Consider the following 230,686-nt stretch of genomic DNA (forward strand, 5'->3'; position numbering starts at 1 on the left):
CAAGGGAAGGTCTATGCCGCAACGATCATCGACCAGCAAGTGCCGACCATGATGGGCTATGCACCTTTGGATAGTTCCATCTTGGAACAAGAAAAAGATACGGCGAAAAATCTGATCGACGACTGCAAAGCTTATGCAAAATCAGTGGATTTTGATTTAGTAGAAGGCATCGTTGCGTACGGCTCCATCAAAGATGCCCTTGCCACTCAATTACCAGACCAATACGACATCGATTTGATCATGGTGGGGCAATCTGGGCTGAACGCAGTGGAACGCTTCATGATGGGGAGTGTCGCCAGCTTCGTTATCCGTGAAGCCCGGTGCGACGTGCTGATCGTATCGCCTGAAGAAACAAAAGCGTAAGGTCATTTTTTGAAAAATAAACTTGTCGTTGCTGTGTTCTTTTTCTTAGAGAAGATGGCAGCAAAAGAAGACAAGGGTTAAAAGAAAGTTCCTGAGAACCAGCGATGTTTCACTTGTTAGCAAAGCATTGTCTTTCGCTGATGAGCTGCAGCTGGTTCTTAGGTTTTTTTGTGCTCGTTTTGAGGGAAGATATCTGTCGCTGTTGTCTTGTTACATAGGTAGTAGTGCCAAACAGATTTTTTTAGAACTAGCGTTTACCGGCTCGTTAGCAAAGCAGCGTCTTAGCTAATAAGCCGCAGCTGGTTCTTAGTTTTTTTCTGTATCCGTTTTTTGGGAAACTTATTGTTGTTGCCTTCTTTCGTAGAAAGTAGTTCTACCAGCAAGTTCTTGAGAAGCCGCGGGTTCTGCTCCTTCGCCAATCCTCAACCTAAGCCAGCCAGCAGAAGTTGGTTCTCAGGCGTTTTTTGTCTTTGAAAATGAGTAGAATTTCAAGGAAAACAAAGAAATTCCATGACGGATGCCGAAAAATTTGTTAAGATTATGGGCGGAATGTGTAAGTACCTAAGGAGGAAAAAACGTGATTTTTGCTTATAACAAAGAATATGTCAGTGATACACTGCTTGCCATCACAGCAGATGATAAAGGATCAGAACAAACCGTCGAACGCAACGGCAATGTTGCCCAAATCAAAAATGAAGAAGGCACGATCGTCGGCTGGAACTTTTTTGCGATCTCAGAAGTGATGACGATCGAAGGCCGTGGCCAAGTGACGTTGACGAAAGAACAAATCCAACAATTGAACACCATGATCAAAGAAGCAGGATTCAGCGAAGAACTGCCAGCAGATACAGAACCAAAAATCGTCGTTGGCTATGTGAAGTCTTGTGTGGAACATCCAGACAGCGACCATCTGTCTATCACGGAAACAGAAGTTGGAGATGGGGAAGTCTTGCAAATCGTCTGTGGTGCTGCCAATATCCGTAAAGGCTTGAAAGTCGTTGTCGCAAAACCTGGGGCAATGATGCCAGATGGCTTGATGATTTGGCCAGGGACGCTTCGTGGCGTAGAAAGCTTCGGAATGATCTGCTCTGCTAAAGAACTACATTTAGAAGGTGCACCAATGAAAAAAGGCATCCTTGAGCTGCCTCAAGATGCCGTTGTAGGTGAAGCTTTTCCAGTCGGTAAAGCCTAAAAAAATGAACTGCCGCTTCCTGTTTTTGCGGCAGTTCATTTTTTGATTGTTTCGATTGGTTTTGGTGATTAGTTGCTGCTATCTGTTGATTGTTCGTTGATCGACGTATCAACGGAAAGTTTTACTTCTGCTGTTTTTTCTTCATCGCCACGATAAAAGGTTACAGTGATCGTGTCACCGACTTTGTGTTTGTACAACGCAGATTGCAGATCCGTTGTTGTGCTGACTTCTGTGTCATCGATCTTCGTGATAACGTCATATTGTTGCAATCCTGCTTGTTCTGCTGGTGTTGCATTGTTGACTGAGTAGATCACAACGCCAGAAGTTACGGATGAAGGAACTTTCAAGATTTGTTCTTGTTGTTGTGATGTGATGGAACCTAAATCGATCGTTTGGATACCTAGTGCAGGGCGAACCACTTTGCCGTCTGCTTCTAGTTGATTGATGATTTCAACGACATCGTTACTTGGGATCGCAAAGCCCATCCCTTCGACACTAACACCTGAAGCAGAGCCAGAGGTGCTGGCGATTTTACTTGAGTTGATCCCAATCACTTGGCCATCAACGTTGATCAGTGGACCACCAGAGTTCCCTGGGTTGATCGCAGCATCCGTTTGGATCGCATTGATACTGATCGTACCACCAGATTCGTTTTGGCTTGTTACTTGACGATTCAAGGAAGAAACGATCCCTTGTGTCACAGAGTTTGCGTAGTCAGAGCCTAGAGGAGAGCCGATCGCGATGGCTGGTTCGCCGACTTTCAAGGCACTTGAATCACCAAATGTTGCGGCAGTCGTCACATGCTCTGAAGAGATTTTCAATACAGCTAAGTCTGTGTAAGCGTCAGTACCGACCAATTCAGCTTTGACTTTCGTACCGTCTGCTAAAACAACTTCCAAACCGTCTTGACCTTCAACGACGTGGTTGTTGGTTACGACATAGGCATCGTCGCCATCGATTTTGTAGATGACCCCACTCCCTTCAGAAGAAGCTTCTAAAGCACTGTCGTCGTCGCTTTGGCTATCGCCTTCACTCTGTTCGCCTTGCTGACCAAAGAGGCTGTTCCAGTCGTTGCTTTGACTTTGTTGTAGATTAATGATGGAAACGACAGAATCTTGTACTTTTTCAACTGCCTCAGTGACATCGCTAGTCACATCAAGTTTTACATTGGATACTTGGGTTTGTCCGTTAGAATCTTGGACCCCGCTGTTGGTCGTGGCTTCTGGTGTTGAAGTCAAAGAGGAACCCATTGCCAGATACAGACCGCCGAAGGTCAATAAACCGCCGACCATACCGCCTAAAATCCCAATACCTAATCGTTTTAATAAACCAGGAGAAGTTTTCTTGCCTGGTGTGACATATTTTCTTGCCATTACTATTTCCCCCTTAATGAATAATTCGTTATAATCAGTATATTCCTTCTATCTGAGATTAGTCTACTAAGAGATTTTGAAAAAAATATGAAGAAGTTGCGTAAGAATCTGTTTCAAACGATGAAATTTTCTTCGCAAAACCCGTTCATTTTTGAATAAAAATAGCAGGGGAATCTGGGGAGAAGCAAAGGTCTGTTTATCCACAGTGTGTGGACAAACTTGAAAGCTTTGGTTGGGTGGATGAAGAAACCCTTGAAGTGTCGCGGTTTTATAGATAATATAGAAGAATTTCAAAGAAAGTCAAAGTGTGTAAAAGGTTGTGGATAGCATTGTCCACATTTTCATAAAATAAGGGGATAACGAGGAGGAACCTATGAAAATCAAAATCGTCACGGTAGGAAAATTAAAAGAAAAGTACCTCGTTCAAGGAATCAACGAGTACGCCAAGCGATTGGGGGCATACGCAAAGCTTGAGTTTGTCGAAGTATCGGATGAAAAAGCACCAGAAACCTTGAGTGAAGCCCAAATGCTGCAAATCAAAGAAAAAGAAGGACAGCGCATTTTAGCCAAAATCAAAGACACCGAATATGTCTTTGCCTTAGCGATCGAAGGCACCAACCCCACCAGCGAAGCCTTCGCCAAACAAATCGATCAACTCGGCATCCAAGGAAAAAGCCAACTGACCTTCGTCATCGGCGGCTCCCTAGGCTTAAGCCAAGAAGTCATGACCCGCAGTGATGCCAAAATCTCCTTTGGCAAAATGACCTATCCTCATCAACTCATGAAGTTGATCTTATTGGAGCAAATCTATCGCGCGTATCGAATCAATACGGGGGCGCCGTATCATAAGTAATAAGAGTATAATCATCAATTGAAGTATAGCTTTTAAATGTAAGTTGAACTATTTATTTAGCTGTAATCATATAATAAACCTAATTTATTGAACTATTATCAAGGCATATTATGAGTGACATATTATGGAGGAATCGAAATGAGCAGTGATAACCGAATTGTGGAATTATGTGAAGTGGTTTCTGAGCTGATTGAATTTAGTGATTGGTGTTATGAGGAAAATAATGGCAATTATAATGAAGATCGAGCAAAGCGGAATAAGTTTATTACAGGAAAACGGAAGATTGATAGAAATTCTTCCATTATTATAGATGACTTACACTTTGGATGGAATTACAACCAAAATAATGCTGGAAAAAAACTTTGGCCAAAAGGTTTCCTTAATACTGGTTACAATAATATTTCTTACGATCGCAGTGATGAAAATAATAAAAAATTGGTTTTTAGTGTAAATAAAGAGATCAAAAAAGAGATTTATTTATTGTCAGATAGACCTTTTACTTCTGAGATAAAAGAGATAGTTAAAATATTTTGGAGCTTTATGGACGAGAAAAGATCAAAAAATGTAATGACAAAGAAACAAAAATATCTATTAGAGATATCGGATAGACTGATTAAGACCAAAAATATAATTTTGCGAGGAGCTCCTGGAACAGGGAAAACCTTTATTGCTAATCAAGTTGCTGCAGATATAGTTTCAAATGGTAAAACTACAGAAATGAATGAATTAAATGAAGATGAAAAAGGTAGAATCGGTTTTGTCCAGTTTCATCCAAGTTACGATTACACTGATTTTGTTGAAGGACTGAGACCCTCAACATCAGAAGATGGTGTTGTAAGTTTTACTTTGAAATCTGGGAGTTTTAAATCATTTATAGAAAAAGCATTGAAACCTAACACGAGCGATAATCAATCTGATTTTGATGAGGCTTGGGAAAAATTTTTCGACACGGTGACGGAAGCGAGTGCTGATGGTGGTTATAATAAACTTAAAACGTTAACTGGAAAACCAGTTCATAATCTGTTTGCTTACGAAAGAAATGAAATTCAAGGAGTATATCCTGAGAATAGAAATATCTACCTGAATCACGATCAAGTCTACAATGTTTACCGAGGTTTACCTGGAACACCTAAAGGGGGATTTGATACTTACCGCAAAGCTATTGTAAAACATTTAAAAGAAGAATTTGGATTGAGAAACTATATAGAATCAAGAAAAGATTCATTTAATAATCAAAATTATGTTTTCATCATTGATGAAATTAATCGTGGTGAAATCTCTAAAATTTTTGGAGAGCTTTTCTTCTCGATAGATCCTGGATATCGTGGGAACACTGCAGGTGTATATACGCAGTATGCAAGTATTCATACAAATCCAGAAGAGAAATTTTTCATTCCAGATAATGTATATATAATTGGGACGATGAATGATATAGATCGATCTGTAGATACATTCGATTTTGCTATGCGTCGAAGATTTTCGTTTATAGAAATTACTGCTAAAGAGTCAGCAGATAATATGTTATCTCGTCAAGAAACAAAAGAAATTATGATGCGCTTGAATGAGGCAATTGTAAATAGTGAAATAGGAGGGTTGTCGACAGACTATCAGATTGGTGCTAGCTATTTTTTAGGTATAGATTCTGATGAAGAATCTATTGAAGACTTGTGGCAAACAAAACTTTATCCACTATTAAAAGATTACTATCGTGGCGATTATAAAGCTTCTGATAAAATTGAAAGTTTGACAAAGATATACTTTGGACTTGGTGATTCTGATGAAAGTTAAGATGCTTTATGACAATGAAGTGATCAATGATTCATTGACTGAGCACCCGATTATAAAAAAGCTAATTAATCATGATTTGAAAAGTTTAGATAGACAGAAATTCATTATATTTCCTCAACATATCAATGAATCGAATGATCTAAAAGAAGATAATATGATTTTTCAATCAAGAAATGGAAAAATATGGACATGTAATGTTGTAGGCATTTTTAGTGGTTCTAAGGACGAACTTAGAATTAATTCTAGATTTAGTAATAGAACGATTAATGAAGATTACTTTTTGAGATATATGCTCCAAAAAGTTTTAAATTATAATGTGATTGAGGATTCAATAAGCTCATCAGAGAAAATGTCTTACTATAATATGTTAATTTTTTTATTTCCGTACTATCTAGAAGAAGCGATGAGAAAAGGTGTATACAAAGAATATGTTAAACGGCAATATAATAATACTAATATTAGCGGCACCATAGATGTCGCACGTCACGTGCGTTCAAATATTCCTTTTATTGGAAATGTTGCCTATCGTACAAGGGAATTCAGTTACGACAATAAATTGACCCAGCTTGTACGACACACGATTGAGAAAATTCAAAATGAATATCAATATATACTTAATAATAATGATAGTATAAAAAAATATGTGAGCCTAATAAAGCAAACAACTACTACTTATTCTAAACTAAAACGTTTTGAAGTTCTTCAGTCCAATATTATGCAACCGATCCGACACAGTTACTATGCTGAATACGCGGCTCTCCAGAGACTATGTATTCAAATTCTATCGGAAGAAAAATCTGGTTTTGACAGTGATCACCAGCAGATACACGGTATAATTATAGACATATCATGGTTATGGGAAGAATACATTGGGAAAGTTACAGGTTGGAAACACTATGGTAGAAACAAAGAGTTAGCAACTATAAATCTATTTCAGAATTCAAGACGATCTCCTCGGTATCCAGATTTTTCTGTTGGAAACTTGCCAATTGATACAAAATATAAAAAGAACCTTGATACTAGGAACGATTACAATCAAATGACAACTTATATTCATATCATGAACAAAGAGAAAAAAGGAAAGATAAGGGGAGGTTTCATACAGCCTACCTCAGATGTTAATCCTGAAAAACATGGTTATAAAAAGTTGGGGATTTTGTGTGGGTTTGGCGGAGAAATGTTTACTTATAAATTCTTTATACCTCAAGAAGCTTCAAGCTATTCTGAATTTTTAAATAGAATAAGAATTGTAGAAGAAGAGCTTAAGAAGGAATTTATATGACCAAGTGAAAACGGACTTTTATTTAGAAGGTAATTGAAGACCTCTATGTTGATGGATGATACAAAAGGATAAAAACATTATCACAACTATCCACCGATAGTATCGGTAAAAAGGAGCAACAACCATGCGAAATATCAAATTAACGATTGAATATGACGGCAAGCGCTACTTAGGGTGGCAACGACTAGGAGATTCTGAAAAAACGATCCAAGAAAAAGTTGAAGGGGTCATCAAATTATTGACGGGAGAAGAAATTGAGATCGTGGGTTCTGGTAGAACCGATGCGGGCACGCATGCTCGAGGACAAGTGGCAAATTTCAAGACGACCCATCAAATGAGTTTGCCAGAGATGCAACAGTTCTTTAACCGCTATTTGCCACAAGACATCGTCGTCAACAAGATTGAAGAAGTGCCTGAACGATTCCATGCACGCTATCACGCCAAAGGCAAGCAATACAGCTATTATGTTTGGAACAACGCGATCCCATCAGTCTTTGCTCGCAATACTAGTTTTCATTGCCCGCAGCCCCTTGATTTGGAAAAAATGCAGCAAGCGGCTGAGAAGTTGATCGGCACCCATGATTTTATCGGCTTTTCTGCATTGAAAAAATCAAAAAAATCAACGGTGCGTACGATCGATGAAATCACCATCACACCAGAAGGCGACCTATTGAGGTTTACCTTCAAAGGCAACGGCTTTTTGCATAAAATGGTCCGAATCTTGACAGGCACACTGATTGCCATTGGCGATGGCACACTGCCACCAGAAGTGATCGATCAAGTGTTAGCCGATAAAGTACGACAAGCAGCTGGTGAAACAGTGCCTTCTCATGGCTTATTTCTAGATGAGGTGTATTATTAAAAGAAACAGGGTAATGGCTATTTAAGGAAAGGAGATCATCTATTGATCACATTAAAATCCCCACGAGAGATCGAACAAATGAAAACTTCTGGTCGTATCTTGGCAAGTATTCACGAACAGCTACGAGAGAAAATTGTTCCCGGTATCACCACGAACCAAATCAACGCCTTTGTCCATCAACAGATAGAAGCTGCAGGGGCAACAGCCGCGCAAATCGGGTTTGAAGGCTATGAATTTGCGACGTGTATCAGTGTCAATGAAGAGATTTGTCATGGTTTCCCTTCAGAATATGTTTTAAAATCAGGCGATGTCGTTAAAGTCGATTTTTGTGTCGATTACAAAGGGGCAATCTCTGACAGCTGTTGGACGTATGCGGTAGGAGAGATTTCACCAGAACATCAAGCACTGATGGAAGTCACGAAAGAAGCCTTGATGAGAGGCATCGAGCAAGCACAGGTCGGCAACCGAGTTGGCGATATTGGTTATGCGATCCAAAGCTTCGCTGAAGAAAAAGGGTATGGTGTCGTGCGGGACTTTATCGCTCACGGCATTGGCCCAACCATTCATGAAGAACCATTCTTTCCTCATTTCGGGTTACCTGGCAAAGGAATTCGGTTGAAAGAAGGCATGACGATCACTATCGAGCCGATGATCACGACCGGCACTTGGCGCATGAAGATGGACCCGAACGGCTGGACAGCACGCACCATTGACGGCAGTTATTGTGCCCAATATGAACATTCGATCGCCATCACCAAAGAAGGTCCAGTCATCATGACGTTGCAAAAGGAAGAAACGTGAACATCACTTATTGTCTTTGAAAAATAACTGTGTGTATTTTGCGTAACATGTATACTTTCTACTCCCCCTGTGGAGGGTGTAGTGTATATGATTTATCTATCGTTGGTTGTCGCACCAATTGTTGTTGGTATAGTCATCGAACTATTTTCTCACTGGTTGGATGAGAAAGACAAAGACGATAACTAAGCAAGTTGCTATCCAACTCACATGCTAGCAGTCGCAACTAGCATAAACAAGGCGCTCCCTTTCGTCGCGGTTAGGGAGCGCCTTTGTGCTGCAGTGCTATAAACTTTCTATCGTTTCGCAAGGTTATTATATCACAGGAAAAATAAAAAACTACCCGTGATATCCATTCGAATAGATAAAGAAAACCTAATAAATTTGAAATCTAATTACCTCTACTTCTATTTTCCGAAATATGGATGGTAACCCCCACTTGAGGTATTACCGTGAAAAAAATAGTCTATAGTAGGAGTTACTGTTTTCTCTTTTTTTTAAATAGAGAAAAATTTAAATTAGGTGTACATGTAAGTGATAAATTCGGATAAAGTAAACGACCCAGTATTTTCTGATAAAGCCATGGGTGACGGTTTTGCAGGTATTCCTATTGAGAAAATTGTTGGCTCCCTGATTAGTGGGAAAGTTAACTATTTTTTCGAACTAGCTATGCTATCGAATATAGAACACATGAGGGAATAAGTAAGGGAGGGACAGCAATCCCTGTTGTTTACTACTTACTTGCATCCAAATATTGTTAATACCTAAAGAGCGTATCAACGTGGTTATAATCAAATCGTTTATGTCAGTCATTGTCCTGCAATTTGACATTTCGGCATACTACAAATTTTTATTAGCACAGCAGAGTCCACTTTTGAGAACGATTCTTTTTAATGGAATTTAGGCGAATTGACCAAAAAGGATAATTATGTATATACTCCGTCGCGATATATGTTATACTATGTATATACAGAAAGAGGTGTCGCGCATGGAAATGTTACCTATAAAAAAATGGGGCAATAGTAACGGTCTTAGATTGCCAAAGTACATTATGGAGTATCTTGGCATTCATACAGATGACAAAGTGAAGATAATACAAGAAGAAGTAAACGGGCATAAACGGCTAATCATCGAAGCGGCAAATGTAGAAAACGAGTTAACGATTGAAGAGTTATTTGAAAACTACACTGCTGAGAAAAATCATGTGGAAATTCAACATTTAGGTGAAGCAGTAGGGAATGAAAAATGGTAAGAAAACCTAGACAAGGGGATATTTTGTTATTGGATACAGCTCCTCGTGCTGGACATGAACAAACGGGAAAAAGGCCCTATATTGTTTTAAGTCATGACATGATTGCAGATTATAGTAACGTTGCCACCGTTGCTCCGATTTCTAGTACAAGTAGAAACTATCCGTTATATGTAAGTATTGATCCAGATTATGGAATGAAGACAACAGGAAAAGTATTGTTGGATCAATTAACGACAATTGATTATGAAGCCAGAGCGTGTGTTTTTTTGGAAAAAGCACATGAGCACTTGGTTGATGAGTTGTTGATGAAAGTTAGAACAGTATTTCAAAAAGTAAGTAAATAAAAACAGCATGCTCATCTTATCGATGTTGACCATGCTGTTTTCTTTTATTCTATAAACGCTTTGTCTCGTAACATTACACGCCGTACAATCTTTGAGATACTAGCTCTATTCCCGTGATCCTGAACGATATTTTTATAAACAAGGCAACGGGGGGCGCTTTTGTGTCTGCACTAGCAGTCTTAATACTTTATGCTTGGCGATGTTTGAATTCGGCACGCTGCTGCTGGGCATCATTGCGAAAATTTCGACGATCAAGACTTTGATGAATATATCAAGGAATCTAATGGATGTAGGACTAGCCCACAGCGGCTAACATCAATCATCCCCATGATTGAGTTTGTCAGCCACAAAGGTTTCTACACTATACCGGCCCCATTTTGAGAGACTCTCTATAAACAAAGGGAAGGTTACATCTGTAAAATGACTGACCAAGAGATAACAAGCTTGACCCGAAACTTTATGAAAGACCTCAATTTCTTTGTATTGATTCACGAAGGCTTCAAAAGCTGTATAGCGATTTGAATCCATAAAAAACCGGATGTATTGCGTACTTGGGTAGTTTACTACAATACTAAATCGCTGAATGATTCCCTCATCTTGCAATTTCAAGATCCGATTGCCCACGGCTTGTCCCGTCAGGTGGACCATTTCGCCGATTTCTTTGTTCGATAATTTACTGTTGTGTTTCAGGATAGCTAGGATTTGTTCATCGATGATGTCCATAAGGGTTCCTCCTTTCATAATGAAAGTAAATTGACTTTATCTTTTTCAAGAGACGCTTTGTTGTAAGGTCATATGTATTTATACTGGATTATAACAAATAAGAAAAGAAATGGTGATTCTATGAAAAAAGCTTTAGTAATTATTGATGTCCAAAATGACTATTTTAAAGAAGGAAGAATGGCCCTTCATTCCCCTGAACAGGCGCTTGCAAACATAAATAAACTAGAAGCTTCTTTTATCGAAAAGCAACTCCCGATCATCTATATCCAACACATCAACGATCAAGAAGCAGCTGATTTTTTTGAACGAGGGACCAAAGGTGTGCTGCTGCATGAACAGTTAAAAACAACGCATTCTTCTATTATTATCGAAAAGCACTCTCCTAACTCCTTCATTGAAACAAATTTAAAAGAGACGTTAGACTCTTTAGGTGTCCAACAAGTTGTCATCACTGGGATGATGACGCATATGTGCATCGATTCAACCACAAGAGCTAGTAAAGAACTCGGTTATCAGCCCATACTGATTTCTGATGCTACGGCAACGAAAGCATTAACATTTGAAGCACACGAAATTCCTGCGGAAGCTGTTCAACGAGCGTTTTTATCGGCGTTGGAAACCTTCTCTACGGTGATGAAAACCGATGACTATTTAAACGGATTGTAGAAAAATTGCGTATTTACCAACAAAGGCAACGTTCATTTGCATTGAGTGGTTCTTGATCACTCTTTGAGATCGGCGATCCTATCTCATTCCGCTTCAATGTTTCTAAAAAAATGAATACCCAATTGCGTACACACCAATGATACTGAGCTGATCCCTCAGAGGATGAATAAGAACTAACCCATACAAAAGCCAAAAACGTTCGAGGATTTTTCTCGAACGTTTTTTGGGCATCAAATTGGGCGAATCGGCGAAACTATGGTACAGTGCAACCAAACAAGGAGCGAAAGTCGCTCCTTCATGAGGCAAAGGGGCAATGGTGATGAAGCAAAAAACGATGGCGTGGCTGTCAGAAATCTATAATTTGATCTTGCATCCTGGCACAAGACAGTGGGAACGAGAACAACTGGTGCAAGCAAAAAATACACTGGAAACTCAGCTGGCGACCAAACAAAAAGCAGGCAAACACGAAAAAGAATCGACAAATAGCCTTGAAGACCAACAGACCAAGCGGGTTTTGGAAAAACTAGAAGCGTCGTTGCGTCCTTTGGCACTGAGAAACAATCTGACCCCGAATGTCGCAGAGTTTTATCAAACAATCAGCCAGTCAGCACCGAAAAAGGCAAGGAATGAAGAAACAAGCAAAGCCCAACCAGCAGAAGTTTCCGTGGAGCCGACCGAAACAGGTGGAAAAGCACAAGAAGTGGCTATTTTTGCTGGCGGCTGCTTTTGGTGTATGGTAGAGCCTTTTGAAGACCAGCCGGGTATTCTTTCCGTCTTGTCGGGGTATACCGGGGGAACAGTTCCGAATCCGACGTATGATCAAGTACTTAGCGGAACAACAGGGCATGTCGAAGCGGTAGAGATCATTTTTGATCCCGAAACCATCACCTATCAGGACTTGTTGCAGTTGTATTGGCAAGTGACTGACCCGACAGATGCTTTCGGACAATTTCAAGATCGCGGTAATTTTTATCGCCCAATCATTTTCTATACGACTGCTGAACAGGAAGTGTTTGCGCAAGGAGCCAAAAAGGAACTAGCCCAATCTGGTTATTATCAGCAACCCATCGTGACTGAGATCCGCAAGGCCACGCAGTTTTGGCCAGCGGAAAACTACCATCAAGCATTTTACAAGAAACAGCCAAAGCGCTACCAGCGGATCAAGCGAGCGCGCAAACAACTGATGCTTTTTTATCGGCTGAAACGCTGGACAAACCGAGGAAAAAAACGATCATAAACAGAAGATCACTAAAAAAAGCGGGCTCCAAGAAAAGGGCAAAAGGATCAAAGGAAGGCTCTTTTCTCCACAAGTCGCGCTTTTTTCTGCGCTTTTAGCCAATTGGATAAAAAACGTAGATTTATTTTAGAATAATGTCCAAAGAAAGCGTTAACAACAAGAATTATAATAGAGAAAGAAAAAGTGGCGAAAAAGGTCGAAAAAGCAGGTGTCTTTTGCTTGGTTCCTTTCTTCGAGGAAAGAAGGTGGGAAACACCAGAGAAAAATCAGCGGAAAAATCAATCGGCAACACCCCATAGCAACACAACATTTATTATATGAAGGTTCATATAAGTTAGGAGAAATGTGATGAAAAAAAAGGGAACATTCGTCTCACTGTTTATGGCTCTCATTCTTTTTATCTTTTCAGAAAGAACAGTGTTTGCGGCAGAAGCGATCAATGAGATCGTCGCACCAACAGGAGTCAAAGCATTTCTAGTACTGATTCCATTAGTGTTAGTGCTGGTTTTGCTCTTTAAAAAAGTAGATATGATCATTGCTGGCTTGATTGCTGGGATCTTGGCGATGATTATTGGCGGGATCAGTTTAGCTGAAGCCAATTCCCAACTGTTGGAAGCTATTCCGACGATGTTGAGTATTACGGTGCCAATCATCAATTCCGCTGTAGCGATGGCGGTCTTTAAAGCGGGCAGTTATACGGCGGCCTTAACCTTAGCCAAAAGAGGAACCAAAGGAAAAGTAGAATATGTGGCTGGTTTTATTGTCATCTTATTGGCAGCAGCGACTTATATGTCTGGGATCGGCGGCGGGAGTGCAATGGTGATCGCACCGTTAGCATTTGCGGCAGTTGGGGTGGTCCCCGAATTGATCGCAGCGATGTCGTTAGCGGCAGCGGTCTCCTTTACGACCTCTCCTGCCTCTTTGGAATCTAGTATCGTGTCTGAACTAGGCGGCTTTAGTGTCGCTTCTTACGTCGATCAAATGCGCCCATTTTGGTTGTTATTCGTTGGTTTGGCGATTTTATTGGCATTCTTCGGAACCAAGCGTCGTCATCTAGGCTTCAAAGAATCAGCCAACCAAGAGTACGAAAACAAAAGCAATGGCGAATTGTTCAAAACGACACTGCCTGCGATCTTCTTGCTTTTTGCGGTCATCTTTGGCCCGTTGATCAATGACCTGATCGGCTTTGTCCTCTTTACACCGCTAGTTTATATGGTGGTCACGTTGGCGTTGATTTTTGTTTGTACCGACTTTTCGATGAATCAATCGGTGGAAGCGATGGTGGACGGATCCACGTATATTTTGACCCGCTTGTTCCAAGTGGGAATCTTTTTAGCCTTCATCAACGTGATCGCTGAAACGGGGACGTTTGCTGTAATTGCCGGTGCGGCACAAAATGCCCCCGCAGCGATCGTCGTTCCCGTGGCGATCTTGACGGGTGTCTTGATTGGGATTCCCGCGGGTGCCTATGTCGGCTCCGTTTTAACACTCGTGCTACCAGTTGCCGTTTCATTAGGCTTCCCAGTCTTAGCTCTTGGCTTTGTAACGATGGGGGTTGGCCTCGGCAGTCAAATGAGTTTCGTCAACATTACGATGCAGGCTCTATCTTCTGGTTTCCAAATTCCGATTCTGGATGTAGTCAAAGGAAACGTGAAGTGGTTGAGTTTAGCAGCCGTATTATTATTAGTCATCGGCTTAGTGTTTGGCTGATGGATAGGAGGAAAACATGGATTTATTGATCAAGCAAGCACGTCTTGAAGACGATGCAGAATTAGTAGACATTGCAATTTCAGAAGGAAAAATCACCGCAGTTGCACCCAACATTGAAGAATCAGCAGCAACAACGATTGAGGCGAAAGGCAAAGTGGTGATCCCTGGATTGATCGAAAGCCATATCCACTTAGACAAAGCCTTGATCGCCGATCGTGAGCCCAATAATTCAGGTACGTTGCAAGAAGCGATCCAAGTTACGGCAAAGCTGAAACCGACCTTTACCGAAGAAGATATTTATGATCGAGCGAAACGTGCATTAGAAATGCTGATCGTACATGGCACGACTGCTGTGCGCACCCATGCCGAATTTGATCCAGCACAAGGCTTCACAGGGTTTGACACCATCATGCGCTTAAAAGAAGAATACCGCGACTTGATCGACATTCAGGTCGTTGCCTTTCCCCAAGAAGGGATTTTTAAAGCCCCAGGGACGGATAAAATGATGATCGAAGCGATGGAAAAAGGCGCCGATGTCGTTGGCGGCATTCCTTACAATGATGCGCCAGCCAATGAACACATCGACTTGATCTTTGAGATCGCCAAACGATTTGACAAAGACATTGACTTGCATCAAGATTTTGCCGACGAAGCAGACGATACATCGATCGTCTATCTGTGTGAAAAAACCATCGCAGAAGGCTACCAAGGTCGGGTATCAGTAGGACACTTGACTGCGCTGCACGCCATGGAACCAAATCAGCTGGCAGAAGTCATCGATTTGATGGTCAAAGCCCAAATCAATGTGATGCCGTTGCCTGCGACCGACTTGCACTTAGGTGCTAGAAACGATGCCTACAACGTTCGCCGTGCCGTGACGCCGATTCGCAAACTACGTGATGCTGGTGTGAATATCTGCTTAGGCAGCAACAATATCCGAAACGCCTTTACACCCTATGGCAATGGGGATTTGATCCAAATCGCTATGTTGGCTGTGCCAGTGGCGCATTTAGGCGGCGCCGATGACTTGCCGACGGTCTTGCCAATGATTACGACCAATACCGCTAAAGCATTAAATATCAAAGACTATGGGATCGCTGTTGGCAACCGCGCAGATTTGATTCTTTTAGATACCCAGAAAAAAGCCGATGTGCTGATCGATATTCCTGAACGTTTGATGGTCATCAAAAATGGCCGCATCACCGTGGAAGTCAAAAAAGAAGTGACGATCCACCGTTAGCAACAGGTCATGTTTTCTTAAGTAGTACGATTTATTCGTGCTGCTTTTTTGTCGTAGTATAGTCGAAATGAAAAATCATTTTCTAGTCATTTGTTCTTTTTTCAACTATGATAGAAAGAAAACCGCTATCACGGAGAGTTCGTTTAAGAAAATCCTGTCAAAACTGTTTGACAATGCCGTAATATCAATGGATTTGAGCAGAAATCACAGCAGGTCTGCGTTAAGGTAGGAGAAGGAGGGCAAGATGACGATTGGGGAAGCACTAAAGAACCATCGAGTCACACAGCAAATGAGCCAAGAAGAAGTAGCAACAAAAATTTTAGTGACCCGCACATCGATCTCAAATTGGGAAACCGGCAAGACGGTACCCGACAGTTTGAATTTATTAAAACTGAGTACCCTTTATGGGTGCAGTGTCGATGAGCTATTAAAAAAGGAGCGAGCAGGAATGAAAAAGAACTTTCGTACGATGACCTATGGTGCTGGATTGAAAGATGGAACGATGCGTTTGAAAATCGAGACCGATGCCAGCAAGTTTTTCCCAAAAGGGGTGGAAGTCAAAGCATCTGTCGATTTAGAAACCGGAGAAGTGACCTTTTTTGTCGAGCAAGAAGATTTGAAAAAACTGAAAGCAGCCACTGACGAAAAATAAATTTTTTATGCAGTATTTTGCTGAATTTTGCTTGGACAAGAAAAAAAAGTGATGGATAAAAAAACACGAGCCCAGCTGCGTCGTGTTTTTTTATGTGGGATGAAAGAGGGCTGAGACAATCGATGAAAGCTGATTCTACTTTTTCTTTTCTGCTATTTTCAAGGTTTGTAACGTTTAAGGAAAAGTGAAAAGATGCTAACGGCTATATACAATATATAGTGAATAGAACGGTTTTTATCTAAATTAAGCACAATATATAGTATTTACTTTTTTAAGAGATTGTGTAAAATAGCAGGTGTAGTGAAGAAGGAGCTGTTGTTTTTGAGAGTAACTGTATGTTGCGACACCCGTTTAAAAAATGAGAAAAAGTTGGCAAAGACCGCTCGTGTCATCGGCAATGCCTTGGCAAAAAATCACATCGAGTTGGTTTATTGCGGCCCTTTGGCTGGCTTGATGAGGGAGATCGTGAAAGGGGTCTTTGAAAAAGAAGGCGCAGTGACGGGGATCTATCCATCAGGTTCCTTTGCAGAAGATTTGCCGCCAATCGTCAATGGATCAAGCACGTATACCGAGTTCTATACGGATACGAGGGAGGAACAAACGCAACAATTGCTGGAAATGAGCGATGCCTACCTTGTATTACCTGGTGGATTTGGTACACTAGAGGAGTTGTCATCAGTATGCTCTTTTATGACTCTTGGGCCATTGTCAGGCAAGCCGATCGGTGTGTTGATGACCGAAGGCTTAAATGATGGACTAAAGCCGCTGCTAAAAATGTTTGAAGCTTCTAGCTTTGCTTGGGCTGAACTGTCTGAAACGCTCTTTTTCCTATCTGACGTTGAGTCGTTGATCCGACGATTGGCTGCGAAGGGATCAGGAATGGAGTGCTTGGCAGGATGAAGCATGTCTATTTAGCGGGACCGTTTTTTTCAAACGAACAAGTCGACCGACTCAAACAAGTAGAACGCAGTTTAGCTGAAAACCCGCAGCCCTTGGCGATCTATTCGCCGCGCTTGTATCAAGAAGGTTCATCTGAACCCAATACACCAGAACGGGCAAGAGAAATTTTCGAAAAAGACATGCTGGAATTGACACGAGCCGACGTCGTCGTTGCCGTTTTGGATGACCATGAAGGGATCGCCGATCCGGGAACAGCCTTTGAAATCGGCGCAGCACACGTACGAAATAAACCAGTGATCGCTTTTCAGGAAAAAGCCGCGGCGGTCAATCCGATGTTGACGGAGTCGGTGCAAGCGTATTTGGCTGATCTGGCGGCACGAACAGCGTATGATTTTGAAGCGATGGCGCACCGAGCCTTTGTCGGTGACTATATTTAATAAAGGATGATGAATGTGTTATTAATCGCAGGAACGATCGGGGCAGGAAAAAGCAGTTTGACTGATTTTTTATCGAAGGAAATGGCGTCGAAGCCTTTCTATGAAAACGTGGAGGACAATGATGTTCTGCCATTGTTTTATTCCAATCCAGAGCGATACGCCTTTTTATTGCAGATTTTTTTCTTAAACAAAAGCTTTTTAGGGATGCGGGAAGCTTTGTCCAATGATGACAATGTCATTGACCGCTCCATCTATGAGGATAGTTTGATGTTTCATCTAAATGCGGATCTAGGTCGCATCGCACCGATGGAAGTCGAACAATACGATAACCTGTTGAACACGATGCTGCGGGAATTGGAAGAATCAGCGCCGTTGAAGCATCCAGATCTAATGGTTCATATCAAGGTTTCCTTGGATACAATGATTGAACGGATCAACAAACGTGGTCGTTCCTATGAACAAATTGCCAACGATCCGACATTGTACGACTATTACAAAGAATTAAATCAGCGGTACGATGAATGGTATGAAAACTTTGACGTTTGTCCGAAAATGCAAATTGATGGGGATCAATTGGACTTTGTTGCCAATGAAGACAACCTCATGGTGATCCTCGAGATGATTCAAGAAAAATTGGCGGAAGTCCGTCAGACCCATGGCAAAGGACACTATTGTACGGACAAAGCCATCGCAAAAGGTGATTTTTCTAAGAAAAACGCAGCATCTGTGACAAGCTGACCCAGCAGTTGAGGACGGCTTACGAAAAAAACAAGTGTCTTATCGACAATGGGAGGGAGCAAGGCGATGAATGTAGAACGATTTATTGAAGCGAGGAAACAGGCGGGCTTCTCGCAGCAAGAACTTTCGGAAGGAATCTGTACGCAAGCCACTTTGAGTAAATTTGAAAACAACGGTCAGGCACCGTCCCTCAAAATTTTGATCAAATTGTGTAATCGGATCGGCTTGCCATTGGTCGACTTGTTTTCTTCCATGAATGTCGCAACGACCAAAATCAAAGAAGAATTGGCAAAAGCCGAATTCTACTTGATCACGAGCGAGTATGAACAGTTGGCTGCATTGCTAAGTCAAATCGAAGTGAAGCTGATCGATGAACCAGCATTAAAAGCGCAATATGATTATTTAAAAGGCTTTGAAATGATTTTTAATGAAGCTGCGATTACCGATGTCTTGTTTCAATTCGATCAGTTATTGATGAATGAAACGGCGGAGGAATTGTTTGATCTCTTAGCGTATACTGGGATCGGTTTGGTGTATGCCAGAGAAGAAGAATGGGCAAAGGCTGAGTTTTATGTGACGAAGGTCTTTGAGAAAATTTATACCTATCCGATCAAAACGATCGAAGACACGTGGCGGGTGTTGAACATCGTCTTTCATTGCGGCGTCTTTTATGCGAAAGTCGATGATTTGGAAACTAGTGATACCTTGTTGAATTATGTGTTGGCGATTTGTTCCGACAATCATTTGACCTACTACTTGGCTCGCGCGGCAGCCCAACTGACCGAAAATGCCATTCGTGAACAACAGCCGAAAGAAACAATTTTGGAAATGTTACACGATGCACGAGCGTATGCCAAAATCAATAAAAATGTAAAATTATTGGCGCATTTAAAAGCGGTCGAAGAAACGATTGATTAAAAATATATTTTCGACAAAAAAGTTTTGTTGCGCAAATGCTTGATAACTAGCAGTCCTTTCGACGAAGGGACTGCTTTTTTGAATTTTCTTTATATAAAAAAATATATAATCGTGTTGACAAAAAAATATATCGGGAGTATTCTTTAATTGTGAAAAAACTAACATAATTTGAGGTATATCGTTTTTAGGAGAAGGGATTTTATGAAGACAGCAGTGAGAGAAGCCGCTCGCACGATTCAGCGGATGGGCACGTCCATTGAGTTAAAAGTTGCTCATACAAAACCAGAAAGTGTACTGGACGAGCTGGAGACCCAACTGAAAGTATACGACCATCGCTTTAGTGCCAATGATCCGCGATCGGAATTGAATCAGCTGAATCAGTTAGCAGGACAAAAGGGGCTTGTGCTTGATCCAGAATTGTACCAGCTGATCGAAATCGGCAAACATCATAGCTGTGCTCCCCACAGTCAGCTGAATATTGCCATCGGTCCACTGGTCCAAGCATGGCGCATCGGGTTTGAAGATGCCCGCATCGTATCAAAGACGCAGGTCAAAGAATTGCTTGCGCTAACAGACCCGCAACAGATCCAATTGGCAGCAGGCAAGGTTTTTTTGAAAAAAGCTGGAATGAGGATCGACCTCGGAGCATTAGCAAAAGGCTACATCGCTGATAAGTTACGCACCCATTGCCAAGCCCGTGGAGCAGCGTATGGATTGATCAACTTAGGCGGAAATATTGTCTGTTTCGGCGCTGCACCAAATCATTCGGACGGGCATTGGCGGATCGGGATCCGAGATCCCAAAGGCGGTCGGGCAGACACCTTGGGCATTCTGCCAATCAAGGACCAAACCGTCGTCACTTCGGGGATCTATGAGCGGGTCTTGACCACCGCTGAAGGAACGTATCATCATTTGATTGATCCTCAGAGTGGCTTTCCCATCGAATGTGGGTATTTGAGCATCACGATCGTTGCAGCGACATCGTTACTGGGGGAAATCTGGACTTCGCGCTTGTTTGGCAAGCCCATTCCAGTTGTTTTGCAAGAGATTCAGCAGCAGCCAGAAATCGAAGGAATCATCGTAACCAAAGAAAATGAAGTCATTGCCTCTAAAGGCATTCAGGCAAGACTTTTAAGATAGCCCAACCAGAAAGGAAGAGACAGGATGAAATTTATCGGATTCGTAGGAACCAATGCCACTCGTTCCACCAATCGCACGTTGTTGCAGTTTATGAAAAAAATGTTTGCCAATGAGGCAGAAATCGAACTAGTCGAGATCAAAGATCTCCCATTGTTCAACAAACCAGAATCAAAGGAGTTGCCCGTACAAGTAACCCAGCTTGCCGAAAAAATCGCGGCAGCAGACGGTGTGATCATCAGTACACCAGAATACGATCATGCCGTACCCGCAGCGTTGATCAATGCCCTGAACTGGTTGTCCTATGGAATTTTCCCTTTTGTTGACAAGCCAGTGATGATCACTGGTGCTTCTTATGGGACGTTAGGTTCTTCTCGTGCCCAAGCCCATCTAAGACAGATTCTGGACTCTCCAGAGTTAAAAGCACGGATCATGCCTAGCTCTGAATTTCTATTAGGTCATTCGCTGCAAGCGTTTGACGAGCAAGGCAACTTGATCGATGAAGAGCAGACCCAAAAACTGCAAGGACTGTTCAACGATTTTCTTTTATTTGTAAAAATTACCAGCCAGTTGCAGCACGCCCATGCCGCCAATCAAAAAGAAGCTGCTGAATTTTCATGGGAAACCATCTAATCGCAAAAGATAGGAGCGTAAAGACAATGAAATTGATCGGAATCGTCGGATCAGCCGCTGAAGTCTCCACCAATCGTCAGCTGCTGAACTTTATCAAAAAGCAATACAAAAAGGAATTCACGTTAGAACTTGTAGAGATCAAAGACTTTCCTCTCTTTAATCAAGAGGAAGATCAAACCCAAAGCCCAGCCATCCAGCGTTTGAATCGGCAATTGCTGATGGCAGACGGTGTGATCATTGCTACACCAGAGCACAACCATACCGTGACGGCAGGACTGAAAAGCTTGCTAGAATGGCTTTCATTCAAGATCCATCCTCTGGAAAACAAACCAGTAATGATCGTGGGTGCCTCTTACTATGATCAAGGAACTTCAAGGGCCCAGCTGCATCTGCGCCAGATTTTGGACGCACCGGGAGTCAATGCTTTAGTGATGCCAGGAAATGAGTTTTTGTTGGGCAAAGCCAAAGAAGCTTTCGATGAAGCGGGTGATTTGATCGATGCCCGAACGGTTGCTTTTTTAGATGCGACGATCAACAGCTTCTTGCAATTTATCAAAGTCGTTTCTGCTTTAGCGGGTCCCAAACAATTGCCGCCCGAAGACCTCTACGCCACAGGGAAAATCGCAACCACCGTGGAAGGGGTGGATATGTATGATGATCAATGGCTGGAAAAAGCCGCTGAAGCAGTCGGTGCCGTTTCTGGCAATACCTACGTCAAACTAAATCGCGGCTTGCTGACAGTCGATCAGCTCAATTACTTCTTAGATTCGATGCCGATGGAATTGACATTTGCCGATAGCAACAACCAATTCTTGTATTACAATCTGCGCGAAGAAGCCCAAAATATGCTGGCAGCACGTGTGCCAGGACAAGTCGGCAATCCATTAGCAAAATGCCATCCTGAAAAATCCTTCAAAAATGTTGAGTGGGTGATCCAACAGCTGCGCAGTGGAGCGACCGACGCGGTTCGGGTCCATGTACCGAAACAGGTGCCAGAAAAATACATCGTCCACAATTATCAAGCGATGCACGATGAAAACGGCGAATATGCGGGGATCAACGAATACATCCTTGATTTCAAGCCAATCATCGAATGGTATTTGCAACAAACCGGTCAAAAACTTGTCGGCAATGAAGACGCCATTTCCAGTGCTTCTGTGCACCAAGAACCGACCGATGCGGTCACTAGTGCCAGTACTCATGACGCACCTGCAGCAGATGCGGTCACCAGCGCTTCAGTGAAATAAGGGTTGTCTAAAGGGAGAGAAGGAATCGCTAGAAGCATTCGCTTGCAATCAGTTGCCAAGCGAATGCTTCTCTTTTTGCTGCTTTTTCATGAATAAACGATTTTCTATGAGCGATTGAGTTGATCAAGGACATCATTGCGAGGATTTCACAAAGTTTCTGAAAAAAATTTGCATATTCATCTTTTGCTTCGTATACTAGTTTAGGACGTTGCTTATAAAACGGCTGTATCATCGTACATATTTTTTGATAGGAGGAATTGCATGAAAGACAAACGAAAAGTCTTGCGTCCGTTAGGATCAGGGTTTGCGATGGCGGTTCCTTTGTTTATAGGGATCCTCGTTCAGGACCCTTTGATAAGTTCTGTGGGGGCGATGGGGGCTTTTTCCTACTTGGCTTTTCAACATCGGTCCCTTTTTTATAATCTGCGCGCCATTTTGACCCACGGCGCTGCGCTGCTGCTGGCATTTATTTTAGGCGCTGGGACAGCACTGATTCCTTGGAGCGCGCCTTTTATCATCGGTGCGTTATCGTTTTCCGCGTTTTTGTTGTCAAAAGTGATGCGGATCCCCAAGCCCGATTATTTCTTCGTGTTGATGCTTTATGCCACCGGCTTTAATTTTCACGCAGCGCACCTTGGAGAGATCTTGCACCACAGTTCCTATTTGCTTTATGGCATCGCAGGCTCGCTGCTTGCTGGACTGGTGATTTCGTTGGCTGAACAGCTGCCGTTGAAAGAAGAAAAAACGGCCTTTCAACAACTGAGCTTGCACGAGAAATATTCGCTAGCATTATCTCAGCAACCAGAAATGGTCATCAAGGCGCTGCACTTTTCTTTGATATTGTTTATTGCGACCTACATTGCCTACCTGCTGCGAGACAGCAACGGCTATTGGATCTTGATTTCTGCTGCTGCCGTCTTGGCAGGAGAACATATGGAAAAAATCAAAAATCGCACGATCGGTAGGGTACTGGGAGGAATCGTGGGGTTGCTGCTGGGTTTCTTATTGATGTCCTTGCATATGCCCCTTGAAGCCATCGCAGTGGTCTTGATCATGCTAAACATATTGACGGAGTTTTTTATGCCAGTCAATTATACCGTTGCTAATTTTTTTACCAACCCGCAAGTCCTGCTGTTAATGACGATCGGTACTAGTTTTACGCCACTGAAATTGATCCCATTGCGTTTTTCAGGGGCATTGATTGGCAGCGTGCTGGCAATGCTGTTGATCTTTCTAATGGATTGGGCAGTAAAGCAAATGGAGCAAGCGCTGGGAAATAAGCCAGAAGACACGTCGGATCAAACACAATAGCATGCACCATCATCAATAAGCAAGAGCAGCTGCTCTTGCTTTTTTTGCCTTTGATCCTCGAGCTAAACGTTTTCTCCATCGGATAGGAAAAAGAAGGGAAATGTGAAATAATCGAGCAAAGGTTCCTATTTTGAAATAGAAGCGTTTACATTTTTGCAAATTAAAGTGGCAGAAACATCTACTTTTTTTGTTGTAAGCGAAATCATATACTCAAATCAGAGAAGGAGAGAAAGTTGTGAAAAAACGAATCGTAGATGTTTTGCATCGCCTGTTGGTGACTGATTATCCACTATCCATCGAGCAACTGGCAGAAGAGACCGCAGCCAGTGGACGGACGATCCGCAATGATTTGAATGAGATCAACACGTTTCTTGCTGACTTACACATCGGACCGATCCAAACCCTTCGAGGAAAGGGCATCCTTTTGAAACTGACCTCGAAGCAGCAAGCCATCGTTTGGCAGGCATTACAGGCACAACAGTCGGAATATATGACCCGTGAAGAGCGTAGTTTTGATCTACTGCTGCATCTGACATTTTCAAAAGAGATCCTGGTGTTGAATAAAAAAGAAGAAGCGTACCAGATATCGAAAAGCAGCATGGATGAAGACATGCGCCGTTTGCGGGCGGACATCAATAAATATGGCATTGAGATCATTAGTCTAGGAAAAAAAGGACTGCGGTTGAATGGATCGGAACGAGCGATTCGGACGATGATTTTTGACATCATCAATCAGCGGATCGGTAGGCTGCCACTTGATAAACAGACCCCAGATTTAGTCTTTACGAAATTGCTTTATCGCTATTTGCCGCAAAAAGCAATCAAACAGATCCAACAAGTGATGCAAGCAGTGTTGCCGCCAAATCAAAATGAGTTGTATAGCAGCCAAATCTTATTGTTTACCGCCATTTGGCTGATGCGCATCAGAATGAAGGAATTTATCACACGCATGAATTGGTCTACTTCCAGCAATCCGCTCCAAGGGTCAGCCTATATCCAGGCGATCGCTGAAACCTTTTCGATCGAGCCACCAGAAATCGAAGTCAACTATCTTTCTTTCATCATCGAATCACTGAATTTTAAAGATTTGTCCAATTCCATCGAATGGGCGCATGCGCAACTCTTGTCGCTGCAGCTGATCCAATTTGTGGAATGCCAAACCAAGATCCCTTTTAGTAAAAAGGAAGAAGAGTTGTTAGAGGGATTGTATAAACATATGGCCGCGCTGATCGTTCGAGCCAAAAGCGGCATTCAAGTCCCCAATCCGATCAAAGAGACTGTTCGCAAAAATTATGGACAAATCTACCAAGCCGTCAAGGGCTTCGCCCCCACGATCGAAGAGATCGTCGGACAACCACTATCAGAAGATGAACTGACATTTCTCGTGATCCATTTTTCTACAGCCTTAAGTTCATTGAACCACGAGATTATTACGATCTATAAGGCGGTCGTCGTCTGTAACCATGGAATGGCAACCGGCAATCTGCTGGCAGCCAGCCTCAAGGAGAAGTTTCCAGAAGTAGAAGTTGCGGCAGTCTTGAATTCACAAGAAGTCAATTTGATTACAAAATTCGATGTGGATCTGGTTTTTTCAACTTATGAGATCGATTATCGAGAAAAGCCGGTATTACTGATCCCACCGATCATCAATGAAGAAAATCACCAAGTGATCCGCCGTTTCTTAAAAAACAATGAACAATTCAAGCGGATCGCCTTTGACCAAAAAAATGCCACGCTGTTCTTCAATCAATTGCTTACAGTCATTGAAGAAAGCGGTGGGACGGTCGATGCTGCCGCCTATCGCAAATTGACACACTTGTTTGAACAAAATCAATTAGCCATTAATGCAAGGGAGATTCAGCCAATGTTAAAAGATGTTTTATCCGCTAGTCATATTCAATTAAACGTTCCTGTTCAAAATTGGGAAGAAGCCATTGAACGCTCTGCGCAGCCGCTATTAAAAGAACAGATCATCGAGAAACGCTATATCGAGGCAATGGTTGCGGCGGTGGAGGAATACGGGCCTTATATCGTCATTGGCAAACATTTGGCGCTGGCGCATGCACGACCAGAAGATGGCGCCCAGCAGTTGGGTGTGAGTGTCCTCACCTTGGCGCCGCCAGTCGCATTTGGGAACCCAGAAATGGACCCTGTCAAAATCATTTTTTGCTTGGCTGCGGTAGACTCCTACTCTCATCTTGCCATCATGAAGGAATTGATCGAACTGATCAATGATGAAGAAAAAGTCACGCAGTTGCTGGCTTGCTCTACGATTGAAGCTTTTCAATCATTGCTATTTTCATAAAAAACAAGAAAAGGGGAAAAATCATGAACAAATTATCGATCTTATTCGTATGCGGTGCGGGTCTTGGCAGCAGCTTTGCGGCTCAGATGTCAACAGAAGATGTCTTAACGAAATTAGGAGTGGAGGCGAAATTGGATCATGTCGATATCTCATCAGCGGTATCAATGAAACCAGACATCATCATTACGGCAGAGAATTTCCGGACGCAATTTGAAAAGTTTGCTTTGGACCCGACAACCGCAATCATTTATTTACGCAACATTGTTTCAAAACCAGAAATCGAAGAAAAAATCACCCCGGTATTAACGGAAAAAGGCGCACTGTAAGTAAGGGTCATGATGAAGGGAGTTTGAAAAAATGGGCATCATCAATTTTATCATTGATAATATTTTAACGCAGGCATCGATCACGATCGCTTTGATCGCGATGTTAGGGCTGCTGCTTCAGAAAAAGTCAGCAGGTCAAGTCATTTCAGGAAGTTTGAAGACGCTATTGGGCTTCCAGGTTTTAAGCGCTGGTTCTAGCATCATCGTCGGTAGTTTGACCTATTTCGGCGAGATTTTCACAGAAGGATTCGACATGCAAGGCATAATTCCTTCCATCGAAGCCATCAACGGGCAAGCGATGAATGAGTTGGGCTTGGGTCGGGACATAGCGCTGACATTTTTAGCCATCTTTGTTTTTAATATTTTATTGGCACGCTTTACGAAATGGAAATATATTTTCTTAACGGGTCAAGCCATTTTATGGATGGCGACCATGACGACGGTCTTTGGCTATTTCGCTGGTTTGCGGGGCGTTGTCTTGATTCTCGTCGGTGGGTTGATTGGGGCGATCTTTGCCGTAGCGATGCCAGCGATGGCTCAGCCCATCATCCGCAAAGTCACTGGGTCAGACGACATTGCTCTCGGACATTTCTGTACGATCGGCTACCTCTTTGAAGCAGGCGTTGCCTATCTGTTTGGAGAAAGAGGCGAGAAGAAAAAATCGATCGAAGACATCAAACTGCCACGTTCTTTTGAATTTTTACAAGATACCTATCTTTCTGTCATGGTCGTGATGGTTCCACTGTATATCGTGACGGTCTTGTTTGCTGGAGAAACCTTTGCTTCTACGCTCTCTGGTGATCAAAATTACATCATGTATGCCTTCTTGCAAGCCATTCAATTCGTGGTTGGGGTCTATGTTTTGCTAGCTGGCGTTCGGTTGCTCTTAGGCGAGATCGTCCCTGCGTTTCGTGGGATCGCCATGAAATTGGTGCCTGATGCAAAACCAGCACTCGATTGCCCAGTGTTCTTCCCATATAGCCCCAATGCAGTTATTTTAGGCTTCATTACTACAACGATTGGGACAGTCATCGCCATGTTCGTTTTACCAGTCTTTGGCTTGGCGATGATCTTGCCAGGGATGCTGACGAACTTCTTTGCAGGCGGTACCGCTGGGATCTTCGGCAATGCGGTCGGTGGACGTCGAGGGGCGATCATCGGAGGGATCTTTCACGGATTCTTCATTACGTTACTGCCAGCCCTACTTGTAACGATCTTCAATCAAATGGGCTTTGTTAACGCTACGGCAACTGATGTGGATACCGTTACGGCAGCCTTGCTATATGCTTGGATCATCAGTCCCTTATTGAAAAACTTTTAATCGCTAGGAGGAAGACGCATGTTCTCTTTTTTCAAAAAAGAAAAAAAGCCCACAGAAACACCAGCGGTTCCTTTGACCGCTGAAGAAAGCCAAGAGGCAGAAGCGCTTATTGCAAATCTAGAAAGTCAGTTGCAAGCAGAAACCGACATCGACGAACAAGCAAAATTGTATGAAGCGTTAGGCTTAGCGCAGGCAAAACTTTCCCGCACAGAAGAAGCGATCGACGCATTGGAAAAAAGCTTGCAGGCGAAAAAATCGATCGGGGACGGCTACAAAAAACTGATGTCCCTTTATAATGCTCAGCGTGCCGCCGCCGCACGAAACGGCGACGATGCAAAGATCGACTATTACATGGACAAAATGGAAGAAATGCGGCAAATCGCCAAACAACTTACGATCAGCGGCAATTAAACTAGACGAGGTGGAATCAAGGATGTATACAACATTAAAAGAAGTAACGAAAACAGCAGAAGCATTGAATTTTACAGTGGGGGCTTTTAATACCCATAATTTAGAAATGCTGCCAAGTATGCTGCGGGCAGCCAAAGAGATGGGGGCACCCATCATCATTCAAACAAGTATCGATACGGCGAAATACATCGGCTATGATGTCTTGGTCAATGTCGTCAAAACGATTGCCGATCACGAGCTAGTAGATGCTGTCTTGCATTTGGACCATGCCAGAGATTTCGATGAGATCAAAGCGGCGATTGATAGCGGCTATAGCTCGGTGATGTATGATGGCTCGCATTTGCCCTTCAAAGAAAACATTTTGAAAACGCGCGCAGTCGTAGAATACGCTCATGCCCATGGGGTGTCCGTCGAAGGAGAACTAGGAACGATCGGCGGCACAGAAGAAGGCATTCATGTGGAAGAAGACGATAAAGTCTTCACACGCCCAGAAGATGCGGTAGAGTTTGTCGCTGCTACTGGCGTCGATGCGCTAGCCATCGCTATCGGAACCAATCACGGTCAATTCCGCTCCAAAACTGAAGTGAATGTTGAGTTATTGAAGGAGATCCATGCAGTCGTCGACGTGCCGCTAGTCATTCATGGAGGAACTGGCGTCAAGGAAGAAGATTATCCTGAATTGATCAATAACGGCATTCGCAAGTTTAATGTAGGTACTGAATTGTTGGTCAAGTGGACGAAGATTGCGAAAGAAAATTTTGGGGCAACGGAAGTCAACAAATCTTTGCGCCACAACGTGATCCCATCCAATGAAGCCATCAAAGAAATCGTCAAGCACAAGATCGGCCTTTTCATGAATACGAAAGCGCCGACTGCGATCGGCAAATAGATGGTACGCAAAAAGATGCTTGTTTTATTGGCAGGCAGTCCTGGAACTGGAAAAAGTTATTTACTGAATCTGTTGAAGAAACGTTTTCCTGATCTTTTCGCTCTTACGCCAGATGAAATCAAAGAGTGCTATGCCGAATCCCTCGGCTTTGATTCATTGGCAGAAAAAGCCCAGATCGAAAAGCAGTATGTTTGGCCTTTTTACTATCAGGCATTGGGCTTGTACATGTCTTTAGGAAAACGCTTGGTGGTCTCGGAATACCCCTTTAGTGAAAAGCAGAAGCCATTGCTAACTTTTCTCGCCCAAAGCTATGGTTATGAGTGCTTGACCATTCGCTTGACTGCTTCTTTTGAAACCTTATGGGAAAGACGCTTCTTACGTGATCGAGCGGATGACCGTCACTTGAGTTTTATCATGGAACGGTACCATTACGGGGATGTGCTGGAAGATAGACAAGCTGCAACCAACCATATAACCAAAGAAGCGTTTCGGCAAATCATCACTGATCGCCGTTACGATGACTTTCAGTTAGGAGCGCTTATCGAAGTCAATGTGGAAGATTACGAGCAAGTGGATTATCGCCCGTTGATCGAGAGAATCGCTGAACAACTCAATGACTTAAATTGAAGAAAAAACAGGCGCTACACCTGAAAAGGGCAGCGCCTGTTTTTTTAGTCTAAACCCAAAAATTTCGAAGTTCCTTGGTTTTGGACTTGTAGGATTTCGGCTAATACTTTGGCATCAAATTGCCCCTCTTTATTGGCGGAATAGACATTGACCTTGAGCTGGTAGTCGGGCAAAGCATAGTTTTCAAGACTTGCTTCAAGCTGCGCGACCGCTTGTTTCGAGAGTGGTTCACCGACGAGTTTTAATTCAAGGGATTGTTTCTGCTCATTAAGTGTTTGCTCTAGCAAATAATGTTCCCCCAGTTTGGCTTCTACAAAACGCTTGGCATGGTATTCCACGAAAGTCGTTTGGATCGTCGTATAAACGAAGAAACTGCCAATGACCGTGATCGGTAAGGCAACCACGGCAAACTTCCACCATTTTTGGTGACGAAAATCCCCATACTGCAACAGCCAGATGGTAATGAACAAGGAAAAACAAATCAAAAAGGAATTGGTGAAGAAGAGTTGAGCGGATTCCCATGAAATCGAATAGTCTTTGATCGACAGCCCATAACCTGTCACACAAAGCGGCAAAATCAGGGACGTCCCGATGGAGACGCCGATAATAACATCGTTGTCGCGGCCCCTGACTTTGGCAAAAGCCAGTGCTGAACCACCGATCAATGCGACGCAAATATCCCAAATCGTTGCAGATGTTTGGGTGATGATCTCAGGGGTTGTGTCTTTGACTGGCGTGAGTAAGAAAAAGGTAAATGAGATGATAAGTACGATGATGACTTGGATGCTAAAGACCAGCAGCCCTTTTTTAACCAAACGTAAGTGGGAAAGACCTAAACCAAAGCCGATCCCGTTGATCCCATTTAAAAGTGGCGAAATCAACATCGCCCCGATAATCGTTGTCGTAGAGTTGTAGTTTAAACCAATCGAAGCAACCAGCGTTGCACAAACTAAAAGTGCATAGACGAGCATCGTTTGGTCCATATCTTTTTGAATTTTTCCAATCAATTGTTCTTTGGAAACTAAATCAGGCGTTAAGTTCACCTTCATCATCCTTTCTGAGAAAAATCGTTCTGCTCTTTTCATTGTCCCTTAAATCGGCCGATTTTACAAAAATCTGCGTCTATCAGGTGATGATAGCAACAAGAATTCAATGATTGGGTTGCCAATCTTTTGCAAAACCGCCGATTTCCTCTAGAATAAGAAGCATAACAGAGAAATGGAAAAGGCGGGGAATGGATGAAAGATTATTTTGCGCAATACAAACGCCTGTTATCGATCGCTGAAGCAGGTTTGTACTATGGCAAAGATGTGTACGATAAGGAACGTTACCAAGAGATCAAAGAGTTGGCATTGCATTTGATGAGTACCGTCGTGGATCAAGACGCAGCTGCGTTGACCCTTTTAACAGAAAAAAATGAGGGCTATCCTACGCCCAAAGTCGATGTACGAGCATTGATCCAAAAAGACGAAAAAATCTTGCTGGTGGAAGACAGCCTGACGAAAGAATGGTCACTGCCAGGAGGCTATGCAGAAATTGGCTTGACGCCACGGGAAAACATCAAAAAAGAAGTGCTGGAAGAAACTGGCTTACTCGTTGAGGTCAAGGAGCTGCGAGCAATTTTTGATACGAATCTAAGACCAGACATTCCACAAGTGTTTCAATACTATAAGCTGGTCTTTGCCTGTGATGTTTTGGCAGGGGACTTCATCAAAAACAGTGAAACCTCTAACAGCGATTACTTTTCGTTGAAGGAGCTGCCGAAGCTTTCCATCAAGCGCACCACCAAGGAACAGCTGGAGCAATTGGTGAATGAGAAGTCGTTACACGTTGATTAGAAACAGCTAAGGGTAAGATGTTGGAAAAAGCGTTTTATTGGTTTTTTTAACTGGATAATATTTACTTGCAGATAAAGTTGGTTTATGATTGATTTCGTCGTTTTCATTATAAAAAATCAAGCAATGGCGACACCTTTGCTTGATTGCTGGAGGAGTAAAAATGAAGAATCAAATCAATTCCTTTTTTGGGCTGGATGCCTTACAAACAACGGTCAAACGAGAAATCTTAGCTGGTTTTACCACCTTTATCTCGATGGCCTATATTTTATTCGTCAATCCAACGGTCCTTGGGACATCTGGGATGGACGAAGGTGCCGTCTTTACGGCAACGGCGTTAGCCAGCGCATTGGGCTGTATCTTGATGGGGGTTTTAGCAAAATACCCGATCGCTACGGCACCCGCATTAGGGATCAACGCTTTCTTTTCTTATTCAGTCTGTATTGGAATGGGGGTTCCATGGCAAACAGCATTAGCGGGTGTGTTTGTGGCATCACTGATTTTCATCGTGATCACAATCTTTAAATTACGGGAACTGATCATTGATGCGATCCCTGCTGATTTAAAATATGCCATCTCTGGGGGGATCGGTCTGTTCATCGCCTTTTTGGGATTGAGCGAAGGCGGGATCATCGTTTCCGATGATTCGACCCTTGTGGCACTAGGCTCATTGAGTGTCGGTACGACGTGGCTGACGATTTTTGGTTTAGTGATCACTGCCGTCTTGATGGTTCGCAGAGTTCCTGGTGGAATTTTTATCGGGATGGCCGCAACAACTGTTTTAGGTCTTCTGACTGGCTTGATCCAAGCACCATCCAATATCGTTTCTGCTGCACCGAGTATTTCTTCCACATTCTTAGTGGCGCTAAACCATGTAGGAGACATCAACTCCCTGCAAATGTGGGTCGTAGTACTGACTTTCTTACTCGTCACTTTCTTTGATACTGCAGGCACCTTGGTAGGACTTGCCAATCAAGCGGGCTTCATGAAAGACAACAAAATGCCGCGGGTCGGCAAAGCACTTGCTTCTGACTCCACCGCCATGCTCGCTGGTTCTTTATTAGGGACCTCACCAGTAGGCGCATATGTGGAATCCTCCGCTGGGATCGCCGTGGGCGGTCGTTCTGGCTTGACTGCCGTGACGACTGGAATTTTCTTCTTGTTCGGCTTGTTCTTTTCACCATTACTATCCGTTGTTACTTCCCAAGTGACGGCACCAGCACTGATCGTCGTGGGCGTGCTGATGGCACAATCGCTGCGAGAAATCAAATGGCACGAAATGGAAATCGCAATCCCAGCCTTCTTGATTCTACTAGGCATGCCGTTGACCTACAGCATCTCCGATGGGATCGCCTTAGGCTTCATCTTTTACCCAATCACCATGTTAGCAGCCAAACGCGGCAAAGAAGTCTCACCAATCATGTACGGCTTGTTCTTTGTCTTTCTTGGGTTTATGTGGATTTTGAATGTGTGAGAGAGACGTTTATCAATTATAAAAGAAAGAACAGTTAAGCTTGTGGCTTAGCTGTTTTTTTTGTATTGAGAATAAGAGTTGATAAATACAAACTGAAAAAGGTAAAACAGTGTTTATTAAAGCGATGGATGCTGAATAGTAGTTTTTTTCATTTTTTACAAATACGAGGAGTGGTTAAGGAATTCTATTTTTTACCTAACATTCATATGATTTTATTCTGATTTAAAAAAACGAATCATTGATTCTAACTTATAATTTTCTTCAATCAAATGATAGCACATGCAAAAGGAAAAGGTTTGGCGTAGCTGATTTTGTATAGGTTTTCTTACTTCAATTGTTCTTTGTTTAGATTAGATAAATAACGCCTTCTTTTCAGCAGTAATCGTTTCGAGATTTTTTGACTAGAGTCTTTGATCAATAGCAAAAAATATTCATTTACAAGTGACGTTCACATCATTGAGAAAATGTAGTAAGTTAGAAAAGGAATGAAAAAATGATTATGGGTTAAAAATACATGGTATGATTTTCTATAAAGTTGGGAGGTGTTAGGATGAAAGATCTGCAGTTAAAGTTTATTGTTGATCCAACAACTATTCGCTGGTTTCGTATATTGAATCTTTTTGAGCGGACACAAAAAGCGACTAAGGGTCAATTAGCTAAACTAAATGAGGTTTCAGAACGGACGATTTTAACTGATATAAATAAGCTAAAGGAGTATTTTTCTGATAGTGCGCAAATTGTTTCAACGAACAATGGGTACCTTTTCGAAAAAAAGAACTCCCTTCGATTTATTGAACAAAAAGAAAAACTATTGCAAAATGAAATTTTGTTTGAATTATTGGGAAACGTTTTCTATGGAGAGCTAGAGGACGTAGCGGAATTAATTGACCGATTTCACATATCAGAAACGTCATTTCGGCGCTATTTAAGACAAATTGAGCCGGTTCTTAAAGAATACGGATTAAAACTATCACTCACTCCAATTGATTTAAAAGGCGATGAAGCAAACATCCGAAAGTTTTTCAAAGATTTTTACTATGAAGGGGAAATGACCCCTCATACGTTGGTTCCTCCAAAAGAGATTCATGAATTGATCTATCAAACTTTTTTATCTAAAATCAAGGAAATTACGATTGGTACAGGTACTTCTCCAAATGAATTTTACTATAATTTATATATTGCTATCGAGCGAGTACGTCAGGGAAAGAGGATCAATGTACCAACAAATCTTTACAAGAGTGTTAGGAATAACAAGGATTTTCTTAATTTATTCTTGATTCAGCAAAGAATTCAAAAGATCTATCAAGTGGAATTATGTGCAGATGAGCTCTGTTGGCTATTTTTAGTAACGATTGCCAAACGGCCTTTTGATCAAATAGACCAAGATAAGGTATTCTGTAAGCAATTGCAGCGCATTGATTCTTTTGCTCATTTAACTGAAAACTATCTCAAGAATTGCTCGCCTGAGTTGTACACATCAGAAATTTTATGGATCTATCGTGCGTTCTTCCTTTCTAGGTACGTGAATCATCTAATTTCACCAGTTCAAAATAGAATAATGTCAGAAATCATAGAGAAAACAAAACATGAATGCAAAGAATCATACATCAACAATCATCACTTTTTGCGCTCCTTTTTCGCTGAATCAGGAATAACAGAAGACTTTTTGGAAGATATTACGGCGAGCTTAACTTTGCTGGGAGAAAGATTGAAAGAACAGTATTTGTACAAAAGCAAGAGAATTGTTTTTTTATTAGAAGGCGATCTGTATGTCTGTCAATTGATAAGATCGCGAGTATATCAATACTTTGGTGATCGTCATCAAATCTTTTTTATTACGATTCCAGCTTTGACGGAAGAATTCTTAAACCAAGAAGATATTGATTTAATTGTGACAAACTACAGTGAATACTTGTCAGAGTATAAGGTGAGCACCAACTGCCTATTATTGAAAACAGTTCCAGATAAACAAGATTGGGAACTCTTATTCAAAACGATCGAACCAAAAATGTTCGAACTTATAAAATAATTAAAATAATAACCCTATTTTTTACCTATTCAGAAGGAAAGAAAGCCTTTTGCATAGGTTTTTTTATACTTAATTTCCCCCTAGGGTGAAAAACATGATTTTTTTATTAAAAAACATCCTTATATACTTTTGTTTAGAACTTCCAAGCTTGTGATAGATTATTCTACCAATTCGGCAGTGTCTGCATGAATAATTATTTTTCATGTTTCAAGAAGTTTACGTTAAAAAGAAAAGGAGTGTTAGGGAAGTGATACGCAAGTTAGGTTACATAATGTTGGTCATTGCAATGACTCTAGGACAGCCGCTCACTGTATTTGCTAATACAGTAAAGGATGGCTCTCAAAACGACAGCTTAGAAAATAATTTGAAAATGACGGATGTTTCTGTTGCTGAAGGGTTTCTAAGTGAATTGGCGGATGGAAATGCAGATCGTTATGAAGAAAGGCAATTGATAGAAGACGATCAACCGTCGACAGCAACTGAAGAAAACATAAGTACCAATGGATCTGGGGAACATACCGAAACAGACAGTGGTATAGAGGCAGATTCATCTGAAAGCTCTTCTGAGGAAAGCTCCAGTGAAGCTACATTAGATAGTAGTACAGAAGACAGTCATGAAGAATCAGTAGATAGTAGTGCAGAAGACAGTAGTAAGGAAGACAGTCATGAAGAGTCAGATGAAAATGTGGAAGGCGTATGGGGAACTGTTCCGTGGACGTGGGATGAAGAAACGAAAACAATTGTGTTAGAAGAAGGAAATGCGGGTACCGTTGCAACTGCGCCTTGGAAAACCTACACGTCTGTGACACAAATCGTTGTTAAGGCACCAGTATTGTTGCCAGTAAATTCTGCGGTTTTATTCAGTGATTTAAGTGAGCTTATGATTATAGAAAATGGGAATAATTTTAATACTTCCCAAGTGACGACAATGGCAAGCATGTTTGCTAGATTACCAAAATTAAAAAAAGTGGACTTTTCGAACTGGGACACTTCTAAAGTTACTAACATGTTCGCCATGTTTAGATATGCTTATGGTTTGGAAGAGTTAGATGTGTCTAACTGGGACACTTCAAATGTAACAAACATGGCAGAAATGTTCAGAGAATTAGATAATTCTGCTAGCCCAGTAACACCGTTAACTGTTTTGGATGTATCTAAATGGAAGACAGGAAAAGTAACAGATATGAGGTATATGTTTGGGGGAAAGAAGAATTTGACCTCTTTGGATGTATCCAACTGGAATGTCTCTAAAGTAGAACGGATGGATGGCATGTTTGCTGGAGGATTCAATAGAGGAAATAGTTCACTGAGTCAATTAGATGTTTCAAACTGGAATGTATTTAATGTAACAAATATGAATTGGATGTTTGAGAACTTACCTCATTTAGAAGTTCTGGACGTATCTAATTGGAATACAGAGAATGTGACGAGCATGTTAAGCATGTTTAGAAATGCTTCAAGATTGACATCACTTGATACAAGCAATTGGAAAACAAACAAAGTAACAAATATGGCGTATATGTTCAGCGGAGTACGGGTACCAACTGAATTTAGTGTTAGCAATTGGGATACATCTAGCGTAACTGATATGAGAAACATGTTTGCCTCCACTCATTCTTTAACTTCTCTCGATGTATCCAACTGGAATACTGAAAATGTCACTGATATTAGAGAAATGTTCCAGTATACAAGAGCATTGAAAAACTTAGATCTGTCAAATTGGAATACCGCGAAAGTAACCAATATGTGGTGGATGTTTCGCGAATCAGCCATAGAAAAGCTTGATGTATCAAATTTCGACACATCGATAGTGGAAAGTATGGCTCAGATGTTTTTAGACGCGAAACAATTGAACGAACTAGTAGTAGGCGAGCATTCGATCTTTTCTACGTCTACTCGTTTACCAGAGATTCTTATTGAGAACGGATATACTGGCAGGTGGATACAAAAAGAAGATGCTTATGGGAATGAGCCAAGTGTACCAATGGTTTATGAATCCTCGTTTGATTTTATGGACTTATATGACGGAACCGTTCCAGGAACCTATATTTGGGAAAAAATAGAACATAAAGATGCGGCACCAGTGACAGTCAAGTATGAGGATACTGAAGGAAAACAACTTTCGGAGCCAACGATATTAAGAGGGAAAGTTGGGTTGCCATACGAGAGCGAACCAAAAGAAATTCCGGGGTGGTATGTGCCAGAGACACCAAGCAATGCTCATGGAATTTTTAGCGAAGAGCCACAGGAAGTGCTCTATGTTTACGATCGCTCCGATGCGGCACCAGTGACGGTCAAGTATGAAGACACCAAAGGAAACCAACTGTCGGAACCTACGATTTTAAGCGGAAAAGTTGGCTTACCATACGAAAGCGAACCAAAAGAAATTCCAGGGTGGTATGTGCCAGAAATGCCAAGCAATGCTCATGGAACGTTTACTGAAGAAGCGCAAGAAGTAATCTATATCTATGACCGTTCGGATGCAGCACCCGTGACAGTCAAATATGAGGATGCCGAAGGAAATCAATTGTCAGAACCAACGATTCTAAGCGGAAAAGTTGGGTTGCCATACGAGAGCGAACCAAAAGAAATTCCAGGGTGGTATGTGCCAGAAATGCCAAGCAATGCTCATGGAACGTTTACTGAAGAAGCGCAAGAAGTGGTCTATGTTTACAATCGCTCCGATGCAGCACCTGTAACAGTCAAATATGAAGATGACAAAGGAAATCAATTGTCAGAACCAACGATTCTAAGCGGAAAAATTGGTCTGCCATATGAAAGTGAACCAAAAGAAATCCATGGGTGGTATGTTCCAGAAACGCCAAGCAATGCTCATGGAATTTTTAGCGGAGACCCACAGGAAGTAATCTATGTTTACAATCGCTCCGATGCGGCACCAGTGACGGTCAAGTATGAAGATACCGAAGGAAATCAACTGTCGGAACCAACGATCTTAAGCGGGAAAGTTGGCTTACCATACGAGAGCGAACCAAAAGAAATTCCAGGCTGGTATGTACCAGAAACACCAAGCAATGCCCGTGGAATTTTCGGAAAAGAAGCGCAAGAAGTAATCTATATCTATGATCGTTCGGATGCGGCACCAGTGACGGTCAAGTATGAAGACACCGAAGGAAACCAACTGTCAGAACCTACGATTTTAAGCGGAAAAGTTGGTCTGCCATACGAGAGCGAACCCAAAGAAATTCCAGGTTGGTATGTGCCAGAAATGCCAAGCAATGCTCATGGAATTTTTAGCGAAGAGTCACAGGAAGTGCTCTATGTTTACGATCGTTCGGATGCGGCACCCGTAACAGTCAAATATGAAGACACCGAAGGAAATCAACTGTCAGAACCAATGATTCTAAGCGGAAAAGTTGGGTTGCCATACGAAAGCGAACCAAAAGAAATTCCAGGGTGGTATGTGCCAGAAACACCGACTAATGCTCATGGAATTTTTAGCGAAGAGTCACAGGAAGTGCTCTATGTTTACGATCGCTCCGATGCGGAACCAGTGACAGTCAAGTATGAAGATGGCGAAGGAAACCAACTGTTGGAACCTACGATTTTAAGCGGAAAAGTTGGCTTACCATACGAAAGCGAACCAAAAGAAATTCCAGGGTGGTATGTGCCAGAAATGCCAAGCAATGCTCATGGAATTTTCGGAAAAGAAGCGCAAGAAGTAATCTATATCTATGATCGTTCGGATGCGGCACCAGTGACAGTCAAGTATGAAGACACCGAAGGAAATCAACTGTTGGAACCAACGATTTTAAGCGGAAAAGTTGGATTGCCATATGAAAGCGAACCGAAAGAAATTCCAGGGTGGTATGTGCCAGAAACACCAAGCAATGCTCATGGAATTTTCGGAAAAGAAGCGCAAGAAGTAATCTATATCTATGATCGTTCGGATGCGGCACCTGTAACAGTCAAATATGAAGACATCGAAGGTAATCAACTTTCGGAACCAACGATCTTAAGTGGAAAAGTCGGTCTGCCATACGAAAGCGAACCAAAAGAAATTCCAGGGTGGTATGTGCCAGAGACACCAAGCAATGCTCATGGAATTTTCGGAAAAGAAGCGCAAGAAGTGGTCTATATCTATGATCGATCGGATGCAGCCCCCGTAACAGTTAAGTATGAGGATACCGAAGGAAATCAACTGTCGGAACCAACGATCTTAAGCGGGAAAGTTGGCTTACCATACGAGAGCGAACCAAAAGAAATTCCAGGCTGGTATGTACCAGAAACACCAAGCAATGCCCGTGGAATTTTCGGAAAAGAAGCGCAAGAAGTAATCTATATCTATGATCGTTCGGATGCGGCACCAGTGACGGTCAAGTATGAAGACACCGAAGGAAACCAACTGTCGGAACCAACGATTCTAAGCGGAAAAGTTGGTCTGCCATATGAAAGCGAACCGAAAGATATTCCAGGGTGGTATGTGCCAGAAATGCCAAGCAATGTGTCTGGAACGTTTACTGAAGAAGCGCAAAAAGTAATCTATATCTATGACCGTTCAGATGCGGCACCTGTAACAGTCAAATATGAAGACACCGAAGGGAATCAACTGTCGGAACCAACGATATTAAGCGGAAAAGTTGGGTTGCCATACGAAAGCGAACCAAAAGAAATTCCAGGGTGGTACGTGTCAGAAATGCCAAGCAATGCTCATGGAATTTTCGGAAAAGAAGCGCAAGAAGTGGTCTATGTCTATGACCGCTCCGATGCAGCACCCGTAACAGTTAAGTATGAGGATACCGAAGGGAATCAGCTGTCGGAGCCAACGATCTTAAGTGGAAAAGTTGGCTTACCATACGAAAGCGAACCGAAAGAAATTCCAGGGTGGTATGTGCCAGAAATGCCAAGCAATGCTCATGGAACGTTTACTGAAGAAGCGCAAGAAGTAATCTATATCTATGACCGCTCCGATGCAGCACCTGTAACAGTCAAATATGAAGACACCGAAGGAAATCAACTATCAGAACCTACGATTCTAAGCGGAAAAGTTGGTCTGCCATACGAAAGCGAACCAAAAGAAATTCCAGGGTGGTATGTGCCAGAAACACCAAGCAATGCTCATGGAATTTTTAGCGGAGACCCACAGGAAGTAATCTATGTTTACAATCGCTCCGATGCGGAACCTGTAACAGTCAAATATGAAGATACCGAAGGAAATCAACTATCAGAACCAACGATTCTAAGCGGAAAAGTTGGTCTGCCATACGAGAGTAAGCCAAAAGAAATTTCTGGTTGGACCGTGAAGGAAATACCAGATAACGCATCTGGAACGTTTACGAATGACGTGCAAGAAGTGATTTATGTCTATCATAAAGAAGAAAATAACGGTGGGCAAAATACACCTGAAAAAGAGAATCCAGAAAATGAGAAGGAAGATTCTAACGATCCAAAACTTCCCAATACTGGGGAAGCGATGGTTGGACAACGAATCATGATCATTGTTGGATCGCTGCTACTGTTATTTGCCATTTTCATTATCTTTGACAAGAAGAAAAAAACAAGATAATTAGTTTTTAGAATAGTCAATATAAAAAGAAAGCAGCAAAGCCCGTGGAGGTTTTGCTGCTTTCTCAAATCTAAAAAAACTTCAGAAAAATCATTCACTAAATGAAGAGGATCACGGTTTACTTTTATAGTAGATGGTAATAATCATTAAAAAGTGGAAAGGAGTTCAATTGAATTGATGTTTTCGACGAAAAAAGAATATAACGAATATTTTCTAGAAGAGATTAGATCTCTGCCAAGAGAGAAAGACATGCTGGAAGACTACTTAGAAAAACAACTGGAACGGTTAAATCAATTGATAGATGAAATTTCGAAAGAAACGTTTTGGAAGGTTTTTCCTAAAATTCTTGGGATTGATGCGAAACTGAGTCTATTAGCTGATTTATCAAAGTATGAGGATTTTTCAGAAGCCGACATTATAAGAATTATTGAAAGTGATTATCAAAATTATTTTAAAGAATTGTGTGGGTACGATCTTAGTATGCAAACGAAGTACTCAATAGTATTTAATGTCTGCTGAAAAATAGCAACTTATCGAAAAAGCATCGGGGTTAAGATGGACCGTGGGTAGAGGTGATTTAAAGTAAAGTTAAAGTACGATTTCTACTAATGAAAAAACCAGTTAAGCGCAGCTTAGCTGGTTTTTTTATTATATGCCGCTTGCTATAAAAATGATCAGAATCGAATAACGGTTAAATATCTAAGCCAGGACGTCTTTTTTTTGAATTTCCTTTCCAGCCGAAGGGGCAAAGTCGATCCAAGCGATAGTCGCTTTTTGGAAATGTATGTTTGAACATTAGTTACTAAAAAATCATTTTCCCTTCAGATGAAAGGTCTTCCCACGCATCTTTTTCATAAAACTCTGATTCCACTCCACCATTAAAAGGATCTTCAATTTTAGGAACAAGAATGATCGTCCCATCCTCTGCGTAGACAACAATATATTCTTGGTTTTCAGGAGGATTTTTTCCGTTATCAGAAGGAAGCGTAACGACGATGGAATTGCCTTGTAGACTTGATTTAGTAATAAGCATAGTATCACCTCTTAGAGATAGTATACCTTGCAATACTATGGAAGGAGAAGACAACAGTGAGATTTAATGTATTTTGAACACATCAAAAGTTCAAAACGCACTTTACATAAGATAGATAAGAAACCGCAATGAAATATTGTTTGAAAAGATGGATGAACATCTCAGAAAAATAGATGTTAGATTTTAAGCAGAATTACGAAGTTTTTTAGATGGATCATTTATGGCATACCAAGGACCAGGGGATTAAAGCAACGAAAAAGTGAAGCTTCATTCCAAAACCGCCCATCCCAACAATTTTCACGCAAAACCTGCGCTTTTCTTTCAGTTATTGTTATAATAAAAGAAAACGCAAAGGTGGGAAATCATGACAACGATCAAGGACATTGCTGAAAAGGCGGGAGTAGCGAAAAGTACGGTTTCCCGCTATCTGAACAATGGTTATATCAGTGAAGAAAAGCGCAAAAAAATTGATCAGATCATTGCTGAAACTGGCTATCGCCCCAATACATTTGCTCGTTCGCTGAAAGCCCAAGACACGAAATTGCTGGGCGTGATCATTCCTCGACTGAATTCACCATCGACAAATGATGTGTTGAAAGGGATCGATACGACGGCACGGGAAAACGGCTATCAAATGCTGATCACCAACTCTGATCAAAGCGATGAACGGGAATTAGAAAATATCGAAATGCTAGTCAAACAAAAAGTAGCAGGGATGATCCTGTTTGCGCGCAAAATCACGCCGCAGCTACAAGCGGTGCTGGCAGAGGTTCCTATGCCGGTTTTATTGTTAGGTCAACAGTTAGCTGGCATTCATTCCATCGTCCATGAAGATTATCAAGCTGGCAAAACCATGGCAGAATATGCAGTCAGCGCTGGCCACCGACGTTATTTATTTGTTGGTGTCAGCGAAAATGATTATGCGGTAGGTGTCTTGCGGAAAAAAGGATTTCTTGATGTCTTAGCACAAACGCCCAACGTCAAAGTCGACTTTATCGAAACCTCCTTTTCAAGAAGAGAAACGTACCAAAAAGCCCTTGTGTTCTTGAAAGATCAATCGGCAACGTACATCGCCTGTGCTACCGACAATATTGCTGTTGCTGTATTGAAAGCCGCCCATGAACTAGGGTACCAAGTGCCGCAAGACTTTTCCTTGAACGGATTTGGCGGCTATGATTCGACGGATTATGTCTATCCGACCATCACAACGACCCAATATCCCTATGTCCAATTAGGCATCGATGCCGTCTTAACGATCCAAAAACTGACGCAAGGGGAAGAGGTTCCTGAGGTGATCGAATTACCGAATCGATTAGTGGTCAAACAGTCGACTGCCAAGCTTGACAAGCAGGAGAAATAAAGCAAATATTTTTAGAGAAAGCAGGACGACCAGTTGCGGCGTTCTGTTTTTTTATTTTCTTTGCTTGCAATTGCAAGCGGTTTCTGTTAATCTACAAATGTAGAACCGGTTCCACAAATGGACCGACGATCAAAGGAGTGGGAAAAATGAAGGAACAAAAAACGATCGACCAAGTGTTAGAAGCTGTTGGCGGCAAAGAAAATGTCAAAAACTTTGAACACTGTGCCACACGTTTGCGCTTGATTTTGAAAGACGATCAGTTAGTAGATAAAGACAAAGCGGAAGCAGTTGAGGGCAGCAAGGGGTATTTTTTCAACACGGGACAGCATCAGTTCATTTTTGGAACAGGAAAAGTCAATGAAGTTTATCAAGCCTTCGCAGCAGAAATGGGCAATGACGCCTCCGCTGATAAAGCTGGCTTCAAAGATGATGTGTATTCGAATCTGTCACCCGTCCAAAAAGTTGTCCGCACGTTGTCAGATGTCTTGGTGCCATTGATTCCAGCTTTGGTAACGACGGGGCTTTTGATGGGGATTCGGGGATTATTGACCGAGTTGGGGGTCACTTATAGTGCTGACTGGTTAGCTATGTTTGAAATGTTAACGGATACAGCGTTTGCCTTTTTACCTGTTTTGATCGCCTATAGTGCGACGAAAAAATTCGGCGGTAATCCGATCATCGGGATCGTGGTAGGATTGATGATGGTGGCACCGCAATTGCCGAACGCTTGGGCAGTTGCCAGCGGAGATGCGGAGCCATTGCACTTATTCGGTTTATCGATCTCTGGGTATCAAGGGTCGATTTTTCCAGCAATTATTGTCGGGATCTTAGTTTCTAAGCTAGAAAAATGGTTCCGTAAATTTGTTCCGCAAATGATGGACTTGATCGTGACACCATTCTTAACGATTGTCATTACTTTAGGTTTGATTTTGTTTGCGTTAGGACCAATCTTGCAAGTAGCTGAAAGAGCAGTCATCAACAGTATCGTCTACTTGGTGCAAGCACCATTGGGCATCGGTTATATCATTTACGGAGGGGTTCAGCAAGTGATCGTAATCACTGGATTGCACCATTCGTTAAGTATTATTGAGTTAGGGTTATTGAATACGACAGGCGAAAACGTCCTACAAGTCTTAGGTACAGCAAGTATGGCGGGACAATTTGGGGCTGCGATTGCTGCGGCATTTATTTATAAAAACAAAGTCAAACGCTCAAATGCCATCAGTGCGGCGGTTCCAACCTTATTTGGGATCACTGAACCTTTACTATTTGGGGTCAACTTACGCTCGATGCGGATTTTTGGCGCAGGCATGCTGGGAGGCGCAGTCGGCGGGTTTGCGACGTATGTCTTCCAATTAGCTGCCACTGGGATGGGCATCACTTTTATTCCAGGACTGTTGTTGTATACTGGAGATTTCGGTGCCATGCTGAAATACGTTGTCGTGATTTTGATTGCCTTTGGTGTCGGTTTTGCTGGTGTCCAATTGCAGCGCAAGCCGCTAGCCAAAGAGTTGAACCAATAAATAATCCCTTGTTGTTCATCGGCAAGAGAAAAGAGGTACCACATTGTTAACGAAGGAATACTGGGCACAACTTGCCCAAACCCAAAACGATTTAGCAGAAAAAATCAGTGCTGATGCGTGGCGCTTGAACTACCATTTGATGCCAGAAACAGGATGGATGAACGACCCGAATGGTCTTTGCCAATTCAAAGGCGTGGTTCATTTTTACCATCAATATGTACCGCAAACGCCCCATGGCGGGGAACCACCTCACTGGGGACACAAAACGTCGACGGATTATGTCACGTTTCAAGAAGAAGCGCTGTTTCTTTCTCCCGAACACGACTATGACAAAGACGGGGTCTACTCGGGCTCTGCCTTTATCGAGAATGACGTGATCCATTTCTTCTATACTGGGAATGTCAAGCATCCTGGTGATCATGATTATACCTTTAGTGGACGAGAACAAAACACGGTCCATGTAATCAGCAAAGACGGCTATACCGTCGAAAAGCAAGAAGTCGTGATTCCTCATGAGGACTACCCTGAAGGATTTACCGATCATATTCGTGACCCAAAGGTTTTTGCCCACGAAGACACCTACTATATGCTGCTAGGCGCGCGTACGTTGGAAAACGAAGGCAAAATTTTGATTTATGAATCGACGGATTTAAATGAATGGACCTATCGAGGAATCTTTTTCGGTGAGGACTATGCTCTAGGCTACATGTGGGAATGTCCAGACTACTTCCATTTAGATGGTAAAGATGTGTTGGTCTTCTCACCGCAAGGCTTGGCAGCCAAAGAACATGCCTACCAAAATATTCATCAATCAGGGTATCTGATTGGTGAGGTGGATTGGGAAACCCTGACGTTTAAAGAAACTTCTGCGTTTCGTGAACTTGATTATGGGTTTGACTTCTATGCCCCGCAAACCTTTGAAGATGAGCAGAAACGTCGGATCTTGTGGGGCTGGATGGGGCTAGGGGATACCAGTCCTGAATACAGCAATCCTACGATCCCTCGCGGCTGGCAGCATGCCGCAACGCTGCCAAGACAGCTTTCGGTCAAAAATGACCAGTTGTATCAAGAACCTTTGCCAGAATTCCAAAAATTGCGAGACAAGCAAGTCAGCAAAAAAATTGTGCTTTCAGAGAAACCGCAGCACTTGTCTTTCGATGAATTGGCATATGAGTTGCAAGTTACGGCGGAAGTCCCAGTGCAGCAGTTTCAGCTTGGACTTTTGCAAGATACGACTTTGGCTTATGAAGCTGGTGTCTTCACGATCCATCATGGCGTTTCTGGCTACGGTCGTAAACAGCGCAGTGTCAAGGTCGATGAACTGACGCAGCTGCAGATTTTTGTCGATACGTCTTCGATTGAGATCTTCCTAAATGGCGGGCAATATTGTTTGACCTCTCGCGTGTATCCCAAACGGACCGAGGCGATCGCTCTCAGCGGAACCGGCACGGTTACTGTCAATACTTGGGCATTGGCGAAAAAATAAAGCAACGATCCGAAAACGACAGCAAACAGTTGGTTTTTCTTGTTGCACCCCCAAGAGTCAGCTTTTTCTCTGGCTTTTAGGGGGGCATCATACCAACTATTTTGCTGTCGTTATTTGCTTGTTACTGCTTTTGTTGGTTTTGGATAAAGGTCTGCAGCGCAGGCGCATCGATCCGATAGCCGTCTGCAGTTTTTGTGACTAGTTTTTGCGTTTTGAAATCTTTTAAGGTATACGTCAAATGGCGATAGCTCACGCCTAAGTATTCTGCGGTCTCCGTCAATTTTTCTTGAAAAAGATCATCGATCGAAGCTTCCAACAGTAGATGGGCAAGGCGCCAAGCTAAGGGATAGGTTTGATTGACGGAAAAATGATCCATACGCAGCAGCAATTTTTCACCGATAGTTTTGCCTAGTGTTTGTACGAAAGCCAGGTCTTGCATGAGCCCGTGAGCTGCTGCTTGCATCGGAATGCCCAGACATGTTGTTTCACCGATCGCAACCACGGTTTTCGGTACTGTTTCGGCGCCAATCAACGTGAGATCGCCAATGCAATCACCAGGATGGAGAAACTGCAGCAAGGCACGTTTGCCGTTTTCTTGCGTTTGAATGATCTTGGCTTTGCCAGTCAATAGGACGAAAAAGACCGACATCGGCACCGTTTCTTTTTGGATCGCTTCTCGATGATCAAAGGTCCAGAGGGCACTTTGTTGTAAAATCTCCTCAGGAATCGGTAAGGGGCAGCTTTCTTTGATTGGTACCTGCTTTATTGCCAAGGCATAAGCGGTTTTTTTCACTTTTTCCCTCCAAACTAGGAGAAATCTCCTATTTGTTTTTAGTCAGTATAGCACATACTTAGAAAAGCAAAAAAGAAAGTGTGGGAGAAAAAATGAATAAAAAGCAATGGATAGGATCAGGGATTTTTTATGGACTGAGTGCATTCGGGATCAGCTTGACCATTAAAGCAAGCGTTGGGGTCAGTAGTTTTAATGCCTTGAATGTCACGCTGGCAACGATGTCAGGAATCAAAGTCGGCACCATCACTACAGCCATCAACTTGGGCTTTTTAGCTGCCTGTTGGCTATTGGATCGGCGGCAGACGTCCCTCAAACAAAAAGGCAGTGAGTACTTGATTATGTTTTTCGCTTTGCTGGCATTCGGCTATTTGATCAATGGCTTTGTTTACTACTTCTTGGCATCGCTGCACTTGACGAATTATTGGAGCCAACTAGCTGCTTTGATCGGTGGGATCTTGATTTCTGGAACGGCGACGGGACAAGTCCTACGGTTGCAGGTCTTGAAATTTCCAATCGAGCACTGGTGTCATTTGCTGGCGCAACGCAGTCGTTGGACATTTAAGCAGTACCGTTATGGCGTTGATGCAGTCTGTATTTCGGGGGCACTCTTGCTAGCGATCAGTTTGGGCTTACCGCTAGCGGTGAGGGAAGGGACGGTCATTAGTTTCTTTTTGCTGTCAGGTGCCATCGCTTGGTCGAAGGAACGTGATTTGGCAGCGGCTTTACCCATTTGGCAAAGAAACAGTTAGCCAGTAGTATTCTTGGAATTGGGAAGGCGTCGAGTGTTCTAAAAATGCAGAAAGCGTTTTTTATGCTACTCTTATTAAAAAAGCGAGATATTTAGTAGGAGGAGACTGGATGAATCGGTTGATTGAAGGGTTTCAGGAAAATTTTGCACCAAAATTGGTTAGGATCAGTGAAAATCGGTTTTTAGTTGCCGTGCGCAACGGAGTCGCCGTCACGATGCCGCTGACGATAATCGGCAGTCTCTTTTTGATTTTAGCCAATCTGCCTTTTCCTGGCTGGACCGAGTTTGTCGGGGAGTTTGGCGTCAAACTAGGCGCCGCCAGCAATTTTACATTTGGAATTTTGGGACTGGCCGCTTGTATCGGGATCGCCTACTATTTGGCGGCCTCGTATGAGATCGATCGGATCGGTTCTGTCGTGTTGGCAGTCTGCGCGTTTTTGCTGCTGCAGGCGGGGGAAGAATGGACGATCGATCCAGCTTCTTTGGGGGCGTCTGGTCTGTTTACAGGAATCGTCACAGCGATTGCGACAGTAGTGATCCATCGCTTTTTTCTCAAGCACCGCTTAGTGATTCGGATGCCAGCAGAAGTGCCGCCCGCAGTTGCCAAGAGTTTTTCGGTCTTGCTTCCTGGAGCTGCCATCATCACTGGTGCCTGGGTGATTCGGGTCTTGTTGGAATTTAATGTCAATCAATTCGTGCAAGCCATCTTTTCACCGCTGGCAGTTGGTCTAAACACATTGCCTGGGATGCTGTTGTATACCTTTTTGATTTTGTTGCTTTGGTGTTTAGGGATTCATGGCAGCAATGTGATGGGGAGTATCGGCGATCCGATTTTTCTAGCTTTATTAGCAGCCAATACCGAAGCCTACACTGCAGGCGAACCGTTACCGAACATTTTTGCAGGCGGGTTTTATATCATGTTTTTGTGCTATGGAGGCACTGGTTCAACACTGGGGCTGATCATCAACATGTTAGTTTCAAAGAAAAAAGCCTATCGTTCCCTAGGGAAGATGGCTTTGCCCTCTGCTATTTTTTGTATCAATGAGCCAATCATTTTTGGGTTTCCGATCGTGATGAACCCTATTATGATGATTCCTTTCATCCTGACACCCCTTGTATTATGTGTCGGAACGTATTTCTTGTCGGTCACCAATGTCATTGGGCGAATCATGTTCAATCCACCGTGGACCACACCGCCATTTATCAATACTTACCTTGCAACCGGCGGCAATATCCCTGCTGTTCTTTGGAGTATCGCTTCCTTACTGATTAGTGTGGCGATCTACTATCCATTCTTTAAAATCAGCGAACGAAGTTTAACAGAAGAAGAAAAAGGCGTTACCGACGCAGTTGCCGCGAAGGGGGAGAACTAAACGCTGATGATTGGCTCGTGGTGCGTTGTTTTGTCTGGCAAAGAAAATAGTGGCTGCTACTCATCAAATTGCACAGTGATCCCAGATTTCGTCAATTGTTCCCATTCACGGATCGTTGGCAAGCGTCCTTGGCAAAATAGCTGATCGTCGACATACACGAGTGGCAGACAGCTGCGGCCATTGCTTGCTAATTGCTGCCTGACGGCTTGATTCGTATGAAAAGGGGCAGGATCTTCTGTAAAGAAGTATTCGTCGATCGTTAAAGGTTCGTTATGGAATGTTTGATGAGCCTGGGTTCTTTCTTCATTTATTTTTAACTGGTGAGTCAAGTGTGCTTCCCAAGTATCTTCTTTCTGGTCGGCATAAACAGCGATCGTTGGCATTGAATCAAATCCTTTCATGGCAGCTGATTTGTCAAAAGTATACCTGAATTTCTTGCCACGAGCAAAAATGAGTATCAAAAAGAAGTGAAACAACAAAAAAAGACGCAAATGCGTCTTTTTTGTTGTTTCTTATTCGTCAGCGGGTAAAAAATCGAAATTGGTCAACTCGTTGTAAGAATACGCTTGGTCGATTTGACCCTTGTCTTTCGTCCAAGAAATGATTGCGTCGAATTGCTCTTGCGGCACTGCCTGGGCATACGGATAGTCTTCCTGGCTGTCTAAGTAGGTACTCATAGCATCGGGAAATTGATAGTCTGCCAAGATGTCGGCATAGTCTTTTGCTGAATGAGCATTCATGTAATCGATGGCTTCGTTGTAAGCACTGTAGAATGCTTTTAGGTCTTGCGGGCGATTTTGGATAATTTCGTCCATAAATTGCAGTGTGCCGCCTTTGATGCCAGCATCTTTAGAGCTGCCTAAAACAATCGCCCCTTGGGCAGCCAACATGCTGGCTTGCGGTTCCGTATAAACAGCGCCATCGACTTGGTCATTGAGCAATGCTTCGGAACGGGCAGAAAAAGAAGCGATATCCACGATGTCATAGGTAAAATCATTTTCCTGTGCAAATTGGTCCATGATGTATTCTAAAATGAAATTCGGTACAAGGGTGATTTTTTTATCCGCTAACCCTTTCATCTCAGTGATCCCTGAATTCGGTGAAGCGAGAATCTTGAAGTTTTCCAAAATATCAGAAGTGATCGTCATATCAATGCCGTTTTGCTTAAAGGTCGCTTCTGTCATGACATCGCTGATCGTACCATCCAGCTCGCCTGCCTGCACCGCCACATTGCGATCATTCGGGGAAGTGAAGGATTTGAGTTCCACAGTCAATCCTTGCTTTTCGAAAAAGCCTTCTTCTTTTGCTAGAATGATCGGAATCGCTGATTCTGCTGGTAACACCCCGATCGTCAATGTTTGATCTGTGACCGCAGCTTCTGTACTGATAGTGCTGGAATTGCTGGTACTTGCTGTTTCGCCAGTGTTACCGCATGCGGCAGCGCCAACAGCGAATAGTGCTAGGATACTTGCTAAAATCGTTTTTTTCATTGGTTCATTTCCTCGTTTCTAAATCGTTGTTCAAAAGCAGCCATTGGTAGTGAGAACGGGATGACTGCCCGATGGAGTTCCATTGGCTTGGTTTGTGCCGTGTTGATACCTGGTTTGGTGGTAAATGCTAGAACGAAGCCTTCCTTTTCCAAGGTAGCGATCGTCTGCGGATCATAAAAGCCAAAGGGATAGGCAAAAACATCCTTGATGGCCACGTGCTGATTGCAGCTTCGTAAGTCTTGCGCAAAGGCTGCTGGTGTTTCCCACATTGAACGCCCTTGCTGGTCCTTGCGTTCGTGAAAATGATCGGTATGGTTGGCATATTCGAAGACATCGCTCATTTCGGCTAATTCGACGCTGCTCAATGTCCGCGAAACTTCTGGCTCGTAAGGCTGTGGGGCATCAAAAAGCCAGCCAGTCACGACAAAGGCTGTTGCCTTGAAACCAGCTTCTTTCAACAGTGGGTAGGCATATTCTTTCATCGATTGATAGCAGTCGTCAAAGGTCAGCAACACGGATTTTTCTGGTAGCGGCTGCTGCTGGAAATAAAAATCTTTGACTTCTGCAAGGGTCAACGTATGGTAATTTTCTGCTTTCAAAAAGTCAATTTGTTGTTTAAAATGAGAAGTGCTATTGAATAAGGGCAGAGGCAAGGCATCTTGATACCCGTCTGCGACTTTGATCGGGCGAACCTGATCATAAAGTTCTGCTTCGGGACGTATTTCATGAAATACGAGGGTCTGAAACATCATAAACCATCCTTTCTTGTCAATCACGCAAAAAATAGTATAGCACAAAATGTGAAAACCAACACAAATAATTTGAAGAAAGAAGTTTATTCTCTGATGAGTATTCTATTCGATTCCGTTTCCTTTACCTATGGAGATACCGCCATTTTTAAAAACCTTTCGTTTTGTTTTGAACAAAGCGCGACCTATGTGCTGCTGGGAGAATCGGGCATTGGCAAAAGCACGCTTTTATCCTTGATCAAAGGGTTGCAGCGACCGCAATCGGGCACGATCACTTATCAAGGCTGTTCCCCTGACAACATCGAGGTCGTTTTCCAAGAACTGCATTTGTTTCCTTGGCAAACAGTCTACCAAGCACTGGAAATGCCGCTACTCATCAACCAAATCCCTAGTGAGAGTCGTAAAAAACGGGTCGCCAGCTGTTTGGCTGAGTTGGGATTGACGCAGGTGCAGGACCGCTATCCGCATCAGCTTAGCGGCGGTCAAAAACAGCGGACCGCCATGGGGCGGGGACTGATCACACAGCCCGATGTTTTATTATTGGATGAGCCGACTGCTTCGCTGGACCAAGAAACCAAAGCAAACGCCCAAGCCATGATCGCTGCCCAACAGCAGCGCAGACAAAACAGCTTGATTGTGGTGACCCACGATCCAGAAGAGGCAGTGTTTTTGGGGCAGACAATTTTGCTGCTAAAAGATCAGGGCGCTACGCCGATCAGTAATCCATTTTACGGCAGCCAGCAGGAACGAGACTCGTTGGCTTTTTATGAAGTCGTCTTGCAGTTAAAAGAACAAATGAGGGAGGCGAGGCAATGAAACCCATCAAATCTTTTGCTTGGGGCTTCTGTTCGTTTGTCGTGGTTTGGTGGGGCGTAAGCTGGGTGACCAACAATCGCTCACTGCCTAATCCTTTAGAAACGGCCGAACGTTTTTGGGCACTGCGAGAAGTCTTACTGATCCACGCATGTGCCAGTTTGCTGCGGGTATTTGCGGCGTTGAGTGGGGCGTTGCTAGTCGGGGTGCCGTTAGGAATCTTGATTGGGCGATCCCAAAGAGTGGATCGGCTGCTTGGTCCACTGCTTTACTTTTTATATCCGATTCCTAAAGTTGCGTTTTTACCCGTCTTTATGATTTTCTTTGGCTTAGGCAATCTCTCAAAAATTCTCTTGATTTTTGCGGTGATCGTCATTCAAGTGATCGTCTCGATTCGTGATGCAGTCACGAAGATCCCACCAGCGTATTTTCAGGTCATGAAAAATTATACCAATCAATGGCGCCATGTCTTGCGCTTCGTTATTTTGCCCGCGCTCATGCCCGCGCTTTTTGCCAGTGTGCGGGTCAGTATCGGGATCGCGTTGGCTTCCCTCTTTTTTGCCGAAAACTATAACACGACGTATGGTGTCGGCTATCTGATCTTAAGTGCGTGGTCAAAAATGGACTACCCACAAATGCTCTCGGGTATCCTCCTGATTGCTTTGATGGGCTATCTGCTTTTTGCCAGTATCGATTGGTTGGAAAAAGTGGTGTGCCGTTACCGACAATCTTAGAAAAGAATGATCGATTGATAAATGTTTGCGGCAGTTCGTGTATTTTTGAACAAAATGATTTATACTAAGGATATCTTATTGAGAATCATTCTCATCGAAAGGAAGACCTTACTATGAAAGAAATCGATCTGTCAAAAACGCTCTATGAACTTGTGGCACAATATCCTGAAATACAAGAAATCATGAGTCAACTAGGGTTTACGGCGATCAATCAACCAGGGATGCTGCAAACTGCTGGACGTTATATGACGATACCCAAAGGTGCTCAGATGAAGAAGATCCCCTTGGAAATGGTTTGTCTCGCTTTCGAAAAACAAGGGTTTCTTGTGAAAGGAGCGACGAAATGAAAACCAACAGTCAAAGACAAGAACGGATCGTCGAAATACTGAGTTTGCTTCACCAAGGCGGTTCCTTTGAAGAAGCTAAACGCTTGTTTAACGAAGAATTTGATGGTGTGGATGTGACGGAGATTACTGCTGCTGAAAAAGCTTTGATCCAAACGGGGTTGGACCCTTCTGAGATTCAGCGTTTGTGCAATATTCATGCTGCTGTTTTTAAAGGATCGATCAATGAGATCCATCACTCCAATGAAGAATATGGGCAACCAGGCCATCCTGTGCATACCCTGAGATTGGAGAACCAAGTCCTGCAATCCCTGTTGACCGATGAGATCGACAGCCTCTTAGCCAAAATCAAAACCGGTGATTGGACGCCTAAAAAGCGTCTACAAGCTGCCTGCAATGATTTAATGCAGATCGACAAACACTATGCGCGAAAAGAAACGTTGATTTTTTCTTACATGGAGAAGTACGGCATCACTGCGCCGCCAAAAGTGATGTGGGGTGTTGATGATGATATTCGGGTTATGATCAAAGCGCTCAATGAGCTTTTGGCATCCGAAAAAGCTGCCTATAATCCAATTGCTGTCCAATGGGAAGCAGTCAAAAACGAGATCGAAGAGATGATTTTCAAAGAAGAAGAAATCATGGTGCCCATGACGCTGGATGTCTTCAGTCTTAAAGATTGGGAACAAATTGCGACTGACAGTTTTGACATCGGCTTTGCCTTTATCCCAGAACCGCTTCCTTGGAAACCGAGCCAAGAAGCCCTTGAAAAGGAACAGGCGGCAGAACCCGCACGGCAAGCGGCGATCAAACAAGCCCAAGAAACAACCGCTGGCATCGCAGCCGGTTTAGGATTCAATGACTTTCAAGTCACAGAATCGGAAGATTCGCCGCAAATTGCTGAACAGCCGACCGTTTCATTGCCTACTGGTAATCTGCAATTTGAGCAATTGGTGGCCATTTTTCAAACGCTGCCAGTGGACTTGACCTTTGTAGATAGTGAAGAGCGGGTGCGCTTTTATTCAGAAGGCAAGAGTCGCGTCTTTCCACGAACGAATTCGGTTTTAGGTCGTGAAGTCGTCAACTGCCATCCACCGAAAAGCATGCATCTCGTGCAACAGATTTTGGATGATTTTCGAGCGGGTACAAGGGAGACAGCTGAATTTTGGATCGATATGCGGGGCCGTAAAATCTATATTCGCTACTTTGCATTAAAAAATGAAGCAGGCATCTATTTAGGTTGTCTAGAAGTCACGCAAGACATTACGGAGATCCAAAAAATCGAAGGGCAAAGCCGGTTGCTGGATCAGTGAGCAGTTTGGAGAAAGGCTGATCCGTGTCTATTTGAAACGAAGCAAAAAAAGAAAAATCAATAAAACGCTTGCAACGTTTCTAGAAAAATAGTATAGTAAAGGCAATCAAATGGGTAGTTACTGATAATGCAGGCTATACCTTTTTACGTGTGTATGGATCCTACACATGTATTAAGGTATCGCCTTTTTTCATTTTAAGGAGGTGAGAAGCGTCTTGAAGATCAAAAAAATCTTAAACAACAATGCAGTTTTGGTCGGACAAGATGGCAAAGATTTTATCTGGATCGGTACCGGCCTTGGCTTCAAAATGAAACCAGGACAAACCGCCGATGAATCAAAAATTGAAAAAGTGTTTGTGCTTCATAAGAAATCCTCTGATCGTTTGATGGAATTGCTAGAGAACATTCCAATCCAATATGCGTCTCTTGCGGATGATATTATCCGTTATGGAAAGCAAGTCATTTCCTACCAATTAAGTGATTCCATTTACATCTCTTTGACGGATCACATCTATAATTTGATTCGCTTGAAAGAAGAAGGGATCAGCATTAACAATCGCTTGACCTGGGAAATCAAGCGTTTCTATCCCAACGAGTATGCAGTAGGAGAGCATGCGGTTCGATTGATTGAAAGCAAAACGCAATTCTCCCTAAATGAGGCAGAGATCAGTAATATCGCCATGCATTTTATTAATGCGCAAATCAATGACGATTCAGAGAAGATGGAAGATATCGAATTGTTGACACAAAAAATCAAAGACATTATTTCACTTATTCGTATTCACAATCGTGTGCACATTGATGAGAATAGTTTAGCTTTCGATCGCTTCGTCACCCATTTGAGATTCTTTTTTAAACGGATTGAAAACAAGGAAATCGTTGAAGGCGTCGGGAATCCTCTGTTAGTCCACGTGATTGATAAATATCCTAAAGCCTATGAAACCACCCGTTTGATTGGCGAATATTTAAATAAAACATTATATGACGATGAACAATTGTATTTAACGCTTCATGTACAAAAATTGATCGATCAATAATTCAAGGTGTTACTGGTAAAGCAGGCAAGACTTGACAAGGCTACAAGAAATGTAGTGTTGTTTGGTCTTGCCTTTTTTATTGGTTTTATAGTAGAGAAAGGAATGAATGAGATGCAATACCAAGAATTGAATGAACAAATTTTAAAGAATATCGGCGGAAAAGAAAACATTGCTGGATTGACGCATTGTATTACCCGTCTTCGGTTTAAACTTAAAGATGAATCAAAAGCCCAGACCCAAACGATCAAAAATTTGCCGGGGGTTGTCACCGTCGTCCAAAGTGGGGGACAATATCAAGTAGTTATCGGAAATCACGTAGCAGAAGTTTATAAAGAATTTACGGACATGATCGATATGAATACGGAAGAAACTTCTGGACAAGAGGAAGAACCAAAAGGGATTTTAAACCGATTTATCGATATTGTCGCTGGTATTTTTACGCCGATCATCAATGTCTTGATGGCAGCAGGGATGATCAAAGGGTTACTTGCTTTATTGACAACGTTTGAAGTGCTGGATAAAGCATCAGGGACGTATTTGATTTTAAATGCGACAGGGGATGGATTGTTTTATTTCTTCCCACTCTTTCTAGGGTACACTGCTTCGAAAAAATTTGGGGGTAAACCCTTTATCGGAATGGCGATCGGGGCAGCATTAGTTTATCCGACGATCGTAGCAGCAAATGGCGGAAGCGAAGCGATGTATACCTTATTTGCAGGTTCTGTCTTAGAATCTCCAATCTATATTACTTTTCTTGGAATCCCTGTTATATTGATGAGCTATACTTCAAGCGTGATTCCGATTATTGCAGCTACTTATTTGGCATCAAAACTAGAAGCTTTCTTTTCTTTATTGATTCCACGAGCAGTGCGGAGTTTCTTTGTTTCTTTTCTGACCTTGATCATCACAGTTCCATTAGTCTTTCTAATCGTTGGACCGATTACTACTTGGGCAGGATTATTATTAGGGCAAGCGTTGTCAGCTGCTTACGAGTTTAGTCCGATTATCGCGGGTATTGTTATTGGTGGATTTTGGCAAGTCTTCATTATGTTTGGCCTGCATTGGGGCTTTGTGCCGATCGCTTTGAACAACTATGCCACACTAGGGTACGATGTCGTGATGATGGCTGGTCTGGCAACACCCGTGGCGATGGCGGGAGTCACCCTCGCAATCTTTTTGAAAACTAGAAACAAAAAATTAAAAGAAATTGCCTTCCCTGCTTTTCTTTCGGCAATCTTTGGTATCACGGAGCCGGCACTGTATGGGGTAACCTTACCAAGGAAAAAAGCATTTTATACTACCTCCATCGCAGTCGCTGTTGCAGGAGGAATCATGGGATTGTTCAAAACGAGAGTCTATATCAATGGTGGGACAGGTATTTTCGCTTTACCACGATTTATTCACCCAGAAAATGGTATTGATAACAGCTTTATCGGGTTTGCCTTAGCTAGTGCCGTTGCCTTTGGATTAGGATTTTTGATCACGTTCTTTTATGCTTATAATCCTAAAAGTGATGACGAACCAGCTAGTGAAGGCACCAAGGAAAAAAACGTGGAGCCATCGACACTGAATCATGAACTTGGACAAACTGTTCTCTATGATTTAGCAACACCAGTTAGAGGAACGATCATCCCACTAAAAGAAGTAAAAGACGAAGCGTTTTCCAGTGGATTGTTAGGGAAAGGATTAGCTGTCATTCCGTCAGAAGGAAAGGTCTACGCACCAGCAGATGGAATTGTTTCAACACTTTTTCCGACAAATCATGCTGTGGGAATCACGACCGCAGATGGTGTTGAAGTTCTGATTCATGTTGGGATGGATACAGTGAATTTGAAAGGACAGTATTTCCAGCCAGCCGTTGCCCAAGGAGACTCAGTAACGAAGGGACAATTACTTTTGAGTTTTGATAAAGACGCATTGGAAAAAGAAGGCTATTCCATCGTGACACCGATTATTATTTCAAACACGGCGGATTACCTAGATATTGTTGAAACAGACAAACAAGATGTTGAAAAACAAGATACCTTATTAACGGTCATCGGTTAGGAGGAAAGACAAGTTGAAAAAAAATATCTTTTTATTCGTAGCAGATCAGATGAGAAATGACGCACTCGCACATATGGGGAATCCCGCATCAATCACCCCTAACTTTGATGAACTGGCAGAAGAAGGGGTTTCATTTGAAAATGCCTACTGCCAAAACCCTGTCTGTGTGCCTTCTAGAAATAGTTTTCTGACGGGTTTTTATCCACATGTCAATGGGCATCGAACGATGCACTATTTGCAAAGAGAAGATGAACCCAATATTTTGAAAGAAATGAAGAATCAAGGCTATGAAGTCATCTGGATCGGCAGAAATGATGTGGTTCCAGGGGATAAACCAAAAACAGACTATTGTGATGAATATTATGACGGTGTAGTAGACGAAAACACTCGGGATGCTCAAAACAGTGAAGTCAATCATTCTGCTGATATGAACGAAGCCAGTAAACAGCTGTACGACCAGATGCTTTCAGGAGATACGTATTATTCATTTTATATGGGAAAATTACCAGACAGTGAGGGCTATGGCAAAACGGACTGGAATTGTGTGAAAAAGGCGTTGGACTATCTTGAACGCCGCAGTCAGGAAAAGACAGACAAACCATTTTTCATTTATTGTACGATCTCATTCCCACATCCACCCTATGCTTGCGAAGATCCATGGTATTCGAGTATTGATCGTCAGAAACTGCCGAAACGCCGGCCGAATATCAAAGATATTCCTAACAAAGCCTCAATGCTGTATGGCATCAATGAGAAACAGAATTTGAACGGTTGGACAGAAGAGCGTTTTGATGAATTACGAGCTACCTATTTAGCAATGGTTTCGCGTTTTGATCATCAACTGGGCATGATCAAAGAGAAGCTGCGTGAAACAGGCTTTTATGATGAAACAAACCTCATTGTTTTCAGTGACCATGGAGACTATACTGGTGACTACACGATCACTGAAAAAGTCCAAAACTGTTTTGAAGAGCCGATCACGAATGTCCCATTGGTCATCAAACCTGCTAAAACGATTGAAAGTGTGCCGCGAATCACCAAAGCACAAGCGGAACTGCTAGATTTACCAGCAACGATCGCCGAACTGGCTGAGTTTGATCTTTCCTATACACAATTTGGAAAATCCTTGGTTCCTGTGATCAAAGGAGCCGAAGAGCACAAAGATGCTGTTTTTTGCGAAGGCGGACGCATTCATGGCGAGACACAAGCGATGGAGCTGGGGCATGGACCGAAATCTCCGTATTGGCCGCGGCTTGCGACACAGTATAGCGAAGGTCCGGAACATACAAAAGCAGTTATGTGCAAGATGGGAAACTATAAATATGTGATGCGTCTTTATGAGCATGACGAATTATATGATTTGGAAAAAGACCCAATGGAAATCAAAAACTTGGCACTAGAAAAAGAATACGCCGAAATTGTCGAGAAAATGAAGCAACGCGTTACTCGTTTTTATATGGAAACGACTGATTTTGTTCCGATGAAACGGGACAAACGCTAAATAAGTAAAAAAAGAATCGAGGCCTCCACATGAAACACATCTCCGTATTGATCAAGCCAGCATCCTCTCTTTGCAATCTGCGCTGCACCTATTGCTTTTATGCTAACGTCAGTTCCTTGCGTGAAGTGCGTTCCTTTGGCAAAATGAAAGAGGATGTAATGGAAAAGATGATTGCAAACATTTATGCAGACTTAGAAGCTGGCGATCATTTGACGTTGGCATTTCAAGGCGGAGAGCCGACGATGGCGGGGCTGAGTTATTTTAGAAAACTAACGGCTTATGTTGCGGCGCAAAAAAAGCAAGTGACAGTACACTATGCGATCCAGACCAACGGCATGGTGATCAATGACAAGTGGTGTCGTTTTTTGAAAGAGCATCGCTTTTTAGTCGGGCTGTCGATCGATGGGCATCCGCTTGCGCACGATCGGCATCGATTAGACGCCAAAGGGCGGGGAACCTTTGCGCGGGTTATACAGACCAAGCGGTTATTGGATGCCTATCAGATCGAGTACAATGTCTTGTGCGTGTTGACAAATCCGTTAGCAAAGGAAGCCCAGCGTGTGTTTGATTTTCTCAAGGAAGAGCAGATTGCATTTGTGCAGTTCATTCCTTGTTTGGCTGATTTGGATGCCACATCAACCAACGACTATGCCTTGACACCAAAAAGCTTTGCTGGCTTTTATCAGCAGCTGTTGGCGTTTTGGCTGCAGGAATTGACGCAAGGGCACTACCTAAGTATCAAGCTGTTCGATGACTTATTGAATCTATTGGTGCGGCAGCAAGTAACTGCCTGCGGGATTCTAGGCAATTGCCAAGTGCAGTATGTGATCGAAGCCGACGGCAGTGTCTATCCTTGTGACTTCTATGTATTAGATGAGTTTCGCATGGGCTATATCCAAGAGCAAACGTTGCGGGAATTGTTTTCTCAAGACTGTTCGCAGCAGTTTTTGTGCCAGAAAAAAGACATGCCTTCGAAGTGTACGCAATGTCCTTTCCAAAAAATGTGCCGAGGAGGCTGTAAGCGAATGAAAGATGCAATGTACGTGGATAGTGAGGGTTTTTGCGGCTATCAGGAGCTGTTAAAAGACTTTACACCTAGAATCAATGAGATACTGGGGCTTTTGCAAGGGGTGAGACAATGATCGGACTGATTTATTTTCTCGTGATCGTCTTAGCAAATGCCGTAGGGGCAGTTTCGGGCATGGGAGGCGGCGTGCTGATCAAACCGATTTTCGATTTTATCGGCGCCCATTCTGTTGCTGCGATCTCTTTTTACTCGGCGACAGCGGTCTTCACGATGTCCATCGTTTCGACAGCTAGACAATTAGCCAGTGGACGGAAAATCAATTGGTCGATTGCCTTGTGGGTTTCTGGCGGCGCTGTGTTAGGCGGTGTTTTAGGCAATGTTGCCTTTGAACAGCTATTGCTGGTCTTTCGTGACGACAAGATGGTTCAGCTGATCCAAATCCTTGTGACCGTGCTAACGCTATTGTTTGCTTTTTTGTATACAAAATATAACTGGCGCGGGTTTGCGCTGGAAAAAGTTGGCTGGTATGCAGCTTGTGGCTTGATTCTCGGCTTTCTAGCCAGTTTGCTGGGGATCGGCGGCGGACCCATCAATGTTTCTTTATTGATGCTGCTGTTTGCCATGCCGATCAAAGAGGCGACGATTTATTCAATTTGTACGATTTTTTTCTCACAGCTGGCAAAAATTTTGACGATCGCTTTTACGACAGGTTTTGGTGCGTATGATCTGCAAATTTTGTGGTTTGTTATTCCAGCCGCGATCGTGGGAGGACTCTTAGGCGCCAAGGCCAGCAACGTTCTGTCACCGCAGCGAGTGACACTGGTATTTCAAACTGTGATCGTGCTGGTGTTACTGATCAATCTGTACAATGGCTATCAATTATTGTAAAAAGGAGGCAAGCAGATGCCCACGATTCCAGCAGGAACTTATCGAATCGGCACGAATACGATGGACGGCTTTGCCGAGGATCTTGAGGGACCGCAAATCAGCCTCGACAGCCCAGCATTTGCCATTGATGCCACGACGGTGACGAACCAAGCTTTCCAAGTTTTTGTGGAAACAACAGGATATGTCACAGAAGCCGAGCGCTTTGGCTGGTCGTTCGTTTTTCACTATTTTTTAAGTGAGCAAACGAAACACCGCAGTCAAAAGGTACCAAATATGGCTTGGTGGTACGCGGTTAGCGGCGCAGATTGGCATCATCCTGAAGGACCTGATTCAACGATTGCCCAGCGGATGGATCACCCAGTGGTTCAGGTGTCTCGCAACGATGCGATCGCCTATTGCCACTGGGCAAACAAACGCCTCCCGACAGAAGCAGAGTGGGAGATCGCTGCAAAAGGCGGGACAAGTTTTGAAAAATATCCTTGGGGAAGGGAATTTTTGGCAGAAAATACCTATCATTGCAATATTTGGCAAGGTGAGTTTCCAAAAAGCAACACGCAAGCAGATGGCTTTGCCAATACAGCGCCAGCGAAATGGTATGAGTCCAACGGCTTTGGTCTGTATCAAATGATCGGCAACGTCTGGGAATGGTGCGTCAATCCTGCCCGCATCCCGCTGACGCAGTTTCAACAACAGACGGGACAAACCTTGTGGGCAAGGAATCAAACACAAGATGATCAAATGTATGCGACTCGCGGCGGTTCGTTTTTGTGCCACGAATCCTATTGCAAACGATACCGAATTGCCGCTAGAAATGGTAATTCTGGGATGTCGGCAGCCAATAATTTAGGGTTTCGGTGTGTCAAAGACTTGGATCAGTAAACCGATAAAAGCAAAAGCGGCACCTATCCACGTGGATAGGTGCCGCTTGTTTTATTGCCATTCGGATTGATAATTTCCTTTGAGATCATAAACATAATTGATCTCGGTGCGATTACGAATCCCATTTAAACCAACGGTCCAAGTCCATTCGCCTTGGAAGCCGTTTAAAATGACGATGCTGACGCCAGGGACATAGTGATCCAGCTGAGCTGCTCGTGCCTCAGAATCCTTAATGATCTTGGGAATGACGCCCCAGTCGATGGCATCAAAGGCAATGGTATCTTCCATCGAAAGCTCGATCGTATCGTCGTCTTTTTTCCATTTGGTCAACAGATTTTCTGGGTAATACCAATACTCGTCTTGCAGGCCTGTGTTTGGATTGATCACTCGCGCAACTGCATAAATGCCGCTTTTCAGCGGGACATTGCGGATGTGAAAACTATAGCTGACCAGTTGCAGCTCTTTGTCCTTGAGTGAGGATTGATTCGGCAGCGCAGCCATAATTTCTTTGGCACTGGCTTCTTCTCGAAAGAGTTGGCGGTCTACAGGTAAAAAGGTGGAAACTACGCCAATACAAAAGAGAATCACTGGCAGCAAGAGCAATGAGAATAACCAATAGAATGGCGATTTTTTGCGTTTCTTGATGCCGATGATCAGACCGATCAAAAAGACCAGCAGGATCCCTGCTACCCAAAAATAGGGGAACAAACGAATGATCTGATGCCTGGTTTCAACGACTTGGTATTCATTCAGACCAAACCAATTTTCCGCGATGGTGAGGTTATTTAAAACAATGATTCCGCCAATAATACTTAAAATAAATAAGAAAATCAATAGCAAAAGCATCCAGCCGAGTATCCGACGTATCAGCGAGGGTCTAGTAGGTGGGGTCATGAGTCACGTCCTTTTTGTTTTTTCGAAAATAGCAGGTTAAATACAAGAGTAGTACAACTGGTGTTTTTTTTCAATGATTGTAGACAGAAAAACTGCATCCACCGATGCGACCTCAAAAAGTTAGACCAAAAATCTAACTTTTTAGGGTCAGGACACCGCAGATGCAGGTTTTATTTTCATTTAGTCGAGGGTTTGTTGCCGGGCGATAGCTGGAAAGAATTTCAGGCTATACAATGCGCTGATCCCAACTAGAATATAAATGACGCGGGCAATGATCGACGTGCTGCCGCCGGTGATCGCTGCGACAAGGTCAAACTCGAAGGCGCCGACCAGCAGCCAATTGATACCGCCGATGATCAATAAGGTCAGTGCGATCCCATCAAATGTTTTTAACATAGGAAACTCCTCTCTAGTTGTCGTCCCATCAACGTTCATCGTCGGTGATGGTGACATCTTTTTCTTTCTCGCCTTCTTGATTGCGCTCATTATAGATATAGACATGGCGAACGATTTTAATCAGCGGGCGAATGGTCAAAAAGACACCGCCGATCAAATAGGCGATCGTTCCGTATATCGCAGGCAAACTAGTTAATGAAACGATACTCCCGAAAATATAAAACAAGCCCGTCAAAATATCATTCGTAAGTGAGATCAACATGTAGCGATTTTGAAAATAGATGCGAAAGCGACTTGCCTTGATGATCACATCTTCTTCTTTTCCCGGATCGAATTGATGTTCACTCCGTTTGATTTTTGGCATAGGTGCCATCACTGCTCCTTTATTTGTGCTAAGGTTTCAAGACAACTTTGATGTTCTTGTCTTCTTTTTTGTCAAAAATCTCATACGCTTTGGCAGCATCAGCTAAAGGCATCGTGTGGGTGATGATCTGTGACGGGTCAAACAAGCCGTCCGCAATCATATCATAAATTTTTGGCATCAAATGGATCACAGGTGCTTGCCCGTGTTTGACATCGATGTTGCGCATAAAGAATTCTTGCAATGGATAAGAAGAAGCTGGTGTCATGTAAACGCCAGTGATTTGGACGGTACCAAATTTTTTGACTGCTTTGGCGGCCATCTGGATCGGTGAGATCGTTCCACTTTGCAAGCTGACTAGGTTTTTGGCTTTTTCTTTGACGGGTTCTAAACCATCCATCCCAACACAGTCGATGATCACATCAGCGCCACCTTTGGTCAGCTCATACAGTTCATCAGCACTAGTAGCCAAATCATCCAATTGGAATGTTTCGACTTGATTGTAGCTGCTGGCTTTTTCTAAGCGATGAGCAACAGGATCCACGGCAATCACCCGCTTAGCGCCTGCCATCACGGCAAATTTTTGGGCAAACAACCCAACTGGGCCTGAGCCTAAGACGATCACGGTATCATCCTTTTTGACGCCAGCGTTTTGGACGCTCCAATACGCTGTAGGTAAGATGTCAGATAAAAACAATACTTTTTCATCAGGGATCGTTGATTCAGGTACGATAAACGAGGTGAAATCTGCGAAAGGTACGCGCAAGAATTCGGCTTGACCGCCCCAGTGGTTACCGTTCATTTTTCCGAAACCGAATAAGCCGCCATACAATGTATCTTCTGAAGAATTGTCGCATTGACTTTCCATTTCATTTTGACAAAAGTGGCAATGCCCGCACCCGATATTGAAAGGGATGACGACACGGTCGCCTTTTTTTAGTTTCTGTACTTGACTGCCAACTTCTTCAACAATACCCATTGGTTCGTGACCAACGACATAGCCTTCTTCCAAGACCGAGCCGCCATGGTGGTAAAGGTGGAGATCAGAGCCGCAGATTGCGGTTGCGGTGATTCGGATGATCGCATCCGTCGGTTCTAAAATCGTTGGATCTTCTACACGTCGAACGTCCATTTTTTGATTTCCTTGCCAGGTTACTGCTTGCATCATTTTTCCTCCTTGTTTGTTCAGATAAGTTCGGACAATCACTAATTTTTTCAACAACACGTTTTTACTTTTTAGTAACAGATAATTTAATTCTGCAAGGATTTTAAGGATTTGACAACGAAAACGCTCAAAACGGTTGATTTGTTTTTTCTTCATCAATGGTTTAAAAAAGAAAAACAGATGATTTGCTAAAAAAGTGAAAGCGTGACACTATTAAAGTGAAGCATGCAAGCGTTACGAGTATCTAACGGAACCTGCATCAACCAGTGACAAGAAATGAGGAGGGATGATCATGGATCTAACGATTCGAGGAAAGGCTTCCTGCACCAATTGCAATGAAAACTTTGATGGGAAGCTGGTCGTTCATTTACAAGAAGACAGCGAGGGGCAATTAACCATGGTACCACCGTTGGAAACGAATGAATTGGCAGAAGATGAAATCGCTATTCATTATGCTTACGGGGAAGTGAAGGAAGCCATCGAAGGAACCTTCGTATGTCCAAACTGTCAGACTGAAAATGAGGTTCGGATTGAAATTCCGACCGAGCTATTAGATGGCTCAATGAATTAAATGAATAATCAAATTGAAAAAGCTCTCTGTTCCTTGAACAGGGAGCTTTCGTTACCTATTGGTCATTGGTTTGTTTTGTGCCATCAATGATTTCGACATTGAAGTCTCGTAAGATGTCGAGTCCTTGTGACTCGTGGTTTTTACCAGCGACTAATGTTTTATTGATAGTAAAATCAGCGTCAGGAAAGGCGCTTTGGATCTCGATGGTATTGGAAAGGACACAGATGTTGGTTTCAACACCAGTGATTTCGATTTTCTTTTCTTCTCCAGGTTCAAATAGATTTTTCTTAATGTCGATCAAGACCTCAGGTGGAATACTGTAATAGTATTTCTTGACGACTTTTTCATTTTCGAGAGGCTTAAGTTCTGGGATCAGCTGCAGGGCATCGGCTTCTTCATCAGGCGTTCCTTTGACTTCGATTGGAATGTCGCGGGTGTGTAAAATGTACTCCCCATTCACCCGCGCTTGTTCTAGGCGCTTGGCGATTCGTTTGACGAGAGCGGCGCCATCTGGCACATACGCTTCGTTCTCTTCATCGAGAATTTGGTTTTGCATATCGACAATGACTAGCATGTAGTTACTCCCTTTCTATAAACATCGTTTTTCAAATGGTCTGACGTGAAGTTGAAAAATAGGTGCTATTTCTATGATGCCCCACTTTCTTTATATTTTCAAAGAAAACGCTCTTCTTGTCGAGAAACGGTAAAAACGTTATTTTTTTATTCGAATCACGATGCTTTTTATTTGCTGAAAAGAAGAAGTAGTGATAGCTTTTAAATAGTACATTAAAAATAAATGAAAGTAGGTTAGGTTAAATGAGAAAGTTATTTTATATGGGGACTTTGCTTTTTTCAGTTGGTGTACTAGCGGCAGGATGCGGCAACAGTGAAACCGCTGATTCCTCGGGGAATGAGTCAGCAGATGGCAAAACGACGTTGGACTTTTGGTCCTTCTGGGGGTCTGGTGCAAGACAAGAAGTAATTGAAGAAATTATTGATGATTTTAATGCGTCACAAGATAAAATCGAGGTCAAATACAGCTACCAGCCTTGGGGCGATATTTGGACAAAATCACTGTCGTCGATCACTGCTGGCAATCCGCCTGATGTTATTGTACAAGATATCAATTCTGTTGCTCAGCGGGCAGAAGCGCAGCAAGCAACGAATTTAAGCGAGTATATCGAAGAGGGATTTTCTGATGAATTTTATCCGCAATTATGGGATACAGTGGAATACGAAGGGGATGCCTATGCCGTTCCTTTCAATACAGATACGCAAGTGATTTTCTACAATAAGACACTCTTTAAAGAGGCTGGTATCAGTGAAGAGCAACTGCCACAAACGTGGGAGGAGTTAGAAACAGTTGCTCGGAAATTAGATGTCAAAAACGGTGATGACTTTGAGCGGATCGGCTTTTACCCATTGTGGAATTTAGGCGCTGACGTGTGGGCGTTGAATGCCGACGATGGCGTCAGCTGGTTTGACAAGGACGAGAACGTCAAAATCGATACAGACAACAAAGTGGAAGCGTTGGAATGGATCTTAGACTGGCAAGAGTATTATGGTCAAGATACCATCAATCGCTTAGAAGCTGAATTTGGTTCAGGGGTTGCCGATCCATTCATTTCTGGATTAGTGGCGATGCGTGCGCAAAACATCAACTACTACTCAAGTTTGGCGGAAAATGCACCAGATGACTTTGAATTTGGGGTCATTCAAATTCCTGAAAAAGAAAGCGGCTCTGGTCACTGGTCATGGGGCGGCGGGTTCGTCCTAGAAGTGCCATACGGTGCCAAAGATCCTGAAGCGTCCTATGAGTTTATCAAATACTTGTCGACACCAGAAGTTCAAGAGAAATTTGGTGAGAAGAGCTTTGATATCATGGCGAATCGGACAGCCAACGAAAACTTGGTCAACAACGACAATCTAGATGAAAACGGCCAAATGATCTACCAAATGGCGGATGAAAACTTTGCCAATACGGTGATCACGCCTGTGCCATTGACAGCGCCTGACTTCAGCAGTCTTGTCAATGAACAGATCGACCAAATCATGCTAGGTAGCAAAACACCGGCTGAAGGGTTGGCAGATGCGCAAAAAGCGGTGGAAGATCTTGTTGAGCAAAACAAATAAACCTCAAAACGAGCGTTTTTAAAAAAGAAGCAAAGTCCAGTCGGTTAGCGGACTGGGCTTTGCTTTCTGCTTTGCGAAGCGGACATGTTTTCTTGAACAAACAATGAGTAAAAATAGAATGGAGTGGAAGGAATGCCAAAGAAGCGTTCAAAAAGTAAACGGCAAGAAGCTCTTTGGGGCTACTTCTTCGTAGCACCATTTTTGCTTGGGTTCGTGGTGTTTATGTTAGGGCCCATGCTGTTTTCCTTCGTAGGAAGCTTTACCGATTACAATCTGACTTCGAAAATGAATTTTATCGGCTTTAAGAACTTTACCCGCATGTTCACGCAAGATACCCTGTTTTGGAAATCTCTCTATAACACGGCGTATTTTGTACTCTTCAATGTTCCCTTAACCACGTTGTTCAGTGTCTTTCTAGCCACGTTATTGAATCAAAAAATCCGCGGAATCAGTTTCTTCCGAACCACCTTTTACTTGCCAGCGATCCTTTCAGGGGTTGCCGTCTACGTCTTATGGATGCAATTATTATCTCCTTCCGCAGGATTGATCAATACCTTCTTGAGCTGGTTCAATATCAAAGGTCCAGCATGGCTGTTTGATCCCGAATGGACGAAACCAGCGTTGATTTTGATGAAGATTTGGAGTTCGGGGGGCGCGATGCTCTTGTATCTAGCTACCTTGCAAAATATTTCACCGACGCTGTACGAATCGGCTGAGATCGATGGGGCGGGAGTCTGGGCGAAATTCAAAAATATTACGATCCCTTTAATCACGCCAATCATCTTCTATGATGTGATTACTTCAACGATCGGTTCTTTTCAAATTTTCCAAGAAGCATACGTGATGACCAAAAATGGTACCGGCGGTCCTGCAAATTCGCTGCTCTTCTATAATTTGCATATGTGGAACAAAGCCTTCGTCGCCTTTGATATGGGCTATGCGATGGCCATGTCGATGATCTTGTTCTTGATCGTCTTAGTCTTGACCTTTATCAATCTCAAGCTGGCACCACGCTGGGTTCACTATACCGGAGGTGGCAGCTAATGGAAATGACGACAAAAACACGAAGCAAATCAAGCCAACAGCGAGTCAAAAAAATCATCAGCTATGTGGTGATGTCGATCATCGGGATCGTGCTGTTGATTCCGTTGCTGTGGATGGTCTTTACGTCATTGAAACCGATGGAGGAGATCGTGCGCTACCCGCCGACCTTTTTCCCAGAAGAAATCAATCTTGGCAATTATTTGGAGACCATCAACGCCTTTCCATTTTGGCAGTATGCAAAAAATACGTTATTCATTACCGTCTTAGTGGTCTTCGGGAATGTCTTATCAAATTCCTTCATTGCTTATGGATTTGCAAAATTGGCCTTTCCAGGAAAAAATCTGATCTTTGCCCTCGTCTTGTCTACAATGATGATTCCTGGCTTTGTGACGATGATCCCGCAATATGTCTTGTTTTCCAAAATCGGCTGGGTCGGCACCTATCTGCCGCTGATCGTTCCAGCGTTTTTCGGCAACGCCTTTAACATTTTCTTGATGCGGCAGTTTTACTTGTCCGTCAACAATGAATTGATCGAAGCCGCTAAGATCGATGGCGCCAATCATCTTTATATTTGGAGCCATCTAATGATCCCATTGACGAAACCCGCGCTGATCACGATTGCCATCAACTCCTTCAATGGGGCATGGAATGATTTCTTAGGCCCATTACTGTATATTCAAAACCAAGAAAAGTACACGCTGCAGATTGGCCTGCAAGTTTTCCAAAATCAATCAACCACCCAGTGGAACTACTTGATGGCAGGAGCAACGCTTGTGCTATTGCCGACGATCTTGCTGTTCTTCCTCGCTCAACGCTACTTTATTGAGGGAATGGATCTGACGGGAGGTTCCAAAGGATGAGAACAAAAGTTACCCCGCAACGCTTAAACCAAGCGCTGTTGACTGGCATCAACTGGCTTCCGCATTTACTGGTTTTACAAGGCATGTGGCTGTTGTATTCCTTGCCTTTGATCACGAGTACCACTGCTAGTCGAGCATTGATCGAGACGTTGACGGAACTGCGTAACGATGGCTTGGAGGCAAGCAGCAAAGCTCGTTTTCAGCAGGCATTTCATCAACAGTGGACAACAAGAAAAGGGCAAGACCGTTTGCTCAGTCTATTCTTCCTGCTGCTTTTGGCCGACAGCTTTATCCTTAGCCGTTTGCAGCACCCGCTGTTTCAGATCGCTAGTTACGCGTTAGCGTTCACCTTTGGCTTGTTTTGCTTGGTCTTACTTTATCAAACGAGGCTGCTTCACACCTATCCGCAGCAGCCCAGCTCATTGTTTTATAGTTTTTATCAGTTTGCTCGTTCACCCAAACGAGTACAGGCACATCTTTTAGCAACAGTGACGCTTGTCTTGACCTTTTTCCTGTTTGGTCCTGTCTACTTATTGGTCTTAGGGATCAGCACCTTGTATCTGGTCAATGTCGTGCTCTGTGACCGAGCGCTCAAATAGAAAACAAATGGGTATCCCGAAACTTCCTTAGTGAAAAGCCAAGGAGTTTCGGTTTTTTTGTGAAAAGAAGGTTGACAGGGTCAAAAATTATGCCTATGCTGAATGTAAATTTAGTAAACAGTAAACAGATGAGGTGCAATTATGGCAAGTATGAGAGATATCGCGAAATTAGCCGGGGTGTCGGTAGCAAGTGTTTCTAGAATCCTTAACAATGATGAAACCTTCAGTATCAATGAACACACGCGTCAGCGAGTCATTGAGATCGCCAACCAAATGAACTACTCAAAAGAAAAAAATCAATCCCATTCCCGTGACGTCGGCGACCAAAACACGATTGCCATCATTACCCGCCACGATCGAGAGTCGGAAAGAAACGATCCGTATTTTATGATGATCCGCAATGGGATCGAAAAGGAAGCGGCGAAGTGGCGCTTAAAAACGATTCGGGCCTTTTCCATGCGGGAGCCTCAAAAAGATTTGGCACAATTGGCGAAGTATGGCGCAGTCATTATTATTGGAGAGATGACCAGCGATGCTTTGGCAGAGATCAGTCAGCAAAATGCCAATATTATCCTGGTGGATAATTATAGTGAAGCACCCAGCTACGATTGCATCCAAACCGATTTTGCCCAAAAGACTCACCAGATCCTCACGTTGTTAAAAGAGAAGGGCCATGAGAATATTGCCTTTGTGGGCGGTGTTGCCAGCCGAGTGACGATTTCTGGCGAAGTCGTTTACGATGAACAAGAGATTCGAGCAGAAAATTATCGCCAATGGATGCTGCTCAATAAATTGGAAAAGTTCACAACCGTGCTGCAGGGGAAATGGTCACCAGAGACTGGTTTGCATTTTGGTCAGCAGATCGCGCAAATGAATCCTCGCCCCACAGCGATCGTCGTTGCCAGCGATCCTATGGCTGTCGGGGTTTACAAGGCACTCGCTGAAGCGGGGCTATCAATTCCTAAAGATGTGTCAGTCGTTAGTTTTGATGATATCGAAATGGCGCAATTTATGACGCCCGCACTGTCTTCCGTCAAGATGAAAGCTGAAGAGATGGGGCAGATGAGTGTCGAATTAGCGAAAAATAAAATCCTTGGGGTGCGGACGATGCCTGTTCGCGTCGTTTGTGGCAGTGAATTGATCATTAGAGAATCGATTGCCGAAAAAGATCAGTGACGTCTGATCTTTTTTTATTTTAGGGGTTGTGTAAACATTAACTAAACAACTATACTGATTGTAGTAAACGTTTACAGTTAAAAATAAAGGAGAAAACGAAATGAAGTTTATTGATAAATTAGCCGAAAAGATGGTGCCTTTTGCTCAGATCATTGCCAACAACAAATACTTGTTAAGTCTTCGTGATGGGTTTATGGTCGCTTTTCCTGCAACAATGTTTGCGTCAATTATGATTATTATTCAAAATCTGCCTGCTACTTTCGGACTCTCGGAAAAACTTCCAGAGGGATTCATCACGTTTCTAAACGACTTTTTTGGTCCTATCGGAAATGCGACCATGAGTATCACCGCTATTTTCGTTGTTTTTGGGATCGGCTATCAGTTGGCTGGCAAGTATGGACAAGCCAAATTATTTGCGGGTGCCATCTCACTGTCTTCGTTTTTGATGCTGCTGCCTTTTGGCTCATCCGAAGAGTTAGGTACAGTGATCCCCTTGTCGAAATTAGGGGCTGAGGGAATGTTTGTCGGAATCATCACGGCCATTATCGCTACGCAGATCTATTGCAAAATCAGTGCGGCTGGGCTGACGATCAAAATGCCAGATTCGGTTCCGCCAATGATCGCAGAATCCTTTGTCGCCATCATTCCTGGTGCGGCACCGTTGTTCCTTTTCAATTTGATCCGCTACTTGTTCACCTTTACTTCATGGGGCAATGCCGTTGATTTCGTTTATGAGATTTTGCAAAAACCATTGATGGGCTTAGGCGGTACGTTGCCAGCAGTACTGATCGCCGTCTTGTTCACCCAATTCTTCTGGTGGTTTGGGATTCACGGGACACTAGTGGTCAATGCGGTGATCGATCCAATCATGAATGCGTTAGCGATTGAAAACTATGAAGCTTACAAAGCAGGGGCTGAACAATTGCCCCATATCATTAACACTACGTTTATGGGCGTGTTCGTCAATCAAGGAATGCAGCTGGGGATCTCGATTACAATGGCCTTCTTTATCGCTCGTTCGATTCGGATGAAAAAATTAATGAAGACGGTGATCGCTCCATCTGTTTTCAACGTATCTGAACCGATGACCTTTGGTTTGCCGATCGTCTTGAACCCGATCGCTTTTGTCCCATGGATCTTAGCGCCATTAGCCAGTACGACGATCTCTTACTTTGCGATTGCCGCAGGCTTGGTGCCAAGACCAATTGGAGCAACGGTTGTTTGGACGACCCCGGTCTTCTTATCTGGTTGGTTAGGCACGGGTTCTGTTGCCGGCGCAATCTTACAGTTAGTGACGGTTGCCGTAATGACCTTGATCTGGGTGCCATTCTTGATCGTAATGGATCGCGGGTACTTGAAAGAAGAAAAAGCGGAAGCGGCATTAAATGAACAAGCGGCATCTGAAACGATCAATCAAAGGGTAGAAGAAAGATAAGCCCAGAAACGGAAAGGAATGCAATAGCGCACCCTTTAGAAAGGAATTTGTGATGAGAACCGATACATTGTCTTGCAGTTATCAAATGAATACCACACCTACGGACTTTTCCCGTGTGTTATTGGCGGAACAAGAGAAATTCTTTCTAGCCAAACAAGCCCAAGAACCGTTCGGGGAAGGCTGCCGTATTGAAACGATGATCCAAACCAAAACCGCCCCGCGGTTGGTACCTGCCGTCATGACGGTCAAAAAAATTGCCGTGGATGAGCTGTGGCTTCGTACGATCCATGAAGAAGGAGTGATCGATCAACGGTACAGTTTTGCACCAGGCCGAAAAGGGAAGCTGCAAGTCACGTATTCGGAACAAAGCCGTTTTGCGCAGCAGAAAACAACCTACAGTTTTATGCTGGCGGCGCTGTTTTACAAATTCTTTTTCAATCGCGGCGTCAAAAAACGCTTGCGTTATCTTGAAGCAGCTTGTCAACGAGTAGGGACAAATGAAAAAAATGGGGAAAATTGAGGATAGCAATGATAGAAATTAGGAATGAACAACTCTTTCACTTATACAATGAAAAAATCAGTTATATCATAAATGTGTTACCAAATCAGCAACTGGGTCATGTCTATTTTGGGCCATCTCTAGGCACACTGGCGCCGTTTGATCAAGCGTACCTTGAGAAAAAAGAGAATAAATCGGCAGGAACCGTCAAATTTTTTGAAGCAGACAATCTTTTTACCTTGGCGGACCGTTTTCAAGAATTGCCAACGTATGGGACTTCTGATTTTCGAGAAGGGGCAGTGTCGGTTTTTGAGGAAGAAACCCCTCTTTATGTTGATTTTAAACTTGTGGCTTTTCACTGTTTTGAGGGCAAAGAACGAAAGCTGGCGCAACCAGCCAGCTTTGCTTCTGCTGATGAAAGCCAAAGCATCGTCTTTGAATTAGTAGATCAAGAGCGGCAGCTGGAAATGGCGATCACCTATACGATCTTCAAAGGATCAGGAACCATCACGCGGCAGCAAACACTGACCAATACGGGGAGCAAGCCGAGAACCATCCAGCGCTTTTTAAGTGGTGTCTTGGAGCTGAAAAATCGCGATTTTGAACTGCTGCATCTTTCAGGCGCATGGCTGAAAGAACGGCATATCAAGACGGTCCCTTTGACCCAAGGGACGATCAGTGTCGGCTCGTTAAAAGGAGCGTCTGGTCATCAGCACAATCCTTTTGTCGCCTTAAAAGAACAGCAAGCCACCAATGACACTGGTCACGTCTATTGTGCCAACCTGATTTATTCGGGCAACTTTTTGGCGCAAGCGGAAATGGATGAATGGGACAACGTTCGATTGATGTTGGGGATACATCCTGAGCATTTCAGCTGGCAGCTTTCACAAGGAGAAACTTTTGAAGCCCCAGAATGTCTCTTCACCTTCACCGCTGCTGGTCTGAATGGCTTGAGTCAAGAATCCGCCCAATTTATCGAAAAGCATGTGATTGCCCCTTATTGGCAAAAGCGGCAGCGGCCGATCGTCTTTAATAATTGGGAAGCGACTTATTTTGATTTTAATGAAGAAAAGCTGTTGACCTTAGCCCAAGAAAGCAAGGCGTTAGGGATGGAGTGCTTTGTGCTGGATGATGGTTGGTTTGGAAAACGTAACAACGACCGCAGTTCATTAGGCGATTGGGTGGCGGACTCTGCCAAATTTCCAAATGGAATCGGGTCTTTTGCTGAGAAAATTCATGCCATGCAGCTGCAACTGGGGATTTGGTTTGAACCAGAAATGGTTTCGCCGGATAGTCAGTTGTACCAAGAGCATCCTGAGTGGGTAGTCAAGCATCCTTATGAGCGGATCTCTGTGGGGCGCGGACAATACGTGTTGGATTTTGCCAATCCAGCAGTGGTCGAGGCGATTTTCGAAGCGATGCAAAAAGTGATCCTTGAAACCAAGCTAGATTACATCAAATGGGATATGAACCGCAATATCACTGAAGCTTACTCTCACTATTTAGCAGAACAGGGGATTTCTCAGACGGAGTTTTATCATCGCTACATTTTAGGTCTTTATCGCTTATATGAAAAAATCTTAGCGGCGTTTCCGACCCTTTTGATCGAAGGCTGTGCTGGCGGCGGGGGCAGATACGATTTAGGGATCTTATTTTACAGTCCGCAGATTTGGCCTAGTGATGATAGTGATGCAGTGGAACGTTTAGCCATCCAAAGCGGAACGTTGTTAGGGTATCCTTTGTCCTCCTTCAGCAATCACGTGTCGGCGGCACCAAACCACCAAGTCGGCCGGGCAACGTCTTTAGACTTTCGGCAAACCGTCGCAATGTTTGGGCCTTTGGGGTATGAACTCGATCTCTTTCATTTGTCTGAAACTGAAAAGCAGGCAATCAAATCCCAAATCGTCTTTTATAAAAAACAGCGGCAATTGCTGACCTTTGGCACTTTTTACCAGCTGCAGCAGTTGGACCATGCCAATGAAACGACTTGGGCGGTGTATGATCCGCAAAACGAAGAAGCCTTGATTGCTTTCTTTCGCGTGTTGGCACAAGCCAATCCGACGGCGGAAGACTTTTTGCCCGCAGCCTTTCTTAATGCCCAACAGGTGTACCAGGTCAATGGCGAAACTGTCTCTGGTCAGCTGTTAAAGCAATTAGGGTTGCGTAAACCCTATCAGTTTAATGCCGTCAACCATGGAACAGCGCAAGTCACTGGCGATTTTCAATCATTTGTCTACCAGTTACAAGCCAAAAAAGGAGTAGAATGATGAGCAATCAATTGTTTGATCAGCAGTTTATGCATGGCGGGGATTACAACCCCGATCAATGGCTGGCTTATCCAGAAATCTTGCAAAAGGATCTTGCCTACATGCAGCAAGCCCATGTCAACACCGTCACATTAGGGGTGTTTGCTTGGAGTGCCTTAGAGCCGCAAGAAGGCGTTTATCAGTTTGACTGGTTGGATCGAGTGTTTGATCAGATCCATGGCATCGGCGGCAAAGTCATTTTGGCCACTCCTAGCGGTGGGCGGCCTCAATGGCTAAGCCAAAAGTATCCTGAAGTCAATCGGACCAACGCCCAAGGGCAAAAACATACCCATGGGTTTCGCCACAATCACTGTTACTCTTCACCGATCTATCGGGAAAAGGTGACGCAAATCAATCAGCAGTTGGCAAAACGTTACGGCAAGCATCCGGCATTAGCCATGTGGCATATCTCCAATGAGTACTCTGGGGAATGCTTTTGCTCCTATTGTCAGGAAAACTGGCGCAGCTGGCTGCAAAAAAAATATGGTGATTTAGCCACGTTGAATCATGCCTGGTGGACTTCTTTTTGGGGCGGTACTTACTCCGATTGGTCGCAGGTTTTACCGCCTTCACCTTTAGGGGAACACAAAGTGCATGGCATGGATCTTGATTGGAAACGATTTGTCACAGATAGGACGATCGATTTTTATTTGCATGAATGTGCGCCGATCCGTCAGCTGACACCGGACATTCCTGTGACAACGAATTTTATGGCGGAAGGACATGCTACCCAAGATTTTATTCCTTTAGAAGGCATTGACTACAGCAAGTTCGCTCGTCATGTGGACATCGTTAGCTGGGATAGTTACCCTGATTGGAACAACAACTTTGAATCCTTGGCAGCGACAGCGATGAAATCCGCCTATGTGCATGACCAGTACTGGTCATTGAAGAAACAGCCCTTTTTAGTGATGGAATGCACGCCGAGTTTTGTTAACTGGCATTCCTTTAATAAAGCGAAAAAGCCTGGTGTCCATCAGTTGAGTGCCATGCAGCAGATCGCTCACGGCTCAGATAGTACCTTGTATTTTCAATGGCGCCAATCCCGCGGCAATTCAGAAAAATTCCATGGGGCAGTCGTGGGACATGATGATTCCACGGAGAATCGGGTCTTCAAAGAAGTTGCGGCTTACGGCAAGCGCTTGGAAAAAATCAAAGAGATTCAAGGAACCACAAGAAAAAAAGCAGTGGCGATCCTTTTTGATTGGGAAAGCAACTGGGCATTGAAGCGAGGCGGCGGGTTTGGTCGACCTACCAGACGGTATCCGCAAACGTTGCAGGAGCATTATCGTTATTTCTGGGAACAAGACATCGCTGTCGATATTTTGACGCCAGAGCAAGATTTTTCTGACTATCAGTTGGTGATCGCTCCGATGCTTTACTTGATGACATCGGAGACGATGGCAAAACTTTGCCAGTATACACAAGCCGGTGGTACCTTGATTTCCAGTTACTTTAGCGGCATGGTCAATGAAACCGACTTGTTGTATCTGGGGGGCTTGCCACAGCCGTTGCGAGGGTTATTAGGCATCAACGTGTTGGAGCTGGAAACTCTTTTTGACACTGAACATAATCAAGTGGTTTTTCAAGGACAGTCCTTTGAAACACGGGACTATTCTGCAATCATCGAAGCCGAAACAGCGGAGGTACTAGGGGAGTATCAAGCGGATTTTTACCAAGGAACACCTGCGATCACCAAAAATACCTTTGGTGCCGGCACCGCCTACTATCTGGCGGCTCGCACCAACTATGACTTTTTCGAACAGTTTTATGCCTCTTTGGTCCGTGAGCTGTCCTTGGCAGAGGAAAGGATCGCGCATGCCAATCCTGCAGTCTCGATCCAAGGCAGGTTCAGTCCAGAACGAACGTACTTTTTCATCATGAATTTTTCTGAGAAAGAGCAGACACTACACTTGATCAAAGAAGTCGTTGATTTAGAGACCAATCAAGCAGTCCCTCAAACAGCAACCTTGGCGCCGTATGAAGTGCGAGTGGTTTATTTTAACAATTAGCTGACCATTGGAAAAAACGTCCCTTTCGATAAATGCAGAAAGGGACGTTTTTTTGATGAATGGTTTATCAGAAATCATTCTGGATCGGATGCTTGGTGCTTTTTCATCCATTGAGGCAATGCGGCACTGATTTGTGTCGGCAAAACGACATAGTGCTCTTTTGCCAATGCTTCGCCAATCAGGCTATGGAGATAGACAGCCGCGTGGATCGTTTCCTCTGTTTTTTCAAACTGTGCCAAAAAGCTGGTGATCATGCCTGCCAGCGTATCACCCATGCCGCCAGTCGCCATTGCGGGTGTTCCGAGGGGATTTTGGGCGATGCTGCTGCCGTAAATTTGTGTGCGATGGCTTTTTAAGACTACCAGACTTCCGAGTTTTTGTTGGGCTTGCTGGTTGTTTTCTTCGGTCTGGTCGGCAATTGCCAGTCCGCTGAGCCGTTGCCATTCCATCTGATGCGGCGTGAAGACGACTTGTTCAGGAAAGGGGATGATCAGCGGATATTTGGCAGCCAAATTGATCGCCGAACCATCGATCACCAACCATTGGTGTTCTTTTTGGGCAGAAACGATCCGCTGCAGCAGATCAAAATTGCTTTTTCCTTCGCCTAATCCAGGACCAATCAGTAGGACGTCTGCCGATTCGGTGACCGTATCGATCAGTTCTGTTTGCTGCCAATCGACAAACATCGCTTCAGGCAAGCGGGCGTGCAGGGCGGTTCGGTTGACGCCATCGGAGATCACGGTGGTCAAACCAGTTCCCCCATACACACAGGCTTGCGCAGCCATTAAGATCGCCCCACCGAATTGGCGGTTGCCCCCTACTAAAACGGCTCGGCCAAACGTGCCTTTGTGGCTTTTTGTCGGGCGCTGTTGGATCACTTTGGATAAAATTGCAGAATCAAGTTGCTCCATGCAATGACTCCTTTCGTTAATCAAAATCGAGTTATATTTATTATACCTGTTTCCTAGAAATTTCATAGAAAAGACCCATGGAAAAAGGCGCAATTTTTTTTCCTTTTTTGGTTTAAGAGTGTTATCATAAATAGCGAGAACAGAAATGGAGGGAACACTATGACAATCGATTGGAAAAAAGAGGTCGAAGCCCGCAAAGACGATTTGCTGAACGACTTGATTGATCTATTGAAAGTGAAAAGTGAAAGAGAAGATGATAAAGCGACTGCGGATGCGCCATTTGGTCCTGGACCTCGTGATGCGTTGCTGCACATGCTAGCTTATGGCGAACGTGATGGCTTCACAGTCAAAAACGTCGATAACTACGCCGGGCACATCGAATTTGGTGAAGGAGACGAAACATTAGGGATCTTCGGCCACATGGATGTTGTTCCTGCAGGTGACGGCTGGTCAACCGATCCTTATGATCCAGTCATCAATGACAACAAAATCTATGCTCGTGGTTCTTCTGATGATAAAGGTCCTTCAATGGCTGCCTATTATGGGATGAAGATCATCAAAGAATTGGGCTTGCCATTATCGAAAAAAATCCGTTTTGTCGTTGGTTCTGATGAAGAAAGCGGCTGGGCAGATATGGATTACTACTTTGAGCATGAAGAAAAGCCTGATTTTGGCTTCTCACCAGATGCCAATTTCCCAATCATCAATGGAGAAAAAGGAAATGTGACCTTAGGGATCCATTTCCAAGGCAACAATGAAGGAGACTTCACGCTGCAAAGCTTTACTGCTGGCTTGCGAGAAAATATGGTACCAGGAACGGCAACAGCAAGCTTCATTGCTCCATCAACAGAAGAAGCATTAGCGATCGAAAAAGCCTTTTTCGATTACGTTGAAGCCAATCCAGTGACGGGGACGATTGAAACAGAAAATGAACAAGTGACGATCGAATTAGTCGGTAAAGGTGCTCATGGTGCCAGCCCACAATCAGGAATCAATGCGGGGACTTTCTTAGCAGTCTTCTTAGATAACTATGCCTTTGGCGGCGGCGCAAAACAATTCATCCATGCAGCAGCAGCCTATGTCCATGAAGATTTCTACGGTGAAAAATTAGGTGTGGCGTACGAAGACGAAAAAATGGGTAAATTGACAATGAATGCTGGCTTGTTTGCTTTCAAAGCGAACCAAGCAGGAACGCAAGCAGACAACTTTATCGCATTGAACTTCCGTTATCCTAAAGGCGTAACTGCGGAAGGACTTGAAATCGGTGTGGAACGCACCGTCGGTATGGAAGGGGCAACCGTTACCCGCAATGACCGCAACATGGAACCTCACTACGTGCCAGCAGATGATCCATTGGTAGAAACTTTATTGGCGGTTTATGAAGAACATACCGGCGAAAAAGGCTTCGAACAAATCATCGGCGGCGGCACATACGGTCGTCTATTGAAACGCGGCGTTGCTTATGGCGCAATGTTCCCTGGCTATGTCGACACCATGCACCAAGCCAATGAATTCATGAGCTTGGATGACCTATTCAACGCAGCGGTGATCTATGCAGATGCTATCTACCGTTTGGCGAAATAAAGAGAGATTGATTGGGTCTGTTCACTCGCTAAATAAATACAATTGAACGTTTCGTGCGGCATTCTCGTATCTTTTTCATGTGAGAGAATGCCGCACTTTTTTAGTATGGAACAGGGGGATGAGTAGTAAAAAACACCTCATAGTGATGAGGTGTAGAAAATCATTATTTTAGTTTTTTAGCTGTGATTGCATCAGTGAGTGTTTTAGAAAAATTTAAGTGCATGTCTCGTCCTAATTTATCCGCCCATTTAGGAATTGTCAATGTTTTCTTTACAGGTTCCTGACTACCTAGATACTTTGAGACATCAACACTAACCATTGAGATAAAAGATTTATCAGTATCGTATGTAAAGTCAAAGGTTGGATCATCTTTGAAAGGATGATCCTTTTCAAGTGACAAGTGGTTGATTGAAGAAGGAGACGGAATGTCCTGATCAGTCTCAATATCACTTGCCAAAACGTTTCCTAGCCAGTCGGAAGCCATAAATAACGCATCGGGAATATCTACTCCTTGTGTACCAGCTTGATTAGGAAAATCTGGAAATGAAACAAAGTATTTTGCTTTACTTTCCTCTGTACTATCATAATAAAACAGAGCGGGATAGCTGACTAACATTTTATTTACCTCCTTATTCTTAGTTTACTGCAAGAAGGAGGGGCTAAACTAGCCCGGCATCCTTCTTGATTCCTCGTTCAGTGTATTTGTTTAGTTCACCATGAGGAATAATGATAGGTCTCTTACCAGACTTCTCCATTTTAATATGGGAGCCTTTGCCGCCTTTCGTTTTTTTCCACCCAGCAGATTTAAGTAAGCTGACCATTTCTTTTTGTGTCATCGGCATTGTGCACACATACCTCCTGACATTACTATTATACACGTGTTGCACGTATCAATCAACTTGTTTATTTGTTAAGAGTAAATTGGATATAAGAAGTTTTGTAGTGTACTAGATGAACCATTTGTATATAAATGAATAGTTATTGAGTTTATTTTTATCGTTAATGTTCCAATTTATTATTGACATCAAATCATCCGAATGATTTACTTTTTGTAAGGAGTTGAAAAGTGATGCCTGATTTGGTGAAATTTATTTTGGTTATTCTGGCGATTTGGGTGGTTTATCAAGTATTTACGACGATTTTATTTACCCTTTCCCAAAAAGCAGTTGCCAAACGAATCAAAAGCGGGAAGATGTCTGATCAGCAATTGGCGAATTTGTACCATGCTGTAGCACGAGCAAATCAAGGAAGCAATTTCCAAGCGATTTTCTCTTATGGGCTCTTTTACCGCAGCCATGCAAAGCAAAGTGATGCGGTCTATGAACTGTATCGCGCAGAAATGGCGAAAAGAAATCTGCTGTAACCAACTGTGAAGCAGCTGCTTTCGAGAATATTGCTCGAAGTAGCAAAAAAGCCTAGGTCTTGCACAACAAGTGCAGAACCTAGGCTTTTTTGGTATTTACTGGGCAGCAAGCTGTAACAGATAAATACAGCTCCTTGCTGCAGCTATTTCTTGTCTTTGCTGCTTTTTTGATCCATGCCCGCACCGATCGCTACACCTAGTGCGATGCCTAAACCCATGCCTAATGCCAGGTTGTCAAAAAACAGCAGTCCAAATGCAGCACCTAATGCCATTCCGACACCGATCCCCAGTCCCATATTGTTAGAAGCGGCTTCCTTTTCTTCAGACGTTTGCGGCGGTTTTTTCGTCATTGTGAAAAACCCCTTTCTTTTTAGTATAGAGGGGTTTCGTTTGGATGACAAATATTCGAACTGCTGCTCAGTGATATGCATCAGGAGAGTGCAGCCGCTGAGTATAGCAAACGGGTTGAACCATTGGTCTATCTTCCGCCGGGCAAATAGTTACGCTCGGGGTTGTAGCGGCGAATGATCTTATTTTCAGCGAGTACGTGCTCATAATAATAAACAGGCGCATCCTTAGTCTCTAGTCGAAAAACAAAGACGAGCGGAACCTTTAAGACGGAATAGCGCGCGGGGATCGCAATATACGATTTTTGATTGCGCTCCATCGTCAGTGAGAATTCATCAAACAAAAGCGCCACTGGTGTGGGAAAGTTTACCAATTCATAATAGTGTTTTTCAAATGCATAGGTTTCTTGTTTTGCATAAGCGATTTTTGCAGCTGGCATACACATTCACCTCACTTGAATTATACGAACGTTTGTTCTGTTTGTAAAGTGAAAAATTACCAAACGAGGAAAAAGGAGGCGTTCTCTATGAAAAAGATGTTTTGCTAACAAGAAATTTGTTACACTAGAGAAAAGAAGGAATCAAAAAGGAGCAGATACCATGGATTACGAACGTTTCGCACGATTACAGGCACGCTTTGCCGATGAAAAACTGCTGACCAAAGAAGGGGTCTATCGGTTGCGTTTGTCAGGGAAGGCGCAGTTCGAACTAGCCTTTATCAAAACCGGACCCTGTGGCGAGTCTGTCTACCAGCCGCTGATCAAGGGCACTTTTGCTGAAAAAGAAGCAATCCCTACCTATTTGCTGGATCTTGCGGCGCAGCCTATGACGCAAATCAGTCAGCGAACCTCCGAAAATGAAGCAGTGTTAGATAAAGCGTTAGTAGAATTAATGGAAAAATGTGAGCAGGCAGTTGCCGTCAACGAAGCCGCACAAGAAGCCACACGTTAATTAGCGCGACAAAGATACAAGAGCCGCCTGAACTTGATTTTTTACACTAAGCAAAAAACGATCCTGACAAGATTCCTTGCCAAAGATCGTTTTTTATTTTCCCGTGGAAATTAGTGTCCTCATTCGCCGAAGTGGTCTGAGAAGCCTTGTTGCTTCATAAAGGCAGCGACATCTGGACGTCGCGGTTCACGGAAAAATTCCGTCATTTTCGTTTGCCAATTGGTTTGCTGTTGATTACTGCTGCGTTGTGCATAATAGGCTTCTGTCGTTTGGTTGTACTGGGCTGTTTGCTCCTGCGTCAGCGGTTGATACTGATCGACACTTACGATCGCTTCTTGGGGCAAGCGGACTTTCGGCTCATTTCTGTGTTGCGGATAGCCGATCGTTAAACCGAATAACGGAAACGTCAATTTTGGTAAGCCGACAAGTTCTGCGATACGAGGCAAATCATTGCGGATGCCGCCGATGTAACAAATTCCTAAGTCTTGTGCTTCAGCGTAAGCTACCATATTTTGGGCAGCGATGGTCGTATCAACGACAGACACAATAAATGGTTCCATCGTGGTTAAGTGGGTATCAGGCACCCCTGCTTGGGTCAGCAGCTGCTGGTGTTTATGTAAGTCGGCGACAAAAAGATAGAAGACGCCCGTTCGAGTGATGTAATTTGGGGCACCGGCAATTTCTTCGATGGCAGCCAGTTTTTCAGGATCACTGACCTCAATGATTGAATAGGCTTGAACAAAGTTCGAACTGGAACCGCTCTGGGCAACCGTTACTAATTTTTGCTTGAGTTCCTTTGATAGTGGCCGGGGTTGAAAATCTCGGACAGAGCTATGGCGGGTAAAAGTATCAAAAAGATCCATCGTTTTTCCTCCTGTAACGTACAAATTTCTTTCTTCCTTAGTGTAACAGAAAAAAAGGAATGGGAACAAAAAGAATGTTTTCAAAAAATTTTCAAATTGATGTTTTATAGTTGCCAAGCACAAAAGTTTCCGTTATGATAATGATACATTCTTATTATTATTCCTTAGGGGAGTAACCGGTGGCGCAAGCTGCGATAATATCAACAGTAAGTAAGCTGGCGACAGCTTTCTGGTATTATTTGAAATGGTGAGACCTAAGACAAGCGTATACTTGTCTTAGGTCTCTTTTTTTCTAGCAGAGTGCCTAAGGAAAATAAAATTAAAAGGGGCAAAAAAATTGGCGAAAGAAATGTATCAAAAAGAAATCTCGGAAATTATGGCAGAGGTCCAGAGCAGTCCAGAGGGGTTGACGCAGCAAGAGGCAGCCAAGCGGTTAGAAAATGGCTTGAACCAGCTGAAGGAAGCACCTAAGAAATCTAGCTTTGCCTTATTCTTAGATACCTTCAAAGATGCGATGGTGATCGTCTTGCTGATCGTGGCAATCATCCAAATGGTTATGGGTGCCCACGTTGAGTCGATCGTTATCTTCGCAGTACTCTTGTTGAATTCCGTCGTCAGTGTGATTCAAACGAAAAAAGCCGAAGGGTCGTTAGACGCTTTGAAAAGCCTATCGGCACCAGATGCTAACGTCATTCGGGATGGCAAAGAACAAAGTGTGCTGGCGAAAGAATTGGTTGTCGGCGATATCGTTATTTTAGAAGCTGGGGACTATGTACCAGCAGATGGTCGATTGATCGAAGAGGGTTCTTTGAAGGTCGATGAAGGAATGCTGACTGGGGAATCAACGCCAGCGGAAAAAGAATTAGGTGTGATCGATCGTACCGCACCGATCGGTGACCGTGACAACATGGTCTTCAGTGGAACGATCGTCACTTATGGACGTGGTCGGTTTATTGTAACCGCGACTGGTAATGTGACGGAAATCGGTCAAGTGGCTGGCTTATTGGAAAGTACAGTTGAACACAAAACGCCATTGCAAAGAGGATTAGACAGCTTCAGTAAAAAACTGAGCTTGGCGATCTTAGTCCTTTCATTGATTATTTTAGGGGTTCAAGTCGCACGGTTGTTCTTAGGTGACGGAACAGGTGATATGACACAAGACTTAGTCAACGTCTTTATGTTTGCGGTAGCCGTAGCCGTTGCAGCGATTCCAGAAGCCTTGCAATCGATCGTGACGATCGTTCTTTCGATCGGAACAAAACAAATGGCGAAGCGTCATGCCATCATTCGAAAACTACCAGCGGTTGAAACATTGGGTTCAACGAGTATCGTTTGTACCGATAAGACCGGGACTTTGACCCAAAACAAAATGACCGTTGTTGACTACTATTTACCAAATGGGCAAACGGGCACGTTCTCCGATGAGCCAACTACCTGGTCATTGCCTGAAAAACGCTTAGTAGAGATCAGTGTCTTGGCCAATGATGCTGCCATCAGTGAAGATGGGGCGAAGCTAGGAGACCCTACTGAAATTGCTTTTCTGGATTACAGTGAGAAACTAAATCAGCCTTATCGGGCAATTCGTCAACAGTTTCCTCGTTTGCAAGAATTGCCTTTCGATTCTGATCGTAAATTGATGTCTACCTTACATGAGATCGATGGCGAACATTTATTGTTGACCAAAGGTGGTCCAGACATCGTCTTTGGCCGCAGTACTAAAGTCTTGATCGATGATCAAGTCGTTCCTTTAACAGATGAAATCAGAAATAAATTGCAACATCAAAACGAAGAATTCTCAAAACGGGCATTACGGGTCTTGGCGTTTGCTTACCGTCCATTGACCGATGCCCAATCACGAGAATTGACACTTGAGGATGAAAACGAGCTGATTTTGGTTGGTTTGATGGCAATGATCGATCCTCCTCGTAAAGAAGTCAAACAAGCCGTAGCGGATGCTAAATCTGCTGGTATCAAAACAGTTATGATCACAGGGGACCACAAAACGACAGCCGTGGCGATCGCACAAGAGATCGGTATTTCAGCCGAGGGCGATTTAGCCTTGACTGGTACGGAATTGGATGCTCTTTCTGAAACCGAACTAGCGGATCAATTAGACAAAATCACGGTTTATGCTCGTGTTTCGCCTGAAAATAAAATCCGTATCGTGCGGGCTTGGCAAGACAAAGGCAAGATCTCTGCCATGACCGGAGATGGGGTCAATGATGCACCCGCCTTGAAACAAGCGGATATCGGGATCGCAATGGGAACCGGAACGGACGTTGCCAAAGATGCAGCGGCGATGGTCTTGACGGATGATAACTTTGCCTCGATCATTCGTGCCGTAGAAGTTGGCCGAAACGTCTTTGACAACATCAAAAAAGCCATTTCGTATTTGTTTGCTGGAAACTTAGGTGCGATCATTGCGATCGTCTTTGCCTTAGTGATGGGTTGGGACAATCCATTTACTGCCTTGCAGCTACTCTTTATCAACTTAGTCAACGACTCATTACCAGCAATTGCTCTGGGAATGGAAAAAGCCGAACCAACCATCATGCAACGTCAGCCTAGAGATCCAAATGCTGGTATCTTCACTGGAAAAACATTGATCTCAGTAACGTATCGCGGTATTTTGATTGCCGCTGTCGTGATTTTGGCACAATGGTTAGGGATGAGTCAATCACCTGAGTTAGGTGTAGCGATGGCCTTCTCAACACTTATCTGGAGCCGGACATTGCAAACATTGCCAGCACGCTCAAATACCGAGACTGCTTGGCAAGCTGGCCTTTTTGCCAATAAAATGGTGTGGTTGGCGATCGTCGTTTGTGGTGGACTATACAGCATTACCTTGATTCCTGGAATCCGTGAAGTCTTTGCGATTCCAGCAACCTTCACTTTAGGACATGTCGGTCTATGTATCGCAATGGCTGCTGTAGCAGTTGTTTTGATGGAAATCACAAAGCTGATTATTATTGCCGTTCAAAAACGTCAAGGAAACGCCTAGAGCAAAAAACGTATCGATCCTTTGATCGATACGTTTTTTTGTCGTTTATCCTCACCGCTTAGTTGATTTTTTTCAGCTGACTGATTTGGGCAGCGACTTGCTTCAAGAAGGCTTCTTGGCCAGCCGGCTGTTCTTGGCTGTAAAGGTAGGCTTCGTATTGCTGCGTCAAGCGGATAAAATCACCATGAAACAGTGGATAGAATGCTTCGAGTCGTTGGGCATAATCGATCAACGGCTCCGCCTCGTTACGGTACAGAACTTTCGTCGTTTGCCGTAAAAACAAAGGATAGGCAGCAACTAGCGGCTGTTTGTTAAAGCGGCAGATCAACCATAAATGAATACGGAAAAACGAATGGCGGAAATAGAAAAGCAGGCCAAGTCCTAGGAGAGCTAAGCTTCCAAAGAAACCATTGCGCAGCGTTTGTTTCAGCTCCTCAGTCAACCAAACGTCATCGGTAACCGCGGCTGTTGCAGAACTGCTGGTCGTGGTTTCGCTACTTTCTGTTTCCCTGCTGCTCGTTGGTGTTGTTTCACTGCTAGCGGTCGGCGTTTCTTCGGAGCTAGTAGATTCTTGAGTCAACACGGGACGATCTGGATTTTGGAAACTAGGGGTCGGTTCAAAAGGCACCCAACCGTATCCGTCAAAGTAGACCTCCACCCATGAGTGGGCATTCAAGTTGCGAACGGTATAGGTAGTGATGCCGTTTTCTGTCGCAGGAGATCCAGGAGAAAAGCCTTTTGCCCAGCGAGCAGGGATCTCTAAACTCCGTAGTAGCACGACCATTGCCGTGGAAAAATTGTCACAGTAGCCGACTTGTGATTCAAATAAAAATTGATCAACATAATCTTGCTCTTCTGCAGGCACGACGGCATCGGTTTTGGAATAGCGGAATACGAGCGGATCTTTCAAATAGCTTTCAACCGCCGTGACTTGATCAAACAGACTGTTGCTGTCAGCGGTGATCTCAGCTGCGAGATCTCGTACCCGCTGCGGCAAAGAATCGGGTAACTGGATATAATCGATCGGCGAATCCGGATAGATCAAAGGCAGATTTTGGAGATTTTCTGCGGCAAAATCTGGATGGTCCCAATCGAAGGTCAAGGTGGTGTCTGGGAGTGGATCAATGAGATCGACCCGCTGGATGGCGTCGCTGATCTGAAAACCGCGAGCACCGTTTTCAAGGGACAACGTGCTGCGTCCATAGGGCAATGGGACATAGTCTCCATGGTTTTGAAATTGGATCCGAACGGATTCGTTCTCAAGATAGGCTTGCTGATAGCTTTGATCCGCGATCGTGACGGCCTCTGCTTCTAAGCGAGCCTCTTCGCGGCTCGTACTGATCCAGCCCTTACCAGAATAAAAATCTTTGCTTTCCACCCGCCAGTAATGCGGGGTTTCTTGTTGCGCTTCAAATAAAATCGTCGCATCATCCAGTAGTGGTCCGCCTAATTGACGGTCGTTTTCACTGAATCCAGTGCGAGAGCCGCTGGGCGTGCCATGATCTTCAATAAATTGATAAAAACCCAGCTGATTCAGATTTGTCCGTATAGGCGTGGAACGGGCTGCCAACTGTTCCCGCAGGCTCGTTTGCGGCAAGTAGACAGCAGTGACGGCTAGTCCACCAATCAATAGCATCACAGCGAACCAGGGAGCGATCGTTTGACTGGATTGAAAGACGCTGCGCTGGATCAGTGAAGAAGCCAAGGCACAAAGAAAAATACCCATCAAATGCCACGTCAGATCAAATTGATTAAAAATCACGACTGTTAGCAAGTAGCCGATCATGGTAGCGTAAATCAAGAAAAAGCGTTGATAAGCGATCGGTAAGATCGCTAAAAACAAAACCCAACTAACGATCAATGTCACCGCCGCCAGTTCGGTGATATAGCCGACTTCACCGCTGAGGATCTCTTGAAAGGCACGGTGCAGGTCTAGCCAAAAACGTAGCAGCCAATCAAAAGAAAAGGCAGTCCCATAAGGAAAGATCCGATACAAGACGATCAGCCAAGCGGCTGCCAGCAAAGGCAAACTGTAACGGACTTTCGGCACCACGGTCAAAATCAAACAGACACTAAAGGCATACGTTAAAAGGGTGAACTGATTGCCAAGGTCATAAACTGCGATAAACGGCAAGATCACCAGTGATAGACTGAGAAAGGTCAGAAGACCAATCAGCGCTTTCTTAATAAATCTCATCCTACCGCCTCCTCAAGTTTATTCAACTGCCTCATTAAATCAGCGTAGGTAAACACTTGGCAGCTGTTTTTTGCTTCCAACTGACTGAGGTAGTCTTCCAGTTGTGGGGTAAAAACCGGGGTAATGAAGACAAGATGGCTGCCAGTCAAAAGCGGTACCCCTTCAGGAACTTTCTCGAAGGGAAGGATCTGGGCATAGGCAGCGGCATCCGTTTGGTAAGGAGAAGTCAATCCGTCACCAATCAAGAGCGGCTGAAAAAGTCGTTGATTTTGCGAGAAATGGTGGATCGAATAAAACAGTGATAAAGTCTCTTCAAAAGCAGGATGATCTTCTCCCCAAAAGAGCAGAACGATGTCTTGTTCTTCTTCATGTTCTCGTTCGCGATAGATCAATTCCTGTTGTTTGCTGGATAATTTCCAATCGATATTTTTTAAGGAATCCCCTAACTGGTATTGACGGAACTGTCGAATAGAAAAATTGGGTTCCCCGTGGGTTTGGCTGCGGACTTGCTGTTTAAAAAATGGCAGCAGGGTAACGGCTTCTGGCGCCAATTTAGGCAGGATCAAAATCGATTGTTTCGCAACTGTAGCGTAGCTTTTTTCAAAAAAGCCAAAGAGATCATGGCTGTACAATTGAACGGGCAATTCTTCATAGATGCCTCGCTCCTTTGGGGTCCAAGGCAGCTGCAGCCGAATCAGATTGCCTCGATAAAAGGCGCTGTGATGACTTTCCTTGAAACGATCGTCAAATTTTAAGGTGAAATCGACCAGCGGCAGCAGCGTCGGGCGATACTTGAAGACTTGCAGCGGTAAGGTGATCGCTGTGTGTGTTTCAGCTTGGATCGATTCTTCTAAAATGATTTGGACCTTCTTGAGGGAGGGGAGCAAGAATACTGCATCAAGCAACAATAACAAAGTCAGTAAAAACCAAAGGCTCCAGCCAGCATTATTATTGAAGATCACACAATAAGCCAGCAGCAGAAAATAGGCAGCGCTAAACAACAGGAGGCGCAGCAGGCGTTCAAGCTTCTTTTTCTTCATCGCTATCTCCTCGTTGGGACAGGCACTCGTTGGATCATCTGTTTCATCAAGTCTGAAAGGGTCTCCGTGCTGGCATGAACGCCACCTTTCAGTAATAAACGATGACCGAAGACTGCTGGTAAAATTCGCTGCAAGTCTTGCGGCGTGACAAAGGTCCGACCTTCCGTCAATGCTAACGCTTTGGCCCCTTTTAAGAAGGCGATCCCACCACGAGGGCTGATACCAAGGTCAATGGCATTATGCTGACGGCTCGCTTGAACCAGCTGCAATGCGTAACGGGCGACCCGCTCATCGACATACACGTCATCGACCATCGCTTTTAAAGCGGTCACTTCATCAGCATGTAAAATGGTTTGGATCTGATCCAAGCTTTGCTGTCGTTTTCCAGTCAAGAGGGCGAGCTCATCTTGAAAATCTGGGTAACCGATATGCAGGCGGAACAAAAAACGATCCAATTGGGCTTCAGGCAAAGGATACGTTCCTTCATACTCGATTGGATTTTGCGTGGCTAAAACAAAAAAGTGGGGACTCAATGGGTACGTTTGATTGTCGATGGTGACATGATTTTCTGACATGGCTTCTAAGAGTGAGGCTTGCGTCCTTGGTGTGGTTCGGTTGATCTCATCTGCCAAGAGGACGGAGGTGAAGATCGGGCCAGGACGAAACTCGAACTGGTGGCTTTGGGAATTAAAAATCGACACACCTAACACATCGTTAGGTAAAAGGTCTGGGGTAAACTGTACCCGTTTGTAGTCACTTTGAATGGCTTTGGCTAACGATTTGACCAACATCGTTTTCCCAACACCAGGGATATCTTCGAATAAAACGTGTCCGCCAGCAAGCAGCGCAGCCACGGTAAATTGGATCACATCTCGTTTGCCTAAAATCACTTTTTCCACTTCTGCGATCAAGGCATCTATTTTTTGTAATTCAGCGGTCATCTGATAACCTCCCTACGTTCGTTTCTTCCATTGTAACGGTTTTCTAGGACAGTCGCAATTTTCGTGTAACAATTAAAGAAAATTTCAAGAATATTCAAAAAAGAGAAATCCTTTCTGCGGATTTGCGAAAGAAAAACAAAAAACTTCCGAAGCGTTTCCTCGGAAGTTTGCGTTTGATAGAACAGAAGCGACTAGAAGGTGTGGTGCAAGAGGTCAGCGGCGATCTGGTCTGCCTGCCGTAAATTCCAAGCATCGGTTCCTGGCTGAGCAGTGGCAGCCGTCAGCCAGTGGATGCCTTCTGTGGGAATCCCAAAACAATAGAGGGTAGGGTAAGGGCGGTCATCTGGCCCAAGGATCTGATTGGTCTCAGGATCGATGGCGATCGCACCCGTCTCAAAAGGCACCTCATTGGGGATCGCCAACTGGTGCGGGTGAATAATCCGATCGTTTAGCAGTTGCCGCAACAAGGAATTGTTGGTTCGACGAATCGCTGTCGATGGAATGCGAGCCTCAATTAGTTGCGTCGCGTGATAGCGTGTGTCGTCAAATCGCTTTGAATACGTACAGTAAGCCTCCTCGATCTCAACAGTCATGTCAGGACCTAGTAAGGTCACCACTCCCGCTTCCATCAATGCCACCAGTTCCTGCAGTCGCTGAACCGGCGGACCGATCGATAAAAAGCTGTTCAAGGGAACGAAAGACTGCCAAAAGAGTGTTTTCAAGTCTTGTACTGGCATTAGCTGATGATCGAGAACAAACCGAATCGGGTCCCGCAGGTCTTTGAAGACTTCCAAGGCACTGCTGATAGGTCCTGTTAGATTGCCTTTTTCGGCATCTTGGATTTGGGTACGTAATAGTGCAATGAAAAAGTCTTGCAACGACTGTTGCTTTTTCTGAGCAAAGGGGTCGGCTAGTTGTTGCCATGACCACCACTCCGTCGTAGGAAGCTGCCATTTTTTCAGCAAGTCTTCAGATCCTTCAGAGGCAACAAAGGCGGCGGTAAAAGCGGCAAGCTGATCTTTGTCCAGCAGCTGTGTTTCTAAAAGCAGCGTCTGATAATAGACGAGTTCTGCCTCTTTTTTTAAATAGAAGAGCAGGGTCTTGCCAGCAACCGTTTTGGCTGCTTGCCAAGCAGCGAGGCGTTCAGGGGTCAAAAAAACGGGCTTTCGCTGCTGCGTCGGTGTTTTTTGATTGCGGCCACGAGGATGATACGGGACACCCCGACGAGAACCTGCGATGATTTGTGGTTCTTCACCAGAAGGTTGATAGACGAGGGATCCATTGACTTTGACGAAGGTGCCGCCCCGACCGCTGGTCAAGCGGGTGACGTAATCGTAAAGGGCAAGTCCTAGTCCCCGTAAAATCACAGGTTCGCCAGCTTTCACCGCCGTTAGATCCGTATCTGCCGCATTGGCTGGCGGTGCATAAAACCAGCCATTATTTTCTGCGGCAGCCGCCAATCGTTGTTCTGCTGCTGACAGTTGGGCTTGTGAATGGCCTGTAGCTAAGACGACGGCATCAACAAGAAATGTTTGGTGAGCCGTCGTCAACTGGTAGCGATTTTTGGAAAGAGGGGTCAAGGAGCTGACACTGTCTGACAGATGGTTGACGGTAATGGATTCAGGCAGCTCTTTTAATAGCTGCTGATAAAACCACTGCTGATAGAGGCCATATAACGCCCGCGAGCAATGCCCGTTAGGATCAAGTGAATCAAGTGCTGTGCATTCCGCAACGAGCTCAGGAGCATGCGTGGCTGCGAAATGTTTCCCTTCTGTCACTGCCCATTCGTATAAGGTAGGTCCTTTGACCACGGGACCGCCGGTGCTTAATGTGTCATCCGTGAAAAGGGTGACTTGACTGGTTACAGAATTCAATAGCAGATCCGCCGATTGGTCCGTGCGCCAAACTGCCCCAGGAAGAAAGGGATCAAACAGCAGCAAGTCGATGGCTTGTTTGTTTTGTTTGCTATGAGCGATCAGTCGTTCTGAAAGTGAAAGTCCACGAGGACCAGCACCAATGATAGCTATTTTCATATCACACCGCCTCAATTATTCTATGGTCTTTGTGTCATCAACGGGCTAAGTCAAAAGGTGTCTTGCGGAAAATCAGCCAGTGCATGCCTAGCACCATGGCTTCCTCGATAGCATCGATATAATGGAAAGCAGGCTGATTGGGTTGTTGCTGCAGCAATGGATTTTTTTGGATCGCGTCTAAGAGATCGGTTTTTACTGCATCACTGCTGGCTAAAATAATACAGTGGGGGGCAAAAGCTGCATTGTAAAATGGCAGTAAGCTTGTCAGACGCTGAACCAAAGCCGTGCGGTCTTGCGGTGCCCCTTGATCCAAGTAGCCGGGCAAAAATTTTGCTTCTCCTGCTAGGGCATCTTTTCCTTCTAAAAGTGCACCATTGACCAGGAGCGTGATACCAGGCATGCTTTTTTCGGGATTGTACATGCCGACGATGGTTTGCTGCAAAGAGATCTGTTGGGCGATGCAATAGCCGATCGTTAAAATATGGGCATCGTTTTGACAGTAGAAGGGCAGTGCAGTGACCTCTGCCACGAGAGCTGCCAGCTGCCAGCCATTGAATTTTTCATACCAGCTGGAAGTCACGGTTCCTCCACTGATTTTTCCTGGTAAAAAGAGGGCGATCTGTTCCACAGAGGGAAATAATGCTAGCTCGTTCGTTACACATTCTTGAAAGCGATGAGGGGCAACATCAGGAAACGGCTGGTCGTGTTTTGCCAAAACCTTCCCCTTGCGGTCGATCAGCATGGACCAAAGAGCCAAGGAACCATCGTGATCAATAAAGCTAAGCAAAAGAGAATGGCCTCGGTCTTGGTTGAGCTGATAGGTCACAGCAGGCCGCCCTAGCTCTTTTTGCTCCAGCGGACCTTTAGTGATTTCTTCCTCTGCCAACAATTCTTTTAATAATGAGTTAGTGGTGACCATGCTGATGCCGGTTTTCTTTACTAAATCGGAGGCGAATAATGCCCCGTTTTGAAATAAGGTTTTTAAAACCAGCTGTTTGTTTTGCTGGCGAATGGAATGGGTGGTAGAAGCCATAGGTGTTCTCCTTAATGAAGTGATTTAATTAAGTATACCGACGGGATGAAACGATGTAAAGTTTTTAAAAGACTGACTTGACGGAAAACTTGAAAATAAGTATACTTAATTAACAATGTTAATTAAGTGATTCGCCATAAAGAGGACACGAGGTAGAGGGGAAGAGAAACGTATGATCAAATTAGTCATCACAGATTTAGACGGCACATTTTTGAACAGCCAAGGCAGTTTTGATCGGCCTTATTATGAACAAGTCAGCCAACAAATGAAAGAAGCGGGTGTTGCTTTTGCTGCGTGTACCGGCAAACAGTGTGAACGAGTGGAAGAACTGTTTGGTGAAGCAGCAGCGGATGTTTGGATTCTTGGGGATAGCGCGACCCGCATCAAACATCAAGGCGAATACATCTTTGAATCACTGCTGCCAAACGAATTAGGGCGGCGGATCATTGCGAAGCTCGCTGCGATTGCGCAAGATCATGTGATCATCGCCTGTACACCGACTGCGGCGTACATTGCGGAAACGACCAATGAAGCAGATGCCCAGAAAGTTCGCGGCTCTTATCGGGTGGTCAAAACGGTGGCGGATTATCAAACCATTACAGAAGATTTTGTGAAGCTCACTATTTTTGATCCCAAACTACGTTGCTTTGAGCATGTCCAACAGTTAGGCGAGTTTACAAACGACGCCTACATCGTGGCTTCGGAAGCCGCTTGGATCGATATCACCAATCAAGGCGTCCACAAAGGAACGACTGTGGCACACTTGCAAAAATTGCTGCACGTCACACCAGAAGAGACTATGGTCTTCGGCGATGGCTTGAACGATTTGGAGTTGATGGCAGCTGGCACGTTTAGTTTCGCCATGAGCAATGCCTTTGAGGAAGTCAAGGCAGCGGCAGCGTTTGTGACCAAGTCAAACGATGAAAATGGCGTGCTGAAAACCATCGAATGTCTGTTACCGCTACAAATGAACCAATAAAAAAACCGCTCCCTAGCAGGGATAGCACGTACTTTCATTTGACTGAAAGTAGAGTGCTGCCTGTTGCTAAGGAGCGGTTTTTTCGTTATGCATGTGGTTGACTGACGCTATAAGGATAGGCATCGGCTGACCACTCTTTGCTGCGAGGGACGATACCTAGCTGGAAGTTCAATGTACCACCGGCAGTCAATTCTTGGTGGGTGAAAAACAATCGCTCGAAGGGTTCTTCGTTCAATGTGATTTTATCCACGAAGAGCTGTTGCGGCGCATTGGGCGTGCTCTTGATCACTAAGTCTTTGCCTGAAGCAAGATGTAGTGTTGCTTGATCAAATAATGGCATGCCGATGACATATTCCCCCGTCCCTGGTGTGACTGGATAAAAGCCCAAGGAGTTGAAAATGTACCAACCAGCCATGCTACCGTTGTCTTCATCGCCAGGAAAGCCTTTGGGCGAGTCATTGAAGCATTGTGTCAATAGCTGCTTGATCAAGGGCTGTGCCATTTCTGGTTTGCCCAAATAGCTGAATAGATACGGATAGTGGAAGCTTGGCTGATTGGAGATCGCCAGCTGACCAAAATCGAGTGCGGCCATCTCACTCATTTCATGGATCTCAAAGCCGTAGCCTTCTGTCGTATAGCGAGGTTCTTGATTGCACAAGTCGATCAGTTTTGCTTCAAAGGCCGCTTTGCCGCCGTGTTCGGCGATCAAGCCAGCGAAATCATGGTAAACAGCAAAACTGCTTTGCCACGCACTGCCTTCTGCATAATCTAAGCCCCAGCGTATGTCACTGAATTCTGGACGAAAGGCACCATCGGGATCTTTTGCCCGCATAAAGCCAGTTTCCTGATCGAAAATGTTGCGGTAGTTTTGCGATTGCTGCTGATAATAGTCTGCTTGCTCGTCACCCAGCTGTTGCGCGACTTGTGAAATACAAAAATCACTGTAACAATAATCAAGGGTGTGATTGACCGATTCATGATGCGTCAATGGCACATACCCATAAGTCAAATAGTCCGTCGTGCCGCGCCGACCATAATTGGGATTTTCACTTTGGACTGTTGCGCCTTTTTTCATCGCTGCTAAAAATTCGGGCATCAAATCAGGACGAATGCCTTTTACTGCGGCATCAGCGATCACGGCATCGATCAGCGTCCCTGGCATCAATCCACGCTCATCTGGCGATAGCCATTTTGGTAAAAAGCCGCTTTCGCGATAACTGTTCAAAAAGCCTTCCAGCATGTCTTCCAATTGTTCGACAGCCAAGAGTGAAAAGAGCGGGTAGACAGTTTTATACGTATCCCAAAAGCCGTTGTTTGTATACAGTGGTCCTGGTTTGATTGCTTTTGCCAAGGTATCCCAATGCATTTTGCGGCCCTCTTGATCGATTTCGAAGAAGGTTTGAGGAAACAAGAATAAGCGATAAAAATTATGATAAAAAGTAGAAACTTGTGTTTGATCGTGATGCTCGATCTCGATTTTTTGCAAAAAATGATTCCATTGCTGTTGGACAGAAGCCAGATAATCGGCAGGAGCCCATTGCTGTTCCCGTTGCAAGTTCAAACAAGCTTGTTCGCGACTGAGAAACGAGGTCGCAAAACGGATCGTCTGTGTTTGGCAATCATCAAAGCGGAGAACGACGAAGGCTTCTTTGCCTGTCAAGGCACCTTCGATCGCGGTGATGGGTGTTTCAAAACGATAGACGAAATGGAAGGTGAAGCGTTCATCTTCGCACCCTGAAAATACGATCAGTTGACCAGCCACTGTTTGTTCATCCAACTGTTCTAAGACATAGTCACCCGGCAGTGACAAGCCAAGACCTGGCTGATCCCCGCAGTTTTCAATAGTCAGCACACCGCCATACATACTGGGGATCAAAGTCGTTGTTGTTAAATACCGCTGCGTCTTGATTTTAAGAAAGGCTGGATTAAAGGTGCTTTCTTCGGGACGATACGAGCTTTGCGCATGGAAAAGGGTATTTTCAGAAAGCGTGCCGTTTATCGGCAGCATCGTCAGATGGCTGAAATCCCCCATCCATGGGCTAGGCTGATGGGTGAGGCGAAAGCCCTGAAAGGTTCGATCTTCTGGATGAAACCACCAACTGCCGCGTTGATCGCTGGTTTGCGGGGCAAAGTAGTTCATGCCAAAAGGAACCCCTGTATAAGGCAGGCAGTTGCCGTGGGAAAAACTATATTGGTTGTCTGTTCCGTGTCGTGTGTCGATCATTGATACGTTCACTTGGTTCACTCCTTTAATTGGGTTGATTCTCTTTTGATCAAAGAAACCGCCACTAGATGGGTGGTCGTCTCCGTTGGTACTGGGGTTGCTGCCTTCGCAGCGTTGATTTTCTCAATCACTTGGTTTCCTGCCAAGCGCCCCATCTCGGCAAAATTCTGCCCGATAGTCGTTAGTGCTGGATCAACGAGGGCTGCGGCTTGGATATTATCGAAACCAACCAGGGAAATGTTGGCAGGGACGTGCAAATCTGCTTGGCGCAAAGCACGCATCAATTCGATGGCGATCAAGTCATTTTCACAGACGACTGCCGTGACCTGATGCTCTTCCAAGTAGGTAAGCGCATTTGCGATGCTGGCAGCCGTGTCGTCGAGCTTGGTGCGAAAGGTTCTTTGGGCTTTTTTCAGCGCATCGATGTAACCTAGATAACGCTGACGGACGGATTGTGGATGGTGGGTATCACCAAAAATATAAGCGATCCGTTGATGCCCCAACGCAAGTAAATGATCCGTAGCTAGCTGTCCACCTTGAAAGTTATCTGGCATGACCGCTGGAAAATCAAACTCATGCAGCTTTTTATCTAAGGTCACGATAGGAAAGTGTTTTTCAGCACATTCGAACAGCAAGTCATAGTAAGAAAACGTATTGCTGGCGTAATAGATCAGGCCGTCGAATTCTTGCATCAGCTCAGCTGCCGTCGTTTTTTCCAAATAATCCACTGGTGTCATCAAAAGTTCAAAGCCGTGTTCTTGCATCACGGGGTAAATGCCTTCGGTAAAGTTTCCTAAAGAGAGATCATTGGCAAAGGGCAAGACAAACAAAATTCGTCCAGTCGCTTTTTTTTCCTTCAATTCTCGGACAAAGCTGCCGCTGCCTTGCACGCGATAGATCAGCTGATTTTGTTCCAGTTCCGTCAAGGCTCTTTTAGAGGTGATCCGACTGACTTGGTATTGTTCAGATAGTTCTTTTTCAGTAGGTACACGACTGCCCGGAGCTAATCGCCCTTCAACGATGGCTTCGTGAAGCTCCGAGTAAATTTTTTTATATAATGGTTGTTTCATAAGAAAACCCCTTTTGATATATCATATTTGTTAGCATACCATAAACCGATAAAAATGAAAACCCTTTAATTATTTTGAAAAAGCGCTAGACATTCACATGATTCATGATATACTAGGTTCGTAAATTGATATATCAAATCAGGGAAGGTGATGGAATGGTTTATAAAGAAATACCAACTTCAGTAGCAACATTTATGGAAACGATTACGGATCTATGCGGAGAAACGCATGCCGATTGGGCGAAAAATTTTAACGCAGCTTTCGCCAATACACTATTAACGACGGTCAAGCGTCATGAGGATGGCACGACCTTTTTACTGACGGGGGATATTCCAGCCATGTGGCTGCGAGATTCCACTGCACAAGTTCGTCCGTATTTGGTGATCGCCAAAGAAGATGAAGACTTAGCAAGCATGATCAGCGGGTTAGTCAAGAAGCAATTCTACTATATTACGATCGATCCTTACGCAAATGCCTTTAACGAATCAGCCAATGGCGCTGGCCACCAAACAGACGATACAGAAATGAACGATTGGATCTGGGAACGCAAATATGAGATCGACTCTTTATGCTATCCGATCCAACTGGCCTATCTGCTCTATAAAAACACAGGCAGAACCGATCAGTTCAATGATGATTTTGTAACGGGCATCAAAAAAGCCTTGGAGGTGTTTGTGACAGAACAAAATCATGAGGAATCTCCATATCGCTTTGAACGGGATACCTGGCGAAAAGAAGATACCTTGACTCATGGCGGCAAAGGCGCACCAGTGAAACCTGTCGGCTTAACTTGGTCAGGCTTTCGACCAAGTGATGATGCCTGCAAATACGGCTATTTGATTCCCTCCAATATGTTTGCGGTGGTGGTCTTAGGCTATATCCAAGAAATCTTTACGACGGTTTTAGAAGACGCAGCGATCGTGGCACAAGCGAAAAAACTACAAGCAGACATTGAAGCAGGGATTAAAGCATACGGGTTGACCACGAACCAAGCTGGCGAAGAAGTCTACGCCTATGAAGTGGATGGATTCGGCAATGGCACCCTGATGGATGACAGCAATGTGCCGAATTTGATCGCCGCCCCTTACTTGGGGTATGGCAGCATGGAAGATCCCCTTTATCTTCAAACCCGTAAAACGTTGTTGAGCAGTGAAAATCCGTATTTCTATGAAGGGAAATACGCCAAAGGCATTGGTAGCTCTCATACGCCAGAAAATTATGTGTGGCCGATCGCCATGGCAATGGAAGGGATGACCACCACTGACAAAGAAGAAAAGAAACGAATTTTGGATCAGTTAGTGGCGACAGATGCGGGTACAAATTTGATGCATGAAGGGTTCGATGTCGATGATCCTTCGCAATACACGAGAGAATGGTTCTCGTGGGCGAACATGATGTTTTGTGAATTGGTTATGGATTATTTCGATATCCGAGTGGAAAAATAAGCAGCACGACCCATCACCATTCGAGTGACACAAAAAGCAGTCCAACGACGCAAACAGCGAGGAGTAAAAATCAATGAAGAAACAAGTTTATATCATCTCACATAGCCACTGGGATCGGGAATGGTACATGCCTTACGAACAGCATCACATGCGGCTAGTGGAATTGATGGATGATCTTTTAGAATTAATTGAAAATGACCCTGAGTTCCACAGCTTCCATCTAGATGGACAGACGATCATCTTGGATGACTATTTAGAAGTGCGGCCTGAAAAACGCGAGGCGGTCAAAGCGGCCATCAAACAAGGGAAATTACAGATCGGTCCGTTTTATATTTTGCAAGATGACTTTTTGATCAGTGCCGAATCAAACACCCGTAATATGCTGATTGGAATGGCAGAAAGCAAAAAGTGGGGCACCCCCGTTATGTTGGGGTATTTCCCAGATACCTTCGGCAATATGGGACAAACTCCGCAAATGATGCTACAAGCCAATCTTGAAAGTGCTGCATTTGGGCGTGGCGTCAAACCGATCGGCTTTGACAACGAAGTTTTACCCGATGATCAATTTACTTCCCAATATTCTGAAATGCATTGGGAAGGTCCAGATGGCAGTCAAATCTTTGGTCTACTTTTTGCCAACTGGTACTCCAATGGCAATGAGATTCCAGTGGATAAAGCAGAAGCCAAAGCTTTTTGGACACAAAAACTGCAAGATGTAGAAAAATTTGGTGCCACCAATCATTACTTAATGATGAATGGGGTCGATCATCAACCCGTCCAAAAAGACATTTCGGCAGCGATTCGTACAGCCAACGAGCTTTTCCCAGAGTATGAATTCAAACACGCCAGCTTTACCGAATACCTTGAAGCGGTGCAAGCAGATCTGCCAGATGACCTAGGAACTGTCACAGGTGAATTGACCAGTCAAGAAACCGATGGTTGGTATACTCTAGCCAATACCGCCTCTTCCCGAGTTTATCTAAAACAATGGAATACAAAGGTTTCCCGCCAATTAGAAAATGTTGCGGAGCCATTAGCAACTATGGCTTATGAAGCAAGCGGCAGCTATCCTCACGATATGTTGGATCATGCGTGGAAAACCCTGATGCAAAATCATCCTCACGACAGTATCTGCGGCTGTTCAGTGGACGAAGTACACCGAGAAATGATGCCGCGCTTTGAAAAAGCCAATGAAATCGGCAAGTTCGTGGCAGATGAAGCGTTACGCAATTTAGTAGCCGCCATCGACACGAGCAGGTTTCCTGAGGAGAGTCGTCCCTTTGTGGTCTTCAACACCACTGGCAGCACCCGTTCTGGTTTAGTGGAAGTCGTGATCGAACTTGAGCGTAAAACATTCCGTGAAGGATTGCCAAGCAAGCTTTACCACGAATTGTTGGCGAAGCCAAAAGGTTCTTATTCGGTGATCGATGAACAGGGGAACCCTGTTGCTGCGATCATTAGTGAAGAAGAAGTCCTTTTTGACTATGAATTGCCTAAAGATGCTTTTCGGATTCCTTTCATGAAACGCTTTGTCAAGGTCCAAGTTGAAGCAAACCAGTTGCCAGAATTTTCATGGCAGACCTTTGCCCTAGTAGAAAAAGCCGCTACGCCAGTAGAGAGCGCCCCGATCGTTTCAGAAGGAGGGCGCAAACTTGCCAACGCACATTTGGAAGCCGTCATTACTGAAAACGGCAGCTTGGCGATTACAGACAAAGCAACCCAAAAAACGTATCGCAATTTACTGGTTTTCGAGGATGTGGGGGATATCGCCAATGAGTACATCTTCAAACAACCAGAAGGGGATCAAGCAATCTTATCGACGCAATTTCCGCATCACGTGACGATCGAACAAAACGATCCATTGGTTGGAATCGTGCGACTGACGCAAGAATTGCAGATTCCCGTTTCAGCAGACGACCGTTTGTTAGAAGAACAAAAAGCTGTTGTCGATTTCCGTTTCCGTAAGGCACAGCGGAGTCAAGAATTGGTTGCTTTCAAGATCGAGACGGAGATTCGCTTAGAACGAACCAGCAACCACCTGGCATTTAAAACCACCGTCAACAACCAAAGCAAAGATCACCGACTGCGGGTGTTATTCCCAACAGGGATCATCACGGATTTCCATGAAGCGGACAGCATTTATGAAGTCGTAAAACGGCCGAATCAGGTTTCCAGTCATTGGGAAAACCCAACAAATCCGCAGCATCAGCACGCCTTTGTCAACTTGCATGATGAAACTAGCGGCATGACGGTTTCTAATTTTGGTTTGAACGAATATGAAATCGTGAAGGATCAGATCTGCTTGACCTTGTTGCGCTGTACGGGAGAGCTAGGCGATTGGGGCTACTTCCCAACACCAGAAGCGCAATGCTTAGGCAGCCACACCTTTGAATACGGCGTAGCCTGTCATGGGGCTCCTGAAGAACGTTATGAAACGTATCGCCAAGCACAAGCTGCCCAAGTTCCTTGGACGGCAAGTCAGACCGACAAGCATCAAGGCAAGCTAGCTAGCAGCAACCAATACATGGAAGCTCATGGATCGACGGTAGCTATCACCGCCTTAAAACGCAATCGCCAAGACCAGCAGATCGTTTTGCGGGGCTATAATTTGGCGAATCAAGCCACTGCCTTTCACGTGCAAAAAGAGCAGGCGACGCTCTGTCTGTTGAACCTTTTAGAGGAAGAACAAGCATCGACCGTCAATGAGCAATTACACCCATATGAAATTCGTACCATTGGAGTAAAGGAGTGAGTAATGATGGTTTATGGAGGAATTGAAGCCGGCGGCACCAAAATGATTTGTGCCGTTGCCGATGACCAGTTGACGATTATCGCCCAAGAGTCGATCCCAACGACAACACCAGAGGAAACGTTAGCGGCGATCTTTGCCTTTTTCGATCCCTACGATCTCGTGTCATTAGGGGTCGGTTCCTTTGGTCCGATCGGGATCGATCCAACCCAAGCGACCTATGGCCACATATTAGCGACGCCGAAACAGGGCTGGCAGCAGTTCGATTTTCTCGGTGCATTGAAGAAGCGCTACCCAGAGACAGCATTTGCTTGGACAACAGATGTCAATGCTGCCGCTTATGGGGAATTACGCCAAGGAGCGGCGCAAGGCAAAGACAGCTGTGTCTATTTGACAGTAGGAACCGGCATTGGCGCAGGAGTCGTTCGTGAAGGAAAGATTTTCGAGGGGATCGGTCATCCAGAAATCGGTCATACCTATGTCAAACGCCACAGTGAAGATACGTATGCTGGCACCTGCCCGTATCACGGCGACTGTCTGGAAGGATTAGCCGCAGGGCCTTCTTTAGAAGGACGTACGGGGATCAAAGGACAAGACTTGCCGCAAGCGCACGAGATTTGGGGGTTGCAGGCCTTTTATCTAGGGCAAGCGCTGGTCAATATCACGTTGACCTTAGCACCTGAGAAAATCATTTTAGGCGGCGGGGTCATGAATCAGCCGCATCTACTCGCTCAAATCCAACAAGCCTTCCAAAAACAAATGGCAGGCTATATGGAGACACCACCAGTGGAAGACTACATCGTCACTTGGGGCTTGCCGAACAAAAGCGGGATTATCGGCTGTCTCTTGTTAGGCAAAGAGCAGGTGACTGCCCATGACTAACTTGCATTTTCCTAAAGATTTTTGGTGGGGAGCCGCCGCCAGCGGTCCGCAAACTGAAGGACGAACGGCCGATGATGGCAAAGGCGATTCGATTTGGGACTATTGGTACGCAACGGAGCCAGAACGTTTTTATCAAAAACGGGGACCAAAAGATACCGTCCAGCTGCTGCAGCGTTACCCAGAAGATGTGGCGTTGATGAAAGAGATCGGCTTTAATTCTTTTCGAACCTCGATCCAGTGGAGTCGCTTGCTGCCAGAAGGAAGAGGGGCGGTCAATCAACAAGCGGTGACGTTTTATCGCGAGTACTTCGCCACTTTGATCGATCATGGCATCGAGCCCTTCATCAATTTGTATCATTTTGATATGCCGATGGCACTGCAAAAAGAAGGCGGCTGGCTCAATCGCGAGACAGTCACAGCATTTGCAGATTATGCCGCTTTGTGTTTTGAATTGTTCGGTGATCAAGTCCGTCATTGGTTCACGCAAAATGAACCGATCGTGCCAGTGGAGATGGGGTATTTGTATCAACAGCATTACCCAGCAGAAATCAACATGGCACATGCGGTGCAAGTCGGCTACCATGAAGCACTCGCCAGCGCCTTAGCGATCCAACGCTTCCGTCAATCTCAGCAATCAGGCGAAATCGGCATCATCTTGAATTTGACACCGACTTATCCGAAAGATCCGAACGATGAAAAAGATGTCCAAGCGGCGCAACTGGCAGATGCCTTTTTTAACCGATCCTTCTTAGATCCAGCGGTCAAAGGCACCTTTCCTGTAGAATTGATCGCTGTCTTAAACGAGTTGGCGATCATGCCAGAAACCAGGGCAGAAGATTTGCAGATCATTAAAGAAAACACGGTCGATCTCTTGGGGGTCAACTATTATCAGCCACGGCGGGTGCAGCAAAAGCGTTCTGCCAAAACAGCGGACACACCAATGCCAGAAGATTACTTCGATGTGTATGATTGGCCAGAAAAGAAAATCAATCCCCATCGAGGCTGGGAGATCTATGAACGAGGCATCTATGATACCTTGATCAACCTACGAGACAACTACGGCAATATCCCCTGTTATATTTCAGAAAACGGCATGGGGGTCGAAGATGAAACACGCTTTATCGATGCCAGCGGTCAGATCCAAGATGAGTACCGCATCACCTTTATCAAAGATCATTTGCGGTATGTTCACCAAGCGATCCAAGAAGGCAGCCAGTGCCGCGGGTATCACATGTGGACCTGCATGGACAATTGGTCTTGGCTGAATGAATTCAAAAATCGTTACGGGTTTATTGCTGTCGATTTGGCTACCCAAAAACGGACCATCAAAAAGTCTGGTGAGTGGTTCCACGAAGTGATTCAGCAAAACGGCTTTGTCGACTGATCATTCATAAAAAACAAATCAATGAAGCGTCCTATCTTGCAAAAGGTAGGACGTTTTTCAGGTTTTTAGAGAATAAAAACAAAATATAAACAAAGACCTTTAATTTGTTTCATTTTATCTTTAGTTTGTTCCTTATTTTTTAGGGATGAAAGCGTTATTCTAGTAGCATGAAGGAGATGATGAGATGTGAAGAAAAAGGGGTTTTGGAGGAATGTCTGGCAATACAAAGCATTGATATTGATGGCTTTGCCAGGTGTTGTCTGGTTTATCTTTTTTTTCTATATACCTGTATTCGCAAATGTGGTGGCGTTCAAAGATTTCCACATTTCACCAGACGGCTTTTTTGCCAGTTTGAAACAAAGCCCATGGGTCGGCTTTGATAACTTTAAATTTTTATTTGCATCTAATGATGCTTGGCTGATCACTAGAAATACCCTACTCTACAATATCGTATTTTTAGCATTCAACCTATTCTTTGCGATTGCCTTTGCCATTATTATGAGTGAGCTGCGCAATAAGCGCTTGGTAAAAGTGTATCACACGATGTCCCTGTTGCCGTACTTCCTTTCTTGGGTGGTTATTTCGTACTTTGTCTATGCCTTTTTGAGTCCAGACAAAGGGATCATTAACCAATGGATCACGGGTATGGGCGGTGAAGGAATCAACTGGTATGCTGATCCGAAATGGTGGCCGTTTATTTTCGTCTTTATGAATGTCTGGAAGAGCTTAGGCTACAACAGCATCATCTATTATGCGTCAGTGGTCGGGATCGATCAGACGTATTACGAAGCTGCGATGGTCGATGGCGCCAGCAAATGGCAGCAGATCAAAAATGTGACGTTGCCACAACTGATTCCAATGATTTCCGTCTTGTTGATTTTGAACATCGGTGGGATCTTCCGTGCCGACTTCGGACTTTTCTATCAAGTCCCACGAAACTCTGGGGCATTGTACCAAGTCACCTCCGTTTTAGATACGTACATTTATAATGGACTGACTGCCACAGGCGACTTCGGGATGACCGCAGCTGCCGGCCTTTATCAATCAGTGGTTGGGGCATTATTATTACTAACAGCGAATTTGGTTGTTCGTAAACTAGAACCAGATTCAGCATTATTCTAAGGAGGATGGATAAATGAAGAAAAAAGTAACGAAAGTCGAGATCCGCTCCTTTAACCCAACGGTCAACCTGATTTTTAATATCGTGATCGGTCTGTTCGCGATTTCCTGTGTCTTGCCGTTTCTCTTTGTGATCGCGATCTCATTGACCAGTGAAACCTCTTTGGCAGAAAACGGCTATCGCTTTTGGCCACAAGAATTTTCCTTCGCAGCATATACCTACCTGTTTAGCGGACAAATGAGCAGCAAAATTTTCCAAGCATTTGGCGTATCTATTTTTATCACTGTTTTTGGTACCTTCGTCAATGCAACGATGACTTCGCTATATGCCTATGTCATCTCTCGCTCAAATTTTCCATTCCGTCGGTTCTTTACGATCTTCGCTTTGATCACCATGTTGTTTGCGCCAGGGATGGTTGCCAATTACTTAGTGATGGTCAACTTGATCCAATTGAAAGACACGATTTGGGCATTGATTTTACCCCTTGCCTTAGGGCCTTTTAATATCCTTGTTATGCGGACCTTCTTTAAAAAGACGGTACCAGATAGTATTATAGAATCTGCACGCATCGACGGTGCCAGCGAAATGAAGATTTTTCTGTCCATCGTGTTGCCGTTAGCCGTTCCAGGGATCGCAACGATCAGTCTATTTGCCGCTCTTGGCTATTGGAACGACTGGTTCAATGCATTGTTGTATATTCAAAAAGACTCTTTAGTGCCGTTACAAGCACTTTTGATGCGGATTCAAAGCAACTTGGACTATCTAGCCAAAAGCTCCGGCATGGCTGCCCAGATCCAAGGCGGTTTGGCCGCTTTGCCAAGCGAAACTGCTCGCATGGCAATCGTTGTTGTTGCAACTTTACCGATTGCGATCACCTATCCATTCTTCCAACGGTATTTTGTCGGTGGTCTGACAATTGGTGGCGTCAAAGAATAATCAAATAAGTATAGGGAGGAAACAAAAATGAATTTGTGGAAAAAAACAGCTTTTGCTGGGATGGCCGCAGCGGCAACTTTGGGAATGGCTGCCTGTGGGTCGAACGGCGCAACATCTGATTCAGAAAACAATGCAGACGGCGTAACGACTTTATTGATGTATCAAGTCGGGGACAAGCCAGAAAACTTTGATCAATTGATGGAGATCGCCAATAAACGCATTGAAGAAAAAACCAACGCTCGCATCGATCTGCAGTACATCGGCTGGGGAGACTGGGATCAAAAAATGAGCACCATCATTTCATCGGGTGAAAACTACGATATTTCCTTTGCCTCAAATTACGTTGCGAATGCGCAAAAAGGCGCGTATGCAGATTTGACGGAGTTAGCACCAAAATATGCCAAAGAAGCGTATGATCAATTAGACGAATCTTATATCAAAGGCAATACGATCGACGGAAAATTATATGCCTTTCCAGTCAACGGCAATATTTATGCCCAACAAGTCTTGACCTTCAATAAAGAGTATTTAGATAAATATGATTTGGATATTAGCGGGATCGAATCTTATGCAGATGCCGAAGACGTGTTGAAGAAGTTTAAAGAAGAAGAACCAAACATCGCACCGTTTGCGATCGGACAAACCTTTAATGTTTCTGGAAACTATGATTATGTGATCGGGAAAGATTACCCATTTGCTGTTAAATTGGACGGCGATACAACGAAGATCATCAATCAATACGAAGATGATGAACAAATGGAAAACTTGAAATTGATGCACAAATGGTACAACGAAGGCTTGATCCCAACTGATGCAGCCACTAATACGACTGGTTACCCATTAGAAGGCAACACATGGTTCATGCGTGAAGAAACCCAAGGACCAATGGATTACGGCGATACGATCTTAAGCAATGCCGCAGGTCATGAATTGGTTTCACGTCCAATCACGAAACAATTAAAATCAACCGGACAAGCGCAAATGGCAAACTTTGTCGTAGCGAATGTTTCGAAAAACAAAGAAAAAGCAGTAGAAGTGTTGGGCTTGTTGAACAGCGATCCTGAATTGTTGAATGGATTAGTTTGGGGTGTCGAAGGCGAAGCATGGGAAAAAATCGAGGGCGAAGACAACAAAATCCGTCTCCTTGATGGCTACTTGCCAAATACCCGGATGGCTGCTTGGAACACTGGGAACAACATGATCCTTTATACACAAGAATCCATCACAGACGATATGATCAAAGAGCGTGATGAAAATATTGCTAACGCTGAAGCATCACCAATCTTAGGGTTCAACTTCAAGACTGATAATGTGAAAACAGAAATCACGAATATCGCCAATGTCATGAACCGTTACAAAGCAAGTTTAGCAACGGGAACGATCGATCCAGAAGAAAATGTTCCGAAACTAAACGAAGAATTAAAAACCGCTGGCTGGGAGAAGGTCCGCGATGAAATGCAAAAACAATTTGATGAGTATCGTGCAAGCCAAGAATAGGCAACAGGCGCCGCTCACCAATCAATAGATCAAGTAAGCCGGAGGCTAAACGCATCAGGACCAATGGTTCCCACGTCTAGCTTCTGGCTGCTTTTTCTTTAAAGTAAATAGCGAAATTTTTTGATGGAAAAATAACGTTACTTTTTGTTTTTTAACCTTCAAGCAGCAAGCATGGAGCATCTAAAACGTACATAGCATTAAAAGATTCTCAGGTAGCTTGAGTAGGAAGCTAAAATCATGCTACATTTTCGATAGGGAACAAATAAGGGAGGAATTTTAAATGGAAGAAACAGCAAATAGTGGGTTGGTCAAGGGCTTTCGCTTGATTTGGGCGATCGTGAAGTTGAATTTGTTTTTCGTTGTATTGACATTGGCAGGTGGCGGAATCTTAGGGATCGGTCCAGCGTTTCATACCATTAGTACCTTGATCCACGAAGACGGTTTAAATTATGAGCATCAAAGCTTTCGCAGCGCATGGCGCATTTGGCGCAGCGTCTTTGTCAAAGCCAATAAACAGTTTTATCTTTTCTTCCTATTGACAGGTTTCTTAGTGTATAACTTGTATTTAGCTACCCAGATCCAAGGCTTGATTTGGCTGATGATCTCTTTTGTTTTAGTTGTCGTCAGCGGATTGAGTATCTTATTGTACTTACTAAGTGTGGTTTTTGACACATCCTATGAGATTTCCTTGTGGAATAACCTGAAATTGTCCTTCGTGTGTCTGTTTCTTCATATGGCGACCTTTCTAAAATTGTTAATGGGGATTGCCAGTATTTTCGCTTTTACTTGGATGATGAAAGGGCTCTTGCTCTTTGGAACCTTCAGTCTATTGATTTTGTGGTGCCACGTGGCGATCAGTCAGGAAAAAACCGTCATTGATCGGGACTTGGCACATGACTAAGCAGCGCTTTCGTTTGTTTAAACATGACTTTTTGATCAATCAGTTGATGCAGTTGTATAGCGTCCTTTTGGTGATCATCTCGATTATTATCATGCTGGTTCTGACGGCATATACTGGGGCAGACCGCTTCAATAGCAGCGAACGCCTCGTGGAAGCTACCAGTATGCAGCTGGATGCATACGTGCAGGATCAAAACGCGGTCGTTTCAACGGTATTAGGCGAATTTACCAGTTCGGATACTGCTTTTGAATCGCTGCGCAATTATTTACAGCTTTCATTGCCAGACTATTTTTCCTATAGTAATGATATTTTTCGCCAGACGGGACAAAGTGTGTATTTGCCAAACATCCTTTATCGCTTGATCCGTAATCATCCTAGTATCGAAGAGATCATTATTCAACTAGATGAAAGCAATGAGACACTAGTGGCAACCCCAGATACCCCTTATGGAGAAAAACGCAGCGGCAAGCAGATCGATTTGAAAAATCGTCTGTTTTTTGTTCGTTCGATCGCCCAACCAAGTAATTATGCGCAACCGTTAGGGCAAGTCTACGTGATTTTTCACTCAGACGATGTCTTAGCCAATCGACAAGAAGACAACCAAGCGCATGGTATTAACAGTTTTTTGTATACCTCTAATGGTCAGCGACTATACAAGGATGCCGCGAACCTTAGCAAGCAGACCTTAGCGAAAATTGATCAGGCGGTGGCTCATGGAACTATTCACGACACTCTGTCGAAAGACTTTTATATCAAAAAACAAACGACCGTCAGCGGAGAGTTGTCACTGATCTTGTTGTCAAAAGGTGTGATCTGGCGGGATATTTTTTCTAGCGCCATTTGGATCTTTAGCTTTGGGATTGGGATTCTCTTATTAGTCCTATGGGTGCTCCATCGGACCTTCAAGCGCTATACCTCGCAAGTACAGCAGATCGTCTATGCGACGAAAGAAGTCAGTCAAGGGAATTTTGATAAGCGGATCGATACCGCCAATGTCCAACAAGAGCTGAAAGAAATCGCAGAAGCCATCAATCAAATGACTTACAGTATCAACGAGTATATCAAAGACATCTACACGTTAGAGATCAAGCAGCGAGACGCCGATATGCGGGCGCTGCAAGCACAGATCAATCCGCATTTTCTGTATAACACGTTAGAATACATTCGAATGTATGCCTTGAGTCGCAACCAAGAAGAGCTGGCGGATGTCGTCTATGCCTTTTCGGCACTGCTACGGAACAATACGACGCAAGAAAAGACGAAGACCTTAAAAGAAGAAATCGATTTTTGTGAAAAATATGTCTACTTGTTTCAGATGCGCTACCCAGATAAGATCGCCTATCATGTAACCATCGATTCGGCATTAGAACAGTTGGAATTGCCGAAGTTCACGCTGCAGCCGCTTGTCGAAAACTATTTTGTTCACGGCATCGATTATCAGCGCAATGATAATGCCATCAGTATCAAGGCTTATAAAGAAGTCGATCAGATCGTGATTGAGGTCAAAGACAACGGCAAAGGCGCAGATGCACAGCAGTTGGCGATGATCCAAGAAGAACTGCAAAATCAGGAGATCGGAGCCCAAACCTCGATCGGGATCAAAAATGTTCACGAACGGTTGCGGGGTATGTTCAACAGCGCCTATCAAATGGACGTTACATCTCAGGCAGGTGCTGGGTTTACGGTCAAGATCCGCTTAGATGAGAAACGTTTGCAAAGGGGGCATGAGACAGATGTATAAAGCAATGTTCGTTGATGATGAATACATGATCTTGCAGGGGCTGCAAATGATCTTGCCTTGGCAAGAACTGGGCTTTGAGGTGGTGCATACAGCGAAAAGTGCTAGTGAAGCCCTCGAGTACTTGCAAGAGCATTCCGTTGATTTGCTGATCACGGATATTCGGATGCCAGAAATGAACGGCATCGATATGATCCGCCAAGCACAAGCGTTTGGGAATCGATTTTTCTCGATCATTCTATCAGGCTATCAGGAGTTTGCCTTTGTCAAACAAGGCATGGCGTTAGGTGTGCGTAATTATCTCGTCAAACCTGTTAACAAAGAAGAACTACGCAGCAGTGTACAAGCAATTGCAGCTGAGTTAGAGGAGCAGCAAAAACTGTTGGCAGAAAAAGAACTGTATCAAGAATCAAGCCTGCTGCTTTGGTTGAATGATGAATTGAACGAAAGCGAGTACCTCCATTTGCTGGCGCAACAGCGGGTGCCACTAGCAGCACCCTTTACCGTTTTGCAGTTCAATGGGACTGCTGAGATCTTACAAAAAATCACGACGTTTTTTCAGCAACACGATCAGCCATTGATCTTACCAGGGCGATTAGATGAAAACCAAGTGATCATTACTGCTGCTGGACCAAGGCAGCAAATCAACGCTGATCTAAAAGCACTGGCACAGCAGCTCAATAGTACTGACTGGCAGTTGATTATGAGCGAGACCATCAACGAGTGGGAGAATTTGTATAAAGCCTATGAAAAAATCAAGCAGGTTCAGTCACTGCAAGCCTTCTACCCAGATCTGTTCTTACAAGAACAGACGATCCACGTGGATATTTTAGAGCGAAACGAAGAACTCCCGTTTCTATCTTTTAACAAAGCACTGACAATTGGGGATGTCAAAACGATCCAACATGAGCTGGATAAAATGTTCGCTATTTTGGAACAAACCCAAGCAGACCCTGAGCATGTCCGCTATGTTTCGTTCTTGTTGTTCAATGATATCTATCGACAGCTGCCAGTACTTTCCCATGAAAACCATGAACAGATTTTGGCACGGATTCGTGAGTCTAATACACTGGCAGATTTGCGACAGCTCTTTGATGATGTGCTGGAGTTGGCGAAATCGCAGCCGCCGCAAAAACGCTATTCAGAGATCGTTCAAAAGACGATCCAGTTGATCGAAGAAGGCTATACCCATGATTTGACGGTCAAATCAGCGGCTGAAGAACTGCATGTCAGTGTCGTTTATTTGGGGCAGCTCTTTAAGAAAGAAACGGAAATGAGTTTTAATCAGTACGTCAATCTGGTGCGGATCAAGCAAGCCCAGCAGCTGCTGCTTCATTCGAAAGCCACGATCAGTGAGATCGGCGATCGTATTGGTTACAACAATACCAACTATTTTTCCAAAATGTTTAAGAAATTGAATGGTCTGACCCCCAAAGAGTTTCGCGATACCTATGAACAGCATTATGAATCCCTTGATTGAATTTAGATTTCTTCAAAAAAAATATGGTTTTTGTGATTAAATGATAGTAATTGTGACGCTTTCACGGTAAACTAAGAGAGGAAAAATAAAGAAGAGAGCGTGATGTTGTGAAAGAAACCAAAAAATTTGCACAAGTTTTGATAGGTACCGGGCTGATTGCGTTGGCCATTTCCTTATTGATCACCGCCCATCAAGGTTATGATACGATCAGTACGTTTTTACTAGGAATTTTGAATTTCGTCGATGTCCCTTTTTGGATTGCCAGTTTGTGTTTTAATATTATTGTTTTGTTGATCGTTGCAGTCTTTGATCGTGCCGAATTAGGCATTGGCAGTTTTATCAACGGGATCGGCTTAGGCCTGTTGATCGGGATCTTTGAACCAGTGATGGACAAAGTATCGATTCATTTGCCTTTTTATCCTTGGATCGCTATTTTCGCTGCACCGATCTTATTTGGGATCGGCGCTGGTATCTACGTTTCTTCCAACAAAGGATCAGCGGCGTTAGAAGCCTTGACTGCCTTGATCTACAAACGAAGCAAATTGACGCAAAAAACGATCCGTATCGGCTTGGATGCAGCCATGGTCTTGATCGGTTTTGCGCTAGGCGCCAGTGTTGGGTTAGGTACTCTCTTGTGTATCGTCTTTATTGGCCCAATCTTTGAAGCCACCATGAAAACCATCGCTGCTCGGAAGAAAAACGCCTAGCCTTGAGAATAAGTCGGAATAAGCTGTCTGTGAGGACAGCTTTTTTGCTGCTTCCATTTAAGGGAATTATCTGAGGGAAGAAAAATCCTAATTTCCTTAAGATTCTCTGGGTAAAAAAAGTGTTTTCTCCATGGTTATTGTCTTATTGGACTTGGTATACTGATAAGACGAGTAAAGGAGAAGTGAAAATGAAAAGTTATCGTTCGACGATTGCGGCTTGCTTTGTAGGGTACATCGTTCAAGCCGTCATCAATAATTTTGCCCCCTTATTATTTTTGACCTTTCAAAGCCAATACCAGCTACCGATCAGCCAGATTACTTTGCTGGTTAGTTTTAACTTTTTGACCCAGTTAGCCGTCGATTTTGCAGCAATCTTTTTTGTAGACCGCATCGGCTATCGAGTGTCGATCGTAGCCGCGCATTTTTTTGCAGCGATCGGCTTGATTGGTCTAGCCGTTTTTCCCTTATGGTTTCCGACCCCGTTTAGCGGATTGTTAGCAGCGGTTTTGTTGTATGCCATTGGCGGTGGCTTGCTGGAAGTCTTAGTCAGCCCCATCGTTGAAGCCTGTCCAACGGAACATAAGGAAAAAACGATGAGCATGCTGCACTCGTTTTATTGCTGGGGGTACGTGGGAGTCGTTTTGTTCTCAACGGCGTTCTTCATGGTGTTCGGTATTCAACAGTGGCCGATTTTGGCGATCATCTGGGCGCTGATCCCGTTGGTCAATTTGTTTTTCTTTACCAAAGTCCCGTTGGCGCCAATCGTTGCCGAAGGAGAACGAGGGTTGACCACTCGGCAGCTCTTTTCCTTGAAAAGCTTTTGGCTGTTTCTGGTGATGATGGTCTGTGCTGGAGCCAGCGAACAAGCAGTCAGCCAATGGGCATCGACCTTTGCCGAACAGGGCTTAGGCGTTAGTAAGACGCTAGGCGATTTAGCAGGGCCAATGGTTTTTGCCTTGATGATGGGGATCTCTCGCTTGCTTTACGGCAAGTTTGGGGAACGCATCGATTTGAAACGCTTTATGTTTTTGAGTGTTTTGCTTTGCCTACTGGCGTATATGATGATCGGCTTTGCTTCATTGCCATTGATCGGGTTCCTTGGCTGCGGCTTAAGTGGTTTTGCCGTAGGGATCATGTGGCCAGGGGTCTTTAGTCTTTCTGCGCAATACATTCGCAACGGCGGAACGGCGCTATTTGCTTATTTGGCATTAGCAGGAGATTTAGGGTGTTCAATCGGACCCGCTGTGGTCGGCAGTATCGTCGAATGGACGGGACAACAGTTGCAGGTTGGGATTCTAGGGGCGATCGTTTTCCCGATCATCTTGCTGGCAGGAATTTATTTGGTTCAACAAATGCACAAAAAACGACAGCTTCCGTTGCTGGTTTTTCAAGAATCCACAAAAGAATAAAAAAATTTTGGAGCAAATGCCGTCTTTTCATGGTATTTGCTTTTTGTTTTCTGAAATTCCTCTAGTCAAGATAGTTTCTATCCGCTATACTTTGACTTATTCATTTAAAAAGGAAGTGATGTTGTGAAAAGTCAATTGAAAAAAGAAATCAGTTTTTTTGGGGCATTATCGACAGTAATGGGAACGGTGATCGGCGCCGGCGTGTTTTTCAAAGCAGCGGCTGTGGTCCAGCAGACCCAATCCACCGGTTTGACCTTGTTGGTCTGGCTGCTTGCCGGCTTTCTAACGATTTGCGGCGGTTTGACGGTGGCGGAGTTAGCGACGGCGATTCCTGAGACTGGCGGACCTATTCGATATATTGAAAGAATTTATGGAAAATTACCCTCCTTTTTATTAGGCTGGGCACAAAGTATCATTTACTTTCCAGCAAACGTGGCGGCTTTAAGTATTATTTTTGCGACCCAGTGTTTGAACTTATTTCATCTACCCAGCAATTATTTGCTTCCTTTATCGATTTTGACCGGAACGAGTGTGACCTTGATCAATCTTTTGGGAACAAAAGCTGCAGCTCAAGTCCAGTCCGTCACGTTAGCAGTCAAGCTGATCCCGATTGCGGTGATCATCGTGGCGGGCCTGTTGACACCCGGGCAAGTATCGGTCTCATTGGTGGATTTTTCTTCCAATACTCAAGGATCCCTTGCGGCTGGCATCAGTAGTGCTCTCTTAGCAACCCTTTTTGCTTATGACGGCTGGATGGGAGTCGGTAATGTCGCTGGGGAAATGAAGCGACCCGAAAAAGATTTACCAAAAGCCATCATCTTTGGGTTGAGTTTTGTTACCTTGGTTTATGTGTTGATCAATGTTGCCTTTTTAAAAACATTGCCGATCGATCAAATCGCTGGTAATTTGAACAGTGCCTCAGAAACTGCGATGGCCTTGTTTGGCAGCTTTGGCGGAAAACTGGTCACGATCGGTATCCTGATCTCTGTGTATGGCGCATTGAACGGCTATACAATGACTGGCTTGCGGGTCCCATATGCCATGGCGTTGGAAGATGAGATTCCTTTCAGCAAGACCTTTGCGACCTTAAGTAAAACCACTAATGCACCCTATGCGGCGGCCTTTTTACAATTAGGGATCGCGTGTGTCATGATGCTTTTAGGCACCTTTGATCTCTTGACCGATATGCTGGTTTTTGTTATGTGGTTCTTTAGTGTATTATTGTTTGTAGGGGTTTTTCGTTTGCGAAAAACAGAACCGCAGATGAAGCGTCCGTATAAAGTTCCCTTCTATCCCATCATTCCCTTGATTGCGATCTTAGGCGGCTGTTTTATCTTGATCATGACCTTGATCACTGACACGTGGTTAGCAGTCGTGGGCATCGGCGTGACGTTACTAGGAATTCCCGTTTTTTATGGAAAAGCAAAAGGAAAAGCGAGAGGAGCGAAAGAATGAAGATCGTTGTACTTGATGGCTATGCGTTGAATCCAGGAGATTTGTCTTGGCAAGGATTTGAAGAATTAGGAGAGGTGACGGTGTATGATCGTACCTCGTATACAGATAAACAAGAAATTATTGAGCGAATCGGCGATGCCGAAGCGATTTTGACAAATAAAACACCGATCACCGCTGATGTGCTCAAAGCATGTCCGCAATTGACCTACATTGGGGTCTTAGCAACTGGATACAATGTCGTTGATTTGGCAGCAGCGAAGGAACAAGGAATCACCGTGACCAATATTCCTAGTTACAGTACCAATGCAGTGGCACAAGCAACCTTTGCTTTGCTACTGGAAGTGACGAATCAAGTGGGACACCATAATCGTTCCGTGCATCAGGGCGACTGGCAAACCAGCAAAGATTTTTCTTATTGGCAGACACCGTTGATGGAATTGGCAGGCAAAACGATTGGGCTGATTGGATATGGTGCGATTGCTCAAGCAGTTGCCACGATCGCTCATGCGTTTCAGTTGAAGGTGATCTATTTTAATCATCGACCAAAACCAGCACAAGCGGATTGGGCAAAACAAGTTTCGCTGGCGGAATTGTATCAAGAAGCAGATATCATCAGCCTTCATGTTCCGCAGTTTCCTGAGACAGAAAAAATGATCGATCGCACAGCATTGGCACAAATGAAATCTTCTGCGATCCTGATCAATACCGCCCGTGGCGGCTTGATCGATGAAGCGGCAGTTGCTGAAGCGCTGCACACTGGGCAGATCGCAGCCTTGGCGGCAGATGTCGTTTCAAAAGAACCGATCGCAGCTGACAATCCCTTATTACAGGCGCCAAATTGCTATTTGACACCGCATATCGCTTGGGCACCCGTCGAAACGCGGCGTCGTTTGATGGGGATCGCTGTGGCGAACTTAAGCGGTTTTAAAGCAGGTACACCGCAAAATGTCGTGTAAGCAAAACGAGCAAGTAAAAGGACTTTGACAAAGCAGGCGACTAGCAAAGCAGTTAGTCTCGCCGACACAGTAACCATTTCGACCAGTCATCCAGCCTCACAAGGTGATTGGTCGTAGGACTGGTGGTTTGTCTAAGTCTTTTTTTGCTGAAAATGAAAGGAGACGGTCTTGAAAAAGTATTATTATCTAGCGGCCTTTGTTAGCTTGCTGGTCTTGAGCTGGCTGATTCAAACCCAAAGTAGCCGCTTTTATGCACAGCCGATCATAGAAGTACAAACGGTTCAAGTCATCGCCGACCAGCAGCAGATCCTAGGGATCGTTCGTAATGGAGAAGAAGCTGGGGTACTACGGACAGTCACTACGCAATACACCCCGAACGGTGCGATTCATCCCTTGTATCAGACCGGAAAACAGCTGCTTTTGCAAAAAGAAGGGGATGGCTGGCAGGTACAAGCACAAAAACGGGATGGGTATCTCTTTTTCTTCCTTGCCTTATTTTTGATGGCAGTAGTCGCAATTGGTGGCAAAAAGGGCTTGCGGGCTTTACTTAGTATCTTTGTGAATACTGGCTTGCTGCTCCTTTTTCTTTGGTTTCACAAAGGCAACAGCTCCTTTTCATTGGTCTTTTTGATGATCGTTTTTACGATCGTCTCGTTGGTTTTGACGATGGGGATTTCCTATGGCTTTCGTACGATCGACAGCCGCAAAATCATTGCCTCGTTAGCCAGCGTCCTCTTGGCTTTTTTTCTCTGTCGGTTCGCCATGGATCTTTTGCAAGATCATGGGTTGCGCTATGAAGAAATGTCGTTTCTGACCCGTCCGTATCGCAGTATCTATCTAGGGAGTCTACTGATTGGCGCAATTGGTGCCAGCATGGACAATATCGTCATGCTGATTGCCAGTCTAGATGAGATCCAGCGCATCAATCCCCAGACGAGCCGCAAGGAACGATTAGCGATCGGTCGGTCCATCGCGCAAGTTACGACTTCTTCGATGATCAATGTCTTGTTGTTTGCTTATTTAAGTGGGAGTATGCCAGCGCTATTGTTTTACCTAGCCAATGGCTGGCTGCTGTCGCAAGCATTGCCGATGCATCTTTCTTTAGAAATAGTGCGTACATTATGCGGCGGCTTTGCGCTAGTTTTATCGGTACCGTTGACGCTCCTTTGCTTTGAACTACAAAGGAGGAAAGCAAAATGAATGTTTTGTTTGTGTTGATCTTGCTTTTTCTCTTGCTGACTTTCGCTGTTTTTCGGATCGAAGGGCTGTTTCAAGTCACAGGTCTGTTTATGAATGTGGCCGTCTTTCTAGCGCTACTGGTCCTGATTGACCGAGGGGCACCGATCATACCAGCGGCTTGTGTTGCCTTTTTAGCCGTGGCGGCGATCACCTTGTTTTTCGTGAACGGCGTCAATCAGAAAACCAAAATTGCCTTTGTCTGTGTGTTGGTCTTTCTAGGGCTTTTTCTACTACTATTTCCGCTTGTGCTCTCTGCAATGAATCTGCATGGGTTTTCGGCAGAGGAACTGGATGAGTTGGCGATGTATTCCTTTGATGTAGCCATCGATTTTAAGACATTGATGACTGCGATCATTTTGATGAGTTTTTCGGGGGCGGTGACAGATGGGAGTATGGCGATCAGCACTGCGACCTATGAACTTTTTCAAGCAAACCCGCAAGTCTCGATCAAGGCATTAAGTAAAAGTAGTATGACCGTGGTATCAGACGTATTGTCTTCGACGATCAATACCTTATTGTTTGCCTTTATGGGAAGTAATCTGGCGTTGATTACGTGGTTTCAAGATTTATCGATCTCCTTTGGTGAAATGATCAATTCGAAGGCGTTCGTCTCAGAATTGGTCGTTTGTTTGATCACGGGTCTGGCAGCGGTGATTATTTTACCCATCACCGCATGGGCAGCAAGTTGGTATTTTTTGAAAAGAAACCGAATGGAATAGAAGGGAGCTCAACCACTATGGAACCACTAATTGAAACCAAGCGATTATTGCTGCGAGAAATGAGTCATGACGATCGACCAGCGATTGAAAAGATTTTGCAAGATCCAGAAGTTATGATTGCCTATGAAGGGCCCTTCAGTGAGCAGGAAGTCACTGGTTGGATCGACAAACAGCTGCAACGCTATCAAAACGATCACATTGGCTTGTGGCTAGTGATTGAGAAAGCATCCGGGCAAGCGATCGGTCAATGCGGTTTGACATGGCAAGACGTCAAGGGAGAAGCCGTTTTAGAAATTGGGTACTTGTTTCAAAAGAACTTCTGGCATCGTGGGTTTGCCACAGAAGCCGCCCAGGCTTGTAAAGACTATGCGTTTGCAACGCCGAATGCCGCCATTGTTTATTCGATCATTCGTGAGACCAATCAAGCCTCCATAAATGTGGCATTGCGCAATGGAATGAAGCTGGTGGATCGCTTTGTTAAACACTATCGACAAGTGGACATGCCGCATCTTGTGTATGCTGTGGCGAAAGAGATGTGAAAAACGAAAGAATGCTTTTTTCGATTTAGACAATGAAATGCCCCTAGGAAGTTAGCTTTTTCTAACTTTCTAGGGGCGTTTTTTAAGCTTGCGTAAAGCTTTTTCGCTCGATGAGTTCAGCCCCTAAAAGGACTGTTTTGGTGATCGCTCGAGGATGAACGATCTGATCCACCAGCAAATCGATCGCGGTTTTGGCGATTTCCTCCACATCGATGTTAAACGTTGTTAGTGGGGGAGCCACAAATTTTGCGATCTCATTGTCATTGATACTGATTAATTCCAAGCGATCAGGAATGATGATAGATCGTTCATTTAACGCTTGGAGCACACCAACTGCGACGGTGTCAGAAGCCACAAAGAGCGCCTCTGGCAAATTGTCACCAAGGGATTCCACCATTTTTTTCGCCAAACGATAGCCGGTTTCAACGGAAAAATTGCCACCACTAAATAAGAACGCCTCATCGAACGCATCTCGACGAGCCAGCGTTTGACGGAAGATGATCTCGCGACTATCCATTTCTGCACGTTGAGTATCAGGATTTAGATAAGCGCCACCAATAAAGCCGATCTTTCGGTATCCTTTTGTTAAAAACAGATCGATCGCCAGTTGCGTCATTCGATCAGTATCGGGTTTGACCGTATCGAACAGCTCTGGACAGGGGTTGATTTCCAAAAGGACACCATAGGGGCAAACGGATTTGAACTGCTGCGTTTCTTTCTCAGTGAAAGAGCCAATCCCAATAAACCCCGCGACCTCTTGCAATGTTTCTAAAACATCATCTTCATGGGTGATCAGTTGAATTTCCAAATTGTTGATTTTCGCATATTTTTCTAAAGAGATTCGCAATTGTCGAAAATAGACATCTTGAAGCTCTTCTTGTTCTGTCAGCCAGAAAAGGACGGCGATTTTTTCTAGTGTTGTTTTTATTTTTGAGCGATCATAACCTAGTGATAAAGCGGTATGAATAATTTTTTGACGCGTATCGGCTGCGATCGACAACGATTCGTCGCCTTTCAATAATCGGGAAACAGTCGCTTGTGAAAAGCCTGATTGCTCGGCAATTTTTTTTATTGTAACCAATCTTCTTCACCTCTTTCTTCTAGTATACGCTAACAACTTTACTAAGTAAATGAATTTACTAAATATATTTACTGAATAGTGGAAGTTTGTAACATAGAGGTATTTCGAAAAAAATATTTGTGTGATAAACCTTGATTTTATCCGTTTATTTACTCCATTGAAGAAATTAATTTAGTAAAACTATTTACATATTAAGTAAAATAATTTATTATAAACGAGAAGATAGCGTTTGCAAAATAAAGAAAAGGTGGAGAAATGATGATGAAAAAAATGTCTCGAGTTCTTTTTTTAAGTGTAGCAGCTTTAGGATTAGGTGCTTGCGGTCCACAAAGCGAAGGGACAGATAGTACTGCAGCAAATAGTGGCAGCGGTAAGGACTATGATCTATTGGTCTGGGAAGACCAAGCAAAATCAACTGGGATTGAAGAGGCAGTCAAACAATTTGAAGAAGAACACGATGTGACGATCAAAGTGGTCGAAAAAGCCTATGGTGGACAGATCGAAGATTTACGATTGGATGGCCCCGCTGGTACAGGTGCGGATGTCATCACGATTCCTGGCGATCAAATCGGTACAGCCGTTACCGAAGGGTTGTTGAAAGAATTAACAGTCGATCAAACGCTACAAGATCTGTATACAGAATCAGCAATGCAATCGCAAATCGTTGACGGCAAAGTTTACGGCTTACCAAAAGCGGTTGAAACACAAATTTTGTATTATAACAAAGAACTAATTTCCGAAGAAGACTTGCCACAGACAACGGATGAGTGGCTGGAGTATTCCAAGTCTGTCTTAGGTGCTGACAGTTATGGGTTACTGGCATTATGGGATCAAATTTATTACGCACAAGGTGTATTGAGCGGTTATGGCGGTTATGTTTTTGGCGAGAATGCCGATGGATCCTATGACCCTGAAGATATTGGATTAGCTAATGAAGGTGCGATCGAAGGAGCGGACTATATCCAACAGTTTTATGATGCAGGTGTTTTTCCATCCGGATTGGTCGGTGAACAAGGAATCAATGTGTTGGACTCTTTATTTACGGAAGGAAAAGCTGCAGCTGTCGTCTCGGGACCATGGAACTTGTCTCCTTATAAAGAAGCGGGCATCGACTATGGTGTGAAAGAATTGCCATTATTAGGGAATGGTGAACATATGGGCTCCTTTATCGGTGTCAAAAGCTACAACGTAAGTAGCTATTCCCAAAACCCTGAATTAGCTGAAGCGTTCGTGAAATTTATCAGCAATGAGGAGAATTCAAAAGTCCGTTATGAAAAAACACAAGAAGTACCAGCGGTTGCTTCTTTGGCAGATGATCCATCAGTTCAAGAAAGTGAAAGTGCTGCAGCCATCGCCGCTCAGTCCCAACACGCAGAACTAACACCAGGGATCACTGAAATGAATTCAGTATGGGAACCAATGGATGCCGCATTGCAAACCATTGCTACTGGAAAGGCTGAACCGAAAACAGCTCTACCACAGGCAGTCGATCAGATCAAATCAGCCATTGCAGCAATTCAAAACTAAAAAGTCGTTACGAGGACAAACGTTTCGGATGGTGATTCAGCACTAGGAATCAAGTAATGCCGAACGAAACGTTTGTCAGCGGCTTTTTCTTACAGGGGGCGAAAATGTGAAAAACACGCAGTCGTATGCAAAACGAGCAATGCTATTCTCGATAATACCAGGATTCGGTCAATTTTATAATCGGCAAAAAATCAAAGGCGCTTTATTTTTCTTCTTTTTTGCTATGTATCTTGTCGTCTTTAAAGATTTATTTAATATGGGACTTTGGGGCATCGTGACATTAGGCGTGGAAGTGCCGAGAGACAATTCCATCTTTTTATTAGCAGAAGGATTAGTTGCCTTGATCGTCATCGGTTTTGGTCTGTTGTTCTATTATTTAAACATCCGTGATGCCTATAAAAACGGCGAATTAAGAGACAATGAGCTACCAGTCAACTCTATCCGTGAAAGCTACCAGGCACTATTAAGAGAAGGCTATCCTTATTTAATGAGTAGCCCAGCATTTTTCTTACTCGTGTTTTCTGTTATTTTTCCGATTCTCTTTAGTATCGCGTTAGCTTTTACGAACTATGATCTGTATCATTCTGCACCTGCCAATTTAGCAGATTGGGTGGGATTAGAGACCTTTAAGAAGATTTTTACTGTCGATATTTGGCGTAGTACCTTCTTCAATGTTCTAGGCTGGACAGTTATCTGGACCTTGATCGCCTCAACGTTACAAGTTTCTATCGGAATATTTTTAGCGGTGCTGGTGCATCAAAAAGAACTACGATTCAAAAAGTTCTTTCGAACGATTTTGATCCTCCCATGGGCAGTTCCGGGATTTGTTACGATCTTGGTATTTTCAGGAATGTTCAATGATTCCTTTGGTGCGATCAATAATACGATTTTGAATTTCTTCCAGATTTCACCGATTCCTTGGCTAACGAGTGCGAATTGGACCCGTTTAGCTTTGTTACTGATTCAAGGCTGGCTAGGCTTTCCGTATATTTTTATCGTGACTACAGGGACGCTGCAATCCATTCCTGATGATTTGTATGAGGCGGCGACCATCGATGGTGCTTCAGCTATGCAAAAATTCCGACGAATCACATTGCCATTACTGCTTTATGCAATGGCACCAATTTTGATTACGCAATATACGTTTAACTTCAACAATTTCAATATCATTTATCTGTTTAATTCTGGTGGGCCGGCAGTTCCTGGTTCGACCGCTGGTGGTACCGATATTTTGGTTTCATGGATCTATAAGCTCACGATGCAAAATAGTCAATATGCACTAGCAGCAGCATTGACGATTCTCTTATCGATCGTCGTAATCGCGATTGCTTTATGGCAATTCCGTCGAACAAATTCATTCAAGGAGGTTGGATAACATGAAGGCAGCAAGTATGAAAAAACAAAAATTTGTCCGCCTATCCTTGACATATCTCGTACTGATTTTTACGGTAGTGGTGATCGTCTACCCTTTACTATGGACGATCGGTGCTAGTTTTAATCCTGGGAACAGTTTAATAAGTACGAGTCTGATTCCGACGAGTCCGACATTAAGTCACTACACGAAATTGTTTGCTGGCGACAACTCGCTATATTATAGTCAATGGTATTTGAATTCATTGAAAATCAGTGTATGCACTATGTTCCTGTCACTGATCTTTGTCTCCATGACGGCTTATTCCTTTTCACGGTTTCGTTTTACAGGCCGTAAAAATGGATTGATGCTGTTCTTACTACTACAAATGATCCCGCAGTTCTCTGCCTTGATCGCAATGTTTGTACTGGCGCAAATGCTCGGCTTGATCAATAGTCATTGGTTGCTGATCTTGATTTACGTTGGGGGTCAGATTCCCATGAACACGTACTTATTGAAAGGATATTTTGACTCGATCCCGTTAGATTTAGACGAGAGTGCCAAGATAGATGGCGCAAGCAATACGCGAATATTCTGGCAAATTTTGATTCCATTATCTCGACCAATGCTGGCAGTGGTTGCCATGAATGGTTTCACCGGACCACTGGGAGACTTTGCCCTGTCTTCAGTGATTTTACGTAATCCTGAGTACTATACATTACCCATCGGGTTATACAAATTAGTCACGGATAAAATGGGTGCCAGCTATACGACTTTTGCGGCAGGGGCCATTTTGATCAGTATTCCGATCGCGCTCGTCTTTATTGCATTACAAAAACATTTTGTCTCCGGTTTGACCGCTGGCGGCACAAAAGGATAGGAAGAGAAGATGACAAGATATAACTTAGAAGAACGCTTTTTACATGGTGGGGATTATAATCCTGACCAGTGGCTAAATTATCCCGAGATCTTAGCCAAAGATTTAGAACTAATGGAAAAAGCTCATGCTAATACATTTTCCCTTGGTATTTTTGCTTGGAGTGCCTTAGAGCCAGCAGAAGGGGTGTTTCAATTTGAATGGTTAGACAAAATCATGGATGAGCTTGCCGAACGAAACAGTAACGTCATTTTAGCGACGCCAAGCGGCGCGCGTCCTGCCTGGTTGTCTAAAGCATACCCTGAAGTTCTCCGGACCAATGAAAAACGGGAAAAAATGTTACACGGTGGGCGACACAATCACTGCTTTTCTTCGCCAATCTATCGTGAGAAAGTGGCGATCATCAATCGGAAATTAGCTGAACGCTACCACGATCACCCAGCACTATTGATGTGGCATATTTCCAATGAGTATTCTGGAGATTGTCATTGTCCTATTTGCCAAGAAAACTTTCGTCAGTGGGTCAAGCAGAAGTACCAAACGCTAGCAGCCTTGAATGAGGCCTGGTGGGGACCGTTCTGGAGCCATACCATCACCGATTGGTCGCAAATCGAATCTCCTTCACCGATCGGCGAAATGCAAGTTCATGGACTAAATCTAGACTGGCATCGTTTTGTAACCGATCAGACTATTGATTTCTATGAACATGAGATCAAAGACATTCGTCGTTTGTCTCCAGATGTGCCGATCACAACGAATTTCATGGCAGATACCCGTGATTTGATTCCCTTTTATAGTCTTGATTATGGAAAATTTGCCCAGCATGTGGATGTCATTAGTTGGGACTGTTATCCTGCTTGGCATAATGATTGGGGAACGACAGCTGATTTGGCAAGTAAGGTTGGGTTTATCAATGATCAATATCGTAGCTTGAAAAAGCAACCATTTTTGATCATGGAATCAACCCCTAGTGGTGTGAATTGGCATCCAGTCAATCGCACGAAACGTCCCGGGATGCATCTTTTGTCTTCTATGCAATTTATTGCTCACGGTTCAGACAGTAATCTTTATTTCCAATGGCGGAAATCTCGAGGCTCGTCTGAGAAGTTCCATGGGGCCGTCGTGGACCATGACAACGACGAGCAAAATCGTGTTTTTCAAGATGTAGCAGAAGTGGGGAAAGCCTTAGAAGAAATCAAAGAAATCAAAGGATTGCACAAAAAAGCCAAAGTGGCGATCATCTATGATTGGGATAACAATTGGGCGCTCAATGATGCGCAAGGTTTTGGTTTGGAGAGCAAACGCTACCCACAAACGTTGCAAGAGCATTATCGCTATTTTTGGGATCATGACATCGCGGTTGATGTCATCACGAAAGACCATGACTTTGATGCTTACCAATTGATCATCGCTCCGATGCTTTACCTCTTACCAAAAGAAACTATGAAAAAATTTCAACAGTATACGAAAAATGGCGGGACACTGGTTTCCACTTATTTGACGGGGATCGTGAATGAAACGGACTTGACCTATTTAGGGGGCTGGCCCCAAGAGTTAGAAGAACTGTTTGGTGTGTCTGTGAAAGAAATCGATACGTTATATCCGAAACAAAAAAATCTGCTTTTAATGAAGGAGCAGCAGTACCAAATTCATGATTATTGTAGTATTGTCCAAACAAACACCGCCCAAACGTTAGGGGTGTACGGTGCAGATTTTTATCAAGGTCAAGCTGCAGTGACCGTAAATGATTATGGTGAAGGAAGTGCCTACTATCTCGGGGGACGGACGGATCAAGCCTTTTTGGAAGACTTCTATCAAGAAGTAACACAACAGCTTCGCTTACAAAATGAGTGGGTCAGCCAAGGTTCAACGAACGTGTCGATTCAAAGTAGAGAAAGTCAGCAAGAGCAGCTCGCTCCGACTACCTATTATTTTGTGATGAATTTTTCCGAAGAAAATCAAGAAGTAGAGGTAGCAACTTCAGGAATCGACTTGCTTACAGGAAAAACGACAAACCAACTTCTTCAGTTGGCGCCTTATGAGGTGCAGATCATCAAAGTGACAGCATAAGATCAATAAAACTATTGTGTCAATTATATGAGAAAAAAGAAGTACTAACGCTGATGAAAAGCGTAAGTACTTCTTTTTTATAGAGAGTGTTTTAATTTTCTTGCGCAAATTCGGCAGCTTTTGTTCCTGCTTGGCGTCCGAAGATGATGATATCGGCAACGGCATTACCGCCAATTCGGTTTTCACCATGCAACCCACCAGTTACTTCACCGGCTGCAAAAAGACCTGGAATGATCTCGTTATCCGTAGCGATCACTTCTGTGTTGGTGTTGATCTTCACGCCGCCCATCGTGTGGTGGATACCAGGAGCGATGGCAATGGCATAGTAAGGTCCTGTTGACAAATCGTTGTCCATTGCTGTGCTGCGTCCAAAGGCTTCGTCTTCACCAGCAGCTACACTGCTGTTCCAGGTAGCGATCGTTTCAGCAAGCGCTGCTTCTGGCATGTCCAATTCTTTTGCCAATTCTTCAATCGTGTCAGCGGATTTGACTAACCCTTGTTGCTCGTAAAAATCAATGGCTGTTACGCGTTCTTTGACACCTGCATCAAAAACTAACGTTGCCGATTTTTCAGGTAGGGCAATAATCGCTTCAGAGACTTTGTCTCGTGTTTCCATTTCATTGAAGAACCGTTCGCCTTCTTGATTGACCAAGATCGCGCCTTCTCCACGGACAGCTTCAGTGATCAACAGTGATTTAGACTGATCCACTGTTGGGTGGATTTGGATTTGCTCTAAATCAACCGTTTGTCCGCCTAACGCTTCGATCATTTTGATTCCATCACCAGTCGAACCCTCTTGGTTCGTTGTCACGTAGTCTGCCAATTCTGGTTTGTACTCGGTGATCATGTCGAAATTGGCACCGAAACCGCCTGTTGTAACGACAACTGCTTTGGCATCAATGGTTTGTTCGTTTCCTTCTACTTCAACGGTCACCCCGTTGACTTGACCATCTTCTTCATTGATTTCTTTGACATCGGCATTTACAAAAATTGGGATTTCCAATTCATGGATGTTGCGCATCAAGCCATCAACTAAGTATTCCCCAACCGCGGAACCATCAGATGGACGGTGCGTTCTTTTTTCACTCATCCCGCCAGTCGTTGTTAAGTTGTCTAAAGTGATACCCATGGAATCTAACCAATCGATCGCTTCTGCTGAATGATCCACAAAGTAGCGCAACAATTCTTCATCATTGGTGTTGTGACCGCCAGCTAATGTTTCTTCATAGAATAGATCGTTTGAATCTTCAATGCCTTCTGCTTCTTGGAATTTGGTTTCTGAAGCGTTCATTCCTGCAGAAGATTTCAATGTATTCCCACCAGAAATTGGCATTTTTTCTAAAATAACTGGGTTTGCGCCAGCTTCCTTTGCTTGGATCGCAGCGGCCATTCCAGCGCCACCCGCACCGACAATCACGACATCGTAGCTGTCTGCAAGTTCGCTAGGGTCTGTGTATTCTTGACCAGATGCAGCTGAAGTTGCATCTGTTTCTTCATTAGCAGATGAACCAGTACTTGTGCTGCTGCTTGTTTGTGAATCAGCGCCACAAGCACTCAAAGTTGCTAACGAGGTTAGGACTAATAGTGTTTGGAAAATTTTCTTCATTGTTTTTATTCCTCCTAAAACTTTTTCCAAATCAAAGACTAACATAGTTGTCATGTTATTTTTAGCTTTTGTTCGAAAAATCACATAATAATTAGAAAAGTTTAATTTATAAAGCGTTTTAGTCGAGATGAAAGGGTTTCTTGGTCATCATAAAAGAGAGTGAGTTCGTGAATTTATGGAAATAGAAGAATTGTTGATTCTTTGATTTGTTTGGTATTAATCATAAAGGGAGAAAGCGAAGAGGCTTTGATTCGCCTCTCTTCTGTTATTGAAAAACGTACGTCACTGAGGTGCCGAGGAATGATCTCTTTTATTAAGAATAAATCCAATGCTTTGCGCTCAAAGGATAGAAAGAAATTGATGGCATCCGTGTTTGTGGGCACCAACTTTTACTCAATAAATAAAGATAGAATCTTAGTTTTCAAGAGTCATTGCCAAGAAACTGCGGTGTTTCTTAAAAAAATCAAGAGAACTGTCTTGCAAAACCAATCCTTTCTTGTATAATAAAAATAAGTTAGGTCTACCTAAAAAATAAATAAACTATCCTTAACTATGGAAATGGAGTGAAAATAATGATTACTTTTTCAGAAATATCCGCAGCCTATGATGGCGATCATCAAGTGATCTCGGATTTGTCGTTTCAAGTAGAAAAACCGTCGATCGTAGGGATCATTGGTCCAAATGGGGCAGGGAAGTCGACGCTGATCAAAGCGGCGTTGAAATTGATCCCTTCCAGTGGGAACATGAGTGTCGACAAAAAAGCGTTAAAAGACTTTCAAAAGGAAATTGCCTATGTCGAACAAAAGACCGCGGTTGATTACACGTTTCCGATCACAGTCAAAGAAGTCGTATCTTTAGGCTTGTATCCTAAGATGGGCATGTTCCAAAGGATGTCGGCAAACGATTGGCAGAAAGTGACAGCCGCTCTGGCAGCGGTAGAAATGGAATCCTTTGCGGAACGTCAGATTGGGGAATTGTCCGGCGGGCAGTTTCAGCGGGTCTTGATTGCTCGAACGTTGGTGCAAGATGCCAACTATATTTTCCTCGATGAGCCCTTTGTAGGGATCGATGCCACCAGTGAAGCGATCATCGTCGGCCTGTTGCGTAACTTGCGAGATGCTGGCAAGACGATTTTTATCGTTCACCATGATCTGGGGAAAATCACCGAATACTTTGATTACTTGGTTCTGCTCAATCAAACCCTGATCGCTGCGGGACCAGTCAGTGAAGTCTTTACCGAGAGCAATTTGAAGCAAACATTTGGCGATGCGATTATCGTGAAAGGAGGCGTTTAACATGTTGACAAGCTTTTTTACGAGTTTAAGTAACTATCATTTCTTGCAAAATGCCTTGATCACGGCAGTCGCGATCGGGATCGTGGCAGGGGTGATCGGTTGTTTTATTATCTTACGAGGGATGTCCTTGATGGGGGATGCAATCTCTCATGCGGTCTTACCAGGGGTAGCCTTGTCTTATATCTTCGGCGTTCATTTTTTTGTCGGGGCGATCTTCTTTGGGATCTTGGCTTCCATGATCATTACCTATATCGCCAATAACAGCCTGATCAAAAGCGATACGGCGATCGGTATCACCTTTAGTTCGTTTCTAGCTTTAGGGGTTATCTTGATTGGAGTAGCAAATAGTTCGACTGATTTGTTTCACATTTTGTTTGGGAATGTGCTAGCGGTGCAAGACAGCGACAAATGGCTGACGATCGCTATCGCTATCCTTGTGCTGGCAGTGATCATCCTCTTCTTCCGTCCACTGTTGATCACGTCTTTTGATCCGATGATGGCAAAGGCCTTTGGGATGAAAGTGCAAGCCTATCACTATTTATTGATGTTCTTGTTGACTTTGGTTTCAGTGACAGCGATGCAAAGCGTCGGAACGATCTTGATCGTGGCTCTGTTAGTCACTCCAGCAGCAACGGCTTATCTTTATACAAAACAATTGAAGCATATGATGGTCATCGCAGGGGTTTTAGGTGGTTTCGCCTCATTTATCGGCTTGTTTATCGGGTACAGCTTTAATATTGCCGCAGGATCAAGTATCGTTTTGACCGCAGGAGCCTTTTTCGTGATCGGTTTCTTGTTCTCACCAAAACAAAAGACCAGTCCAGTCAAACGCTGGTCAGCGACGGCGGTTTTAGCAACGGCAGCTGTAGCTGGTGGCTTCTTTTTGGCACAGCAAAACGGACAGATGGCCCAAACAGAAGGGAAACTTTCAGTAGTAGCGACCAATTCGATCATTGCTGATATTACGGAAAACATTGCCGGTGATCGAATCGATCTTCACAGTATCGTACCAGTGGGGCGTGATCCCCATGAATATGAACCTTTAGTGGAAGATGTTCGAAAAGCGACCGATGCCGATCTTATCCTTTACAACGGCTTGAATCTAGAAACTGGCGGCAATGGCTGGTTTACCAAATTGATGAACAATGCCAATAAGGTAGAAAATGAAGATTATTTTGCCGTCAGTGATGGCGTGGATGTGCTTTATCTTTCTGATGATGAAGACCACAGCAAAGCCGATCCTCATGCATGGTTAAATCTAGAAAACGGTATGATCTATGCCCGCAACATTGCTCAACGCTTGAGCGAAAAGGATCCTGACAATCGCTCTTTCTATGAAGAAAACCTTGAACGCTACTTGGCTTCATTAGAAGAACTGGATCAGCAAGCGAAGGAAAACTTCCAATCGATTCCCGAAGAGAAGAAATTGATCGTCACCAGTGAGGGAGCCTTCAAATACTTCTCCAAAGCCTACGGTGTACCGTCTGCCTATATCTGGGAAATCAATACCGAAGAAGAAGGAACCCCTGCGCAAATCAAGAACTTGGTGGATCAGCTGCAAAATTCAGCCGTCGCTTCCTTATTTGTCGAAAGCAGCGTCAATACTCGTCCGATGCAAAGTGTTTCTCGTGATGCAGGTATTCCGATATTCGGAACCGTCTTTACCGATTCGATTGCAGAGCCGGGAGAAGAAGGCGACAGCTACTATAACATGATGAAATGGAATCTCGATACGATTTATCAAGGCTTGAATCAATAATGCAAAAAACATCCTTAGCTCGTTCTGGCTAAGGATGTTTTTTCGTCGTATTTTTGTGCTGGAGAAAAGCAAAGAGATAAAATCCGCAGCCCATCAAAGCAGCAAGAAAAGCGATGACAGGAAAGTACAACCCCTGACCGTATACATAGGCTGTATAAGCGAAGAAGGCGATCAAAAACCAAAGCGTTCCCGAGATGAGCATTTTTTGGTTCCTCCTAATTGTTAAAAAGTGTTTATTTAGTATATTTTAACACGGTAGGCGCAAAAAGAAAATCAGCGAATCGAACGTTTGCTGAAACGAGTCGCTGATTTTTTCCCAATTGCACCGATGAACAGTTAAGAAACGTTCAATTGCTGTTGCGGTTCTAAATGGTAATAAAGGATCTCAGGTGGGACACCGAGTCGGGCGGGAATCTTGGTCATACCAACCCCGCTGGAAACACTTAATAAGGTCTCATTGCCTAAAAGGTAGAGCCCATCGGTATATTTCAACGCGCCCTTTGTTTTCGCGTAATAAAAAGGCAAGCGAATCTGCCCGCCATGGCTATGGCCAGAAAGAATCAAGTCGTAGTTTGGCAGATTGGTGATCCGAGAAACATAATCGGGTTCATGGAGCAAAAGCAGCTGCCACTCTGCTAAGGTTGCTTCATAGGTAAAACTGACTTTCGGACTTTCTATATCGATACCGACAATATTCATCGACGTCTTGTCATCAGAACCAAAAACCGACTCATTATCAAGTAAGGTAAACCCTGCATGCTGGTATATTTCCTTAACAAAGTAATGCCCGTCATTCAAATGGTCATGGTTCCCCATAACTGCGATCTTACCCAGAGGCGCTTGCAATTTTTTCAGCTTTTCGATCAGTCGCTTGGTTGAACGATGCGGCCATTTTTTATAATTATCGATCAGATCCCCCGTAATGATGATCAGATCCGGCTTGTTTTGGATCGTTGATCGAATGATGCGATTCATTCGCCGTGGTTTGTACCAACGAGAAAAATGAAGGTCGCTGATATGGGCGATCACGAGATTGCTTTCTGCTTGATAAAGATCGTAAGCCTTTGAAATATCTAAGACGGTGCGCTTGTCTTTTTTTATGAGGTAGTGCCGTTGTTTGAGAAGATGCGGTTCAATAATAAAGGAGTAAACTAGCAAGCCCGTAAGGAGGAATGCAATAAGAATGAGGGTGTACATGGCGTGGCTCCTTTTTTGATTTGCTAGTTTCTAGCATAGTAGATTCTTACAAAAAAAGCAATCATGCGAAAGCAAAAATAACAAAAAATATCCATCGTATTTCGTTTGTTTCTTCCATGAAAAAAAGATACAAAAGGGGCGGCAATAGCCGACTTTTGTATCCTAGATCGTAATTATTTGATTTTCACCAAACGTTTAAAGCGTGCTTTGTGTTTGACGGGGATCAAAGCCATGACACAATCATAAGGGACGGAGATGATCGCCCATGCGAGACTTTTACTTGAAGCAAAGGGATAGTTTTGCTTTAAGACAAAATGGCCACTGATCAAGGCAAAACCGATACTGCCGACCCACAGCCATTGCGGGTCCCAATTCGTAAAATGTTGGAGGGCAGTGATGACAAAGGGATAGCCGTAAAAGTACAATGCAGTCAAAACGAAAGTGACGTTTTTGGTTAATTGACGCAGGGTCAGTAAGAAAAATAAGCCAGAAAGAACGATACCCAATGGCGGGAACAGACTAACTAAGAAGGAATATACGATGCCCCATACGATCATGCCAGGTCCTTTGACGAGAGCGGCTAAGACAAAGACAAAAAGTAGGAATAAGAGCTGTTGCGAAAAACTTGCTGCTGTCAAAAGTCCGAAGAAACCAACCAATAACCAGTGAGAAAAAGTCGCTGTTTGATTCTTTTGTGGTGTCTGTTGCTGCAATTTTAGCCAGGTAGCAAAATTCGGGAAATCATGCTGGAAATTTCTCTGAAAATCGCTGTTGAATGCTTGATGGGCATTTTGCTGCCGATAGTAATGATATTGATGTTTTAACGTGCCTTTCGTGGCTGCTTTTTGGCCAGAAAAAAAGCGGCCGGGATCAATTTTTGATCGTTCCATATTTCCACCTCCATACGATTTCGTTACCCTCAGTATAGAGAAAATCAACTTCGGCGTCCTCCAACTTTGGGCGGATTTTTTTTGCTTGCTGAAAGTTTTCTTAAACTGATGAAAAAAGCGAAGAGGATTCGTTTCTTAAACCGTCAAAATATGCTAGAGTATAGAAGGACTAAGGAGGAGATTTCATGATTTTTGATTCTCATACACATTTGAATGCAGAACAGTTTAACGAAGACATTCCCGAAACGGTCGCCCGTGCGCAAGAACTAGGAGTAACGGAGATGGCGGTCGTCGGTTTCGATCAGCCAACGATTGAAAAATCGTTAGCATTAAGCAAAGAATATCCTGGCATTTACAGTATTATCGGTTGGCATCCCACCGAAGCTGGTTCTTATACCCCACAAGTGGAAACCTATTTGCAAGAGCGCTTGGAACAACCAAAAGTCGTTGCCCTAGGTGAAATCGGTTTAGACTATCACTGGATGGAAGATCCGAAGGAAGTTCAAGAAAAGGTCTTTCGTCGGCAAATGGCGATCGCCCGTGAACATCAGCTGCCCATCAGTATTCATACCCGTGAAGCCTTAGAAGATACCTATGCGATTTTAAAGGATGAAAAAGTCCAAACGATCGGCGGCATCATGCACAGCTTTAGCGGGGACGGCGAATGGGCGAAAAAGTTCTTGGACCTAGGAATGTATATTTCCTTTAGTGGTGTCGTGACCTTCAAAAAGGCGACGGAGGTACAAGAAGCTGCGCAAGTCGTGCCACAAGATCGGCTGCTCGTTGAGACTGACGCGCCGTATTTAGCCCCTGTTCCTTATCGCGGCAAGCGCAATGAACCGGGCTATACTCATTATGTAGTGGATAAAATCGCGGAGCTGCGGCAAGAAGCGGTGGCTGATGTTGCGGCCTACACGACAAAAAATGCCCATCGCTTGTTTAGGATCAATGACTAATAAACCGAAAATCGAAGAAATCATTGTCGTCGAAGGCAAAGACGACACCCGTCGGCTGCAAGAAGTGTTCGATGTAGATACCATCGAGACGATCGGTTCGGCGATCGATGACACGATCCTTGATCAAATCGAGCACGCCCAAGAGACACGAGGGGTCATCGTGTTTACCGATCCCGATTTTTCGGGAGAAAAGATCCGCAAAATCATTATGGAAGTCGTTCCTGATGCCAAGCATGCCTTTTTACCGCGCAGCCAGGCAGCACCGAAAAGCAAGGGCAGTTTAGGCGTGGAACACGCCAGCCATGAAGCGTTGAAAGAAGCCTTGCGAAAAGTCGTAACCCCGATTGCTTCAAATGAAGTCAGTGAGGGAACCATTGATCGGCAACAGTTGTTAGCGTATGGCTTGATCGCAGGGGCTGGAGCGAAAGAGAAACGAGAGCGGTTGGGGGATCTTTTACGCATCGGCTATACGAACGGCAAACAATTAGAGAAGCGGCTGACAATGTTTCGTATCACCGATGCAGAGTTGGCAGAAGCAATGAAAATAGTGGAGGAAGAATTGTGAAGGAAGAACGGGATATAGCAACCCCCTCAAGAACCAAAGAGATTTTAGCGAAACATGGCTTTACCTTTAAAAAAAGTTTAGGGCAAAACTTCTTAACAGAACCGAATATTTTACGGAAAATCGTAGAGACTGCAGGCATCGACGAGACGACAAACGTCATTGAGGTTGGTCCTGGAATCGGTGCGCTGACCGAACAGTTGGCAAAACATGCCAAGCAAGTGTTGGCGTTTGAAATTGATGATCGGTTGATCCCAGTGTTAGCCGACACAATGCAGCCATATCAAAATGTGAAAATCATTCATCAAGATGTCTTGCAAGCAGATCTGGCAACGACCATTCAGTCAGCATTCAGCGATACGGCTGCTTCATTAAAAGTTGTCGCAAATTTGCCCTACTACATCACTACGCCAATTATGATGCACTTTTTAGAGTCTCAGGTAAAAGTAGATGAAATGGTCGTGATGATGCAAAAAGAAGTGGCAGATCGAATCTCAGCAGTTCCCGGGACTAAAGCCTATGGCTCGTTGTCGATCGCTGTGCAATACTACATGGAAGCAAAACTGGCATTCATCGTCCCGAAAACCGTTTTTGTGCCCCAACCGAATGTTGATTCGGCTATTTTGAAATTGACGCGTCGATCACAACCAGCAGTCGCAGTCACCGATGAAAAAGAGTTTTTCAAATTAACGAAAGCAGCCTTTCAGCTGCGTCGCAAAACCCTTTGGAACAATTTGCAAAATAGCTATGGAAAAGATGAAACAACCAAACAGTGGTTGGCAGACAGTTTAGAAGCAAGTGGGATCGATCCAAAACGTCGTGGAGAAACGCTGTCGTTAGCGGAATTTGCCAAATTAAGCAATGAAATGCAAGCGCGCAAAGAATAACTTCTATCAAAACGGATGTTGAATAAACATTCGTTTTTTGTGTCTTGACACCTCGTGGAAATACCAGTAGAATAAGCAAGACAGAACTGTCATGACACATTGAAGGAGAGAGTATAAATGAAAAATCATTCCATCCGCCATTTAACGATCGCTGCATTGTTGATCGGCATGGGGATCGTCATTCCCATGGTAATGCCCAAAATCGTCATTGGACCAGCATCCTTTACTTTAGCTAGCCACGTTCCCGTATTTGTGGCGATGTTCTTTTCACCAGCGATGGCGATCGCGGTAGCTTTAGGAACAACCTTTGGCTTTTTCTTAACACTGCCACCAATCATTGCTTTACGGGCATTGTCCCATGTTGTTTTTGCAGTCATCGGTGCCTTCTATTTACAGAAGCACCCAGATATTTTACTGAAAAATGGCAAACCCTCTTTATTGAATATCAAATTTCAGAGCTTTAACTTGATTATTGGACTGATTCATTCTGCCGTTGAAATGGCAGTCGTTGCCGCCTTTTACTTCACAGGAAATGTACCAGGAACCTCATTCGACGGCAATTTCTACTATTTTTTGTTCGTTTTGATGGGGATCGGTGGCTTGATCCATAGCTTGATCGATTTCAATTTGGCTTATTTTGTTGCAGGTGCCTTAAGCAAACAATTTGATATTCGTTCTTTTTCAAAAGCAAAAGGACGCTTTATTCAGAAACAGAAGAAAGCGGCATAAGCGCCAGTTTGAATAGACCCGCTGCCTAGACGGGTCTATTTTTTGTGTTTAGATTAAGAAAATACTCCTTCTTAAAAGTTTATTATAGTGAAATAATAAACAGAAATAAGTTATAATATACAAGAGGAGGAAGTAGATGAAGAAGATAAAGTTAAAACGGTTACTTTTAAGTATGTTCGTCTTGATGCTCTTCTTTCTGCTGATATTTTATGACAGTAAGAACGGGCAGTCCCCCTTTAAAGTGATAGAGGATGAATTGACACTAGCACTTTCGGATGAGGAACAAACACCAGAGCCGGAATACAGTGAGGTTATTCAATTAGATGTTCCGTTAGAAAATCAATTCGATGAAGTTGCGTTAGGGAATGGCTGTGAAGTAACAGCTTTATCGATGCTCTTGAATTTTTACGGATTTGATACCAATAAAAATCAATTGGCAGAAGAATTAGCCTATGTCCCGCTTTATGAAGATTACGATCACCATGGAGATCCACGAGAAGGTTTTGTTGGAAACATTTATGGCGGCGATAGCGCGATGGGTGTTGACGTTGAGCCGATCACCGATGTTGCCGAAAGAATTGTGAAAGAGCAATATGAAGTCGTTAGTGGACGAGACAAAAGCTTTGATGAGATCGTCAAAGTATTGCAATCTGGGAAACCAGTTTGGATGATTGCTACGTTAGAATTACAAGTACCTGCTGATACGGATTTCTTTGAATGGGAGACCAAAAGTGGGCAAATCCTTGTGACGGCATTGATCCATTCGGTGGTGATCACCGGCATTGATGGTGATATGATGTATGTCAACGACCCTTATGGATATAAGGATCGTGAAGTCAGCAAAGAAGACTTAGCAACGATTTATGAAAAAATGGGGCAACAATATTTATATTTAGAAGAACTATAAGAAAAAAATAAACTTGCCGTTGACAGTAAATGAAAAAACAATTATAATTTTTTAAAATTAAACAAAGATTTCGATAACGTTGAAGAGAAGAGTAGCAGATCAACAAAGGTACAGAGACTCCGGTTGGTGAAAAAGGAGACATGCGGTGATCAGTGAAGATGAGCTCTGAGTTTTTTTGTTGGTTCACGCCAGCAAAACGGCATGCGCCCGTTACAGCGCCAAGTATCATAGTGTACTGTTGAGGTGTTATTTGTGAGAATAGCACGAATTAGGGTGGTAACGCGCATCAAGTCGTCCCTTTTATCCGTAAGGATAAAAGGGCGGCTTTTTTTGTTTTTCTCAGCCGAAACTGTTCGCCTTCTTTTCAACAAGAAATTTATCTGTAAGGAGTTGAAGCAATGCCCATCATTATTCCCAAAGAACTACCCGCTGCAGCGGTTCTCCAAAAAGAAAATGTCTTTGCCTTACTGCAGCATAAAGCGGCGAAACAAGAGATTCGTCCCTTGAAGATCGCAATCGTCAATTTAATGCCGAAAAAGATCGCCACAGAAAATCAATTGCTGCGCCTGCTTTCTCAAAGTCCGCTGCAAATTGAAGTAACTTTACTGAAAATGAAGTACCACGAAAGTAAAAACACGTCTGTCGATCACATGGAAAAGTTCTATCAAGAATTCTCAGTGATCCAGTCCCAACGATTCGACGGCTTGATCATCACTGGTGCCCCTGTTGAAAAAATGGCCTTTGAAGCCATTGATTATTGGCAAGAACTGCAAGAGATCATGGATTGGAGCCAGACGAATTGTACTTCAGTCCTGCATATTTGTTGGGGGGCACAAGCAGGTCTTTATTACCATTATGGTATCGACAAAGTGTTGTACCCAAGCAAGTTGTTTGGCGTCTTCGAACAAGCAGTCACGCATTTTCATCCGCTCGTTCGCGGTTTTGACGACGTCTTTTATACGCCGCATTCACGCTATACTGGCATCGATGAAGGCCAGCTCGCCCAAGCGCCTTTAGAAATATTGGCAGCGGGTGTTGAAACAGGGCCTTCCATCTTCGTATCAGAAGATCATAAAAATGCCTTCTTGCTAGGGCATTTTGAATACCACACAACGACCTTGAATGAAGAGTACTTGCGAGACATGGAACGGGGCTTAGCTACCGCATTGCCCAAAAATTACTTTGCGTATGACCGTTTAGGCGGAAAGATTACCAACCGTTGGCGGGGACATGCCTCTTTGTTTTTCAGCAATTGGATCAATGAAACCTATTTGCGAACGCCGTATGACCTGTCCGTCAAGCCGACGAAAGAAGGTTACCGAATTGGCAGTGAGCCAGAAGGTCGGGTGAGTATCAATGACGATTGAGCATTTTCTCTCCCACTATGCTAGACAGCGAAAAGGCACTGATTCTTTAAAATGGGATCTTGTGGATCAACGGTTCCAAGGAGAAAAGCTTTTGCCTTTATGGGTAGCTGATATGGATTTTGCTGCGCCAAAGGCAGTGGAAGAAGCCTTGCAGCAACTGGTTGCTCAAGGAACCTTTGGCTATGCGATTCCCCCCTCAGGCTATTTTTTAGCCTATCAGGGCTGGCAAGATCGCCACTGGGGGACGAAATTCGAAGAAAAATGGCTCTCGTTTTCCACAGGGGTCGTCCAATCTTTGTTTGATTTGCTTCATTGTTTCACAGAACCAGACGATGGCATCTTGATCCAGCCGCCCGTCTATTATCCCTTTTTTGACAGCATCAAAGAGACGAAAAGGCGCTTGATAGAAGCACCCTTGCAAAAGGTGGGGAATTCCTATCAAATCGATTTTGCTGCTTTTGAAGCCAAAATCATTGAAGAAAAAGTGAAACTATTTATTCTCTGCTCCCCCCACAATCCAGTAGGGCGGGTCTGGCAAGAGAAAGAATTGTATCAGTTATTAGCCATTTGCCAAAAACATGAGGTTATCGTGATCGCCGACGAGATCCATCGTGAGCTGATACTTGGTGAGCAGCAATTTGTTTCAGCCGTGACAGTGGCACAGGAGTTCGGCTTTGAGAAGCTGATCGTTCTGGATTCGCCCTCAAAAACCTTTAACTTAGCAGGGTTATTGCTGTCTCACGTTTGGATTCCAGATTTAGAGATGCGCACAGCCTATCAGGCGTGGTGCCGACAATACAAGCAGACGGAAGTCAATCGTTTGGGATTGGTGGCTGCGAAAGCCGCGTATGAATCGGGGGATCAATGGCTAGCGAACCTGCTTTTGGTGATTGCTGCCAATGAACAAATGGTCCGCCAGCAACTGCAAGAAGCATTTCCCAAAATTGAGCTCCTGCCATTAGAAGGAACCTATCTTCTCTGGGTGGATCTGCGGCAAGTCATTGCCAAAGAACGAACCAAGCACGTGATCCAAGTTACTGCCGGTCTGGCAGTCGATTATGGGGAATGGTTCGCCAAAGATGGTCAGGGCTTGATTCGTCTGAATCTTGCGACAACACCGACGATCATTCAAGAAGCCCTTGATCGCATGATCGAGGCAATCAAAAAGGAGGAACGACATGACGATTGATACAGCAACTTTTCTGGCACAATTAGGCAATCATTCGGATCAGCAAACTGGGGCGATCAGCCCACCGATCTATCTTTCCACGACCTTTGCTCATCCCGAGTTAGGGCAAAGTACCGGCTATGATTATACCCGTACCAAAAACCCGACCCGTGATATTTTAGAAGCGGGTCTTGCCGAATTAGAAAAAGGAGCTCGGGCAGTAGTGACCAGCTCTGGCATGAGTGCGATCGCTTTGATTTTTGACTTGTTTACCAGCGGCAGCCGCTTTTTGGTTTCTCGTGATTTGTACGGCGGCAGCTTTCGCTATTTTGCGGAATTGGAAAAAAGCCAGCGGGCCTTTTTCGATACCTTCAGTACTGTAACAGAATTAAGTGAAAAATTAACTGACGAGGTAACGGCTGTCTTTTTAGAGACCCCAACGAATCCTTTGATGACCGTGACGGATATTGCTGAAACCGCCAAGCTTGCTCACGAACATGGGGCACTATTGATCGTAGATAATACCTTTTTGACCCCATTACGGCAGTTGCCATTAGAAGAAGGCGCGGATCTGGTGATCCACTCAGGTACCAAATTCTTATCTGGCCACAATGATATTTTGGCAGGCGTCGTGATCGCCAAAGATGCGCCGCTGGGGGAGCGCTTGAACTATTTAGCCAATACTTCTGGCCCTACCTTGAGCAGCTTTGATACGTGGTTATTTATTCGAAGTTTAAAGACGCTGCCGTTGCGCTTTGAACGGCAGGAAGCCAACGCTAAGGAAGTCGGCCGTTTTTTACGAGCCCATCCGGCAATCAAAGAGGTGCTGTACCCGAATGCCGGCGCGATGATCAGTATTCGGGTGCTTGATGAAACCAAAATCAGCGGCTTCTTAGCGACATTAAAGGTTTTTACCTTTGCAGAAAGCCTAGGTGGTGTGGAAAGTCTTATCACGTATCCAACGACACAGACTCACGCCGATATTCCTCAAGAGGTACGAGAATCTTATGGATTGACGCCGGATCTTTTACGGATCTCCATTGGGATCGAAAGTAGTAAAGATTTGATCGATGATTTAGAAAATGCACTGAAGATATTCAAATAACCCAACCACAGATCAGCTAGTGAAAAACTTACTTTTGTAGAGTAATTTTATTGACAGTTTTAGTTGTATAGGATAAAGTTACACTACATATGAATAGTGAGTCCGATGTTTTCGGTTGATGGCAACAGGGATTAACCATTTCTCCTTTGAAAAAGTAGGTTGTTTTGAGAAACTGAGGGGAAATTGGTCTAGTTGGGCCATTCTACAAGGAAATAGGATGATTGATCTGAGGAGGGAACAAAAGGGGAAAAAAGGGATGAAAAGAAATGTAGTAAATGTGTTGACGACAGGAGTGATTGGGCTGCTTGCCTTGTTTAGCTTGGCTGCCTGTGGCAACAACCAAGCGGATGAAGAAACGACCGTCGTCAAATTAGGTGTCGTTGGCGAACAAAATGAAGCCTGGGAACATGTGCAGGAAGAATTGAAGGAAAACGAAAATATCGACTTGCAACTGGTGAAGTTCACCGATTATCGCCAACCAATCGTCGCACTAGAGGATGGGTCAATCGATCTTCACGCAGCATTGACGGAAATTTTTATGGATAATGTCAACGAAGAAAGTGGTTATTCCAACACGACGATTGCGTATACGACATTAAACCCACTTGGTATTTATTCCGATAAAATCAATGATGTCAGCGAATTGGCAGATGGTGCTACGGTGGCTTTACCCAATGATGTGTCAAATGAAAGCCGTGCACTATTACTCTTACAGACCGCCGGTTTGATCACTTTGGATGAATCCAAGGGTCTACTGCCGACAACTAGTGATGTGACTGACAATCCCAAAGCTTTGAAATTTGAGCTGCTTGATTCCAATCAAACGGCTCGGGCAATGACCGATGTCGACATCTCTTTGATCAACAACGGCATGGCAGTTGATGCTGGCTTGGTTCCTACAGAAGATGCGATTTTCTTAGAACCTGTGGCTGATTCCTCCAAGCCTTATTATAATGTGATCGCTGCGCGAGCAGACGAAGCAGACAATGACGTTTACCAAACGGTCGTTCGATATTATCAGACCGATGAAGTAAAAGCAATCATCGAGGAAGTAACAAAGAAATCTAGTATACCTGTATGGGAATAGAAAGGTAAAAACGACTATTACTATATAGGAACAGGAAGTAGGATGGAAAAATGATAAATTGGAAAAAAGGTTTAGCAAGTGTTGCCGTCGTCGGACTAGGATTTGTTCTAGCAGCCTGCGGTGGATCAAATACAGAAGAAACATCAACCAGTAGTGCAGCTGGAGCTGGGGATGATTCAACATTCACTTATGCCATCAGCGGGGACCCATCGTCCACTAACCCGATCAACACCAGTGATCGTTGGGGCTTGACAGTGACAAACATGATCTATTCTCCACTCGTTACAGTGGAAGCAGACGGAACAACACAAAATGCGTTGGCAGAATCAGTGGAACCGGCGGAAGACGGCCTTTCATTGACCGTGCATTTGAAACAAGATGTGAAATGGTCAGATGGCGAAGACTTTACCGCCGATGACGTTGTTTTCACGTATGAACAAAAAGTCAAAAAAGAAAACGGCAATGCCGATTCGCTTTGGGTCGACGACCAGCCGATCGCGATCGAAAAAGTGGATGAATACACCGTGAAATTTGTGTTGCCAACACCGAGTGCAGCAGCGATCAGCAACATCGCAACCGAAACGTACATCATTCCCGAGCACATCTTTAAAGATGTTACCGACTTCTCGGTCAGTGAATTGCCTGAAAAACCAGTCGGCACTGGTCCGTATCAACTGAAAGAATACAAACGTGGTGAGTACTTTACTTTTGAAGCCAACGAAAACTATTATGGCGGCAAGCCTTCGATTCAAAATGTGACGTTGCGGATCATCGAAAGTACCGATACGGCGAAAGTCGCTTTGCAAAAAGGGGAAGTGGATGCAGCCGTTGTCTTGCCTTCAGATATTGAAGACTTAGATGATGAGCAGATTTCTGTTTATCCTTATACTGAAAACCGTGTTGGTTATCTAGGCTTGAACACTCACTCAGATGCTTTGCAAGATGTGAAAGTTCGACAAGCAGTTCTCTATGCGTTGAACAAAGATGAATTAAATCAAGCAGCATATTTAGATGAAGAGTATTATGCAACACCATATTCATTCTTGCCACCGAACAACCCATACGTCACTGATGATGTTGAAAAATACGAGACAAATGTCGAAAAGGCTCAAGAACTTTTACAAGAAGCTGGCGTGACTGATTTGTCATTGAATTTGGCTTTCAACTCAACTGATCCAGCTCAAACGATCCAAGCTACGTTGATCCAACAACAATTGCAACAAGCAGGCATTACAGTTACCCTTGAAGGTGGCGATGGTACAGCGATCTTTACCGAGTTGAAGAAACCAGATTCAACGAAGTACAACTTATTCCTTGGCGGGTATATCATGGGGAATGACCCTGACTTATATGGCAGTTTATTCGAAACTGGCGGTAGTGCCAACTACTTCCAAAGCAATAGCGAAACCATTGACAATTTGTTCGCCCAAGCAGCGGTTGAATTAGACACGGACAAACGTGAAGCATTGTATGATGATTTGCAAAAAGCCATTGCTGACGAAGCGATCATTTACCCAATCGTTGACAACAAGAAAATCCTAGCGGTCAATAACCGAATTGGTAATGTAGAAGATGCAGGTTTGATCCCAATCTATACATTCGAAGATATGTCTAAATTGACAATCAAGTAAATCCATTGGCTGTGATAAAGAGGAATCTTTTTTATCACAGCTTTTTTCTATGAAAAAGAAAGTAGGTCAGTTATGTTTCGATACATTGCAAAACGAGTATTGCAAGCAATTCCTTTGCTGTTTGTGATCTCTTTTATCGTTTTTTCACTTATACATATCGCACCGTATGATGTGATCGACTCCATCACGACACCCAATATGTCGCAAGAGCAAATCGATCTTTTGCGGCAGCGCTATGGCTTGGATCAACCCTTTTTGGTTCAATATTTTCTTTGGATCAGAAATATTCTTACCGGTAATCTTGGCTTTTCTTTGGTGTCTCAAAGTAGTATTTCACAAGAACTTGCGACTCGGATCCCGAATACGATGCGTCTAGTGATCCCTGCATATTTGACAGCTTTATTGCTGGCGATCATTTTGGGTCTGTTAGCTGCTGCCAACAAAGGAAAGATTTGGGATCGGATCATTGACGCTGTGGCATCTCTAGGGATCGCTGTGCCGACCTTCTGGTTTGCGATGATCTTGATTTATGTGTTTGGTTACTTATTAAATATGTTTCCAATCATTGGCATGTATACGGTCGGTAAAGAAGGGGATTTTGGCGATTTTCTGCAGCATTTTATTTTGCCTTATACCACATTGACAGTCGCCTTCTTTCCAGATTTGACGCGGTATATCCGCGCATCAGCGACACAACAAGTTTCAGAAGACTACGTGATGGTGCAACGGGCATTTCATGCCAGCAAATGGCAGATTTTCAGCCGTCATATCAGTCGAAATATTTTGATTCCCGTTGTCACCCAAATCGGCTTGGCGTTGCCGATGTTAGTTACCGGTGCGATCATTACAGAAACGATCTACGGCTGGCCGGGCGTCGGACCTTACTTGATGAGTGCGACGAAAAGCCTCGATTATCCTGTGATCATGGCCATCATGCTGCTGTCAGCAACACTGGTCATCTTAGGGAATTTGTTAGCGGATGTATTATACTCCGTGGTTGATCCACGTATCCGTAAAGGAGGGAGCAAGTAATGAAACGTTTCAAAAAAATCAGTGAAGTCATGCTTGCTTCGCCCATCTATACCTTTTCTGTCGTTTTCCTGACGTTATTGATTATTTTGTCGCTTGTTGCGCCTTTGATCCCCATCGATCCCAATGCAACGGATGTCAGCAACATGTCACAGCCGCCGAGTTGGTCTCATTTATTTGGAACCGATGAAGTGGGGCGAGATTACTTTATTCGGGTCGTCTACGGCGGTCGGGTGTCCTTGTTTGTAGGTGTCTTGGCAATGATCACTGCGACGTTTATTGGGACTCTTGTCGGTCTTGTTTCTGGCTACTTTGGCGGATGGATCGATAACTTGCTGATGCGGCTCGTCGATGTGTTGTCATCGATTCCTTGGCTGGTGTTAGTGATCGTTTTGAGCGTCTTTTTACGTCCCGGACTAACCACGATTATTATTGTGATCGGCGGCTTCTCCTGGATGAACATCGCTCGTTTGATTCGTGGTGAAACGTTAGCAGCGAAAGAACGGGAGTATGTTGCTTACGGGAAATTTATCGGCCGTTCTTCATTCAGTATTATCGTGAAGCATGTTTTCCCAGCAGTACTGCCAACCTTGATCGTTGCGGCATCCGCAAGTATTTCTGGAGCGATCATGACCGAATCAGCGTTGAGCTTCCTCGGATTAGGCATTCAGCAGCCGATGGCTTCGTGGGGCAGTCTGTTGCAAAACGCGCAAAACAGCTTGCAGCGGGCACCATACATGGCGATCCTTCCCGGGCTTTTTGTTATTTTCACCATCTATTCCTTCAACAACATCGGCGACATGATCAAACATGTCTTGCAAAGGGAGGTGTGACCGATGAAGACAGAATTATTAGCGATCGAAGCGTTGAATGTGACGTTTCACAGCAAAACCGGTCCGAAACCGTTAGTCAAAAAGCTGGATCTAGTGATTCCAAAAGGCAAAGTGGTTGGGATCGTCGGCGAATCTGGTAGTGGCAAAAGTATGACCATGAAAAGTGTCATGGATCTTTTGCCTGATAAGGTGACCGATCACTATGCCAGTTATACATTTGAAGGAGCAGCAGTGACCGATCGTCGAACCTTACCGATCGCCATGATTTTTCAAGACCCGATGACTTCGTTGAATCCTTTGCGTACGATTGGCTATCATTTGATCGAAGTGATTCGCCGCACACAAAAAGTATCGAAAAAAGCAGCACAAGAAATCGCCGTCAAAGAGTTAGAAAAAGTCGGCATACCTTTTCCAGCACAACGTATGAAACAATATCCCCACGAGTTATCAGGAGGGATGCGTCAGCGGGTGATGATCGCCATGGCTTTATTGGCGCAACCGAAATTACTGATCGCAGATGAACCGACGACGGCTTTAGATGTGACGATCCAAGCACAGATTTTGGCATTGATCAAAAACCTGCAAAGAGAGAACCAGCTTTCCGTCGTCCTTGTGACCCATGACTTTGGGGTCGTTGCAGGAATGTGCGACTTTATTAAAGTGATGTATCAAGGTCGAGTCGTGGAAGAAGGCACCACAGAAGAAATCTTTTATCAACCTGCGCATCCTTATACGAAACAATTATTGCAGGCGGCCCATTTAGGCGACAAGCATGCCGAATTAAAAGTCTTTGACTATCATGAGACATTGGCAGATGAGTTGCAAGAAACGCAGTTATCTAAGACCCATCGCGTTTGGCGCAATCAGGAGGTGACAGAATAATGGAAGAACTGATTCGCGTAGAACATGCGACGAAAACCTTTCGCAGCAAAAACTGGCGCGGCACTGTCAGTGAAGTCCGAGCGGTCGAAGATGTCAGCCTAACGATCCATCGGGGCGAGACATTGGGGCTAGTAGGGGAATCTGGGAGTGGGAAAACCACTTTAGGACGCAGTATTTTAAATTTAGAGACCTTAACAAGCGGGGAGATTTTCTTTGAAGGCAAAGAGCTAACAGCATTGACGGCAGAAGATCGCAAAGCAGCGTATCAGCAAATGCAGATCATTTTCCAAGATCCGTATTCATCATTGAATCCCCGCATGACGGCACTTGAACTGGTGATGGAGCCGTTGTATCATGAAACGAAAGATGCTGCCCGAGCGAAAGCCAAAGAAATCTTAGCGATCGTCGGGATCACGGGTGATGATGTCCATAAACTGCCCCGCAGTTTCAGCGGCGGACAACGACAACGGATCGGCATCGCTCGTGCGGTGGTCAATCGCCCGGCGTTCGTCTTGTGTGATGAACCGACTTCGGCATTAGATGTCTCCATTCAGGCTCAGATCATCCAATTGCTGCTGCGTCTGCAAAAAGAGTTTTCGTTGTCTTATTTGTTCATTTCCCATGACTTGTCCGTGATTCGTCATATCAGTGACCGAACAGCCGTCATGTATCAAGGGAAATTAGTTGAATTGGCACCCACCGACCGTTTGTTTGACAATCCGCTGCATCCTTACACGAAGAAATTATTAGCAGCAGCGCCGATCGCTGATCCTGTGTTAGCAAGAGGTGCGATGGAACAAACGGAAATTCAAAGCACGATTACTTTGACACCATTGTATGAATGGGTCGAAGTTGAACCAGATCATTTTGTGAGGAGAGAAAAACGATGACAGTAGAAACATTGACGATCCATCAAGGAAGCGACAAATTTGAAATGACGACCCCAACTGGCAATTGGGTGTTAGCACGGGAAAAAGGCTATTCGCCAGTCCAAATGCTGGTGAGTGCGGTCGCTGCTTGCGGCGGCTATGTATACGCATCCGTCCTAGAGAATTCAAAAATCACAGCAGAAATCGAAAAGATCGAAGTCAGCTATGACCGGGACGACAACAAAAAAGCCCAACCAGTCAGTGCCATCCACATTCAGTTTTATGCGAAAATCGCTGAAGCCGACCATGACAAAGCGACCCGTTGCCTAAAACTCGTTTCACCAAATTGCCCCGTGATCCAATCATTAGATCCAGCGATCGAAGTGACGGAAACGGTGACGTTTATTTAATCGAAAAAGACTTTGTGTGCCTGAAACCAATAGGCGTACAAAGTCTTTTTTTGATCAATAAATAATATTCTCCCGAATAAAGTCGATATCTGTCACTAATAGTTTGCGATCGACACTTTTTAGGGCGCCAGATTCTCGTAATTTTTGCATCATTCGATTGACACTGCTGGCAGAGGTAATGCCGCAAAAGCGAGCGATCTCCTCATTGGTGACTTCAAAGTCAATCAAGACACCATCTGTTGTCTGGATTCCGAACGTTTCATACAGCTCATTGATTTGGGTACAGACAGCACCAAATTTGCCGTTCATCAGCATTTGCTGCATCTTTTTCATCGTGTCCATCAAGTTTCTTCGATAATACTCTTTGACATAATCCTGCAGCAGGCGATCACGATTGACATCTGCCCAAAATTGATCCCGCACGATTTTGTATAATTCGGCTTCTTCTGATTCAACCCGCACATTAAAAGGGGCTTCGACTTCTTGAGAGGATTCGTCTTTAAACAAAGAGACGATCTCAAAATCCGTCAAATAGCGCAAGTTGAATTCGCGCCCTTCATGGGTCACTACGCTAGTTTTGATGATACCTTTTTTTAAAATATAGACGTACCGATCCGGGATGCCTTCATATGTCAAGTAACTCTTTTTCTTACGGATAACGACCGGTATTGCTTGTTTTTCTAAATAATCACGTAATATCTGTTTCTCCACCCACGTTACTCCTTCACTTCATGCCAACCCAACATTTTCTGAAAAAAATCTGAAATTTCCTCTATTCATGCTTCATTAAAAGACATTTCTGGTGAAAAAGCAATAACAAATGTTAATGTTTCTTGTTAATGCTCTTTTTTAACAGCAAAAGCGCATTTCAAGCAGAGGAAGTTTCGGTATAGTAAAACGCATCACAGCACAAACAGGAGGAATGGAAGAAACATGTCAGATAGGGAAACCAATCAAGAAGGAGTCGTCAGCTCGTTGCCGTCAACTAAAAATGAAAAACTATGGAACAAAGGGTTTATCACGATTACCTTGATCAATTTTATCGTCTTTCTCGTGTATTATTGTTTTGTCGTCATCACCGCGAAATTTGCCACGCAGGAGTTAGGGGCATCCACTGCACAAGCTGGCTTGGCAGCGGGGATCTACATTATCGGGACCTTGATCGCTCGCTTGTATGTTGGGAAAATTTTAGAATTAGTTGGTCGTAAAGCCGTTTTGCGCTGGGGGATATTGTTTTATGTCATTACCACCGCTGCTTATTTGGTCTCAGTCAACATTTATATTTTAAATGCAGTGCGCTTTTTCAATGGCTTTGCTTATGGTGCCGTCTCGACTGCGGCTAATGCGATCGTCACCGCTTATATCCCAGCTTCCAAACATGGCGAAGGGATCAATTACTATGGATTAAGTACTAGTTTAGCAGCGGCGGTCGGACCTTTTATTGGTATGCTTTTACTACCGACAGTCGGCTTTGATTTCATTATTTGGTTAGCAACTATTTTATCGATCGCAACAGCCATCGCTTGTTTCTGGTTCCCAGTCAAAAACATCCCATTGACGGAAGAACACAAAGCACAGCTGCAAAAATGGTCCATCAAAAGTTTTGTCGAACCAAAAGTTTTTTTCATTTCTGGGATTGCCTTTTTGATCGGGTTGGCTTATTCCAGCGTTCTCGGCTTCTTGTCGATCTATGCTAGTGACCTTGGGTTAGAAACGGCCGGTGCCTTTTTCTTCATCGTCTATGCACTTTCTGTGACCTTCACACGGCCAATGACGGGCAAACTGTTTGACCGCCATGGCGCAGATGCGGTCATGTATCCTAGCTTTCTTTTCTTGACCCTGGGTCTTTTCTTATTGAGTATTACTGGCAATAGCTGGATGTTGTTGCTTGCGGGTTGCTTTGTCGGCTTGGGCTATGGCACCTTCATGTCCAATGGCCAAGCTGTCTGTCTGAAAGAAGTCGATCCTCACCGAGTCGGCGTAGCGCTCTCCACTTATTTCATCGGGCTGGATCTCGGCTTAGGCGTAGGTCCCTATGCACTAGGAAGCTTACACGGTCTGTTTGATTATTCGCAAATCTACATCTTATGCGGACTGATCCCAGTCGTCGTTCTTGTTTTATACAAATTGTTTTATAAAACGAAACGCGCAGTTGCCGCCGTTGGTACGATGAAGCAGCCAATCAACGAAGAAGACTAACCTCAACCATTACAAAAAGGAGTGTTTCACCATGGATAACAATCAATTGATTATTGAAGCATTGAACAAATTAGTAACGAATATCAACGAATTGAATGAAGAAATGCATGCCATAAAAGAGGTTACCGCAACAATGACCCATGAGCAGCTTGCTATCGATCATCAATTACGCGACATCAAATCGGTATTGATCAATGACAATCTGATTGGGTAAATTGTCATAAGGCTTGAAAGGAAACAAGAAACAGGAATGAACGCTTTTTTTTGAGAATGTTTCCTGCTCACCTACTGGTGGTAGAAAGATTCACATGAGAAAAGCGTTTTTTTGATGCACAAAAAAAGAAAAGCGAACATTGGCAGATTTTGTACAAGAAAATAAGCAAGAAAAATTGTAGCAGTCCGCGCTTGTATGCTATAGTGTGTCTGGGTAGCAATACCTAAAAAAAATCAGAGTAGGAAATAAAGCGTTAAGTGCTGAAAGGATGGGATGTTGCCTTTCGGACGAAGAACGATCATTCGTTCGCGGTTTTATTTTCGCATTCGCTGCATGAATTTGTAGCAACTCTAAAAGGAGATGCTCGCTATGAAAAGAAAAGTCGATGCACACATGATTGCGGTCATGGGACTTTTGATTGCCTTAATGGTCGTCTTGTCGCAAATCTTGGGGTTTGAAACCTCCTATATCAAAATCACATTTTCCTTTGTACCACAGCTGATCATGGGTATGCTGTTTGGTCCGTTTTGGACAGCAGTTGGCTCCTCATTAGCCGATATCGCAGGAATGGTGATTTTTCCAAAATCAGCCTACTTTTTCGGCTTTACCATCAATGCCTTCGTTGGTGGACTGATTTATGGCTACTTCTTTTATCGGAAAGAAGTCACATTAAAACGAGCGGCGATGGTCGTCTTGTTAAATACACTTTTAATAACCTTGATCTTAACACCGATCTGGTTAGCTATGATGCTGAATATTCCTTTGACAAGCTGGGCGATCTGGTCGGTCCGCTTGCTAAAAGCAGTCATCATGTTCCCGATACAAACTGCGTTGATTTACATCGTAGGGCGTGCGGTACCATATAAACGGCTGATCCGACGGTTCGTTTAACGAGTAAAAAAGAACGATAACATCCATTGAAGTGAATCATCTGCGAATATTTCGTCAGTGGTTCACTTTTTTCTTTCTAAGGATTGGCTTAATCATTCTCAATAACTTGTTTAGAGGGGAAGGGGAACCTATGAATAAAAAAGGACTCGCTATGGGACTGTTTCTTTTCTTGGTCTTAGTAGCAATGGGAGGGATGAAGTGGATGATAGAACAGCAAAAACAGCAAACCGAAGAGCCAGCCATGATCCAGCAAAGCAGCTTGAGGGACGAAACACAGGAAGAAAGCAGGGAAAGTCAGGAACCCACCTCAGTTTCCACGTCAACTTCTGTTTCAACTTCCACGCAAGAACAGCCAGAAGAGGCAATAGCAGAAAAAATCGCCACGATGAGTTTGGAGGAAAAGGTCGGGCAATTGTTTTTTGTGCGTGTGCCAGAAAGCAATCAAATCGAAGAGCTTCAAAAGTATCACTTTGGTGGCTATCTGTTATTCGGCCGTGATACCGAAAATGAGACGGCGGAGAGCTTGAAACAGAAAATTTCAGATTACCAAGCAGCCAGCGCCATTCCGCTGTTGATCGGTATGGATGAAGAAGGGGGCACAGTGACTCGCATCAGCCGCAATCCGAACCTTACGGATCAGCGTTTTCTCTCACCACAACAGCTGTATGCCCAAGGTGGATGGTCAGCGATCGAAGAAGATACAGCAAAGAAAGCGGAAATTTTAAAAGCTTACGGCATCAATGCTGGGCTGTTTCCCGTTGCCGATGTTTCCACTGATCCGCAGTCCTTTATCTACGACAGAACCATTGGCATGGATGCGCAGGGCACGAGTGCGTTTGTAGAACATGTGGTTCATGTTTTACAGAAACACCACGTTGGGTCTACCTTGAAGCATTTTCCTGGCTATGGCAACAATCGTGACTCGCATGTCGAAATCGTCACCGATGACCGCCCGCTATCTGCACTGCGGGAAACGGATTTTCTGCCTTTTGCCGCAGGGATCAAAGCTGGTGCCGACAGTATTTTGGTCGGCCATACGATCGTCAATAGTATCGATAAGACCGTACCCGCCTCTATTTCAAAACCCGTGCATGAGCTGCTGCGAAATGAATTGCATTTTAAAGGGGTCATCATGACGGATGACTTGGATATGGCAGGACTTTCTGAGTTCATTCCGCAAAAAGAAGCCGCATTACAGGCGTTGCAGGCGGGAAATGATCTAGTGATCTCCTCTACCTATCAAGAACAGATTCCTTTTGTGGTACAAGCGGTTGAAGATGGGCGCTATTTAGAAGCTGATTTGAATGCTTCCGTCAAACGGGTCTTGCTCTGGAAAGAAGCATTGCATTTGCTTTAAGAAAAAAATAAACCTGCTGTTTCCTCCGTGTAAGAGAGTCGTTCTCTTACTGAGAGGAAGAAGCAGGTTTTTTTAGATACTCTGAGCCAGTGCCTCTAATTCTTTGGCAAAGGCTTCTTGCCCAATAAAACGCAGATAATCCAGTGCTTTTTCAATCGTGGCCATTCCCAGCATACGATCTCCTTGAAACAAGGCGTAGATGCCTTCGAAATAACGAATCATCAAGCGGATACGATCATTGTCCGGCGGCAGGTGATCGGCCAGATACGTCAGCACATGCGCCAACTCGGCAGGTTTTTTGCGATCGATAAACAAGAAAGCCGCATTCGTCAGCAATTTTGTGTAGATTTGATAATTGATACTTAACGCATTGCTGTAAAAAATTTTTTTATTCAGGTGTTTCATTTGATACAAGATGTACTCGTCAGAAAAGAGGAAGAGCAGATTGGTAAATAAGGAGATTTCAAATTTTCCCCACGTGTCGATGCGTTCCAAGTATTTCTTGATGGTCGCTTCGATGATGCACCGTTCTTCCTCGTCGGTAACCACGCCTTTTTTCTCTAAAATCAAAAAGAATTGACTATACAGGACATAATAGAAGAAATCCTTCGTGGTTTTATACAGCGCTTGGGCTTTGTTAATCAAAGAGAGGACTTCAGAATACTTGCTTTCATAGTAAGCGGTGGTCAACTGTTTGGATAGCTGCTTTTTCTCGCTGACTTGATTGTCATCCAAGCGATACTCAAATTCCTCCAAAGTGACATTTAAGCGGTCCAAATACTGGTGCAAAATATCAAAGGCGATGCGGTGCCCTTTTTGTTCAAAGGTTGCCAGTGTACTGCGTTCTGAAATGTTCTCAACCAATTTTCGCTGTGAGATATTTCGTTCCGTTCGTAACTCTTTTAACAAGTCATTGGCCTTCAAAAAATCCCTCCTAAAAAAAGTGGACGGAAAAATAGTCCAAATATGTTACAGCTTTATTTTGCGGGTAAACTTGAAGAAAGTCAATTAAAGGAGGAGAAATGGATGTTTGATTTTTTTAGTTTTCCCTGGGAAGTTGTAGAACTAATGGCTAACGTTTTTTCTTTCTTCAAATAATCGATCTTTTGTGATTGGTTAGCAATTGATTTTTTAACAGGAAAAAAGTATAAGTGGTTTCACGTAATAAGTTACTGTTCATTCGCGCATTCAAACGCCCTCTCCCCAAACAGCTTACCCTGTCAAGGTGCGTAGGTCTGCCGAATCCCTTTTAAAAAAGGAGCAAACACAACAGCGAGTGATTGCTCTTTTTTTGTTGGTTAAAAAACCTGCATACGGCATCGCAACAGTCAGTTTTGCTTTTTCTTGAACATTGGTTCATTCGGATCAGAATAGTAATCAGGATTGAATTCATCATCGATCGATACCCCGAAAAGAGAGACGAGACTGGGAAGAACCCCAATCACGCCGAGGACGACGGCAACTGGAAGGTAGAACTTTTTGCGCTTGTACCACGGAAGCTGCGATTTCTTTTCCATAGGAACTCCCCCTTTTCGCTTAGTGTAACATGTTCTCAAGTCGGTGTGAATAAATATGATGTTGATAAAATTTCGTTTGGGGAATGTGTATCATTCGTTACACTGATTTAGGAATTGTATAGGATCAGTTGTAGATGATCATGGCAGAATAGCCGTAAAAACTTGGGCGATACTGAATCTCAACAATTTTTAAACCATTATCCTGAATAAAGTCTAAATACTGGTTGACTTTATTCTCAAAGGATTTTTCAGAAAAACCACTTGAAATTATTTTTACGTTCATTACGTCACTCTTTTTATTAAGATAAAACCATTATATATTTGAACAGAATCAAAAACAATGAAAGTATTCAAAATAAATAAACTGTGTTCTTTTTATTTGTTTTATATGAGTAATAATTCTCTTTTGTGTTATAAGAATATATGTATTAGATAGCTGGTAATACAAAGAGAAAAAGAACCGAGTAAGAAAGCCATCCTTCTTACTCGGTTCCTTTTATTGAAAATAATCCTTGGTTTGGTCCATCAAGATTTGAAAGTCTGATTCCATTTTGTCTTTTGCCTCTGTTAGGGTAAACAAATAACCGTTGGGGTCTTTGATGGTCATTTCAAGGGCATTCCACGGCTTTTCCATCAAAGGTTCCACGATCCACTTTTCGGGAATTTTTTGAGCGATATTCCTAAGATCAATTATCGCTACATTCAAAATTGCCCCATCGCCAACAGTGAACGAGTCTGCGGTAATCAGCATCAAATCTTGGTAGTCAGCAAGACGTAGATGGTCCATCGTCACTTGATTTTCTTGATTGCGAAACTGATACAATGACTGGAAACCCAAGATTTCTGCAAACCATTTTGATGATTGTTCAATATCGTTTGTCTTCAATTGATAAAACATTGGCATAACATAAACCTTCATTTTGACACCTCCTCTTGATTAGAGGATACCGCTTGACGCAGCGTCAAAGTCAATAGACAATTTCGTATTGAAGCAAAGCTTGAGAATGGCGTTTTTTTGGCACTTAAGTCAAGGAAAAATGGGCAATAATTGTTTGACCCACTTCATCAGGTGATAAGTGGGTATTGTTGATTTTCAGCGAAGGAATCGTTGGAAAAAGGGTAGCTAATTCCTGTGGCAGGCTTTCTAAACGATAGTTTTCAAACGAAGACAAAAGCTCGTTTCTAGAAAAATCCAGCGCTCTTTTTGACGGCTTTGCGGCTAAACGGTCCTCATGGCAATTGCGCTTTAAGCGTTCCTCAATATCAGCCACTAGTTCGATAAAATAGACCTTTTGCTGGGCATTGGTAAATAGTTGGGCGATCTCTTGTAAAAAAGCTAAATCTCCCGCTTGATCGAAACCAATCAAGACCGTAAAAATGATTGATTTTGTCGTATTATTGGCTTCATTTTGAACAAAGGCTTTGAAGAGCTCGATCCGTGTTTGATTAGACAAAGCGAATGCTGCGGGGCTATAGCCAAGAAAGTTCGCAAAAAGATCAATGGTCTGGTGATTGAATAAAAGCTTTGCATCCAATCGTTTTTCCAGTTCTTTGCCCACAGTCATTTTCCCTGCGGCTTGTGCGCCAATCAAGACGATCAATGACATCACAACACATCCTTTTTATCAATCGTAACAAAGGTGGTTTGCAATGTAAATCAGTTCTTGTGATCATTTAAATCATGACGTAGGCTAGGGGGTAACTGAGGAGCTTAAGTGTTCGTGGACCAAAACCCAGTTTCCTTCGATCTTTTCAAAAATATTCGTGGCTCTACCCGAGCCTTCAATAAATTCTTCATTCAGAAAACCTTCATAGTGATACGTATAAAGACAGACTGCGGATTGAGCAGATTTGTGGAGCCATTGTACATCTGAAATATGATAATGTTCGTCTTTGATTAAGTCCCAAGCATTCTCAAAATATTGGCAAATTTCCATAGGTGTTCGACAGGTTGCATCAGAAAAGTAATAGATCGCCTGTTTTCCAAGGAATGGCTGAACTTGACGAAAATCGTGGGTATTGGTTGCTTGAATATAACCTTCAAGAGCTTGTTCCGGTGTGTGGATACGCGCACTTCCTTTCGCAAATAGATAAGGATAGTGTATCAAGGAAACCGAAAACTGTGAACCCTTCTTCTCACTGACTATGTAAATAAGAAACGTCGGAACTTCTCCGACAAAGGGAAGAAAACCATGCAGCACAAAAGCACAGTCTGGAACAACAAAATGACTAGTAGATTGATCATTTCAAATCGTGAATAAAGATAGAAGTGGATCAGCCACTCGAAGACATTGACAAAGACTAAATAAAGGTAGTGCGCTTTTTTGACCTTGCAGTTTTTTAACCAATAATAGCTTAAGTAATAATCTAGCAAGATCATCAATAATAGAAAAAGTTTACTGAAAGCCGTCAGATTGTCATGCTGCGAGGCGAGTTTTTGAAAAAACAACAAAAGGGTTGGTGTCGGAATATAAATGATCAATAAGGATAGGAAAAAATAGACAATAAAGGGCATAGTCATTCCTCCAATCTGTTATTAAAAAAACATAGATAAACTAACAGATTTATTGAGAGCCGTCAACTGGTTTTTTATCGAAAAATTCGATAATGATGGGTAGCGTTGCTTGGAGGAAAAGGTTCAAAGGACAGTCGGTGGTAGCAAAGGATGATCGCGAGATATCCAAAAGAAAGACTCCCTTTTACGAGAAAAGGGAGCGGAGGAGTTGCTTCATAGGGTATATTTATGCCCATGTCTCATTGAGTTTATCCGCATAAAACAAAAGTGCATGTCGGTAAGACTGGATGTCTGGATCGCTAGAGGTTTCGGCAAGCAGGGTCAATAATCGTTTAGTGGCTTGCTCATACTCGGCGAGATTAAACAGTGTCATGGCATAGAAGGTTTGCAAAGCATGATTTTTTGGAAACTGCTTCATCGCTTGTAAAAACACGTCTTCGGCTTTTTGATAATTGCCGAGGGCACGATAGGTGCTGCCTAGACCTAGGTAGGCATCTGGCAAGTCGTTTTCTGATAAACCTAACGCGATTGCTTGTTCATAATAAGGAATTGCCTGTTGTTCTTCCCCTAAAAGATCATAGCTCCAAGCCGTTTGGTACTGCACAAAGGCATCTTGGGGATTTTCGGCAGCTAATTGAATCAATTGTTCATTTGATTGTTGGAGTTTTTTTTCAGTCCGCAGTTGGATCGCAGCAGCTACTCGTTCATTCATTGGTTGGAAGCTCCTTTTCAAATAGTAGAAAATGACTTAGATAACTTGCAAGCTTAGCTAAGGAGAAAGATCAGCCCAGCTTTCACCTGCAAAAGAAAAACCGCATGCTTCATACAGCTTGTAGGCTGGCTGGTTTTCAACCGTCACTACCAAGTAAAGGTGAATGAGTCCCATGCCTTTTGCTCGTTGGATCACTTCCTTCATCAGCAGCTTGGATAAGCCGTTGCCTTTAAAGGCTGCGTCCATAACGACAAATAATAGCAGGGGAAGCTCTTGAAACGTGCTGGTTACTACGGCACCGATAGGATGATCATCCTTTTGTAACTGAAAAGAAAGCTCTGGAATCAAGGGACCGTATTTTCCGTCAGCGGTCTCTCTCAGCTCTCTTTGCCAGTCAGCAAGCGATTCCCCTTCGTCATCTGTCGTTTCATGATAGGCGGAATAAAAAAGCTCTGCGACACTTCGAGAATTCGGGAGAAAAGGCTCAAAAGAAAGGGCGGATTCTTGTAAAGCTTTGGGGGCATGTTGTAAGTCACAAGCCATAATGATTCGTTTCATAGAAGCACTCCTCTCTGCTCGTTTCATTTATTATAGCAGAGCCAAGCTTTTTCACGCTCGTTTTTTTCTAATAAAAGCCCAGATCCAACGAATTCCTTCGTAGATTGCAGTGAAGACAGCTACCAGAAACAAAAACGACATGTAGTGGATCAAAAAAGCGAGCTGAAACCATAAGCCATAGACCATCGGCAGGACGACAAGCAAACAAAGAACCAATTCGATGTTTCGCTTTCTTCTAATTTGAAACCAACGTTCATCTGACATCCTTTTTTCCTCCTGTTCATTCTTTACACACACACTTCATTAAATATCCATTTTTATATAAAATAATCGATAGAATTTCGATATTTTGATTAAAAAAACTAGAAAACTGATTTATTTTTTGGTAATCTTGAAGATAAGATTAGAAATAGCTGTTGTTTTTTATTTTGACTGATTTTCCCACGAAAGACAAGGTGAGCGCAATGGAAAGAAAACCGATGTATTTAAAAAATGGGCTTCCTTTAACAATGGAACCAGGTAAAATATACACATGCCTTTATCGAGGCGGTTATTTCATTTGTGAAGAAAAGGGCCAACCGCTGCCACCGATAAAAAGAGAAGCGAAATAAGCGAACTTCTCACTTAAGATTTGTCAGGGATCGAATGGGTTGTTGGAACTGTTATCTCCTTTTGGGTACCAATCAAATGATGTCTAGCATTTTCAAAAAATCTCAACGTTCTTCATTCATACCATTCTAAGTCTTAAATTGATTTTGACCGATTTCAATTTAGTAAGAACAATCCGATCCCTGGCAAATGTTAGGTGGAAAGTTGGGTAGGTAGCAAGTGAATCAGTAATAGGTGAAAAACACTTTTTTCTCACAAAAGATGATTTCACTTGAATAGAACGTCGTTTTTTGCTATAATAGTTCAGGAATTGAAAAATAAAATAGACAAAGGTTGAGCATTTTTTATGCTTCAAGGATCAGGTTTGCCAAGGGGTGAGGCAAACATTCTTGGAGGAATGCTGGCCTTTTTTCATATCAGCATACTTCTTCGTGAGGTATGCTTTTTTTGTTTATTTTTCAGTTGAGAATACAAATCATTATAGGAGGGGAATCGATGAGAGAAGCTTTGACTCGTTTACGAGAAGCAGAAGAAGCCAATGAACAGCAATTGCGCGCTTTGAAAAAAGAATTGCAGTCGGAAGAAGCGCAGCAGCAACAAGCATTGCAAGAGCGATCAGCCGCTTTAGAAGAGGCGCTTGCTCAAGAACAAGCAACAATCGAAGAGCAGTTGCAACAGTCACTAGCAGCACAAAAGCAGCAGCTGGCAAAAGAGAATCAGCAAGTGTTAGATCGTTACCAAAAAAATATGCAAAGCTTCCAAGAGCAAGCGGTTCAACAGATCGTTGAAGGAGTGATCGGGACTTATGGCAGTAACCAAACTAAATAAACTAACGTTGATCACCCCGAAGCACTACCAAGAAAGGTTATTGACGAAGCTGCAAACGATGCAGTTTGTTGAAATCGAGAACGTATTTGAGCAGGAAGCGAACGAAACTTGGCTGCGGGAATTTTTTGCAGGAGCCACCCCAGAAGGTGCTTCTCATCAACCAATGATTCGTCGATTGCAAGAAGCGATCCGCTTTATTCGCCAAAATGGTGATGCGAAAAAAGGCACAGAATGGCAACGAGATGCCTTGCGGCTGTCGGACTTTGAAACAAGCTTCGATGAAGCAGCAGCATTAACAGAGCTGGTTGAAGTCGAGAATTTGCAGGAGCGCTGGGTAGAGACGATCGAAGCGATCGAAGCAGCGACGCAGTCGGAAGAATGGGCGACACAATGGCAAAATCTTGACGTACCCTTGGAGATCGAAGCGCCTGCACATACAAGTTTTTTTGCTGGGAGTGTCGAAGGCCCACGCTGGGAAGATCTAGCTGAAGCCTTGCGTCAATTGGAAGAGGTTCATATCGAAGTGATCTATTCTGAACCCAAAAAAGTCAATTTCAGCTGCCTGTTTTTAACAGCGATCGAAGAGCAAGTGTTCCAATTGTTTCACCGATATGGGGTGAAGAAAGAAACTGGCCTGACATCCGAATCACCAAAAGTGGTTTTGCAAAATACGAAACAAGCCTTGACTTCCTTGACGCAGCAGCGCAAAGAACTGATTACAGAAATCAGTCAGCACAAACAACGGCTGATCCTGCTGCAGCAAGCGGAAGAACTGTTTTTGACTCGTGAGAATCGGGCAATGATGCAACAGCGCTTAGCAGCTGGTCAGACCTTTGCCCTCTTGCGCGGCTGGATCGAAGAAAAGGATCAGCCGTTAGTGGCGGAAATGGTCCAAGAATCCTTTGCCAACGAGATTTACTATTCATTTGAAGAACCCACTGCAGAGGAGATCGCTGCCAATCAAGTGCCAACGAAACTAAAAAACGCCTCGTTTATTCAACCCTTTGAAATGTTGACGGAAATGTACAGCCTGCCAAAATACGATGAGATCGATCCAACCCCATGGATGACGCCCTTTTACTATGTTTTCTTTGGTATGATGGTGGCTGACTTAGGTTATGGTGCATTAATGGCTGTCGCGACCACGATTGGGCTACACGCCTTGCGTTTGCCCAAAGGGACCAAACGGTTTCTGAAATTGTTCCAGATTTTGTCTGTGCCAACTATGATTTGGGGCGCAATCTACGGCTCCTTCTTTGGTGCTACATTGCCCTTCCAACTTTTATCGCCCTCCGAAGATTTTATGGCGATCTTTGGTCTATCCATGATTTTTGGTGGCATCCAACTGTTTACAGGCCTTTATTTAGCAGCCAAAGAAAATATCCGCAAAAAGGATCTTTTAGGTGCAGTCAACGAAGGCTTTGCATGGCTAGGACTTTTGAGTGGTCTTTTAGTGGCAGCCGCAGGCAATCTTTTGATCGATGTCCCAGCACTAACAACCGTCGGCTTGATTTTAGCAGGCTTTAGTGCCTTATTGATCATCGTGGTACCGATTCTGAAAGGGAAAACCAAAGTGGGCGGCTTCTTTTTAGGCTTGTATGACTTGTACGGTGTGACCAGTTACATCGGCGACTTTGTCAGCTATAGCCGCTTGATGGCATTAGGGATCTCTGGTGGGAGTATCGCAGCAGCCTTCAACTTATTGGTGGGCTATTTGCCGCCAGCCGCTCGTTTTTCTGTAGGCATTCTCTTATTGGTTGTCCTACAAGCTTTAAACATCTTTTTATCGTTACTGAGTGCGTATGTGCATGCCGCTCGTTTACAATATGTAGAGTTTTTCGGGAAATTTTTCATTGGTGGGGGGCGCCAATTTGAAACCTTTAAGCCAAGTGAGAAATACGTTGATTTTGATAAAGAAAATGGAGGAGACAATAAATGATTGATTACTTAATTAATAATAATGGTGGTATGGTGTTTGCAATTATCGGAATGGGGATCGCTACGATCTTTTCTGGGATCGGTTCAGCCAAAGGGGTGGGCCAAACTGGTGAAGCAGCGGCAGCCTTAACGACGAATCAGCCGGAGAAGTTTGGACAAGCCTTGATTTTACAATTGCTTCCCGGAACGCAAGGACTATACGGATTCGTTATTGCGTTTATGATCTATGGTAGCTTAAGTGGTGAAATGTCGACAGTGACTGGTATGGCGTACTTGATGGCCTCACTGCCAGTTGCCTTTACTGGCTTATTCTCAGGAATGGCCCAAGGGAAGGTCGCTGCAGCTGGGATTCAAATTTTAGCGAAGAAACCAGAGCATTTCTTTAAAGGGGTCATGTTCTCAGTAATGGTTGAGATGTATGCCATCTTAGGCTTTGTTATTTCTTTCTTACTTTTAGGAACGATTTAAAGGGGGCGAAGGTATGGATGCAATCGACAAAATGATTGCTGAACTAGACCAAGAAGCGCAGATAAAACGGGAACGTTTGGCTGCCGCTGAACGTGCTAGGATCAGTGAAACGATGGCACGTGACTGGGCGAAAAAAGAGTCGGACTTGCAGCTTCGTGCCCAGCAAGCAAAAAAGCAAGCCGAAAAAAATTATCAGCAAGCGCTGAATCGCCAAGCAAGTGCCGCTAAGCAGCAGCAAATGGTGAAACAAAACGAATACCTGACACAACTTTTTGAGCAAGCGTATCAACAAATGGTTGCCTGGACGCCAGAAGAGCTGCAGTCATTTGCTGAAAATGTGCTGCAACAGCTGCCGATCAGCGGGACGGTGACCTTCCACGCTGGTCCTGAGCAAGCAGCCCATCTAGATGCCGCTTGGCTTACGTCTTGTCAATCAAAACTACCGTATCAAATCAAAGCAGGCGCACCATTGTCAGAAGCAGGCTTTTTGGTGGATGACAACGGCATTCAATACAATTTTACCTATCAGGTTTTGCTTGATGAATACAAGAAAGAAACCCGGGAACGGTGGTTGCAGATCATACAACAAGGAGGTTGATCCATGAGGAACTATCATCAATTGAATCCAATCATTCGGCTGAAAGAGATGACGTTGCTAAAGCCGCAAGAAGTGGAACAAATGATTGCGGCAAAAGGGTTTGCTGAAGTCGAAGCTGTCTTGCAGCAGACCCATTATCAACGCTATTTAAAGCCAGATTTTCATGAACGATTCGAAACCTATCTCGATGAAGAATTGTTAAAGACGATCAAAGAATTGGCCGAGCTGGTTCCTGATCAAGAGATCCTCCGACTGTATATGATGCCTTTTACTTTCCATAATCTAAAAGTCTTGACCAAAGAGTCAGTCACTGGAAAAGATTATGATCATCTACTGATCGAAGATGGTTTTTACACGATCGATGAGTGTCGGACCGCCATCAAAACGGGAACCTCAGAGGTATTGCCTGAGAAAATCGTGACTACGATTCAAGAGGTGCGGGAGTACTTAGAAGGCGGCGCCGTGCTGCAAGGCATCGATATTATTTACGATCGCCGGTATTTACATGAACAACGGCGACTGGCAGATGAAATCAAGATCCCTGAGCTACAAGAAGCTGTCATCAAGATGATCGATCTGACCAATATAACGATTGCCGCTCGTTGTGTACTTCAAAAACGATCGCGCAGTTTTATGGAGGCAGTCTTAGTGAGTGTCGGTAGTATCCCGAAAGAAGAATTTTTAGCGTTTGCGGATGCGTCCTATAGTGACTTTTTAGCCTTCTTATTAGAAAGTGATTATCAGGAAGTGTTGCGGCCTTTGATTCATGAACAGGTGATCGACTTTGCTGGCTTGGCACTTTTGCAAGACAATTTGATCACAGAAAGCTATGGCCAAGCCCAAACGGATGCTTTAGGACCACTGCCTTTACTCGCATTTTTGAATGCTAAGGTTTTGGAACTGCAAAATCTGCGTATCTTGCTAGTAGGCAAACGCAGTGGCTTTACGGAAGAACAACTCAGAGAAAGGATGCGGCACTATGACTCATAAAATCGGCGTAATCGGCGAGAAAGAATCCGTCATTCCTTTTCAACTATTTGGCTTTCAGGTCTGCTATGCCTCGGAAGAAAAAGAAGTGAAGCAGGCGCTGGCAAAATTAATGAAGAACAGTACGATCATCTACCTGACTGAAAAATGTGCCGAGCTGATTCCCGATGAATTAGCAAAAGTCCAACAAAAAATGACACCTGCAGTCATCTTGATTCCTGATTATGATGGTTCCCGAGGAATCGGCAAGCGAATGATTCAAGAAAATGTCGAAAAAGCAGTTGGACAAAACATACTATAGAGAGGAGCCGATGTTGTGGAAAAAGGAACAATTATTAAAGTATCTGGTCCATTGGTGCTAGCCAAAAATATGGGCCATGCAAGTTTAGAAGATATCTGTTATGTAGGAGATTTAGGCGTGGTCGGTGAGATCATCGAAATGCGCGGCGACGTCGCTTCGATCCAAGTCTATGAAGAAACGTCTGGGATCGGACCAGGTGAACCAGTCGAAACCACCGGTGAACCGCTATCCGTCGAATTGGCGCCTGGGATCATGTCACAAATGTTTGATGGTATCCAACGTCCCTTAGAAACCTTCATGTCTGTCACCCAAAGCAACTTCTTGACGCGTGGGGTGCAATTGCCTGCGTTGGATCATGAGAAAAAGTGGCCCTTTGTACCGACAGTAGAAGTCGGCGCAGTAGTCAGTACCGGGATGGTCATCGGCACCGTGCAAGAAACACCGTTGATCAATCACAAGATCATGGTTCCTCATGGCGTTTCAGGAACAGTCAAGGCTGTTTATGCGGGGGAATTTACCATCGATGAAACGATTTATGTTTTAGATACACCCAAAGGAGAACGGTCTTTCACAATGCTGCAAAAATGGCCCGTTCGTCATAGCCGACCAGTAAAGCAAAAACTGAATCCAGTCGAACCAATGATTACTGGCCAGCGAGTGATCGACACCTTCTTTCCAATCGCTAAGGGCGGGGCGTCAGCCGTTCCAGGACCTTTTGGTGCAGGGAAAACTGTCGTTCAGCACCAAATCGCCAAATGGGCGGATGTCGATCTGGTCGTCTATGTCGGCTGCGGCGAACGCGGCAATGAAATGACCGATGTAATGAACGAGTTTCCAGAGTTGATCGACCCTCGTAGTGGTGAATCTTTAATGGCGAGAACCGTGTTGATCGCTAACACCTCCAATATGCCGGTAGCCGCTCGGGAAGCGTCGATTTATACTGGGATCACGATTGCGGAATACTTCCGAGACATGGGGTATTCAGTGGCGATCATGGCGGATTCCACCTCACGTTGGGCAGAAGCACTGCGAGAAATGTCTGGTCGTCTGGAAGAAATGCCTGGGGATGAAGGGTATCCAGCTTACTTAGGCAGCCGCTTGGCAGAGTATTATGAGCGTTCTGGAAAAGCGATTTGCTTAGGTTCTGATCAAGAAGGCAGTATCACTGCCATCAGCGCCGTTTCACCATCAGGCGGCGATATTTCAGAACCAGTTACCCAAAATACATTGCGGGTCGTAAAAGTCTTTTGGGGCTTAGATGCCACTTTAGCGCAAAAGCGTCATTTTCCATCGATCGATTGGTTGAAGAGCTATTCATTATACGAAAACGAATTGGGTGCCTTTTTGGACCAACAAATGCAAGTAGATTGGTCCAAACAAGTAACAGAAGCCATGCGGATGCTGCAAAAAGAATCTGAGTTGTCAGAGATCGTTCGACTTGTCGGCATCGACGCTTTGTCCGAAAAAGATCAGTTATTGCTGGAAACCACCAAATCATTGAGAGAAGATTTCTTGCAGCAAAACGCTTTTGACGACGTAGATACGTTTACCTCTCGTGAAAAGCAGTTCAAAATGCTGGAAACGATCTTGCTGCTCCACAAAGAAGCGGAAGATGCGTTGACACTAGGTGCGTACCTTTCAGAAATCTATGCAGGAACCGAAGAATTGCGAGACAAAGTGGCACGTATGAAGTACCTGCCTGAAACGGAATTAGCAAAAATTCCTGCTTTGCATCAAGAGATCAAAGCAACGATGAAAGAAATTTTACAGAAAGGAGACCGCACCGATGATCAAGGAATATAAAACGATTGGAGAAGTCGTCGGACCATTGATGGCCGTCGATCGCGTCTCCGGTGTCAAATACGAAGAGTTGATCGAAGTCCGCATGCAAAACGGCGAAACGCGGCAAGGACAAGTACTGGAGATCCAAGAAGACAAAGCGTTGGTCCAAATTTTTGAAGGAACCGGCGGGATCAATTTGCGGGAATCTGCGGTGCGTTTCTTAGGACATCCTTTGGAATTAGGCGTTTCCGAGCAAATGATCGGGCGAGTTTTTGACGGTTTAGGTCGGGTCAAAGATGGCGGAGTAGAGATCGTCCCAGAAAAATTTATGGACATCAACGGCGAAGTGATCAATCCAGCAGCGCGGGATTATCCTGATGAGTTTATTCAAACGGGGATCTCATCGATCGACCACTTGAATACGCTCGTTCGGGGACAAAAGCTGCCGATTTTTTCTGGTTCTGGTCTGCCTCATAAAGAATTGGCTTCGCAAATTGCGCGTCAAGCACAAGTGTTGAACTCGGAAGACGATTTCGCTGTTGTGTTTGCTGGCATCGGGATCACCTTTGAAGAAGCAGAATATTTCATGGAAGATTTTCGTCAAACTGGCGCCATCGACCATTCTGTCGTCTTTATGAATCTAGCCAATGACCCAGCGATCGAGCGGATCGCTACTCCCCGAATGGCACTGACGGCAGCCGAATACTTGGCTTATGAAAAGGGCATGCATGTCTTGGTGATCATGACAGATATGACCAACTACTGTGAAGCTTTGCGGGAGATCTCCTCTGCTCGTCGTGAAGTGCCAGGACGTCGGGGCTATCCTGGGTATCTTTATACCAATCTATCCACGTTATATGAACGTGCGGGACGGATTCGCGGCTTGAAAGGTTCAGTGACCCAGCTACCGATTTTGACCATGCCAGAAGATGACAAAACCCATCCGATTCCCGATTTGACCGGCTATATCACCGAAGGACAAATCATCTTGTCTCGTGATTTGTATAAAAACGGCATCCAGCCACCCATCGATGTCTTGCCGTCATTGTCACGGTTAAAAGATAAAGGGACCGGTGAAGGAAAAACCCGTAAAGACCATGCCGCAACGATGAACCAGTTGTTTTCTGCCTATGCTCAAGGAAAGCAAGCCAAGGAATTGGCAGTTGTTTTAGGAGAATCGGCATTGTCGGAAGTAGATAAAACCTATGCCAAATTTGCGGAACGCTTCGAAAATGAATACTTGAACCAAGGGTATCGCACCAACCGTTCGATTATCGAAACCTTGGAATTAGGGTGGGAATTATTGGCGATGCTGCCAAAAGTCGAGCTGAAGCGGATCAGCGATGCCCTACTGGCGGAATACTTACCGGGAGAGGAGAACAATGGCGCAAAAAACCGTTAATCCAACCCGCATGGAGCTGTCGCGCCTCAGCAAACAATTGGCGACAGCCAAACGCGGACACAAATTATTAAAAGACAAACAAGACGAACTCATGCGTCAATTTATTGAATTGATCAAAAAGAATGACCGCTTGCGTAAAGAAGTCGAAGAACAATTGCAGCGTGCCATGAAGGCATTTCGCTTAGCCAATGCCACGATCAATGAAAAATACATTGAAGAAATGTTTATTTTACCAGCAACTGAAGTCTCCCTTGAATTGTCCACGAAAAACATCATGAGTGTGGAAGTGCCAGTGATGCATTTTGATTACGACGATACGGTGATGCAAGCGCCGATCGAGTACGGCTTTTTGAATTCCAATGTTCCGTTAGATAATGCTGTCGCCCGTTTTACTGACGTCATGCCGAAGCTGTTGGAGCTAACGGAAATCGAAAAGACCTGTCAATTGATGGCAGGGGAAATCGAACGGACGCGCCGACGCGTCAATGCCCTAGAATATTTGACGATTCCCGAGCTGGAAGAAGCCATTTATGGAATCAAAATGCGGCTGGAAGAAAATGAACGAGCAAACGTAACAAGAATGATCAAAGTGAAGAATAAATCAAAATAAAATGGTATGATAAGAGAAAAAAACAAATGCAATAAACTTGGATTACTAAGACATTGGTTTTTGCAAAAGGTCAAAGGAAATGAAAATGAAAAAAAGAAATCGTTTGAAAAAAAAGCTGGCATCGCAACGCTTTTTGATTCCGCAGATCGTCACACTGGTCTTCGTTTTGCTGATATTGGCAGGAACTGGCTTGCTGATGCTGCCGGCTGTCACCCAAAGTGGTGAAGGCACCAACTTTTTAGATGCGCTGTTTACTGCCACATCGGCTGTTTGCGTGACGGGTCTTTCGACCTTGACCGTAGCCGATCATTACAACCTGTGGGGCCAAGGGATCTTGCTGATGCTGATTGAGATCGGTGGGATCGGCTTCATGTCGATTCCCGTCTTCTTTTACATCTTGGCGAGAAAAAGAGTCCATCTTAGTACTCGGATGATTTTGCGGGAATCATTGAATCTGGACCGAATGTCTGGAGAAATCCATTTGGCATGGTACCTGATTCGGATCGCCTTTTTGATCCAAGTCAGTGGGATCATCTTGCTGGCTTTTGCATTCGTGCCCCGTTTTGGTTGGGAGCAAGGCCTTTGGTACAGTGTTTTTCATGCGATCTCGGCCTTTTGTAATGCTGGGTTTGATTTGTTCGGCAACAGCATGGTAGGGTTTCAAAACGACCCATTTGTGCTGGGGGTCGTCAGTTTCTTGATCATCGCAGGTGGTCTGGGGTTTCTCGTTTGGTTCGATCTCCTGCATACGGCGTCCAAAAAAAGGTCCCTGCATAGCCGCTTGGCATGGATCGCTATGATCGTTTTGGTGGTTTTTGGAACGGCAGGGTTCTTTTTGACCGAAGCCAATTCACAGTTGATCACGGGTGACTCGGTCATCGAACGTTTTTTCCAATACCTCTTCTTAGCGGTCACCCCAAGAACCGCTGGATTTTTCAGTATTGATTACGGACAAATGAGTCAAGCAGGCCTGATGCTGACGATGATTTTAATGTATATCGGCGGCACCTCTGGATCAACTGCTGGGGGATTGAAGACAACGACATTTGCGGTCTTGATCATCAAGATCCGCAGCTTATTGAAAGGGCGCAGTCGAGCGGAAGTTTTTGGTCGCACGATCAAAGAATCTGCTGTATCGCGTGCCTTTACGTTGTTCTTTCTTACCTTGACGTTATGCTTCGTAGCGATTTTCTTATTGTCGATCACTGAGCGTATGCCGCAAACCCCAAACTTTGGGTTGCCAACCATTGCCTTTGAAGTTTTTTCCGCTTTTGGAACGGTGGGATTGACCATGGGGTTGACGCCTTACTTGTCGGTTTTTGGCAAACTTTTGATCATTTTTTTGATGTTCATTGGTCGAGTCGGCATCATGACCGTTGCTTTTTCATTGATGAAAAAAGCCAACAAACAAGAAGCTGGCTATAAATATCCTGATGAAACCGTGATGATCGGGTAACGAAACAGGGAAACGAAGCGTGCTTCGTTTCCCTGTTTTTCGTTTATTGAAGTACTTCTAACATCACATCTCGTTGGTCATCGCTGACATTTCCCGCATAGTTCGGCGTGATCAAAGATAGACCACCCTCCTTATTTGTAAATAGGTACAGGTTTTGGTTAAAATCAGGATTGCTATTGGGTGTGATCTCTTTTGCAAAGGTCAACTGGGTATTCACTTTTACTGTACGAATCCTATTGTCATTTGCTGAAAAGATGCGAATCTCCTTTGTCGCGATCGTATCGACTTGTGCTTCATAACTAATTCTGTCGGGAATCGAAATGATCATTGGAGTCGTATTTTGAATCGTGACAGTATCTGGTACATTGAAACGGTTGAAGTGAAAAGTCAGTGTAGGGCCATATTGGGAAAGATCAACGGCATATGGAAACTCGTTGGAAGCTGAGCTTGCTGTCGTTTGCATTGTGTCAGAGTGGTCCGTCGATTGCTGGCTTGTGGTCGAAGTTTTTGAAGTAGAGGTTGACGCTAAGGAGCTGCTTTCAGTCGTTTGCGTCGACGTACTTTGTTTGCTTTCAGTAGACACACGACTCTGGCTTAGCTCGCTGGTTGACTGAGCAGTATCTTTTTCGTTGTTACAACCTGTCAAAAGCCCCAAACTGACGAGTGTTAGTGCCCCAATCAAAGAAAATGTTTTTTTCATCGTTTGCTTCATCCTTTCCTTAGAATATTAGAACATCTAAAACAAGCAAATTATTGTGTCGGAATGCACAATTTTGCTGATATAGTGCTTAAATATTCTTTGGTGTTAAAGCTATTGTAGTATAGAATATTGAGAAAGAACAGGAAGTTTTTGCTGAATTTTTCGTCAATTCTATCATAAAACATTCATGAACGCCCGCAGTAGCTGGCTAATTTTGTATAATAAAGTGTTAGCCTTTTCTGGCGACTTGCGTAACGCAGGGATCTAGATTAAAATACCTTGGTATAGAAGAATGGGTGGTGAAGAGGATGGAAAAAGAACGGATGGGGCAATGGTTAGCCTTTACGAATCAGCATCAAGCGATCGAGGCTCGTTTGGAGCAAGCCCTCAAAGCAGAAAGCAATCTGTCTTTGAATGAGTATTACGTGCTTTATTACTTAGAAAAGACCCCCAATCATAGCATGCGCCTCAATGATTTGATCGCCCATTTTGATCTTAGTCAAAGTGCGATGTCACGTATGATCATGCGCATGGAAGACAAGCTGTGCGGTGTGATCGAACGGCATTCTTGTCAAGATGATAAGCGGGGAATCTATATTGATTTGACCCAATCAGGTGAAAAGAAACTGCAGCGTTCAAAAGTCGTTTTTGAAAAAGTCTTGGAGGAAATGCTGGACTAATGATGTTTTTCACTTGTTTTCTCCTTGATTCTTTTGTAATATAGATGCATGTGCATGTATATTTTTGATAAAAAGAAAAAAGATGCACCGATTTGTTTTAAGGATCTCCTTGGGCAACTAAGCCAGTCAGATCTACAAAGCGAAATGAATCCAGTGGAAAAGGTGGGAAACCCATGCGAAATGTAACAGACAAAGCAACATTTAAGCGCGGATTACAGTTGAAAAATCGAATCATTATGGCACCAATGACGACCAAGATGTCCTTCTTTGATGGGGTGATTACGAAAGATGAGTTGGCTTACTATGGTTTACGCTCTGGGGAAGTCGGAGCAGTCATCACAGCGGCAGCCAATGTCCAAGAAGATGGCAAGGGCTGGGAAGGGGAATTAGGCGCTTATGACGATGCCTTTTTACCTGGATTAAGCAAATTAGCCAGCACCATCAAAACAAATGGGACCAAAGCCATTTTACAGATTTTTCATGCCGGTCGGATGACGGATGACTCAGTTCTACGAGGCACACAACCCATATCCGCCAGCGCGGTTGCAGCTGAACGACCAAATGCCCAAGTTCCTCGGGAAGTTACGGTGGATGAGATATTAGCGATTATTGAAAACTTTAAAAAAGCTACCGAACGGGCGATCAAGGCGGGGTTTGATGGTGTAGAACTCCACGGAGCCAATACGTATTTGATCCAACAATTCTTTTCTCCTCACTCAAATCGTCGGTCCGATGAATGGGGTGGCTCACTAGAGAACCGTTATCGTTTTATTGAGAAGCTCGTCGATGAAGTATTGGAAACAGTAGACCAATCAGGTGTGAAGGAGTTTATCGTCGGTTATCGGTTTTCACCGGAAGAATTCGAAGAACCAGGGATTCGCTTTGAAGATACGTTGTTCTTAGTGGACCAACTGGCAGAAAAAGGATTAGACTATCTGCACATTTCTCTTGCGGATTATACCCGTAAATCGATTTCAAAAGCGTATCAAGAAAAATCGATGTTGGCGTATGTCTATGAAAAAATCGCTCAGCGGGTTCCTTTGATTGGTGTAGGGGATGTCCGAACGTCGAAAGATGCCGCGGGCTTGCTAGAACATGCAGACTTTGTAGCAGTGGGCCGGGCATTGTTGATCGATCCTCATTGGGGACAAAAAGTCTTAGACGGTCAAGATGAGTTGATCCGCACCACGGTTTCTCCTTACGAACGTGAGGAACTCGTATTACAAAACGGCGTTTGGGGTTTTATGGAAAACATGATGCCAGATCGCCTAAATGAAGAAAAATAAGCAGACAACCACCTTTGCCTTGGGCGAAGGTGGTTTTTTGGTAAAACGAGAGGAACGATCCGATTATTTTCAATTATGACCATCATTCTTTATAATTGGCATAAAGGTAAGCGTTTACTTTATTTTTATGCTGATGGGGATGAGGAGAGAATCATATTGGAGGGAGAAAAATGAAAAAAAGTAGCTTGTTCTTGCTAGTAATTGTCACAGGGTTGTTGTTCGCTGGTTGTGGAGGAAATCAAGAAACAGCAGATTCACAAGATTTTGCCAGTACAGATGAGAATACGCTAACTGTTTGGGCTTGGGACACAAATTTTAATATTCCAATTATGGAAAAAGCCGGGGAATATTACAATGCGGACAATGACGCAATCGACCTTAATGTCGTCGAGATGTCCAACGAGGATACCAAGCAAAAAATGGTTTCATCCTTTACTTCAGGGGTCTCCGAAGGTTTGCCTGACATCGTTTTGATGGATGACTATGACGTGCAGAACTATTTGCTGAACTACGAAGGAAAATTTACAGAATTATCGGAAGACATTGACTTTGACCAATTTGCTCCTTACAAAGTAACGAATGCGACCTATCAAGACGGCGTTTATGCGGTTCCCTTTGATTCAGGTTCTGCTGGACTCTACTACCGCAAAGATTATTTAAGTGAAGCGGGGATCGATGAAAGTGAACTCACCAATCTAACCTGGTCCAAATTTGTGGAGATTGGTGAGACAGTCAAAGAAAAAACGGGGAAATGGTTCGTCGCGTTTATTCCAAATCGCGGCACTCATTATATCCAGATGGCAATGCAGTCAGCCGGATTATGGTATTTTGATGAAGACGGAAACATATTCTTGAAAGACAATCCTGCTATTCGTGAAATGCTGCCGATTCTGAAGACGATCGAAGAAAAAGAGTTGGCAAAACCAGTAGATTATTTTGCGCCAGAAGGGATCGGTGCAGTGACGAGTGGAGAAGTGGCAGCAGTCAATTCAGCCATCTGGTTTTCTGCGACAATCCGATCCGCAGAAGATCAAAAAGGAAAATGGGGCTATACGAACCTTCCTCAATTAGAGACAGTGTCTGGAGCGACACCTTACTCGAACTTGGGTGGTTCTAGCTGGTTGGTGCTCAATGACTCACCAAATAAAGCGTTGGCCATTGATTTTCTTAAACAAGAATTTGCTGGGAATGATGAATTCTATCAAGAGATTTTAGTAGAAAATGGGGCAGTGGGGACTTACCTACCCTCACAAGAAGGAGAAGCTTATCAATATGAAGATCCTTTCTTTAATGACGCCTCAATCTATAAAGATTTTTCCAGTTGGATGGCGGACATCCCCGCCGTTGATTACGGGGTAAATACCCAAGCGGCAGTGGATGCCTTGCGTGGGGGAATGCAAAGCTATTTTGATGGTGCTATGTCCTTAGATGATATGTTGACGGAAGCAGAAAACACCTACAAGATGCAAGTCGGCGAATAGCCGACTTGTGTTGCTTAAGGAGTGATGAATATGCAAAATTCGATCAGAAAAAAGCGCCCCAAAAACCAACAAGTATGGGGATTTATTGGCCTTTCTTTAGTATTCAGTAGTGTCTTTTTGCTGTATCCCATCGTCTATTCCTTATACCTTTCCCTGCATCGTATGCAGGGGCTGCAATCGGTTTTTGTCGGTTTCGGCAATTACCTGCGCATGCTGCAGGATACGATTTTTCAAAAAGCCTTACTCAATAATTTTATCTTTCTGATCTTTCAAGTACCAATCATGGTGTTATTGGGTCTTCTGCTGGCGTTTGTTTTGAACACGCCGAAGCTTGTAGGACGCTCCTTCTTTAAATTGGCGTTGTTTCTACCTTGTGTCACCTCGCTGGTTTCCTATGCAGTTTTATTTAAAATGATGTTTCAAATTGGCGGGATCGTTAATCAAGGGCTACTGAACATTGGCTTGATCACGCAACCGCTAGATTGGCTAAATAATCCGCTTTTAGCAAAACTGACCGTTATTATTGCCCTGTGCTGGCGTTGGACAGGCTATAACATGATTTTTTATTTGGCAGGATTGCAAAATATCTCTGATGACACCTTAGAAGCTGCTGCGATCGATGGGGCGAATGGGTTTCAAAAGTTCTTTTTCGTAGTGATCCCACAGCTGAAGCCGGTGATCGTTTTTACGACCATCACCTCCACCATTGGGACGATCCAGCTCTTTGATGAAGTGGTGAATCTAACAGGTGGTGGCCCATCCAATGAGACGTTGACTGTCGCCCAACTGATCTATAATCACTCCTTTGTCTATACGTCAAATTTTGGGTATTCGGCTACGCTGTCGTGGGTCTTAGTGATCATCATCGCTCTTTTATCTGTGATCCAGTTGAAACTCTCGAAAACGAATCAATAAAAGCGATAGAAAGGAGCAGCTATGAAAGTTACTTTAAGTGGATGCATAAAATATGGTTTTTTACTGATCGTCTCGTTTTTTTCGATTTTTCCGTTTTACTGGATGATGGTGGGCTCTACCAATACCGCCAATCAAGTTGCCGAAGGGAAGCTGACTTTTGGGAATCAGCTAGCAAGCAATTTTCAGGTGCTGTTCAGCAATTACGACATCCCATTGATCATGTGGAATTCCATCAAGATTTCATTGATCACCGTCCTTGTCAGTCTACTGGTCACTTCTTTGGCTGCCTTTGGATTTGAGAAGTTTCGAACGCGGGCGAGTGAAGGGATTTATGCGGTTTTTCTGTTATGTATGATGGTGCCGCTGGCAACTTTGGTGATCCCGTTGTTTAAGATGATGGCAGGAATGCAGCTAGTCAATCAGCACGTGGCGGTCATTTTGCCATTGGTCAATAACCTGTTTCTGATTTTCTTTTTTCGCCAGAACTTCAAGTCTTTCCCTGACGGTATTTTAGATGCGAGTCGCATCGAGGGGGCAACAGAGTACACGATATTTTTTCGGATCGTTTTTCCTATGATGCGCTCGACCTATGCTGCCGCTGCCATCTATGCCTTTATGAACGCATGGAACAGTTATTTGCTACCCTTGGTCTTTTTGCAAACGGAAAGTCGTCAAACCATGACATTGCTGATTTCCAATTTATCGTCAGCCAGTTACGTACCAAATTATGGCGTTCAAATGCTGGCGATCGTGATTGCAACGATCCCAACGTTGGTATTGTTTTTGTTTATGCAAAAAGGCTTTGTGAAAGGCATGACCGGTTCTTTGAAACTATAAGTAGCAATAACCAGCTTGGCTACTTTTCCATAAGGTTGGGGAAGGCTTGACGTAGGGGATGAAATAGCTTTCCTCAGATAAAAAACAATTGCCTTGAGAGGCACTATTTTAATAAATAGTCAAATAATTCAGAATCATTCATTTTTCTTACAAAAAGATAGCGCAAGTCGAGTTGATTGATAAAAAAACAATCAGTTGTTAGACTGAATACAGGTTAAAAAAACAAAAAGGGGATGTAATGATGAAAAGAGGATTCAGAAATTATTTAGGTTCAGATGAGCGGGAGGCAGGCTACAATTTGTCTTGGGGGTCTATCTTTGCAGGGGTCGTAACATTTATCGCATTGTTCATGACACTGTCAATGATCGGCTCAGCAATCGGTTTTGGTTTGGTGGAACCAACATCAAATAATCCATTAGATGGTGTTGGTACAGGATTATTGATTTGGACAGTCATTACCTTTGTCTTGGCATTATTCGGTGCTGGTTTTGTTTCAGGTGTGGCGGCTCGACGTGTTGGATTGGTTCATGGTTTCTTAACATGGGCAACTAGTATGATCGTGATGATGGTTATGCTCTCTTACTTAACGATCGGTGCATTTTCTGTAGTCGGTTCACTTTTAGGGAACGTTGCTTCTGCTGTTGGCAGTGGCGTTGAAACAGTTGCCTCAGGTGCTGGCGATGTCGCTTCAAAAGCCTTCGATGAAATAACAGGAAACATGGAAGACGTCAATACAGATGAATTACAAGCGAATGTCAATGATGTTTTACAAGATACCGATGTTCCTGAATTACAACCAGACTACTTGCAAAATCAATTGTCTGATGCGACGAACGACATCAAAGATGCCGGCAAAGACATTGCAACGAATCCAAATGATGCTGATAAAATCATTGATGATTTAGCAAGCAAATTACAAGATCGTGCTACAACGATCGGTGATTCAGTCGATAAAGAAGCAATCTCAAATGCAGTGGCTCAAAACACAGATCTAAGCCAACAAGAAGCGGAAGAAGCAACGAACAATATCGTGAACGGCTTACAAGATGCTTCTGATGAAGCACAAAAACAAATCGAAAATGCACAACAAAATCTTGAACAAGCCAAACAAGACATTGACCAAGCAGTGGAAGACGCTCGTCAAAAAGCGGAAGAAGCAAGTGATGCAACAGCCAAAGCGTCCATTTGGGGCTTTGTGGCAATGGTCTTAGGACTCGTTCTTACGTCAATCGGTGGTATGGTGGGAGCAAACTTAGTCAAAACTGCTGACCACGAAAACCGTATCTAATTTTACCTCTCATCAAGAGAGCTAGTGATTCATAAACCAGTGAACAGCGTTCTGTCAAAGATTCAAATGGCAGCAGCGCTGTTTTCTGCTTTTAAACAAGCGGTTGAAAATCCCCATTGACGAGTGATTTTTCTCATGCTACACTGGCTCTGAGGATTGTTACCGCTTTAGGCGGGCTATACCTATTTTTTTGTGTGAAGAAATCTAAAGAAGAATAGGGTCGTTAAAATGAACGTAACAAAAGTGATCAATAACAACATTGTGATTTCTGAGAATGAGGAAAAACAAGAATTGGTCGTCATGGGCAAAGGCTTAGGCTTTAAGAAAAAGCCGGGCGATGCGATCGACGATACCAAGATTGAAAAAGTCTATCTCAGTACACAAGAGTGGAATGTCACAAAACTAACCCAATTACTTTCTTCTATCCCTATCGAACATATTCAAGCAGCGAATGAGATCATCAGTTTTGCAAAAGTTTCCCTTGGGAAAAAGTTGAGCGAAAAATTGTTTCTGACGCTGACCGATCATATCAATTATGCTATCGAGCGCTATCAAAACGGCATGGAAATTAAAAATGCCTTGCTATGGGAGATCAAGCGGTTTTATAACCATGAATACCTCATTGGCAAAGAAGCGTTATCGATCATTAAAAATCGCTTGGCGATCGAGCTGCCGGAAGATGAAGCCGGCTTCATTGCTCTGCACATTGTCAATGCTGAGTTGGATATGGCGCAGGTCAGTCAAGTATCGGAAATGGCGAAGATCATTCAGCATATCCTAAACATCGTCAAATATCATTTTTCAATGGAGGTTGATGAGTATTCATTGAACTACGAACGCTTTGTGACCCATTTGAAATTTTTTGTCCAGCGCTTATTCAGCGGTACAAAGCTCGATGATGCAGGAACCGGCAGTTTTATTTTTATGTTGAAAGACCGCTACATGAAGGAATATGCGTGTGCGTTGAAAATCAGTGACTACATCAACAAAGAATTCGGTAGACCGTTAGAAGAAGACGAATTGATCTATTTAACTATACACATCAAACGAATAACAAGTGCTTAGGATTGTTACTGGATTGGCAGGCTATACCTAAATGAACTCCCAAGGGGTTTGTTTAGGTATTTTTTTATGGTTTGACACACAAAAACAAGCGAAAGACCAAAATAGGAGGAACGACATGAATTACAAAGAATTAGCAAAAACGATCATCACCAATGTTGGTGGGGAAGAAAATATCCAAAGCTTGACCCATTGTGCGACACGCTTGCGCTTCAACTTGAAAGATGACAGCAAAACACAAGAAAGCACTTTAAAACACACACCAGGCATCATGGGTGTGGTCAACAAGGGCGGACAGTACCAAGTGATCATCGGCAGTGATGTTGGCAATGTCTACAACGAAATCACTGCCCAAACCAATTTGACTAGTGATCAAGAAACAGAAGAAGACGATCGCGTACGTGTAGCGAAAATTATCGATACGATCACTGGGATCTTCACCCCGATCTTGCCAGCCATCACGGCAGCTGGGATGTTAAAAGCGGTCCTTTCGTTGCTGGTGGTCTTCAATGTCTTGACGGCAGTAAGTCAAAGTTACCAAATCCTAAACTTTATGGCAGATGCTGCGTTCTACTTCTTGCCGATTTTGCTGGCTGCTTCTTCTGCACAAAAATTCAAAGCCAATATGTACTTAGCTATGATGGTGGGGGGGATTTTACTCCATCCGAACTTTATCGCGATGGTGACAGCAGTCAATGAGACAGGCGGCGGCATCCATTTATTCGGCTTGCCGATTTCACCAGTGAGTTACTCATCATCGGTGATCCCAATCATCTTGAGTGTTTGGTTCATGTCTTACGTTGAACCGATCGCCGATAAAGTCTCGCCAAAAGCAATCAAATTCTTCAGCAAACCGTTGCTAACGATCTTCGTCGTAGGAACAGTCGCATTAGTTGCTTTAGGCCCTCTAGGCTACATGATCAGTGAAGCGATCTCTGCAGGGATCCAAGCCCTAGAAACGGTCAGCCCATGGATCGTTCCATTACTGATTGGTGCCTTCACGCCATTGTTCGTGGCAACGGGTACCCACTATGGATTGGTTCCTATCGGCATCAACAACCGGATGACCACAGGTTATGACACAGTGATCTACCCTGGCATGCTGGCTTCAAACGTCAGTCAGGGAGCTGCAGCTATCGGCGTTGGTTTTAAATCAAAAGATTCTACGATCAAACAATTGGCATTTTCTGCTGGTCTGACTGGGCTATTCGGCATTACTGAACCGGCGTTGTATGGGGTCAATTTGCGGTTTAAAACACCCTTGTATGCAGCAATGATCGGTGGCGGATTTGGTGGTCTATTTATGGGGATCATGCGTGTCCGCAATTTCTCAGGAGGGTCACCAGGCCTGTTGACTTTGCCAAGCTATATCGGCGATGACACCTTACGTCATTTGACCAATGCCTGTATCGGTGCGGCAATCAGTATCGTGGTCACATTTATTGCGACATTATTCTTATACAAAGACCCTGTCACAGAAGAAGCACCTGAAGCAACACCAGCAGACAAAGAGCAAGAACCAACCCATCAAATCATCGGCGCGGAGATCAAAGCACCTTTAAAAGGGGAACTAAAAAGCCTGCAAGCAGTCAATGACGGCATGTTTTCAGAAGAAATTCTTGGACAAGGGGTAGCGATCGAGCCAACCGTTGGAGAAGTGCTAGCACCAGTCAACGGGACTGTCACAGCAGTCTTTGATTCCAAACATGCCATTGGATTGACCAGTGAGGAAGGCATTGAGCTGCTGATTCACGTGGGGATCGATACAGTGCAATTGAATGGCGAAGGCTATGCCTATCAAGTAGAAAAAGGACAAAAGGTGACAGTTGGCGATCCTTTGATTACGTTTGATATCGAGTTTATCAAAGAAAAAGGTTATCCAGTGATCACGCCGATCGTTATCACCAACAGTGCAGAAGTTGGCGACATTTTGACGGCAAACAGTGGTCCGATCACGTTTGGCGATCAAATCATCAAAGTGATTGGCTAAAAAAGGAGAATAAGACATGGGATTTCCAGAAAACTTTTTATGGGGCGGCGCAACAGCCGCTAATCAATGTGAAGGCGGGTTTGATCAAGGAGGACGTGGACTTGCTAATGTCGATGTGATTCCGACTGGCAAGGAGCGACGAGCAGTCATTACCGGCAAGCGTGAGATGCTTGCCTTTGAAGAAGGGTATTTCTATCCAGCCAAAGAAGCGATCGATATGTACCATCATTTCAAAGAAGATATCGCCTTGTTTGCGGAGATGGGCTTTAAAACCTATCGTTTATCGATTGCTTGGTCAAGAATTTTTCCGAAGGGCGACGAAGAAACCCCTAATGAAGAAGGCTTGCGCTTTTATGAAGAACTGTTTTTGGAGTGCCGCAAATACCAAATCGAACCTTTGGTGACGATCACGCATTTTGACTGTCCGATCCATCTGATCAAAGAATATGGCGGTTGGCGCAACCGTAAGATGATTGCCTTTTACGAAAACCTTTGTCGGGCGATCTTCACTCGATACAAAGGATTGGTGAAGTACTGGCTGACCTTTAATGAAATCAATATGATCTTGCATGCCCCGTTTCTCGGTGCAGGGCTGACCTTTGCTGAGGGCGAAAATGAAGAACAAATCAAATATCAAGCTGCTCATCATGAGTTAGTCGCTAGTGCGTTGGCAACAAAAATCGCCCACGAGATCGATCCAGAAAACAAAGTAGGCTGTATGCTGGCAGCGGCTAGTTATTATCCTTACAGCTGCAATCCGAAAGATGTCTGGGAAAGCAAAAAAAGCGATCGCGGCAACTATTTCTTTATCGATGTGCAATCGCGAGGAGAATATCCAAATTATGGTTTGAAGATGCTAGCGGAAAAAGGAATCACTTTGGAACAAACCGCCGAAGATACGGCTTTATTAAAAGCCCATACCGTCGATTTTATTTCCTTTTCTTACTATGCCTCTCGGGTCGCTGCTTCAGAAGATTCCGGTGTTGAGAAAACGGAAGGCAACTTGTTCCCGACCATTAAAAATCCGTATTTAGAAGCGTCGGAATGGGGCTGGCAGATTGATCCGCTTGGTTTGCGGATCACGATGAATGATCTTTATGATCGTTACCAAAAACCGCTTTTCATCGTCGAAAATGGTCTAGGAGCGGTGGATACACCAAACGAAGATGGAAAAATCAATGATGTGTATCGCATCGAGTATTTACGTGCGCACATCGCTGCGATGAAAGAAGCCATTGACCAAGACGGTGTGGAACTGTTGGGCTATACTTCATGGGGCTGTATCGATTTGGTTTCTGCAGGAACCGGAGAAATGAAGAAACGCTATGGCTATATCTATGTCGATCGCGACAATGAAGGCAATGGCACATTAGCCCGCAGCAAAAAGCAATCCTTTTATTGGTACAAAAAAGTGATTGCCTCAAATGGGGAAGATTTGGCTTAAGCCAGTTCATTTATAAAAAGTAAACAAGGGTGTTCCGCTTTTTCAACTAGCGGGATACCCTTGTTTTATTGATTTTCAGAATTATAAACTCGTGGTGTTGCTTGGTCGTTTGCGATAGTTGGAAGGGGTCAAAGCGGTCTCCCTTTTGAAAAGTGTCGTAAAGTAATTCGGATCATCAAACCCAGTTTCCAATGCGATTTCGATGATTTTTAAATCCGTATGGAGTAAGAGATACTCCGCTTTTTTGATGCGAAACTTATTTAGATAAGTAAAAAAGCTCATCTGGAAATTTCTTTTAAAAAAACGGCAGAAATGTTCTTTGCTATAGCCAATATATTGACTGATTTCCTCAAGTGCCACTGGACGTTGATAATTTTCTTCAATAAAAAGTAGGATTTTCTTGCATTTGTACGTATTGAGTTTGCTTTTACTGTCGATAGGTTTCTTATTGCGGTTAATGTATTGGGTATTTTGACAAAGATATTTAATAAATAAAAAGAGTTCCGCTTTGATCGCCAGCTCATACAATGGTTCCTTTAATGCAAATAAATCTATAATATGAGTCAATGCCTGTTGAATGTTCATATGAGAAACGAAATCACTTGTGATATGAATCGCTTGCTGATCCGCGGAATGAAGCAACGGGTCCAGATAGGACTGCTGGATCAAATCAGAGACGCGGCTCTCAATAAAGGTCGAGTCAAAGACGATAGCAAAGAAGGTACAAGCTGTTTGCTGATAATTTAATGCCTCATGTAGCTGATTGGCAGGGATAAATACAAGCTCGCCTTCTTTAGCGATATAAGAAACACCTTCGACCTTTATTTCCATCTTTCCTCGAAAAATATACAGGATTTCGAGCTCGCGATGCCAATGGGTGTGAATCATATTTGCTTGATCAGCAGGATGATTTGTCAAATAAACACTGACTGGAAACAAGCTGTCACCATGTTCCGTGATCTCTTTTAAAGAAGTATCAATATCATATTCACTAGGGTTTGGCGTAAAAATATAGGGTTGGGTTACCATCTGTCTCCTCCATTTTCATCAATATTACAAGGTATTTCGGTTAAGATAACGATTACAGAAGGGCCGAAATATCAATATAATCAATTTGTGATCGAATTGATTGAGGAGGGAACAATGATGAAAAAGAGAATTTTGTTGACGGCTGCTACTATGTTAAGTGTGATCGGAATTGCTGGTTGCGGAAATTCTGGAAGCGGTACCTCAGATGATGGTAGTGTAACACTAGAAGTTTTTAACATCAAGACAGAGACTGCAGAACAGATGGATCGATTGGTTGCGGCTTTTGAAGAAAGCCATGAGGACATAAAAATCAATATGACTACTGTAGGTGGAGGAACGGACGCCACAGCGGCTCTCCAATCAAAATTTTCATCTGGTGATGAACCGGACATTTTTATGCTGGGGGGACTAGCAGATACGCAAACATGGGAACACAAGTTATATGACCTTGGGGAAACAGAATTAGCCCAAAAAGCAATTGAGGGAACGTTGGAAGGGGCAACACTGAATGAGACAGTCTATGGCTTGCCGATGAATATCGAAGGCTACGGTTGGCTGATCAATAAAGAGCTGTTTCAGCAAGCGGGAATCGATAGTGAAGCGATTGAAACATTTGCCGATTTTAAGGAGGCAGTAGAAACGTTAGATAGTAAGAAAGAAGAGTTAGGATTAGACGGTGTATTCGGCTTCAGCGGCGGTGAAACATGGGTTTCCAGTCAATTCAGTTCGAACTTTTTTGCACCTGAATTTAATGATAGCTTGAAAGAAACACTGGAAGCCAAAGAGCTTCATTTAACTTATGAGGCACAACTGAAAGATTACGCTGATCTGGCGATCCAATACAATGCTCAACCGTTGGAATCAATGGATTACAGCACTTCAGTCGAAGAATTATTTGCCAGTGAGAAGGTTGCCATCATTCATCAAGGCAATTGGATCGTTCCTACATTAAACAGCTTGGATGATACATTTGCAAAAGAAAAATTAGCGATCGTCCCAATGCAAGTGGGAGACGGCAGCAAAATCGTAGCCGGACCAGCTTGGTATTGGGGTGTCAACAAAGATAAGGAACAAGAAGTGATCGATGCCTCCATACAATTTTTGACATGGATGTATACCGATGAAGAGGCGATGACCGCGATCATCGATGATTTTGAGTTTATTCCAGCTTATACGAACTTCTCCAGTGACGATATTTCTGATCCGTTGTCCAATGACATTTATACGTATTTAACGAATGGCCAAACGGTTCCTTGGGTCCATAACTCTTATCCAGATGGATACGGACAAAATATTTTTGGGGTTCAGTTCCAGGCTTATGCAGCCGATCAAATCTCATGGACTGAGTTTACTGATCAGCTGAAAAGCAGCTGGGCGCAAGAACGTCAATAACCAAAGTGATGCCTATCCTGCAGTGATGCGCGCAGGATAGGCAAAATCAAGGAAATCATAGGAGGAGCTGTATGTTAACAAATCGTTCAAAATCATTTTGGCTGCTGCTAGCACCGGCATTCGTCGCATTATTGGTCGTTCTGTTTATTCCTTTATTTACAGGGGGATATTACTCACTGACCAACTGGAATGGCAATACGATCAGCGACTTTATCGGATTGGATAACTACTTGCGCGCTTTTAAAGATCAGGCGTTCATCAACAGCTTGTTGTTCACGGCGAAATTTTCTGTTTACAGTGTGATCTTGATCAATGTCATCGCGCTGTTGTTAGCAACTTTAGTCACGCAAAAACTAGGACGCTGGACCACTCTATTTCGGACCGTCTTTTTCATGCCGAACTTAATTGGTGGGATCATACTAGGATTTATATGGCAATTTATTTTTAACAAAGCATTCGAGAGTATCGCCGATTTGACTGGGATCAATTTTTTTAATGGCTGGTTGAATACACCAGAAACAGGCTTTTGGGGTTTGGTTATCTTGTTCGTCTGGCAGATGAGCGGGTATATGATGTTGATCTATATTTCGTTTCTAAATAATATTCCAGAAGAAATTTTAGAAGCAGCAGATATGGACGGCGCCAATCCGCTACAAGTCTTTTTCCGAATCAAACTACCCATGCTGATGCCCGCGTTTACCGTGACATTGTTTTTGACGCTGTCAAATGCCTTTAAAATCTATGATCAAAACTTGGCGTTGACACAGGGGGGACCGTTCAATTCGACTCAGATGGCAGCCATGAATATTTACAATGAAGCTTTTTCAATGAGAAAAATGGGCTTTGCTCAGTCAAAAGCGATGATATTTCTGGTGATCATTGTCATTATTTCCATTATTCAAATCTCAATTACCCGCAGAAAGGAGATCAGCGCATGATAGAGACTCGTCACTCCTCTACTAAAAAAGTAAAAACAAAAAGTAGACGGCAGAAGAAAAAAAAGCTGCAGCACAGTCTGCTGATCGTAAGTGGTCTTTTACTTGCGTGCTTATGGTTTTATCCGTTTTTCTTGATCGTGATCAATTCATTTAAAACAAAAGCAGAGATCTTTCAGAGTACGTTGTCGCTGCCTAGCGGATTGTCCTTTGAGAATTATCAAGAGGCGTTAGAAAAACTGGATTTCATCAGAAGTTTAATGAATTCATTGTTGATTACTGTCGGTTCTTTGATCTTGGTGGTCTTTGTTTCTTCGATGGCAGCATACGCTTTATCGAGAAATACCAGCCGCTTAAGTTCAGTCCTCTATTTTGTTGTTGCCATCGGCTTGCTGATCCCTTTTCAAGGGATCATGATTCCACTGATTTCTCTTTTTGGACGAATGAATTTGTTAAATCAGCCGGGTCTAATGATAATGTACTTGGGATTGGCTGTCAGTATGTCGACTTTTTTGTATTATGGTGCGTTAAGAGGCATTCCACGTTCGCTGGATGAAGCAGCGATCATTGATGGGGCGAATACCTTTCAGATTTATTGGAAAGTAATATTGCCTTTGTTGAAACCAACGACGGTAACGGTGATTGTTTTGAATACATTGTGGTTTTGGAATGACTATTTATTGCCTTCATTAAGTATTAATAAAGCCGGAATGTATACGATTCCCTTGCGGATGTTTTATTTCTTCGGCGAATTTAACAAGCAATGGCATTTAGCGCTAGCCGCTCTGGTGATCGTTGTTCTGCCAATCATTCTCTTGTTTATTGCCTTGCAAAAACATGTAGTGAAAGGCATCTCAGATGGTGCAGTAAAGTAGGAGGAAAAGAAGATGAAATTTACAAATGGCTATTGGCTGGCAAAAGAAGGCGTCAAACTTGAGCATCCCCGAATTGCTTATGATCATAAGGTAGAAAAGGAGCAATTGACCCTTTATCTGCCCTATCAAGAGATTCAGCGGCGTGGCGATACCTTAAACCTTGGTTTAACCACACTCACGTTTTCGACTCCGCAAAACGATGTGATCAAAGTCAGCTTGGTGCATCATGACCAGACGATGCACGCCCCGTCGTTTGCACTAGATACTCAACCGGCAGACGTGAAGATCGATACCGATAACGAAGACATGTATATCTTCAAATCTGGATCATTGGAAGCGAAAGTCCCTAAACAAGCGGCTTTTAAAATCGACTTTTTCGGAGAAGGTAGCTTGTTGACTTCTTCCATGCCTAAAGCACAGGCTAAAATTTCGGGAAATGACGGCAAGCAGTATATGCGAGAACAGCTTTCGCTAGATCCTTATGAACTTGTTTACGGATTAGGGGAACGGTTCACTCCTTTTATCAAGAACGGTCAAACCGTTGATATTTGGAATCAAGACGGTGGTACGGGTAGCGAGCAGGCATACAAAAATATTCCGTTTTATTTGACGAATAAAGGCTACGGTATTTTTGTTGATCATCCCGAAGCGGTTTCCTTTGAAGTGGCTTCTGAGAACGTTTCCCGCACGCAATTCAGTGTCGAGGGGCAGCGTCTGGACTATTACATCATCTATGGACCAGATATGAAAGCCATTCTAGAAAAATACACCGACATGACAGGAAAACCCGCCTTACCGCCAGCATGGTCTTTTGGCTTATGGCTATCCACTTCATTTACGACAGATTATAGTGAAGAAACAGTGATGCACTTTATCGATGAAATGCAAGCTCGTGATATTCCTTTTGATGTCTTTCATTTTGATTGTTTCTGGATGAAGGAATTTGAATGGTGTGGGTTTGAATGGAATGACGAATTGTTTCCTGATCCGAAAGGATTACTAAAGAAAATCCATGATAAAGGATTAAAAGTCAGTTTATGGATCAACCCTTACATTGGGCAAAAAGCCTCTGTATATCAAGAATGCAAAGAGAAAGGGTACTTTATTAAGAACCATGCAGGTGAAGTCTGGCAGTGGGATCTTTGGCAAGCTGGACAAGGGATCATTGATTTTACCAATCCAGAGGCTCGTCAATGGTATAAAGATCGCTTAAAGGAATTGATTGAATTAGGTGTTGATTCCTTTAAGACGGATTTCGGTGAGCGGATCCCTGAAGATGCCGTCTATTATGACGGATCAGATCCAAAAAAAATGCACAATTATTATGCCTATCTATACAATGAAACCGTCTTTGAACTGCTGGCGGAAATGCGGGAAAATCAAGCCGTTCTTTTTGCCCGTTCTGCTTCTGTCGGTTCCCAAAAATTTCCTGTCCATTGGGGAGGCGACAATTTATCTGAATATTCTTCGATGGCAGAGTCTCTGCGTGGTGGCTTATCCTTTGTCTTATCTGGTTTTGGATTTTGGAGCCATGATATCGGCGGGTTTGAAGAACAAGCGACCTCCGACCTGTATAAACGTTGGACGCAATTTGGTTTATTGTCGACCCACAGTCGTTACCATGGCAATGTTGAATATCGGGTACCATGGAATTTTGGAGAAGAAGCAGCAAAAGTCAGTCAATATTTTTCAAAATTGAAAAACCGCCTGATGCCTTATATTTATCGTCAAGCAGCAACCACTGCAAAAACGGGCATTCCCCTGATGCGTCCATTGATGCTAGAGTTTCCAAAGGATCCTACGGTTTATGCCATTGATAAGCAGTATATGCTGGGGGATCGCTTACTAGTTGCGCCGATTTTTAATGAGCAAGGAAAGGTTCCGTTCTATCTGCCAGCTGGAACTTGGACAAATTATTTAGACAACAAACGCTATGAAGGCCAAAAATGGTGGGAAGAACGCTATGACTATTTCAATCTACCGTTGATGGTACGACCGAATTCACTGATCATTGAAGGAAGCGTTGAACAGACCGCCGCCTATGACTACACCAAAAACCTGATCGTTCATGCCTTTGAAATAACGGAAGCAGTTTCTGCTGAAGTCTGTGATCAGCAGGGCGTGCCAGCTGGAACAATTTCTATTGAACCAGAAGGAAGCGGTTATCGAATTTGTATGGAAGGGTTGGAAAAGGTTCAGGTGCTGTTTCGCAATCGAAGCTTTGCAAATGCGCAACGACATCCTTTTGGCAGCTTGATCACTATTGACGGACAAGAAATGACCGTCTTTGAATAAGGAAACAAAACCTACCGTTCTTGATGGGTATCTATCAAGGACGGTAGGTTTTTTGTAGTGAACGAAGCATTGAAGAACTAACGGCAAAGTGCAGAACCAGTTCTTTGGCTCAGTTTTGTTCCTCCCGCTGGATCGGCAGCAGCAAGCGAACGGTGGTTCCTTCGTTGATGCGTGATTCTACAGTCAATCCGTATTTTTCCCCATAGAGCAGCTTGATACGCTGATCAATATTGTCTAAACCAATACCCGAATAGTGTTCAAAGTGGTTGGCGGTGCTGGTTGGCTGCTCTTCATTGAACCCGATGCCCGTATCGATGATCTCAATTTTCAGGCCTTCCTTACTGACGCGAGAAAAAATCTGGATCAATCCTGAATCCTCTTCGGGAAAGGCATGCAGGTAGGCATTTTCGATAATCGGTTGCAAAATCATCTTCGGTACAAGAATATCTTCACAGCCATCTTCTGAAAAAATCGTCGATTGGATGCGATTGCCGTAACGTACGTTCATTAACACGAGGTATTCTTCCACGATCGCTAGCTCATCCTTTAAGGGGACGATCTCTTTGCGGTTAAAGGTGTGCCGCAACAATTGGACAAAGCTTTCAATCGCTTGGGTGGCGGCTTCTTGCTCGTTTTGCCAGATCAAAAACTTGATGGCAGTCAATGTGTTGTAGACAAAATGCGGTTGGATCTGCATTTGCAGTGAACGAATCTCAAACTTACGTTTTTCGGCTTCTGTAACCATTAAATGATCGACATAAGATTCCAAGTCCTCTAGCATCAAATTATAGGCACGCCCCAATTCTCGTGTTTCGTACGTCCCGTTGATGGTAACCTTGTCGCTGAAATCGCCTTGTGTGACCGCAGGCAGCTTGGCAATCAGCTGATAAATCGGTTGGGTGATGTTGCGGATGATCCAAAATGCCAGCAGACTAAAGAGTAAAATACTGACGATAGAAATCAAAAGAGCTGGCTTGATCAGATTCATATTGCGTACTAGATGCGATTCATCCAAAACATCGTAAAAAGTAAAATGATACGAATAAAGGGGCAGCTGATTGATGCTAGTATCTCTTTTGACCGTGACGAGGCGATCTTCAAACGGCTTGCCTAAAAGGCTCGGATCAGAAGTGGAAAGAATTTGATTTTGTTCATTGACGATATAGATCGAGTGGAGACTGGTATCTAAGAGTTGACGATAGATCGAAGAAAAATCGGATTCTTTTAAGAAAATCAGGGCATAGCCGAAAATCGTTTCTTCTTTCATCAATTTGCGCACGTACATCAAGCCAGGGGAGTCGCTGGTGGAGGTACTTAAGCCTTGGTCCAAGAAATAATATTGACTGATGGCGTCATTGTCATTGATCTGCTGGATAAAGGCACTGGCGAGAAAATCATCTACTGATTGATTGCGAACCGCATCGTTTTGAAAGAAAGTGCCCCCGTTGACCCCAATCAACACTAAATTCGAGGGGATGTCTTGAAACAAAGAGCGGGTGTCTTTTAATTGCTCGTTTAATTCTAAAATCGTACGGCCTTGATTCATGTCGCCTTCTAAGTATGTTTCAACGGCTTTGCTTTCATCGACGATGTCAAAAATCCGATGGATATTCTCGTTCAGACGCTCATAATCTTCTTGGATTTTTTCCAGTAGCAGCTGATTGGAACTCTGGTACGAAGCAACATAGGCATCTTTCGAGCGACCATAGATCACGACGACAGTTAGCAGACAAACACTAATGACCCCGACGACAACAAAGAGGAAGATACGACTGAATAATTCATTTTTCTGAATCCATTGGTTGATTTTCATAATTGATTCAACCGCCGATACTTTGATGGGGTGACCTGACATTCTTTCTTAAAGATGCGAGAAAAATAGCTAATATCCGAATACCCGACCGCTTCACTGATTTCAGATAGATTCAGATCAGATTGTGTCAGTAGTTCTTTGGCTTTATCCAAGCGGGTTTTCTTTACGTACTCAGAAAAGCTCATTTTCAGTTTCGCAGAAAGAAAAGCCGAAAGATAGGTGTAACTAAAATGAAAGGTTTCAGCCAGTTCAGACAAAGACAGACTTTTAGTGTAGTTGTCTTGAATGAAGCGCTGGATCGCAACGAGTAGATCATCTTCATCCAATGGTGATAAGGTCGTCAGCTGTTGACGAATATCATCGATGGTCGCCAACAATAAATCAGAAAAATCTTCCAAATACTGCACGTGACCGATAGCATGCAAAAATTCAGCTTTTAAGCGGCTAAAGCGTGGAGCAGTGGGGAATTCTTCTTCCAAGCGGGACAGTAACGTGTAAAAAATACTACTGGCCTGCTGTTTTAAGAATGTCGGATCGACATTGGATAAGATCATGTCATTGAAATATTCCTCGATTCTGGTGATTCCTAACAAAAAGTTGTTGTCTAACAAAGCCCGTAAGAACTTCTTCGTATCAAAGCGATCACTTTCGATGTACAAAAAGAGTTCTTGTTCTGGCACCAACCGTTGTCGTTTATAAAAAAACGATTGTCCTTGGCTTTTGGCTTTAAGCGTCACAAAATGGTCCCGCAACTGTTCAATCTTTTGAAAGGGCACACTGAGAGTAAAGAAGGCGTCTGGCTCGGTAAAACGCAATTGCTCCAACGTTTCTTTCAAAGAGGAATAAACATTCTTTCCTTCTGGATAACTAATCACTAAGCCGGCATCTTTGTTACTGGTTTGAAAAAAGAGCGTCTTTACCTGCGGTTGTGATTGAGTAAATTCCGTCAATGCATGCAGCAGCTGATCATTGGCACGAAAGCCGCTAAAATTGGTGGTCAAAATTTGGGCTTGCTGTTGCGACTGATCCAATGCAAGGTAGTCCGCCAAAGGAGCCAACGGTTCTTCATACCCTGCTAAATAGCGATTCAACGATTCTTGCAGCTGCGTCTCCTCAGTCACGGAGCCTTTTGTATGTGACAGCTTTTGTGAGATGTTGTGCAGCGTCTTCAACAAGAGTATCGGTGTCAGTGTCGGTTTTAATAGATAATCTACGGCACCATTTCTAAAAGACTGACTGACGTATTGGAAATCATCGTAGCTGCTCAAGACCAAAAAATGGACTTCTGGATATTGTTGTTGAATGATCGTTGTGAGTTGAAGACCGTCCATTTGTGGCATTTTCAAATCCGTGATCACGATGTCGGGATTCAGTTCATGGATCAGCGCCAATGCTTCTTGCCCGTTCGCTGCATCGCCTAAGAGACGGAACCCTTCTTGTTCCCAACGTATCATATGTTTTAATCCATCTCGGATCGTTGCCTCATCATCAACGACTAAGACCGTGCGTAAAATAGTCATGGTATCCCCCCTATATCTCTTCTTTATTATAAACGCTTTCAAAAAAGAAAGGTATTGTAACTTTTTTCTATTTTTGGACAAATTTAGTAAGCTCTTTCATAATCATTGAATACGGTTACAAAATCAGTGTATAGTTAGCCATGTAAATAAAAGGAAAGAGGGATAAAAATGAAAAAACTACTTGCATCGATGGTAACGGCGGCTGCAGTGCTGACTTTGGCGGCTTGCGGAAACAGCAACACAAGCTCTGGGGATTCTGGCGAGTCCTCAAACAAAGTCACGGTCTGGGCATGGGATGAGACCTTCAACATCAAGGCAGTCAATGAAGCCAAAAAAGTATATGAAAATCAAGATGTCGATGTGGAAGTCGTGACGATGTCGCAAGATGATATCGTCCAAAAATTAAATACGAGTCTGGCATCTGGAAATACGGACGGACTACCAAATATCGTTTTGATCGAAGACTACCGCATCCAAGGATACCTTTCTTCTTATCCAGATGCGTTTAGTGATCTAACGGATATCGTGAATGAGGAGGATTTCTCCAGCTATAAATTTGCGGTCAATAAAGTCGACGATGTCATTTATGGGGTGCCATTTGACAGTGGCGTCGCAGGACTATTTTACCGCACAGACTATTTAACCGATGCAGGCTATGAGCAAGCTGATCTCGAAGATATTACTTGGGATGATTTTATCAGCATCGCCAAAGATGTCAAAGAAAAAACGGGTCACGCTATGATGTCGTTAGACCCAAGCGATCTTGGCTTGGCACGAATCATTATGCAATCGACAGGCGAATGGTATACCGGTGAAGATGGCTCCACTGTGACCATCAAAGACAATGAATCCTTCAAAGCCGGTCTAACTGTCTTAGCAACATTGTTGAATGAAGGCTTAGTTGAACAAGTTTCTGATTGGGATGGCGGGGTCAATGCCGTTCAATCGGGGAATGTCGCTTCTGCGCCAACTGGTGCGTGGTATTCCAGCACGATTCAAGGCGCGGAAGACCAAAGCGGCAAATGGGCGATCGCTCCAATCCCATCTATCGCTGGCGACAGCAATTCAGTCAATGCTTCTAGCATCGGCGGAGCAGGCTGGTACGTGATCAAAGGGGTTGACGGCGAAGAAAATGCCAAAGACTTTTTAGCCAATACCTTTGCTTCAAATAAAGAATTGATGGGTACATTAGCTACCGAGATCGGTTTGGTTTCAACCATGAATGCTGCAGAAGAAACGGAAGAATATACGTCGGGGCTTGATTTCTATGGCGGTCAAAAAGTCTTCCAAGATTTCTCTCAATGGTCACAAGAAATTCCAGCCGTGAACTACGGCAATCACACCTATGCCATTGAATCTGTCTTGACTGAAAGCTTGCAGCGAGTGATCAACGGCGAAGACATCGATAAAGTATTAGAAGAAGCACAATCACAAGTGGAAGCACAAATTGCAAACTAATCGAACAACTTTGCAGAAACTCGTGAGCGATCGCGAGTTTCTGTGTTAAGGGGGAATTACAATGAAAAACAAAACAAAAAATTGGTTTGCAAACGGCAATGCCTTTATTACCTTACCCGTCATTTTGATCACGATGCTGGTCTTTATCCCGATGGTCTCGGCATTGTTCACGTCATTCCAATCAGGACCACCAACTGCGATGACCTTTAACGGTCTTGGCAACTATCAGCGGATGTTGAGCGACTCAACCTTTAAAAAAGCCTTTGGCAATACGTTTTTATACTTATTAGTCCAAGTTCCGATCATGCTCTTTTTGGCGCTGATCGTATCGAACATATTGAATGACAAAAAATTGAAGTTTAAAGGGCTGTTCCGCACCGCCTTGTTCTTACCATGTATCACATCCTTGGTTTCTTATTCCTTGATCATGAAAAGTCTCTTTTCGGCAAATGGGTTAGTCAATAACTTTTTGACACAGCTACACTTGATCGATGCACCGATCCAATGGTTGACAGATCCTTTTTGGGCAAAAGTACTGATCATTTTTGCCATCACGTGGCGTTGGACTGGCTACAATATGATTTTTTTCATCTCAGGCATGCAAAATATCGATCCAAGTATTTACGAAGCGGCAGAGATCGATGGTGCCACGAAATGGGACCAATTCTTCAAAATCACGATTCCCAACTTGCGTCCAATCATCTTATTTACCACGATCACCTCAACGATCGGTACGCTGCAATTATTCGATGAAGTTCAAAATATCACTGGCGGTGGACCAGCCAATGCTACGACGACCTTGTCGCAATATATCTACAATTTGAGTTACAAATTCACGCCAAACTTTGGGTACGCCGCTGCGGTCTCCTTTGTTATCGTGATTGCGATCGTGATCTTATCGATCATCCAAACGAAAATAGGAGGAAAAGAAAATTGAAAACAATCTCACTCACTTTAAAATACGTCTTTCTGGCGATTTTGGCTTTCATCTCTATTTTTCCATTTGTTTGGATGATTCTAGGGATGACCAATCAAACCTTTGATATCGTTGCTGGAAAAATCATGATTGGCGATCAATTGGTCATCAACTTCCAAAATCTCTTTTCTTCCGACTTGAATTTTACTCGGGCATTAGGCAATTCCGCAGTGATTGCCGTGATTACGACCGTCTTTGCGCTGTTGTTCTCCTCCATGGCAGGGTATGGCTTTGAGATTTATCGGACGAAAACCAAAGACCGCATCTTTAATATTCTCCTGCTGTCGATGATGGTGCCTTTTGCCGCGCTAATGATCCCGCTCTATCGGATGTTCAGCAAGCTTAGCGGCACACCGATCGGGATCAATACCTTCGCTGTCGTGATTTTGCCCTCAGTCTGTACCGCCTTTTTGATTTTCTTTTTTCGCCAAAATATCAAGGCATTCCCTAGAGAATTAGTCGAAGCTGCTCGGATCGATGGCTTGAATGAACTGAGCATTTTCTTTAGAGTCTACATGCCGACGGCTAAAAATACTTATGCAGCTGCTGCGATCATTACGTTTATGGGCAGCTGGAACAATTATTTATGGCCATTAGTTGCCCTGCAATCACCAGACAAACGGACCGTTCCACTGGTTCTTTCGGCTATGGGTGCTTCTTATACACCTGATTATGGCATGATGATGTGCGGCATCGTGATCGCCACACTGCCGACGGCCATCATTTTCTTCGTTTTACAAAAACAATTTGTCCAAGGGATGCTGGGATCCGTGAAATAAGCGGGGCATCAGCAAACAAATACAAAGTAGAGGGTACGATATGATTCTTTTTGACAAACATTTAAACGTCTTTCATTTAAGCAACGATCAAATCAGCTATCTCTTACAGATAGAGGAAGGGGGCAATGTGGCGCACCTTTATTTTGGGAAAAAAATCGCCCATTATTCTGGCGGCTATCGCTACCCACGCCTTGATCGCTCCTTTTCACCCAATCCCCCAGACAGCAGCGATCGGCTTTTCTCATTAGACACCTTGATGCTGGAGTTTCCTGGTAATGGCTTCGGGGACTTTCGAGAAGCTGCCTACACGATTCGCCAGTCTGACGGCAGCCGAGTCAGCCATTTTGTCTTTAGTGATTACCAGATTCAACAAGGCAAACCAGCCTTAGCAGGATTGCCTCAGACCCATGGGGCCGACGACGGCATCGAAACACTGATTCTGTCCTTAAAAGATGATGTGGCGGGACTCGAACTGCAGTTGTTTTACACGATTTTTGAGGATGCGGCAGTGATCGTTCGCTCAAGTAAAATAATCAACCACGGAATCCAGCCTGTTACGATCGAGCAGCTGGCGAGTCAAGCGCTCGATTTTCCTAACCGGCCCTTTGATTTGATCCACTTGCCAGGGGCGTGGGCGAAGGAACGTCAAGTGACCCGAGAACCCATCCATCGCGGCATCAAGCGTTTAGACAGCAAGCGGGGTTCCAGCAGCCATCAGCAAAATCCCTTTGCCGCCTTGCTGGAACCTAATGCTACGGAGTTTGCTGGGGAGTGTTTTGGTTTTAGTTTGCTGTATAGTGGCAACCATGAAATTATCATCGAAAAAGATCCTTACCATCAGACTCGTGTGATCATGGGGATCAACAGCCATCAATTTGCCTGGCAATTGCCGCCAACTGAAAGCTTTCAAGCCCCAGAAGCCGTGATTGCTTATAGTGAGGCTGGCTTGAATCAGCTGTCAGCCACCTATCATGATTTTTATGATGAGCATTTGATTCGGGGTAAATACAAAAAGCAAGAACGGCCGATCCTGATCAATAACTGGGAAGCAACGTACTTTGATTTCAATGAAGAAAAGCTAGATGCCCTCGTTGATGAAGCCAAGGAGCTGGGAATCGAACTGTTTGTTTTGGATGACGGCTGGTTTGGTCAGCGAGAAGATGACCAAACCTCATTAGGCGATTGGTTTGAAAACGAAGGCAAGCTGGCTTCTGGCTTGGCAGGATTTGCCCAAAAAGTCCATGACAAAGGGCTGCAATTCGGGCTTTGGCTGGAACCAGAAATGATTTCTGGTGACAGTGAACTAAACCGACAGCACCCCGATTGGCTGTTACAAGTACCCAATCGCAAGCCAGCGCTTAGCCGCAGTCAGTATGTGTTGGACTTTTCTCGACAAGATGTCAGAGACCATCTCTATCACCAGTTAACCCAACTGTTTGATACGGTTGCCATCGACTATATCAAATGGGACATGAACCGCAGTCTGTCGGATGTCTATTCCTTGCTCCTCGATCCTGCCCAACAAGGGGAGGTTGCACATCGCTATCTGCTGGGCTTGTATGAATTTCTGGAAAAACTGACCACTGCCTATCCAACGATCCTGTTTGAAGGCTGTTCTGGTGGCGGTGGGCGCTTTGATGCTGGCTTCTTGTATTATATGCCGCAGATTTGGACCAGCGACAACACCGATGCCATCGCCCGCCTGAAGATCCAATACGGAACCAGTCTGGTCTATCCGCCATCCACCATGGGTGCCCATGTCTCAGCGATCCCGAACCATCAGACCCAACGGGCAACGGATCTAGCGATTCGCGGCAATGCTGCGATGTCTGGCTTGCTGGGCTATGAGCTTGACTTGACACAGCTGACACAAGAGGAAAAAGCGCAGATCAAAGAACAAATCGCTTTTTATAAAAAACATCGGCGCCTGCTGCAGTTGGGCCGCTTTGTTCGACTGCTCAGCCCTTATGAAGGCAATGACGCCGCCTGGCTGTATGTTTCTCCAGATAAAAAAGAAGCGATCGTCTTTTACTTCCGAGTCTTGGCCGAAGCCTCTGCACCATTGGTTACTTTAAAACTGGCTGGCTTAGATCCTGACCTGACCTATCAAAGTGGAGGAGAGACCTTCGGTGGCGATGAATTGATGCAGCTCGGGTTGTATATCGATCCTCATTTAGCAGGGGATTACGCCACACAGCGGTTCCATTTTGTTGCAAAAGCGCCTTACGAATGAAAATCAGCGTCCCGTCAAAGCAATATGTTTTGACGGGACGCTTTATTGTGCTGCCGCAAGCTTTTGGCTAATGATCGGCAACTGAGAGGTTATTTTTGAACAAATGATTTATTTTTTTCTCGAGAAGTCGTATGATGAAGGAGGAGGCAGGCAGATTGCTTCTGACAATCAATAAGAGGAGGGTGTTCAACATGGACGAACAGCCACTAGGCAAGGAAACAGAAGCAGGGTTGATCGCTGCAGGATATCGGAAGTATCGTGGCGAAGCGATCGATATTTATTACAACAAAGAAATTTGCACTCACAGCGGCAACTGTGTGCGGGGCAATCCCGCTATTTTTGAAGTTGGACGGCGCCCATGGGTGATTCCTGATAACGGGGAAGCAGCGCAAGCGGCACAAGTGATCCACACTTGCCCCAGCGGTGCATTAAAGTACATATTAAAGGAGGAAGAACCATGGAAATCTTAGAAGAAAACACTCGATTTGTGTTAAAAGACGGCGACAAAGAAATCGGTGAAATGACCTGGTCGGAAGCGGGCGAAACACGCTTGATCATTGACCATACCTTTGTCGATCCCGCTTATCGGGGCCAAGGTCTGGCCGAAAAATTAGTGGCAAAAGGGGTGGAAAAAGCCCGCAAAGAACAAAAGAAAATCATTCCTTTGTGTCCCTTTGCCAAAAAAGAATTTGAACGCAAACCAGAATATGCCGATGTTTGGAACCAATAAATAAAAAAGACCCCCGTCAGCTCAAGCAGGTACCTTTGAGCTGATGGGGGTTTGTGGTATGGCTGATCAATGTTGGAATTGAGCATGGTACAGGCGATAGTAATAGCCTTGTTCTGCCAGTAATTCTTCATGGGTTCCTTGCTCCACGATTTGACCGGCATCCATCACCAGGATCTTGTCTGCTGCTCGAATCGTTGATAAGCGATGGGCGATCACAAAGCTGGTTTTGCCTTCCATCATTTTCAAGAAAGCATCTTGGATTTTTTTCTCAGTCAGAGTATCAACCGAACTGGTTGCTTCATCCAAAATCAGCATGGGTGGGTTGCTGATCATCGTGCGGGCGATCGTCAATAGCTGCCGTTGCCCGTCAGAGATCTTGATTCCTTGATGACCGATCGGTGTATCAAGTGTTTCTGGTAAGCGCATCACATACTCATACATATAGGCATGCTTTAAGGCATCGTAGATTTCTTCATCTGTGGCAGTGTCATTGCCGTATTGCAGGTTTTCCCGTAAAGAGGCATCGAATAACCATGTATCTTGCAAGACCATTCCGAAGCTTTGCCGTAATTCTTCTCGTTTCAACTGACGAATATCGGTGCCATCGATTTTTATCGCGCCTTTATCGACATCATAGAAACGCATCAATAAATTGACTAACGTCGATTTACCGGCACCGGTTTTTCCGACGATTGCGACGGTTTCTCCAGGTTTTGCAGTAAAAGTGAAATCTTCGATCAATTTTTGACCAGGATCATAAGCAAAAGACACCTCCTCAAAGGCAATCTCGCCTTTGATCTCTCCCAGTGATTGAGATTCTTGATCATCGGCTGTTTCTGGCTCTTGATCCAACAGCTCAAAGGTTCTTGAAAGTCCAGCCAATGCCGTTTGGATCTGGGTCGTAATTCCTGACAATTCAATGAATGGTTTCGAAAACTGACTGGAGTAGATCGTAAAGCTGGAAATCATCCCAACCGTGACAGCACCTGTACCAGAAAAGTAAAGCAGACCGCCGACAAAGCCGACTGACAGATACGCCAAATGATCGACGAATCGTGAAAGGGGATTGGTCAAAGAAGAAGAAAACTGTGCCTTTTGCCCCCGGACATTCAATTCTTGGTTGATCGTTTCAAAACGGTTTTGGTTGATGGTTTCTCGATCAAAGGCTTTGACGATTTTTTGATTGCCGATCATTTCCGTAACAAAGCCAGAAATTTCGCCGACGATTTCTTGTTGCCTAGCAAAATGCGATTGAGACGTTCGTGCCACGATCCAGTTGACCAAAAAGATGATCGGGGTCGAAACCAATACGACCAACGTTAAGGGCACACTCATTTGCAGCATGACGACTAAGGCGATCAAGACGACCGAAATACCAGAGAACAACTGGTTAAAGACTGCAGCGACGGCAATGGAAATATTGTCCATGTCGTTGGTAAAACGACTGACGATGTTGCCGTGGGAGTTTTGATCATAATAGCGCAACGGCAATGTATTGAGATGCGCAAAACCTTTTTTGCGCAAATCGGCGACAGATAGATACGCCACGCGGTTGCCCAGTCGCTGGATCAACCATTGACTGACCACAGTCACTAAAACCACTCCGGCAAACAGAAGCAAAATACGATAGAGAGCGCTGAATTGCACTTGATCAGCACCTATCAGCTGATCGACGGCTTGACCAATCTGATACGTCATATAAACCGAGGAGACGCCAGCAGCGATCCCGAGGACAACTGCTGCCCAAGTTTCCTTCGCGTAGGCAGTCAAATAAGGGAGGTAGCGACGAAAGGCCGACCAATCGAATGATTTCTTTTTCATGCTTCTTCCTCCTCTGCCTGTGATGCCACGATTTCTTGGTATTCTTTTGACGTTGCCAGTAGCTCTTCATGGGTCCCTTTGCCTACCAAATTCCCTTGGTCTAAGACTAAGATCTGCTGCGCATCTTGAATGGAGCGAACCCGTTGAGAGATAATGATGACCGTGCCACGAATGCTTTCTTTTAAAGCCATCCGCAAATCAAGATCGGTTTGATAGTCAAGGGCGCTCAGGGAATCATCCAAAATCAAGATATCTGGTTTAGCAATCAACGCTCTGGCGATCGTTAACCGTTGTTTTTGTCCCCCAGAAAAGTTCTTGCCACCTTCAAAAATCGGAGTATCCAGTTGCTGCGGCAAGGCTTCAACGAAGTCACGGCTTTGAGCGATCTCTAAAGCGCGCCAGCAATCTTCATCGGTGGCCTCTTTTTTGCCCCATTGCAAGTTTTCCCGAATCGTCCCCGTAAACAGCACGGCGGTTTGAGGCACCATAGCGATTTTTTGGCGTAATTGCTGTAAAGGCCATTTCCGCACATCGTGACCGTCAACGATCACTTTGCCATCTGCTACATCGTAGAAGCGGGGAATCAATTGGGTCAAGGCAGATTTCCCACTCCCGGTTGGTCCAGTGATACCTAAAATAGACCCTGGCGCGACTTGGAAATCAATGTTTTTCAAAGCTAATCCGTATTCTTTTGAAAAGCGGAAATCAACATGTTCAAAGCGAATCGCTCCGACGTTGTTTTTCGGCTGATCCATAAAGACTTCTGAAAGTTCATCGCCGATCGATGGCTCAGTGGTTAACACTTCGTTGATCCGTGAACCTGATGCTGCCGCACGGGTAAAGATGATCACTAAGTTGGAAACCACGATCAATGCTAAGAGCATTTGATTCATGTAATTGACCAGTGCCAGCACTTGTCCTTGCTGCAAATTGCCAATATTGACCTTGAATCCACCGATATAAAACAACGAGATAATGCCGACGTTCATGATCAAGGTGGTGGCAGGCGTCAATAAAGCAGAGAGATTTGTGACCCGTAAATAGACATCACTTAAATCATCAGTTGCTTTATCAAAACGTTTCGTTTCCGTTTTTGTGCGGGCAAAAGCACGAATCACCCGAATCCCGCTTAAATTTTGACTCACTAGTTCGTTTAATTCGTCGAGATGAATTTGAACTTTCTTATATAATGGCACGGTTTTGGCGATGATCCAGAATAAGACGATACAAAAGAGCGGTAAGACGAGTAGGAAAATCAAGCCAGCTTGCCAATCAATGACAAAGGCCATAATCACCGAACCGATACTTAAGAAGGGCGCACGGACCACCAGCCGAATCAGCATCGCCAAAGCAATCTGCATCTGATTGATGTCGTTGGTCATTCGGGTGATCAAGGTATCCGTCCCGAATAAGTTTAGTTCGCTATGGGAAAGGGTGTTGATTTTTTTCATCAAGCGATTGCGTAGTTCCGTCCCGAAGCCTTGAGAAGCGACGGAAGCATAATACTGACAGATGACGGCACAGATCATGCCTACCACAGACATCACGATCATCCAGATCGTCATTTCAACGACTTTCGACCAATTGTTTTGCCGTAGCCCCTCATCGACTAAAGCGGCCATCTGTAAAGGCAGGACCAATTCAAACACCGCTTCTAAAAATTTGAAAAACGGACCAAGAATAATCTGTTTGCGATAATCCTTGGCATAGCGTAACAAGCTAATCATAAAAAACCTCCTAAATTATTTCGGATGAGCAGGATGTTCACTGGCTAAACAGGCAAAAACCAAACTATCGGTCCATTCCCCCTTGTTCCACCAGTCTTGGATAAAATGTGCTTCTTGGCGTAATCCAATGCGTTGGCAAAGCTTGGCTGAGGCCTGATTGCGGGCATCTAGCGTCGCTTGGACCCGATGGATCTTCTGACTGGTAAACAACCAGCCCAACAATTCATTCAATGCTTCTTGAGCAAACCCTTGTCCGCCAAATGACGGATGGAAGGCATAGCCGATTTCAACGGAAGACGGCTGACCAGTAGACCACACCGACAAATCGCCGATGACCGTTTGGTCGTGTAGTACCGCCAAAGAAAGACCTGCTTGGTCCGCCAAGGTGTGATGTTGGCATTTTTTGGCAAAAGCCGCAGCTGCCGTTTCTGTCTGCCAAGGCTCATGAAGTAAGAATCGGCAGACTTCCGCTTGCTGATAAATAGCAAAGGTATCGGCAAAATCACTTTCTTGAAACGGACGGAGCAGTAAACGTTCGCTTTCAATAAAACCCATAACAGCCTCCATTTCTTTAGGGACATCTTACCATAGAACGAAATAGCCGAAAACATCCCTTGAAAAATCTGTTCATTTTCTTGCAAAAAAAATGTAAATCACTTGAAAAGTCTTTTTCTAGGAAACGAACCTTGCCAGTTGCTGCTCATTTACCACGACTGCCAGCGGGCAAGAAAGGTTTTTTGCCAATCTCCCAAGGGCAAGATCACTCGCTGCATTTGAAAACGGTAGGTTTCCCCTTTATAAGTAAAGCGAATCGGGACGAGCATCCCTACAACAGGATCTTTGTGCTGTTTTTTCAGCTCAGCAAGCGGTATGCTTTTGTGCTGCACGACTTTTGTCCAGAAAAGATTCAACGCCAAAATCGTCAAATGCTGATCATCCAAGACGAGCAGGCTACGGTTGGTGATGGCGTTGAAGGACTGCCATTTTGCATAGCCGATGGCAGCCCCTTCTGTCCTATAGGGGGCAGCCAATGCTTGGAAGGTTTTTTTATTTAAAAGAAACATAGGTAGAAAACTCCTTATCAATTAGAATCAGTTTCGCCGCAAGCAAGCAATCAATAATCAATGCAGGAAAGCGGTCAGTCCGTTGCAAATGGCTGCAGCATTTGCCGAACGTTTTCAGTATACGCTTGTTTGAGGTCTAACGGTTGGATTTCTTTGATGGTTGGACCAAATTGCAAGAGAAAATCAGCCAGAAAACCCAGCTCATTGTCGGCAATGTGCCCCTCTAAGCAAAGCTCACTAGGACGTTCCACCACTGCCATATCAGGATATTTTTCTTGCCACAAGCGTTCCTTTGCCGATAGATCAAAGCGGATGTGATAGCCCAGTGTTTGTGTCAACACTTGTTGCTGCAGCTGTTTTTCAGCTAACTGCTGCAAGGTATAGCCTGTTTTTTCAGTCGGAGCAAGTCCCTGCATTGCATCACAGCGATAGCGGCGAAAAGCCTGCTTTTGACAATCATAGGCCAAACAGTACCAGTAGCCAGCACGAAAATCCAGCTGATAGGGTTGGACGGTCTTGTTCGTTTTTTGATAACGCTGATAGGTAAATTGGATGACTTGTTCTTGTACGATCGCTGAAAAAAGCGCTGAGAGGATCGGCGCACTCGTCAATTGAGGCACCCCTTGAAACGAAACCGCCGTCTCCATTTTTTCTAACCACTCGGTGTCTCCTTGATAAAAAGACTGCAACAATTTTCGCCGTAGCCCTTGATAGCTCCGATCAAAAGGAGAATCGGTTAATTTTTGTAAGAGCTGCAAAGCAAAGAAAAGGGTATACCGTTCATTTTTATCAAAGTACAACGGGGTCAGTTGATTTTTCAAAATCTGATAGCCGCCATAACGACCGGTTTCTACCACGAGAGGCAAGCCCAGCTCTTCCAATGATTGGACATCACGGACGGCTGTACGTTTTGAGATTGCGAAGGTTTCCATCAAATCGGCTAGATGAAAAGTGGTTTTTCCTTGTAAATACAATAGTTCCTGCGTTAAGCGTTCTGATTTTTTCATTTCTTTCTCCAATGGTGCCAAGTTTTGGCAATATTCACAGTTACACTTATGGTAACAAGAAAAGGAGGAACCAACAAATGATCGAACCAAAAATCGCTATGTTTTTAACCTTAGACGGCAAAGCCCAAGAAGCCATTCAATTTTATCAAGAAACACTAGACGCAACCCTCTTATTTGCCATCACCAACCAGGAGTATCGTGAGAGACTTGATCCAACGCTGGAGATTTTTGCGGGACAAGAACAGTATCTTTCTCACTCCATCCTACAAATCGGAGATTTCCAGTTGCAGCTGGCAGACAATCCATTAGTTGAAGGAGAGGCGATTCAGGGAGGCAATCACTTGTCACTGAGTTTGACGCTAGCGGAGAGCCAAATAGCTCAGAAGTTTTATCAACGATTGATGCAAAAAGGCAGTCAGACGATCCAAGCACCAAGTGAGAATGCTTTTGCGTTTTTTTATGCAAGTGTTCGCGATCCCTTTGGTGTAATTATTCAGCTGACTGTCGAAAAAGAAGTTGATCCCACCAAAAAGGGGGAATGAAAAAACTCGTTTTTTAATAAAATATCCATAGAAGTTGACTAATTATCCAAGTTTCTTTCAATCCCAGAATTATTTTTTAGGAATGTTTAAAGGACTTCACAGAAAAAGAATAAAACTTCTTAAAAAAATAGGCGGATCGTAAAAATTCTGGTACAATCGGGGAGAGCAATTCAGGAGAAATGAAGGAGGCACTATGGATAGAAAGACGAGATATAAACAGCAAAGAGCCCACAAAGCGCGCAACAAACGCGTGATTATTGGAGGAATCTTTCTTTTCGCCATTGCAGGCATCGTTTTATTTGCCGGCTATACGTATTATGCAGCAAAAAATTCAGTGGATAAAATGTTTAAAGAATCCGCTGTGATAACCTCTAACAAAGAAAAAGAGGATGGATCACTCAAAACATCCGATGTAAGTTCCAAATTCGGTGTTTTATTGATGGGTGTCGATAATGATGAGGAACGTGAACAAACAGATCATTTAGACAGTGCACGTACAGACAGCTTGATTTACATGGTTTATGATGGCGAAAACAAAAAAATCGATATGGTGAGCATCCCGCGGGATATTTGGACGAATATCTATGATGGAACTGGAACGGGTACAATTTATACGACAGCAAAAATCAATAGTGCCTATACAGTCGGTGAAGAGGATGCAACAATCGAAACCGTTCAAAATTATTTGCAGCTCCCAATCGATTACTACGTAAACGTGAATTTTATTAGTTTTAAAAAAATTATTGATGCAATTGGTGGTGTAACTGTAAATGTCCCTTACGACATAAATCAAGATTATGCCGCAGATAACTCTGGGGAAACATTGATTCCGGAAGGTCGTCAGTTGTTGAACGGTGAGCAAGCTTTGATTTTTGCGCGTATTCGAAAAATGGATACCGATGTTGATCGGGGAAATCGTCAGCAAGAAGTCATTGAAGCAGCAATTCATCAGGCTTTAAAAATTAATAACGTGACGAAATATCAAGAAATTTTAGATTCTGTAAGTAATGACGTAAATACAAACTTTAAATTTGAAGATTTAGTTTCCCTTGCTGGAAATATGATTTCAGGATTTGAAATCAATAGTCATACCTTTGAATGGTATGATGGGGAGTCTTACGATGGTCAGTCCATTGTGTACATCCAAGACTACTCTTACAATGAAATCCGAAACGACATGCTTAAGGCATTAGGCAAGCAGACAGAAGAACAGAGTACCCAAAATCAAAATACAGATGCTCAGACAGGATACGACGATGGGTCTCAAGGCACAGGCTATGGCAGCGAGTACGGTACTGACAACGGAACGGGCTATGGCACGGAGTATGGATCAGATTCAAATTATTAATGAAGTATTATTGTCAGAAGCAAGCCAGGAGAAATCCTGGTTTTTTTGCGTTCAAGAGGGGAGTAAATGGTAAATCTTTATCACAAGCCACTTTCGTTTTCATCTAGGAAGTGCAGTGCTATGCTTATGAAAAGAGACAGCTTGTTACAGCGAGTCCGACACCGAGGGAGGAACCATGATGGAAAAACAGCAAGAACAAAAAGCCCGTAGAATCGTTTTGCTGACCCACGTCTTAGGGTTGATCATGAAAGCCATCGGCTACTTCTTTAGCGGCAGTGCTGTCTTGATGAACGAAAGTATCCATAGTCTGATCGATTGCATCAATCAAGGACTTCTAGCCATCGGTGAAAACCGAGCACAGCGAGGACGCAGTGAACTGCATCAGTTTGGTGAAGGACGAGCGACCTATTTTTTTAGTACTGTAGTTGCCATGACAGTTTTTTTAGGTGGTGGGATTTTAGCGGTTGTTGAAGCCAGCCGTGATCTACTAGACCCCACCCACGAAGTGGAACAGCTCCAGCTGGTGGCAGCGATCTTATTTGTCAGTTTGTTCATTGAAGTGACGGCTGTACAAGAGGGATGGCAAGAAGTCAAAGAACAAAACAAGCAAAACCAACCCCTCGTCCGTTTCTTAAAAGAAAGCCGCGATTCCGATCTGCTTTTAGGCTTCACGGAAAATTTGTTTGCCTTAGGTAGTGTGACGATCGCCATCGCAGGAATCTTATTGACCTCATTGACGGACAATCCAGTATTTGATTCCCTCGGCGGCATTTTAGGTGGATTGTTGCTGATTGCTGCTGCTGTCTTTTTAGCCAAAGAATTTTATAGCCTCTTGATTGGTGAGGGCGCCTCTGCTTCTGATTTAATGGCGATCAAACAAATTTTAGCCGATCCTGCCATCATTCAAATCAAAGATTTGCGAACCCTCCATCTAAGCCCAGAAGAACTTTTGATCGTCGCCGACCTTACCTTGAAGCTAGGACCCGAAGAACCAAGCGTATTTATCGATACCATCGAACAGCAGATCAAACAGGCTTTGCCTGATCTGCGAGTCTATTGCTATATCGAGAGTGAGGAAGTTCCCTCATAAAGTAGAATAAATACGAAGCATTCTTCGGTTGGTGATTTATCATTCAAACGAGGAATGCTTTTTTGGGGTATTGGCGTGCTTGTTTTATATGAACACAATGGATCAATGGCTTGTTTTGCTTCAACCTTTTCTGGCGATCAGGAAGGAGAATGTCAGCGAGAGGTCGCAATTTAATTGTTTTTTAGCAATAAACACTTTTTTTGTTCAAAAGTTTGTTGTTTTTTGTTAAAATAAAGTAAGGACAGCAAGCGTTCTCTTTTTAAAGTTATTTTTTTGCTAGAGTTGTAACATTGTAAATCACAACATAGCAGAAGCTTAGTTTATTAAGAAAACACCGAAACGAGTACCTGTTTGGCATTACTGACATGCTGCCCAATCGTCACCAAAAGCGGTGGTGCTAATTTTGTTACGACTGTTTTTTTACACCACTTGTGAAGCAAAATCCTTTGCGAACATCTTCATCCATGATAGGTTAGAAGTAGGCCGGATGGTTTTTTCACAAAGTACGTACATAGAAAGATCACTTGCGACGTTTAAAAGAAGCGACTTCATTGCTCGCAAAATGATCGATGCTCAACACACATACCTATTCCCTCAGCCAGTCAACCTGCGCTTGCTTTTCTTATTGGTTATATTCCCTTCACTCAGCAATTGCCTGAACCGATTCAAATCAAAAAATGACTGTGCAAGGTATCTGTACCGATTTATCCCTTCAGAAACGTGGAAACCCTCGGCAAGAAGTTTATAATTTAAAGGAGGAATTTGATGGAAAAATTTTACCAGCAAAAGACTGAAGAGACCTTGAAACATTTTGAAAGTGACCGCAAGCAAGGCCTAAGCGGGAAAGAAGCCGACAAACGCTTAGAAAAATACGGAGAAAACACGATCCAGCAACAAGAATCCCTTTCTGTATGGGAATTGCTGTGGCATAACTTGAACAACTTGATTGTTTATTTATTGCTAGCAGCTGCGTTACTCTCTTTTGCGATGGGGGAAACGATTGAAGGAATTGCAGTATTGATTGCCGTGGTGATTGCTGTAATGACAGGCTTTATTACAGAATTACGAGCACAAAAATCAATTGATTCTCTTCAAAGCATGATTTACACTACCGCAAAAGTGATTCGTGATGGAGAAGTAATGGAGATCGAGTCGGCAAAAATCGTTCCAGGCGATATTCTCGTTCTGGAAGAAGGGGATGCCATTGCGGCAGATGCCCGCTTACTTGAAACGAGCAACTTTGCCTGCATCGAATCAGCGCTGACTGGTGAGTCAGAAGCTGTTGAAAAAGATGCACGAGAAACCTATGAAGAAGATGTTCCACTAGGCGATCGCCGCAATGTCGTTTTCGCAGGAACTGCGGCAACTCGGGGAAATGCCTATGCGGTAGTGACAGAAACAGGTATGAAGACCGAGGTCGGAAAAATCAGTGACATGCTGACGGGTGACAAAAAGCGTCAAACGCCGTTAGATATCGAATTGGACAAGCTAGGAAAAGCAATCATTATTGCAGCACTCTTTGCGGCGGTGGCAGTTTTGATCGCTGGGGTCTTGACGAATCAACCATTTGTCGAAATGATCCATATCTCGATTATTTTGGCGGTCGCAGCGATACCTGAGGCAATGCCAGCCGTTTCGACGATCACATTGTCCCTAGGCATGCGGACGATGGCCGAGCACAAAGCATTGGTCAAATCGTTATCAGCCGTAGAGACTTTGGGCGCCACCAGTATCATTGCCAGTGACAAAACGGGGACGCTGACAGAAAACCAAATGACGGTTGCTGAGATCATTTTAGGTTCAGGAGAAATGTTCAAAGTGACAGGAAATGGGTATGAACCCAACGGAAAATTTTACAAGGCAGACTCGGAGGATGAAACCGAGATCGATGCAGCCAATCATGAGGCGCTGCAAGGGATGATCGAAAACGGTGCTTTATGTACCACCGCCACTTTACGTGAAAACGAAGGGCAATACGAGATCCTCGGTGATCCAACAGATGGGGCGTTCGTCGTTTTAGGTCAAAAAATCGGCATCGATCGCCAAAAAGAGCAGGACAGCGGGCTGAAGAAAATCGCAGAAATGCCCTTTGATTCCGACAACAAATACATGGTGACCGTGTATGAAGGAAAGCAACGGACATTGATCATCAAAGGGGCACCAGATGTCTTGATTGATTTAGCCGATGCGGATGCCCAAGAAAAAGAACAGCTTCATGAATACAATGACACGTTAGCCAGTCATGGGCAGCGGGTGATCGCTGTCGGTTGCATCAAGGATTATCAAGGTGGAACGGACGAAGCAGAGCTGAAAGCAGCACTGCAGGAAATCAAGATTCAAGGCTTTGCGGGCATCGTCGACCCGCCGCGAACAGATGTCAAAGAAGCAGTGAAGGTTGCCCAAGAAGCGGGGATCCGAGTGAAAATGATCACCGGGGACCATCCGAAGACGGCATCCATGATCGCCAAAGAAATTGGCTTAAAAGACCATGAAAAAACCATGACGGGTCGTGAGATCGATGAATTGGCAGGGCAAGAAGGCTTTAACGAAAAAATCGAAGAAGTCGCTGTCTTTGCTCGAGTTTCACCAAAAAATAAATTACAGCTTGTGGAAGCGTTGCGTGAAGAAGGCGATATCGTTTCAATGACTGGCGATGGGGTCAACGATGCGCCAGCACTCAACGGCGCCGATATCGGGATCGCCATGGGGATTCGTGGGACAGAAGTAGCCAAAGAATCTTCCGATATGATTTTGACAGATGACCGTTTTGGAACGATCGTCGATGCCATCAAAGAAGGACGCATCATTTTTGACAACATCAAAAAATATGTTTCCTTCCTGTTCTCTTGTAATATGGTTGAGATCGTGACGATCTTTTTAAGTGTCATCTTCTTGATGCCCATGCCGATCCAACCGCTGCATATCCTTTTCTTGAATCTAGTTATCGATATTGCTCCAGCCATGGCATTAGCCTTTGAACCAGCTGAAGACGACATTATGAAGCGCCAGCCACGGTCGAAAGCTGATGGCCTCGTTAACAAGCGTTTCTTAGGACGTATCATTTTAAGTGGGGTCGTGATTGGTTTGGTGGCGTTTGGCTTCTTCAACTTCCTGATGCTGACGGATCACGAGTTGCTTTATGCACAAACAGCAACCTTTACCTTTATGGCAGTGGCGCAATTGATGCATATTTTCAACGTTCGTAAGAGCAGCGGCTTTGGTTTAGACAAAACCCTCTTGAAAAACAAACCATTGATGGGGGCATTGCTCCTTTCCGTCGGCTTACAGCTTTCAGCGGTCTATGTACCGTTTATGAATGAGCTATTGGATACGATGCCGATTCAAGCTGGCACGTGGGGCATTATCTTCGCAGCAGCAGCGATCTCTACACTGATCGTGATGGGCTTGAAGAAACTCTTCCAATTAAAATAAAATAAATTCTACCGTATTTTCTCAATACCGGAGTAACGAAGACCCGCAGCCTAATGGCGCAACTTCGCCAAAGGATTCTTGATTCGATCCTTGATGAAGTTCGCCTAGCTGCGGGTCTTTTTTGCTTACTCTTTACAAGCAAAAGAAAATGATTTATACTTGACTAGTCAACAGTTGACAAGTCAACGATGAAAGGAGCGGTTTATGCAATGAATTTACGTGAGCTAAGCGGATTGCTGTATCGGATGAAAATCGTGAATCAAGAATTAACGGCGATCTTTGAAAAAGAGACTGGCTTTAGTCTGACCCGTTATCAGTTGCTGCAGTTTTTGAATGAGCAAGGACGCTGTACCCAAAATCAAGTACAGAATGAATTGAAGATCGATAGTGCAGCGGTCACTCGGCATTTGAAGATTCTCGAAGAAAAACAATTTGTGACACGGGAACGAAACAAAGACAATAACCGCGAGATTTTTGTTTCTTTGACACCGAAAGCACAAGCCGATTTGGCTAGTTGTGCTTCAAAGCATGCCAGCTCTGAGGAGTCGTTAGGCATCAATTTGACCGAAGAAGAAGAAGAACAGCTTCTAACATTACTTATGAAATTAGTTCCATGAAAGAAGGCAAACCCATGACAGAATACAGCAATAACAATTTTTCAGAGATCACCTTTGGCCGAAAATCGGTTCGTGTCTATGATGAAACCTACAAAATCCCCCATGAAGAAATGTTGACCATGATCCAAGAGTCAACGACAGCACCTTCCTCAGTCAATATGCAGCCTTGGCGCTTTGTTGTTGTGGAAAGCGATGAGCAAAAAGCAAAATTGAAACCATTGATTCGTTTCAACGTCCGTCAAAATGATACCTCTTCTGCAATGGTCTTGATTTTTGGCGATATGCTTTGTCATGAACTTGGGGAAGAAATTTATAACAAAGCAGTAGCAGAAGGTAAAATGCCAGCGGAAGTACGTGACCAACAATTAGCAGCGATCATTCCGCATTACGAAAATCTTACAAAAGAACAAATGAATGATGTGGTGAAGATCGACGCTAGTTTAGCAGCGATGCAATTTATGTTAGTTGCGCGGGCGCATGGCTATGAAACCAACCCAATCGGCGGCTTTGAAGCAGATCAATTAGCCGAAGCTTTTGGCTTAGACAAAGAACGTTATGTTCCTGTCATGATCCTTTCAGTCGGAAAAGCCAAAGAATTAGGCTATGAATCCGTTCGGTTAGACGCAGAACAAATTACGACATTTCTATAAGAGGAGGGAAAACGATGGAAATCATTAATGCAACGTTTTACATCAAAGAAGAAAAGCGGGCAGATTTTTTAGCCGCTGTTACGCCATTATTAGCATCGGCGAGAGCTGAGGAAGGCTGCCACGGCTATCATCTCTATGAATCATTGGAAGAGAACAATCGGTTTGTCATGGTCGAAAAATGGGCGAATCAAGAAGCGATCACCGCTCACAATCAAAACCCGCTGCTGCAACAATTATTCCAACAAATGCCTGACTTTGCAGCCAAACCGAGCGAGATCGTTGTCGCTCATCAAGGAGAATAAAGATGACGATTTTATCGACGATTTTGATTGTACTGGTTGCCTTAGAGTTTTTCTATATTCTCTATTTAGAAACATTTGCCACTACGTCCAAAGCAACGGCGCGGGTCTTCAACGTGACGAAAGCAGAACTTGAACGACCGATCGTTGTGACCTTGTTCAAAAACCAAGGGGTTTACAATGGACTCATTGGTTTGGGGTTACTGTATAGTATTACCTTTGCTTCAGCGCCATTGGAAATCAGTCGCTTGCTGTTGATCTACATTATCTTAGTGGCTGCATATGGCAGTGTGACTAGCGACAAGAAAATTATTTTGACCCAAGGCGGTCTAGCGATCCTTGCCTTGCTATCCACCTTTTTTTAACCAATAAAAGAAGAAGTCCCCCGATCGAAGAAAGCATTTCTATACAATAGAAGCTTTCTTCGATCGGGGGCTTTTAATGTTTGGGCAAAGAGTACTCAGAACGTGAAAAAAATGATAGGATAAGAGAAGGGACTAACGATTTTCTGGACGTAAACTGGTTGCTGCAAATAAGGCTTTTACTAGAATGGGTGTTAAGATCGCAGCTGTGATCACCTCAGAGATTCCATTCGTTACTGCAATTCCACCGAGGGTCACGAATAAAGCCGAAGCATCGACACCATAGGTAGTGGAAACTAAGCCAGTATACAAGGTTCCCATTAACGTTAAGACCAAAACTGTATTGGTGATGGTCCCAAAGATTGCTGCAACAATCGAAGCAGCGACGACTTTTTTGGTCTTTTTGTAAATGATCGTAAACAAGAGACCAGCCACTAAGCCAACCAATACACGGGGAACCACCGAGATGATTGGGTTGGTGAAAACGGCAATGTCTAAGGGCGTTGTCGGAGAGGTAAACGCACGGATCATGGTAAAAATACCCCAGACTAAGCCGATGAACATCCCGTCTTTTGTCCCTAAAACGATGGCAGCGACGATCACCGTGATATGGATGATCGTTAAACTAGTGATACCGATCGGAATAAATCCAAGGAAAGGCACCATCGTCTGTAAAATAATAATAGCAGTCAAAATGGCACGAATGACAAGGCGATAGGTTTTGCTTTTTGTATTCATTGTAAAAACTCCTTTTTTTATAATGACACTCGTGTCATTTTTAAGTTAGGTTGATTATACAACAAAATGACACGAGTGTCATTAATAATGTGATGAAAGGAGCCAAAAAAATGGCAAAGAAGCAACAGAGCGAATTGACTACAGCGGAAAAGAAAAAACAACAAAAGCGTGATTTGATTCTTGAAAGTGCCAAAGTCGTCTTTAGTAAGAAAGGCTTGATCGATGCGACAATGAAGGACATTATCGAAGAGTGCGGCATTAGTCGTGGTGGCATTTATTTATATTTTCGTTCGGTGGATGAGATTTTTTTGGCAGTGTTAGAGCAGCGCTCCAAACGAAAATTTGATGATGTACGAGAGATGATCATGGAGCAAGTGCCCTTTGAAACGATTTTAAACAAATATTTTTCCGACCATCGCAAGCGTCTACTCCACAGCATTTCTGACGGTATGCTGCGAGCCGTCTACGAGTATTACTATACGCATAAAACCGAAGCCTCCAGTTCCCTGCAGCAAGCACAACTTTCTGAGACGAAACGGACGATCCATGAGATCTTTCAAGTCGGCGTTCAGCAAGGTGTGTTAAAAGATGAAAACTTGGCAGTGATTGCAGAAAACTATATGTTCGTGATTGAAGGATTAGGGATTTTGGCTCTGACCGGTCACATCACAGAACAGACAATTGATGACCAAATCGCCGTAATGAGACAACTACTCCCTTATCGTGAATAACACAGACAAAAAAACCTCGCTCTTTTCTAGAAAACACTAGGAAGGAGCATTTTCGTCTGTTTAAAATTTTGTGAATCAAGCATATTTTGCAGAAAATTAATGTAATAAAAGTGAAATCTACAACATTATTTATTTTTTCTTAAGAAAAAGGACTTTTTCTATGAAATTTTCTTGAACACTTGATACATAGGGATTCACTCGGTGTGTTGGTGGGATAGGAGTGGGGAACATGTAATAAAAAACAGATCTTATTTATGTAACTAAAATGTAAATCGCTTACGGATTGGGTTTGTTGCTGAACTATGGTAAAATGAAAATGGTCAAATAAATGAAAAAAAAGTTTTAAAATTGAATTTGGAGGATCAGATGAAGAAGAAAATCTTTGCAACAGTGTGTATGTGCGGCATTGTATTGTCATCATTCGGCGGACCTGTGACCGTTTTTGCTACGAATCACGATCAATTGATCGAACAAAAAAATAACGAGATTGATCAGTTGAGACAGCAACGTCAAAGCGTACAAGGGGAAATTGATGGATTGTCTGCAGAAATTGATTCATTAAATCAAGAAGCAGCAATCATTTTAGCGCAGCAAAGTGATTTGTTGCAAGCGATCGAAGGATTGGATCAGGAAATCAGTCAGTTAGAAGAGCGGATTGCCAAACGCTCAGAAAACATCGAAAAGCAAGCCAGAGAAACACAAGTCAATGGAAAAGGCGACAATTTTCTAACAGCCGTACTAGAAGCTGATTCTGTCAGTGATCTAGTGGGTCGGGTCCATGCCATGACGACGATCATTCGAGCGAATAATGAAGTGATCGAACAGCAAAAAGCCGACCAACAAGCAGTTGAACAAAAGCGTGCGGAATCACAAGAAAAAGTGGCAGAATTGCAAGCAGCACAGAGCCATCTGGAAGCACAAAAAGGTGTCTTGGAAGCAAGCCAAGCAGAATTAAATGTCTTGGTTAGTCAGTTAGCCTACGAAGAAGCAACGAAAGAAGAAGAAAAAGAGCAGCTGCGTGCGGAAAAAGAAGCCTATGAAGCGGAGCAAGCAAGAATTCGTGAAGAAGCTGCCCGCGTTGCTGCTTTACAAGCCCAAGCAGAACAAGCGGCGCAACAGCAGGCAGAGCAAGCTGCAGCAGAAGAAGCAGCCTTGAATGAAGCGGCTGTTCAAGCAGAGGGCACCGAATCTGACGCAGAAACAGAGAGCCAAGCGCCAGTGGAAGAGCCAGCAGCACCAGCAGAAACGCAGCCAGAGGAAACGCAAGAATCTGAACCAGTTGAAACACCAGAGGCTCCAGAAGAAGCACCAGTAGATACACCAGAAATTCAAGAGCCAGACACACCAGTGACACCTGCAGCACCAGAGACGCCAGCGGACAGTGCACCTGCAGTTCCTGCACCGACGCCAGTTACACCAACACCGGCGCCAACGCCTGCTCCGTCACCTGCACCGATCGTGACGCCGCCAGCACCTTCTGCACCAGCATCAACAAATGGTGCTGCAATCGTGGCAGAAGCTTATAAGCATATCGGAAAACCCTATGTTTGGGGTGCCAAAGGACCGGACAGCTTTGACTGTTCTGGGTTTACTCGCTATGTCTTTTTACAAGTAACAGGGAGAGATATTGGTGGATGGACGGTACCACAAGAAACAGCAGGTACAGTGATTTCCGTTAGCCAAGCACAACCAGGAGATCTATTATTCTGGGGTTCATCAGGCAGCACCTATCATGTAGCCATTGCTTTAGGTAGCGGACAATATATTCATGCACCACGCCCAGGACAAAATGTTTCTGTTGGCAGTACCGCTCATTTTACACCTAGCTTTGCAGTAAGAATGTAAGAAATAGCTAGCTGTAGTTTTAAGGAGAGACAAATGGAAGAAAGAAAACAGCTTCGTTATCGTGCGAAGAAACAAAAAAGAGGGCTTCTTTACCGTAAAAGTGCGGCGGCAACCGCTGCACTTGTTAGTACGGTGAATATTTTGCCGATGAATGTCTTAGCAGATACACTTGAGTCAGCAGAAACCCAAAATGGTGTTCAAGTAGTTGAAACAGCAGAGTCAACCCAAGACACATCGACGCAAGATTCCGTGAGCATTGTAGAAGATCAAGAAGTGAACGAGGGATCACCAGCAACGCAAGATAGTACCGAACCATCAGAAGCTGAAAGTTCGGATGTAGTAGAAATTCAAGACGTACCCGAAAATGAACCAGCAGATGATGCTTCTGAACAGAATGAAGCAGAAATCGATCGTGACATTCCTGTTCTGTCAGAAGAAGAGCGGATCGCCATTGAAACGAAGGTCATGCCCAACTACAACAATCCAATGGCACGTTCCAACAATCAGCAAGCATTTATTCAGCAAGTAGGACCAATGGCACAAGAAGTGGCGGGGGCAAATGACCTCTACGCTTCAGTCATGATTGCGCAAGCGATCTTAGAATCAGGTTGGGGGCAATCCACGCTGACTACTCTTGCTAATAATATGTTTGGTATCAAGGGATCTTACAATGGACAATTTGTAGAGATGCAAACCTTGGAAGATGACGGGAATGGCAACCTCTATCCGATTATTGCGAAGTTTCGTAAATACCCTTCATTAAAAGAATCTTTTCAAGACAATGCGCACGTTTTGAGAACCACCTCATTTTCGCCGGGTGTTTTCTTCTACCATGGGGCATGGAAGTCTAATACGAATTCTTATCGTGACGCGACACAATGGCTGCAAGGACGCTATGCCACCGACACGGCTTATGCAAGTAAGCTAAACAACTTGATTGAAACGTACAATTTGACCCAATACGATACATCAAGTGGTGGCGGTTCAAATGATAACAACAATAACAACAATAACAATTCTGAACAGGCGATCAATAAGCAATTCAGAACAAATGCAGCACTCAATATCCGTTCGGATGCTTCCACCAGCGCCTCGATCGTGGGTTCATTGGCTGCCAACGCAACATTTGAAGCAGTAGCGCAAAAAAGCGGCACCAGTGTGAACGGCAATACGACGTGGTATCGAATTCAAGGACGTGGTTGGGTAAGTGCCGCTCACGTGACGGAGATCTCATCGAATACGGGTGGGAATGATAACAACAATAATAATGATAATAACAACGATAATAATAACAATAACAACAGTGCCGAACAAAGCATCAACAAAGAGTTTCGCACCACCACCGCCTTGAACATCCGTTCCGACGCATCGACTAGCGCTTCTGTTGTCGGCTCCTTGGCAAGCAATGCAACATTTCGAGCAGTCGCTCAAAAGACGGGAACGAGTGTCAACGGCAACAATGTGTGGTATCGAATCCAAGGACGCGGCTGGGTGAGCGCTGCGTACGTGACAGAAGTGACCGCTGGAAGTAATAGCTCTGAACAAAGCATCAATAAAGAGTTTCGCACCACCGCAACATTGAATATTCGCTCTGATGCGTCTACCAGTGCTAGAATTGTTGGTTCTTTGTTAAACAACTCCTCTTTTCGCGCAGTTGCGCAAAAGACCGGAACCAGCGTCAATGGTAACAATGTCTGGTATCGAATTGAAGGGCGTGGCTGGGTAAGTGCAGCGTATGTTCAAGAAACGAACGCTTCCTCATCAAACAGCACCACCTATACCGTGCGTTCGGGAGACACTCTATGGGGGATTTCGCAACGCTATGGTGTGACTGTCAATCAGTTGATGCAGTGGAATAATCTTTCTGGATCATTGATTCTTGTAGGGCAACGACTTGTAGTCCGTAGATAAAAAGAAAAAACATCTGCGACCATTTTTGCGGCTATTTGCCAAAATGGTTACAGATGTTTTGTTTATTCTTCTTTGAAGCTGTTCATGATCGCTGTTAGTTCCTCTTTTGAAGAGTCGTATAAGCTTTCTAACGTCCAACCATACAACTGAACGTAATTATTTTCGGTTTCAAGTACATAATAAATATAGTGGATATTTAGCCCTTCAACTGTCGCTGGGAAATCAACGAAATAGGCCTTCGTGTCAGGAATTGGTAAAAAGGTGGCAGTCGTATTGAAGCTCGTTGCCAAATTTTCTTGAACCAATCCGAGATAAGTTTCTAAATCGGCAAAATCTTGTTTCGATTCAACGACTGCAGCTAAGTATTTTGTTTCTAACGCATCGGACAACATGAAATCATTGTCAGGATTCAATGAAGTGAAATCAGGTACCTCTTGCCAATTGCCAGGTAAATCGATGGTATAGTTTGTTCCGCTCACGCCTGTGATGGTCTGTTCCGAACTTGGTAAAGCCGCTTCGCTGGAAGAGACCGTCGATTCTTGGGCGACTTCTGTTGACGAAGTCATAGATAAGCTTGTAGCGCTTGCATTTTCCGTACTTTCTGAAGCTGGTTTCTCCTCTTTTGGCGTGCAGCCAGCAAAAAGAAGTGTGAACCCCAATAAACTAAAAACAACACTTTTTCTCATTATTCTCACGTTCCCCTTTGTTTTTTATTTTCAAATAACCAACATTATTTAGTTAATCGTATAATAGGAAAGGAAATAACGCAATAAAATATTCTCAGTTATTGCATGAATCGAAAAAAATAAAGGAATGTTAAATAGTAAATTTAAAAAATGAAGCGGAAATAACTGACTATTACCGCTTATTTTCACTTTTTTCTTAGATTGATGCAAAAGTTGATTATAAATACGGGGCGACTTTTGCTATGCTTTAGAAAAGAAAGGAAGCATTAAAAGAATAGTGAAGTTAAAAATTGTGTCGGTTATATCTATAAAATAATAGTGTGTTTTTTATGTATCTATTTGTTTTGAATAATTGTCAGAATTTTGTTGCGAAATACTATGGCTTCTTTCGATACAAAAAAGGCGACATCAGCAACAGTCGGATAGAGAAAGATAGCTCAAAGCGGCGAGGAAATAGAAGAAACATAGGATCAACGTTTAAAAATAATGGAACTAGGGGGAAGGAAATTGTTTTATCAATCAGTGAATGAGTATCTAGTAAAAATGAGAGAAGGATTATCTGCTGAAACCATTAAAGGTGAAATGCCATCAGTCTATGCGTACTGGTTAGCACAGGAAGCAGAATTGAAAAAAATATTGAAAAACAAAGACATGGCTTTTTGGATGGACATCCAACGAGTTCTCTTGATCGATGCAAAATTAGTATTACTTCGCAGTTACATCAATGACTACGATTTTCACGGATTTTCCGAAGATGAGATCATTGCCAATGTGGAACAAGATCATTTTACCTTTAACAAAGAACTGTGTGGCTATAGTTTGAAAGAACAGGTGCACCCATCAATTATTTTTGGTGATCAATAAGCAACAAAAAAGACCGTTCAAACGAGGAATAAGCTCCTACACTGATTCAAAATAAGACCGATTGATTTGTGGTATGATTGTGATGACAAGTACGATTGCACAGATCATTGCAAAAGTTTGAAAAGGAGCGGATAGGTATGGTTCAATTTGAACGGATCATTTTATTGTTTTTCTTGTACTCATTTATCGGATGGCTTTGGGAAACCATTTATTGCTCACTAAAAGCCAAGCACTTTGTGTATCGGGGCTTCCTTATTGGTCCGATCACACCCATCTACGGCTTTGGGATTCTTGGCGTTGTCTATTTTTTACGGCCATTGCATGAGCAAGTGATTCCACTGTTCTTTGCGGCAGCGTTGTTGGTTACCGTGCTTGAATATGTGACAAGTTATTTACTTGAGCGTTTTTTTCATGCCTCATGGTGGGATTATAAAGAAGTCCCATTGAATATCAATGGACGGGTGGCATTGCCGATTTCTCTTTTTTGGGGCGTGTGCTGTGTGCTGATTGTTCGATTTGTTCATCCGCAAATGCTGGAGATTGTTCAAACATTGAGTGCTCGGGTGGGATTCTTATTGCCAGTTTTCTTATTAATGGTTCTCTCTTTTGATATGGGCTATACCCTAGCTAACTTGGTTGCCTTTCAGAAAGCGGTGCAACAAGTCAATCAAGCCTTTGAACAGCACAAAAAAGAATTGGCTGAAAATATTGAGCAATATAAAAACGATTGGCAAGGGCGCTTCGCAGCGTTTCCAGAAGAATGGCGCGTTTTAAAACAAAATCTACCGAGATTGAATTTCCATCAAAGAAGACTCTTAAAAAACTTTCAAAAGTTAGAAATCAATCAGATAAAAAGCAGTCAGGAATTGTCTCGATTTATTGAAGCCATTCGTAGGAAAAAATAGGTTTGTTACGGTTTGATTACAAATAATAAACCCTTATCAATGCTGATTCTTCCCACTTCTGACTAATTTCAGTCGGAAAAGACGATGAAAACACCCACTTTTACGATAATTTGTAATAAATTGTAAAGGTCCTGCAATAAAATTCTTCTTAAGAATTTGTATAATAGGATATGTTGGAAACCATAGTGAGAAGTGAGGGAATTTTTTGAAGGCAAAGAAACTACGAACAATCGTTGTCGCTGTCTTTGCGGCAGGAATCGTTTCTCCAATCTTTGCGCAGGCTGAGTCACTTGAATCATTGCAAGAGCAAGAAAGTGCCGTCATGCAGCAAAGTCAGGAAATCAGTACGGAAGTACAGATTGCATTGACTGATGTGAATGCGAAATACAGTGAGGTAGAAGAGCTAAAAGCTCAAATCGCTGAAAATGAAGAATCATTAGCAACAACCAAAGCAGAAATCAAAACTGCACAAGAAACAATTGAAAAGCGTGAAGCAGTCGTTGCGGAACGTATGAAAGACATCCAAGTCAATGGCGGGGCAACCAGAGACTGGACGGTATTGTTAGAATCATCCAACATCCAAGATTTTATCAATCGTGCCTATGCAATGACGATGTTACAAAACTTGGAAAAAGAAAAGATCGATTCATTGACAGCAGAAAAAGAAAAGCTGGAAGCTTTAGAAGAAAAAGCACAGTCAACACAGCAATCATTGAAAGAAAATCAAACCGCATTAGAATCAGAAGCCAAAACACTGGATTCAAAAATTGCGAATCTACAAGCCCAATTGAAAGAAAACGAAGCAACTTTGGCACAAATTGCTTCCAGCAAAGAAGCTGAAACAGCTCGCTTAGCTGCTGAAAAAGCAGCAGAAGAACGAGCAGCCAAAGAAGCGGCGGAACAAGCAGCGAAAGAAAAAGCTGAAAAAGAAGCAGCCCAGGCTGCCGAACGTTCAAGCGCTTCTGAATCACAAGCGTCTGCTTCATCGAGCAGCAATACGACTGAAAGCAGCAGCTCATCATCGAGCAGCTCTTCAAACAGTAACAATAGCTCAACTAACAGCTCAAGCAATACAAGTAACAACAGTAATAACAATAGCAACAACAGCAATACAAGCAGCGGTCGGACATTGATGATGGAATCAACTGCTTACTCGTATAAAGAAGCTGGCTCTAGTTTCTTTACAGCAAGTGGTACAGACTTACGTAAAAATCCAATGGCAGTTGCCGTTGATCCAAGCGTGATTCCGTTAGGCACCTTAGTCAATGTTGAAGGCTATGGCGTAGCACTAGCGCTTGATACTGGTGGCGCGATCAAAGGAAACATCATTGATGTTCACTTTGATAACGTCGCACAATGTATCCAGTGGGGCCGTCGTCAAGTAAAAGTAACGATCCTCGATTAATCAATCAACTAGCAAGAAGCAGCTCACTGAATGAAGTGGCTGCTTCTTTTTTTGCTTTTAATGGAGGAAGTCATAAGAAGAGAGCGTATCGCTGCGTCAGTGCTGACACGAACGATACCGCTCTGGATTTATTGTTAAACTGATCACAAGCTCTTACGATTGTTCTCAGGAGCATTTTTTGAACAGCTTGGTCAGAAGGAGGAGAACAGACGGTGCACGATTATCAAGGATTGAAATTGGCATTCAATTTCTCTTCTAAAGCTTCCCAGTCGTGCTCATCGGGAAAGGTTTTGAATAGCAAATAATCAATGTCTTGGGCATATTCGGTAATATATTCCGTATAGTTGGTTACGATCAAATCAATTTGATTTTTTTCCAAATAGCCTGCCGACAATTCATTGGAGTCCGGGAAATAAAAGGTCCGAGAACTGCGCAAATAACGAACAGATTTGCATTTTAATAATTGGCATAAATAAAAGGGTCCTTCGAACAAAAACGCGATATTCTTCTTGGCTTGCCAGTACAAAGATTTAATAGAAGTAACATACATCGTAAGACTCGTTCCTAAGTGTTCCAGTGTGTTACTGTCCCAAATTTCTCTGGCTAATGGTTGCGTCAACAGATAGTTTTTAAATAGATGGTAATCATCCGTATATGCCTCTTCGACAAATTGAACGGTATCAGAAATCATATGATTTAATAAGGGGGATAATAACTGCTTGATTTTTGCTACCGTAAAAAAGGACTCCACTAAGAGTCGGTCACGAGCGCTATCTTGTGTATCTGGCAAGCAATCCTTGACAAAGGCTGTCGCAAGCTGCTTGATTTCAGGCCAATGATTATACTCTCTACAAAAGGTCTGCTCGATCGCTAAGTTACTGATTGAGCGACGGGTTTTCACTAGTAAGAACAAATAAAGGACTTCCTCATAGGGAAGCTCTTTTTGGTATTGCTCACTCACAGTCTCATTGATTTCAGAAAATAGCCGAAAATCATTATACTGTTCAAATATTTTTTTAATTTGCTTAGGCAACTCGATACGTTGACCTGCACAATGGCGCTCAAAGGTGATATACAAGTAATAATTGAATTCACCAAATGAACAAGCATGTTGGTCAAGTTGGTAACATCTTGAAAAAGCACTGGCAGTGATATTTTGGATGGCGATCGGTGGAAAAATCGTATGAGCAGTAATCTCCGATTCATAATAGAAATCATGGAAAAACTTACGAATATTGATTTCCTCACCAAGAAAGCAAATAGGATTGGTTTGGATCTCCAAACGATAGAAAGAAAAAATAGGTTGTACTTTCCGCAAATAGCGAAGAACAGTGCTTTCTGATATATGGTACTTCTCGGCCCATTCTGATGAGCTATAAAGATCGTTGTGGAAAATACTTTCGATGATATGGAACAAAATCTCATCGGCAATCAGCGCACGTTTTTTCGTTAAATACACAGCGGAATGTTTGATTGAAAAAATATACCCCTTGTGAGAAGAGTCGATCGATAAACAGTCGCCAAAATACTCTTTTAGATCCGTCACATCCGTCACGATTGTTCGCGTGGTACTTCCTGAAATCTTTGCCAAACCTTGAGTCGAACATTGATAATTTTTCTCGAATGCCATCAAAATTTTCAGCCATCGAATCGTTGCAGTGTTGGTAATAAAATTAATTTGAAAATTTCTCAAGACGTGGCTCCTTTCATGAATAAAATCGTAAATCTTACTTATTCATCTTAATGAAGATAGGGAAGAAAAAACAAATCACGTATTTCATCGATTGGTGAAATCTATACCTGAGCCTGTGTAAGATTTTTTGCATTTTCTATAAATCAACTGAAAATCGGCATATATATAGGTAGAAACACGTTTTTACAGTGCAAAGAAGGAAATTGATTGGCATTGAATAGTAAGAGAGAGGTGACAATTTTATTACGATAAAATAAAAATTGAGTGATTAACTATATTTAAAATAAACTGATAGAAGTTGGTGAGGTGAAATTGAGGGAGAAAGTCACTTTTCTGAAGATAACTTATAATTTTAACAGGAACGATTGGCGTAAAGAAATAGTAACCGCGAAAGAAACCCTTAGTGCACCAAGAAAAATATTCAGTTTTGCCAAACCGATTTATAATAACAAGAAAAGTATTTAACTTTTCTTTCTGAAAATCTTATCTTTTCTATTTATAATGAAAAGATGTTGAGAAAATGAACGAATGTAATCGCTCGAGGTTATTTTTCTATGATATAACAACTCTCAAAGACGATGAGAACAACGATTATCACTGAATTATTTATTATTTAAAATGAGGGTTTAAAAAAACTGTCAAGTATGCTTCACGTTATTTATGTATATTTAAAATAACTGATGTTTGCCACTGTATAAGTCTTTTATTGACGAAAAATATACCTTTAAAAAGAAAAAACAGGAATTTCCTTTATTTAATGATACATTTCTCTTATAATAAACTAGAATTGCCTTTATTATGTGAGACGAAGGCAGCATGCTTAAACAAGCACAATTGAATTAGGGAGTGTGTTCATGGGAAAGCCGTTAATAAAGACTTTGACTGTGTTAGCTGTGGGAATCGGAGCCATCTTAATATGTTTGATAGGTTACCGACAAAATAACCTAAGACAATATCAGCAACGAGTCGAATACGCACAGACAGCGATTGCAAGCGAGCGAGAGCGCTTAAATGAACTGTCCGGAGAAATTGCTGGTATGTACAGCAACGAAGAGCAAACGTTTTTACGAAGTGATCTTAGCGAAGAAGAGGTTTTGAAAACTGTCGCGAAACTATCAGCAGTAAAAGTATCTGCAGATGATTACGGAATCGAAGAGAGCGCATTGCCGGGCGAATCTGTTGAGATTCAAGAAAAGAAACAAGCGCTGGATGATCAACTAAAAGTGATTGAGGCAAAAGTGAAAGTACAAGCTAAGACAGCAGCGTTGTTTACTGAAGGTATTTCGAATTGGCAAGCTGCTGAGAACAATGTCACTATTAAAGAGGATTTAAAAGAAACGGACTTAGGGAATGTACGTGAGGATTTAAATTTTCTTGAAGATGGTCCATGGAAAGACCTTGTTTCTGCTTATTTAGAGTTTGCGACCGCTCAATTGGATCGCATTACACAAATTCAAGCCAGCTTGAATGCTATGCTGCAAGAAAATGTTGTAACTAGCGAAGTGACTTTGGATGGCTATTTAGCTCTGATTGACAGCATCAATCAAGTGCGAAATCAAGTGCTCAAAGATTCTTTTACAGAGTCCGCTAATTCAATTGCGGCACAAATGGGGTATACAGGCTATACCAGTTATATTCCCTCAGCTTCAACTGGAAGTTATTCTGACGATACATCAACAGGAGACGGTACTGGAACAGACATGAGTTCAGCGTCTTACTATTAGATAAGTTGAATCGTGCTGAAGGAAATTTTAGATAACTGGAGGAAAGCAAATGTCAAAAGGAAAAAAAATCTTTTTAATTATCCTTACAATCGTTGCAGTGTTAGTCATCGGATTGATCGGTGTTGCTGCTAAACTATATTTTGATGTGTCAAACTCAATTAACGAAACCTATCAATCAGTTGAGCGTGATCGAGAAGATCGCCTACGTGAAAATGATGTCAATCTATCCCAACAAGAGTCCTTCTCGGTTTTACTGATGGGGATCGATACCGGTGATTTAGGCAGAGTCGAACAAGGCCGTTCTGATACCATGATGGTGGTGACCATCAGTCCTCAAGACAATCAGACGACGGTGGTGAGTATTGGACGAGATTCCTATGTCGATATCGTTGGACACGGGACGACAGATAAAATTAACCATGCCTATGCTTTTGGTGGACCAGCGATGGCAATGAATACCGTAGAAAAATTCTTAGATATTCCGATCGATCATTATGTATCAATCAATATGGCTGGCTTGAAAGAATTAGTCGATGCAGTTGGTGGCATTGAAGTTGACAATGAGATCACCTTTTCGCAAGATGGCTTTGATTTTGCAATCGGACGTACGTCATTAAATGGCGAACAAGCCCTTGCCTATTCAAGAATGCGTTATGAAGATCCAAACGGCGATTATGGTCGTCAAGAACGCCAACGGAAAATCGTTGAAGGGATCGTTAAGAAAGTCTTGAGTCTTGATGGAATCACCCAATATCAAACGATTTTAAATGCTGTTGAGCAAAACATGAAAACAGATATGAGTTTCGATGACATGCGAACTTTAGCATTTAATTATCGCAGTGCCTTTCAAACGATCAAACAAGACCAGTTGCAAGGGGAAGGATTCATGCAAGACGGCATCTCATATCAGCGAGTGAGTGACGAAGAACTAGCAAGAGTTCAAAAAGAGTTGAAAGCTCAACTAAATCTAGAGAATGAATAGGAAAGTGGAGAAAAGATGGAAGAAACAATTAGCTTAAAAGAAATATTCGCAATTCTACGGAAACACTTAGCTGCTATTTTTATTTCAATGTTTGCTGGTTTGGCTTTAGCAGGGATATTCACCTTCTTTGTCATTACACCTAAATACAGTTCACAAGCCCAGTTGATTGTGACATTGCCGCAATCAGAAACTACCAATGCAAACGATGTAAATACAAACCTGCAAATGATCAATACGTATAAGGATATGATCGTCAGTGATTTAGTTATGACACAAGTAAAGGATCGACTGGAGTCCGAAAACAACCTTGACTTGACTGTCGGACAATTGAAGGAATCCATTTCAATCAATCAATCGCAAAACTCACAAATGTTTTCTATTCAGGCAACTAGTACCAATGCAGTGTCAGCGCAAAATATTGCCAACACGACTGCATTAGTCTTTCAAGAAAATGCCCAAGATGTTATGAATGTTGATAAAATCTCAATCATTTCAAGTGCGGTAGCTAGTACTACACCAGTTTCACCTAACAACAAACTAAACTTAGCCATTGGTCTAGTACTAGGCATCATGGTCGGTGTTGGCTTAGCCTTCTTATTGGAGCTGCTAGATCGAACCGTTAAAGATGATAAGTTTGTAACCGAAACATTAGGCTTTACCGTATTAGGTACTGTACCCCAAATGTCACCAAAAGAATTGGCTGCGACCATTCAGAAAAAACCAAGTGCACCATTTATTAAGAAACCGCAAGGCGACAAATCGGCAGAATCACGCCGCAGTCGTAGTCGGGTCTAGGAGGGAACAATGATGGCAAAAAAACAAGAACGTACTGGGACACAGACACATGCAGTAAGTTTGATCACGCTAATTGATCCTTCTTCACCAATCTCAGAGCAATATCGTACGATCCGTACAAATATTCAATTTGCGTCTTCAGCAGATAAGCAAATCAAGACCATTGTTGTTACTTCTTCTGGTCCAGGTGAAGGGAAATCGACAACCTCAGCCAATTTAGCGGTTGTTTTTGCTAAATCAGGACAACGGGTCTTGTTAGTCGATGCCGATATGCGGAAGCCTACAGTATACAAGACATTCAGCTTAAATAATGCGAGTGGATTGAGTACCGTATTAAGTACCTCAACGAGCGTCCTTGAAGCAGCCCAAAAAACGGTGATCGATAATTTATCTGTCTTAACAAGTGGACCAAAACCACCAAATCCATCTGAGCTACTTGGATCGGCACGAATGAACCAAGTGATGGAAGAAGCGAAAAACCTTTATGATGTGGTTATTTTTGATATGCCACCAGTTGTAGCAGTCACTGATGCACAAATCATGGCATCTAAAGCAGACGGAACGATTTTAGTGGTTCGAGAGAATGTTGCTCGGAAAGAATCCTTAACAAAAGCGAGAGATCTTTTGAATATGGTTCAAGCAAGAATCATTGGTGTGGTCTATAACGGTGCCGAACACTCGAAAGATTCAGGTTACTACTATTATTATGGAAATTAATTAATTTGAAGGAGACGAGAGAAATGATTGATTTACATTGCCACATTTTACCAGGAATTGATGATGGTGCAGAAGACATCAATGCGAGCATTGCTATGGCTGAAAAAGCGATTAGCCAAGGAATTACGCATATCCTTTGTACCCCACATCACAACAATGGAAAATACCGCAATCCGAAGTCAGAGGTCATTTCTCTCGTTACTTCTTTACAAGAAGAATTGGATGCACGGAACTTGTCCTTGACAGTACTTGAGGGACAAGAGGTGAGGATAACAGGAGATTTAATTGAGGATATACAGAAAAATGACATCCTTTTTACAGATCTTGATGATACGTATATCTTGATAGAATTTCCTACGATTGAAGTGCCTACGTATACAGAACAAATATTCTTCGATTTACTACAGCTGGGAAAGATTCCAGTCATTGTCCACCCCGAGCGGAATGCTCATTTTAGAAAAGACCCTAACAATCTCATCCCTTTTTTGGATATGGGCTGTTTAGCACAGTTAACTGCGCCAAGCTATGTCGGCGTATTTGGAAAAGAGATCCAAAAAACAGCAAAAATAATGGTTGAACATAATCTTGTTCAGATGGTCGCTTCGGATGCTCATGGCGTTACAAAACGCACCTTTAATTTAAAAGAAGCCTACAATCAAATTGAAAAAGATTTTAGTTTGCAGAAAGTAACATTGATGAAACAAGTGGCAAAAGATTTGATAAACGGGGATCAAATCAGTTTTCCAAGTTATATAGAAGTGAAAAAAAAGAAATTCGGGTTATTTTAGGGGGCAACTGGGTTGTTTGAATTAACGAGAAGAAGAAAAATTGTAACTTTGATAGTTTTAGATAGTTTATTGATCATAGCAGCGAATATTGCAGCAGTTTATTTTATGAGACCCTTTGTGGCGATTCCAAGGGAATTTACAATGATCTCTGTGAGTCTGTCTGTCGGCTTCTACCTGTTTTATGGTTCCGTGTTCCGTGTTTTTTCTCGGATCAATCGTTACACGAACTTGAAAGAAATGATTGCTATCTTCCTGGCTATATCATGCAGCGCTTTTACATGTAATGTGATCTTATTTTTCGGTGATGAAACCTATAGCGTGCGGTTAGTGATCTTTACGTACTTTCTTTCGCTCTTTTTGATCATAGCTAGTCGATTGATTTGGCGGATCTATATTGAAAGAAAAAACATGAGGGGGACGTCCAATGAGGTTGTCAAAAATACCCTGATCGTCGGCGCAGGTGAAGGCGGTCGTATTCTTTACAATAGCTTTGTAGGTTCGAAAACGGCAAGTGACATTAATATCATTGGCTTTGTCGATGATGATCCGAATAAACGAAACACGTATCTTTCTGGAAAAAAAGTCTTGGGTTGTATCACTGATTTACCTGATTTGATTCAAAAGTATGAGATCAATATGGTCACGATCGCCATTCCATCCTTGTCACGGAAAAAACTGCGAAATATTTTTAGTTTAATTGAACCTTTGCATGTCAAAGTCAATACGATGCCCTCAATGGAAGAAATCGCCTCTGGGAAAATCAGCACCTCACGTTTGAAGAAAATCGATGTCGTTGATTTGCTAGGCAGAGATGAAGTCAAATTGGATATCGACTCCATCAAAGATCAAATTACTGGAAAGACGATATTAGTGACTGGTGCTGGTGGATCGATTGGTTCCGAAATCTGTCGCCAAGTGATTCAATTCAATCCTAAAAAACTAGTTTTGTTAGGACACGGTGAAAACTCGATTTACTTAATTGACCGCGAGTTGAACATCAATTTTAAAGACAATATTACCGAAATCGTTCCCGTTATAGCCGATATACAAGATCGTGAAAAGATGTTTGAAATCATGAACCAAGTCAAACCGGATATCGTCTATCATGCAGCAGCCCATAAACACGTACCGTTGATGGAATACAATCCTAAAGAGGCAGTCAAAAACAATATTTACGGGACGAAGAATACTGCTGAAGCTGCTAAAGCTGCGAAGGTGAAAAACTTTGTAATGGTCTCTACAGATAAGGCCAATAATCCGCCAAACGTCATGGGGGCAACAAAGCGCATCTCTGAGATGATTGTTACTGGCTTAAATGAAAAAGGTTGCACGAAATTTTCTGCTGTACGTTTTGGTAATGTCTTAGGTTCAAGAGGCAGTGTGATTCCAGTATTCCGTGAGCAAATAGCAAAAGGCGGACCAATTACAGTGACTGATTTTCGCATGACTCGCTATTTCATGACGATCCCAGAAGCTAGCCGCTTAGTTATTCAGTCAGGCGCACTTGCTAAGGGTGGCGAAATCTTTATTTTAGATATGGGCGAACCGGTGAAAATCGTTGATCTTGCGAAGAATATGATTCGTCTAAGTGGTTATAGCGAAGAAGATATTGAGATTATTGAAACTGGGATTCGACCTGGGGAAAAATTATACGAAGAACTACTATTGGATAAAGAACGGAATGATGAAGCAGTCTTCGAGAAAATCTTTGTTGGCAATATCAAAGGTTATTCCTTGGAAGAGGTACTTTATTTTGTAGAAGCACTTCCTAAAGAAAGTGCTACCTTGGCTAATGAAATTGTGAAATTTGCAAATGCTTCAAACAAATAGGAGTGGGTTTTGTTGTATAAGGATGGATTGAAACGAATCATTGATTTTATTTTATCGTTAATGGGGATCGTTGTGTTATCACCAGTTTTATTACTTTTATGCTTAGCAATAAAACTAGATTCTAAGGGACCAATTATTTTCAAGCAAAAACGGGTTGGAAAGAATAAAACCTATTTTAATATTTATAAATTCAGAACAATGAAGATTGATACACCAAAAGAAATGCCGACACATCTATTAGCAGACCCTGATTTTTATATCACCAAGGTCGGAAAATTTTTAAGAAAAACAAGTTTAGATGAATTACCTCAATTGTTCAACATTATCAAAGGTGATATGGCTGTCATTGGGCCTCGTCCAGCGCTATGGAATCAATATGATTTGATTGAAGAACGTGATATGTATGGGGCAAATAATATTCGACCAGGATTGACTGGATTGGCTCAGATTAGTGGTCGAGACGAACTTGAGATTCCAATTAAGGCTGAGTTAGATGGCAAATATACGGATAATATTAGTTTAAGGATGGATATAAAATGCTTCTTTTGTACGATTACTTCTGTTTTCAAAAGTGACGGTGTCGTTGAAGGCGGGACGGGAACGATGAAGAAGGAGGAAATCGAATGAAACGAATCCTAATTACAGGAGCGAATAGTTATATCGGTACATCCTTCGAGAAATGGATGCAGCAATTTAGCGATAACTATCAAATTGATACAATTGATATGCATGGAGATCAATGGAAAGAAAAAGATTTCTCCCATTATGATTCTATTTTTCATGTCGCAGGAATTGCCCATGCAGATGTATCAAAAGTCAGTGAAGAAACGAAACAACTTTATTATAAAGTAAACTGTGACCTTGCAGTCGAAACTGCTGAAAAATACAAAAATGATTTGAATGGTAAAAACGGACAATTTATTTATATGAGTTCGATTATTATTTATGGTGAGGAAACAAACATAAATAAGAAGCGTGTTATTACTTCAGAAACTCTACCTAATCCATCTAATTTTTACGGGGATAGTAAGTGGAAAGCTGAACAAAAATTGACACCTCTCAAAAGTGACACATTTAAAATAGTATTCATCCGTCCTCCAATGATATATGGTGAGGGAAGTAAAGGAAATTATCAACTGCTTGTGAAGATAGCAAATTGGACACCAGTTTTTCCGAATATAAAAAATGAAAGATCAATGTTAAATATTTATCGCCTATGTGATTTTATTAAATTAAGAGTGGATTTTTCCGATTCCGGTGTATTTTTACCACAAGATCCAGTATTTCAGAGAACTAGTTTTATGGTCAAAGAAATAGCTGCATCAAAGGGGAAGAAGGTATATCTTTTTTCTGGATTAAATTTGATTATTTATTTACTGGGGTATTTTCCTGGTAGAATTGGAAGATTAATAAATAAAGCATTTGGAAGTTTAATTATTGAGCAAGGTGTGGATTAAATTGGATAAAGTATCGATAATAATGCCGTGTTATAATTGCGAAATGTACTTAGAAGAAGCAATAAATAGTGTTCTTAATCAATCTTACGAGAACTGGGAGCTTATATTAATTGACGATAATTCTAAAGATGATACAAAAAGAATTATTAGTAAGTACGAGAAGATGGATAAAAGAATAGTGACCTTATACCAATCTGTTAATTCAGGTGCAGCACAATCTCGTAATATTGGTGTAAATAGAGCAAGTGGTAGATACATTGCCTTTTTAGATAGTGATGATTTATGGTTTCCGAAAAAACTAGAAGAGCAAATAGCATTCATGATACAAGAAAAACTAAGTTTTTCTTGTACTTATTATAATAAAATCGATGAGAAATCAATTGATTTGGATCGAATAATAAAATATCCCGAGATTGCAGATTATAAAATGCTATTGAAGTATTGTCCTGGAAACTCAACGGTAATATATGATTCACATAAATTAGGTAAATTTGAGGTTCCAAATATAAGGAAAAGAAATGACTATCTTATGTGGATTGAAGTGATAAAAAAAGCAAAAAAATTAGGATGCTTAAATAAAGTACTAGGTTCGCATAGAGTTGTAGTAAATAGTCTTTCGTATGATAAGAAATCTCTCATTAAATACCATTGGGAAATATATAGAGTGTATGAGAACTTGAGTTTTTTTTCATCTATGTTTCTCGTACTATTTTGGATCAAAAAATCTATCTTAGGAAGTGAATATTAATTGCAAGTATTATTATCATCATTAAACAAAGATATAATGCACTATAAAAGTATGAATATAAAGACTAACGTCATAAACGTTAACCAGTGTGATGAGAATAAATATATTAAACTAGAAGAGAAAGAATTCAATGTTGAAGTATTTAACTCAAATCAAAGAGGTGTTGGAAAATCGCGTAATTTAGCATTAATAAATGCTTGGGACGATATTTTGATAATGGCAGATGATGATGAAGTTTTTGTAGATAACTATGAATCTATAATTTTGAATGAATTTAAAAACAATCCGGATGCTGATATGATAATATTTAACGTTCGGGTGCACAATAAATCGAAAATCAAAAATACTACAACTAAAAATGGACGTGTCAGATTTTTCAATGCTTTGAGATATGGAACAGTAACATTTGCGTTTAAGCGAGACAAGATTCACAAGAATGCAATATTTTTTTCTTTGTTATTTGGTGGTGGAGCTAAATATGGATCAGGAGAAGATTCTTTGTTTTTAATGAATGTCCTGAATAAAAAATTGAAAGTATATTCAGTGACTCAAACAATTGCTGATGTTTATAATGAAGATTCAACATGGTTTAAGGGATATAATGAAAAATTTTATTTTGACAAGGGAGCATTATTTGCAGCTATAAGTAGAAAGTATTTCTTTTTCTATATAATTCAGTTTTGGTTAAGAAGGTATAACAATCAAAGTTCAATCTCGAGAATTAAGGCCTTGAAATCCTTGTTCAAGGGTGCCGCAGATTATAAAAAATCATAGATATGAGGATAATTCATGATTAAGATTTTATTTTTATTTTTAACCTTTGGAAACTTTTTAACTATAAGTTACAGTTCGGAAAATTATAATATAAACTACGCAGAAGTTTTCTTGTTATTTTTTATTGTTTTGATTACACTTAAAATATTATATAAAAAAAGTGATTTCCGTATTTATTCTTTTTCTAGAAAATATATAATAACATCGTTTATTATGATAATTTACAGTATGTTAACATTTTTTTGGTCTCCTTTTGGTATGTCTTCAATATTACCAGTAATTGTGTATACATATATTATCTTAATATTTATTTTCTTTTCTAACGTCAATTTTTATCTAGAAGATTATATATATGCTAATCGAATTTTGCTTATAAGTTTGATTATTCAGCTTTCTATATCATTCTATTTAAATGGTGCAATTAACTCTACAAATTATTATACAATAAAAGAAATTGCGTCAACATTTATGGGGAATTCTAACTATTTATCGATATATATATCTTTTATATTGGTATTTGAATATGTTGGTAAGAAAAAGTATTGGTTGATTTACACTTTAATTGCCTCCTTAGGTTTGTTATTAACTATGTCTAAATCAGCAATAATTTCAGTTATATTTGTTTTGCTTTTTTATACATTATACCAAATATGGTTTTCGAGAAAAAAAGGGAAATTGTGGTTAATTTCGTCTTTAATAATACTCTTTGGAATTATCTATTT

214 protein-coding genes, 1 pseudogene, 1 riboswitch and 1 other annotated feature (2 of these 217 cut by a window edge) are annotated in these 230,686 nt (G+C 43.4%); of the genes and pseudogenes, 161 read left to right on the top strand and 54 right to left on the bottom strand.

The window, feature by feature from the left end:
- Together IGJ44_RS04845 and ytpR are read left to right on the top strand one after the other, a co-directional pair.
- Nucleotides 1-363, top strand: the 3' portion of a protein-coding gene (locus tag IGJ44_RS04845) for a universal stress protein (RefSeq protein WP_005225429.1). It extends 99 nt beyond the left edge of the window; only the last 363 of its 462 coding nucleotides appear in the window; the start codon falls outside the window, past its left edge; it ends in the stop codon at nucleotides 361-363.
- A 577-nt stretch (nucleotides 364-940) separates the two neighbouring features.
- A complete protein-coding gene (gene ytpR, locus IGJ44_RS04850; protein ID WP_167826844.1) occupies nucleotides 941-1,555 on the top strand; it encodes a YtpR family tRNA-binding protein in 615 nt (204 codons plus the stop codon).
- 68 nt (nucleotides 1,556-1,623) lie between these two features.
- Here ytpR and IGJ44_RS04855 read toward each other — a convergent pair whose 3' ends face one another.
- A complete protein-coding gene (locus IGJ44_RS04855; RefSeq protein WP_167826843.1) occupies nucleotides 1,624-2,928 on the bottom strand; it encodes a S1C family serine protease in 1,305 nt (434 codons plus the stop codon).
- 373 nt (nucleotides 2,929-3,301) lie between these two features.
- Between IGJ44_RS04855 and rlmH the strand changes: the two genes are divergently transcribed.
- The 9 genes from rlmH to IGJ44_RS04900 all read left to right on the top strand — a co-directional run bounded on the left by rlmH (nucleotide 3,302) and on the right by IGJ44_RS04900 (nucleotide 10,107).
- On the top strand, nucleotides 3,302-3,781 hold the full coding sequence (rlmH, locus tag IGJ44_RS04860) for a 23S rRNA (pseudouridine(1915)-N(3))-methyltransferase RlmH (RefSeq protein ID WP_060791768.1): 480 nt from the start codon (nucleotides 3,302-3,304) through the stop codon (nucleotides 3,779-3,781).
- Nucleotides 3,782-3,919: 138 nt separating this feature from the next.
- Entirely contained in the window at nucleotides 3,920-5,569 is a 1,650-nt protein-coding gene (locus IGJ44_RS04865; protein WP_167826842.1) for an McrB family protein, read from the top strand.
- Nucleotides 5,559-6,851, top strand: a complete 1,293-nt coding sequence (locus IGJ44_RS04870) for a 5-methylcytosine restriction system specificity protein McrC (protein WP_430606218.1) — start codon at nucleotides 5,559-5,561, stop codon at nucleotides 6,849-6,851. The genes IGJ44_RS04865 and IGJ44_RS04870 overlap by 11 nt, the downstream gene beginning before the upstream one ends.
- A gap of 124 nt (nucleotides 6,852-6,975) precedes the next feature.
- Entirely contained in the window at nucleotides 6,976-7,713 is a 738-nt protein-coding gene (gene truA, locus IGJ44_RS04875) for a tRNA pseudouridine(38-40) synthase TruA (protein WP_005225435.1), read from the top strand.
- A 42-nt stretch (nucleotides 7,714-7,755) separates the two neighbouring features.
- Complete coding sequence (gene map, locus IGJ44_RS04880; protein ID WP_005234612.1) at nucleotides 7,756-8,514, top strand: type I methionyl aminopeptidase; 759 nt, start codon at nucleotides 7,756-7,758, stop codon at nucleotides 8,512-8,514.
- An 87-nt stretch (nucleotides 8,515-8,601) separates the two neighbouring features.
- Nucleotides 8,602-8,700, top strand: a complete 99-nt coding sequence (locus IGJ44_RS04885; protein ID WP_074534955.1) for a type I toxin-antitoxin system Fst family toxin — start codon at nucleotides 8,602-8,604, stop codon at nucleotides 8,698-8,700.
- A gap of 345 nt (nucleotides 8,701-9,045) precedes the next feature.
- The gene (locus IGJ44_RS04890) at nucleotides 9,046-9,213 is read left to right on the top strand and encodes a PTS glucose transporter subunit IIA (protein ID WP_151195775.1); all 168 of its coding nucleotides are present in this window, start codon (nucleotides 9,046-9,048) and stop codon (nucleotides 9,211-9,213) included.
- Between the two features lie 259 nt (nucleotides 9,214-9,472).
- Nucleotides 9,473-9,763, top strand: coding sequence for an AbrB/MazE/SpoVT family DNA-binding domain-containing protein (locus tag IGJ44_RS04895; RefSeq protein WP_077452908.1), 291 nt, complete (start codon nucleotides 9,473-9,475; stop codon nucleotides 9,761-9,763).
- Complete coding sequence (locus IGJ44_RS04900) at nucleotides 9,757-10,107, top strand: type II toxin-antitoxin system PemK/MazF family toxin (RefSeq protein ID WP_016610020.1); 351 nt, start codon at nucleotides 9,757-9,759, stop codon at nucleotides 10,105-10,107. The genes IGJ44_RS04895 and IGJ44_RS04900 overlap by 7 nt, the downstream gene beginning before the upstream one ends.
- Before the next feature lie 315 nt (nucleotides 10,108-10,422).
- Here IGJ44_RS04900 and IGJ44_RS04905 read toward each other — a convergent pair whose 3' ends face one another.
- Entirely contained in the window at nucleotides 10,423-10,830 is a 408-nt protein-coding gene (locus IGJ44_RS04905) for an Lrp/AsnC family transcriptional regulator (RefSeq protein ID WP_370447890.1), read from the bottom strand.
- A 120-nt stretch (nucleotides 10,831-10,950) separates the two neighbouring features.
- Here IGJ44_RS04905 and IGJ44_RS04910 point away from each other — a divergent pair, with 120 nt between their 5' ends.
- The 19 genes from IGJ44_RS04910 to IGJ44_RS05000 all read left to right on the top strand — a co-directional run bounded on the left by IGJ44_RS04910 (nucleotide 10,951) and on the right by IGJ44_RS05000 (nucleotide 29,535).
- Complete coding sequence (locus IGJ44_RS04910; RefSeq protein WP_205821234.1) at nucleotides 10,951-11,496, top strand: cysteine hydrolase family protein; 546 nt, start codon at nucleotides 10,951-10,953, stop codon at nucleotides 11,494-11,496.
- 313 nt (nucleotides 11,497-11,809) lie between these two features.
- Entirely contained in the window at nucleotides 11,810-12,733 is a 924-nt protein-coding gene (gene msrA, locus IGJ44_RS04915) for a peptide-methionine (S)-S-oxide reductase MsrA (protein ID WP_167826840.1), read from the top strand.
- 348 nt (nucleotides 12,734-13,081) lie between these two features.
- Nucleotides 13,082-14,443, top strand: a complete 1,362-nt coding sequence (locus IGJ44_RS04920; RefSeq protein WP_005225442.1) for a hypothetical protein — start codon at nucleotides 13,082-13,084, stop codon at nucleotides 14,441-14,443.
- A gap of 16 nt (nucleotides 14,444-14,459) precedes the next feature.
- Nucleotides 14,460-15,683 carry an amidohydrolase family protein gene (locus IGJ44_RS04925; RefSeq protein WP_167822964.1) on the top strand — a complete coding sequence of 408 codons (1,224 nt, stop codon included), beginning with the start codon at nucleotides 14,460-14,462 and terminating at the stop codon, nucleotides 15,681-15,683.
- Between the two features lie 244 nt (nucleotides 15,684-15,927).
- Nucleotides 15,928-16,335: a helix-turn-helix domain-containing protein gene (locus IGJ44_RS04930; protein WP_016613633.1), complete on the top strand. Its 408-nt coding sequence runs from the start codon at nucleotides 15,928-15,930 to the stop codon at nucleotides 16,333-16,335.
- Between the two features lie 321 nt (nucleotides 16,336-16,656).
- Nucleotides 16,657-17,235 carry an LOG family protein gene (locus IGJ44_RS04935; protein WP_167826839.1) on the top strand — a complete coding sequence of 193 codons (579 nt, stop codon included), beginning with the start codon at nucleotides 16,657-16,659 and terminating at the stop codon, nucleotides 17,233-17,235.
- On the top strand, nucleotides 17,232-17,672 hold the full coding sequence (locus tag IGJ44_RS04940; protein WP_167826838.1) for a nucleoside 2-deoxyribosyltransferase: 441 nt from the start codon (nucleotides 17,232-17,234) through the stop codon (nucleotides 17,670-17,672). The genes IGJ44_RS04935 and IGJ44_RS04940 overlap by 4 nt, the downstream gene beginning before the upstream one ends.
- A gap of 15 nt (nucleotides 17,673-17,687) precedes the next feature.
- Nucleotides 17,688-18,410 (top strand): deoxynucleoside kinase, encoded by a 723-nt coding sequence (locus IGJ44_RS04945; protein ID WP_005225447.1) that lies wholly within the window; start codon nucleotides 17,688-17,690, stop codon nucleotides 18,408-18,410.
- A gap of 66 nt (nucleotides 18,411-18,476) precedes the next feature.
- Nucleotides 18,477-19,328, top strand: coding sequence for a helix-turn-helix domain-containing protein (locus IGJ44_RS04950; RefSeq protein ID WP_142973744.1), 852 nt, complete (start codon nucleotides 18,477-18,479; stop codon nucleotides 19,326-19,328).
- A gap of 201 nt (nucleotides 19,329-19,529) precedes the next feature.
- On the top strand, nucleotides 19,530-20,468 hold the full coding sequence (locus IGJ44_RS04955; protein WP_101699225.1) for an FAD:protein FMN transferase: 939 nt from the start codon (nucleotides 19,530-19,532) through the stop codon (nucleotides 20,466-20,468).
- A gap of 24 nt (nucleotides 20,469-20,492) precedes the next feature.
- Nucleotides 20,493-21,098 (top strand): NADPH-dependent FMN reductase, encoded by a 606-nt coding sequence (locus IGJ44_RS04960; RefSeq protein WP_167826837.1) that lies wholly within the window; start codon nucleotides 20,493-20,495, stop codon nucleotides 21,096-21,098.
- Between the two features lie 26 nt (nucleotides 21,099-21,124).
- Entirely contained in the window at nucleotides 21,125-22,345 is a 1,221-nt protein-coding gene (locus tag IGJ44_RS04965) for an NAD(P)H-dependent oxidoreductase (protein WP_430606223.1), read from the top strand.
- 261 nt (nucleotides 22,346-22,606) lie between these two features.
- A complete protein-coding gene (locus IGJ44_RS04970; protein ID WP_167826834.1) occupies nucleotides 22,607-23,656 on the top strand; it encodes an FUSC family protein in 1,050 nt (349 codons plus the stop codon).
- Nucleotides 23,657-23,891: 235 nt separating this feature from the next.
- Nucleotides 23,892-25,961, top strand: coding sequence for a BglG family transcription antiterminator (locus tag IGJ44_RS04975; RefSeq protein ID WP_167826833.1), 2,070 nt, complete (start codon nucleotides 23,892-23,894; stop codon nucleotides 25,959-25,961).
- Nucleotides 25,962-25,984: 23 nt separating this feature from the next.
- Entirely contained in the window at nucleotides 25,985-26,287 is a 303-nt protein-coding gene (locus IGJ44_RS04980) for a PTS sugar transporter subunit IIB (RefSeq protein WP_005225455.1), read from the top strand.
- Between the two features lie 31 nt (nucleotides 26,288-26,318).
- Nucleotides 26,319-27,608, top strand: a complete 1,290-nt coding sequence (locus tag IGJ44_RS04985; protein ID WP_008379073.1) for a PTS sugar transporter subunit IIC — start codon at nucleotides 26,319-26,321, stop codon at nucleotides 27,606-27,608.
- Nucleotides 27,609-27,626: 18 nt separating this feature from the next.
- Nucleotides 27,627-28,019 (top strand): hypothetical protein, encoded by a 393-nt coding sequence (locus tag IGJ44_RS04990; protein ID WP_005225457.1) that lies wholly within the window; start codon nucleotides 27,627-27,629, stop codon nucleotides 28,017-28,019.
- A gap of 22 nt (nucleotides 28,020-28,041) precedes the next feature.
- A complete protein-coding gene (locus tag IGJ44_RS04995; RefSeq protein ID WP_167826832.1) occupies nucleotides 28,042-28,908 on the top strand; it encodes a class II fructose-bisphosphate aldolase in 867 nt (288 codons plus the stop codon).
- Nucleotides 28,909-29,535, top strand: a complete 627-nt coding sequence (locus tag IGJ44_RS05000) for a zeta toxin family protein (protein ID WP_167826831.1) — start codon at nucleotides 28,909-28,911, stop codon at nucleotides 29,533-29,535. It abuts the gene before it with no gap.
- Nucleotides 29,536-29,579: 44 nt separating this feature from the next.
- On the opposite strand, the gene IGJ44_RS05005 is transcribed toward IGJ44_RS05000, so the two are convergent.
- The gene (locus IGJ44_RS05005) at nucleotides 29,580-30,584 is read right to left on the bottom strand and encodes a DUF389 domain-containing protein (RefSeq protein ID WP_240934855.1); all 1,005 of its coding nucleotides are present in this window, start codon (nucleotides 30,582-30,584) and stop codon (nucleotides 29,580-29,582) included.
- Between the two features lie 189 nt (nucleotides 30,585-30,773).
- On the opposite strand from IGJ44_RS05005, the gene IGJ44_RS05010 reads away from it, so the two are divergent.
- The 5 genes from IGJ44_RS05010 (at nucleotide 30,774) to IGJ44_RS05030 (ending at nucleotide 40,916) form a co-directional block, all read left to right on the top strand.
- On the top strand, nucleotides 30,774-31,373 hold the full coding sequence (locus IGJ44_RS05010) for an NUDIX hydrolase N-terminal domain-containing protein (RefSeq protein WP_010747733.1): 600 nt from the start codon (nucleotides 30,774-30,776) through the stop codon (nucleotides 31,371-31,373).
- Between the two features lie 160 nt (nucleotides 31,374-31,533).
- A complete protein-coding gene (locus IGJ44_RS05015; RefSeq protein WP_167826829.1) occupies nucleotides 31,534-32,844 on the top strand; it encodes an NCS2 family permease in 1,311 nt (436 codons plus the stop codon).
- 550 nt (nucleotides 32,845-33,394) lie between these two features.
- Nucleotides 33,395-34,873 carry a helix-turn-helix domain-containing protein gene (locus IGJ44_RS05020; protein ID WP_167822969.1) on the top strand — a complete coding sequence of 493 codons (1,479 nt, stop codon included), beginning with the start codon at nucleotides 33,395-33,397 and terminating at the stop codon, nucleotides 34,871-34,873.
- Between the two features lie 247 nt (nucleotides 34,874-35,120).
- Nucleotides 35,121-40,397 (top strand): MucBP domain-containing protein, encoded by a 5,277-nt coding sequence (locus tag IGJ44_RS05025; RefSeq protein WP_338325581.1) that lies wholly within the window; start codon nucleotides 35,121-35,123, stop codon nucleotides 40,395-40,397.
- A 177-nt stretch (nucleotides 40,398-40,574) separates the two neighbouring features.
- Nucleotides 40,575-40,916 carry a DUF7006 family protein gene (locus tag IGJ44_RS05030; RefSeq protein ID WP_081343842.1) on the top strand — a complete coding sequence of 114 codons (342 nt, stop codon included), beginning with the start codon at nucleotides 40,575-40,577 and terminating at the stop codon, nucleotides 40,914-40,916.
- Nucleotides 40,917-41,199: 283 nt separating this feature from the next.
- Here IGJ44_RS05030 and mazE read toward each other — a convergent pair whose 3' ends face one another.
- Complete coding sequence (mazE, locus tag IGJ44_RS05035) at nucleotides 41,200-41,430, bottom strand: type II toxin-antitoxin system PemI/MazE family antitoxin (protein WP_074534981.1); 231 nt, start codon at nucleotides 41,428-41,430, stop codon at nucleotides 41,200-41,202.
- 364 nt (nucleotides 41,431-41,794) lie between these two features.
- On the opposite strand from mazE, the gene IGJ44_RS05040 reads away from it, so the two are divergent.
- The 3 genes from IGJ44_RS05040 to IGJ44_RS05050 all read left to right on the top strand — a co-directional run bounded on the left by IGJ44_RS05040 (nucleotide 41,795) and on the right by IGJ44_RS05050 (nucleotide 45,799).
- Nucleotides 41,795-42,790, top strand: coding sequence for a LacI family DNA-binding transcriptional regulator (locus IGJ44_RS05040; RefSeq protein ID WP_010747735.1), 996 nt, complete (start codon nucleotides 41,795-41,797; stop codon nucleotides 42,788-42,790).
- A gap of 146 nt (nucleotides 42,791-42,936) precedes the next feature.
- Nucleotides 42,937-44,313, top strand: coding sequence for a PTS transporter subunit EIIC (locus tag IGJ44_RS05045; protein WP_015509272.1), 1,377 nt, complete (start codon nucleotides 42,937-42,939; stop codon nucleotides 44,311-44,313).
- 43 nt (nucleotides 44,314-44,356) lie between these two features.
- Complete coding sequence (locus tag IGJ44_RS05050) at nucleotides 44,357-45,799, top strand: glycoside hydrolase family 32 protein (RefSeq protein ID WP_074534982.1); 1,443 nt, start codon at nucleotides 44,357-44,359, stop codon at nucleotides 45,797-45,799.
- 121 nt (nucleotides 45,800-45,920) lie between these two features.
- Here the strand turns inward: IGJ44_RS05050 and IGJ44_RS05055 are convergent, their stop codons facing one another.
- On the bottom strand, nucleotides 45,921-46,592 hold the full coding sequence (locus IGJ44_RS05055) for a cyclic nucleotide-binding domain-containing protein (RefSeq protein ID WP_005225467.1): 672 nt from the start codon (nucleotides 46,590-46,592) through the stop codon (nucleotides 45,921-45,923).
- Between the two features lie 92 nt (nucleotides 46,593-46,684).
- Here IGJ44_RS05055 and IGJ44_RS05060 point away from each other — a divergent pair, with 92 nt between their 5' ends.
- On the top strand, nucleotides 46,685-47,341 hold the full coding sequence (locus IGJ44_RS05060; RefSeq protein ID WP_010747739.1) for a YczE/YyaS/YitT family protein: 657 nt from the start codon (nucleotides 46,685-46,687) through the stop codon (nucleotides 47,339-47,341).
- A gap of 109 nt (nucleotides 47,342-47,450) precedes the next feature.
- Nucleotides 47,451-48,713: a PTS sugar transporter subunit IIC gene (locus IGJ44_RS05065; protein ID WP_010747740.1), complete on the top strand. Its 1,263-nt coding sequence runs from the start codon at nucleotides 47,451-47,453 to the stop codon at nucleotides 48,711-48,713.
- Nucleotides 48,714-48,769: 56 nt separating this feature from the next.
- Here the strand turns inward: IGJ44_RS05065 and IGJ44_RS05070 are convergent, their stop codons facing one another.
- From IGJ44_RS05070 to IGJ44_RS05080, 3 genes are read right to left on the bottom strand one after another with little or no spacing between them, the layout of a single operon-like run.
- Nucleotides 48,770-49,174 (bottom strand): arsenic metallochaperone ArsD family protein, encoded by a 405-nt coding sequence (locus IGJ44_RS05070; RefSeq protein WP_074535115.1) that lies wholly within the window; start codon nucleotides 49,172-49,174, stop codon nucleotides 48,770-48,772.
- 51 nt (nucleotides 49,175-49,225) lie between these two features.
- Entirely contained in the window at nucleotides 49,226-50,203 is a 978-nt protein-coding gene (locus IGJ44_RS05075) for an ABC transporter substrate-binding protein (protein ID WP_430606230.1), read from the bottom strand.
- Nucleotides 50,200-50,952: a polysaccharide deacetylase family protein gene (locus IGJ44_RS05080; RefSeq protein WP_175445268.1), complete on the bottom strand. Its 753-nt coding sequence runs from the start codon at nucleotides 50,950-50,952 to the stop codon at nucleotides 50,200-50,202. The genes IGJ44_RS05075 and IGJ44_RS05080 overlap by 4 nt, the downstream gene beginning before the upstream one ends.
- Nucleotides 50,953-51,048: 96 nt before the next feature.
- On the opposite strand from IGJ44_RS05080, the gene IGJ44_RS05085 reads away from it, so the two are divergent.
- The 10 genes from IGJ44_RS05085 to IGJ44_RS05130 all read left to right on the top strand — a co-directional run bounded on the left by IGJ44_RS05085 (nucleotide 51,049) and on the right by IGJ44_RS05130 (nucleotide 61,533).
- On the top strand, nucleotides 51,049-51,768 hold the full coding sequence (locus IGJ44_RS05085) for an ABC transporter ATP-binding protein (protein WP_205821230.1): 720 nt from the start codon (nucleotides 51,049-51,051) through the stop codon (nucleotides 51,766-51,768).
- A complete protein-coding gene (locus IGJ44_RS05090) occupies nucleotides 51,765-52,499 on the top strand; it encodes an ABC transporter permease (RefSeq protein ID WP_074534986.1) in 735 nt (244 codons plus the stop codon). Before IGJ44_RS05085 ends, IGJ44_RS05090 begins: the two co-directional genes overlap by 4 nt.
- A gap of 113 nt (nucleotides 52,500-52,612) precedes the next feature.
- Nucleotides 52,613-52,846, top strand: a complete 234-nt coding sequence (locus IGJ44_RS05095; RefSeq protein WP_010747746.1) for a DUF1858 domain-containing protein — start codon at nucleotides 52,613-52,615, stop codon at nucleotides 52,844-52,846.
- Nucleotides 52,843-54,156: a DUF438 domain-containing protein gene (locus IGJ44_RS05100; protein ID WP_167822970.1), complete on the top strand. Its 1,314-nt coding sequence runs from the start codon at nucleotides 52,843-52,845 to the stop codon at nucleotides 54,154-54,156. The genes IGJ44_RS05095 and IGJ44_RS05100 overlap by 4 nt, the downstream gene beginning before the upstream one ends.
- Nucleotides 54,157-54,370: 214 nt before the next feature.
- Nucleotides 54,371-55,192 (top strand): PRD domain-containing protein, encoded by an 822-nt coding sequence (locus IGJ44_RS05105; protein WP_010747748.1) that lies wholly within the window; start codon nucleotides 54,371-54,373, stop codon nucleotides 55,190-55,192.
- A 111-nt stretch (nucleotides 55,193-55,303) separates the two neighbouring features.
- On the top strand, nucleotides 55,304-57,238 hold the full coding sequence (locus tag IGJ44_RS05110; RefSeq protein WP_167823062.1) for a beta-glucoside-specific PTS transporter subunit IIABC: 1,935 nt from the start codon (nucleotides 55,304-55,306) through the stop codon (nucleotides 57,236-57,238).
- A 13-nt stretch (nucleotides 57,239-57,251) separates the two neighbouring features.
- Entirely contained in the window at nucleotides 57,252-58,739 is a 1,488-nt protein-coding gene (locus IGJ44_RS05115; protein WP_074534989.1) for a sulfatase-like hydrolase/transferase, read from the top strand.
- A gap of 29 nt (nucleotides 58,740-58,768) precedes the next feature.
- Nucleotides 58,769-59,881, top strand: coding sequence for a radical SAM/SPASM domain-containing protein (locus tag IGJ44_RS05120; protein WP_159160291.1), 1,113 nt, complete (start codon nucleotides 58,769-58,771; stop codon nucleotides 59,879-59,881).
- Nucleotides 59,878-60,654 carry a sulfite exporter TauE/SafE family protein gene (locus IGJ44_RS05125; protein ID WP_074534991.1) on the top strand — a complete coding sequence of 259 codons (777 nt, stop codon included), beginning with the start codon at nucleotides 59,878-59,880 and terminating at the stop codon, nucleotides 60,652-60,654. Before IGJ44_RS05120 ends, IGJ44_RS05125 begins: the two co-directional genes overlap by 4 nt.
- Before the next feature lie 15 nt (nucleotides 60,655-60,669).
- Nucleotides 60,670-61,533, top strand: a complete 864-nt coding sequence (locus tag IGJ44_RS05130; RefSeq protein WP_074534992.1) for a formylglycine-generating enzyme family protein — start codon at nucleotides 60,670-60,672, stop codon at nucleotides 61,531-61,533.
- Between the two features lie 51 nt (nucleotides 61,534-61,584).
- On the opposite strand, the gene IGJ44_RS05135 is transcribed toward IGJ44_RS05130, so the two are convergent.
- The 4 genes from IGJ44_RS05135 to IGJ44_RS05150 all read right to left on the bottom strand — a co-directional run bounded on the left by IGJ44_RS05135 (nucleotide 61,585) and on the right by IGJ44_RS05150 (nucleotide 64,349).
- Complete coding sequence (locus tag IGJ44_RS05135; RefSeq protein ID WP_074534993.1) at nucleotides 61,585-62,427, bottom strand: hypothetical protein; 843 nt, start codon at nucleotides 62,425-62,427, stop codon at nucleotides 61,585-61,587.
- Between the two features lie 180 nt (nucleotides 62,428-62,607).
- On the bottom strand, nucleotides 62,608-62,823 hold the full coding sequence (locus tag IGJ44_RS05140; protein WP_008379021.1) for a DUF378 domain-containing protein: 216 nt from the start codon (nucleotides 62,821-62,823) through the stop codon (nucleotides 62,608-62,610).
- 28 nt (nucleotides 62,824-62,851) lie between these two features.
- Nucleotides 62,852-63,196 carry a YrhK family protein gene (locus tag IGJ44_RS05145; RefSeq protein ID WP_015509287.1) on the bottom strand — a complete coding sequence of 115 codons (345 nt, stop codon included), beginning with the start codon at nucleotides 63,194-63,196 and terminating at the stop codon, nucleotides 62,852-62,854.
- Between the two features lie 19 nt (nucleotides 63,197-63,215).
- Complete coding sequence (locus IGJ44_RS05150) at nucleotides 63,216-64,349, bottom strand: alcohol dehydrogenase catalytic domain-containing protein (protein WP_074534994.1); 1,134 nt, start codon at nucleotides 64,347-64,349, stop codon at nucleotides 63,216-63,218.
- A 286-nt stretch (nucleotides 64,350-64,635) separates the two neighbouring features.
- On the opposite strand from IGJ44_RS05150, the gene IGJ44_RS05155 reads away from it, so the two are divergent.
- Nucleotides 64,636-64,920 carry a hypothetical protein gene (locus IGJ44_RS05155; RefSeq protein ID WP_026008050.1) on the top strand — a complete coding sequence of 95 codons (285 nt, stop codon included), beginning with the start codon at nucleotides 64,636-64,638 and terminating at the stop codon, nucleotides 64,918-64,920.
- A 55-nt stretch (nucleotides 64,921-64,975) separates the two neighbouring features.
- Here IGJ44_RS05155 and IGJ44_RS05160 read toward each other — a convergent pair whose 3' ends face one another.
- Nucleotides 64,976-65,494: an isochorismatase family cysteine hydrolase gene (locus IGJ44_RS05160; RefSeq protein ID WP_074534995.1), complete on the bottom strand. Its 519-nt coding sequence runs from the start codon at nucleotides 65,492-65,494 to the stop codon at nucleotides 64,976-64,978.
- Nucleotides 65,495-65,736: 242 nt separating this feature from the next.
- Between IGJ44_RS05160 and IGJ44_RS05165 the strand changes: the two genes are divergently transcribed.
- The 9 genes from IGJ44_RS05165 to IGJ44_RS05205 all read left to right on the top strand — a co-directional run bounded on the left by IGJ44_RS05165 (nucleotide 65,737) and on the right by IGJ44_RS05205 (nucleotide 76,984).
- A complete protein-coding gene (locus IGJ44_RS05165) occupies nucleotides 65,737-67,053 on the top strand; it encodes an ABC transporter substrate-binding protein (RefSeq protein ID WP_008379010.1) in 1,317 nt (438 codons plus the stop codon).
- Between the two features lie 132 nt (nucleotides 67,054-67,185).
- Entirely contained in the window at nucleotides 67,186-68,097 is a 912-nt protein-coding gene (locus IGJ44_RS05170) for a carbohydrate ABC transporter permease (protein WP_005234717.1), read from the top strand.
- Nucleotides 68,097-68,957 carry a carbohydrate ABC transporter permease gene (locus IGJ44_RS05175; RefSeq protein ID WP_005225484.1) on the top strand — a complete coding sequence of 287 codons (861 nt, stop codon included), beginning with the start codon at nucleotides 68,097-68,099 and terminating at the stop codon, nucleotides 68,955-68,957. The genes IGJ44_RS05170 and IGJ44_RS05175 overlap by 1 nt, the downstream gene beginning before the upstream one ends.
- Complete coding sequence (locus IGJ44_RS05180) at nucleotides 68,954-69,556, top strand: hypothetical protein (protein WP_074534996.1); 603 nt, start codon at nucleotides 68,954-68,956, stop codon at nucleotides 69,554-69,556. The genes IGJ44_RS05175 and IGJ44_RS05180 overlap by 4 nt, the downstream gene beginning before the upstream one ends.
- Nucleotides 69,557-69,697: 141 nt before the next feature.
- Nucleotides 69,698-70,732, top strand: coding sequence for a LacI family DNA-binding transcriptional regulator (locus IGJ44_RS05185; RefSeq protein ID WP_074534997.1), 1,035 nt, complete (start codon nucleotides 69,698-69,700; stop codon nucleotides 70,730-70,732).
- A gap of 100 nt (nucleotides 70,733-70,832) precedes the next feature.
- Nucleotides 70,833-72,167: a PTS sugar transporter subunit IIC gene (locus tag IGJ44_RS05190; protein ID WP_008379001.1), complete on the top strand. Its 1,335-nt coding sequence runs from the start codon at nucleotides 70,833-70,835 to the stop codon at nucleotides 72,165-72,167.
- Nucleotides 72,168-72,219: 52 nt separating this feature from the next.
- Entirely contained in the window at nucleotides 72,220-72,687 is a 468-nt protein-coding gene (locus IGJ44_RS05195; protein WP_074534998.1) for a hypothetical protein, read from the top strand.
- Between the two features lie 8 nt (nucleotides 72,688-72,695).
- On the top strand, nucleotides 72,696-74,933 hold the full coding sequence (locus IGJ44_RS05200; protein WP_074534999.1) for an alpha-galactosidase: 2,238 nt from the start codon (nucleotides 72,696-72,698) through the stop codon (nucleotides 74,931-74,933).
- Nucleotides 74,930-76,984 (top strand): beta-galactosidase, encoded by a 2,055-nt coding sequence (locus IGJ44_RS05205; protein ID WP_081343843.1) that lies wholly within the window; start codon nucleotides 74,930-74,932, stop codon nucleotides 76,982-76,984. Before IGJ44_RS05200 ends, IGJ44_RS05205 begins: the two co-directional genes overlap by 4 nt.
- Before the next feature lie 74 nt (nucleotides 76,985-77,058).
- Here the strand turns inward: IGJ44_RS05205 and IGJ44_RS05210 are convergent, their stop codons facing one another.
- Nucleotides 77,059-77,895 carry an NAD(P)H-hydrate dehydratase gene (locus IGJ44_RS05210; RefSeq protein ID WP_086292014.1) on the bottom strand — a complete coding sequence of 279 codons (837 nt, stop codon included), beginning with the start codon at nucleotides 77,893-77,895 and terminating at the stop codon, nucleotides 77,059-77,061.
- A gap of 159 nt (nucleotides 77,896-78,054) precedes the next feature.
- On the opposite strand from IGJ44_RS05210, the gene pepV reads away from it, so the two are divergent.
- Nucleotides 78,055-79,479, top strand: a complete 1,425-nt coding sequence (pepV, locus tag IGJ44_RS05215) for a dipeptidase PepV (protein WP_005225493.1) — start codon at nucleotides 78,055-78,057, stop codon at nucleotides 79,477-79,479.
- A 163-nt stretch (nucleotides 79,480-79,642) separates the two neighbouring features.
- Here pepV and IGJ44_RS05220 read toward each other — a convergent pair whose 3' ends face one another.
- Nucleotides 79,643-80,095, bottom strand: coding sequence for a type II toxin-antitoxin system HicB family antitoxin (locus IGJ44_RS05220; RefSeq protein ID WP_167826823.1), 453 nt, complete (start codon nucleotides 80,093-80,095; stop codon nucleotides 79,643-79,645).
- A 43-nt stretch (nucleotides 80,096-80,138) separates the two neighbouring features.
- A complete protein-coding gene (locus IGJ44_RS05225; RefSeq protein WP_167826822.1) occupies nucleotides 80,139-80,321 on the bottom strand; it encodes a type II toxin-antitoxin system HicA family toxin in 183 nt (60 codons plus the stop codon).
- 227 nt (nucleotides 80,322-80,548) lie between these two features.
- Here IGJ44_RS05225 and IGJ44_RS05230 point away from each other — a divergent pair, with 227 nt between their 5' ends.
- Nucleotides 80,549-80,842, top strand: coding sequence for a hypothetical protein (locus IGJ44_RS05230; RefSeq protein WP_005234725.1), 294 nt, complete (start codon nucleotides 80,549-80,551; stop codon nucleotides 80,840-80,842).
- A 143-nt stretch (nucleotides 80,843-80,985) separates the two neighbouring features.
- On the opposite strand, the gene IGJ44_RS05235 is transcribed toward IGJ44_RS05230, so the two are convergent.
- Both IGJ44_RS05235 and IGJ44_RS05240 read right to left on the bottom strand, forming a co-directional pair.
- Nucleotides 80,986-81,192 carry a hypothetical protein gene (locus IGJ44_RS05235; RefSeq protein WP_034857684.1) on the bottom strand — a complete coding sequence of 69 codons (207 nt, stop codon included), beginning with the start codon at nucleotides 81,190-81,192 and terminating at the stop codon, nucleotides 80,986-80,988.
- A 128-nt stretch (nucleotides 81,193-81,320) separates the two neighbouring features.
- Nucleotides 81,321-81,629: a DUF5960 family protein gene (locus tag IGJ44_RS05240; protein ID WP_240934852.1), complete on the bottom strand. Its 309-nt coding sequence runs from the start codon at nucleotides 81,627-81,629 to the stop codon at nucleotides 81,321-81,323.
- 160 nt (nucleotides 81,630-81,789) lie between these two features.
- Between IGJ44_RS05240 and IGJ44_RS05245 the strand changes: the two genes are divergently transcribed.
- Nucleotides 81,790-82,140: a hypothetical protein gene (locus tag IGJ44_RS05245; protein ID WP_074932192.1), complete on the top strand. Its 351-nt coding sequence runs from the start codon at nucleotides 81,790-81,792 to the stop codon at nucleotides 82,138-82,140.
- Nucleotides 82,141-82,259: 119 nt separating this feature from the next.
- Here IGJ44_RS05245 and IGJ44_RS05250 read toward each other — a convergent pair whose 3' ends face one another.
- Entirely contained in the window at nucleotides 82,260-83,003 is a 744-nt protein-coding gene (locus IGJ44_RS05250; RefSeq protein ID WP_005225498.1) for an NADPH-dependent oxidoreductase, read from the bottom strand.
- 349 nt (nucleotides 83,004-83,352) lie between these two features.
- On the opposite strand from IGJ44_RS05250, the gene IGJ44_RS05255 reads away from it, so the two are divergent.
- Nucleotides 83,353-86,004 carry a cation-translocating P-type ATPase gene (locus tag IGJ44_RS05255; protein WP_430606570.1) on the top strand — a complete coding sequence of 884 codons (2,652 nt, stop codon included), beginning with the start codon at nucleotides 83,353-83,355 and terminating at the stop codon, nucleotides 86,002-86,004.
- A gap of 58 nt (nucleotides 86,005-86,062) precedes the next feature.
- On the opposite strand, the gene IGJ44_RS05260 is transcribed toward IGJ44_RS05255, so the two are convergent.
- From IGJ44_RS05260 to IGJ44_RS05280, 5 genes are all read right to left on the bottom strand, one after another.
- Complete coding sequence (locus IGJ44_RS05260; protein WP_167826820.1) at nucleotides 86,063-88,201, bottom strand: transglutaminase-like domain-containing protein; 2,139 nt, start codon at nucleotides 88,199-88,201, stop codon at nucleotides 86,063-86,065.
- Complete coding sequence (locus IGJ44_RS05265) at nucleotides 88,198-89,241, bottom strand: DUF58 domain-containing protein (protein ID WP_167826819.1); 1,044 nt, start codon at nucleotides 89,239-89,241, stop codon at nucleotides 88,198-88,200. The genes IGJ44_RS05260 and IGJ44_RS05265 overlap by 4 nt, the downstream gene beginning before the upstream one ends.
- Before the next feature lie 2 nt (nucleotides 89,242-89,243).
- Complete coding sequence (locus IGJ44_RS05270) at nucleotides 89,244-90,182, bottom strand: AAA family ATPase (RefSeq protein WP_005225502.1); 939 nt, start codon at nucleotides 90,180-90,182, stop codon at nucleotides 89,244-89,246.
- A 191-nt stretch (nucleotides 90,183-90,373) separates the two neighbouring features.
- Nucleotides 90,374-92,215 carry an FAD/NAD(P)-binding protein gene (locus IGJ44_RS05275; protein WP_074535008.1) on the bottom strand — a complete coding sequence of 614 codons (1,842 nt, stop codon included), beginning with the start codon at nucleotides 92,213-92,215 and terminating at the stop codon, nucleotides 90,374-90,376.
- A gap of 37 nt (nucleotides 92,216-92,252) precedes the next feature.
- On the bottom strand, nucleotides 92,253-93,248 hold the full coding sequence (locus tag IGJ44_RS05280; RefSeq protein ID WP_005225505.1) for an ROK family protein: 996 nt from the start codon (nucleotides 93,246-93,248) through the stop codon (nucleotides 92,253-92,255).
- Between the two features lie 172 nt (nucleotides 93,249-93,420).
- Here IGJ44_RS05280 and IGJ44_RS05285 point away from each other — a divergent pair, with 172 nt between their 5' ends.
- Complete coding sequence (locus IGJ44_RS05285; protein WP_167822986.1) at nucleotides 93,421-94,227, top strand: Cof-type HAD-IIB family hydrolase; 807 nt, start codon at nucleotides 93,421-93,423, stop codon at nucleotides 94,225-94,227.
- A gap of 85 nt (nucleotides 94,228-94,312) precedes the next feature.
- Here IGJ44_RS05285 and IGJ44_RS05290 read toward each other — a convergent pair whose 3' ends face one another.
- Both IGJ44_RS05290 and IGJ44_RS05295 read right to left on the bottom strand, forming a co-directional pair.
- Nucleotides 94,313-96,463, bottom strand: a complete 2,151-nt coding sequence (locus tag IGJ44_RS05290; protein WP_167826818.1) for a GH92 family glycosyl hydrolase — start codon at nucleotides 96,461-96,463, stop codon at nucleotides 94,313-94,315.
- A 5-nt stretch (nucleotides 96,464-96,468) separates the two neighbouring features.
- The gene (locus tag IGJ44_RS05295) at nucleotides 96,469-97,521 is read right to left on the bottom strand and encodes a GntR family transcriptional regulator (RefSeq protein WP_167826817.1); all 1,053 of its coding nucleotides are present in this window, start codon (nucleotides 97,519-97,521) and stop codon (nucleotides 96,469-96,471) included.
- 155 nt (nucleotides 97,522-97,676) lie between these two features.
- On the opposite strand from IGJ44_RS05295, the gene IGJ44_RS05300 reads away from it, so the two are divergent.
- The 17 genes from IGJ44_RS05300 (at nucleotide 97,677) to IGJ44_RS05380 (ending at nucleotide 118,677) form a co-directional block, all read left to right on the top strand.
- Nucleotides 97,677-98,966, top strand: a complete 1,290-nt coding sequence (locus IGJ44_RS05300; protein ID WP_086294869.1) for a glycoside hydrolase family 125 protein — start codon at nucleotides 97,677-97,679, stop codon at nucleotides 98,964-98,966.
- Between the two features lie 73 nt (nucleotides 98,967-99,039).
- A complete protein-coding gene (locus IGJ44_RS05305) occupies nucleotides 99,040-101,718 on the top strand; it encodes an alpha-mannosidase (RefSeq protein WP_430606244.1) in 2,679 nt (892 codons plus the stop codon).
- A 3-nt stretch (nucleotides 101,719-101,721) separates the two neighbouring features.
- Nucleotides 101,722-102,597 carry an ROK family protein gene (locus IGJ44_RS05310; protein WP_081091708.1) on the top strand — a complete coding sequence of 292 codons (876 nt, stop codon included), beginning with the start codon at nucleotides 101,722-101,724 and terminating at the stop codon, nucleotides 102,595-102,597.
- The gene (locus IGJ44_RS05315) at nucleotides 102,590-103,981 is read left to right on the top strand and encodes a glycoside hydrolase family 1 protein (RefSeq protein WP_074535015.1); all 1,392 of its coding nucleotides are present in this window, start codon (nucleotides 102,590-102,592) and stop codon (nucleotides 103,979-103,981) included. The genes IGJ44_RS05310 and IGJ44_RS05315 overlap by 8 nt, the downstream gene beginning before the upstream one ends.
- Nucleotides 103,982-104,221: 240 nt before the next feature.
- Nucleotides 104,222-105,103: an ABC transporter permease gene (locus tag IGJ44_RS05320; RefSeq protein WP_086294872.1), complete on the top strand. Its 882-nt coding sequence runs from the start codon at nucleotides 104,222-104,224 to the stop codon at nucleotides 105,101-105,103.
- A 13-nt stretch (nucleotides 105,104-105,116) separates the two neighbouring features.
- A complete protein-coding gene (locus tag IGJ44_RS05325) occupies nucleotides 105,117-106,037 on the top strand; it encodes a carbohydrate ABC transporter permease (RefSeq protein WP_005225516.1) in 921 nt (306 codons plus the stop codon).
- 27 nt (nucleotides 106,038-106,064) lie between these two features.
- Nucleotides 106,065-107,534: an ABC transporter substrate-binding protein gene (locus IGJ44_RS05330; RefSeq protein ID WP_005225517.1), complete on the top strand. Its 1,470-nt coding sequence runs from the start codon at nucleotides 106,065-106,067 to the stop codon at nucleotides 107,532-107,534.
- A gap of 280 nt (nucleotides 107,535-107,814) precedes the next feature.
- On the top strand, nucleotides 107,815-108,435 hold the full coding sequence (locus IGJ44_RS05335) for a DUF624 domain-containing protein (protein WP_430606247.1): 621 nt from the start codon (nucleotides 107,815-107,817) through the stop codon (nucleotides 108,433-108,435).
- The gene (locus IGJ44_RS05340; protein WP_074535017.1) at nucleotides 108,428-110,176 is read left to right on the top strand and encodes a sensor histidine kinase; all 1,749 of its coding nucleotides are present in this window, start codon (nucleotides 108,428-108,430) and stop codon (nucleotides 110,174-110,176) included. The genes IGJ44_RS05335 and IGJ44_RS05340 overlap by 8 nt, the downstream gene beginning before the upstream one ends.
- A complete protein-coding gene (locus IGJ44_RS05345) occupies nucleotides 110,169-111,653 on the top strand; it encodes a response regulator transcription factor (protein ID WP_005225520.1) in 1,485 nt (494 codons plus the stop codon). Before IGJ44_RS05340 ends, IGJ44_RS05345 begins: the two co-directional genes overlap by 8 nt.
- Before the next feature lie 107 nt (nucleotides 111,654-111,760).
- Nucleotides 111,761-112,360: a YczE/YyaS/YitT family protein gene (locus IGJ44_RS05350; protein WP_005225521.1), complete on the top strand. Its 600-nt coding sequence runs from the start codon at nucleotides 111,761-111,763 to the stop codon at nucleotides 112,358-112,360.
- 188 nt (nucleotides 112,361-112,548) lie between these two features.
- The gene (locus IGJ44_RS05355; RefSeq protein ID WP_010747782.1) at nucleotides 112,549-113,769 is read left to right on the top strand and encodes an MFS transporter; all 1,221 of its coding nucleotides are present in this window, start codon (nucleotides 112,549-112,551) and stop codon (nucleotides 113,767-113,769) included.
- Nucleotides 113,770-113,892: 123 nt separating this feature from the next.
- Entirely contained in the window at nucleotides 113,893-115,224 is a 1,332-nt protein-coding gene (locus IGJ44_RS05360) for an amino acid permease (protein WP_167826814.1), read from the top strand.
- Nucleotides 115,221-116,180 (top strand): D-2-hydroxyacid dehydrogenase, encoded by a 960-nt coding sequence (locus tag IGJ44_RS05365; protein WP_167826813.1) that lies wholly within the window; start codon nucleotides 115,221-115,223, stop codon nucleotides 116,178-116,180. Before IGJ44_RS05360 ends, IGJ44_RS05365 begins: the two co-directional genes overlap by 4 nt.
- 168 nt (nucleotides 116,181-116,348) lie before the next feature.
- Nucleotides 116,349-117,380 (top strand): YibE/F family protein, encoded by a 1,032-nt coding sequence (locus IGJ44_RS05370; protein ID WP_167826812.1) that lies wholly within the window; start codon nucleotides 116,349-116,351, stop codon nucleotides 117,378-117,380.
- Nucleotides 117,377-118,138 (top strand): YibE/F family protein, encoded by a 762-nt coding sequence (locus tag IGJ44_RS05375; RefSeq protein ID WP_167826811.1) that lies wholly within the window; start codon nucleotides 117,377-117,379, stop codon nucleotides 118,136-118,138. Before IGJ44_RS05370 ends, IGJ44_RS05375 begins: the two co-directional genes overlap by 4 nt.
- 17 nt (nucleotides 118,139-118,155) lie before the next feature.
- The gene (locus tag IGJ44_RS05380; RefSeq protein WP_167826810.1) at nucleotides 118,156-118,677 is read left to right on the top strand and encodes a GNAT family N-acetyltransferase; all 522 of its coding nucleotides are present in this window, start codon (nucleotides 118,156-118,158) and stop codon (nucleotides 118,675-118,677) included.
- Nucleotides 118,678-118,759: 82 nt separating this feature from the next.
- On the opposite strand, the gene IGJ44_RS05385 is transcribed toward IGJ44_RS05380, so the two are convergent.
- Nucleotides 118,760-119,758, bottom strand: coding sequence for a LacI family DNA-binding transcriptional regulator (locus tag IGJ44_RS05385; protein WP_016621569.1), 999 nt, complete (start codon nucleotides 119,756-119,758; stop codon nucleotides 118,760-118,762).
- A 255-nt stretch (nucleotides 119,759-120,013) separates the two neighbouring features.
- On the opposite strand from IGJ44_RS05385, the gene IGJ44_RS05390 reads away from it, so the two are divergent.
- From IGJ44_RS05390 to IGJ44_RS05405, 4 genes are all read left to right on the top strand, one after another.
- Nucleotides 120,014-121,285: an extracellular solute-binding protein gene (locus IGJ44_RS05390; protein WP_081343845.1), complete on the top strand. Its 1,272-nt coding sequence runs from the start codon at nucleotides 120,014-120,016 to the stop codon at nucleotides 121,283-121,285.
- A gap of 139 nt (nucleotides 121,286-121,424) precedes the next feature.
- Nucleotides 121,425-122,660 (top strand): carbohydrate ABC transporter permease, encoded by a 1,236-nt coding sequence (locus tag IGJ44_RS05395; RefSeq protein WP_016613570.1) that lies wholly within the window; start codon nucleotides 121,425-121,427, stop codon nucleotides 122,658-122,660.
- Nucleotide 122,661: 1 nt separating this feature from the next.
- The gene (locus IGJ44_RS05400; RefSeq protein ID WP_430606252.1) at nucleotides 122,662-123,516 is read left to right on the top strand and encodes a sugar ABC transporter permease; all 855 of its coding nucleotides are present in this window, start codon (nucleotides 122,662-122,664) and stop codon (nucleotides 123,514-123,516) included.
- Nucleotides 123,517-123,525: 9 nt separating this feature from the next.
- Entirely contained in the window at nucleotides 123,526-125,583 is a 2,058-nt protein-coding gene (locus IGJ44_RS05405) for a beta-galactosidase (RefSeq protein WP_074535023.1), read from the top strand.
- A 91-nt stretch (nucleotides 125,584-125,674) separates the two neighbouring features.
- Here IGJ44_RS05405 and IGJ44_RS05410 read toward each other — a convergent pair whose 3' ends face one another.
- Nucleotides 125,675-127,189 carry a flavocytochrome c gene (locus tag IGJ44_RS05410; protein ID WP_008378933.1) on the bottom strand — a complete coding sequence of 505 codons (1,515 nt, stop codon included), beginning with the start codon at nucleotides 127,187-127,189 and terminating at the stop codon, nucleotides 125,675-125,677.
- Between the two features lie 572 nt (nucleotides 127,190-127,761).
- Here IGJ44_RS05410 and IGJ44_RS05415 point away from each other — a divergent pair.
- Together IGJ44_RS05415 and IGJ44_RS05420 are read left to right on the top strand one after the other, a co-directional pair.
- Nucleotides 127,762-128,484, top strand: coding sequence for a metal ABC transporter ATP-binding protein (locus IGJ44_RS05415; protein WP_010747795.1), 723 nt, complete (start codon nucleotides 127,762-127,764; stop codon nucleotides 128,482-128,484).
- A gap of 1 nt (nucleotide 128,485) precedes the next feature.
- Nucleotides 128,486-130,243, top strand: a complete 1,758-nt coding sequence (locus IGJ44_RS05420; RefSeq protein WP_005225531.1) for a metal ABC transporter permease subunit — start codon at nucleotides 128,486-128,488, stop codon at nucleotides 130,241-130,243.
- Nucleotides 130,244-130,271: 28 nt separating this feature from the next.
- On the opposite strand, the gene IGJ44_RS05425 is transcribed toward IGJ44_RS05420, so the two are convergent.
- The 3 genes from IGJ44_RS05425 to IGJ44_RS05435 all read right to left on the bottom strand — a co-directional run bounded on the left by IGJ44_RS05425 (nucleotide 130,272) and on the right by IGJ44_RS05435 (nucleotide 132,330).
- Entirely contained in the window at nucleotides 130,272-130,445 is a 174-nt protein-coding gene (locus tag IGJ44_RS05425) for a hypothetical protein (RefSeq protein ID WP_010747796.1), read from the bottom strand.
- Between the two features lie 134 nt (nucleotides 130,446-130,579).
- The gene (locus IGJ44_RS05430) at nucleotides 130,580-131,440 is read right to left on the bottom strand and encodes a metallophosphoesterase (RefSeq protein WP_015509322.1); all 861 of its coding nucleotides are present in this window, start codon (nucleotides 131,438-131,440) and stop codon (nucleotides 130,580-130,582) included.
- A 173-nt stretch (nucleotides 131,441-131,613) separates the two neighbouring features.
- Nucleotides 131,614-132,330, bottom strand: coding sequence for a hypothetical protein (locus IGJ44_RS05435; RefSeq protein ID WP_015509323.1), 717 nt, complete (start codon nucleotides 132,328-132,330; stop codon nucleotides 131,614-131,616).
- A gap of 185 nt (nucleotides 132,331-132,515) precedes the next feature.
- Here IGJ44_RS05435 and IGJ44_RS05440 point away from each other — a divergent pair, with 185 nt between their 5' ends.
- The 15 genes from IGJ44_RS05440 to IGJ44_RS05510 all read left to right on the top strand — a co-directional run bounded on the left by IGJ44_RS05440 (nucleotide 132,516) and on the right by IGJ44_RS05510 (nucleotide 146,752).
- The gene (locus tag IGJ44_RS05440; protein ID WP_005225534.1) at nucleotides 132,516-133,286 is read left to right on the top strand and encodes a TatD family hydrolase; all 771 of its coding nucleotides are present in this window, start codon (nucleotides 132,516-132,518) and stop codon (nucleotides 133,284-133,286) included.
- Nucleotides 133,279-133,851 (top strand): ribonuclease M5, encoded by a 573-nt coding sequence (rnmV, locus tag IGJ44_RS05445; protein WP_016608225.1) that lies wholly within the window; start codon nucleotides 133,279-133,281, stop codon nucleotides 133,849-133,851. The genes IGJ44_RS05440 and rnmV overlap by 8 nt, the downstream gene beginning before the upstream one ends.
- Entirely contained in the window at nucleotides 133,848-134,735 is an 888-nt protein-coding gene (gene rsmA, locus IGJ44_RS05450) for a 16S rRNA (adenine(1518)-N(6)/adenine(1519)-N(6))-dimethyltransferase RsmA (protein WP_074535027.1), read from the top strand. The genes rnmV and rsmA overlap by 4 nt, the downstream gene beginning before the upstream one ends.
- A gap of 117 nt (nucleotides 134,736-134,852) precedes the next feature.
- Entirely contained in the window at nucleotides 134,853-135,464 is a 612-nt protein-coding gene (locus IGJ44_RS05455; protein ID WP_167826808.1) for a hypothetical protein, read from the top strand.
- A gap of 136 nt (nucleotides 135,465-135,600) precedes the next feature.
- Nucleotides 135,601-136,371 (top strand): C39 family peptidase, encoded by a 771-nt coding sequence (locus tag IGJ44_RS05460; protein WP_074535029.1) that lies wholly within the window; start codon nucleotides 135,601-135,603, stop codon nucleotides 136,369-136,371.
- Nucleotides 136,372-136,769: 398 nt separating this feature from the next.
- Nucleotides 136,770-137,738 carry a homoserine O-succinyltransferase gene (locus tag IGJ44_RS05465; protein ID WP_074535030.1) on the top strand — a complete coding sequence of 323 codons (969 nt, stop codon included), beginning with the start codon at nucleotides 136,770-136,772 and terminating at the stop codon, nucleotides 137,736-137,738.
- On the top strand, nucleotides 137,728-138,927 hold the full coding sequence (locus tag IGJ44_RS05470; protein WP_074535031.1) for a MalY/PatB family protein: 1,200 nt from the start codon (nucleotides 137,728-137,730) through the stop codon (nucleotides 138,925-138,927). The genes IGJ44_RS05465 and IGJ44_RS05470 overlap by 11 nt, the downstream gene beginning before the upstream one ends.
- Nucleotides 138,917-140,011 (top strand): aminotransferase class I/II-fold pyridoxal phosphate-dependent enzyme, encoded by a 1,095-nt coding sequence (locus IGJ44_RS05475; protein ID WP_074535032.1) that lies wholly within the window; start codon nucleotides 138,917-138,919, stop codon nucleotides 140,009-140,011. Before IGJ44_RS05470 ends, IGJ44_RS05475 begins: the two co-directional genes overlap by 11 nt.
- Nucleotides 140,012-140,267: 256 nt before the next feature.
- Nucleotides 140,268-141,098 (top strand): MetQ/NlpA family ABC transporter substrate-binding protein, encoded by an 831-nt coding sequence (locus tag IGJ44_RS05480; RefSeq protein ID WP_074535033.1) that lies wholly within the window; start codon nucleotides 140,268-140,270, stop codon nucleotides 141,096-141,098.
- Nucleotides 141,099-141,148: 50 nt separating this feature from the next.
- The gene (locus tag IGJ44_RS05485; protein WP_074535034.1) at nucleotides 141,149-142,729 is read left to right on the top strand and encodes an ABC transporter substrate-binding protein; all 1,581 of its coding nucleotides are present in this window, start codon (nucleotides 141,149-141,151) and stop codon (nucleotides 142,727-142,729) included.
- A 72-nt stretch (nucleotides 142,730-142,801) separates the two neighbouring features.
- Entirely contained in the window at nucleotides 142,802-143,761 is a 960-nt protein-coding gene (locus IGJ44_RS05490) for an ABC transporter permease (RefSeq protein WP_005234830.1), read from the top strand.
- Nucleotides 143,761-144,591, top strand: a complete 831-nt coding sequence (locus IGJ44_RS05495) for an ABC transporter permease (protein ID WP_005234832.1) — start codon at nucleotides 143,761-143,763, stop codon at nucleotides 144,589-144,591. Before IGJ44_RS05490 ends, IGJ44_RS05495 begins: the two co-directional genes overlap by 1 nt.
- A 3-nt stretch (nucleotides 144,592-144,594) precedes the next feature.
- A complete protein-coding gene (locus tag IGJ44_RS05500; protein WP_074535035.1) occupies nucleotides 144,595-145,473 on the top strand; it encodes an ABC transporter ATP-binding protein in 879 nt (292 codons plus the stop codon).
- Nucleotides 145,473-146,363 carry an ATP-binding cassette domain-containing protein gene (locus IGJ44_RS05505; RefSeq protein ID WP_002316738.1) on the top strand — a complete coding sequence of 297 codons (891 nt, stop codon included), beginning with the start codon at nucleotides 145,473-145,475 and terminating at the stop codon, nucleotides 146,361-146,363. Before IGJ44_RS05500 ends, IGJ44_RS05505 begins: the two co-directional genes overlap by 1 nt.
- The gene (locus IGJ44_RS05510) at nucleotides 146,360-146,752 is read left to right on the top strand and encodes an OsmC family protein (protein ID WP_010747810.1); all 393 of its coding nucleotides are present in this window, start codon (nucleotides 146,360-146,362) and stop codon (nucleotides 146,750-146,752) included. Before IGJ44_RS05505 ends, IGJ44_RS05510 begins: the two co-directional genes overlap by 4 nt.
- 54 nt (nucleotides 146,753-146,806) lie before the next feature.
- On the opposite strand, the gene IGJ44_RS05515 is transcribed toward IGJ44_RS05510, so the two are convergent.
- Entirely contained in the window at nucleotides 146,807-147,463 is a 657-nt protein-coding gene (locus IGJ44_RS05515; RefSeq protein WP_008378905.1) for a Crp/Fnr family transcriptional regulator, read from the bottom strand.
- A 222-nt stretch (nucleotides 147,464-147,685) separates the two neighbouring features.
- Between IGJ44_RS05515 and IGJ44_RS05520 the strand changes: the two genes are divergently transcribed.
- The 4 genes from IGJ44_RS05520 to IGJ44_RS05535 all read left to right on the top strand — a co-directional run bounded on the left by IGJ44_RS05520 (nucleotide 147,686) and on the right by IGJ44_RS05535 (nucleotide 151,413).
- Nucleotides 147,686-148,951, top strand: coding sequence for an MFS transporter (locus IGJ44_RS05520; RefSeq protein ID WP_167826807.1), 1,266 nt, complete (start codon nucleotides 147,686-147,688; stop codon nucleotides 148,949-148,951).
- A 31-nt stretch (nucleotides 148,952-148,982) separates the two neighbouring features.
- Nucleotides 148,983-149,165 (top strand): hypothetical protein, encoded by a 183-nt coding sequence (locus tag IGJ44_RS05525; RefSeq protein WP_369907782.1) that lies wholly within the window; start codon nucleotides 148,983-148,985, stop codon nucleotides 149,163-149,165.
- A gap of 232 nt (nucleotides 149,166-149,397) precedes the next feature.
- Nucleotides 149,398-149,499, top strand: a riboswitch (THF riboswitch).
- A 26-nt stretch (nucleotides 149,500-149,525) separates the two neighbouring features.
- A complete protein-coding gene (locus IGJ44_RS05530) occupies nucleotides 149,526-150,056 on the top strand; it encodes a folate family ECF transporter S component (RefSeq protein WP_005225551.1) in 531 nt (176 codons plus the stop codon).
- Between the two features lie 130 nt (nucleotides 150,057-150,186).
- A complete protein-coding gene (locus IGJ44_RS05535) occupies nucleotides 150,187-151,413 on the top strand; it encodes a glycoside hydrolase family 3 protein (RefSeq protein WP_430606261.1) in 1,227 nt (408 codons plus the stop codon).
- Nucleotides 151,414-151,485: 72 nt separating this feature from the next.
- On the opposite strand, the gene IGJ44_RS05540 is transcribed toward IGJ44_RS05535, so the two are convergent.
- From IGJ44_RS05540 to IGJ44_RS05585, 10 genes are all read right to left on the bottom strand, one after another.
- Nucleotides 151,486-152,337, bottom strand: a complete 852-nt coding sequence (locus tag IGJ44_RS05540) for an Rgg/GadR/MutR family transcriptional regulator (protein ID WP_015509338.1) — start codon at nucleotides 152,335-152,337, stop codon at nucleotides 151,486-151,488.
- Between the two features lie 404 nt (nucleotides 152,338-152,741).
- Nucleotides 152,742-152,930, bottom strand: a complete 189-nt coding sequence (locus tag IGJ44_RS05545; RefSeq protein ID WP_005225554.1) for a hypothetical protein — start codon at nucleotides 152,928-152,930, stop codon at nucleotides 152,742-152,744.
- A gap of 124 nt (nucleotides 152,931-153,054) precedes the next feature.
- Nucleotides 153,055-153,213 carry a hypothetical protein gene (locus IGJ44_RS05550; RefSeq protein WP_167823014.1) on the bottom strand — a complete coding sequence of 53 codons (159 nt, stop codon included), beginning with the start codon at nucleotides 153,211-153,213 and terminating at the stop codon, nucleotides 153,055-153,057.
- A gap of 213 nt (nucleotides 153,214-153,426) precedes the next feature.
- Nucleotides 153,427-153,849, bottom strand: a complete 423-nt coding sequence (locus IGJ44_RS05555) for a VOC family protein (RefSeq protein ID WP_167826804.1) — start codon at nucleotides 153,847-153,849, stop codon at nucleotides 153,427-153,429.
- A 103-nt stretch (nucleotides 153,850-153,952) separates the two neighbouring features.
- Nucleotides 153,953-154,537: a hypothetical protein gene (locus tag IGJ44_RS05560; RefSeq protein WP_167826803.1), complete on the bottom strand. Its 585-nt coding sequence runs from the start codon at nucleotides 154,535-154,537 to the stop codon at nucleotides 153,953-153,955.
- Between the two features lie 84 nt (nucleotides 154,538-154,621).
- A complete protein-coding gene (locus IGJ44_RS05565; RefSeq protein WP_231434972.1) occupies nucleotides 154,622-155,131 on the bottom strand; it encodes a YybH family protein in 510 nt (169 codons plus the stop codon).
- Entirely contained in the window at nucleotides 155,074-155,445 is a 372-nt protein-coding gene (locus tag IGJ44_RS05570; protein WP_430606264.1) for a hypothetical protein, read from the bottom strand. The genes IGJ44_RS05565 and IGJ44_RS05570 overlap by 58 nt, the downstream gene beginning before the upstream one ends.
- A 226-nt stretch (nucleotides 155,446-155,671) precedes the next feature.
- Nucleotides 155,672-156,157: a tetratricopeptide repeat protein gene (locus tag IGJ44_RS05575; protein ID WP_430606265.1), complete on the bottom strand. Its 486-nt coding sequence runs from the start codon at nucleotides 156,155-156,157 to the stop codon at nucleotides 155,672-155,674.
- A 57-nt stretch (nucleotides 156,158-156,214) separates the two neighbouring features.
- Nucleotides 156,215-156,742 (bottom strand): GNAT family N-acetyltransferase, encoded by a 528-nt coding sequence (locus IGJ44_RS05580; RefSeq protein WP_430606267.1) that lies wholly within the window; start codon nucleotides 156,740-156,742, stop codon nucleotides 156,215-156,217.
- A gap of 24 nt (nucleotides 156,743-156,766) precedes the next feature.
- Complete coding sequence (locus IGJ44_RS05585; RefSeq protein ID WP_005225563.1) at nucleotides 156,767-156,979, bottom strand: hypothetical protein; 213 nt, start codon at nucleotides 156,977-156,979, stop codon at nucleotides 156,767-156,769.
- Nucleotides 156,980-157,655: 676 nt separating this feature from the next.
- Nucleotides 157,656-157,709 (top strand) — a sequence feature (sodium ion sensor (DUF1646 type); this cis-regulatory element may regulate processes involved in with the transportation of sodium ions).
- Nucleotides 157,710-157,819: 110 nt separating this feature from the next.
- On the opposite strand from IGJ44_RS05585, the gene IGJ44_RS05590 reads away from it, so the two are divergent.
- The 10 genes from IGJ44_RS05590 (at nucleotide 157,820) to IGJ44_RS05635 (ending at nucleotide 167,694) form a co-directional block, all read left to right on the top strand.
- Nucleotides 157,820-158,152 carry a hypothetical protein gene (locus IGJ44_RS05590; protein WP_015509344.1) on the top strand — a complete coding sequence of 111 codons (333 nt, stop codon included), beginning with the start codon at nucleotides 157,820-157,822 and terminating at the stop codon, nucleotides 158,150-158,152.
- On the top strand, nucleotides 158,130-160,091 hold the full coding sequence (locus IGJ44_RS05595) for a V-type ATP synthase subunit I (RefSeq protein ID WP_167826800.1): 1,962 nt from the start codon (nucleotides 158,130-158,132) through the stop codon (nucleotides 160,089-160,091). The genes IGJ44_RS05590 and IGJ44_RS05595 overlap by 23 nt, the downstream gene beginning before the upstream one ends.
- The gene (locus IGJ44_RS05600) at nucleotides 160,088-160,558 is read left to right on the top strand and encodes a V-type ATP synthase subunit K (protein WP_005225567.1); all 471 of its coding nucleotides are present in this window, start codon (nucleotides 160,088-160,090) and stop codon (nucleotides 160,556-160,558) included. The genes IGJ44_RS05595 and IGJ44_RS05600 overlap by 4 nt, the downstream gene beginning before the upstream one ends.
- A gap of 13 nt (nucleotides 160,559-160,571) precedes the next feature.
- Nucleotides 160,572-161,156: a hypothetical protein gene (locus tag IGJ44_RS05605; protein ID WP_167826799.1), complete on the top strand. Its 585-nt coding sequence runs from the start codon at nucleotides 160,572-160,574 to the stop codon at nucleotides 161,154-161,156.
- A gap of 3 nt (nucleotides 161,157-161,159) precedes the next feature.
- Nucleotides 161,160-162,146: a V-type ATPase subunit gene (locus IGJ44_RS05610; RefSeq protein ID WP_060793071.1), complete on the top strand. Its 987-nt coding sequence runs from the start codon at nucleotides 161,160-161,162 to the stop codon at nucleotides 162,144-162,146.
- Nucleotides 162,136-162,444 (top strand): V-type ATP synthase subunit F, encoded by a 309-nt coding sequence (locus IGJ44_RS05615; RefSeq protein WP_005225570.1) that lies wholly within the window; start codon nucleotides 162,136-162,138, stop codon nucleotides 162,442-162,444. The genes IGJ44_RS05610 and IGJ44_RS05615 overlap by 11 nt, the downstream gene beginning before the upstream one ends.
- A 15-nt stretch (nucleotides 162,445-162,459) precedes the next feature.
- Nucleotides 162,460-164,247: a V-type ATP synthase subunit A gene (locus tag IGJ44_RS05620; protein WP_016608179.1), complete on the top strand. Its 1,788-nt coding sequence runs from the start codon at nucleotides 162,460-162,462 to the stop codon at nucleotides 164,245-164,247.
- Entirely contained in the window at nucleotides 164,231-165,628 is a 1,398-nt protein-coding gene (locus IGJ44_RS05625; RefSeq protein ID WP_010747828.1) for a V-type ATP synthase subunit B, read from the top strand. The genes IGJ44_RS05620 and IGJ44_RS05625 overlap by 17 nt, the downstream gene beginning before the upstream one ends.
- Complete coding sequence (locus IGJ44_RS05630) at nucleotides 165,609-166,238, top strand: V-type ATP synthase subunit D (RefSeq protein ID WP_010747829.1); 630 nt, start codon at nucleotides 165,609-165,611, stop codon at nucleotides 166,236-166,238. The genes IGJ44_RS05625 and IGJ44_RS05630 overlap by 20 nt, the downstream gene beginning before the upstream one ends.
- 79 nt (nucleotides 166,239-166,317) lie before the next feature.
- The gene (locus IGJ44_RS05635) at nucleotides 166,318-167,694 is read left to right on the top strand and encodes a TrkH family potassium uptake protein (RefSeq protein ID WP_121261853.1); all 1,377 of its coding nucleotides are present in this window, start codon (nucleotides 166,318-166,320) and stop codon (nucleotides 167,692-167,694) included.
- A 43-nt stretch (nucleotides 167,695-167,737) separates the two neighbouring features.
- On the opposite strand, the gene IGJ44_RS05640 is transcribed toward IGJ44_RS05635, so the two are convergent.
- The gene (locus IGJ44_RS05640; protein WP_430606272.1) at nucleotides 167,738-168,394 is read right to left on the bottom strand and encodes a hypothetical protein; all 657 of its coding nucleotides are present in this window, start codon (nucleotides 168,392-168,394) and stop codon (nucleotides 167,738-167,740) included.
- A 308-nt stretch (nucleotides 168,395-168,702) separates the two neighbouring features.
- On the opposite strand from IGJ44_RS05640, the gene IGJ44_RS05645 reads away from it, so the two are divergent.
- From IGJ44_RS05645 to IGJ44_RS05685, 9 genes are all read left to right on the top strand, one after another.
- Entirely contained in the window at nucleotides 168,703-169,074 is a 372-nt protein-coding gene (locus IGJ44_RS05645; RefSeq protein ID WP_010747832.1) for a MarR family winged helix-turn-helix transcriptional regulator, read from the top strand.
- A 173-nt stretch (nucleotides 169,075-169,247) separates the two neighbouring features.
- A complete protein-coding gene (locus IGJ44_RS05650; protein WP_430606275.1) occupies nucleotides 169,248-170,360 on the top strand; it encodes an NADH-dependent flavin oxidoreductase in 1,113 nt (370 codons plus the stop codon).
- 170 nt (nucleotides 170,361-170,530) lie between these two features.
- Nucleotides 170,531-171,841 (top strand): ABC transporter substrate-binding protein, encoded by a 1,311-nt coding sequence (locus IGJ44_RS05655; protein ID WP_430606277.1) that lies wholly within the window; start codon nucleotides 170,531-170,533, stop codon nucleotides 171,839-171,841.
- A 30-nt stretch (nucleotides 171,842-171,871) separates the two neighbouring features.
- Entirely contained in the window at nucleotides 171,872-172,756 is an 885-nt protein-coding gene (locus IGJ44_RS05660; RefSeq protein ID WP_194193046.1) for a carbohydrate ABC transporter permease, read from the top strand.
- A 21-nt stretch (nucleotides 172,757-172,777) separates the two neighbouring features.
- Nucleotides 172,778-173,593 (top strand): carbohydrate ABC transporter permease, encoded by an 816-nt coding sequence (locus IGJ44_RS05665; RefSeq protein ID WP_015509354.1) that lies wholly within the window; start codon nucleotides 172,778-172,780, stop codon nucleotides 173,591-173,593.
- A gap of 241 nt (nucleotides 173,594-173,834) precedes the next feature.
- Nucleotides 173,835-174,881, top strand: a complete 1,047-nt coding sequence (locus IGJ44_RS05670; protein ID WP_179190655.1) for a hypothetical protein — start codon at nucleotides 173,835-173,837, stop codon at nucleotides 174,879-174,881.
- A 228-nt stretch (nucleotides 174,882-175,109) separates the two neighbouring features.
- A complete protein-coding gene (licT, locus tag IGJ44_RS05675; RefSeq protein ID WP_194193044.1) occupies nucleotides 175,110-175,946 on the top strand; it encodes a BglG family transcription antiterminator LicT in 837 nt (278 codons plus the stop codon).
- Nucleotides 175,947-176,061: 115 nt separating this feature from the next.
- The gene (locus tag IGJ44_RS05680) at nucleotides 176,062-177,933 is read left to right on the top strand and encodes a beta-glucoside-specific PTS transporter subunit IIABC (RefSeq protein ID WP_430606284.1); all 1,872 of its coding nucleotides are present in this window, start codon (nucleotides 176,062-176,064) and stop codon (nucleotides 177,931-177,933) included.
- A gap of 16 nt (nucleotides 177,934-177,949) precedes the next feature.
- Nucleotides 177,950-179,377: a 6-phospho-beta-glucosidase gene (locus IGJ44_RS05685; protein ID WP_194193042.1), complete on the top strand. Its 1,428-nt coding sequence runs from the start codon at nucleotides 177,950-177,952 to the stop codon at nucleotides 179,375-179,377.
- Between the two features lie 81 nt (nucleotides 179,378-179,458).
- Here the strand turns inward: IGJ44_RS05685 and IGJ44_RS05690 are convergent, their stop codons facing one another.
- Complete coding sequence (locus IGJ44_RS05690) at nucleotides 179,459-180,406, bottom strand: AraC family transcriptional regulator (RefSeq protein ID WP_430606286.1); 948 nt, start codon at nucleotides 180,404-180,406, stop codon at nucleotides 179,459-179,461.
- Between the two features lie 117 nt (nucleotides 180,407-180,523).
- Between IGJ44_RS05690 and IGJ44_RS05695 the strand changes: the two genes are divergently transcribed.
- The 4 genes from IGJ44_RS05695 (at nucleotide 180,524) to yicI (ending at nucleotide 185,903) form a co-directional block, all read left to right on the top strand.
- Nucleotides 180,524-181,798, top strand: coding sequence for an ABC transporter substrate-binding protein (locus IGJ44_RS05695; RefSeq protein WP_035006650.1), 1,275 nt, complete (start codon nucleotides 180,524-180,526; stop codon nucleotides 181,796-181,798).
- 71 nt (nucleotides 181,799-181,869) lie between these two features.
- A complete protein-coding gene (locus IGJ44_RS05700) occupies nucleotides 181,870-182,736 on the top strand; it encodes a carbohydrate ABC transporter permease (protein ID WP_430606288.1) in 867 nt (288 codons plus the stop codon).
- Nucleotides 182,733-183,608: a carbohydrate ABC transporter permease gene (locus tag IGJ44_RS05705; protein WP_430606290.1), complete on the top strand. Its 876-nt coding sequence runs from the start codon at nucleotides 182,733-182,735 to the stop codon at nucleotides 183,606-183,608. The genes IGJ44_RS05700 and IGJ44_RS05705 overlap by 4 nt, the downstream gene beginning before the upstream one ends.
- Before the next feature lie 12 nt (nucleotides 183,609-183,620).
- Entirely contained in the window at nucleotides 183,621-185,903 is a 2,283-nt protein-coding gene (gene yicI, locus IGJ44_RS05710; RefSeq protein WP_430606292.1) for an alpha-xylosidase, read from the top strand.
- Nucleotides 185,904-186,012: 109 nt separating this feature from the next.
- On the opposite strand, the gene IGJ44_RS05715 is transcribed toward yicI, so the two are convergent.
- Nucleotides 186,013-187,716, bottom strand: a complete 1,704-nt coding sequence (locus IGJ44_RS05715; protein ID WP_430606294.1) for a sensor histidine kinase — start codon at nucleotides 187,714-187,716, stop codon at nucleotides 186,013-186,015.
- Nucleotides 187,713-189,236, bottom strand: a complete 1,524-nt coding sequence (locus IGJ44_RS05720; protein WP_167826786.1) for a response regulator transcription factor — start codon at nucleotides 189,234-189,236, stop codon at nucleotides 187,713-187,715. The genes IGJ44_RS05715 and IGJ44_RS05720 overlap by 4 nt, the downstream gene beginning before the upstream one ends.
- Before the next feature lie 168 nt (nucleotides 189,237-189,404).
- Here IGJ44_RS05720 and IGJ44_RS05725 point away from each other — a divergent pair, with 168 nt between their 5' ends.
- The 6 genes and pseudogenes from IGJ44_RS05725 to IGJ44_RS05750 all read left to right on the top strand — a co-directional run bounded on the left by IGJ44_RS05725 (nucleotide 189,405) and on the right by IGJ44_RS05750 (nucleotide 195,412).
- Nucleotides 189,405-190,694, top strand: coding sequence for an ABC transporter substrate-binding protein (locus tag IGJ44_RS05725; RefSeq protein ID WP_430606297.1), 1,290 nt, complete (start codon nucleotides 189,405-189,407; stop codon nucleotides 190,692-190,694).
- Between the two features lie 61 nt (nucleotides 190,695-190,755).
- The gene (locus IGJ44_RS05730; protein WP_010747841.1) at nucleotides 190,756-191,631 is read left to right on the top strand and encodes a carbohydrate ABC transporter permease; all 876 of its coding nucleotides are present in this window, start codon (nucleotides 190,756-190,758) and stop codon (nucleotides 191,629-191,631) included.
- 2 nt (nucleotides 191,632-191,633) lie between these two features.
- Nucleotides 191,634-192,449, top strand: a pseudogene (locus IGJ44_RS05735) (carbohydrate ABC transporter permease); the annotation flags it as partial.
- Nucleotides 192,450-192,489: 40 nt separating this feature from the next.
- Nucleotides 192,490-194,682 (top strand): alpha-galactosidase, encoded by a 2,193-nt coding sequence (locus IGJ44_RS05740; protein ID WP_142964367.1) that lies wholly within the window; start codon nucleotides 192,490-192,492, stop codon nucleotides 194,680-194,682.
- Nucleotides 194,683-194,873: 191 nt separating this feature from the next.
- Nucleotides 194,874-195,152, top strand: a complete 279-nt coding sequence (locus IGJ44_RS05745; RefSeq protein ID WP_015509363.1) for a (4Fe-4S)-binding protein — start codon at nucleotides 194,874-194,876, stop codon at nucleotides 195,150-195,152.
- Nucleotides 195,140-195,412 carry a GNAT family N-acetyltransferase gene (locus IGJ44_RS05750; RefSeq protein WP_010747845.1) on the top strand — a complete coding sequence of 91 codons (273 nt, stop codon included), beginning with the start codon at nucleotides 195,140-195,142 and terminating at the stop codon, nucleotides 195,410-195,412. Before IGJ44_RS05745 ends, IGJ44_RS05750 begins: the two co-directional genes overlap by 13 nt.
- Nucleotides 195,413-195,478: 66 nt before the next feature.
- Here IGJ44_RS05750 and IGJ44_RS05755 read toward each other — a convergent pair whose 3' ends face one another.
- The 5 genes from IGJ44_RS05755 to IGJ44_RS05775 all read right to left on the bottom strand — a co-directional run bounded on the left by IGJ44_RS05755 (nucleotide 195,479) and on the right by IGJ44_RS05775 (nucleotide 201,031).
- Nucleotides 195,479-197,233, bottom strand: a complete 1,755-nt coding sequence (locus IGJ44_RS05755; RefSeq protein ID WP_121261837.1) for an ABC transporter ATP-binding protein — start codon at nucleotides 197,231-197,233, stop codon at nucleotides 195,479-195,481.
- Nucleotides 197,230-198,960: an ABC transporter ATP-binding protein gene (locus tag IGJ44_RS05760; RefSeq protein ID WP_430606301.1), complete on the bottom strand. Its 1,731-nt coding sequence runs from the start codon at nucleotides 198,958-198,960 to the stop codon at nucleotides 197,230-197,232. Before IGJ44_RS05760 ends, IGJ44_RS05755 begins: the two co-directional genes overlap by 4 nt.
- 15 nt (nucleotides 198,961-198,975) lie before the next feature.
- Entirely contained in the window at nucleotides 198,976-199,515 is a 540-nt protein-coding gene (locus tag IGJ44_RS05765; RefSeq protein WP_430606303.1) for a GNAT family N-acetyltransferase, read from the bottom strand.
- 149 nt (nucleotides 199,516-199,664) lie between these two features.
- A complete protein-coding gene (locus tag IGJ44_RS05770; RefSeq protein WP_430606306.1) occupies nucleotides 199,665-200,024 on the bottom strand; it encodes a hypothetical protein in 360 nt (119 codons plus the stop codon).
- A 74-nt stretch (nucleotides 200,025-200,098) separates the two neighbouring features.
- The gene (locus IGJ44_RS05775; protein ID WP_430606308.1) at nucleotides 200,099-201,031 is read right to left on the bottom strand and encodes a helix-turn-helix transcriptional regulator; all 933 of its coding nucleotides are present in this window, start codon (nucleotides 201,029-201,031) and stop codon (nucleotides 200,099-200,101) included.
- A gap of 77 nt (nucleotides 201,032-201,108) precedes the next feature.
- On the opposite strand from IGJ44_RS05775, the gene IGJ44_RS05780 reads away from it, so the two are divergent.
- The 8 genes from IGJ44_RS05780 (at nucleotide 201,109) to IGJ44_RS05815 (ending at nucleotide 209,374) form a co-directional block, all read left to right on the top strand.
- Nucleotides 201,109-201,573, top strand: a complete 465-nt coding sequence (locus IGJ44_RS05780) for a VOC family protein (RefSeq protein WP_167826782.1) — start codon at nucleotides 201,109-201,111, stop codon at nucleotides 201,571-201,573.
- 193 nt (nucleotides 201,574-201,766) lie between these two features.
- Nucleotides 201,767-202,921, top strand: a complete 1,155-nt coding sequence (locus IGJ44_RS05785; RefSeq protein WP_034868433.1) for an LCP family protein — start codon at nucleotides 201,767-201,769, stop codon at nucleotides 202,919-202,921.
- A 175-nt stretch (nucleotides 202,922-203,096) separates the two neighbouring features.
- On the top strand, nucleotides 203,097-204,011 hold the full coding sequence (locus tag IGJ44_RS05790; protein ID WP_430606311.1) for a cation diffusion facilitator family transporter: 915 nt from the start codon (nucleotides 203,097-203,099) through the stop codon (nucleotides 204,009-204,011).
- 765 nt (nucleotides 204,012-204,776) lie between these two features.
- Nucleotides 204,777-207,443, top strand: coding sequence for a cation-translocating P-type ATPase (locus tag IGJ44_RS05795; RefSeq protein WP_430606313.1), 2,667 nt, complete (start codon nucleotides 204,777-204,779; stop codon nucleotides 207,441-207,443).
- Nucleotides 207,444-207,652: 209 nt separating this feature from the next.
- Entirely contained in the window at nucleotides 207,653-208,060 is a 408-nt protein-coding gene (locus IGJ44_RS05800; RefSeq protein ID WP_034868440.1) for a MarR family winged helix-turn-helix transcriptional regulator, read from the top strand.
- Between the two features lie 14 nt (nucleotides 208,061-208,074).
- Nucleotides 208,075-208,710: a nitroreductase family protein gene (locus IGJ44_RS05805; protein WP_008378805.1), complete on the top strand. Its 636-nt coding sequence runs from the start codon at nucleotides 208,075-208,077 to the stop codon at nucleotides 208,708-208,710.
- 14 nt (nucleotides 208,711-208,724) lie between these two features.
- Nucleotides 208,725-209,012, top strand: coding sequence for a putative quinol monooxygenase (locus tag IGJ44_RS05810; protein WP_016608137.1), 288 nt, complete (start codon nucleotides 208,725-208,727; stop codon nucleotides 209,010-209,012).
- Nucleotides 209,013-209,014: 2 nt separating this feature from the next.
- Nucleotides 209,015-209,374 (top strand): DUF1304 domain-containing protein, encoded by a 360-nt coding sequence (locus IGJ44_RS05815; RefSeq protein WP_016613516.1) that lies wholly within the window; start codon nucleotides 209,015-209,017, stop codon nucleotides 209,372-209,374.
- Between the two features lie 132 nt (nucleotides 209,375-209,506).
- Here the strand turns inward: IGJ44_RS05815 and IGJ44_RS05820 are convergent, their stop codons facing one another.
- A complete protein-coding gene (locus IGJ44_RS05820; RefSeq protein ID WP_194193030.1) occupies nucleotides 209,507-210,109 on the bottom strand; it encodes an ECF transporter S component in 603 nt (200 codons plus the stop codon).
- A gap of 110 nt (nucleotides 210,110-210,219) precedes the next feature.
- On the opposite strand from IGJ44_RS05820, the gene IGJ44_RS05825 reads away from it, so the two are divergent.
- From IGJ44_RS05825 to IGJ44_RS05835, 3 genes are all read left to right on the top strand, one after another.
- Complete coding sequence (locus IGJ44_RS05825) at nucleotides 210,220-210,840, top strand: TetR/AcrR family transcriptional regulator (protein ID WP_015509375.1); 621 nt, start codon at nucleotides 210,220-210,222, stop codon at nucleotides 210,838-210,840.
- A gap of 366 nt (nucleotides 210,841-211,206) precedes the next feature.
- Nucleotides 211,207-212,685 (top strand): PcsB-like coiled-coil domain-containing protein, encoded by a 1,479-nt coding sequence (locus IGJ44_RS05830; protein ID WP_430606318.1) that lies wholly within the window; start codon nucleotides 211,207-211,209, stop codon nucleotides 212,683-212,685.
- Nucleotides 212,686-212,718: 33 nt separating this feature from the next.
- Entirely contained in the window at nucleotides 212,719-214,596 is a 1,878-nt protein-coding gene (locus tag IGJ44_RS05835) for a glucosaminidase domain-containing protein (protein ID WP_194193027.1), read from the top strand.
- A 62-nt stretch (nucleotides 214,597-214,658) separates the two neighbouring features.
- On the opposite strand, the gene IGJ44_RS05840 is transcribed toward IGJ44_RS05835, so the two are convergent.
- On the bottom strand, nucleotides 214,659-215,282 hold the full coding sequence (locus IGJ44_RS05840) for a hypothetical protein (protein WP_194193026.1): 624 nt from the start codon (nucleotides 215,280-215,282) through the stop codon (nucleotides 214,659-214,661).
- A gap of 486 nt (nucleotides 215,283-215,768) precedes the next feature.
- Between IGJ44_RS05840 and IGJ44_RS05845 the strand changes: the two genes are divergently transcribed.
- The 3 genes from IGJ44_RS05845 (at nucleotide 215,769) to IGJ44_RS05855 (ending at nucleotide 218,456) form a co-directional block, all read left to right on the top strand.
- Complete coding sequence (locus IGJ44_RS05845) at nucleotides 215,769-216,146, top strand: DUF7006 family protein (RefSeq protein ID WP_005234961.1); 378 nt, start codon at nucleotides 215,769-215,771, stop codon at nucleotides 216,144-216,146.
- A gap of 137 nt (nucleotides 216,147-216,283) precedes the next feature.
- Nucleotides 216,284-217,051 (top strand): putative ABC transporter permease, encoded by a 768-nt coding sequence (locus IGJ44_RS05850; protein WP_034868446.1) that lies wholly within the window; start codon nucleotides 216,284-216,286, stop codon nucleotides 217,049-217,051.
- A 205-nt stretch (nucleotides 217,052-217,256) separates the two neighbouring features.
- Entirely contained in the window at nucleotides 217,257-218,456 is a 1,200-nt protein-coding gene (locus IGJ44_RS05855) for a 3D domain-containing protein (protein ID WP_167826775.1), read from the top strand.
- A gap of 223 nt (nucleotides 218,457-218,679) precedes the next feature.
- On the opposite strand, the gene IGJ44_RS05860 is transcribed toward IGJ44_RS05855, so the two are convergent.
- A complete protein-coding gene (locus IGJ44_RS05860) occupies nucleotides 218,680-220,149 on the bottom strand; it encodes a helix-turn-helix domain-containing protein (RefSeq protein ID WP_430606322.1) in 1,470 nt (489 codons plus the stop codon).
- Between the two features lie 854 nt (nucleotides 220,150-221,003).
- Between IGJ44_RS05860 and IGJ44_RS05865 the strand changes: the two genes are divergently transcribed.
- The 11 genes in view from IGJ44_RS05865 to IGJ44_RS05915 are tightly spaced (at most 49 nt apart) and all read left to right on the top strand, a layout consistent with a single transcriptional unit that may run on beyond the window.
- Nucleotides 221,004-221,873, top strand: coding sequence for a hypothetical protein (locus tag IGJ44_RS05865; RefSeq protein WP_430606324.1), 870 nt, complete (start codon nucleotides 221,004-221,006; stop codon nucleotides 221,871-221,873).
- Nucleotides 221,874-221,922: 49 nt separating this feature from the next.
- Entirely contained in the window at nucleotides 221,923-222,855 is a 933-nt protein-coding gene (locus IGJ44_RS05870) for an LCP family protein (RefSeq protein ID WP_430606326.1), read from the top strand.
- Between the two features lie 15 nt (nucleotides 222,856-222,870).
- The gene (locus IGJ44_RS05875) at nucleotides 222,871-223,650 is read left to right on the top strand and encodes a YveK family protein (protein ID WP_016608123.1); all 780 of its coding nucleotides are present in this window, start codon (nucleotides 222,871-222,873) and stop codon (nucleotides 223,648-223,650) included.
- A 9-nt stretch (nucleotides 223,651-223,659) separates the two neighbouring features.
- The gene (locus IGJ44_RS05880; protein ID WP_005234973.1) at nucleotides 223,660-224,367 is read left to right on the top strand and encodes a CpsD/CapB family tyrosine-protein kinase; all 708 of its coding nucleotides are present in this window, start codon (nucleotides 223,660-223,662) and stop codon (nucleotides 224,365-224,367) included.
- 23 nt (nucleotides 224,368-224,390) lie between these two features.
- Complete coding sequence (locus tag IGJ44_RS05885; protein ID WP_430606327.1) at nucleotides 224,391-225,155, top strand: tyrosine-protein phosphatase; 765 nt, start codon at nucleotides 224,391-224,393, stop codon at nucleotides 225,153-225,155.
- 12 nt (nucleotides 225,156-225,167) lie between these two features.
- On the top strand, nucleotides 225,168-226,985 hold the full coding sequence (locus IGJ44_RS05890) for a polysaccharide biosynthesis protein (protein WP_430606328.1): 1,818 nt from the start codon (nucleotides 225,168-225,170) through the stop codon (nucleotides 226,983-226,985).
- A 12-nt stretch (nucleotides 226,986-226,997) separates the two neighbouring features.
- Nucleotides 226,998-227,612, top strand: coding sequence for a sugar transferase (locus tag IGJ44_RS05895; protein WP_430606330.1), 615 nt, complete (start codon nucleotides 226,998-227,000; stop codon nucleotides 227,610-227,612).
- A complete protein-coding gene (locus IGJ44_RS05900) occupies nucleotides 227,609-228,442 on the top strand; it encodes an NAD-dependent epimerase/dehydratase family protein (protein ID WP_430606332.1) in 834 nt (277 codons plus the stop codon). The genes IGJ44_RS05895 and IGJ44_RS05900 overlap by 4 nt, the downstream gene beginning before the upstream one ends.
- A 1-nt stretch (nucleotide 228,443) precedes the next feature.
- Nucleotides 228,444-229,190, top strand: coding sequence for a glycosyltransferase family 2 protein (locus IGJ44_RS05905; protein ID WP_270306522.1), 747 nt, complete (start codon nucleotides 228,444-228,446; stop codon nucleotides 229,188-229,190).
- Nucleotides 229,191-229,964, top strand: coding sequence for a glycosyltransferase family A protein (locus tag IGJ44_RS05910; protein WP_270288008.1), 774 nt, complete (start codon nucleotides 229,191-229,193; stop codon nucleotides 229,962-229,964).
- Nucleotides 229,965-229,979: 15 nt separating this feature from the next.
- Nucleotides 229,980-230,686, top strand: partial view of an O-antigen ligase family protein gene (locus tag IGJ44_RS05915; RefSeq protein ID WP_430606334.1) — the 5' portion only. 442 nt of this gene lie beyond the right edge of the window; only the first 707 of its 1,149 coding nucleotides appear in the window; it begins with the start codon at nucleotides 229,980-229,982; its stop codon lies beyond the right edge, outside the window.

This window comes from Enterococcus sp. DIV1368d (assembly GCF_050542975.1).
Taxonomy (GTDB): Bacteria; Bacillota; Bacilli; order Lactobacillales; family Enterococcaceae; genus Enterococcus_D; species Enterococcus_D casseliflavus.

Bases quoted from the DNA above. Each gene is read 5' to 3' on its own strand.
- IGJ44_RS05210 (WP_086292014.1), bottom strand. From the start codon at position 77,895: ATGGAGCAACTTGATTCTGCAATTTTATCCAAAGTGATCCAACAGCGC.
- IGJ44_RS04900 (WP_016610020.1), top strand. From the start codon at position 9,757: ATGGTAAGAAAACCTAGACAAGGGGATATTTTGTTATTGGATACAGCT.
- IGJ44_RS05420 (WP_005225531.1), top strand. From the start codon at position 128,486: ATGTTGACAAGCTTTTTTACGAGTTTAAGTAACTATCATTTCTTGCAA.
- IGJ44_RS05255 (WP_430606570.1), top strand. From the start codon at position 83,353: ATGTATCAAAAAGAAATCTCGGAAATTATGGCAGAGGTCCAGAGCAGT.
- IGJ44_RS05080 (WP_175445268.1), bottom strand. From the start codon at position 50,952: ATGTTTCAGACCCTCGTATTTCATGAAATACGTCCCGAAGCAGAACTT.
- IGJ44_RS05250 (WP_005225498.1), bottom strand. From the start codon at position 83,003: ATGGATCTTTTTGATACTTTTACCCGCCATAGCTCTGTCCGAGATTTT.
- IGJ44_RS05880 (WP_005234973.1), top strand. From the start codon at position 223,660: ATGATGGCAAAAAAACAAGAACGTACTGGGACACAGACACATGCAGTA.
- IGJ44_RS05100 (WP_167822970.1), top strand. From the start codon at position 52,843: ATGAAAACCAACAGTCAAAGACAAGAACGGATCGTCGAAATACTGAGT.
- IGJ44_RS04985 (WP_008379073.1), top strand. From the start codon at position 26,319: ATGGGCATCATCAATTTTATCATTGATAATATTTTAACGCAGGCATCG.
- IGJ44_RS05885 (WP_430606327.1), top strand. From the start codon at position 224,391: ATGATTGATTTACATTGCCACATTTTACCAGGAATTGATGATGGTGCA.
- IGJ44_RS05185 (WP_074534997.1), top strand. From the start codon at position 69,698: ATGGCAAGTATGAGAGATATCGCGAAATTAGCCGGGGTGTCGGTAGCA.
- IGJ44_RS04920 (WP_005225442.1), top strand. From the start codon at position 13,082: ATGAAAAAAAAGGGAACATTCGTCTCACTGTTTATGGCTCTCATTCTT.
- IGJ44_RS05195 (WP_074534998.1), top strand. From the start codon at position 72,220: ATGAGAACCGATACATTGTCTTGCAGTTATCAAATGAATACCACACCT.
- IGJ44_RS05220 (WP_167826823.1), bottom strand. From the start codon at position 80,095: ATGTTAGTCAGCTATCCCGCTCTGTTTTATTATGATAGTACAGAGGAA.
- IGJ44_RS05560 (WP_167826803.1), bottom strand. From the start codon at position 154,537: ATGTCATTGATCGTCTTGATTGGCGCACAAGCCGCAGGGAAAATGACT.
- IGJ44_RS05835 (WP_194193027.1), top strand. From the start codon at position 212,719: ATGGAAGAAAGAAAACAGCTTCGTTATCGTGCGAAGAAACAAAAAAGA.
- IGJ44_RS05130 (WP_074534992.1), top strand. From the start codon at position 60,670: ATGCCCACGATTCCAGCAGGAACTTATCGAATCGGCACGAATACGATG.
- IGJ44_RS05010 (WP_010747733.1), top strand. From the start codon at position 30,774: ATGAAAGATTATTTTGCGCAATACAAACGCCTGTTATCGATCGCTGAA.
- IGJ44_RS04895 (WP_077452908.1), top strand. From the start codon at position 9,473: ATGTATATACAGAAAGAGGTGTCGCGCATGGAAATGTTACCTATAAAA.
- IGJ44_RS05145 (WP_015509287.1), bottom strand. From the start codon at position 63,196: ATGGCACCTATGCCAAAAATCAAACGGAGTGAACATCAATTCGATCCG.
- IGJ44_RS05690 (WP_430606286.1), bottom strand. From the start codon at position 180,406: ATGGTAACCCAACCCTATATTTTTACGCCAAACCCTAGTGAATATGAT.
- IGJ44_RS05390 (WP_081343845.1), top strand. From the start codon at position 120,014: ATGATGATGAAAAAAATGTCTCGAGTTCTTTTTTTAAGTGTAGCAGCT.
- licT (WP_194193044.1), top strand. From the start codon at position 175,110: ATGAACGTAACAAAAGTGATCAATAACAACATTGTGATTTCTGAGAAT.
- IGJ44_RS05790 (WP_430606311.1), top strand. From the start codon at position 203,097: ATGATGGAAAAACAGCAAGAACAAAAAGCCCGTAGAATCGTTTTGCTG.
- IGJ44_RS05760 (WP_430606301.1), bottom strand. From the start codon at position 198,960: ATGATTAGCTTGTTACGCTATGCCAAGGATTATCGCAAACAGATTATT.
- IGJ44_RS05525 (WP_369907782.1), top strand. From the start codon at position 148,983: ATGGATAACAATCAATTGATTATTGAAGCATTGAACAAATTAGTAACG.
- IGJ44_RS05045 (WP_015509272.1), top strand. From the start codon at position 42,937: ATGAAGGAACAAAAAACGATCGACCAAGTGTTAGAAGCTGTTGGCGGC.
- IGJ44_RS05270 (WP_005225502.1), bottom strand. From the start codon at position 90,182: ATGACCGCTGAATTACAAAAAATAGATGCCTTGATCGCAGAAGTGGAA.
- IGJ44_RS05590 (WP_015509344.1), top strand. From the start codon at position 157,820: ATGAGAGAAGCTTTGACTCGTTTACGAGAAGCAGAAGAAGCCAATGAA.
- IGJ44_RS05095 (WP_010747746.1), top strand. From the start codon at position 52,613: ATGAAAGAAATCGATCTGTCAAAAACGCTCTATGAACTTGTGGCACAA.
- IGJ44_RS05320 (WP_086294872.1), top strand. From the start codon at position 104,222: ATGGCTTTGCCAGGTGTTGTCTGGTTTATCTTTTTTTTCTATATACCT.
- IGJ44_RS05585 (WP_005225563.1), bottom strand. From the start codon at position 156,979: ATGTCAGATGAACGTTGGTTTCAAATTAGAAGAAAGCGAAACATCGAA.
- IGJ44_RS05875 (WP_016608123.1), top strand. From the start codon at position 222,871: ATGGAAGAAACAATTAGCTTAAAAGAAATATTCGCAATTCTACGGAAA.
- rlmH (WP_060791768.1), top strand. From the start codon at position 3,302: ATGAAAATCAAAATCGTCACGGTAGGAAAATTAAAAGAAAAGTACCTC.
- IGJ44_RS04925 (WP_167822964.1), top strand. From the start codon at position 14,460: ATGGATTTATTGATCAAGCAAGCACGTCTTGAAGACGATGCAGAATTA.
- IGJ44_RS05740 (WP_142964367.1), top strand. From the start codon at position 192,490: ATGATTCTTTTTGACAAACATTTAAACGTCTTTCATTTAAGCAACGAT.
- IGJ44_RS05395 (WP_016613570.1), top strand. From the start codon at position 121,425: ATGCTATTCTCGATAATACCAGGATTCGGTCAATTTTATAATCGGCAA.
- truA (WP_005225435.1), top strand. From the start codon at position 6,976: ATGCGAAATATCAAATTAACGATTGAATATGACGGCAAGCGCTACTTA.
- IGJ44_RS05120 (WP_159160291.1), top strand. From the start codon at position 58,769: ATGAAACACATCTCCGTATTGATCAAGCCAGCATCCTCTCTTTGCAAT.
- IGJ44_RS05815 (WP_016613516.1), top strand. From the start codon at position 209,015: ATGACGATTTTATCGACGATTTTGATTGTACTGGTTGCCTTAGAGTTT.
- IGJ44_RS05775 (WP_430606308.1), bottom strand. From the start codon at position 201,031: ATGAAAAAATCAGAACGCTTAACGCAGGAACTATTGTATTTACAAGGA.
- IGJ44_RS05285 (WP_167822986.1), top strand. From the start codon at position 93,421: ATGATCAAATTAGTCATCACAGATTTAGACGGCACATTTTTGAACAGC.
- IGJ44_RS05655 (WP_430606277.1), top strand. From the start codon at position 170,531: ATGAAAAAAAGTAGCTTGTTCTTGCTAGTAATTGTCACAGGGTTGTTG.
- IGJ44_RS05725 (WP_430606297.1), top strand. From the start codon at position 189,405: ATGAAAAAACTACTTGCATCGATGGTAACGGCGGCTGCAGTGCTGACT.
- IGJ44_RS05200 (WP_074534999.1), top strand. From the start codon at position 72,696: ATGATAGAAATTAGGAATGAACAACTCTTTCACTTATACAATGAAAAA.
- IGJ44_RS05720 (WP_167826786.1), bottom strand. From the start codon at position 189,236: ATGACTATTTTACGCACGGTCTTAGTCGTTGATGATGAGGCAACGATC.
- IGJ44_RS05225 (WP_167826822.1), bottom strand. From the start codon at position 80,321: ATGCCGATGACACAAAAAGAAATGGTCAGCTTACTTAAATCTGCTGGG.
- IGJ44_RS05640 (WP_430606272.1), bottom strand. From the start codon at position 168,394: ATGAAAAAAACATTTTCTTTGATTGGGGCACTAACACTCGTCAGTTTG.
- IGJ44_RS04995 (WP_167826832.1), top strand. From the start codon at position 28,042: ATGTATACAACATTAAAAGAAGTAACGAAAACAGCAGAAGCATTGAAT.
- IGJ44_RS05490 (WP_005234830.1), top strand. From the start codon at position 142,802: ATGTTTCGATACATTGCAAAACGAGTATTGCAAGCAATTCCTTTGCTG.
- IGJ44_RS05405 (WP_074535023.1), top strand. From the start codon at position 123,526: ATGACAAGATATAACTTAGAAGAACGCTTTTTACATGGTGGGGATTAT.
- IGJ44_RS05785 (WP_034868433.1), top strand. From the start codon at position 201,767: ATGGATAGAAAGACGAGATATAAACAGCAAAGAGCCCACAAAGCGCGC.
- IGJ44_RS05470 (WP_074535031.1), top strand. From the start codon at position 137,728: ATGACGATTGAGCATTTTCTCTCCCACTATGCTAGACAGCGAAAAGGC.
- IGJ44_RS05240 (WP_240934852.1), bottom strand. From the start codon at position 81,629: ATGCCAGCTGCAAAAATCGCTTATGCAAAACAAGAAACCTATGCATTT.
- IGJ44_RS05825 (WP_015509375.1), top strand. From the start codon at position 210,220: ATGGCAAAGAAGCAACAGAGCGAATTGACTACAGCGGAAAAGAAAAAA.
- IGJ44_RS05695 (WP_035006650.1), top strand. From the start codon at position 180,524: ATGAAAAAGAGAATTTTGTTGACGGCTGCTACTATGTTAAGTGTGATC.
- IGJ44_RS04955 (WP_101699225.1), top strand. From the start codon at position 19,530: ATGAAGACAGCAGTGAGAGAAGCCGCTCGCACGATTCAGCGGATGGGC.
- IGJ44_RS05380 (WP_167826810.1), top strand. From the start codon at position 118,156: ATGGAACCACTAATTGAAACCAAGCGATTATTGCTGCGAGAAATGAGT.
- IGJ44_RS05415 (WP_010747795.1), top strand. From the start codon at position 127,762: ATGATTACTTTTTCAGAAATATCCGCAGCCTATGATGGCGATCATCAA.
- IGJ44_RS04965 (WP_430606223.1), top strand. From the start codon at position 21,125: ATGAAATTGATCGGAATCGTCGGATCAGCCGCTGAAGTCTCCACCAAT.
- IGJ44_RS05125 (WP_074534991.1), top strand. From the start codon at position 59,878: ATGATCGGACTGATTTATTTTCTCGTGATCGTCTTAGCAAATGCCGTA.
- IGJ44_RS05175 (WP_005225484.1), top strand. From the start codon at position 68,097: ATGGAAATGACGACAAAAACACGAAGCAAATCAAGCCAACAGCGAGTC.
- IGJ44_RS05425 (WP_010747796.1), bottom strand. From the start codon at position 130,445: ATGCTCATCTCGGGAACGCTTTGGTTTTTGATCGCCTTCTTCGCTTAT.
- IGJ44_RS05795 (WP_430606313.1), top strand. From the start codon at position 204,777: ATGGAAAAATTTTACCAGCAAAAGACTGAAGAGACCTTGAAACATTTT.
- IGJ44_RS05500 (WP_074535035.1), top strand. From the start codon at position 144,595: ATGAAGACAGAATTATTAGCGATCGAAGCGTTGAATGTGACGTTTCAC.
- IGJ44_RS05065 (WP_010747740.1), top strand. From the start codon at position 47,451: ATGAATCGGTTGATTGAAGGGTTTCAGGAAAATTTTGCACCAAAATTG.
- IGJ44_RS05800 (WP_034868440.1), top strand. From the start codon at position 207,653: ATGAATTTACGTGAGCTAAGCGGATTGCTGTATCGGATGAAAATCGTG.
- IGJ44_RS04870 (WP_430606218.1), top strand. From the start codon at position 5,559: ATGAAAGTTAAGATGCTTTATGACAATGAAGTGATCAATGATTCATTG.
- IGJ44_RS05315 (WP_074535015.1), top strand. From the start codon at position 102,590: ATGACTAACTTGCATTTTCCTAAAGATTTTTGGTGGGGAGCCGCCGCC.
- IGJ44_RS05030 (WP_081343842.1), top strand. From the start codon at position 40,575: ATGTTTTCGACGAAAAAAGAATATAACGAATATTTTCTAGAAGAGATT.
- IGJ44_RS05625 (WP_010747828.1), top strand. From the start codon at position 164,231: ATGATCAAGGAATATAAAACGATTGGAGAAGTCGTCGGACCATTGATG.
- IGJ44_RS05020 (WP_167822969.1), top strand. From the start codon at position 33,395: ATGAAAGATCTGCAGTTAAAGTTTATTGTTGATCCAACAACTATTCGC.
- IGJ44_RS05660 (WP_194193046.1), top strand. From the start codon at position 171,872: ATGCAAAATTCGATCAGAAAAAAGCGCCCCAAAAACCAACAAGTATGG.
- IGJ44_RS05805 (WP_008378805.1), top strand. From the start codon at position 208,075: ATGACAGAATACAGCAATAACAATTTTTCAGAGATCACCTTTGGCCGA.
- IGJ44_RS05530 (WP_005225551.1), top strand. From the start codon at position 149,526: ATGCTCGCTATGAAAAGAAAAGTCGATGCACACATGATTGCGGTCATG.
- IGJ44_RS05755 (WP_121261837.1), bottom strand. From the start codon at position 197,233: ATGAAAAAGAAATCATTCGATTGGTCGGCCTTTCGTCGCTACCTCCCT.
- IGJ44_RS05075 (WP_430606230.1), bottom strand. From the start codon at position 50,203: ATGAAAAAAACGATTTTAGCAAGTATCCTAGCACTATTCGCTGTTGGC.
- IGJ44_RS05245 (WP_074932192.1), top strand. From the start codon at position 81,790: ATGGATTACGAACGTTTCGCACGATTACAGGCACGCTTTGCCGATGAA.
- IGJ44_RS05110 (WP_167823062.1), top strand. From the start codon at position 55,304: ATGCAATACCAAGAATTGAATGAACAAATTTTAAAGAATATCGGCGGA.
- IGJ44_RS04910 (WP_205821234.1), top strand. From the start codon at position 10,951: ATGAAAAAAGCTTTAGTAATTATTGATGTCCAAAATGACTATTTTAAA.
- IGJ44_RS05000 (WP_167826831.1), top strand. From the start codon at position 28,909: ATGGTACGCAAAAAGATGCTTGTTTTATTGGCAGGCAGTCCTGGAACT.
- IGJ44_RS05295 (WP_167826817.1), bottom strand. From the start codon at position 97,521: ATGAAACAACCATTATATAAAAAAATTTACTCGGAGCTTCACGAAGCC.
- yicI (WP_430606292.1), top strand. From the start codon at position 183,621: ATGAAATTTACAAATGGCTATTGGCTGGCAAAAGAAGGCGTCAAACTT.
- IGJ44_RS05870 (WP_430606326.1), top strand. From the start codon at position 221,923: ATGTCAAAAGGAAAAAAAATCTTTTTAATTATCCTTACAATCGTTGCA.
- IGJ44_RS05580 (WP_430606267.1), bottom strand. From the start codon at position 156,742: ATGAAACGAGCAGAGAGGAGTGCTTCTATGAAACGAATCATTATGGCT.
- IGJ44_RS05670 (WP_179190655.1), top strand. From the start codon at position 173,835: ATGAAAAGAGGATTCAGAAATTATTTAGGTTCAGATGAGCGGGAGGCA.
- IGJ44_RS05235 (WP_034857684.1), bottom strand. From the start codon at position 81,192: ATGACGAAAAAACCGCCGCAAACGTCTGAAGAAAAGGAAGCCGCTTCT.
- IGJ44_RS05155 (WP_026008050.1), top strand. From the start codon at position 64,636: ATGATCATGGATCTAACGATTCGAGGAAAGGCTTCCTGCACCAATTGC.
- IGJ44_RS05205 (WP_081343843.1), top strand. From the start codon at position 74,930: ATGATGAGCAATCAATTGTTTGATCAGCAGTTTATGCATGGCGGGGAT.
- IGJ44_RS05770 (WP_430606306.1), bottom strand. From the start codon at position 200,024: ATGTTTCTTTTAAATAAAAAAACCTTCCAAGCATTGGCTGCCCCCTAT.
- IGJ44_RS05665 (WP_015509354.1), top strand. From the start codon at position 172,778: ATGAAAGTTACTTTAAGTGGATGCATAAAATATGGTTTTTTACTGATC.
- IGJ44_RS05810 (WP_016608137.1), top strand. From the start codon at position 208,725: ATGGAAATCATTAATGCAACGTTTTACATCAAAGAAGAAAAGCGGGCA.
- IGJ44_RS05550 (WP_167823014.1), bottom strand. From the start codon at position 153,213: ATGAACGTAAAAATAATTTCAAGTGGTTTTTCTGAAAAATCCTTTGAG.
- IGJ44_RS05510 (WP_010747810.1), top strand. From the start codon at position 146,360: ATGACAGTAGAAACATTGACGATCCATCAAGGAAGCGACAAATTTGAA.
- IGJ44_RS05265 (WP_167826819.1), bottom strand. From the start codon at position 89,241: ATGAAGAAAAAGAAGCTTGAACGCCTGCTGCGCCTCCTGTTGTTTAGC.
- IGJ44_RS05440 (WP_005225534.1), top strand. From the start codon at position 132,516: ATGATTTTTGATTCTCATACACATTTGAATGCAGAACAGTTTAACGAA.
- IGJ44_RS05410 (WP_008378933.1), bottom strand. From the start codon at position 127,189: ATGAAGAAAATTTTCCAAACACTATTAGTCCTAACCTCGTTAGCAACT.
- IGJ44_RS05845 (WP_005234961.1), top strand. From the start codon at position 215,769: ATGGAACTAGGGGGAAGGAAATTGTTTTATCAATCAGTGAATGAGTAT.
- IGJ44_RS05435 (WP_015509323.1), bottom strand. From the start codon at position 132,330: ATGGAACGATCAAAAATTGATCCCGGCCGCTTTTTTTCTGGCCAAAAA.
- IGJ44_RS05595 (WP_167826800.1), top strand. From the start codon at position 158,130: ATGGCAGTAACCAAACTAAATAAACTAACGTTGATCACCCCGAAGCAC.
- IGJ44_RS05165 (WP_008379010.1), top strand. From the start codon at position 65,737: ATGAGAAAGTTATTTTATATGGGGACTTTGCTTTTTTCAGTTGGTGTA.
- IGJ44_RS05520 (WP_167826807.1), top strand. From the start codon at position 147,686: ATGTCAGATAGGGAAACCAATCAAGAAGGAGTCGTCAGCTCGTTGCCG.
- IGJ44_RS05485 (WP_074535034.1), top strand. From the start codon at position 141,149: ATGATAAATTGGAAAAAAGGTTTAGCAAGTGTTGCCGTCGTCGGACTA.
- IGJ44_RS04940 (WP_167826838.1), top strand. From the start codon at position 17,232: ATGAAGCATGTCTATTTAGCGGGACCGTTTTTTTCAAACGAACAAGTC.
- IGJ44_RS05605 (WP_167826799.1), top strand. From the start codon at position 160,572: ATGGATGCAATCGACAAAATGATTGCTGAACTAGACCAAGAAGCGCAG.
- IGJ44_RS05040 (WP_010747735.1), top strand. From the start codon at position 41,795: ATGACAACGATCAAGGACATTGCTGAAAAGGCGGGAGTAGCGAAAAGT.
- IGJ44_RS05575 (WP_430606265.1), bottom strand. From the start codon at position 156,157: ATGAATGAACGAGTAGCTGCTGCGATCCAACTGCGGACTGAAAAAAAA.
- IGJ44_RS05600 (WP_005225567.1), top strand. From the start codon at position 160,088: ATGATTGATTACTTAATTAATAATAATGGTGGTATGGTGTTTGCAATT.
- IGJ44_RS05170 (WP_005234717.1), top strand. From the start codon at position 67,186: ATGCCAAAGAAGCGTTCAAAAAGTAAACGGCAAGAAGCTCTTTGGGGC.
- IGJ44_RS04960 (WP_167826837.1), top strand. From the start codon at position 20,493: ATGAAATTTATCGGATTCGTAGGAACCAATGCCACTCGTTCCACCAAT.
- IGJ44_RS05160 (WP_074534995.1), bottom strand. From the start codon at position 65,494: ATGCTAGTCATTGTCGATATGCAAAACCAAATTCTCGATGAAGAGAAC.
- IGJ44_RS04980 (WP_005225455.1), top strand. From the start codon at position 25,985: ATGAACAAATTATCGATCTTATTCGTATGCGGTGCGGGTCTTGGCAGC.
- IGJ44_RS05260 (WP_167826820.1), bottom strand. From the start codon at position 88,201: ATGAGATTTATTAAGAAAGCGCTGATTGGTCTTCTGACCTTTCTCAGT.
- IGJ44_RS05140 (WP_008379021.1), bottom strand. From the start codon at position 62,823: ATGTTAAAAACATTTGATGGGATCGCACTGACCTTATTGATCATCGGC.
- IGJ44_RS05650 (WP_430606275.1), top strand. From the start codon at position 169,248: ATGCGAAATGTAACAGACAAAGCAACATTTAAGCGCGGATTACAGTTG.
- IGJ44_RS05355 (WP_010747782.1), top strand. From the start codon at position 112,549: ATGAAAAGTTATCGTTCGACGATTGCGGCTTGCTTTGTAGGGTACATC.
- IGJ44_RS05820 (WP_194193030.1), bottom strand. From the start codon at position 210,109: ATGAATACAAAAAGCAAAACCTATCGCCTTGTCATTCGTGCCATTTTG.
- IGJ44_RS05480 (WP_074535033.1), top strand. From the start codon at position 140,268: ATGAAAAGAAATGTAGTAAATGTGTTGACGACAGGAGTGATTGGGCTG.
- IGJ44_RS05090 (WP_074534986.1), top strand. From the start codon at position 51,765: ATGAAACCCATCAAATCTTTTGCTTGGGGCTTCTGTTCGTTTGTCGTG.
- IGJ44_RS05150 (WP_074534994.1), bottom strand. From the start codon at position 64,349: ATGCAAGCAGTAACCTGGCAAGGAAATCAAAAAATGGACGTTCGACGT.
- IGJ44_RS05865 (WP_430606324.1), top strand. From the start codon at position 221,004: ATGGGAAAGCCGTTAATAAAGACTTTGACTGTGTTAGCTGTGGGAATC.
- msrA (WP_167826840.1), top strand. From the start codon at position 11,810: ATGGTGATGAAGCAAAAAACGATGGCGTGGCTGTCAGAAATCTATAAT.
- IGJ44_RS05765 (WP_430606303.1), bottom strand. From the start codon at position 199,515: ATGGGTTTTATTGAAAGCGAACGTTTACTGCTCCGTCCGTTTCAAGAA.
- IGJ44_RS05300 (WP_086294869.1), top strand. From the start codon at position 97,677: ATGGTTTATAAAGAAATACCAACTTCAGTAGCAACATTTATGGAAACG.
- IGJ44_RS05330 (WP_005225517.1), top strand. From the start codon at position 106,065: ATGAATTTGTGGAAAAAAACAGCTTTTGCTGGGATGGCCGCAGCGGCA.
- IGJ44_RS04930 (WP_016613633.1), top strand. From the start codon at position 15,928: ATGACGATTGGGGAAGCACTAAAGAACCATCGAGTCACACAGCAAATG.
- IGJ44_RS05475 (WP_074535032.1), top strand. From the start codon at position 138,917: ATGACGATTGATACAGCAACTTTTCTGGCACAATTAGGCAATCATTCG.
- IGJ44_RS05730 (WP_010747841.1), top strand. From the start codon at position 190,756: ATGAAAAACAAAACAAAAAATTGGTTTGCAAACGGCAATGCCTTTATT.
- IGJ44_RS05645 (WP_010747832.1), top strand. From the start codon at position 168,703: ATGGAAAAAGAACGGATGGGGCAATGGTTAGCCTTTACGAATCAGCAT.
- IGJ44_RS04865 (WP_167826842.1), top strand. From the start codon at position 3,920: ATGAGCAGTGATAACCGAATTGTGGAATTATGTGAAGTGGTTTCTGAG.
- IGJ44_RS05635 (WP_121261853.1), top strand. From the start codon at position 166,318: ATGAAAATGAAAAAAAGAAATCGTTTGAAAAAAAAGCTGGCATCGCAA.
- IGJ44_RS05555 (WP_167826804.1), bottom strand. From the start codon at position 153,849: ATGAAGGTTTATGTTATGCCAATGTTTTATCAATTGAAGACAAACGAT.
- IGJ44_RS05610 (WP_060793071.1), top strand. From the start codon at position 161,160: ATGAGGAACTATCATCAATTGAATCCAATCATTCGGCTGAAAGAGATG.
- IGJ44_RS04990 (WP_005225457.1), top strand. From the start codon at position 27,627: ATGTTCTCTTTTTTCAAAAAAGAAAAAAAGCCCACAGAAACACCAGCG.
- IGJ44_RS05230 (WP_005234725.1), top strand. From the start codon at position 80,549: ATGCCTGATTTGGTGAAATTTATTTTGGTTATTCTGGCGATTTGGGTG.
- IGJ44_RS05750 (WP_010747845.1), top strand. From the start codon at position 195,140: ATGGAAATCTTAGAAGAAAACACTCGATTTGTGTTAAAAGACGGCGAC.
- IGJ44_RS05275 (WP_074535008.1), bottom strand. From the start codon at position 92,215: ATGAAAATAGCTATCATTGGTGCTGGTCCTCGTGGACTTTCACTTTCA.
- IGJ44_RS05630 (WP_010747829.1), top strand. From the start codon at position 165,609: ATGGCGCAAAAAACCGTTAATCCAACCCGCATGGAGCTGTCGCGCCTC.
- IGJ44_RS05135 (WP_074534993.1), bottom strand. From the start codon at position 62,427: ATGACCCCACCTACTAGACCCTCGCTGATACGTCGGATACTCGGCTGG.
- IGJ44_RS05460 (WP_074535029.1), top strand. From the start codon at position 135,601: ATGAAGAAGATAAAGTTAAAACGGTTACTTTTAAGTATGTTCGTCTTG.
- IGJ44_RS05085 (WP_205821230.1), top strand. From the start codon at position 51,049: ATGAGTATTCTATTCGATTCCGTTTCCTTTACCTATGGAGATACCGCC.
- pepV (WP_005225493.1), top strand. From the start codon at position 78,055: ATGACAATCGATTGGAAAAAAGAGGTCGAAGCCCGCAAAGACGATTTG.
- IGJ44_RS05705 (WP_430606290.1), top strand. From the start codon at position 182,733: ATGATAGAGACTCGTCACTCCTCTACTAAAAAAGTAAAAACAAAAAGT.
- IGJ44_RS05340 (WP_074535017.1), top strand. From the start codon at position 108,428: ATGACTAAGCAGCGCTTTCGTTTGTTTAAACATGACTTTTTGATCAAT.
- IGJ44_RS05180 (WP_074534996.1), top strand. From the start codon at position 68,954: ATGAGAACAAAAGTTACCCCGCAACGCTTAAACCAAGCGCTGTTGACT.
- IGJ44_RS05545 (WP_005225554.1), bottom strand. From the start codon at position 152,930: ATGGAAAAGAAATCGCAGCTTCCGTGGTACAAGCGCAAAAAGTTCTAC.
- IGJ44_RS05375 (WP_167826811.1), top strand. From the start codon at position 117,377: ATGAATGTTTTGTTTGTGTTGATCTTGCTTTTTCTCTTGCTGACTTTC.
- IGJ44_RS05190 (WP_008379001.1), top strand. From the start codon at position 70,833: ATGAAGTTTATTGATAAATTAGCCGAAAAGATGGTGCCTTTTGCTCAG.
- IGJ44_RS05495 (WP_005234832.1), top strand. From the start codon at position 143,761: ATGAAACGTTTCAAAAAAATCAGTGAAGTCATGCTTGCTTCGCCCATC.
- IGJ44_RS05325 (WP_005225516.1), top strand. From the start codon at position 105,117: ATGAAGAAAAAAGTAACGAAAGTCGAGATCCGCTCCTTTAACCCAACG.
- IGJ44_RS05850 (WP_034868446.1), top strand. From the start codon at position 216,284: ATGGTTCAATTTGAACGGATCATTTTATTGTTTTTCTTGTACTCATTT.
- IGJ44_RS05700 (WP_430606288.1), top strand. From the start codon at position 181,870: ATGTTAACAAATCGTTCAAAATCATTTTGGCTGCTGCTAGCACCGGCA.
- IGJ44_RS05465 (WP_074535030.1), top strand. From the start codon at position 136,770: ATGCCCATCATTATTCCCAAAGAACTACCCGCTGCAGCGGTTCTCCAA.
- IGJ44_RS05005 (WP_240934855.1), bottom strand. From the start codon at position 30,584: ATGAAGGTGAACTTAACGCCTGATTTAGTTTCCAAAGAACAATTGATT.
- IGJ44_RS05900 (WP_430606332.1), top strand. From the start codon at position 227,609: ATGAAACGAATCCTAATTACAGGAGCGAATAGTTATATCGGTACATCC.
- IGJ44_RS05840 (WP_194193026.1), bottom strand. From the start codon at position 215,282: ATGAGAAAAAGTGTTGTTTTTAGTTTATTGGGGTTCACACTTCTTTTT.
- mazE (WP_074534981.1), bottom strand. From the start codon at position 41,430: ATGCTTATTACTAAATCAAGTCTACAAGGCAATTCCATCGTCGTTACG.
- IGJ44_RS05430 (WP_015509322.1), bottom strand. From the start codon at position 131,440: ATGTACACCCTCATTCTTATTGCATTCCTCCTTACGGGCTTGCTAGTT.
- IGJ44_RS05535 (WP_430606261.1), top strand. From the start codon at position 150,187: ATGAATAAAAAAGGACTCGCTATGGGACTGTTTCTTTTCTTGGTCTTA.
- IGJ44_RS05745 (WP_015509363.1), top strand. From the start codon at position 194,874: ATGGACGAACAGCCACTAGGCAAGGAAACAGAAGCAGGGTTGATCGCT.
- IGJ44_RS05365 (WP_167826813.1), top strand. From the start codon at position 115,221: ATGAAGATCGTTGTACTTGATGGCTATGCGTTGAATCCAGGAGATTTG.
- IGJ44_RS04855 (WP_167826843.1), bottom strand. From the start codon at position 2,928: ATGGCAAGAAAATATGTCACACCAGGCAAGAAAACTTCTCCTGGTTTA.
- IGJ44_RS05830 (WP_430606318.1), top strand. From the start codon at position 211,207: ATGAAGAAGAAAATCTTTGCAACAGTGTGTATGTGCGGCATTGTATTG.
- IGJ44_RS05280 (WP_005225505.1), bottom strand. From the start codon at position 93,248: ATGGCTTCTACCACCCATTCCATTCGCCAGCAAAACAAACAGCTGGTT.
- IGJ44_RS05015 (WP_167826829.1), top strand. From the start codon at position 31,534: ATGAAGAATCAAATCAATTCCTTTTTTGGGCTGGATGCCTTACAAACA.
- IGJ44_RS05615 (WP_005225570.1), top strand. From the start codon at position 162,136: ATGACTCATAAAATCGGCGTAATCGGCGAGAAAGAATCCGTCATTCCT.
- rnmV (WP_016608225.1), top strand. From the start codon at position 133,279: ATGACTAATAAACCGAAAATCGAAGAAATCATTGTCGTCGAAGGCAAA.
- IGJ44_RS05335 (WP_430606247.1), top strand. From the start codon at position 107,815: ATGGAAGAAACAGCAAATAGTGGGTTGGTCAAGGGCTTTCGCTTGATT.
- IGJ44_RS05715 (WP_430606294.1), bottom strand. From the start codon at position 187,716: ATGAAAATCAACCAATGGATTCAGAAAAATGAATTATTCAGTCGTATC.
- IGJ44_RS05345 (WP_005225520.1), top strand. From the start codon at position 110,169: ATGTATAAAGCAATGTTCGTTGATGATGAATACATGATCTTGCAGGGG.
- IGJ44_RS04885 (WP_074534955.1), top strand. From the start codon at position 8,602: ATGATTTATCTATCGTTGGTTGTCGCACCAATTGTTGTTGGTATAGTC.
- IGJ44_RS05455 (WP_167826808.1), top strand. From the start codon at position 134,853: ATGAAAAATCATTCCATCCGCCATTTAACGATCGCTGCATTGTTGATC.
- IGJ44_RS04950 (WP_142973744.1), top strand. From the start codon at position 18,477: ATGAATGTAGAACGATTTATTGAAGCGAGGAAACAGGCGGGCTTCTCG.
- IGJ44_RS04970 (WP_167826834.1), top strand. From the start codon at position 22,607: ATGAAAGACAAACGAAAAGTCTTGCGTCCGTTAGGATCAGGGTTTGCG.
- IGJ44_RS05680 (WP_430606284.1), top strand. From the start codon at position 176,062: ATGAATTACAAAGAATTAGCAAAAACGATCATCACCAATGTTGGTGGG.
- IGJ44_RS05505 (WP_002316738.1), top strand. From the start codon at position 145,473: ATGGAAGAACTGATTCGCGTAGAACATGCGACGAAAACCTTTCGCAGC.
- IGJ44_RS05400 (WP_430606252.1), top strand. From the start codon at position 122,662: ATGAAGGCAGCAAGTATGAAAAAACAAAAATTTGTCCGCCTATCCTTG.
- IGJ44_RS05685 (WP_194193042.1), top strand. From the start codon at position 177,950: ATGGGATTTCCAGAAAACTTTTTATGGGGCGGCGCAACAGCCGCTAAT.
- IGJ44_RS05310 (WP_081091708.1), top strand. From the start codon at position 101,722: ATGATGGTTTATGGAGGAATTGAAGCCGGCGGCACCAAAATGATTTGT.
- IGJ44_RS05780 (WP_167826782.1), top strand. From the start codon at position 201,109: ATGATCGAACCAAAAATCGCTATGTTTTTAACCTTAGACGGCAAAGCC.
- IGJ44_RS05570 (WP_430606264.1), bottom strand. From the start codon at position 155,445: ATGCCCTTTATTGTCTATTTTTTCCTATCCTTATTGATCATTTATATT.
- IGJ44_RS05305 (WP_430606244.1), top strand. From the start codon at position 99,040: ATGAAGAAACAAGTTTATATCATCTCACATAGCCACTGGGATCGGGAA.
- IGJ44_RS04905 (WP_370447890.1), bottom strand. From the start codon at position 10,830: ATGGACATCATCGATGAACAAATCCTAGCTATCCTGAAACACAACAGT.
- IGJ44_RS05060 (WP_010747739.1), top strand. From the start codon at position 46,685: ATGAATAAAAAGCAATGGATAGGATCAGGGATTTTTTATGGACTGAGT.